Raw genomic sequence first — 230686 nt, 5'->3', positions numbered from 1 at the left:
AGTCGATTGAATCATCACGACACTGCGCAAACACTTCAGGGTCGATACGGATAAAGTCTAAATCATTGCGCTCTGTATCAATGGCATCTCGACATACGTTGAGAATATCAGGCGCGTGTTTTTCTAACTCTTCAATATAGCGGCTTGCTTTGAACATAAACATACCGCTATTCCAAAAGTAATCGCCTGAATCGACGTAGTTTTGTGCAGTCGCGAGGTCAGGTTTCTCAACAAATTGAGCAACGGTGTAGCCGTTCGCAATACTATCGCCAGCTTTTATATAACCGTAGCCAGTATGTGCTTGGTGCGGAACAATACCAAACGTAACCAAGTTCCCCGCCCCCGCTAAAACATTAGCCTTGGCTATCGCCTTATGAAATGACGCTTGGTCTTTGATTAAATGGTCTGCTGCTAGCACAAGTAGCACGGGATCTTCACCTTCATTGAGAGCATGAAGCGCCGCCAATGCGATGGCGGGCGCTGTATTTCTTCCTACAGGTTCGAGTATGATGCCACCGTGTTTTTCATTCGCAGTGCGCAATTGTTCAGCCACAAGAAACCTATGAGCGTCATTACAAATAACGATAGGCTTTTCCGCTGATGTACCATTTAGCCTTGAAATTGTATCTTGAAGCATCGAATGTTCAGAAGCCAAAGCAAGGAATTGTTTAGGTAAGGCCGCACGAGATTTTGGCCAAAGACGGCTTCCCGTTCCACCGGCGAGAATGACTGGTTTCATTGTTGATCCTAGTTGTTTTGGGACAGGAGTCCTAATCGATACTTCCTGACCAAAATAGTAAATAAAGCCAATACGCCATTCAATCAATAAATGACGTAAATGATTACAATACCTTATATTTTGCTCACAATTGCATCAGCGATAGGAAAAGCGCTTGTTGCTGCGGGAGATGGCGCATTCCCAACGTGAACCGACAAAGGTGTAGAAACAAACTTGAAATCGTGAATTAACTCACCTTCCAGTGATATAGCTTGCGCTCGGATTCCTGACCGATATGGCAAAAAAGACGTTGCATCTAGCAACGGGCAGTATTTTTTTACCTTTTCAGCATATAAACGTTTACTCATTGCAGATGAGATTTCTGAAAAAGCATAGCGTCGATGCTTAAGCAGCAGCTTCCAAACCCCAATGTTTCCAAACGTATGTCCCCATTCTTTTGGCGAGAGCGATAAGCCCTTGTAAGTTTCCCTACCAACATTGAGCACCGCATTAGGCCCGATAGTGGTATACCCACCGATCATTCTGGTTAAATGCACCCCAAGAAAAGGCATATTAGGATCAGGTACAGGATAAATAAGGTGGGATGTTAAATCGTTATATTTGTCAGGCAAGCGATAATAGCTACCTTTAAAGGGAACAATTCGAAAGTCCGGCTTAAGGCCTTGTTTTCGGATTAATGCATCTGCGTATACACCCGCACAGGATATCAAAAAGGCCCCTTGAATATTGAATCTACGACCAGCCGCAGAGACGTCTAGCTTTACCGAACCAACATTTTCGTTGATGTCTATAACCTCAGTCTGTGCAAAATAATCGACGCGACCAAGCCCTTTGCACTTTTCTAGCAAGCAGCGAGTCATTGCACCATAATCTGTGATACCAGTTTGTTTGACTTTGAACCCTGCCTTGACGTGAATTGCTGGTTCCAAAGCGTTTATCTGAGCGCCTGTCAACGATTGTGGTTTCAAATCGTTTGCTTCACATCGAGATATTAAGGTTTCTAACCCTGAAATTTCTTTATCATCTGTGGCAACTATGATTTTGCCGCACTGTTTATAGGGCAACTGGTGCTGCTGGCAAAAAGCGAGTGTTTGCTCGAGGCCCTCTCTGCAATACTGCGCTTTCAAACTACCGGGAGGATAGTAAACACCAGCGTGAATCACCCCGGAGTTGCGGCCAGTTTGGTACGAGGCTGGAACCGCCCCCTTATCAATAATGGCGATTGTACTGTTAGGCTGTCGTTGTTTTATCCGGTATGCGGTTGCCATACCGACAATGCCTGCACCTATGACTAAATAATCATAATGACTGCGCAATTTTTAGCCTCATCAATCTACTTTCCCCCTGTCCAAAATTCGATATTTATTTTGGCTTTCGACGACAGTGTTATACCATTTGCAACACTCATTTTCAGCGAACATGATAGATCACGTCTTGACATTGCGAAACCACGTTCGGTCACCAAGCCCTGACGGCGCAGCCGTAAACTGCGACACGCAAGCAAGATTTTGATAGTCGAACCAGAGTAGATGACAGAAAAACAAAGATTCGGTGGGCTTGCCCGCCTTTATGGCCAAACTGGCCTAAACTCACTAAATAACCTGCATGTGTGTATCGCTGGTATTGGCGGTGTCGGCTCTTGGAGTGCCGAAGCATTGGCCCGCAGCGGTGTAGGTAAACTCACCCTCATCGACTTAGATGATATTTGCGTGACCAATACCAATCGACAGATTCATGCGCTAGAAGGCACCGTTGGTTTGGCAAAAGTCGATGTCATGGCTGAACGTATTCGTCTTATTAATCCCGATTGTGATGTCACCGTCATCGAAGATTTTGTCACCCCAGACACAGTGAAAGACTATATCTTGCGAGACTACAACGCCGTAATTGACGCGACTGACAGCATTAAGGCAAAAGCCGAGATTGTGTACCATTGCAAACGGCATAAAATACACGTAGTGACTGTCGGCGGCGCAGGTGGTCAAATCGATCCATCACAAATCACAAAAGGTGACTTGGCCAAAACCATACAGGACCCCCTCGCGGCAAAACTGCGCAGTGAGCTAAGACGCAACTATGGTTTTAGTAAAAACCCCAAGCGACGTTTTGGCGTTGAATGTATATACTCAACGGAGCAACTTCGTTACCCACAACCCGATGGTAGTGTATGTCATAATAAATCAGCAATGGCAGACGGCACTCGACTTGACTGTGCGGGCGGCTTTGGTGCAGTGGTGACGGTAACAGCAACTTTTGGTATGTTGGCCGCAGCAAGTGTGATAAACAAGCATTCAACACACACTACAGATTAAAAATCAGGTGCCGATAAACAGGTCATCGATATAAAACAAGGACTCACATGCAGCAACACGAACTAAATACACTGATGTCAGAGAGTGCAGAAGATGCGATAAGGACTTCAATGGAAGAGTTTTCTATTGAACTAGACTACTCGGCACAAAGCGTGTCACTGGTAGATGACTTATTGCTGGCATTTATCGATAAATATCAAGATAAAGCCCTGGAAGACCAAGCAGTCTTCACCATTTGTAATATCTACGGCGCTTATATTGGCGAGACTTACAAGCGAGTCCACGATGGCAAATGGCGATATGACGATTCCAACCCTGATGCGCCTTTTGTGTTGCTCGATGTAGGTGAAAGGTCTTACGCCTTTGCAGGTATTTGTTATGAGCGACTTGTCAACGACAGCCAAATTAGTGTGAAGAACTATTTCGATCAAGCGCTATCACAACACACACAATAACTTACCTATGACGCGTGGTATTCCCGCGCGTCTTTTCTCCAATCGTTTAGCATAATTTTTAAATGCCTCGAGCGAACGATACACACCAGCGCAAAACTGTTAAACAACATACCGAAACTGGCGTACAGAGAGAAGTGCCCACCAGACAGGGTAGTGTCGGCAATTATCTCAAAGAGAGAAGCCAACAAGCCTATGACCAATAGCGGTTTCAGAACGCGTATCCAAGCAATCCATTGTTTGTTGAGCATGACACTGTGATAGCTAATCAGTAACAACACGGCTACAAACGGCGACGCGAAACCGATTTTAAGCAACATTTCGGTGCCATCTTGATAAAGTAAACCCAATAAAATCTCTGTTTGATCGGGAAAGACCAGCGACATCAAAACGAGAAAAATATCTCGACACCCCAAACATATCAACCAATACAGCCATCTGGGAGGTTTCACACGACCTGCGTCGTCATAACAATGTAGGGGCAAAGGTAACATCGAATTGCCTATTGCATCGAGTGGCGAATTGTCGCCATCGTAAATTTATCAATGGCCTATATTTGCGAACCTTTTTACAAATTTAAACCCCTACTATCGATAAACACGCCATTGGCAGGTTTAAATCTGCTTTGGCACTATACTAATTTAAAAGCCTGAACGGTTGCTGTATACTACGCGCCGCTTTTTTATCCCAGTTATTTTTCATGTACCAAGGCAAGCCATGACCGTTAATCAATTTGACCCTAAACAAACTACCACGATGGATACACCTAAGCGTGTTATTGAGGAACAGGCGATTATCGTCAAGGAAAATCAATCTGCTAGTCAAACGATTCAAAGCAATAATCGTATTGGATTCGTGAGTTTGGGCTGTCCAAAAAACCTCGTTGATTCAGAGCGAATTCTGACTCAGCTGCGTACAGAAGGCTACGACGTCGTACCGACTTACAATGACGCAGATCTCGTCATCGTCAATACCTGTGGTTTTATTGACGCTGCGGTTCAAGAATCACTGGACACCATAGGTGAGGCGCTAAAAGAAAACGGTAAAGTCATTGTAACGGGCTGCTTGGGTATCAAAGAAGACGAAATCAGAGAAGTCCATCCCAACGTGTTATCCATCACGGGCCCACACGCCTACGAAGCGGTCGTCGAACAAGTCCATGATCATTTACCTAAACCTGTTCACAATCCTTTTCAGCATCTTGTGCCCGACCATGGTATCAAATTGACGCCTAGGCATTATGCTTACCTGAAAATATCGGAAGGCTGTAACCACAGGTGTACCTTCTGCATTATTCCCTCGATGCGTGGAGACCTAGTGAGTCGTCCTGTTGGAGATATTCTAGACGAAGCCAAACGTTTGAAAGCCGCTGGGGTGAAGGAACTACTGGTAATTTCACAAGATACCAGTGCATATGGAGTGGATACCAAACACAGAACCGGGTTTTGGGATGGCATGCCCGTGAAAGCTCACATGCAGCAACTGTGCGAAAAGCTCGGAGAAATGGGAATGTGGGTCAGACTTCATTATGTCTACCCCTACCCGCACGTGGATGATCTCATTCCGCTAATGAATCAAGGTAAAGTGCTACCTTATCTCGATATTCCTTTTCAACACGCGAACAAACGTATTCTGCGCCTAATGAAGCGACCAGGCAGCGCAGACCGTACATTAGACCGCATCAAAATGTGGCGTGAACAGTGCCCTGAACTGATCATACGCTCTACTTTTATCGTCGGCTTTCCCGGTGAAACCGAAGAAGAATTTGAAGAGCTACTAGAATTTATGCGTGAAGCCCAACTCGATCGAGTTGGATGTTTCGCCTATTCAGATGTGGAAGGCGCTAAAGCCAACGACTTGCCGGATCCAGTGCCTGAAGCTGTAAAACAAGAAAGGCTTGCGCGTTTCATGGAAGTGCAAAGCGAAATCAGTGCTGCCCGATTGAAAACGCGAATCGGTAAAGAGTATCAAATTTTGATTGACGGTGTTGATGCTGAGGGCGCAACCGGCAGATGCTATGCCGATGCTCCTGAGGTTGACGGAATCGTCCATCTCAACGGCGTGTTTGACGTTAAACCAGGTGACTTGGTTTGGGCTGAAATCATTCACGCCAACGAGCACGATATTTGGGGCGTGCTCAGCGAAGAGCAAGATGACTAAGGGCGAAAACGCTCAACTTGACGGCTGGTGTTTCGCGCACCAGCTTGTTCTGCACCACCAATGAGATAGATATCGCCTCCCAAACTCACCGAACCTAATCCGTGTTTAGGCACGGGCATCTCGCCAATATCAAGCCACTTATTGGACTCGGTGTCATACGCAAATACCGTAGAATAGACTCCACCGCCATTATCAAAGAATTCACCGCCAAATACGTAAATGATTTCGTCGACTTGACTGCATGCTAAACCACCACGGGCTTCGGGAAGTGGTGGTAATGTTGTCCATGCCTTCGAAGTGAAGGAATAAACCTCATGAGTAGGAAGATTCCCTCCCTTTACCGTTCTCCCTCCAATCACATGCCACTGGCCATTTACCAATACGCTACAAGCACTGTTTCTCGCTGTTGGCGCGCTAACGCCTTCACGCCAAGTCTGAGTATCAACCGTATAGATTAGGTGGAGAGCAGTATCAATGCTGTCCTGCCACCTGCCATTTTTCCCTGAGCTTGGCGTGCGACCGGTAACAAAGTGTATGTCATTGCCGTGAACCGCTGAGACCGTTTCGCTTAAGGGCATTGGCATAGAGGGCACGTCATACCAACTCTTTTCGTCGGCACTTAATGAGAGAGAACTATTGGTGTTAAACCACTGGCCATTGCGCTCGATAAATCCACCAAATAGATACAGATTATCGTTAACTGACACCAGCATTCCATGATGACGAGGCGCGGGTAAATGGGGGAAAGGCTCCCAGTTATCACTGCCCTTGTTCCACCACCATACTTCACTGTCTATGGTCAAAGGACCGGTATCTGAATCGCGGCGCAGCCCGCCAGCAACAACAATTCCATTGCCATGCGCACTGGGATATATTTCTTGTATTGGGTTGGGTAGCGGTGGCATGTTCACGTAGCTATTGCCCAATAACAGCCCGGCAAGCAACGTGTTTACCACGGCAGACTATCCCCATTTGCGTGCCAAAACGCGCCTGAATCTGCCAAGGTGAGTTGTTCGATTCTATTACACATAGTTCGCGCTGCGACTTCTGCACTGATATCGCCATTACCGCTGACCATTTCGGTTTGTACGAAGCCCGGATGCAACATCAACACACTGACTTTTTTATCCCTAAAGTCATTCGCTAAACTCACCCCTGCAGCATTGAGTGCGGCCTTCGACATCCTATAGCCATAGTATCCGCCTGACATGTTGTCTGACATCGAGCCCATCCGGCTTGTTACCAAAATGACTTTTGCGCCTTCTAGAAGTTTGGGTTGAAGAACCTGAGTCAACAACAACGGTCCCATTGAATTCACCCTAAACTGATAGTCAATCGTGTTTGGGTCCCAATCATTAATAGATTCGTTGCCTAACACACCAGCATTGTTAATCAGTATGTCTATTTGTTGGTAACCTATCGCTAAAGCCGCATTTTTGATCGAATCAGGATTAGCCATATCGACTTTGTCTATCACTGTCGCCTCAGTCTGGTTTAATTGATCTGAGCTATTTCGACACAGCGCAGTAACGCTAGCGCCGGCATTACAGTAGTGTTTGACCAGTTCTAGACCAATACCTCGGTTTGCTCCAGTAATGACAATATTCATTCCATTAACCTTCATTCAGTTTTGCTAAGAGGTTTGCTAAATCTTCAGGCGTATCAATGCCTATTGGTGGAAGCGCGACAGCGCGTTCGATATGTATTGCGTCCCCATACCAGAGTGCGCGCAGTTGCTCTAGCGACTCCGTAACTTCAAGTACAGATGGGGCGTAATTAACATACTGCTTGATATAACCCGCGGTGTAAGCATAAATACCAATATGGCGATGAAACTGATTCAAATCCAAATCTTTTGGCTTGCCCTTCATCATAGTATCGCGTTCAAAAGGCACAACGGAGCGTGAAAAATACAATGCCTTAGATTCTCGATTAGGCACTACTTTTACAATATTCGGGTTAAACAAATCGTCAACCGTTTCAATACTTGTGCTCAGTGTCGCCATCTCAGCCCGGCTGCGTTTTAGATTAGCCGCCACTTGTCGAATGTTTTCAGCGGGAATAAACGGCTCGTCTCCTTGCACGTTCACCACAATATCATCGTCTGCTAAATTCATCGCTTCAATGACTTCCGCTAGTCGTTCCGTACCGGAATTATGATCAGGAGAAGTCATGCAAACCTGCGCAGCGTCACCGACTTCATCGGCAATTCGCTGATCATCCGTCGCCACTATGACAGTACTAGCACCCGCTTCTTTAGCTCTGTCAATAACGTGTAAAATCATTGACTTGCTATTAATTTTTGCCAACGGCTTCCCTTCAAAGCGAGTCGAACCAAAACGCGCGGGAATGATTACAGTGAAAGACCCTGACATTATTTAATGGCTTCCAGTGCGTCTAGCGAAATTGCGCTGGCCTCTTCCTCAATCAAAGAAGGGATCCCGTCTCGAATCGGGTAACTCAATCTATCAAAACGGCACACTAACGATTGTTCGTCTTTTACATATTCTAACTTGCCTTTACATACTGGGCAGGCAATCACGTCTAACAGCTTTCTATCAAATGCCATTTGTTTTCCTACTTAACGATTAACTTATCGTTTATTCGATTTTCTAACAGAGCGTAAAACGCATCAGATACCTTAGCATCCACAGGTAGAAACCAACAATTCTCATGAGCGAATTTTTGAATCTTTACTGCATCTTTTTCCGTCATCAACACTATACCCTTGGGCACATCGTCTGGGGTGTAATGATGATGGTCGACAAACGCGGTTTGAGAAGCCAGCGTAATTCCATCGCGTTTCAGTTGGTCAAAGAAGCGAGATGGATTACCGATACCTGCGATGGCGGAAACGGGTTGTGTCACGGTCAATAATTGCTGTGTATCCATGGTTTTGTCGGGTGAAGTCACATTCACCCAATGCCTGGGAAGTAAGTTCATTTTGAACACTGGGGATGTCACATTGTGCTGGGTAACAGATTCTGTATCTCGTTCTGAATTAAATAGCACTGCATCGACGGTGTTTAAACGCCACTTACCTTCTCTCAATGGCCCCATGGGCAGTAAGTAGCCATTTCCCCACCGGCGATCATCCATCACGACAATTTCGACATCTCTAGCCAACGCGTAATGTTGCATGCCGTCGTCACAAACAATGAGGTCACAGCCAAATTCGCCTTCCAATAATCGAGCACCGCGGCGCCTCACAGGGTCAATCACAACGGGCACATTTAATCTGCGCTTCAGTAATAACGGTTCGTCACCAGATACCGAAGGGTCGTCACCACTGCTGACTACATGGGGGTAGTTAGGCGCTTTGCTACCGTAGCCGCGACTTAACACGCCCACCTGATAACCTCGTGATGCAAAATAATCTACAACACTCAAAACGATTGGGGTTTTTCCATTTCCCCCAACGCTAATGTTTCCTACTACGATGACTTTTGCTTCTGGTCGGTATTGGGCTTTGACGTTCAGAGAAAACAACAATCGCCGAAACCAAGAGATAAACCCAAAAAGCAGGGCCAGTGGAGATAGCAACCACAAAGACCAATGCCCGCGATACCACTTGTCAGTCAAAAACTTCAACTATTGTCCCCAAACTGCATAGCGTGCAGCTGTGAGTAGGCCCCACCAGTGGCAAGCAAGGCGTCGTGTTTGCCTCGCTCGATGATTTTTCCTTGGTCCACGACCATGATGGTATCGGCATTCTCAATCGTAGATAGGCGGTGAGCGACAACCAAGCTCGTCCGAGTTTTTTGTAACGTCTCTAGCGCTTCTTGTATAAACCGTTCAGACTCAGTATCGAGCGCTGACGTTGCCTCGTCGAGAATCAATACCGGGGCGTCTACCAGAATCGCTCTTGCAATCGCTATTCTTTGGCGTTGACCACCCGACAATTGCGAACCATTTTCGCCAATCACTGTGTCTAAACCGTCTGGTAAGTTTTGCGAAAATTCAACCACATGAGCCATTTTCGCAGCCTCTTCGATCGCTGCTCTATCGATGTTTTTCCGCGCACCATAGGCAATATTGTTGGCAATGGTGTCGTTGAATAAGGTTACGTTTTGCGACACCAGTGCAAATTGCTTTCGCAATGCCGTCAATTCAATATCCTGAATGTCGTCGCCGTCGAGGGAGATCGTTCCCTGCTGAGGAATATAAAAACGGGTTAGTAGTGAAGAAATCGTAGATTTTCCACTACCTGATTTGCCAACAAGCGCTATGGTTTCACCAGGTTTGGCATCAAAACTGACGTCCATCAGAGCAGGGGTATTTTTGCCCGGATAAGAAAAAGTGACATTGTCGAAACTGACGCCACCTTTCGCTTTAACAATGGATTTCGTCCCTGTGTTGGGTTCTTCAAGTTGATCAAGGATTTGAAAAATACTTGAACATGCGGCCATACCTTTTTGGAACTCATTGTTTACGGTGGTTAACTGTTTTAGCGGTTTTAGCAGCATTACCATACAAATTACTACATTAATAAACACGCCTGGCGTGAGTGCATCTAACAGGTTTGGTTGGCTTGCGACAAACAATACAAACGCCAATGCAATCGAGGCAATGACTTGAATCGACGATACCGAGAGAATCTGGGTAACCATGAGTTTCATTGTCTGTTGGCGATTGTGATTATTACGTTGGGCAAAGCGCTGTTTTTCTATTTCTTGGCCACCGAACATCAGCACCACTTTATGACCTTTTACCGCCTGTTCTACAGCAGACGTTACATTGCCCATCGCTTGTTGAATATTCCGGCTAACGGTCCTAAAGCGCTTGCTCACGAAAGAAACAATAAGCGCAACCACAGGGCCAATTAGTATAAAAATGAGGGACAATTGCCATGAATGGTAAAACATGACACCAATTAGCCCCAGAACCAAGGCGCCTTCTCGCACCAGAATCAGCAGCGCTCTGCCTGCCGCATTCGATACTTGTTCGGTGTCATAGGTGACTTTACTGATCAATCCGCCGGCGCTGTGGGTGTCATGGAACGACACAGGCAAATAAATATATTTTTCAAACAGTTCTTGTCGCATTTTCATAACGACTTGCGAACCCACCCAAGCAAGGGTGTAGCTACCCATAAAATTAAACAATCCGCGAAGGATAAAAAGAGGGACAATGGCGTATGCCGCGAGTCTTAAATAATCGTAATCATTTTTACCCAAAGACTCATCGATCATTGGCTGTAACTGTGACAGAACAAACGTATCGACTAAGGAATAACCGATCATTCCTATTATAGCCATGGCAAAGGGGAGTTTAAACGCTTTGAGATAACTCAGAAACCGTTGAACATTTGACGAATTATCAGCGTCTTGCATTAATCTTTATCACCTTATTTTGTAACCGTACTATTGTAACGCCTATTGCCAAATAACCCTAGCCCGAGAAGGAGTAATTGTAAAAATAGCGGATTGGGAGGCGTCTTTGCCCGTTCGCTCAGGAGAAATAGCGACTAAATTTGTTATTTCAAGGCATATCACCCTCTACTACAGGGCAAAGATTTTTTGGGATAAAACCACTTAGAGGCGCTAGATCGTTTCATAGAATCAACCGCTATCGGCTGTGTTGCTGAAAAAGTGAACTTAATGTAGCCGTGTTCAACTGTCGACAAGCATGTTAGTGGCTGTGCTGATAACCGATTGATAACATTGGGGTCTGGCATCATATAGCGGTTTTTAAAGCCGTAACTCAACACCGCATATTTGGGCGATACTGCCTGCAAAAATGCGTAGGTCGACGATGTTTTACTCCCATGGTGTGAGGCAATCAACACATCGCTTTTTAACGCTACTTGCCTGACAAGTTGCCATTCGCTGGCTTGTTCAATGTCACCGGGCAGTAAAATAGAGTTATTACTATCGGATACGCTAAGAACACAAGATTGGTTGTTATCTATGTGTTTAACGTCTTTGTTCGGCCACAGCGCGGTGATGTTTAATCCTCGCCATTGTTGGCTAAAACCTCGGCGACAAAGACCTGATGGACTGATTAGGTTTGCATCGGGAAAAGCGGCGAGAATGTCTTCTGCCCCACCCGCGTGATCATCATCATAATGACTCAAAAACAAGTAATCCAAGGATGCTTCTTGCTCCGATTGGATAAAGGGGATGACGGTACGTTCTGCATGAGAAGGGCCAAACCGAGAACTGGCGCCGGTGTCAAACACAATAAAGTGACTCCCCCGTTGAATCGCAGCACTATTGCCCTGCCCGACGTCAAAAATGTGTAAATACCACATCTCGTCTCGTTTAATCTCAACAAGCAAAAGCGCAGTTACGAAAGCAAATAAAACAGCTAGGTAGCGCCGTTTGATGGCGATGGGCAGCACAATTAAAGCGAGTGCCACAATAGCCAACAGCGCGGCCTCTATGCTCAGGTCAATCCTGATAGAAGAGGCATAGCGCTGAAAAAGGCGCAAAAACTCGATAACCAAGTGAAGCAACGTGTCGACACCCTCAAGCAAAAGTGCCGGAGGCTTGGCATTAACGAAAAGAAACACCAACAACAACGACGTAGCTGGCACGATCACAATGGTAAACAAGGGAATCAATACGAGGTTGGTTAACAGTGCGGAATACGACAAGGTACCGGTAAAACTAGCGACGACGGGTAGCATGAATAAAAATAAGCCGACTTGCATTTTAATCGCATACGAAATGCGCCCTCGCCACCCCAACGGCACACCGCCAAGCCACCAGTTGAGTAACCAAATTGCTGATACGGCGCTGAAACTCAGATAAAAACTCTGTCCGTACACCGCAAACGGAAAGAGCAAAAGACAGATAAATGCCATCATGACCAATGCCGCTAACACATCCATTCTCTGGCGACTCGTCAGCAGGTATACGGCGATAGTCGCAAGAACAAAAGCTCGCACTACAGGCAACTGCGCTCCCGCCATTACAACAAAAAATCCTCCCCCTGAAAGCGCGAGCACTTTAGTTACCGTGAGTGAGTTTGATTGTGTGAGCTTTGGGTGCAGACTGCTGACCGCAAAAATGCATAATCGGGCTACTAGCCAAATCCACCCTAGTACGATACCAATATGCAAACCTGATATTGCAAAAAGATGCGCTGTCCCGGTGTTTTTAAGCAGCTCCCAGTCACCTTTGTCAAAGCCGCCTCGCTCTCCAAAAATCAGCGCCTCTATCCATTTCAATTGTTTTAGTTCAAGTGCCTTCAAACGGTAAATGAGCCGATGGCGCAAAGAGATATTTGGCTCAATTAAGCGATTACTATGGTGTTCTTTGACATATCCTGTGGCTACTATTTTTTGACTCACTAACCACTGGTGATAATTGAAAGTATGCGGGTTGACTGTGCCAAAAGCGGGTTTTAGCCTTACTCTGAGTACAACTTGCTGTCCCGGCAAAAAGTACTTTGAGGGAGAAGACCAGGTGACTCTGATTTTTCTTGGCCATTTCCATTGGTATTGCCCCATGGAAACAACGGAAACGATGTATCGAGACAACTCACCATTGGCACTTTGATCTACATTGTCAATTCGTCCCGAGATTGTGACATCTTGTTGAATTTTATCGAATGGGAGTTGCCAATAGCGGTAACAATGCCCTACACTCGCCATCCATAGCAATCCGAAAAGTATTCCCGACGTCAAAATTAAGCCTCTGTTAATTTTGTGGTTTGAAATACAGTGAGACAAAAAAGCACAATCGCAAACTTTGTCTCGTATTGGGCAAGCCGCCATTACCAAACATGCTGTAGCCAATATAGCTACAGCAACCAGTGACGGTATTGAAGGTAAATCTGGCCAGTGCGTTGACGACAGAGCGGTAAGCGTAAAACCTGTGCACCACAGCGTAACGCTATTGCCTTTTTGTTGGTAACTTTGAGTATCAGTTGGTTTTTTCGAAAATATGCCAAGAAAATTTATCAAGCGTTTATTACCCGATCATCAAACCATTAAGAATCAACGCGCACTTCGCATCTTTGGCACCATACTGCATGAGCCAAATTTGTGGCACTTGAACAGACGCTCGGCTTCTGGCGCCTTCGGTGTCGGTTTGTTTTTTGCCTTCTGGCCGGTTCCGTTCCAAATGTGGCTCTCTGCGGCGACAGCCATTCCTCTGCGAGTGAATTTGCCTCTGTCGGTTGCAACGGTTTGGATCACTAATCCATTCACCATGCCGCCTATATTTTATGGCGCATACAAATTGGGATCGACTGTACTGGGTACCAAGGCACAAAACTTTGAATTCGAACTAAGTTGGCAATGGGTAGTTAACAGCATCAGCACCATAGGCCCTGCATTTCTGGTTGGCTGTGGGCTTTGCTCTATTATTTTTGGTGTGATCGGATATTACGGATTGAATTGGGTATGGCGTTGGTCGGTTGCCAAAGCATGGCAACAGCGAAAAGCGTCACGAGCCCAACGCCAAGAAAAGTAACAAAATAGGGTCGAGCGCTGCCATGCTTGCAGCGCTCACTGTGCCATTTAGGGCATCATGTTGTTGACCGTTAAAAAGTCAACCAGCCTCGTTTCATCCCACACTTCCACACCGAGATCTTGGGCTTTTGAAAGCTTTGAACCCGCTTTTTCGCCTGCGATAAGGAAATCGGTTTTTGCTGACACACTACCAGCCACTTTCGCTCCTAATTGTTGCATCAGTGCCTTCGCATCATTACGAGACAAGGCAGAAAGCGTACCCGTAATCACGCACGTTTTGCCGTCGAGTACCATACTACCTTGGCTAGGTTTCTCTACTGCTGGCCATTTCACACCCGCTTCGAGCAGCGCTGTCACAACAGTTTGGTTGTGTTCTTCATTGAAGAAATTAAATACGTGTGCAGCCACGACCTCGCCGACATCACTGACTTCTTGTAACGCTTCTAAACTTGCAGTTTTTACTCCCTCTAGCGTTTCAAAATGATTGGCCAAATTACCCGCCGTGGCCTCTCCCACTTCTCTAATGCCTAAGGAATAGATAAACTTTGCCAAAGTTGTGGATTTGGCTTTTTCAATCGACGCCACTAGATTAGAGGCAGACTTCTCCCCCATTCTCTCGAGAGATACCAGTGTCGCCACCGTCAAATCAAAGAAATCTGCTGGCGTTTTGACCATGTCGGCGTCAACGAGTTGGTCAACTAATTTGTCGCCAAGTCCATCAATATCCAGTGCCTTTCGAGATGCAAAATGTTTAAGCGCTTGTTTGCGCTGAGCACCACAAATTAAACCGCCAGTACAGCGACTAACTGCTTCACCCTCAACTTTTTCGACAGCGGATTCACACACGGGACAGACGCTAGGAAATACTATGGCTTTGCTGTCATCAGGCCGTTTAGCCAACACGACAGACACCACTTGAGGAATGACGTCGCCCGCTCGACGAATCACAACGGTATCACCCACGTGGACACCCAATCTGTCAATCTCATCTTGATTGTGTAAGGTGGCATTAGACACAGTGACACCGCCAACAAAAACTGGAGCAAGTCTTGCTACCGGTGTAATTGCACCTGTCCGTCCTACTTGAAACTCAACGTCAAGTAGTTGAGTAATTTCCTCTTGTGCCGGAAATTTGTGTGCAACTGCCCAACGGGGCGCTCGCGCTACAAACCCCAAGCGCTGTTGTTTTTCGATATCATCTACTTTAAACACAACACCGTCGATGTCATATGGAAGCCGATCTCTCATTTCTCCGATTTTTTCATAATAACCCAAACAACCATCGGGTCCCGTTGCCGTGTCTACCTCAGGACAGAGCGGTAAACCCCATTGAGCTAGTTGTTGCAATCTTTCGCTGTGGCGTGAGGCCAAAGGAAAACCTTCAGGGGCGACAACCCCTAAGCTGTAGGCATAAAACATCAGAGGACGTTTGGCGGTAATCCGAGAATCTAGCTGACGCAAGCTACCCGCTGCGGCGTTTCGTGGATTGGCAAACGTTTTTTGGCCATTTTCTTTCTGAGCATCATTGAGTTTTTGGAAACCCGCTTTTGACATAAACACTTCACCGCGCACTTCTAAACGCTGTGGATAGTCTTCACCACGTAAACGCAAGGGAACATTGCCAATTGTTTTTACATTTTGCGTAATGTTTTCCCCAACTTGACCATCTCCCCTCGTTGCCGCTCTGACGAGTTGCCCATTTTCATACAAAATACTCACGGCTAAGCCATCGAGTTTTGGCTCGCAACTGTAACTTAGAGCGCTTGAGGTGATGATTCTATCGACAACTCGCTTGTTGAAAGCACGTAGCGAATCTTCATCAAACGCATTATCCAGAGAAAGCATGGGGACCTCATGGGTAACTTGGTCAAATGCGTCTAACGGGGCACCACCCACTTTCTGAGTCGGAGAATCTGGTGTAACAATAGATGGTTGTTGCGCTTCTAGAGCCTGTAATGCCTTGAAAACACGGTCGTATTCCGCGTCGGGCACAGTCGGGTTATCCATTACATAATACTGGTAATTGTATTCGTTTAATAAACTGCGCAATGCTTCAGCTTGTTGTTGTATATCTGTCATATCACTTATTCGTTGGTGAAATACAAAAGGCACCCTTGAGGTGCCCTTCCTTGTCTAATGGGGTTGCCGTATTCAGGAGTCCAGCGTCGGTGTTATCGAGCTATCATCCGCCGACGTTCGAAATCTCTGATCTTCTCAACGTATTGCTGCAAGCCCTGCTTCGTCAGCACACTACGGCGACCATCAAGCACTTGGGCGCCGAATTCATCTGCAATTTTTCTCGCGGCGTTATGCATCATATTAAACACCTGATGCGGATCATCGATTGGTAAAATCATAAACAAAGAAACGCCCTGGGTAGTGAAATTCTCTAGATTATCAATATCAAAGACACCAGGTTTAAACATGTTTGCCAAGCTAAATAACACGGGGCCTTTACCGTTGGAATTGACATGTCGATGAAATATATCTTGATCGCCAAACTTAAAGCCTAACGTCAATAGCATAGGTAGCAACGCAGCACCAGCAATGGGCGCGTCCTCGGGTGCTTTCACATTGAGTACTAGGACTTCTTGTTCGGCACTTTGATTTTCCCTCACTTCGGGCTTGCTTTCTTCTACCTGAGGCTCATTAAAGTCAATGTGCATTTGGTCTTCGCCCAATTTAGGTTCCTGTCTCTTGCGACTTGCAGGTTTTGCCTTTTTGCGCGTCACCAACTTTTTAGCCTGTTCAGAAAAACTCGCAACATTGTCTTTGGCTACTTTTGGTTCAGATGGCTGGGTATCAAGTTGGAAATCTGGTTCAGCGCTGACGTCAATATTGGGTTGGCTCGCTTCGCTCTTTTCACTTTGCGTGGCCATTGTCGGCTCTTCGCCTTCGTGCAAAAGAAAACCGGGAGGTTCTGGAATCGACTCATTGGAAATGACCGGTTCTGAGCGATGCTGAGATAAGTGTGGCTTAGGTTGAGTGACAACTGAGCCGTACAACTTCACTTCCTCCTTCACCTCTTCTTCGGATACCTCTGACAGCGTATCGGTTGGTTGCTGAACGCTATTGCCCTCTTCGGTTTGTTCATCAGCTTCTTCTTCAATGACTGGTGCAGACGAAACGACTCTGGGTTTACCCAGGCCCAATTCATCTAACTCATCAAGATCAGGTTCTTCCTGCGCGGAAAACGAAATATCGTCGTCGCTGTCATCGGCGTCTTCACTCCAAGGTTCAGTCTTTTGCTGTTGAACCGTTTGTTGTTTGTTCTTGCGGCTTACCCATAGGCCGTGAACCAACACACCAACGATAAAGCAGCCACCAAGTACAAGTAGTGATAGACGTAATTCATCTTCCATTTATAGTCGTCGCCCTTTGTTATGCTTCTACAAAAGAAATAGCTTGTTCAACATCAACTGCCACCATTCGTGACACGCCGGGTTCAGCCATGGTAACACCGGTTAAATGGCTCGCCATTTCCATTGCAATCTTATTGTGGGTGATATAGATAAACTGCACCGATTTTGACATTTCTGATACTAGGTTACAAAAACGCCCTACGTTTGCATCATCAAGAGGCGCATCCACCTCGTCTAACAAGCAAAACGGTGCTGGGTTTAGTCTAAAAATTGCAAACACTAATGATAAAGCGGTTAGCGCTTTTTCTCCACCGCTTAAGAGATGAATGGTGCTATTTTTCTTACCGGGGGGTCTAGCCATAATAGTTACACCTGTTTCCAGCAAGTCATCATCGGTCAGAGCGAGATAAGCCGAGCCACCGCCAAAAACTCTGGGGAACAGCATTTTCAAATCACTGTTTACTTGCTCAAACGTATCACTAAAGCGGGTTCGGGTTTCTTTATCTATTTTGCGGATGGCACTTCTTAGCGTCTCTAGTGCAGTTTCCAAATCATCGTGCTGTTCGTCTAAATGTGCTTTTCTTTGAGACTGAGTTTCAAACTCCTCTACCGCCGCTAAGTTAACGGCACCCAAACGGCTCACCGCTGAAGTCGTGCGCTCCAATTCCGTTTGCCATTTGGATTCATCAGCATCCGCGGGTAAAGTTGATAGCACTGTTTTAAGTGAGTCTCCTGTCTCCTCTAGCAATTCCAAAGTAGCCATCGCTCTGACACGAGCCCCCTCCAAGTCAATCTTGCAACTGTCTAATTTCGTTTTTCGCTGTTGTATTTGATTCACTAACCCTTGGCTACCTTTCTGAGCATCATTAATTAAGGCCTCAGTTTCGTTAATTTTTTGCAATAAGGTTTGTTTTTGCTCTTCAGCTGTGGAGCGGCTTTCGAGTAAGTCTTGCAATTCATGTTCTTGAACGGCTTGGGGCTGGGTTAAGGTTTCCAATTCACTGTTCAATTGCAGTAAACGTTCAGATACATCCTCCAAACCCTGGCGACTCGTTGCTAACTTTTCACCCACCAATACCTTTTGACTCTCGTGTTGTTGCAATGCGAGTTCGCTGGCATGTTTTTCTTCAACAAGACGTTCAACAATGGCTTTTTCACTGGCCACCTCTCTCTCCAGCGATTCTTTGATTTCCGTGCTCTCTAATGCGGCTGATTCCTGTTCGAGTAACCTAGCTTCAAGGACCTCGAGTCGGTTTGAAAGTTCTTCTAATTGCTGGACTTCATTGTCCAAGAGCCCTTGTTGGCGCGCCAGTTCTTGAGTGAGGCGCTCGTGTTTAAGTGTATTTTGCGCTTGTTGGTTGTTTGCGAGTGCCAATGTTTGATGAATATGCTGTTGCTTCGCGTGTGCTTCAGTAACGCTTTCGTAGCATGTTTCGACACGGCTTTGCGCTTCGTTAAGTGAGACTCGCACCGATTCTACCGACTCAGCCGCTGCGTTTTCATCTTCCTCAAGTTTTAATAAGTGCTGCTTTAATTGAAGGATTTCACGTTCTCGTTGAATCACCTTAGCTTGTTCATCAACCACGCCTTTTGTTACCCAATCTAGTCCCACTATTGAGCAATCTGGCAGCATAAAACACTCGCCAGGGTTGAGGGTTGCTCGGCGCGATATTGCCTCGTCCAACGAATTGGCGAGCAGTATTCGATTGAAAACGCTGGGAATGAAATCATTTTCCAATGCTTCGGCTAAACTGTTTTGGCGCTTGGTGTCGGACATCCAGGGCTGCAAGAATGCATCAACGCCGTGAGACGCTAATTCCCCATCTTGCACTAACTCTTCAATCGAATTGATTACCAAAGGCGAATTGAGTTGGCCTAATGCCGCTTCTACTCGAGCCTCAAATCCCGCTTTGACTTTTAGCGAACGCCACAGCGCCAACCCTTCAATGCCTGTCTCACTGTGACTCGCCATCTGTAGCTTATCCAGTGCAGCTAGGGTTGAAGTTGTATTGAGCCTGGCTTGTTCCGCAGCTTTGAGCACCTGCTCCGACTCGGTTAACTTCATTCTTTGCTGCTGCACAGCAATTTTAGCCTGTTCGTGAAGATCTTTGGCATCCAATAAATGCGTTTCGCTCTCCTCTAACTGTAACTGCAGCAACTCCAAGCGCTCTGCATCATTTTCATGAGACAAATCGTCCAATTCTGATTTCAGTTCTTCAATACGTTGGGTCGTGCGTAACTGCATCGCCATTGTCGATTGGACTTGGCTATGGGAAGTCTGAATTTCTTGCTTAGTGCTAGCGTAAGTGAGTTCTAGATCGCGATTTTTCGCCTGTGTTTGCGCCAATGACATTTCTGCCTGTTCGCGATTTTGCTGGGCTTGCCACAGTTTTTCTTCAAGAACCGCCAGAGCAGGTTCAGCCGCACTGATATGTTCTTCGATCTGATCATACTGCTCGCTGAGAAGGTTAGCGTCATGGGCTAACTGTGTTTTGCGCTCGTTGCCGACGGCGCTTTCTTCGAGTATTTGCTTTTTTCGCTGCTCACTGTGCTGTTTGTTCTGCTCAATCCGCGTGATTTGATTGGCAACGGTGAAAATACGTTGTTGCAACGTCTCACTTTCACTTTTTAAATCTTGGAGCTGGGACTGGTACACCATTAAACCAGCTTCATCACCTGCCTGTTGTGCTTCAAGCGCATCCAAGTCAGCTTGATGATCACTGATTTCTTTTTCAATCGTTTCAATTTGTTTTGAGTGTTTTAACCAACGAATTGCCGACAGCTGCGACTTTAACTCACGCTCAGATGCTTTTAACACAGTATAACGTCTTGCCGCTGCAGCTTGCCTTTGCAGTTTCTCTATCTGTTGTCCGAGTTCTGTGCGAACATCTTCCAGCCTGTCTAGGTTATCCTCTGTGTGACGTATCCGATTTTCCGTTTCTCGGCGACGCTCTTTGTATTTTGATATCCCTGCGGCTTCCTCGATAAATACGCGCAGATCTTGAGGTTTTGATTCGATAAGGCGGGAAATCATGCCCTGTTCAATTATCGCGTAGCTTCTCGGGCCCAATCCTGTACCGAGGAAGAGATCCGTCACATCTCTTCGGCGACATTTTGTGCCGTTCAGCATATATGTTGACGTAGCATCGCGAGTGACAATGCGTTTAACCGACAACTCATTATAATTGGCATATTCGCCAACTAACCGTCCCGCACTGTTATCGAATACCAGTTCTACACTACATTGGCCAACCGGCTTTCTCGCAGACGAACCGTTAAATATGACGTCTGTCATGGCGTCACCACGGAGATTCTTGGCCGAACTTTCTCCTAGAACCCATCGTACAGCATCGATCACGTTAGACTTACCGCAACCATTGGGTCCTACGATTGCCGTCATATCGCCAGGGAAAGGAATTGTTGTGGGATCAACGAAAGACTTGAAGCCAGCAAGCTTTATTTTTTTTAAACGCACAAGTGCTACCCCTTGCAGTAAAGCAATGGGCGCGTAAAGAAAGTCGTATCTCGTAAACCTTGTTGATGGTATTTTGCTGTCGGAAGCATCACAGGTTCTCTTGTGCGCACTGCGTTATAAGTGTTTATAAAAGCAATGTAACAGAAGTAACGAACTGTCACAATTATGATTTAAATTGTTGTTATTACTTGGATATAATTAGCCCAATTACATTTGTATTACGCTCGGTTGTAATAGCAAGACAGGGCGAATCAGGTTTACAAATCAATATCGAGCCAAGTGAATATGAACTTTATTTTTAGAAAAAGGCGTTCAGATTCAAAGCGAAAAATAAAAGAGTCTTTCTAAAGAGGATGTATGCAATCAAAAAGTGGAATTAGCTATTTTACACAAGGGTTTTCATTGATCACTACGAAAGGCATAAAGCGCTTCGTTTTTATTCCTTTGTTCGTCAACCTACTGTTGTTTTCAACCGCTTTTTACTTCCTATTTGGTGAAATCGATGCCGGTATTGCCGCGCTGATGGGAATGATTCCAGAATGGCTAGGATGGGTAAAGAGCGCGCTCGTGTTCGTGCTGTGGCCTTTAGCACTTATTAGCGTTTTGCTCATTTTCGGCTTGCTGTTCGGTACCCTCGCAAACTGGATTGCGGCGCCATTTAATGGATTACTTGCGGAAAAAGTAGAGATGCATTTAACCGGCCAAGTTGACCAAGGCGGTAGTTTTATGGACGTCGTAAAAGATATCCCCCGAACCCTAAGCAGAGAATTAGTAAAATTGGGCTATTACCTTCCAAGAGCGTTGGGCTTTTTATTGATATTTCTTTTTGTTCCTATTATCGGCCAAGCAATTTGGTTCATGTTTAGTGCTTGGATGATGGCCATTCAATATTGCGATTATCCTTACGACAATCACAAAATTCCTTTCAAAGCGATGCGTCAAGAACTCGCTGACAATAAAAGCAAGGCATTTGGCTTTGGTTTTATGGTAAATATTTTCTCTTTAATCCCTATCGTTAATTTTATCGTGATGCCTGTTGCCATCTGTGGGGCCACTGCAATGTGGGTAGATGAACTGAAGCTCAAATACCCTAGGTAAAACTACTGGCCCGTTACCAAATACGTTTGGTAACGGTTTTGCCAATAATTCGCTTCTTCCTCATTGCCTAATGCCCTAAAACTCTCATGTAAATTAATGTAGATGGGATATTGCAAATCTTTACGCTGCAATCGCGCTTTCCACATAGATAGATACAATTGCGGAATGTGCTGTGAATCGTGAAACTCCATAAAGGTCATACGGCTGGATGGTTTGTAAGCGTGTTTACCCACATTTCGACAAGTTCTAGAGGGCGCGATTACCATCGCACCGTCGGCTTCTTGCCATTCATTAATTGTTGTCAAAGGAGCATAAGTGAGCTTACCGTCGAAAACCAAGTTTGGGGCGGTGGTTTGCCGACAATGTAAGCGCGCCAAACCCTCGCTCAATGGATATTCGTCTACAAACCCTGCCCAGTGTGCTAGCTCATGCACAAATACGCTGTAGGTATCCCCTACATCTAAAAACATGGCGCCGTTGAATACATTAGCTTTACCTTGATCCGCGACGATAGCAACGTGGGTAGAATTTGACTTGCGAACGAATCCCGACAACGCAGTGAGGTCGCACCCGAGCCGATGCTGACCTTGCCACTGCTCACTACATGTGAGTAGGTTGGGTTTTAACCACACCGGTTTACGCATACATATTGGCAGTGCGTTTAAACGGCTATCATTATTGAAAGATTGGTAATATTCATCTGCTCGTTCAATTGCCGTTAGTGACGTTGCAACTATAGAAACACGTTGTGCGCAATGATTGGGCCATTCGGTCGGCTTTACGGCTTCCATGCCAATAGGTCGATATTGATTAATAACAGAAACTAGCGCTTGAGCAGGCTTGTGACCGCGCTCAGCGGATTTTTCGATCCACTGCTTAGCCTCGTTATGCTGGCCTTGAGCCCACAACTGTTTTCCATAAACCAAGGCAAGGGCATTGTCACTGTCTGCCACCCCAGACAGCCAAGGGTCGGCTAATTCGACCTGTTGATTGAGTAAATACCAATTGACTAAGGCTATTTTTGCGTCGAGGAAATTATTGTTTGCCGCACGTACTAGCCAAGCTTCACGCTCACTGCGCGTATCTGACGTCATCGCCAAAGTATACTGCGCTTCTGCAACATCGCCTTGGGCTGCAAGTTTCAGATAGTAATTTTTTAAATTACCCGACTCAGATTGATAGAGTGCCCAGGCTGCCTCAGGCGAACCTTCGCTAACCGCTTTTTGCAACCAGTAAGATTCCCCATTGGCTACAGCGTAATCAACCAGTCGTGTCCTAGCGACCGGATCGCCTTGCCTTGCCGCTTCCCACAGCAAAGAACTGGGTTGCGCAGAATGACTTGCATTAAACAAAAGCTGATGGATATCCCGGCCTGAATCCGAGGCAAGATATAAGGTTGCCAGCAACGACAGCAAAAAATATCGCTTTGCCATTTAGTTGCTTTTTTGCTTCGCTTGACCGCGCATTCTATTGAGTTCTAAGCGCGCATATCTATGCTCAACGTAATCATAGACATTGGTACTTAGGCTCAGCTTGAAGTAGTTTGAAGCCGTGCCTTTGTGCCCTTGTAATTTGTGGTATTTACCGAGGTAAAAATAGGCTTCGCACAAACGGTCTGTCAGCTGTTTTTGCGTTTCGATTCCATTGATTAAATTGGTCAATACCGAGCGTTCAGTTTGCTGACCCAAAAACAAATCGATAAGGCTAACCGCCCAATGTCGTTCATCTATCGCATCGCGCTTTTGTGCCAAATACGCAAGTGCACGTTCATTATCGACTTCTTGTATCGCAAAGTAAGCCCACAAGATTCGAAATGGCTCTGTTGTGTCTTTGTCAACAAACGACGATAAATCCGAAACAGCAAGGTCTGGCCTGCCGCCATAATACAAGGCAATTCCACGGTTAAGTAACGCAAAATCATAATCGGGGTCAATATCGAGTGTCGCGTCAAAAGCGTCATAAGCTTCGATAAACTGATTGTCTCTTACATAATGCACACCGATGGCATTGTAGGCAGCGGCCATATCCGGCTTGAGTTCAATTGCTTGGCCGTAATCAAACTTAGCTAAACCATTAAGACCGACACTGTCGTACAAAATTCCGCGTTGATACAATAGCTCTGCTCGCTCTTCGTCGTTGAGCTCTGGCAACGTCAGAATTTGATTGTATCTGGCAATCATGATTTCGGAGCGCGGGTTAATTGGCGCTGGCTCAGCTAAAAGTAAATTCCCCATTTCTGCGGGCTGATTCTGAACCAAAGTAGTTTGGGCGCAACCTGATAACATCAACGAAGAGAAAAAAATGAAACTGATAGCTTTATGCATGACGGGTAAAAGGCACTCGATATGTAATGGACTTGAATAAGACGACCTCACCCCAACATTGAGAGTGTGGTGACGCTTTACTTCCTAATTTAGGCGCAACATTGTCGTATTTGCAACTAAATGTAAAGGGTCTACAAGCCGAATGAGGTAAATTAATGGATATAACAATTAAACAACGACTGACAGAACAAGCGTTTGATGTACAACGCCATGCCTATGCCCCCTACTCGTCTTTTCATGTGGGTGCATCGCTAATCACTGAAGATGGCTACACTTTCAGCGGCGCAAATGTAGAAAATGCAGCTTATCCTTTGGGTCAATGTGCAGAATCAACGGCTATCGGGAAAATGGTGAGTGAGGGTTACAGGCATATTCACCACATTGTGATAGCAAGTCCCAATGACGACTACTGCTTTCCTTGCGGTGGTTGTCGACAAAAGATTGCTGAATTCGCCGGCCCACAAACGCTTATCACGATGGTGACGAAAAATGGTAACGAAAAAACCGTATCTATTGACGAGCTACTGCCGTATGCATTCAAGTTGGATACAGAAAAATAGGATTAATAAAAGAGCACATTAAATGTGCTCTTTTTAGTTATTTTGATTCTTGACGCTTAGCTAGTGCTGCTAACTGCTCATCCGTCGCTGGTAGCTGGTGATTATTTTTCCACTCAGAGTAAGGCATTTTATACACCACTTCGCGCGCTGCTTCATAGTCGATTTCAACACCCGCTTCTTGTGCCGCAGCGCTGTACCATTTTGAAAGGCAGTTACGGCAGAAGTCGGCAAGTATCATAAGGTCGATATTCTGAACTTCTTTGTGTTCATCCAAATGTTGAATCAAACGACGGAACACTTGGGCTTCTATCTGAGTTTTTTGATCTTCGGTCATCGAATTATCCTCTAAAAAGAAAAAGGGGCACTCGGCCCCTTTTTACAACAACGTTATGAATTACTCGTCAGACGCTGGCGCTTCTTTTGGCGCAGGTTTTTCAAGTAGCTCTTTGATGCTTAGACGCACACGGTTTTGACGGTCGATTTCCATCACTTTCACGTCAACCATCTGACCTTCTTCAAGGTAATCTGTAACCTTGTTCACGCGCTCGTGAGCAATTTGTGAAATGTGAACTAGGCCTTCTTTACCTGGCAATACTTCTACGAATGCACCGAAATCGACGATACGAGTAATCTTACCGTTATAGGTCTTACCCACTTCGATTTCTGCAGTCACTTGCTCGATCATGCTGATCGCAATTTCTGACTTAGCACGCTCGGTTGCGAAGATCTTAATCGTACCGTCATCTTCGATTTCGATGTTGGTATCAGACTCTTCGGTGATTTGGCGAATCATCGCACCACCTTTACCGATAACATCACGAATCTTGTCTTGGTCAATCTTCAATGTGTAAATACGTGGAGCAAATTCGCTAAGCTCTTCACGAGACCCACCAATTGCTTCATCCATTACATTCAAGATGTGTAAGCGAGCTTCTTTTGCTTGCTTAAGGGCAATTTGCATGATCTCTTTTGTGATACCTTCAATCTTGATATCCATCTGTAGTGCAGTAATACCCTCAGTTGTACCAGCTACTTTAAAGTCCATGTCACCCAAGTGATCTTCATCACCAAGGATGTCTGAAAGTACGACGAAGTTATCATCGCTCTTCACTAGACCCATAGCGATACCCGCTACAGAAGATTTAATAGGTACACCAGCATCCATCAATGCCAATGACGTACCACAAACAGAAGCCATTGAAGACGAACCGTTAGATTCTGTAATCTCTGATACCACACGGACTACGTACGGGAACTCTTCAGCAGACGGCATTACGGCAGCAATACCACGCTTAGCGAGTCGACCGTGACCGATTTCACGACGCTTAGGCGAGCCAATCATACCGGTTTCACCTACACAGTATGGAGGGAAGTTGTAATGCAGCATAAAGCGGTCATCACGTCTACCTGCTAGCTCGTCGATCATCTGTGCATCGCGCTCAGTACCTAGCGTTGCAACAACCAATGCCTGTGTTTCACCACGTGTAAATAGTGCTGAACCGTGAGTACGAGGAAGAATACCAGTACCAACGTTCAGTGCTCGAATCATTGCTGGGTCACGGCCGTCAATACGCGGCTCGCCCGCTAGAATGCGTGAACGCACTACATCACTCTCAAGATCGTGAAGCAAATCGAGTGCTTCTTTCGTGTCTTGCTCCGCATCTTCCGCAAGAATTTGCTCAAGCGCTTTTTCTGTGACAGCGGTTACCGCGTCTTTACGCGCCAATTTGTCAGAGATTTGATACGCTTCTGTCATACCTGCTTCAGCAAGCGCTTTGATCTTATCTTTAAGCACAGTGTTTTCTGCTTCAGCAGTCCAATCCCAGCGCTCTGTACCAACAGTTGCCGCGAATTCAGAAACCGCATTCACTACCGCTTGCATTTGCTCGTGGCCATACATAACAGCGCCTAGCATGACTTCTTCAGACAACACGCTGGCTTCTGATTCAACCATAAGCACCGCGCCTTCTGTACCTGCTACAACAAGGTCAAGTTCGCTTTCAGCTTGTTCTTCAGCACGCGTATTAAGGATATACGCACCGTCTTTGTAACCGACTCGCGCCGCACCAATTGGGCCGTTAAAAGGAATACCCGAAATTGCTAGAGCAGCTGATGTACCGATCATTGCAATGATGTCAGTTGGGATATCTGGGTTTGCAGACATCACTGTTACAACGACTTGAACTTCGTTTTTGAAACCATCAGGGAAAAGCGGACGAATTGGGCGGTCAATTAGACGCGCAATAAGCGTTTCGTTTTCTGAAGGGCGTCCCTCACGTTTGAAGAAACCACCAGGGATTTTACCCGCAGCGTACGTTTTCTCTTGGTAATTTACCGTGAGAGGGAAGAAATCTTGATCCGCTTTTGCTTCTTTTTTACCGACAACTGTTACAAGTACAGATGTATCGTCCATGCTTGCCATAACAGCAGCTGAAGCTTGGCGCGCAATCACACCAGTTTCTAGAGTTACAGTATGCTGACCATACTGAAAAGATTTTGTGATAGGAGTCACTATATGTCCTTTTTCTTTTTAAATTGATCGCTATTTATCGCGGCGCATAGTATAGCCATGAAAATGCTTGAATTCCATTAAATCCATTAACTATTCCCAACGAATTCGCAGTCTTAAGGTAAATCACAAAAAACCGAGCAAAACCTCGCCAATTTGCCGCCTTGTCCCCTATCTCGCAGCTTGTAAAAAAATTAAAGAACCTGTCGATGTAAGCAGTAATGTCAAACATTGGCTATATTTTCATCATAGTGACACACTTCACTGCCAACGTAGATGTTGTCTAAATTGAGAAAGCCCAAAAAACACGTGGGACACGAATGAGACAGTCCTTAAAAATGCGCTAAGGGTAATGCCGTTGTCGCTCGTAAGCCGTTTATGCAACTTAATCAGCGCATAAACAAACTAACACACGGTGATGTAACGACACTGGCGAATAGCCCATTCAAAAAGGGTAAAAATAATGCTGATTTTGCGACTCAATAAAGCTGGCATGCCACAAGAGTGGCTAAATGTTGAACATGCGGCCCGTTTGTATGCACAAGGAAAAGTGCTTTTCGAACTTGGCACCGAAGCTTGTACATTGAGAGGCGGTAGGAACTACCTGGGAATTCAGTCCAAACTGGCTTTGTCATCCATCATTGCGTGTGACGGAAAAATTATTGATGAAACCGGCAAAATAGCACTGTGCAACCCCTACTTGTTTAGGCGAGATAAGAATATTTGCCTCTATTGCGGGCAGCACTTTCCTTCATCCAAACTGACCAGAGACCACGTCATACCCCGCTCGCGCGGAGGACGAAACGTGTGGACTAACGTAGTAACTGCGTGTTCTAGATGCAACCATGCCAAAGGGGCCAGGACCCCAGAGGAAGCGGGAATGCCTCTGCTTGCGATACCATTTAAGCCCAATATTTATGAGCGTTTTTATCTGATGAATCGGCGCATATTGAGTGACCAAATGGCATTTTTAAGCTCGCATTTTAGCAATCGGCGAGATTGGGACGACTAACATCAGCGATGGTTAAACACGAGCAAAGAAGTCTTCAATAAACTCTGAATTGGATGCATCGGGATGATAGGCCTCTAGCGATTGAGATTGATTAGGCCAGCAGGTCTCCAAACGGCTCACCACTTCTGAATAAAAAAAGGGGCATGCGCCCCTCTTTTTACGGCCTGACTTGACCGTCACCCTTAACGATATACTTTTCCGTTGTCAGGGATTCTAATCCCATTGGCCCGTATGCATGTAACTTTGTTGTTGCAATACCAATTTCCGCGCCCAGCCCAAGTTGGCCACCATCTGAAAACCGTGATGACGCATTATGCATAACAACCGAGGCATCAACTGCCTGTAGAAAACGTTGGGCGTTTTGCGCATTTTCAGTACATATCACTTCAGTGTGATTACTACCAAATTCTGCGATATGGTCTAATGCGCTATCCACACTTTCTACGACTCGAATAGCGATTTCAAGCCCAAGATACTCTTGTCCATAAGCCTCTTCGGCTATCAATTCTGCGTTTGGAAAATAAGGTTTACCTGGCTCATTGATATGAACTTTGACGTCATGTGTGTCAAACGCCTTCGCAACCATTGGTAAAAAGTCTGAAGCAACAGAGCGATGGACGATTAACCCTTCCAATGCATTACAAACACCCGTTCGCTGGGTTTTACCGTTTAATAATAACGCAAGCGCTTTTTCCAAATCAGCGAACTCATCGACGTATAAGTGGCAAACCCCTTTAAAATGCTGAATAACGGGTACTTTACTATTTTGCGTAACATAGTTAATCAAGCCCTCTCCCCCTCTTGGGATAATGACATCGATGTAACCGACCTGCTCCATCAACTCTTGCATCAAAGCACGGTCGGGATCAGGCACAACGGAAATTAAGCTCTCAGGTAAGTGATGCTCACGCAGCGCACCATGTAAAACTTCAGCAATAGCAAGGCTTGTGTCCAAAGCTTCTTTGCCACACCGCAATACGACTGCATTACCAGACTTGAAACACAAAGCACCCGCGTCGGCTGTAACATTGGGACGAGCCTCGTATATCATGGCAACAACGCCAAGTGGAATGCGCATTTTCTTGATTTCTAACCCATTGGGTCGTGTACCAAATGGTCGTATTTTGCCAACAGGATCATCTAACTTAATGAGCGTTTCTATACCAGCAGCCATATCCTCAACACGCTCAGTCGTTAGCGTTAATCTATCGACCATAGATGGGGCCAAATTGTTGTCTATTGCACGCGCTACTTCACTCGCATTCTTCTCGATCAAAGCCGCAGAAGATTGGCGAATTCGATTTGCCATTGTTTGTAAAACACAGTTTTTGGTTTCGGTATCAACAGCGGCCAATACACGTGCCGCCTCGGCGGTTTGCTGGCACAAAGTCGTGATCACACTCATTATCGCTCCAAGTACTAATTTCGGCCGAATTGCTGTTGTTGTTTTAGCCGGGGAAATGCAGCTGTCGTCTCTGCTAACAAAGTACGTAGAATAATGATTATGGATGATTTAGCAATGCCAATAATGCATAAGGCAAAACCAATAAGAAAAATGGAGTAAACCGCGGCTATGCTGACGTCTTTTTACTATAGTTCTCTGGCCAGATTGCTATCGTCGTCATCGTCTAGCATCTCGGCAGCAAGACGACGAACAAAAAACATAGAAGCGGGCATGATTAGTGCCCAGACAAACGAGAGTATGACGAGGGTTTCAGTAACGCCTAGGGGAAAATCAACTGCACCAAAGCGGTAGCCTGCAAAGTAGCTCAATGGCCCGGATATTGCGCCCAATATGGACGCGATAATCAACCGATTCTGTAAGTAACCGAGACTATGTCTCAATGTTGCTGCAAAACCAATCCACAGTGAGACTAACCAAAACGGTATCGGTAAGGTTGAAATCTCACTCGTAAAATTGAAAACACCTGTTACCGCCAGAACAATATCGGCCATGCAACCCACCATAGCAACAGGAAGCACTGTTAAGATTTCAACTTGGCGATTGGGTACAAAAACAAAATAGCCAATGACCAACAGCGATATGAGCCAAAAATACTCATATTGAAACAGTATTGCCAAAAACCAGATCGATTGGAACCAAACAAAATTGATAACTTTTAAATTGAGCAGCATTTTCATTTACGCATTCCCTTTCGGTGACAAACTATATACCGACATCAATACAATGACGATCAACTTAGATTAAATAAAATGCATATGCCAAGTAAAAATGTTGCTATTTTGCAACAGATAGTGCGTGTCCTACTGAAAAATATGCACAAGCCACGCTCTGATATAGTCAAAATTGAAAATTCATTCTTTTATATATCAGTTAATTAGGCGATATTTTAAAAGCAGAATCCCGATTGGCACGTCAAGTGCAATGTCCTAGAGTCTACAGTAGACGTTTTTGTTCGGAGGTAAGTCGATGATGACGATGTTTTCATTTCTCGTAATGTTCAGCGTTGCCATTTTGGTAACGATCCACAGAAAAGGGCCGATTGCGGCGGTGTTTGCCTTGTTTACCCCATTTATCGTGGCCAACGTGCTAGTGAGTTGGGTCCGAACTCATTTCAGTGGAACCTGAAGATTGGGCGACAGATACATAGTAGTCACTGTCGGTTAGCCAAGTCATAAAGTCTTCCAGTTTTAACGGACGGCTAATGAAATAGCCCTGACCATAATCACATCCCCAATCGGCCAAGAGTTTCAATGCTTCCTCATCCTCTATACCCTCGGCAACAACGGTGAGATTGAAAATTTTTGCCAGGCTCAGCACGGTATGAACAATCTGTTGGTCCTCGTTATCACTGACTAGGTTTAGCACAAAACTTTTATCGATCTTGATAGTTTCTGCCGGCAATGTTTTGAGGTAAGCCATCGAGGAATAGCCAGTACCAAAATCATCGATAGCAAGTTTGAATCCTAATGATTTTAAGTGATTGAGGTTTTCAACCGCTAGAGCAGCGTCTTCTACTAAGTCGCTCTCGGTAATTTCAAAAGAAACGTCTGAAGGTGAAAGGCTAGCGTCACTGAGGATTTTTTGCACCTTCTCGAGTAATTCTTTGTTTTGGATATCACGAGACGATAAGTTGATTGCCGCTCCAATATCATAACCATTCTGCCTCATAATCAATAAGTCAGCGACGGTTGATTGCACAACAAACAGAGTAACTTGGTCAATCAAGCCCGCCTGTTCTGCAATTGCAATAAATTCATCTGGCGGCACGAAACCTAACGCAGCGCTATTCCAACGAAGTAAAGCTTCAACACCCATTACTTTCATGGTTTTCAAATCAAGTTTGGGTTGATACACCATTGATAACTCTGATTGTTCCATCGACAACGCTTGTTTTAGTTCTGTGATAATACTCAAGCGTCGCAGGTAACGTTTTTCAAAGTCCTCTTTGTAACCCATCAGCCATTGATTTTGGGCTTGCCCTTCATCAATCAAGATATTGAGTTTTCTGAATACTTCTTCGGTAGTTTTAGCATCTTCTGGACAATGAATTTCAGCCATAACGACTTTGATAGGGATATTAATTCCGTCTATTTCGACTGGCTGTTCAAGTATATGTCGTAATGTCTCAAGCTGGTGCTCTTGGTTCATTACGTCAGATAGCCAAATGATCTCCCCACCCGACAGCCTTGCCGCCTCGCCTCCCCAACGGGTCAAACGCTCAGCCAGACATTTAAGGCACCTATCACCATTCGCATAACCATATAGGTCATTGATTGTCCTGAAGCCAATAATATTAATGCCTATGACCTGTAATGGGCTGCCTGACATCAATCTTCTGGATATGACTTGTTCGATGTGATTGCGATTGTACAACCCCGTTAACATATCGTGTTGCGCTTGGAAACGAATTCTCTCTTCACGATTTTTGATATTTTCTTTCATCGTGTCGAAAGCAGAAGCCAGGTGAGAAATCTCTCTTATTCTGCCTTTTACATGAATCTGTTCATCGTATTGCCCTTTAGAGATTCTGCCGACCGCATCTACTAAAATGTCCAACGGTTGACTGACTCGACGAGAAAGAAGCAACGCTACGCCAGATAACAAAACAATGGCAACAATGGAGATACTCAACACGTTGAGCTGTAGGTTTTTGGCACTGTTATAGATGGGTGTAAGGTCTGACGCTAGTGCTACCGTAAGACCTGCGTTTTCGAAGCCCTCAACATTTAATGTTCGCAACCCATATTTTTGCCCTGTTGAAGTAAACAGGTCACGCCACTCTAGTGCACTGTCACCCTTGTCCACGAGGTTTTGCGCAATCCCATGCTCAAGACTAGATTGTACAACTCGCTTAGATTGGTCATCTGAATAAACAATGATATCCGCCTGTACAACCTGTTCGACTTGTTTCAAAAAATCGTCGTCGATCGCAAAACCAATGCCAGTATAGGCAATGGGACGAGGCGCCCTCACCTGAAACAATGTTAGCTGGTAAAGTATGTCGTTTACTTTAATAAAACCATAGGAGGAACGCTGTCGAGATACGCTATCAATCAGTTTTTCGTCAGGAAATGGCGCACCAGCTTCAAACAATGCTGGAACACTTGTAATAACATTGCCATTAAGTTCGGTAACGAACATAAAATCAGATTCAGCACGCTGACCGTGATTTTGGAACATGGTATCGATGGTAGGTACGTCCCGACTGGCAATGGTATCTTTGAACCCAAAGTCATCGGTCACTAGTTTCCCATTACCCAGCTTTTCTTCTTTTCGTCCATCGAGTACACGTTGAAAAACATTCTCGGCAATGACTAAATCCCTTTCGATTTGGTCATTGGCAAGTTGTGCCGTGCCTGCCCATACGTTGAACAACACAAGAGCAGCGGTAATGATAATCCCCCCGAGTATGACGCGAAAAATACTCTGTCGGAGTGACGTTTCCTTCATAGGGTTCCTTATCTTTGGCACGGGTACGACTCAAACCTAGACTACATTATTTTTGTCTAGTTCATTCGTCAAGTGACTTATCTCAACTATAGCTCGTTTTGTCCATAAAGTTCAGCAAGATACACAAGATTGGACCTTTTTTGCACATTTGGACCAGTGCGAGACTGAGACAAGATCGACAAGCTTGAAAATGCCGTCTTTTGAACTTCGCTGAGATAACAGCCAAACAGGCATAAAAAAAGCCAGCTATAAAAGCTGGCTTTTTAGATTGGTGCGGAAAGCGGGACTTGAACCCGCACGAGCTATGCTCACCACCCCCTCAAGATGGCGTGTCTACCAATTCCACCACTTCCGCAAAAAAAATTAATCTGGCACGTCGTTAGACGGCTGTTCTTCAGGTTGAGCACTAACTGGAACGTCAGAATCACCAGGGACAACTTGCTCGACAACTGGAGTCTCAAGGTTTTCCCACTCGTCGCCCTGCTTCTCACGACTTGCAGTCAAACTACCAAGCACTAAGCTGATTCCAAAGAATCCTGTCGCTAAGAACGCAGTTGTGCGAGTCATAAAATTACCCGAACCACCAGAACCGAACACGGTATTTGAACCGCCAGCGCCAAATGACGCCCCCATGTCAGCACCTTTACCTTGCTGGATCAGTACAAAACCAATCAGAAGCAATGCAACAACCAGATATGCAATTAAAAGTATTTCGTAAATAGCCATAATGCCTCTCTAACCTGCCGCTTGGCAGATTATTTTAAAACCTTCCATTTTTAAGCTAGCGCCACCGATTAGGCCGCCATCTACATCTTCCTGACTAAATAATGCTTCTGCATTGTCAGGTTTAACACTACCACCGTACAGAATTCTCATGCTTTGTGATAGTTGGGTGCTGACACCTGACAAGTACTGTCGAATAAATTCGTGCACTTCCTGCGCCTGCTCTGGTGTCGCTGTAACACCTGTGCCGATTGCCCATATTGGCTCGTAAGCAATCACACTGTTATTCAAATCTTCAATACTTAACACATCGGTTAATGCATCGAGTTGGGCTTTGATGAACGAATTGACTTCGCCCGCTTCGCGCGTTTCAAGGGATTCCCCAACGCAAATGATGGGAATCAAACCACCTTCAAGCGCTTTTTTAGCTTTCAGCGCGACAAGCTCGTTACTTTCACCATGGTCATCTCGACGCTCAGAATGACCAACAATAACATACTGGCAGCCTGCTTCTTTAAGCATTCTTGCGGAGATATCACCGGTGTGAGCACCATCATCGCAATGACTTAAATCTTGCCCACCTAATGCGAACTGAGGTTGAGTAAAACCATGAATGTAAAGACTTGGTGCACACACGACTACAGTGACGTTGTCGATTGCTTTTAAACCTTGTTCAAATTCCTCTGCTAGAGCAATAGAACCATTCATTTTCCAATTTCCAGCCACGATTGGCTGTCTTTTACTTTTACTCACTTTACTGCCTTAGCCCTGCATCAAAGCGGGCGTGATATTAACGATTCCTAAACCAATATACAAGCGCAAATACACAAAAATGTAATCAACTGGCCACTTTACGTACAGCGTCGGCGATAGACTCAGCCCATTTCAATGATGCAGCTTCATCATTAGACTCTACCATCACTCGAATGAGCGGCTCTGTTCCACTTTTTCGCAGTAGCACACGACCTGTTTTTCCAAGTCCTTCTTCCGCCGTTTTAACTGCAGCAATCACATCAGCATGCTCTAGTGGCGCGCCAGCTCCTTCTGTATATCTAACATTGATCAGTGTTTGTGGGAATTTCTCGAAACCGTCCGCTAAGTCATTCAAGGTCATTCCTGTACGGAGCATCGCGGTTAACACCTGCAGCCCTGCGACGATTCCATCACCTGTCGAGCTCGCATTAAGATTGAGAACATGCCCTGAGTTTTCGCCGCCAATAACCCAACCTTTTTGCTGAAGTAATTCCATTACATAGCGGTCTCCCACTTTACTCCGAGCAAATGGCACCCCAAGTTTGTTCAGCGCAAGCTCTAAACCTAAATTACTCATCAGCGTACCGACAACGCCACCTTGGAGTCGACCACTTCGCAGCGCGTCTCTAGCGATAATGTAAATTATCTGGTCACCGTCAATTACATTGCCCAAATTGTCTACCATCATGATGCGATCGCCATCACCGTCTAACGCAAAACCAAGATCAGCTTTGGTTTCCTTAACTTTCTCGACAATGGCTTTCATCGATGTCGCACCAACCTGATGGTTAATGTTTAAACCGTCAGGTTTAGTACCGATTTCGATGACTTCTGCGCCCAATTCACCAAGCACGTTTGGTGCAATGTGATACGTCGCGCCGTGAGCACAATCAACGACAATTTTCATGCCCTTTAAAGACAAGTCCGAAGGGAAAGTACCTTTACAAAATTCGATATAGCGCCCAGCAGCATCGTCTACACGAGTTGCTTTACCCAACGCATCGGAAGCAACACACTCCATTGGCTGTTCCATCATTTTTTCAATGGCAAGTTCAATATCGTCATCTAATTTAAAACCATCAGCTGAGAAAAACTTAATACCATTGTCATAATAAGGATTGTGCGAGGCACTGATCACAATACCCGCTTCTGAACGAAATGTTTTGGTTAAATAAGCGATAGCCGGTGTTGGCATAGGCCCCAAAAGACCTATATTGATTCCCGCCGCAGATAAACCCGCCTCAAGTGCTGACTCAAGCATATAACCAGAAATACGTGTATCCTTACCAATTAGCACTTTATTCGTACCATGGCCCGCTAGCACTTTCCCCGCAGCCCAGCCTAACTTAGTGACAAATTCTGGGTTAATGGCGCTCTCACCGACTTTACCTCGAATACCGTCAGTCCCAAAATATTTACGTTCGCTCATCGCGCTTCCCTTTTTTGAAATTTATTCTACTGATAAAACTTTTTGGACAATTCTAACCGCATCCACGGTTTCTTGTACATCATGGACACGTATGATTTGTGCGCCTTTTTGTGCAGCTATGGCCGCAAGTGTCACACTGCCTATCAGTCGCTGGTCTGTTTCTCGTTCTAAAAGTTGACCAATCATCGATTTTCTAGACATACCGACTAACAGTGGGTAACCCAAAACATGGAGTTTTTCGAGCTGCGCTATCAATTCATAGTTGTGCTCAAGTGACTTGCCAAACCCAAAACCTGGGTCGAGGGAGATATGCTCGGAATGAATACCAGCATCCAAACAATCGCTGACTCTCTGAGATAAGTACTCTGAAACCTCGGTGACAACGTTGTGATACTGCGGCGCATTTTGCATATCTCTGGGCTTACCTTTCATATGCATCAGACAAACTGGTACCTGAAGTTTAGCGGCTTCTTCGATTGCCCTTGGCACTGACAGCGCACGAACATCGTTGATTAAATCGGCGCCGCTCTCAACCGCTTCGCGCATGACTTCTGGTTTACTTGTGTCGATAGAAATATAAACGTCGCTCTGTCGCCTAACTTCCTGAATCACTGGAATTACTCGGTCGAGCTCCTCGGCAATCATTACCTCTGAAGCCCCAGGCCTTGTCGATTCCCCCCCGATATCGATGAAAGTCGCCCCTTGTTCAACCATCGTCAGTGCATTATGCACGGCTATGTCGACCTGCGAATTCTTTCCACCATCTGAAAACGAGTCAGGTGTCACATTTAAAATCCCCATCACATGAGGCGTCGATAAATCTAAGGTTGTGTTTCTAATTTTCATTGTAATTGCAGCGAATATAAAAAAGCGCCGCAGATGCGACGCTTGATGATTAAACAGAAGATTTTAGTGCGTTTGGTCGCCGGTAGAACCTGTTGGCGTATCATTACTCGGGGTAACATCCGCTTTTACTTCACCCGTAGCCCCACCGCTTGCACTGCTACCACCTTTTGGCTTGCGGTCATCCCAGTCAGCGGGTTCTCTGACCGGCTTGCGCGCCATCAGGTCATCAATTTGCCCAGCATCTATGGTTTCATATTTCATTAGCGCATCTTTCATCGCATGCAAAATATCCATATTGTCTTTTAAAATTTGCTCTGCACGCTGATAGTTGCGGTTAATGATGTCTTTCACTTCTTCGTCAATCGCTAACGCCGTTTGGTTCGACATACGGATTGAGCTTGAAGATGAACGGCCCAAGAACACTTCGCCTTCTTCTTCTGCATAAAGAAGCGGTCCCATTTTATTGGACAGTCCCCACTGCGTTACCATTTTTCTGGCAATGTCAGAAGCGCGTTCGATATCGTTTGATGCACCAGTGGTAACACCAGCTTCACCCAACGTGATTTCTTCTGCGATTCGGCCACCATATAGACTTGAAATCATACTCTCAAGTTGTTGTTTACTGTGGCTGTACTTATCTTGCTCAGGAAGATACATGGTGACACCTAGAGCACGGCCCCGCGGAATGATAGACACCTTGTATACCGGATCATGTTCAGGTACTAAGCGACCTACAATAGCGTGGCCTGCTTCGTGATATGCCGTGTTGGTTTTCTCTTCTTCAGACATCACCATAGACTTGCGCTCTGCACCCATCATGATTTTGTCTTTTGCTTTTTCAAACTCTTCCATAGCGACAAGGCGTTTATTTGAACGAGCAGCAAACAACGCAGCCTCATTAACCAGGTTTGCCAAGTCAGCTCCAGAGAACCCCGGTGTACCACGTGCGATTACCGCAGGGTCTACGTTATCTGCAACAGGGACTTTTCGAATGTGGACTTTAAGAATTTGCTCTCGACCACGGATGTCAGGCAGCCCAACCACCACTTGGCGGTCGAATCGGCCAGGTCTTAGTAGCGCTGGGTCAAGCACATCTGGTCGGTTTGTAGCGGCAATAACAATGATGCCTTCATGACCTTCAAAGCCATCCATCTCGACCAACATTTGGTTTAGCGTTTGTTCACGCTCATCATGACCACCACCTAAACCTGCACCACGCTGACGACCGACGGCATCGATCTCATCAATGAAAATAATGCAAGGCGCAGATTTTTTGGCTTGTTCAAACATGTCTCGGACTCGAGAAGCACCAACACCTACAAACATTTCAACAAAATCAGAACCGGAGATACTGAAGAATGGTACTTTCGCTTCACCAGCGATCGCCTTGGCAATTAATGTTTTACCGGTACCTGGAGGCCCCACCATCAACACGCCTTTAGGGATTTTTCCGCCCAATTTTTGGAACTTTGAAGGGTCGCGAAGGAAATCAACCAGCTCAGCAACATCTTCTTTTGCCTCATCACAGCCAGCAACATCCGCAAACGTTGTTTTGATTTGGTCTTCACCTAGCAGGCGCGCCTTACTCTTACCAAACGACATTGCACCGCGACCACCGCCACCTTGCATTTGACGCATGAAGAAGATCCACACACCAATTAGCAGTAGCATTGGGAACCATGAGATAAAGATATTAGCGAGAATCGATGGCTTCTCTGGGGGCTCGCCTATCATGCGAACATCATTTTTCGCTAGATCACTAATTAGCGCTTCATCGAAATAAGGGATGTAGGTGACGAAAGTCTCACCACTGCGCTTTGTTCCGCGAATCTCGCGGGCGTCAGTATTGATTCTCACTTCACGTATATTGCCTTGATTAACTTCCTTAAGGAAAGTTGTGTAATCCGTCTGCGCTCTGGCGGACTCACCCGGTGAAAAACTCTGGAACACCGACATCAAAACTACTGCGATGACGAGCCATAAAATTAAATTTTTTGCCATGTCGCTCAATGCTAAAAACCTCTATATAAACCAACGTTTAACGTCTGAATCTACGAATCATTTGTGAGTTTCGCAAAAACATCTGAAACCGTTTAGTACCGACGTACGTTAACCAAAGATTACTACACTTTATAAAGACTAGCCACCGCTGCTATCACATCGATGAGAGTCTACGCTCGCTCTTTATTCAATCTAACCAACTTGGCACAGACTACTCAGTCCAAAGCTACTTGGTAATATTTATACGCAAACAACGACGTATCTGTTCAGATTCGTATAAATCGTTGAATAATGGCGATAAAACCACCACCCACCCAAAGTTTTGAACAAAAAAATAGCAATAAAGAACAATCTAATTAGGATTGTAATCAAGATGGCGTTAGAATACGGCTTTTCAAGACGTAATAAATATTTTAATTGTAAGAAAACCTAATAAATGAAACTTTCAAACAAACAGAAGCAATTTCTCAAAGGACTGGCGCACCCTTTAAAGCCAGTTGTACAACTTGGCGCCAATGGATTAACAGAAGGCGTAGTTGCGGAAATTGATAACGCCCTCGGCTTTCACGAGTTAATCAAAGTCAAAGTGCCTACCGATGACAGAGAAGAAAAAGCGCTTATTATGGACGCGATAGTTCGCGAAACGTCATCTATCAAATTGCAAGTGATTGGCCATACTTTGGTCATCTTCCGTCCTTCTGAAGAGCGTAAAATTCAGTTGCCAAAATAAGTACTTATTGCAAAAGCAATTTGACTTTGACCATTGTCAGGTTCTGGCTCTTAGCTTTACTATGAAAAAAAAGATAAGGACCTGATGATGGACACAACTTCCCCTACTGTAATTGTCACTGGCGGCTGCTCTGGCCTTGGCCATGCTACAGCAACTGCATTCCGTAATGCTGGTTACAACCTCTCTATTTTCGATTTGAACGAAGAGCTCGGTGCACAACGAGTATCTGAGTTTGGTGCCGAACACACGTCGTTTTACAACGTTGATGTTCGCGAAGAAACCCAAGTTCAATCTGCTATTGAAAGAACGGTCGCACGTTTTGGCAAGATCGATGTTGTCGTCAATTGCGCGGGTATTGCTCCTGCGGCAAGACTGCTCAATCGCGAGGGTGAGCCTGTTCCTTTGTCAGGGTTCCAGAATACAATTGATATTAATCTTGTGGGCAGTTTCAACGTTTGCCGATTAGCCGCCGCGGCCATGGCAAGTAATGAGACAGGTGAAACTGGTCAACGGGGTGTTCTCATCAACACCGCCTCTGTCGCAGGTTATGAAGGTCAAATCGGCCAAACGGCTTATGCCGCGAGTAAAGCGGGAATTATTGGCCTCACCCTCCCAATGGCGAGAGACCTCAGTAATCTCGGCATTCGGGTGAATACTATCGCGCCAGGCGTCATGGGAACGCCAATGCTGTTAGCGATGCCAGAAAAAGTGCAAGACGCCTTATCAGCCAATGTTCCTTTTCCAAAGCGCCTCGGTTTACCTGAAGAGTTCGCAAAATTGGCGTTGCACATCGTAGATAACGCCTATTTGAACGGCGAAACACTTCGCCTCGACGGTGCACTGAGAATGCCGCCTAAATAAACGAATACCCTAGTCAACTTAAACCAAAAACGCCGTTATCATCGGCGTTTTTGGTATCCATCACTCTTCACCACCATTCACGATCATCGCGATATTGTACAAGCGATTCAATGCGTGATAATTGATCGTGTTTTTGGGATAACGCCCTTTGCTACTCAGGTTACCCGCGTCTTTTTCCATCAACAATGATAAAGCCTCATCAACGGTTTTAGCCGTATAGATGTGAAACAGCCCTTTTTTTACCGCATCGATTACACGGTTATTCAGTACAAGGTGGATTTGATTTGAATGCGGAATCACAACGCCTTGCTTTCCGGTTAGACCTCGGTGTTCACACAAATCAAAAAAGCCTTCGATTTTTTCGTTTACACCACCTACCGCTTGTACTTCACCATATTGGTTTATCGAGCCCGTCACTGCCAACGATTGTGTAGTCGGGATCTCAGTCAATGCCGAAATAAGCGCCACCAGTTCGCCTAAGGATGCACTGTCGCCATCGATATGCCCATATGACTGTTCCAGTGCGATGTTAGCACTGAGTGTTAGCGGGAAATGTTGGGCGTATTTGTGACCCAAATATCCGGTTAACAGCATTACCCCTTTTGAATGAATTGACTGACCTAGCTCCACCTCTCGCTCAATATCGACAACCCCATTGGCGCCAGCATAAACGGTTGACGTAATTCTTGCTGGCGTACCGAAAGCAACGTCACCAATGTCTAACACAGTGAGACCATTCACCTTACCCACAGCATGACCGTCGGTTTCTATCAGCACCTGACCTTCTTTGATATCATTGAGCAGTGTTTGGCTTACTCTACCTGTTCGCCGCTTTTTTGCTGCTAGCGCACGCTCTAAATGGTCGAAATCCAACAGGGTTTTGCGATCTTCGAAACAAAAGTATCTGGCTTCATGAAGCAATTCGATTACCTCAGCAAAATGAGCAGAAAGCTTTTCTTGGTGCTCGGCCCGTCTAAGTGAGTACTCGACCAATCGATGCATCGCCTTTGAAGAGATACCCTCGATACCCAAGCTGGCTAATTGTCCTCTGACACGCCCGACAAAATCGTTCAAGGTTTGTTTGTTCATGCCAATTTCCAAATCAAAATCGACAAGGACCCTGAACAATTCGGTAAATTCATCATCGTAGTCTTGCAGGGTATAGTAGAGAGAACGTGACCCCAACAAAATGATTTTTACTTTTAATTCAATTGGCTGTGGCGTCAAAGATATCGCATTTACCATACCCACATCTTGTTGTGGGAAATCTATTCGCAACTGACCAAATTTAATCGCCTGTTTTAAGGCGTCCCAAACGTAGGGCTGTTCCAATAATTGATCGACATCCAGTACCAAATATCCACCATTGGCTCGATGCAAAGCGCCAGGGCGAATCATGCGGTAATTGGTATAGACGGCACCGTGAACACTGGTGTATTCAATTTTACCAAACAAGTTTTGGTAGGTTGGGTTTGCCTCGTATACTACTGGTGCCCCTTGATTAACACTGTGGCCGGCGACAACATTGGGTAAAAAGTGCTCTTCAAATAAAGCGCGTCTGTCTGCTTCATCAAGCTTTTCTTCTTTGCTGTCTTCTGCAAGCAACGTCACAATTGTGCTTACCACGTGGGTTCGCATCTGCTTTAAATATTTCAATACGCCCAAATCAGACGCGTATTTGTGTTCCAATGACTTGAGCATGGGCTTAATACCCTGCTCTGCTGTTTGCTTATTTAACTCTCTAACTTGTTCGGACGATTGGCGCTTCCACACGGGTAAAGACAGTAGACTTTCACTCAGGCGGTTCTCTAATTCATCAATCAATTCGTAAAAATGAGTTCGTTTATCTTCCGATAGCTTAGCAAAGTCAGTGTCACTGATAGGTTTACCATCGATAATGGGAGCAAACGAGATTGTACCCGCCTCCTCATACATAGCGACGCCATTGGCTTGAGCAAAGACTTCAACCGAATTAATCGCGGCGTCATACTGTTGCTCAAAATTTCGCTCGATTGCCGCTTTTTTCCGTTGATATCCGGGGTTATCAAAAGCAGCGGGAAAGGTGTCGAGCAATTCATCGATAAAATGCTCCAAATCTTTTTGAAGTTGGCGACCTTCCCCCGGATGCAGGCGTAATAAAAACGGCTCTCTTTCTTCTTCGAAATTGTTGACGTAGCAAAAGTCATCAGGTGTCGGTAATGCACTTACATGATGTTCGATGTATTCTTTGACGAGTGTAAAGCGCCCTGTCGCTTGCTCTCCCATGACATATAAATTGTATCCAGGCGCATCAATTCCCAAACCAAATGTCAACGCGTCCCTAGCTCTTTGTTGGCCGACGAATGTCGCCTCCATTGCTTGGTCGTCTTTCAATGCCGCATTTAGAATTCTGCGGTTAATTTTGGGGGAGAGTTTATCTGCGCTCAGCGGCGCAATAACAAGATTTTCAGCCATTAAGGCAAACCACCATCTATTAAACAGGTCTATCGACAACTGGCATTTGGTTCGGTGCCAAGAAAATACGACTGACGCTAAATTGGTTCAATCGTACGAATGTCCAACGGTTACGTGAAAGATATTAGGGCTCGTGAACGATTGCTGTCAAACCTTTGACAACTGATTGCTCAATTTCCATGCGCATCGAATTGAGAAAATCTAAAATCAGTTTACATTAGCAAGGGTATTTCCGAACGAGTTGACGCAAAAATGAAAATAAAAACCTTAGTAATTGGCTTAGCGACTTTACTGCTTTACTCCCCAATATCAGCCGCAGAAGTGACCCAAGTCAGTCAAATAGGCTTTGTCGTTACAAATCAAGTAAGTGTCCCTGTAAACGCTGAGCAAGCCTACTCCATCTTTGTCTCAGATGTGGATAAATGGTGGCCTAAAGATCACAGTTGGTGGGGTCAAGAAGGAACGTTTTCTATTGATGCTCAAGCCGGTGGTTGTTTTTGTGAAATAGCTGGTAGTCGCAGTGCTGAGCACATGCATATTGTATTTGTAGACCCGCAGAAAACCCTAACGATGACAGGCGCCTTAGGGCCACTTCAAGGCTTGGGTTTAACAGGCGCGTTAACTTTCCAATTTACCGCTAAGGACAATCACACAACAGTCTCGATGACCAACAGCGTGCACGGAATTTTTGATGGCGATTTTGAACAGTTAGCCAACATTGTCGACCAAGTTCAATCGATGCAAATCAATGGATTCAAACAACGAGTACTCAACCTAAACCCCACAAATTGACGCTTATTTAAACAGCCGCTTATTTTTTCACAAATATTGTGCAAAAAAGTGCAGACAAATAGCACGTGAAAGTTGTTTGTAAATGGCCCCCTAGGGTATTCTATGGGGCTAAACGTCGTACTGAAGGCCAATATTTGATAAGCGCCCATCAGTACAAAGAATATAGAACGATTGCGGAAGCCCTTTTTTCATGGCCGATACACAGTATAACCCACAAGAAATAGAACAAAGCGTCCAACAGCACTGGGACAACAACCAAGTATTCAAAGCGACTGATGACGAATCAAAAGAGAAATTCTATTGCCTCTCTATGTTCCCGTATCCCAGCGGTCGCCTGCATATGGGCCACGTCAGAAACTATACTATCGGTGACGTGATTAGCCGTTTTCAACGCATGCAAGGCAAAAATGTGTTGCAGCCTATGGGTTGGGATGCCTTTGGCCTACCGGCTGAGAATGCGGCAATCAATAACAATACAGCACCGGCTAAGTGGACGTATTCCAACGTCGAATACATGAAAAGTCAGTTAAAATCGCTTGGCTTCGGCTACGATTGGGACCGTGAAGTCACAACGTGTAAATCTGACTATTACCGTTGGGAGCAATGGTTCTTCACTCGTCTATATGAAAAAGGCTTAGTGTATAAGAAAAACGCAACGGTTAACTGGGATCCTGTAGACCAAACGGTTTTGGCAAACGAACAAGTTATCGATGGCCGCGGTTGGCGTTCTGGCGCTGTCGTTGAACAAAAAGAGATTCCTCAGTGGTTCATTAAGATCACCGATTATGCTGAAGAGTTACTCAGTGACTTAGAACAGCTAGAAGATTGGCCAGAACAAGTCAGAGCAATGCAAGCCAACTGGATTGGTCGCTCTGAAGGCGTTGAAATTACATTTGAACTCGCTTCACCCGCGGGCGAAGAAACCGATTTAACCGTTTATACAACCCGCCCCGATACCTTTATGGGTGTCACTTATGTCGGCGTGGCTGCGCAGCATCCCATCGCTGAATTTGCGGCTAAAAACAACCCTGAACTCGCGGCATTTATTGAAGAATGTAAAAATACCAAAGTAGCCGAAGCTGAAATGGCGACGATGGAGAAGAAAGGGTGCTCTACAGGCCTCTATGCAATTCACCCTCTCACTGGTGAAAAGGTCGCGATTTGGGTAGCCAACTTCGTGCTTATGGATTACGGCTCAGGCGCAGTGATGGCGGTACCTGGCCATGACCAAAGAGACTTCGAATTTGCACAACGCTACGACCTTCCAATCAAACAAGTGATTGCTGCCAATGAAGGTGACGAATGTGATCTTAGTGCAGCTGCCTATACGGAAAAAGGCAAGCTAGTCAACTCTGAGCAATTCGACGGTTTAGACTTTCAGGCGGCATTCGATGCCATCGCGGACAAACTTGTCGAATTAGGCAAAGGAGAGCGCAAAATCAATTACCGTCTACGAGATTGGGGAGTTAGCCGCCAACGCTATTGGGGAACACCAATTCCAATGTTGAACTTGGAAAATGGTGAGTCTGTACCTGTGCCTTCTGATGAGCTACCTGTTGTATTGCCTGAAGACGTGCAGATGAACGGCGTTACGTCTCCGATTAAAGCTGATCCTGAATGGGCAAAAACGCAATATCAGGGTCAGGATGCACTTCGTGAAACTGACACTTTCGATACCTTCATGGAATCTTCTTGGTACTACGCACGTTATACCTGCGCGCAAAATCAAGACAGCATGTTAGACCCTTCACAGGCTAACTATTGGTTGCCGGTTGACCAATACATCGGTGGCATTGAGCACGCAATCTTGCACCTACTCTATTCTCGTTTCTTCCATAAATTACTTCGAGACGAAGGGCTAGTTGAGTCTGATGAACCATACAAGCGCCTGTTGTGTCAGGGAATGGTATTAGCCGACTCTTATTTCACTGAAGATCAAGCTGGCAAGAAAACTTGGTATTCGCCCACTGAAGTGAGTGTGGAAAAAGACGATAAAGGTCGCATTACTAAGTCTTGGCTATCGGCTACCGGTGAAGCGGTGGAACACGGTGGCATGACTAAGATGTCAAAATCAAAAAACAACGGTATCGACCCTCAAGAAGTCATCAATAAATACGGCGCTGATACTGTTCGTTTGTTTACCATGTTCGCGGCTCCTCCAGAACAAACACTAGAATGGGTAGATTCAGGTGTAGAAGGCGCCAACCGTTTCTTGCGCCGTATCTGGAAGCTAACGCAAGATAGCTTATCCGAAGGTGATACTGCAGCACTGGATATTAGCGCGCTAAGCAAAAATCAACAAAGCTTGCGCAGAGAAATTCACAAGACTATCCAAAAAGTGACGGATGACCTTGGGCGTCGCCAAACGTTCAACACGGCAATTGCTGCAACGATGGAATTGTTGAATCACTTACAAAAAGCACCACAAGAGAGTGAAAGCGATATTGCCCTTGTGCGAGAAGGTATTGAAGCGCTACTACAGCTGCTTAACCCGATCACGCCTCATATATGCCATACCTTATGGCAGGCACTAGGACATACAACGGATATCGAAGCTACACCTTGGCCGGTAGCTGACCAGAAAGCATTGGTCGAAGACGAGAAACTCATCATTGTTCAGGTCAACGGAAAGGTTCGTGCAAAAATAACCGTTTCCGCGACGGCGAGCAAAGAAGAAATTGAGGCTCAAGCGCTAGCCAACAACAATGTCACCTCTCACACAGATGGAAAAACGGTGAGAAAAGTGATTGTTGTACCCGGTAAACTCGTCAACATAGTTGCAAACTAATGAAACGACTCACTGCGATGACTATCACGCTACTGCTAACCACTCTGGTTAGCAGTTGTGGCTTCAAGTTAAGGGGCAGCCAAGCGCTGCCACACGACATCAATCAAGTTGCCGTGCAAGCGGCACCTCACTCATTGATGGCTCGAGCCTTAAACAAACGGCTTCCCGTGTATGACTTGCAATCGAGTACAGCAACGGCAACACCGGACGCAAACACTGTACTTATTAGTCTTGCACCAGAGAGCTTGGACCGACGTTTGCTATCAGTATTCTCAACCGGCCAAGTAGCCGAGTACGAATTAATTTACTCAGTTCGCTATACCGTTTGGTTTCCAAATAAGGAGCCGTTTGAGCATCAATTTGAAGTGGCCCGAGAATACCAAGACGATCCCGACCGCGTTCTCGCTAAATCCAGAGAGCTGAATATTGTGCTGGATGAAATGAGAGCAGATGCAGCAGATAGAATTATTCGTTTGCTGTCGAATCAAGCCACCATTGCTTATGCCAACGAGTAGTAATGCAAGTTTATCCTAATCGTTTCGCTGACTCTCTGACCAAAGGACTGGGTAATTGTTACCTCGTTTTTGGCGATGAGCCACAGCAAAAATTTGAAACGATTGAATTATTGCGAACCAAAGCCCGCGAAAATGGATATGAAGAACGAACTGTCTTAGTTGCGGATAGTGATTTCCAGTGGCAACAGCTTATCGAAGCAACACAAAGCCTGTCACTTTTCAGTTCGCAGCAGTACATTGAATTGGAACTTCCAACCGGCAAACCGGGTACCGAAGGTGGGAAAGTCCTAACTGAGCTCGCCTCGTCCCTTTCTCAAGACACAATCTTGTTAGTTCACGGGCCAAAAATTGGCAAGGACGTACAAAAAACCAAATGGTTTAAAGCACTGGATAATATCGGTGTTTTTGTTCATTGCTACCCACTAGAAGGCAAAGCATTAGCCAGCTGGATTCAGCAACAAGCAGACGCTCAGGGTGTGCAAATCGATCACAACGGCGTGCAGTTTATCATGGGTTTTAGCGAAGGTAACATGATGGCTGCCCACCAAGAGTTGGTGAAGCTTGCGCTACTTTACCCCGGACAAATGATAGACAATGAGAAACTCGAAGCTAGCTTAGTCGATCAAAGTCGATTTAATGTGTTTCAGCTAATAGACGTGATGCTGGCGGGAGATACTAAACGCTGCATCAAAATACTGTACCGTTTAGAAAGTGAAGGGATCGAGCCAAATATCATTATCTGGGCACTGATCAGAGAATGGAAAACGCTATCGAGTTTGGTGGCACTAAAAAGTTCCGGGCAACCTATACAATGGCAACGTTTTGGCGTTTGGCGTAATCGGCAAGGTTTTTATGATGCTGCCTTGAGTCGAATGTCCCCATCATTGCTCAACAACATTCAGTCCGAGTTAGAAGCTGCCGATTTGGCATTCAAGCAATCGGTATTAGCCAAGCCCTATATCAAGCTAGCGCATTTGTGCTGTCTTTTCATGGGAATACCACTTCAAGGCATTCAGGCATTTGAAGCATGAGCGACAATGAAACACCGTTAATCTTGTTCGGTGGTACTTTTAACCCACCCCATATGGGTCACATTCACGTCGCTAAAGCCGCCATTTCACTCTTTTCTGATGCCAAGCTGGGAATCATGCCAGCCTATATTCCGCCACATAAAGAAACACTGGGGATAAGCTACGCTCATCGGAAACAGCTAGTTGAACTCGCTATCGCAAACGAGCCGGCGCTTTATGTTGAGTCAATCGAAGAATCGCTAGCAGCCCCCAATTACACGGTTAAAACGCTACAGGCGCTGCGTAAACAACACCCAGATCGCCCTATCTGCTTTTTGATTGGTGGAGATAGCTTAAGTTCGCTGGATTCTTGGTACCACTGGCAAGAACTGTTGTCTCTCACACATCTAGTCGTCTATCAGCGCAATGGTTATCAAACCTACAGCGCGGAAGTTGAAGCGACATTGCGACGCAGTCTTGTTGAATCGGCTTCGGCGTTAACTTCACGCTCATCGGGTTTTATTTACACCATAAAGCAAGAAATGTTCGATATTTCATCAACTGAGCTTAGGGCTGCATTTAAACAGGAAACCTGCGACAATAAGAAGCGACTTCAGAGGTGGCTTTCACCTCAAGTACTACACTATATCAATGACTATCGGTTATATCGCTAAACGAACAGCAATAACCCAATGATTTACCAAAAAGGAGAACTTTTGGAGCTACAGCAACTCAAACAATTTGTTATCGATAAAATCGACGACATGAAAGGCCGTGACGTAATTGAAATAGACGTTCAGGGCAAATCCAGTATCACAGATACCATGGTGATTTGTTCTGGAAACTCAAAACGCCACGTAGTCTCGATCGCCGAAAACGTCATGCTTGAAGCCAAGCACACAGGAATAGACGTATTGAGTGTTGAAGGAAAAGAATCAGGCGAATGGGTCCTTGTAGACCTCGGCGACGTGATTGTTCACGTCATGCAAGATGAAACACGAGATTTTTATCAATTAGAAAAACTCTGGGCCTAATTCAAGCCCTAAACGACGAAAATAATAAGAACAGGGTCATATAGTCATCACTAGATGCCACCTGTGTAACGACGGTTAGGTAACAAATACGTGCGCATTCAAATAGTAGCGGTTGGAACAAAAATGCCGGCTTGGGTATCTACTGGTGTTGACGAATTCATTCGTCGCTTCCCCAGTGATATGCCTGTCTCATTTACCGAAATCCCAGCCGGTAAACGGGGCAAAAACGCTGACATCAAACGCATCTTGCACAAAGAAGGCGAACAGATGTTAGCGGCTATCAATAAAAGTAATCGCATAGTCACGCTTGAGGTGCTCGGTAAGCCTTGGGATACACCTACCCTTGCCAAACAACTAGACAATTGGAAAATGGACGGTCGCGACGTCAGTTTGTTGATAGGTGGGCCAGAGGGGTTGGCACCGGAATGCACGGCAATCGCCGAACAACGCTGGTCGTTATCGCCTCTTACCCTTCCCCATCCCTTGGTTCGAGTTATTGTGACCGAAAGCCTCTACAGGGCTTGGTCCGTCACTCAAAATCACCCTTATCACAGGGAATAGCTCGGTGCCAATAAAACGACAAAATATCCGTGATCACACTGCAGAAGCCAATTTGTTTGCACGCCGCAGTGTGATTGCGTTACTGATTGTCGTGGGATTAATGGGTGTTGTGCTGAGCAACTTATACGTGTTGCAAGTCAAGCAATATGACGCTTATCAAACTCGCTCAAATGGCAACCGAATAAAAGTGCTCCCCGTTGCACCAAATCGCGGGCTCATTTACGACAGGAATGGCGTGCTACTAGCTGAGAACAAGCCTGTTTTCAGCCTAGAAATCATCCCAGAGAAAGTCGAAGACCTCGATCAGACCCTAATTAGCTTACAAGCACTCATGGGGATTTCTGATGACGAGATTGACGACTTTAAAAAAGCGTTAAAACGTCAAAGACGCTTCAAGCCGGTTGCATTGCGTACGCGGTTGAGTGAAGAGGACGTCGCTTTGTTCTCCGCACAAAAACACCGATTCGAAGGCGTTTCCATTGAGGCTCGTTTGGCGCGACATTACCCGTTTGGAGATGCGCTTACCCACGTATTGGGTTATGTTGCCAAGATCAACAAAAAAGACTTACAAAAACTGGTCGAAGCGGGCCAAGAGGCGAATTACGCCGCGACCCATGACATCGGCAAATTGGGTATCGAAAAATTTCATGAATCCTACTTGCATGGCGAAGTGGGATATCAACAAGTTGAGGTCAATAATCAGGGCCGAATCATTCGCGTGTTAAGTGTTGAACCGCCCGTCCCCGGCAGAGATTTGGTGTTAAACATCGATGTTCGTTTACAACAACATGCCAAGTCACTATTGGCGGGTAAAAGAGGTTCGATTGTACTCACCTCACCAAAAACGGGTGGTGTCTTAGCCATGTTTTCCAGCCCGAGTTACGATCCAAACTTGTTTGTCCATGGTATCAGCCAGAAGAACTACTCGGCGTTGTTAAATTCGCCAGACCGACCGCTCATCAATCGAGCGACTCAAGGCCAATATCCACCTGCATCGACGGTAAAGCCTCACCTCGCGTTATTGGGGCTAGAGTCGGGAGAAGTCACCATTGACGACACCATTGTGGACAACGGAAAATACAGCTTACCGAATGTGTCCCATATTTGGCGAGACTGGAAAAAAATTGGCCATGGCGAAGTTAATTTAACTAAAGCAATAGAAGTGTCCTGTGACACTTACTTTTACGATTTGGCCTATCGATTGGGTATTGATCGCATTAGTGGAGCGATGACCGACTTTGGCTTCGGGGACTACACCAGTATCGATTTACACGAGGAATCTAGCGCCAACATGCCAAGTCGAGGCTGGAAACGTGCTCGATTCAATCAACCCTGGTATATCGGAGATACCATACCCGTTGGTATCGGGCAAAGTTACTGGACGACCACGCCTCTTCAGCTTAATCAGTCGATCAATACGCTAGTAAATTACGGTGAAAAAATTGCCCCTCAAATACTACTTGGTTTCAAAACAGAATACGGCGTTGATGTCGAGCCTCCGAAGACACTGAAGCCGATAGCAATTAAAGACGAAAAAAATTGGGATAGTGTACTTGATGCCATGCACGGCACTGTCAACAAATCCCACGGTTCTGGGTTTCGGGCCTTCTCTGGCGCGTCTTATGTGTCAGCGGGCAAAACCGGAACAGCACAACTTTTTTCGGTCGGTCAAAACGAAAAGTATAAAGCGGAAAACGTTGCGGAACGACTCCGAGATAACGCTATGTATGTAGGCTTTGCACCTTACGAGGATCCTGAAGTGTCTATCACCATTGTATTAGAGAACGCAGGGTTTGGTGGTGCGAACGCCGCGCCAATGGCACGAAACATGTTGGATTACTATTTTGTTAATTACGCACCGACAACAGCGGGCATAGGTGACGAAGCTGATGAATGATGCAATAAGCCATAACCGCCCCTCGCTATTACAACGAATTCATATCGATGGAATTTTACTTGTTGGTTTGCTCACCTTAATGGGTGTAGGCTTGTTTACTATCTACTCCGCGGGAGGACAAGACGCAGGTCTAATTCAGCGGCAACTCATACGACTAGGTTTGGCCTTGGCAGTGATGTTTGTTATGGCCCAAATTCCTCCCATGGCATACCGACGTCTTTCTGTCTATGGGTATGCGGTTGGGCTCATTATGCTAGTCGCCGTATTGTTGTTTGGCGATATGGGAAAAGGGGCACAACGCTGGCTCGACTTATATATCGTGCGTTTCCAACCCTCTGAAATCATGAAACTCGCCGTCCCCATGATGGTAGCTTGGTACATTAGTAAATTTACACTGCCCCCGCGCACGATTCACATCATCACGGGTTTCGCTATGGTAGCTGTACCTACTGTATTGATTTCAAAGCAACCTGATCTTGGGACCTCATTATTGGTTGCCAGTTCAGGTATATTTGCGCTTTTCCTTGCGGGAATGAGTTGGAAACTGATTGGCATAGTCGCATTGTTGGGCAGTGCTTTCCTGCCAATAATGTGGTTTTTCTTGATGCAAGCCTATCAAAAACAGAGGGTGATTACCTTTCTCAACCCCGAAAGCGATCCCCTAGGGGCGGGCTACCATATCATCCAATCAAAAATCGCGATTGGCTCTGGTGGTGTAGAAGGAAAAGGGTGGTTACAAGGCACTCAGTCGCAACTTGAATTCTTACCTGAACGCCACACCGATTTTATTTTTGCCGTTTTTAGCGAAGAATTTGGCCTACTCGGTGTATTAGGTCTGCTCGCAATCTATACGTTTATTATTGCTCGGGGTTTACTGATCGCAGTCAGGGCACAAAACGCCTATAGCAAATTATTGGCCGGTAGTATCACCCTAACCTTCTTTGTGTATGTCTTTGTAAACATGGGCATGGTATCTGGTTTGCTACCGGTAGTGGGCGTACCTTTGCCTTTAGTTAGTTATGGCGGTACTTCCATGGTGACATTGCTCGCAGGCTTTGGCATTCTAATGTCTATAAGTACACAAAAAAGATTAATGTCGCGCTAATGACCAAAATTAGGCATGCCCTACTTCTGTTTTTCTTATGCCTGTTGTCGGCTTGTGAATCCACTGGTCGCTACACGCAAAAAACTGATTCCGCGCCCAATTATGTGTACAAAGAACCCGATTTGTCTGATGCGCAACCCCAATACGAACCTTACCGTGAATTGAATCACCGCCCTTATACCGTCCTCGGTAAGCGTTACTTTCCCATTCTCACGGGTAAAGGCTATGAGGCAGTAGGCAGAGCGTCCTGGTATGGACAAAAGTTTCATGGCCACAAAACCTCTAATGGCGAAACCTATGACATGTTTGCTATGACAGCGGCGCACAAAACGCTGCCATTGCCCTCCTATGTCAGAGTAACTAATTTAGACAATAATAAAACAGCGATTGTCAGGGTAAATGACAGAGGCCCATTTCACGATAACCGTATTATCGATTTGTCCTATGCGGCAGCAAAAAAATTAGGTTATCAGAAGACTGGCACTGCTCGGGTTAAACTAGAAGTTATTCACGTAGACGTTAACGAACAAGTCACCGTAGGCAAAGGCCCAACGGTCTCTTGGCAGCAATACATGGGTATAGAGCCTGAGCCGGCGCCCGTATACAAGGATGCGTTTTTTATCCAGGTCGCAGCCCTAAGCGACCTCAGCCGTGCCAAATCGGTTTCGAGCGTTCTCAGTACACTGTATCAAGTCCCTTCTCAGTTACCGATTGAAAACAACATATACAAGCTGAGATTAGGCCCCCTTCACGACAAGTATCAGGCAAAAATGTTGCTAGAAGACCTAAGAAAGAATGGCTACCCCAGCGCATACACGGTAACTGAACAAATCGAAATCAACTAAAATTTTTTTGAACTTTTTGCCCGTTTGCTGGTTCGAAAACACTCAACAAGAAATTTGTTCAACTCCAACCGGATTTCTGACAGTAACCCGACAACGAAAATGGTAGTGAAAATTTTGGGAGTAACTTTTATACGACGGATAACCAATCTCTAACGCTATACGGTATTTCCTTGGTATCCATTTTCGCTTACGTTAGAATTCAGCTTTAAGAAACACATTTAACACTTCAAATACGGTAAAACAATGCATAATAAATCAAGACGCGCTAAACCGTTTCTTCTTTCTCATTGCCGCAAATGGGCGTTTGCGGTAGCAGCGTCAATCGCTTGTGCTAGTGCACAAAGCGCAGTTGTAATTCCTCCTCCACCCAACGTTGCCGCTGCGGGCCACGTTTTGATGGACTATGAGACCGGACACTTAATTACTGAACAGAATGCCGACATGCAGCTGGCGCCTGCTAGCTTAACCAAGATAATGACAATGTACGTTATTGGTAAAGAACTAGAGGCTGGCAATATTAGCTTGGAAGACGAAGTCACGATTTCTGAGAATGCCTGGGCAAAAAACTTCCCTGATTCTTCGAAGATGTTCATCGAAGTCGGCACAAAAGTTAAAGTCAAAGACTTGCTACGGGGCATTGTTGTTCAATCTGGTAACGACGCCTGTGTGGCCATGGCTGAACACATCGCGGGTTCAGAAAGTGCGTTTGCCAGTATGATGAACGCCCACGCTCAAGCACTGGGTATGACCGCAAGCCACTTTGTCAATTCTCATGGTTTACACGATCCTGATCACTATACCAGCCCGAGAGACATGGCAACACTATCACAAGCGCTGATCAGCGAAACGCCTGACATGTACAAGATATACTCGGAAAAAGAGTTTACTTACAATGGCATTAAACAGTACAACCGCAACAGTTTATTGTGGGATAAGAGCTTGAACGTAGACGGTATCAAAACTGGCCATACGTCAGACGCGGGTTACAGTTTGATCACGTCAGGGACACAAGGTGATATGCGTTTAGTGTCGGTAGTTATGGGCACAGAAAGCGAGCGTGCTCGTAAGGAAGAAAACAAGAAGCTATTGCGATACGGTTTTAGGTTTTACGAGACAGTTACCCCTTATGAAGCAGGTGAGAGTTTCGTCGCACACCGCATTTACATGGGTGATAGAGAAACCGTTGATTTGGGTATTAATGTTGCCACACCATTAACGATTCCCCGCGGCCAAGCAAAAAATCTACAAGCAAACTTCGAGCTTGATCAACAGTTAGAGGCGCCCCTTGCTAAAGGACAAGTCGTCGGGAAGCTGTTTATTCAGTTAGAAGGTGAAGATGTAGCTGAGTATCCATTGGTTACACTCCAAGAAGTAAAAGAAGGTGGTTTCTTTGACCGCATGATGGATTACGTGATGCTGAAGCTTGGATTCGAGGGATAAGTCCCCATTTAGCCTGTTATAAGGCTATAACCTTTTGTGTTAGTACGGCCAGATTGATACAATCTGGCCGTTTTTGTATGAATCAGCAGCAAGGATATCTCTATGGATACCCGATTTGATGAACTTCTCGAGTTCCCCACATTCCAAACATTTAAAATCATGGGCGTTGCCGATGATAATTTGCCAGACCAAGTCGTTTCACGCCTGCAAGAGTTGGCGCCCGGCGATTACACGCCAACCATAAAGCCCAGTTCAAAAGGCAACTTTCATTCTCTGTCGCTGCGCGTTCGCGTAACTAGCAAGGAGCATATGGAAGAAATCTATACTGAAATTTCGAAATTAGAACTTGTACGAGTAGTGCTGTAAGTGAATACGCAGAAGGTCATTATCAGACAACTGGGTCTCCAACCTTATGAACCAGTTTGGCAAGCCATGCAATCACTTACGGATACCCGTGGTGAGCAAACGCAAGACGAAATCTGGTTGGTCGAGCACCAACCTGTTTTCACGCAAGGCCAAGCAGGCAAAGCAGAGCACATTCTTATGCCTGGCGATATTCCAGTGGTCCAAGTAGACCGAGGCGGCCAAGTCACTTATCATGGCCCGGGTCAACTTACTGTCTACCTCATGCTCGATATAAAACGCATGAAAATTGGTGTTAGACAGTTGGTTACCGCTATTGAAGAAGCAGTCGTCGCTTCACTTGGCCTATACCGTGTTGAAGCGTATCCGAGGAAAGACGCCCCAGGCGTTTACGTAGACAAAAAGAAGGTTTGCTCCCTCGGACTACGAATCAGAAAAGGCTGCTCTTTTCACGGTTTAGCACTCAACGTTAATATGGATTTAGAACCATTTAGTCGGATAAACCCTTGTGGTTACGCTGAACTAGAAATGGTAGATACAGCAAGACTCGGCGGCCCCAAAACGCTATCAGAAGCGTCTAACTCACTAATAACAACGCTAAAAGACGCACTCGATATTACCGAAACAGAATACAGAGAAGGCTTTGATGAGTAACCCACGACCTAAAGCAGGCTTGAAACTCCGCGACGCGGACAAAGTAAAACATATCCCGGTGACGATTATCCCCACCGAGAAAGAGGAAATGTTACGCAAGCCGGAATGGATTAAGATCAAACTGCCCCGCACAACGGAGCGTGTTGATCAAATTAAGCAAACACTTCGAAAAAACAATTTGCACTCAGTCTGTGAAGAAGCAAGCTGCCCTAATCTAGCAGAATGTTTTAACCACGGTACGGCCACCTTTATGATTCTCGGTGATATTTGTACGCGCCGTTGCCCATTTTGTGATGTAGCTCACGGTAAACCGTTACCTCCGAGTGCTGAAGAACCGGAAAAACTGGCAAAAACCATTGCTGAAATGAAACTCAAGTACGTCGTCATCACTTCTGTAGATCGCGATGACCTTCGTGATGGTGGAGCACAACATTTCGTTGATTGTATCAATGCAATTAGAGAACACAGCCCATCTACGACTATCGAAGTATTGGTCCCTGATTTCCGTGGCAGAATGGACAGGGCACTAGAAATTTTCAAAAACGGTGTACCTGATGTGTTCAATCACAACCTAGAAACGATTCCGCGTCTGTATCGTGAGTGTCGACCCGGCGCAAACTATCAATGGTCTCTCGATTTGTTGAAGAAATTTAAGGCGCAACATCCAGAAATTCCAACTAAATCTGGTTTAATGATGGGTATGGGTGAGACTAATGAAGAAATTTCTAAGGTGTTAGAAGATCTGCGCGCCCACGATGTTGATATGTTAACACTTGGCCAATACTTGCAACCCAGTCGCCATCATTTCCCTGTTAAGCGCTACGTGCCACCAGCAGAGTTTGATGAGTTGGGTGAATTTGCAAAGACCATTGGCTTTTCCCATGCTGCATGTGGTCCTATGGTTCGTTCAAGCTACCACGCCGATCGCCAAGCGGCAGGTGAAGAAGTCAAATAACCACCATATATTGATAAAAGCCATGACCCTGTCATGGCTTTTTTTTGGGCGACATACAGTGCACCCCTCGCACCATGCTGACCATGACAAAGCTCAATTGCATCAATAGAAACCATGCCATCCATTTAGTCATGGGCACCCAATGCCAATCATTACCTTGACTGGGATAAACCCAAATCCGTGTATACGTTGCGATATTTTCGGCCAGCCAGATAAAAAAGCTCACCAGTGCTAAGCCCAGTAACAGTGGCATATGGCGATAAACGCCTACGACATTAAAATAGATGCGCGTTTGTCCGAACAATAGTACGGAGAACGCAACCAACAGCCAACGCATATCCCAGATATAGTGATGCGTAAAGAAGTTGAGGTAAACACAAACTACGAATATCACCGTTGCCGTCTTTGTTGGGTATCGTTCAAATCTAAATTCGAATATTCGCCACACTCTAGCAATATAGCTTCCCACTGCACTATACATAAAGCCAGTAAATAACGGGACATTACCAATTCCTAGCACGTACTGCTCAGGATAATGCCAAGACCCAATGTGCTCGGAGGTTTTAAACAGTTCCATTAAAGTCGCTACTATATGAAATATGAATACCACCTTGGCTTCTTTCATCGATTCCATCCTGAAAACCAACAATCCGAATTGGAACACAACAGCAGCAATGAACAAAAAATCGTATCGATGTAGCGCTGTAAAAGGGTACCAAAAACTAGTGGTTATCATAACAAACAACAGAAAACCACCGAATAAACAGGCACTCGCTTGCTTCACACCAAACCACCACAGTTCTCGCACAAATACCGAAACACTTTTGATCATTATTAACGTTGCCATTGAAACGCCCTATCACACATTAGCCTCACTATATTCAGTGGTTATGCGCATATAGTGGCGTCAATATGCTAATACGCAGTCTTTCTTATGAACCGGCAATCACACATTGCGCAACCATTCACTGCATTTTGTATTTGCAGATACTTCGTTTTATCGATACCATATCCGTAACCAGTTACGGAATATAAAAAATGAAACCTTATCATGAGCTTGGGCACATTGCCCTGGGTACTGCATTAAGAAACTTAGCCAATGTTGTTTCAAAAGACGCAGAACATACCTACCGACATTTCGGCTTCGACATCGAACCAAAATGGTTTCCCGTTTTTTATGTACTGGCATCAAATGGGCCAGACTCGGTAGTCAATATCGCGAAGACAATCAACCACTCCCATGTATCAGTGAGTAAGATTGTCAAAGAAATGAAAAACGCGAATATCGTTGCAAGCGATAAGTCACGATCTGATTCTCGAGTCACTGTCATTTCCCTCACTGAAAAAGCCAAGGCGATGATCCCCGCCATGGAACGTCAATGTGAAGCGGTGGATGCCGCCATGCGTCGTTTAGCGCAGGAATCAGGAATTGATCTGTGGCAATCAGTAACCACTACCCACCAGCACTTACAGTTTCGACCTATCAGTGAACGGGTAAATGAAGATGTTAACCCAAGCGAAATTCAGATTGTCGACTATGCGCCCATTTACCAAGATGCATACAAGCAGCTTAACGTCGACTGGATTAGTCAACACTGGACCCTGGAGGCGCCAGATTACGAAGCTTTAGATAACCCACAGACTTATATTCTGAATCAATCGGGGATGATTTTAATTGCGCTCTACCAAAACGAGCCCGTTGGTTCTTGTGCACTTATCAAGATGGATAGTCATACATATGAACTCGCCAAAATGGCCGTATCGCCCAAATGTCAAGGAAGAGGTATTGGGTTGACGTTGGGCAATAAAACGATTGAGCGCGCAAAACAAGTCGGAGCGAAACGCCTTTATCTGGAAAGCAATAGCGTACTCAAACCAGCGCTTAGACTATACGAAAAACTGGGTTTTAAGCACATTGACGGTACTCATTCACCATATGACAGATGCGATGTACAGATGGAGCTATTCCTCTGAAACATCGCATATTTGCAGTCACTTAAGTTAATAAAAACGTCATAATTTTGTATTTGCTTCGGGTTGAGAGTATCGGTTATGTTAGCCCTGCCCCCGTTTAAGCGTGGGTATTATGATAGCTTCAGAAGCGAAAAACTTAAGAAAAGACTCCATCAGTACACGTTTTGCAATCGCTACACTACTTACCGTGGTCTGTATGTGCGTTTTGGTTTGGTCACAAGTTTATTTCGAAAAAAACTCGGTGCATTACATCAACAAAAAATCACGTTGTTAGAATTGTCAAACACGTTCAGGTGTGTTTTCAGCCAAACCTGCAAAGGATTTATCGACAATGAGCTTGTATCGAACAAATCACTGCATTCAATTGCTTTACACTTGTCACATGAATGAGTTGTTTATGGGTCGTCATCTGGTTAAGTTTAGTCAGTAGCGTGTCGTTCCAAAAGGCGCGTGAAAGACGCAGGAAACGATAACTTGCAAGACTGCCTTTGATTACGGAACTTCCCTTAGGCCAACCTTCGGGTGTAACCAGAATCCCTTTCACTAGCCTCTTAGTGACAAACCAATAGCTGACCCAATAAGGCAAATCAAGATATATGAGAGTATCTGCACATTGCAGCCTTTGCTCGAAGCCTGATAACACGCCCAGGCCATCAATAACCCAACCAGGTTCATTTAACAGCTCACTATGTTTGGTTAAAAAAGCCTCTTTGTCCAGCAATTCGCCTTTGACGTTGTATTGAAGCAGGTCTAATGAATAGTAATTGAGGCCTAAACGAGCGGCCAGGCGCTTGGCCAGCCATGACTTACCACTACCAGGTTTTCCAAATACGGCTACTTTTTGCATGACTCTGTCCCTTTATTTTTTAGGCCAATATAAATGAAAAAACCCGCATTAAAGCGGGCTTTAAATCGCAAGAATTGTGACTAGGCTCAACGAACTGTGGTGTTACAAAAGGTCCGTTGTTCATGTTTCAATTACCTAGCGTTCAATATACCTCACTCATGTGATAGAACTGAAATAGCGAAGCAAAAAGCCGAGTAACTTCAGCTCCCAATTGCGCGGGACTAATTAGTGCCTTGGGCTTGTGTCCAGCGCTTCACTTTCTCACTTAAAATTGGCATAGGCAGTGAACCATCCGTCAATACTTCAGTGTGGAACTTGCGAATGTCGAATTGTTCTCCTAACTCCGCCGTCGCTTGATCTCGCAGTTGGCGAATATGGCGTTCTCCAACTTTGTAAGAAACAGCTTGTCCTGGCATCGAAATATAGCGCTCTACTTCCGCAACAACATCACTTTCTGCCATTGATGAATTATCAAGCATAAACTGAATCGCCTTTTCGCGGCTCCATCCTTTTGCATGTAAACCCGTGTCCACTACCAGACGCATCGCTCTAAGCTGTTCATCGGCAAGTCGGCCATACCACATATAGGGGTCAGTAAATAACCCCATTTCTTTGCCTAAACTTTCCGCGTATAGCGCCCAACCTTCTGCAAACACTGTATAACCACCAAACTTACGAAACTCTGGTAAACCAGTGACCTCTTGTTGAATGGCAATCTGGAAATGATGACCCGGTGCCGCTTCATGGACACTTAGCGTTTCCATTAGGAACTTGGGCTGTGCTTTCAGGTTATGCGTGTTAATGTAAAAGATGCCTGGACGAGAACCGTCTGGCGCTGGAGACTGATAACTCGCGCCTGCAGCTGATGCTGCACGGTAGGGCTCAACGGCTTTTACAACATAATCTGCTTTGGGGAAAACCTCGAAAAGCTGTGGTACGCGAGCATCAATTTTCTCTTTGATTTCAGTATAAGCCTGGATCACTTCTTCTGATGTCTCGAAATAAAATTGGTCATCTGTTCTCAAATGTTCAAAAAATGCCGCCAAATCACCTTCAAACCCAACTGTTTCCCGGACTTTGTTCATTTCACTTAAAATTCGAGCGACTTCAGCTTGGCCAAACTCGTGAATTTCATCGGCACTCAATGGAAGCGTTGTGTGTTCTTGAATCTGGTATTCATACCAGGCTTTACCATTGGGTAACGCAGACAGTCCAACAGTCTCTCTTGTCGAATTGAGATATTCGTCTTGCATGTACTCAAATACGCGTTGGTATGCTGGAACTATGACTTTATTGATCGTGTCGGTCATCTCTGAGGTAAGTCGTGTTTTGTCTTCGTCGCTTATTTCAGCGTTGTCGGCCAACATACTCACAGGCCCATAAAAAACACTGGTCGTCACGTCATCGACGAGGTGAGCAGACAGTTGCGGTAGGACTTTCTCTGCAATAGGCTTGGGTAGAACAATCCCCTTCTCGACGCCTTTTTTCATGTATGTAATCGTACTGTCCATGTAGTCAGCGAACCCTTGGGCTCGCTTCATAAAATTCTCGTAGTCTTTTGTTGTATTGAAAGGTTGTGCCGACTGCCCTGATCCCAGCATAGCGAAGAAGGTATGTACGCCGCCCATTTGCGATAAAGGTACGTACTCGCCGCCATATTGCATGCCTTCTAAATTGTGAGCCCTGTCATATTTGAAGATTTCATAAGTTATCCAATCTTGTCCATCGAGCTTACTTGGGTCGATAGCTTCTAGGCGTTGTTGATATTTAGTCTCAAATTCGATTTGCCCTTTTCGTGCCGCATCACTCAAAGGTTCACCAAATCTATCATTGTATTTTTCTATACCAACGAAAGTGGCGTAAATCGGATTGCGTTCCATCATTTCCGCAAAATAGTCATCGGTTAATTTTTTGAGCTTTTCAGCCTCTGTTAACTGAACCGCTTCAACACTTGTTTCGGTAGGCTCGTTACTGTTGTTACAGCCAGCGAGAGAAGCGGCGGCTAAAGAAACCGCGATTGCGATGAGATGCTTTTTCATAACTGTCCTAGTCGTTTAATTATTATTTGAATTTACCCAACATCATTACAACACACTAAGGGTATTTGCTCGTAACCTAATGTGTTAGTGAATATTTCACGATGAATATTCGAAGTGGTTGGATTGTTTGACAGCAGAATAATAGTAGAATGGCGAGCAAAAGCCTATCCTAGCTCAACCACAAAGCGACAAACCACCCAATTTCGCGTCGACGAGCAGGTACAACAATCAGGTAAAACAATGCGAAAACATATTTATATTGCATACACTGGCGGCACAATCGGGATGAAACCTTCGGACCACGGTTATGTGCCAGCAGCGGGGTTTTTAACCAGTACTCTTGCGAAAATGCCAGAGTTTCACCGTGATGAAATGCCAAATTTCACTATCCATGAATATGATAATTTAATCGATTCCTCAGATATGAACCCCTCTGATTGGCAACGTATTGCAGATGATATCGCCGAAAACTATGATGCCTATGATGGTTTCATTATCCTGCACGGCACAGATACGATGGCATACACTGCATCAGCCCTCAGTTTTATGCTCGAGGACTTGGGTAAACCAGTAATCGTTACTGGGTCGCAAATTCCGCTGGCTGAATTGCGGTCAGACGGCCAAGTTAATTTGCTCAATGCCTTGTTCGTGGCTGCCAATTACCCAATAGCAGAAGTCTCTTTGTTTTTTAATAACAAGTTACTCCGTGGAAACCGCAGCCGCAAAGTCGATGCTGACGGATTTAATGCTTTTGATTCGCCAAACTATCCCCCTTTGTTGGAAGCGGGAATCAATATCCGTTTAGTGTCGGGAGAGCTAGCCAAGCCGACGTCTCAATCTTTGACCGTTAGCCCAGTAAGTGCTCAACCCATTGGCTTGGTAAGCTTGTACCCGGGTATCGCCGCCGAAGTGATAAAAAACACGCTTCAACAACCGGTCAATGCGTTAATATTATTAAGCTATGGCGTCGGCAATGCGCCTCAGCACCCTAAGTTACTTGAACAACTAGCCTATGCTCAAAGCAGACAAATCCCAATACTGAACTGCACACAATGCATGCGAGGCCGAGTCAATATGGGTGGTTATGCCACGGGTCATAGCCTTCAAGAAGCAGGCGTGTTGTCAGGCAGTGACATGACGCCAGAGGCAGCATTGGCAAAGCTCCACTACTTGCTAAGTAAAAATTTACCGTTCGAAGAATTACAACAAAAACTAACCGCAAACTTACGCGGTGAACTCAGTGACTAAGGCATCACAATGAACCAATACACAGGCGAACTGCGCAAAATGTCGGTTAGCGTAGACGACAGTAATATAGCGCAATATCACCTCGCCCTCGGCGACGAAAACCACTTGGTTAATGATTGGATTGGCAAATCCGTAAACATTGCTTATGAAAATGAAATTCGCTGTACACACTGCAATAGCAAGACAAAGAAGAGTTTCAATCAGGGATATTGTTACCGCTGTCTGATTACGCTCGCGCAGTGCGATAGTTGCATTATCAAACCCGAATTGTGCCACTACAACGAAGGGACCTGCCGTGAGCCTCAATGGGGAGAAGAGCACTGCCTGAGCGACCACTTTGTCTATATCTCTAACACAGGCAACCTAAAAGTTGGAATTACGCGACACGTAACAGATGGCGTATCAAGCCGCTGGATTGACCAAGGGGCAACTCAAGCCATTGCGATGTTACGCGTACCAGACAGATTGACGAGTGGCAAGGTAGAAATGCTGTGTAAACAACACATTGGCGACAAGACAAACTGGCGTACCATGCTAAAAGGTGTGATTGAAACCCGTGATCTGGCACAAAAGCGCGACGAGATTATCAGCCTGATCAAACCCGAGTTGGATGCCTTGGCACAAGAAAAAGGGCTACAGTCGTTCACAGTGTTAGATACGCCTGCAATTGACATTCAGTATCCTGTGGAGCAATATCCGGTCAAAATCAAATCACTAAACTTGGATAAAACGCCAGAGTTTGATGGCGTGTTGAAGGGAATTAAAGGCCAGTACTGGTTGCTGGACGACGATAGAGTCATCAATATCAGAAAGTTCGCAGGTTACCAAGTCACTCTCAGTGTCGCGTAACATGCCGAAGTTGCCATAGGGCGAGTCGACAGACTCGCCTACACTCTACCTAGTTAGCCAATTCAATCAGCCTCGAAACAAGCGCGTTTTGACTATCGCATTCATGGGGTGACAAGCCGCTCATGTAGCTGAAGGTTTGTTGCAATTCATTTCGGTCATTGCGCACTTTAAAGGCAAACTCTTCAGCTGCAGAACAGCGTTCCAAATCATTTGCCATGATGTCCAATGCTGGCATCAGCTCGTTGATACTCGCTGCCGTAGCAAAATTTGCTAGCCATGCGGCTCTTCCTGCTTCCCATTTATCATCGGCATCGAACTCATAGCTCTCAATTGCCGCGCGCCACTTCTCGTCAAAACCAGTCAATACATAATTAGCGACAAGGCCTAAATCTGGGCTGCAGTTTACATTGCGCTCTGCCTTGGTCATTTCTTCCGTTAAGTCATCAGCCGTTGCTAACCATTGCTCCAGGGTTTTACCGGAGTCGACACCAATGGCGGACAGTTTGGCCAACCTTAACGCTGAAAAAATGCCTGCACAGTTCCAATCAATGCCAGTTTCGACTACGCGAACATGCCAATAAGCCGCCTGTTCTCTGTCTATACTGACCACGAACTCGCCAGATTCAAAACCGCTCGCTAGGATATTCATACAACCTGCGTGGCTCGCTTGTGCGCAGCTGAACCAATAGCGATGAGCCAAAGGGAAATTGTCGAGTTGATGAGCAGCAATATGACCTGCTTGATATTGCCCATCGCGTAAACCAGACACACCCTGTTGTTCATAACTGTCCAGGGTATCCAGTAGGGATTGTGCTTGCGATACATCGTAGTCTTGCCCCGTAGATTTCCGCGCGTGATTTATCTCATAGGTCGCGCGCAATTGCGCATTTAGAATCGTTGCTTTTGCAACGTCATTAAGAGAATACTCGCGATTAATCTGCGCTAGGGTGTCGATATTAGCTTGTAAATAGGCTTGGTTTAAATCCTGCGGCTTCTTATGGCTTTCAAGATGTTGAGAAATGTTACTTAACGCGAGTTTCACATCTTCTATTGGCTCGCTTATGCTCAACGGAGAAAACAATAAAAGGCCCAGTAGGGTTAATGAATTCCTTATCACTACACTCTATCCTTAAAGTCCATTCGGCCTTTCACTGTACCTAACTTTCGCTAAATAACCAATTTATTTATTGACCAGCTATTTGTGTCGTTCAATCCCTGCATTTACGGTATCAAATGCGAGTCTCGGCGTTCTAAGAATTCTAGCCTGTCCAGTCGGTTTAGCCGCTCTTGAGCGAAGATAGCGAGGTCGGTCTCCAACTCGACAATGTCGTGCTGCAATAATTTAATCTCGTCTAAAATGCGAATCCGCTCATCACGAGTAATACCATCCTCAACCAATTGCAGTTCTTTACTCTCTATTTCATCAGCGATGTAGACCAATTGAGATTCGATGCGTGATAAGTTCACTTCCGCTTGCCTTACATCCTCTAAAGCTAACAGATGATCTCTTCCGGCAGCCAGCGCATCCAGATAATCTATTTTTAAATCTTGAGGGCAAATACCGTTATATTCGTTACCACGCCTCCCCTGTTTAAAACCATTTAGCGGGGTACAAAACTCTCTCACACCTTTAGCGTGACCTTTCTGGTATTGTTCGAAGTCTGGTGTTACGCCATATGCCGCGCAATCCGATTGATAGTCACCAACTTTTGTCGTGTTAACGCCATTTGCCCCATCTACATAGCCAAGCGTGTACCAATTGGCATTCAAGCATTCGTCTTGATTTAGGCTGGCACATCCGGCTAAAACCACAACACTGATGAGGGCTAGAATTAGTGATTTAAACAACTTCATTTTGACTCCGTAGCCTGTATGGCTTCCTAGCAATTGTTGGAAAATTTATCATTGATTGTACGTAACGCGTTAACTTTACGGTAAAAAATATGACGCCAAGCTGAACAAGTCACTACACGCTTTACGACATACGTAAATGATTTATTGGCATCTAAGATACAAAAAAAGGCACCGTAGTGCCTTTTCTTATTGTAGATTTTCTACACTTCTTGTCCGGACATAGAGGCAGCCAAGTCATCTAATTCGGACGACGTGGTATCAAACTCTCCGGATTTATAGCTATATTGCACACTGACGTGAAAACTAGAACGTCCATATTTCACTACCAGTTTGTCCGAATCAAAATGTTTTACGGTATTGAGGAAGCGGTAGGCATCTGGCTCTGATTCAAAGACATATTCGAGCTGATTAAGCATCAATGTCTCCTATGTACTTTTTCTCTATTATTGCTTCCAATCTGGGCAGCAATAACTGAACACTCGAATCAGTGTTGTCTAGTGTCAACCAACGAACGAGTAAGGCATCGAAATCTGCACTTGTGCCCTGCTCTAACTTCACAGTCATCATAGTTAACTGCAGTGCTTTGCGGCGACTTTCATCGGTAGCTGGAGATTCAACATTAAGCAGCAATTCTAGTTCAATGGTCGTGTCCAACCGACTACCACTGACTGTGAACCCTTCAGCCAACGCATTTTGCCAAGGTCGCTTTAGTTGTTCCCATGCATCAAGGCCTTTTGCCGACTCTAAGTCTTGGTTAACGAGGTGTTCCAAAACAGTAACGAGTCCCTGTACTTGCGCACGTTTCGCCGCTAATTTAGCTTTTGACTGTGCATTAGACCATTGGTGATACAGCGAATCCATTGCTTGATGTTGCGCACTCACAAGCTTTCTAGGGTAAGACAAGATTTCACTTTTCAGCTTCTCAAGTTGGCTATGTTGTTCAGCTTGCCCTAAGCTATTAAACTCGGATTTCAAGCGTGCTATTGACGCATCCAATGCCCTTATTTTACTCTCAAACTCGTTCTTTTTCTCAAGCCTCAGGGATTTGAGCGCATCAAACACAGCGTCATTGGCAGTTCGAAAGTCTTTCCATAATCTCGACTCTTGTCTACGACCAGAGAAGCCAATTTCTTTCCATTGTTTCTGTAATTTTTGAGCGGTGTTAGCGGCATCGCGACTTAACTCATCAGCCAACAACCCTTTCACTTGCTCAATTAAATCCAACTTGGCATTTTTGTTTTCTTGGTACCAGGTGAGCAGCACTTGAGTTACCTCAGCCAAAGCTTCATCCCACTTGGTTTTGAGGCGTTGGTAATCATCCGCATTCACATGTCCCGCGTCATGCCAATCTTTCTTGAGCTGCTCTACCGATTTATGCAGCGTGTCTTTATCTTGCGCTGTATCTAACAGACGCAGTGACTCGATAAGCGATTCGCGCTGCTTTTTAGCTTGATTGCGTTGGGCATCTTGTTGTGCGTAGAACTCTCGGCAAGGCTTGAATGCTTCCTCAAGCAATTGGTCAAACAATTTGTCCTGCTGACGTCCTTCTTCCGAGTCTTCTTGGCCAAGGCTCAACCACTGAGACCGCAGATATTTAATCGCCTTGGCTCTTTCACTAATATTCTCTGCCTGCTGCTCTGTGAGCTTTGTGGCTTCTTCTAACAGTGCCGGCTTGCGCGGTGCCGCGATGTAAGACTGCCATCCTTGCAAACGTTCCACTTGACTTTTGACGTCATCAAAGCGTTTTTGTAGCGCGCTTTTCGAACTGTCATCAAGTTGTGTGAAATCCGTATTTAATTTGCTAAAACGCGACATTGCAGGACGGAATCGTCCTTGACTGATCAGGTTAACAACTACACTAATATGGCGGCGACACGTCCCTAGTTTCTCATCAATGCGCTTTTCTCGACGCTTATTTTCCGCCGACAAACGTTTATTCGCTTCACGCCAACGGGCATTCCACGCCGACGGTAGAACAGGTAATGACTGCTTGAGTTCTCTCCACTGTTCATGGTCGAGAGCGCTTGCAGGCGTTAGTGATGTACTATTGTCTTGCTCGTTAACATACGCTTCGCCAGCTTCCAAAAATTCAACCACTGCAACGCCTTTGCGCTGAAGATTCGGAAAATCGTCAATTGTCGACTGCAGTTCTTGTAACCGATGACTTGCGTCTGTGGGCAAACTAGGCACTTTGAGTGAATATGCCTGCTCCAGCAATTCACTTGCTTGCTGCACCTTTTGTTGTGCTGCCTCAATTTCTCCCATAGTGACGTTATTGATGTTATCACTGATCAGGTTAGCAACACCGGCATTCGCACTTTCTAGCGCCGATGCTAAAGCCTGTTTGATATTTTGACGTTGAGCCTCAACCTGCGCAGCCGAGTATTCGAGCTCAAGTCTAGACAAATGCGTATTGAGCCGTTGTGTAATCAGCTCGTATTTATCCGAAAGTTCTTCGCCAATCGCCACATCGATACACTCAATTTCGGCATTCAAGGCAGCGTAGTCTTGTTTCAAGGTAGCGACGGAATCGCGCACTTGCACAAACTCATTCTTATCCAGCTGAGCCTGAAGTTTGGCGAGTACCATACGCATGTCTTTTTCGAGAACAATCGGCTTATTTTTAGCGGCGACTAAGTTATTAAGGCGAGTGTCGATCGCCGCCTTTATCTCTTGTTGTGACTTTCTTTGTAGTTTTTGCAGCAAGTCCGTATCTTGAGATGCCTCGATGATAAGTAACTGCGTACGACTATCAGCAACATTGAGGAAGAAGGTTTGCGTCACATTTTGACGGCCCACTTTTTCCAATAAAGACAAGGCAAAGGCCCCTTCTATCGCAAAGCCAATATTCTGACTTAGTGCTTTGACGACTAAATCTGCATTTGCAGACTCTATCAAGAAACTTTTCTTTTCCTCTGCAGACAATTGGCCATCGTCATCCAATAAGAGCCTTTCCACCGCCTGAATGGCTTGGCGTTTGACTTTATCATTGGCTGCAATCTGTGACATTTTTTGCCACAGTGCGAATGAATCAAGCTTGGAAAGAGCAGCGAGACTTACGTCTGGATCTTCGTCATTAAAAGCGAGCTCGTGAAGCACGCGACGTTCGCTACTGACGTCGCTGGATAATTTGGCCACTGCAGCAAGCCGCTTTTTGGCGTCTTTACTGCTATGCGCCGGCGTGAAAAATCGATTAAATATCATCCTGTTTAAACCGTACTATGGTCCTTTTGTCTTGGTCTGTCTTGAGCTCTGCTCGCAATTCACTCTTGCTCTTATGAACAATTTCACCTTCTTCATTCACCGTCATGTGTTCATTTGAGCGCTCAACTTTTGCTTGATACAAGAGCACTGCTTGCAGTGTATTTTCTCTCTGCTCATCGGACAGTGCTGTACCATCAGGCCACTTCCCGGTTTCTGCGGCAAAACGCAGTCTTTCATATATCTCAGGCGTCATCGACGCCACTAACATTTCTACATTCATTTTGAAAATCGTTTGATTAGCACGGCTCGAATTCGGCATACCACATACCAAATCATACCGATTACACTGGTTAGCACCGCAAGGTTAAACTGCATGCTGCCTTTTGCTGGGCTTCCCCAATACATGAAGCCGAAACCAGCGATGAACAACAGCATTGCTAGCATCGAATGGTTTTGTAAACTATGCAGCTTTTTGAAGCGCATAAAACTCTGTTTTCTCTGAATATCTTCCGCGGTAGCTTCACCGAGAGCAAAATTACAATGAGGGCACACTTTGGCCTTATCGGAAATCTTTTTACCACATGAAGGGCAATCTATAAGTGCCATATCAAACTCCAAATTCTCGAGTTATTCAGCCCAGCTCAATTGCCGTAACTTTGTCACGTACAACATTCATAACGGGCTAACGAATTGAATGGATCAAGCTTGATTGCTTGAAAACAAACTATCTGCCTGAGGAGCAGGCAGATAGTTTGACGGAAAAATCAGAACGGCTTATTTCTCGGCACGTTGCCAGTATTCTTCTACCGTTTCTTTCATTTCTTTACTGAGGAGGATAATACCAAACAGGTTAGGTAACGTCATTACAACAATGGCGACCGCGGATAGAGCCCATACCAGTGTCGTATCTGAAAACGACGCCCACACAAACCCCGCGACATAAATGACGCGATAAGGCATTACCGAACGTGGGCCTAACAGATAAGTCATAGCACGGTCACCATAGTATGACCAAGCGATAGCTGTTGAAAATGCAAACAACAGTAAACCGATTGATACTATGTACTGGCCATAGTCACCGAAATACCCTTTAGTAAAGGCTATCGTTGTTAGGGTTGCTGAGTGAACCAATGATTTACCACTTACAACAATATTTTCTTTTACTAGCCTGCCATCAGCTACTTCGAGCGTACCCGTATACAAATCGTCACTACCAACTTTGTACACCACACCTTCAGCGATTGAGCGAGAATTTAGCAATGTAAAGCCAGAGCTAACTGCCGTACCGTTAACAACGCTGATGCTGCCCGAATAACGCTCGATACTGTTGCCTTCAACGCCGTTAATATACTCATACAAGTCTTGTACATCTTGCTCTTTGGTATCATCGTATTGGCCACTGATAAACATCATATCAGAACGGTCGAAGACGTTTTGATGCTTCTCTTTCCATACACCAGAAGACAAAATAACAAGACCAGTGATAGTACAAATGATAATGGTATCAATGAAAGGCTCAAGCAAGGACACCATCCCCTCAGAAGCAGGTTCCTTTGTCTTTGCGGCAGCATGCGCTATGGGTGCTGAGCCCTGACCAGCTTCATTTGAAAACAAGCCGCGGTTAACACCTCGGTTAAAGGCATAGGCAAGCGTCGCTCCCAAGAAACCACCTGCCGCAGCTGAGCCAGTAAATGCGTCTTGAATCACACTCATGAAAGATGGGCCAATGTTTTCGATGTTAGCGAAAATGACAGCCAGCGCGCCAATCAAATACACAATAGCCATCAAAGGTACAATTTTCGATGTAACCGCAGCAATACGCTGGATACCACCAAGGATAACCAAGGCTAATAAAATGCCTAAAACACTACCAACAATCCAAGGTTCGAAACCAAAAGTGGCTTCGATACTCGTGGCAATACCGTTGCTTTGAGGTAAGTTCCCCGTACCAAAAGAGCAGATGACCGTAGCTATAGCGAATGCCACAGCCAACCATTTCATATTCAAACGGCGATCCATAAAATACATGGGACCGCCAGCCATAGTGCCGTCTTCTGTCTTCACGCGATACTTGTGAGACAAAGTCACTTCTACAAATTTGGTTGTCATACCCAAAAAGGCGGTCGCCCACATCCAAAACAGTGCAGCTGGACCACCTAAGAAAATAGCAAATGCCACACCACTGATGTTACCCGTGCCTACGGTACCGGATAACGCTGTTGTTAGCGCTCTAAAGTGAGTGGTATCACCCGGGTCGTTACTGTGGTCAAACTTGCCCGTAACAACTTTCCACGCGTGCTTAAAGAATCGAATTTGTGGAAACTTGAGGTAAATCGTAAAGAATAAGCCTACCCCGAGTAGTACAAACGGAAACCACGCTGCACTACCTAGTAATCCGTCTACGGACACTAGAAAATTATACAATCCTTCCAAGTTGAATCCCCTTGTTGTCGTTATTGTTGTTTGTTGTTATTTGATGTGAGCGATAACGGCTCGAAGTGCAACTAGCAAATCTTCACCCAACTGCTGGCTACGTTGACCCGACCAGCCATAAACCGGATCAGGCACATCATTATTGTCTTTGAATGGCATCTCTACGGTATATGCCAAACACTTAAACCTCTCACCAACGGCGTTTGACGCTATGGTTAAATCAGCCTGACCAGGCGCATCCTTTGGATACCCATACACATCCTGAAATTCAGGCGTGGTTTGCAGTAATGTTTGTTTAAATAGATTTTCGATCGCAGCAAGCTCGTCGTCATAGCTAGGAATACCTTCGCAACCTGCTACGAAATTATACGGCAACGCCTCATCTCCATGTAAATCCAAGTATGCATCTACACCGACTTCTTTCATTTTTTCTAAAACGTAGAAGACTTCAGGACTTGACGTTAAAGACGGTGTTTTCCACTCGCGATTGAGATTAACACCTACAGCATTGGTTCGCAGGTGCCCTCTCACCCCGCCGTCGGGGTTCATATTCGGCACGATATAGAACACCGCATCTTCGAGCAACTTGCGGGATAAGCCGTCTTGTTCGTCAAGCAAGCGATAGATGATACCTTCTGCACACCATTCGGCCATTGTCTCGCCCGGATGTTGTCTTGCAGTAATCCAAATGTGTTTTTTAGGCTGATTTTTTGCGCTGTCGTCACCAATTACGAGAAGTGACATGTCGCGGCCATCAATGGTTTGACCGAGAATCAAATGCTGGCAAAGTGGAGAGCACTGTGCATCGCTGACTAAGTCAAGGTGCCTCTCGTAACTGTAGGGCGTAAAATAGGCAAAATAGACAGTCTCGTACTCAGGCGTAAAATCAAAACTGAGATTTTCGCCATCAAATTCCGCTTCCACTCTAAACCATTCGTTGCGGTCGTAGGATGCCACCACGTCATAACCTTTCCACCCCTCTGGGTAGGCTGATTTAGCGAGGTTTTGGATTTTGAGATTATGGGGCTGAAGTGGTGTGGTGTAGAGCCTAAAATGAAACCACTGATAAAAGTCGGATTGATTGTCCTTATTAATTTCAAGGACGATGTCGTTAGGATGTTCAGCACGGATAACAGAAATGTTTCCACTGTCGAACTGACTCGATATCTGCATAAGAGCTCATTTATTGTTTATTATTTTGAAGGCGTAATTTAGCATACACCCAGACCACAATACCACGCTGATCAGCCCAAAATCTGGAAACAATAGTAAACTTTTAGGTCTCGTCTTGGCTTTGTTGATTTTCCTCGCCTTTTAACCACGTTTGCAGTTTGACCTTAGCCGTCGTGGTATAACCAAACGCGCGGTCGATAATTTGCATATTGCTATCTAGCAGATAATACGAAGGATACCCAGGCACATTAAAATTTTGTTTGATCATCTCGTTGCCCAAGAACACTTCTCCCTGTGTATTGGTCTCGACGACAAAGCGTTCTACTGACTCTGCTGAGGGGTAGTCGAGCGCAATGCGAGCCACATTGACTTTACTCTGATCGACAAAATCTAAGTTACCAATACTGTAACGGCAGACATTACACCACGGCGCAAAAAAATAGATTAAGGTGTATTTATCTGGCGACGTTGTCACACCGGACATTTCGCCATCCAGCGTCGGCATTGACAAGTGATGAATAGACACGGATTCGCCATTTGGCAACATATCGCGAACCTGCCATTCACTCACGCCATACAACACCACCGCAACAATAGTGATATCCCTTATCCATTGGATCAGTTTTGACTTACGGTTGGATTGAGACGGACTAGACACAACTACCTCTTACTGCTTAATGAGAAAACACGCCGACAAGGCTATTGTACGCAACAGACCGGAGTAGCACGAAAAAATTGCACAAAAAAGGCGAACTTTCGTTCGCCTTGGCCACATCTAATGATGGTTAGAGTGGTAACGTTGGGAACTTGATACCTGCCATATCGCGCACGATACGCATGACTTGGCAGCTGTAACCGAACTCATTGTCGTACCACACGTATAAGGTCACTCTGTTACCCGCTACTATGGTTGCTTGAGAATCGACTACAGACGCGGCTCTTGAGCCAACTAAATCGCTGCTCACTACTTCCGTGCTTGCCGTGTAATCAATTTGGTGCTGCAGTGGTGAGAACAACGCGGTGTCACGTAAAAATTCGTTGACTGCAATTTTGTCCGTATCTTCTTTTAGCGTCAGATTTAAAATCGCCAAAGACACGTTAGGCGTTGGAACGCGAATCGCGTTACCCGTTAATTTACCAGCGAGTTTTGGATAGGCTTTCGCCACCGCTTTTGCCGCGCCAGTTTCAGTGATGACCATGTTCAATGGAGCACTTCTACCACGACGCTCAGCTTTGTGGAAATTATCAATTAGGTTTTGGTCATTGGTATATGAGTGGACTGTCTCAACATGACCATTGTCGATACCAAAACGCTCATCAAGCGCTTTCAACACTGGGGTAATCGCATTCGTTGTGCAGCTTGCCGCTGACACAATATTGTCTTCTGCTGTTACATCCTGGTCGTTTACGCCATGTACGATGTTTTTGATATTGCCTTTACCAGGCGCTGTTAACAATGCCTTCGCCGCACCTTTTGACTGAAGGTGTTGACCAAGGCCTTCTTCATCTCGCCACATGCCCGTATTATCAACGACAATTGCGTTATCAATACCGTATTGCGTGTAGTCGACTTCTGAAGGATTGCTTGCGTAGATGACCTGAATGTACGAGCCGTTTGCTTTAATCGCTTTGCGCTCGTGATCAACCGTAATGCTACCGTTGAATGGCCCGTGTACTGAGTCACGACGAAGCAAACTTGCACGTTTCTCTAAGTCGCCGTCTTTCCCACCGCGAACGACAATAGCGCGAAGACGCAGTTTATTATTCTTACCCTGGCGTTCAATAAGTAAACGAGCAAGCAAACGACCGATACGACCAAAACCGTACAAGACAACGTCTTGTGGTGTTTGTACATCATCTTTGCCAACTACTTCACCTAATTGGTTCTGCAAAAACGCATCAAGGTCCGTTTGATCGACTGCTGAGCCGTAGTGAAAATCAAAAGCTAATTTACCGATATCAATTTGCGCTGGAGCCAATGTCATTGTGCTGAGCGCTTCAAGAATGGGGTAGCTTTCGCGCAGTCGAAGTTTGATGCCTTCGTGCAAACGAACTTTTCGATGCGCTTTGATCACATCAATCGCACTTGCATTCAACAATGGGCGTCCATACACTGAGATTTCTACCGAGTGGTTACGATAGAGCTTACCAATCAAAGGTAGCATCATCTCTGCGTATTCTTGGCGCTCTTGCCAACTACTTTGCAATTCCTGTTCGTACTGTTGATTCATGTTTCTGCCTTCATAGAGCTGACTAGATGGTGGAAAATCAATCTGGAGCGTTTAGAATTGTAGGGTACACTTGGGCATTGAAGCCGAGGTGAAGAGTCGCTCCAGATATCGACGGAGCAAATTGTAAAGAAACATTAAAGGATTACCAAATTGTTGTTTAGTTTCAAATCGTTACTGTCATTTGATAAAAAGCACACATTATTTAGTAAGTTTCCAACATCTAGGCGACTTGCAATACTCGGTGTTATTCCCCTGTCTCTGCTTCAGGGATGTGATTCACTGTTTCCTCCGACAGTCGCGGAAATCTGTACACAGAACCCACACATGTGTAATGACCTAAATCCCGACGCATGGTGCAGAGCGGAAAAAGCAGAGATTATCAAACACAGGTTTGCCAACCGAAAAGATCAATCCGAACAACAAAAATACCAACTCATCTTATTGTTTGAAGACTACGAAAAGTGCATCGTCAAAGCGTCAGGTATTCAGCACATTAAATACCGAGAGAAGGAAACGGGCAGAATGAAGGGCGTGTTAACCGCGCAGCGCGAGCTTGGCCGGCTGGCCAGGGAAACCCGTCACTCCAACGACCCTCTTATCGCTTATTATCAATGGTCTAGGCACGGGCATGAAGATTCTTTAAAGCGGTTTTTATACCATGAAAAAACGGGCAATTTAGAAACGGCTGAGCTACAAGTCGCCTTGTCTACCATAAGAATGAAAGAAGACCTTTTTGAGGCGCGCAAAGCCTTGTATAAAGCCCTAGCGCTCTACACTTCTGACCAAGAAGTCGATACAGAAATCTTCCCGACACTCGTAACCATCCACTTAGGTCTGGAAAAGATTCAAATGGCCTACGTTTGGGCACTTGTCACTTCGTATTTTGCCGAAAATAAAATCAATATTCAGCGTAAAGAACAGATGAGGATTCAAAATAATCTAGACGAGGCGCTGTTAGAAGACATAGCCGATGAGATAATCAGCGCAATAAAAGCCAGAGAATTTGATGCCAAAGCTCTGGGAATCTCGAGAAACTGATACGACGTCTGTAAGTAAGTTTCAAAAAAATACTGAGACAAAAGTGTAAATGCCCACTTTTTTTGCCTAAATCGCTTGTTGTAGTACCGAACAAAAAGCATAACTGTACATTTTTTGTTCACTAGAAAATGATAGGCTGCTTGATAAAATGTGGGGTGCAAGGACGGCGGTTCCACGTGTCGCTTTATTTACCAAAGCGAAGCAAGTATACGTAGTACGAACAAAAAGCGGTAGAGCTATTACGGCTAATCTAGGCTCACTTTTCAAACCGAGATAGCCGAGCAATTATGTGAGATGAAGGTATTATTTGGGTTGGAAGTTCAATGACACTGAGTTTACACAATAACGTTGCCCCGTAGGCGCGGGGCCATCGGGAAAAACGTGACCAAGATGACTTTCACATTGCTTACAAAAAATCTCAACCCGCCGCATACCCAGCGTGTTGTCTTCTCGATAGCCTACGTTATCACTCTCGGTTTGCGCATAGAAAGAAGGCCAGCCACAACCTGAATCGAATTTGGTTTCAGCGGGGAACAAATCGACGCCGCAACACTTGCATACAAACATTCCCGGGCGCTTTTCATCGAGTAGCGCCCCAGTAAATGGCCTTTCAGTTCCCGCTTGGCGACACACTCTGAACTCTTCATCAGTTAATAAGCTTTTCCAATGTTGTTCAGATTGCTTGGTCATAATCGCCTCTATTTTTTTACATTAATCTGCGGACGGCCTGCTTGGCTCCATTCAACGTGATACTTTTTACCTTCAGGCTTATCAACACGTTGGAAGGTGTGCGCGCCAAAGAAATCGCGCTGACCTTGAAGCAAATTAGCAGGCAACACTGCCGTACGGTAAGAGTCATAATAACTCAATGCAGACATCATTGCAGGGCAAGGAATACCCGCTACAGTGGCATGGGCAATAGATGCACGCCAGTCTGCCTGATATTTATTAATCTTTTGCGCAAAGAAAGGATCAAGCAACAGGTTTTTTAATTCCTCATTTGCTTCGTATGCCTGCGTGATTGATTGTAAAAACACAGCACGAATAATACAGCCTGCACGCCAAATTTTAGCAATCTCGGCGAAGTCCAACTGCCAATTGTGTTCTTTTGCAGCCATTGCCATTAATTGGAAACCTTGCGCATAAGCGCAAATTTTAGAGCAATAAAGTGCGTGTTCTAATTGGTCAATAACAGCCGCTTTTTCACTTTCAGGTACTTCTGGTGCAGTCGGACCTGGCAACATGTCACTCGCGATAACACGTTCGGACTTCAAGCTAGATAAGCTTCTCGCAAAAACAGCTTGCGTGATCGTCTGAGCAGGACTCCCTACTTGTAACGCACTTACCGCGGTCCACAAGCCCGTTCCTTTTTGGCCAGCTTTGTCCATGATCACATCAACAAGAGGACGGTCAGTTTCTTCATCTTGCTGTTCTAAAACCTCGGCACTAATTTCAATTAGATAGCTGTTAAGTTCACCTTGATTCCAACGGCGGAACACTTGTGCGATGTCATGAGGCGTCATGGCTAGGCCCTGGCGCATAACGTGGTAGGCTTCACAGATCAGCTGCATATCGGCGTATTCGATACCGTTATGCACCATTTTCACATAGTGACCTGCCCCAACAGGGCCGATGTATGTTGCGCAAGGGTCACCCTCTTTCACTGGTTGACCCGGTGTGTTTGACTCTATGGGCTTACCCGTTTGTGGGTCGACTTTCGCGGAGATGGCTTTGAGTACAGGCTCCACACGCGTCCAAGCATACGGGTCGCCCGATGGCATCAATGAAGGTCCAAATCGCGCACCTACTTCACCGCCGGACACCGCTGTAGAAAAGAAGATAAATTTACTTTTGTATTTAGCTTCTCGCTCTACCGTGTCAGTCCAGAGTGAATTGCCTGTGTCGATGACGATGTCGTCAGCTTCGATACCAGCGTCGATCAAGTGATGACACACGTGATCTACCGGTTCACCCGCTGGTACGGAGAGAATAATGAGATGTGGGGCTTTGAGTTTGCTCAGTAACTCAGTATAAGAACGGCAAGCGTGGATTCTGGGAGGCATTTCACCGCGCTCTTCGGTGTCGGCCTCGATGATAGCGTCAACTTTTGCTTGGTCTAAATCAAAACAAGCGATGTTGTAACCATGGTCTGCCAGATTCAATGTGAGGTTTTTACCCATCACGCCCAGACCGATAAAACCAATATCACACGCGGCAGAATTGTCCGCCATACCACCTTCTTTTTGCATGGGAGTCCCCTCAAATCTCAGATGGCTGTGCATCTTACCACCGTGGGCCTAGATGAACAGCAATGTCTGCTTATTTTATTGTTTTAGTCACAATTCCCTGTTCAACAAGGTTTACCGTTGGTAAGTCCATTACGCCAACCTTCACTACTGGTCAAAAAGTACCACCTAGTAAACCTTGTTTTTACTCACATCCAGACAAATTCGTTAAAAACGACTCATTGGGTGAGTTTCGCTATAACTAAAAATAGCAATGCTTCTACTCGCTTGCAGAAAAACATGCTGCATACAGATTTGAGGTTGCTCACTGAGCGACTGGTAACGGGTATCTAGATGTAGCGTCCAACCGCCTGCAGGCGACAATAATGGGATGTTGAATTTCACGTCCTCATTACTGGCATTAAAACACAACAACCAATGTTCGGGCGGGTTTTCGTCCGTCGGGATGCCGCGAATTTCTACTGCAAACGCCTGATTGTCAGGCGCTTGCCAGTCTTGTTGTTCTTTATTGTTACCGTCTGGACGATACCAGTGCACCGATAATACATTAGTGTCCAATTGATAATTGTCGTCTTCCATCAACAAATGACTGAGCAAACTGCTGTTTTTTCGCAAGCTAATCACATGTCGACAAAACGACAGAAAATCATCTTTGCGTTTATCTAGATGCCAATCCAACCAATTGAGTTCGTTGTCCTGACAATAGGCATTATTGTTGCCCTTTTGAGTTTTACTCAGTTCGTCGCCAGCCAGCACGTGCGGTGTACCTTGGGAAAGAATTAACGTCGTGAACAGGTTTCTTTTTTGACGTTCTCGCAAGGCCAAGATGTCAGGGTTATCGGTCTCCCCTTCTTCGCCATAGTTTGCAGATAAATTGTGACCATGCCCATCGCGGTTATCCTCGCCATTCGCATGATTGTGACGCTCTGCATAACTCACCAGATCTTGAAGCGTAAAGCCATCGTGATAGGTAATATTATTTACCGACGTATTAATATGCCTACGACCTTTGTGAAAGACATCTCGTGACCCCATTAGGCGCGTAGCAAAGTCCGCGGTAACACCTTCATCACCACGCCAGAACGCCCTTACCGTGTCCCTATATTTGTCATTTACCTCTAACCATGCTGGTGTAAATTGACCTAGTTGATACCCCCCAGGCCCTATGTCCCAGGGTTCCGCAATCAACACAGCCTGGCTTAGTACCGGGTCTTGTGCAATCGCTCTAAACATACCGGCATTGCGATTAAAGGCTTGTGGCTCACGACCCAAACAGGGGGCGAGGTCAAAGCGAAACCCATCAACACCGACAACCTCAACCCAGTGGCGTAAGGCATCGATTATTAACGTGGTCATACGCGGATGGGAAACATTGACTGTGTTACCACAACCAGAGTGGTTACTGTAAACCAATTCGCCACTTGGCAACTGCTCTAGTAAATAGGATTGATAAGGCCCAAAACCTCTAAAAGATAGCAATGGGCCATCTTTGCCACCCTCGGCCGTATGGTTGAATACAACATCAATGATGACTTCTAACCCTGCGCTGTGCAGCGCATCTACCATCGCTTTGCACTCAGTTAACGCATCATCTACTGCATATCTCGGCTCGACCGAAAAAAAGTTGATCGGGTTGTAGCCCCAATAGTTTGTCAGGCCTTTTTCGGTAATGTATGGCTCTGGCATATACGCCGCTAAGGGCATAAACTGCACACTCGTCACCCCCAACGCTTTGATATGTTCAATGACCGCGGGGTGCGTCATGCCAAGATAGGTTCCCTTGTGCTCATCTGGCACTTCAGGATGCAGTTGCGTTGCGCCTTTAACGTGAAGCTCGTAAACAATCCTGTCCTGATTCGCAATCTTGGGTTTGGCTGGGCGTTGATTATCATTTTGCTGTGCCAATACAACGCATTTCGGCATCATAAACTGGCTGTCATTTTGATACTGACGGCGATTCCAATGCAGTGCCCGGCTAAGTTTTTTAGCATAGGGGTCAATCAATAGTTTATCAGCCGGAGCAGAATGTAGCTCTGCGTCACCACGCTCGACTCGATAACCATAGAACTGTCCAATCTCAATCCCTTCGATGTGAGTGTGCCAAATACTTCCCGATTTACCCATCATTAGTACTTCATGCATGGGTTCTTCCGTGTCTGCATGAAACAAGCATAAAACAACAGCCTTTGCATCCGGGCAATAGACGGCAAAATTGCACCCTGATTCCGTCAGCGTCGCACCCATTGGGTGCGGCTTACCATGACTAACGGAAAGAGGATTCACCAAAGTCGATTGGTTATCCACTAATTCTCCTATTTGAGTACGATAAAGAGCGTCGCGAGAGGCGGTAGAGATACCGAGATGGAATGGGGTTTGTGATTCCATGAATGCGGCTCAGCATGCATTGAAGTCGGTACAGCGTGGTCACTGCCCCAATAAACACCTGCATCTGAATTAAAAATGACTTCATACTCTCCCTCGTCTAGCACGCCTAACCTAAAATCCTCACGTGGTACAGGCGTGAAGTTGCTCACTACATATACCTTCTGAGTATTATCGGCTGACTTTCTGACAAATGAAAGTACACTCTGTTCAGCATTTTCGTGGTCGATCCACTCAAAACCTGCTTCTTGGCTATCCAACTCATGCAATGCTGGAAAGGACTTATACAAACGATTCAAATCACGGTATACCGCTTGAATCCCTCTGTGTTTGTCGTAAGCCAGTACATCCCAGTCCAAACTACTATCGTGGTTCCACTCTTTCGCTTGACCTAGTTCATTACCCATAAAGTTGAGTTTCTTGCCTGGGTGGCCATACATAAATCCGGCGTAGCAGCGGTGATTAGCAGCTTGCTGCCATTCATCTCCTGGCATTTTACCAATTAGGCTGCCTTTGCCATGAACGACTTCGTCGTGAGAAATGGGCAATACAAAATTCTCTGTGAAGGCGTAAACCATACTGAATGTAATATCACCGTGATGGTAGTTGCGGTAAGCAGGGTCTTTGCTGATGTAATGCAAAGAATCATGCATCCATCCCATATTCCACTTAAAACCAAAGCCCAAACCACCTTCAAATACAGGGCGAGAGACTTGCGGGAATGATGTAGACTCTTCCGCTATTGTCATTGCATCAGGGAAATGACGATAGACTTCTTCGTTCATCCATTTCAATAGACTTATTGCTTCATAGTTCTCATTGCCACCATCGACATTCGGGATCCATTCCCCATCGTTACGGGAATAATCGAGATAGAGCATAGACGCGACTGCATCGACTCTCAGACCATCGACATGGTATTTATCTAACCAAAATAAGGCATTAGCTACCAAGAATTGGCGGACTGTGTCTTTACCAAAATCGTAAATGCAGGAGTTCCAGTCGTTGTGCCACCCTTTGCGTGGATCTTCGTATTCGTAGACATGGCTACCGTCAAATCTGGCCAACCCGTGACCATCTTCTGGAAAGTGAGCGGGTACCCAATCAATAATAACACCTATCATTTCTCGGTGACATGCATCCACAAAGGCTTTAAATGCATCGGGATCGCCAAAGCGGCTAGTGGGTGAAAACATACCCACAGGCTGATATCCCCACGAGCCATCAAAAGGGAACTCTGAAATCGGTAAGAGCTCAATGTGGGTATACCCCATCTCTTTTACGTAAGGAATCAAATCATCGACAAGGTCTGCATAACTTAAATATCGCTTGTCCTCTTCACCTGGTCGCTTCCAAGAGCCGAGATGAACCTCGTAAATACTCATTGGTGCTGAGTATTTGTCATGCTTTCGATATTCCATCCAAGCTTGGTCTTGCCATTCGTAGTTATCGTGGTCATAGACCAGCGAAGCATGAGATGGATATTGATCAGCGTGATAGCCAAGAGGGTCGGCTTTGTGCGGCAACGCATGTCCATGAGCGTCTTTAATCGCATATTTGTAACGCACGCCTTCTGACACGCCAGGGACAATCAGAACCCAAAATCCCAAATCCGTTTTTTGCATCGGATGTGAGGTTTCGTTCCACATATTGAAATCGCCGATCAGCGATACCGCTGAAGCATTTGGTGCGTATACCGTAAAACGGGTAGCCGATACACCTTCGTTGAGCGTAATCAATTGGGCGCCAGCTTGACGATAGAGATTCTGAGGCGCGTGGTCAATAAAATGAACAGCGTGATAGGCTGGCTCTTTAAACTGATAAGGGTCAACAGTGCGGTAATTCCCAGTCGCTGTTGTTACCTCGAATGCGTAGAGCTGACCCTCAGCTAATTGTTCGACAACGCCACTAAAATACGCGGTGTCATCTTGCTGTGGCAAAGTGCCAAAAATCGTGTCACCTGACAGGTTTGTTACTGTTACTGCCGTTGCTCCGGGGAGCCATGCATTGATTGATACCCCCTCTGGCAAGAGTGTTGGACCTAAATACGAAAATGGATGAGTACATTTCGCCGCTGCCAGTTGTTGCTCAATTTGCATGTTTTACTCCATTGTGAAGCCCGCACCACGCCACGGGCTTCCTTACTACCAGTGTGACGTGGGGATTACTGACTAGCTCGATGTCTAGCCGCGGTCAATGCATGTGCGAGCTGTTGAATATCATGCTCTGCAAACACATCTTCTAGGTTACGGCTTAGTTTTCGACGCCAGTTTGGATATTCATCGAACGTACCAGGAATATTAACGGGTTTGTCCATTTCTAACCAGTCTTCAAGCTGAAGACTGAGTAATGCGCTTGACCCCTGCGCCATGTGCACTTGCATGCCATAGTTTAGCGCTCGTGTCATACCTGTATGATTGACATCGCGCCCCACGCTATCGTCAACAGACAAGTGTCCGTGAAGCGTGTCCAGTATAGCTTGCTTATTCGCGTGTCGGTCAGTGTACAAGGTATTGAGTATGTCTTCCGTGGGGTACAAACCCAATTCTTTACCTAACTCTAAATCTAAACAGTGCCAATAGCCAATTAATGTTGGCATATCATGGGTTGTCAGCGTTGACATCGACTGCACAGGATAATGTGCCGGAGAAAAGAATCCACCGTCTTCTGCCTGCTCAAAAAAGAACACGCGATATGAGTACACACCATTGTCCGCGAGCTTACTGCGAATTTCATCAGGAACAGTACCTAAGTCCTCACCGATGACTAAGCTTTGGTGACGATGACTTTCTAGGGCCAAAATGCCAAGCAGATCATCTACAGGATAATAAACATATCCGCCTTCCTTTGCGTCATCGCCTTTCACGACCCACCACAAACGCAGTAGAGCCATCACATGGTCTATTCTTAGCGCACCAGAAGAGGTCATGTTTGAAGCGAACAAATCGATAATCGGTTGGTATTGCTGTTCATAAAGTTTTTGAGGATCCATCGGCGGCAATCCCCAGTTTTGACCGAGTGGTCCCAAAATATCTGGTGGCGCTCCCACACTCGCATCAGTTTTGTATAAATCGCGGTTGCCCCAAATCTCGGCACTACCTTCACTTACACCGACTGCTAAATCGCGATAGAGACCAATGGTCATACCGGCATCCATCGCCGCTTGACTTGCCTGCTCTAGCTGTACGGCGGCTTGCCATTGCAAGAACTGGAAGAATTTGACCCGCTCGGCGTTTGCCTTTTTAAACTTAGCAACATCAGGTTTTTGGTATTCATTGAGTTTTTCAGGGAATACCGGCCAGCCCCAAGATGCCTTGCCCTCTTGGGCTAGCGACTCTTGTAGTGCGTCATAAACCGCCAACATTTCTAAGCTGTCGCCGCCTTCTTCAACAAAGGCTTTAAACTCGCGATTGACTTTTGTGTTTTTGGAAAGGTACTTGGCATTGAACTGCTCGAACACCAAAGACAAGGCGTCGAGTTTCAATTTCGCAACGGCACTGTAGTCAACATACTCTACCGCTCTCGCGTGATTGAGTGTCGTCTGGAATTCATCACTGCTGACTAGGGCCTGCACTGATTCAGCGTCAAAACAATCAATCGACGACACGTCGATGTACAAGTAGTTCAACCAACGACGAGAAGAAGGCCCATAAGGACTGCAAGAATATGGATTGGCGGGATATAAAGCGTGTATTGGGTTTAGCCCAATAAAGCCAGCACCAACGGACGCCGCTTGCTTCACCAAGTAGGTCAGGTCACTAAAGTCACCAATACCCCAGTTTTGTTGCGTTCGGATGCAGTAAAGCTGAACACTCAAACCCCACAACTTGTTGCCCTGAACTATATCGTTTGGCTTGTAACACGCTTCGGGCGCCAGAATAAGCCGCATAGTTCCAATCGTATCTTCATCGTCTTTAGCCGACAGCGCTAAACTGTGGTATCCCATAGGCAAAGAAAAAGGCAAGGCAACGACGTACTCATGGAATTCGACGTCTTGAATCTGAGCGACGTTAATAAGTTCTTCGTCAACAGGCACGATATCATGGGAGAATGCTTCACCACTTTCTGTCGTTACCGCTACCGTATAGGTATCGTTAGCAAGTTCAATCGGCAAACGCACAGTAATGTGTAAATTATCATTAAGGCGATTAACCTGAACTGGATTCAATGGCGAAAGCCAGACGTTTTTGGCTCCCTCGCCTATTTGCGCCTCCATTGCGTCAGCACTACTCGTGTCGTACCCCAACACATTGAGTAATTTCGCTTTTGTGTCCTCAGAGATAGATGCTGGGTTACCCCAAGCATCAACGTAATTCGTTTCAATGCCCCGCATTTCGACAAGTTTTTGCAGAACGTGATTGGTCATTCTTAATTATTCCTGTATCAAAACTAAGCGTCTGGTAAACCAGATAGCTGTGCTGAAAATGTACATTTTTTTAACATTATTGATTAAGTCGTTCTGCAACGAAACTGAATACGTTTGCATTAGCTTATTTTCGTAATTTTGCAACAAAACAGCCAATTAATTTTGCTAATTATGCCATTTTGATCCATACTTTACGTAATTTTTTTTCACCTTATTTAAAAAAACGAGGTTTAGTATGACAATTCGCATCGGTATCAACGGCTTTGGTCGTATCGGTCGCCTAGTAATGCGTGCAGCTGCTCAACGCGATGACATCGAAGTAGTAGCAATAAATGATCTTCTAGACACGGATTACATCGCCTATCTTCTGAAATACGACTCGACTCACGGCACATTCAGCGGTGACGTTAAAGTTGATAACAACGCATTGATTGTTGATGGCAAACACATCCGCATCACGTCAGAGCGCGATCCTGCTAACTTAGCTTGGAACGCTGTCGATGTTGACGTTGTCGTTGAATCAACTGGCCTATTCCTTACTAAAGAAACAGCGGCTAAGCACATCGAAGCAGGTGCTAAGAAAGTTGTTATGTCTGCGCCATCGAAAGATGACACGCCTATGTTTGTAATGGGTGTAAACCAAGACGCTTATCAAGGTGAAACTATCGTTTCAAACGCATCTTGTACAACAAACTGTCTTGCTCCGCTTGCAAAAGTATTGAACGACAAGTTTGGTATTGTTGATGGCCTTATGACAACAGTTCACGCTACAACAGCTACACAGAAAACAGTAGATGGCCCGTCAATGAAAGATTGGCGTGGTGGTCGTGGTGCTGGCCAAAACATCATTCCTTCATCAACTGGTGCAGCGAAAGCAGTAGGTAAAGTTATCCCTGCATTGAATGGCAAGCTTACTGGTATGGCTTTCCGTGTACCTACGCCGAACGTATCTGTTGTTGACCTGACAGTTAACCTTGCGACGCCTACGAGCTACGAAGCGATTTGTGAAGCAATGAAAGAAGCGTCAGAAGGCGAATTAAAAGGCATCATGAGCTACACAGAAGATGCCGTGGTTTCTAACGATTTCATTGGCAACCCTAATACGTCAATCTTTGACGCGACAGCGGGTATTGCATTGACTGACACATTCGTAAAAGTGGTATCTTGGTACGACAACGAATGGGGTTACTCAAATAAGGTATTAGACCTTGTTAAACACATCAGTCAGTAATTGATTCGATAACGAAAAAAGCGCACACGGTGCGCTTTTTTTATTTGTGCCATCCCCATACACCCCGAGTGTTTTGGTGTGATAGACTTATCAAAATTCATCGTACAAGATTCGCTATGCCTCAAACCGCCCATGCTTTACACATCCTTGTCAAACACAAGGAGCAAGCTGAAGACATTATCAAACAGTTGAAAAAAGGCGCTAAATTTCAAACACTAGCCAAAAAACATTCCACCTGCCCGTCAGGCAAAAAAGGGGGAGATTTAGGCGAATTTCGCCGGGGTCAAATGGTACCTCAGTTTGATAAAGTCTGTTTCAGTGCCGAAACGCTAGTGCCTCACCTCGTGAAAACTAAATTTGGCTGGCACGTGATTAAAATTTTATACAGAACATAGTGGCGCCCTCTTTTTCGCTCAAATAATGAGTCCTATTAAGCGTGCCCGATAGAAGGAACAATCTAGGTGAATACAGTAAAGAAAATAACCATAGACGGCTTACAATACCTCGACATAGATAATTCTCTAGCTCATTGTCGCGTCAGCTTGTATGGCGGCCATGTCGTTTCTTTTACTCCAAAACATGACAACAGAGAGCGTCTATGGCTCAGCCCAAAAGCCGTATTAGACGGTAGCAAACCGATTAGGGGTGGTATTCCTGTCTGTTGGCCTTGGTTTAGTGACGCTCACGGACAAGAGAAAGGTGCCCTGCCCTCTCATGGATATGTCAGAACTCAGCAATGGTCTCTAGACTCATCCAGTGAAAATGGTGACGGTACTATCGTCGAATTAGTTCCAGGCTTCACCCGAGACAAAGGCTTTGAGTACACGTGTGCATTAACACTGCGTCTGAGTGTGGGTAAAACCTTAAAAGTTGAACTGATTACTACCAATAACGATTCTGTGACTTTCAGCTTTGATTGCGCCTTACACACCTACTTTGCAGTGAAAGATATTGATAACGTTAGTCTCACGGGTCTCGATGGGCAATACAAAGATAAACTCTCTGATTGGCAACTCGAAGGTACGCCATCTCCCTATGTATTGAATGGCGAAACTGACCGAATTCACCTGAGTCAGCCTGAGACTATTACTATACTTATCGATGAACAAACCGCTACTGTGGTGGAATCTGAAAATCACGATTCTGTGGTCGTTTGGAATCCAGGAGACAAGGCAAAGACCATGTCTGATATGTCAGATGACGGCAACCGCTTCATGGTGTGTGTTGAAACGGCAATAACTCAGGGGAAAACCTTGGCACCGGGTAAGAGCGTCGCGCTTACTCAAATTATCAGCTAGCACCTTGGACGTATTGCTCTGTTCCTAATCTCACGCTTAAAACCGCTGGGGCATTGCCCTATGAGGGCGTGTTTGATGAGCGCATTCATATAAGAGTTTACAGGACACAATAGCGGCCAATAGGTTCTAAACAAACGCTTTAGTTTGGAACCTAACCGCTACCATCGTGCTTGTTGTCAATGGCGTGTTTTCACTCTCTACCCTTTTCATTCTTGACAGCTTCATTCAATTCATCGAGTTTCTTGTGAATTAACATGATTTCTATTTCGGTTTTAAGAGACACTTCGTAATTCTTGTCCATCGCTAATCTATCTTTCGCTGCTTGCCTATTCTGAGACATCATAATGATTGGCGCTTGTAATGCCGCTAACGTCGACAAGATTAAGTTCAGCAGTATAAATGGATACGGATCAAAGCTTTCCCCACTAAACAACCACACCGAATTAATGGTCATCCACGTTGCCATAATACAAACAAACAAGATAATGAACGTCCAAGAACCTCCGAAAGTGGCCACCCTGTCTGCCACTTTTTCACCCAGCGTTAATTGCTCATCAAACTGGTTGTTTACATCAGCAACGATGGTCTCTTCATCCGCAATGCTTTTTAGAACATTTTGCTTGGACGCTTCCAAATCGCCAAATTGAACATCAAAAATCAACTTCGCTAACTTATCGAAATATCGTTTCATAAATGACCTATATCATTGGTGCTTTACGCCTATAGTATTGGCATAATCGGGTTGTTCAGCAAGCAAAAAAAAGCCTGCTTCTAGAGCAGGCTTTGATAAGAGTAACAACGAATTAGACGCTTGCAGCGCCTTCGCAGGCTTCTTTTGCCAATTGAGTAATTCTGTCCCAATCGTTGCTTTCAATTGCATCATCAGGCGCAACCCATGAGCCGCCAACACATGCTACGTTCTTAAGCGCCAAGTAATCTTTAAAGTTACCTGGACCAATGCCGCCAGTTGGGCAGAATGTTACATCTGGGAATGGGCCACTGATCGATTTGATCGCTTTAACACCACCTGAGGCTTCCGCTGGGAAGAACTTCATGTGAGTGTAACCTGCATCTTTGCCTTTCATTAGATCAGAAGTTGAAGAAATTCCCGGAATAAGTGGGATTTCACTCTCTCTGCCAGCTTGTAATAAATCGGCAGTCATCCCTGGACTGATGGCAAATTTTGCGCCAGCAGCGATGACATCAGCAAGTTGCTGGGCATTTGTTACTGTGCCAGCACCAATTAACGCGTCTGGCACTTCTTGCGCGATAACACGAATAACATCCAATGCAGCGGGTGTACGAAGTGTCACTTCTAACACTCTAATTCCACCAGCAATCAGTGCTTTTGCCATAGGTACCGCTTTTTCAACGTCATGTACCACCAGCACAGGAACGACTGGTCCTGCGGCGAATATATCAGCTGGGGATAATTTCCATTTTGTCATTGTATCAACTCGCAATTTGTTGTTGTAAATACGCAGATGCACCCAGTAGACCATGGTCTGGCTCAGTGATCAGGTAAGTTGGAATATCTTTTACGTAGCTAGCAAGCACGCCCTTCGCCTCGAAGCGAGCGCGGAATTCACTATTTTGTAAAAATTCAGGGAATCGGATAGCAATACCGCCACCAATAAATACACCTCCGGTGGTCGCTAAATTAAGCGCAAGGTTGCCCGCAAAGCTGCCCATAATGCGACAGAACTGGTTTAACGCCAGCTCACAAATTGCACATTCATTTTTCAGCGCTTTGTCAGTTACGTCAGCTGGATCGTCAAGTAGCTTTTCGACGCCACTATTTAGCGCCAACGCTTTATACACATTGAGCAATCCGCGACCGGACATCACTTCTTCAGCAGACGCTCTGCCGTGTTGTTTTTGCAAATAACGCCAAACGATTACATCGGTCTCGTCAACTGGTGCAAAATCAACGTGCCCACCTTCACCATTGAGGGTTTGCCAGCCAGAAGCAGTTTTGGTGATGTGTTCAACACCCAAGCCTGTGCCTGGGCCAAACACCGCGATATTGCCATCATCTTCTGCACTACCGCCGCCAATTTGAATAACTTGTTCAGCAGTTAAAACCGGGAGTGAATGCGCAACAGCAGTAAAGTCATTGATAACCGCTAAATCAGTTAGCCCCAAACTTTCTTTCAACGCTTTTTGTGAAAACGCCCAAGTGTGGTTGGTCATGGTGACCTGATCACCTAAAACAGGGCATGCAATCGCAATACAGCCTTGCTCAAAGTTGATATGACTTACATCGTCAAAATACTGTTTTACTGCGAGTTCTAGCGTGTCGAAGTCAGTACACTTGTATTTGATAATGTCTGTTAGGCTAGCGCCATCGACGCGAGCCAAACGAATATTCGTGCCACCGACATCAGCGACAAATTGTGCAGCCATTATGCTTGCTCCGTATCTACAAACAGAGAACAAGCACCTTCTTCAGCACCTGTTAAGCTGTTTCTCATACCGCCAAACATTTCACGACCCATGCCAACGTGGTGGCGGGCGATATCTGCAGGTTTGGCTCCTCGATTGGCAAGTGTTTGCTCATCAACACAAAGCGTTAACTCACCTGTTTCAGTGTTTAATTCGATGATATCGCCATTGTGTACTTTGGCGAGTAAACCACCCTTGTAGGCTTCTGGGGTGACATGGATAGCTGCTGGCACCTTGCCAGACGCACCTGACATTCGACCATCTGTTACCAATGCCACTTTGTGACCGCGGTCTTGCAATACGCCTAGTGGAGGCGTCAGTCTATGTAATTCAGGCATGCCAATGGCTGAAGGCCCTTGGAAACGAACAACGACAACACAGTCTTTATCCAATTCGCCGGATTTAAATGCTGCATCAAGCTCAAACTGATCTTCAAATACCACAGCAGGGGCTTTGATGTGGCAAGTTGGGGAGCGCAATGCAGACGTTTTAATCACACCACGACCAAGGTTGCCACCGAGTACAGTCAAACCACCATCGGGCTTGAACGGTTCAGCAACCGTTGCCAAGACTTCTTTGTCAAACGACGATTCTGGACCCGCGCGCCACTCTAGCTGACCATCGTTTAGCGTCGGTTCTTGCGTATATCGCTCGAGACCATGACCACAGATAGTATTGACATCGTTGTGTAGTAAGCCTGCGTCTAGTAACTCTTTAAACAACAGAGACATACCGCCAGCTGCAGTAAAGTGGTTTATGTCGGCGTGACCATTCGGATAAATACGCGTCAGCAATGGAACGGCATTCGAAATATCTGAGAAGTCATCCCAATTAATCATAATGCCCGCAGCTCTAGCAACTGCAATCAAGTGCATAGTGTGGTTAGTTGAACCACCTGTCGCTAACAGTCCTACAAGGCCATTCACCATGGCTTTTTCATCGACGATATGGCCAATTGGCATGTAGTTATCGCCCAAATCGGTCAAGCGAGTTGCTTGCACCGCTGCCGCTTTTGTCAATGCATCACGTAGCGGTGTGCCCGGATTCACAAATGAAGAACCAGGCAAATGAAGCCCCATCATTTCGACAACGAGCTGATTAGAGTTAGCTGTGCCGTAGAAGGTACATGTACCTGCTGAATGATAGGACTGCGATTCAGCTTCAAGCAATGCATCACGACCCACTTTGCCCTCGGCAAATTCTTGTCTAACACGCGCTTTTTCTTTGTTAGGCAAACCCGAAGGCATAGGCCCTGCAGGCACAAACACTGTTGGCAGGTGACCAAAGGTCAAAGAACCTATCAATAATCCAGGTACGATCTTGTCACAAATCCCTAACATCAACGCACTATCGAACATGTTATGAGAAAGCGCGACTGCCGCGCTTTGCGCAATCACGTCACGGCTCATCAAGCTCAAATCCATGCCAGGGTTACCTTGAGTAACGCCGTCACACATCGCCGGTACACCACCGGCAAACTGTGCCACACTTCCCACTTCGCGAACGGCATCTTTGATCAGCTGGGGGTAAGTTTCATAGGGTTGGTGAGCAGAAAGCATATCATTATACGAAGAAACGATAGCGACGTTTGCTTTGGTCATGCTACGTAGATCGGATTTATCTTCTGCGCCACAAGCCGCAAAACCATGCGCCAAGTTACCACAGCTTAAAACACCTCGATGCGGACCTTGACGGCGAGCATTATCGATTTTCTCTAGGTAAGCTTTACGAGACTCTTTACTACGCTCAATTATACGTTGTGTTACTTCTTGAATCTGAGAGTTCATGTTCACTCCTACGGCGCCCACATTAAGGTGACAGGGGCGCGATTAACGACTGCTGTGATAGGCTTTTCTATTTCGGTAGCATTGGCCATGGCATCTTCAAGCACGGCTAATTTGCTATCTCCAGTCAAATGCAAAAATATGTTCCTGCTGTTGAGTAATGCAGGCAATGTCAACGATATGCGCTGATGAGGCGCAGTGGTCGGCTGAACAGCAATTAAGGTGTTACCGCTATCCATGTCCAATCCTTCAGAAACCTGCTCTGAACAAGGGAACAAAGAAGCAGTATGACCGTCTTCGCCCATGCCCAAAATCAAAGCATCAAACGGTTGCGATAGGCCTTTAAATAGTGCCTCTGCTTCAGCGATACCGTCCGCAGCATCTTCATGGGCAGTTTTAGGAGAAACAAAGTTCGCCACCGCCGCATGATTTTGAATGAGGTTTTCTTTTACTAATTTTGTATTCGAAGCATCATGGTCGCCGTCAACCCATCTCTCGTCAGCTAACGTAATGTCAACCTTATCCCATGCAAGTTCTGTGTTGCTGAGCGTTTTAAACAAGGCTAGTGGTGTGCGACCACCACTGACGACCAATGACGCCCGGCCATTATTAGCGATACCCGCTTCAAGCAACTCAACAAGCTTTGTCGCAAATGCCGACGTAAGCGTATCAGCAGATTCAAATTTTTCGATTTGCAATGCCATTACTTTTTCTTCCCTACTCGGCTTTCATACCAGGCTCTGTCTGCACGCGCTAAAAGACCAATCGATGCGACTGGACCCCAAGTACCCGCTTGATAGGGTTCTGGCGGTTCGTTTGACGACTTCCAAGCCTCTAAAATCGAGTCAACCCAAGTCCACGCCTGTTCAATTTCGTCGCGACGTACGAATAAGGCTTGGTTACCCAACATCACCTCTAGCAATAGCTTTTCATATGCATCAGCAATACGGTCATCAGAGAAGGCCTCTGAGAAGCTCAAGTTCAACTTAGACTTTTGCAGGTCCATAGAGCCAGAACTCGTCAAACCCGGTACTTTGTTCATTACCGTGATTTCAACACCTTCGTCAGGCTGCAGTCTGATAACCAATTTGTTAGGAGGAAGGTTTTTGAAACTGTCACCGAACAAATTGTGAGGCTGACGACGGAAGTAAATTACCACTTCACTGACCTTCGATGGCATACGCTTACCCGTGCGAAGGTAGAAAGGCACGCCGGCCCAGCGCCAGTTGTCGATTTCTGCTTTAATCGCGACAAAGGTTTCAGTTTGGCTTTCAGTATTCGCATCTGGCTCTTCTAAATAACCAGGTACCTCTTCGCCCTTTACAAAGCCAGACGTGTACTGACCGCGAACCGTCGTTTCCGAAATATTAGACGAATTGATAGGGCGTAGTGCTTTAAGCACTTTTAGCTTTTCGTCACGGATGCTGTCTGCGTCAAGCGTTGCAGGCGGCTCCATCGCGATCAGGGTCAACACTTGTAACAAGTGGTTTTGAACCATGTCACGCATTTGACCGGCGTCATCGAAATAGCCCCAACGACCTTCGATACCGACAGATTCAGCAACACTAATCTGAACGTGGTCAATGCTGTTGTGATCCCAGTTCGTTGCAAATATTGAGTTAGCAAAACGAAGTGCAATCAAGTTCAATACCGTTTCTTTACCAAGATAGTGGTCAATGCGGTAGATTTGGCTCTCGTCGAAATACTCTGCAACTTGGTTGTTAATTTCTTTTGACGTTTCTAAATCGTGACCGATTGGTTTTTCTAGAACCACTCGAACACTTGAGTCAATGATGTTACAGCTATGCAACCCTTTACAGATATCGCCATAAATTGATGGCGGCGTAGCGAGGTAACAAACCATCGTGCGCTCAGGGTCTACATGCCCATCAAACTGTTGATAGCTCGCCTCATCGCGCATATCGACACAGATGTAGTCCAACTTAGCTTCTAAACGCGCCCATGTTTCGTCGCACACAGGTTCGCCGCTGAATTTTTCAATATTCTCTTTAACTTGCTTTATGTAGTCTTCTTTACTCAAGTCCTGGCGTGCCACACCAATAATAGTGGTCTCAGGATGAACCAAATTAGCCTTTTCTAGCTGGTATAAAGAAGGAAGTAACTTGCGTCGAGACAGATCCCCCAGTGTGCCGAATAGCACGAAATCACAGGGTTCAAAGGAATTGTCCATTACCATATCATCAACCTTATTGTTTGCCCAAAGCGATAGTCATTGGCAGGCTCCAATGCTATCGGTAATGTTGTTAGCGTATAGTTAACACCAAATGTAGTAAAATTACAACTTGAGTTACACATTGTATTGCGCCCCCTGTTCACAGAGACTTGCGGGGTAGCCCGACTTAACCAAATGTCAAAAAATTACATTTTTCTTGTTACTTTCGTTACATTGGGTAGTATATTTACAGGAATATTAATAATAAATGACATCTTGAACGCCAAATTTGCATGAATATTTTAGAAAAAATCACTCAAAACAAGGCCGCTTTCAGTAAGTCTGAAAGGAAAGTAGCCGAGGTCATACTTGCCAATCCTCAAACGGCGATCCATTCGAGTATAGCAACACTGGCGAAGATGTCTGACGTGAGCGAGCCGACGGTAAATCGATTCTGTCGTCGCTTGGATACTAAAGGTTTCCCTGACTTTAAGTTGCATTTAGCACAAAGCTTGGCCAATGGTACACCTTACGTAAATCGCCATGTCGACGAAAGTGATGGGCCAGAAGAATACACCAACAAGATCTTTGAATCGACAATGGCATCACTTGAAGTGGCTCGACAATCCATTTGCGTTAACACCGTTAACCGTGTTGTAGATTTGTTGACTCAGGCGAACAAAATTTCTTTCTTCGGCCTAGGCGCCTCTGCTTCTGTGGCACATGACGCACTGAATAAGTTTTTCCGATTCAATGTCCCCGTTGTTTATTTCGAAGATATCCTAATGCAACGAATGAGCTGTATGAATTGCGCTGAGGGTGACGTTGTCGTGTTGATTTCTCACACCGGAAGAACTAAAAGCCTTGTCGAAATTGCTCAGATTGCACGTATGAACGATGCAACGGTAATAGGAATTACGTCAGCAGAAAGCCCGTTATCAAAAGAATGCAACATGGTTTTATCACTTGAAGTGCCTGAAGATACGGATATGTACATGCCAATGGCCTCTCGTATCGCCCAGTTAACATTGATTGATATATTGGCGACGGGCTTTACCCTGAGACGAGGCAATAAGTTTAGAGAGAATCTCAAACGAGTAAAAGATACACTACGCGGTTCACGTTACGACAAACGCAACGACTAAGCTCCCTGCGAAGTGGTCGCTACACCAGACAAATGCGACCGCTTCTCTCCCCTCACACCATTAAAAACTCGTTAGTCTTTTCATTTCACAACGCACTAAATTTCAACGAATTGTGGGTAATTTACAACGTCTCTGGTCTTACCAGCATCAAATTCTCCCTAAGTTGGCCAAGTAATAATCATCTGACGTTCACATTTCTGTCAGATTCAACTACTATTCTGTAATAAAATTACGTAAAACGTTTTCATTTACGTATTTTCGAAACCTACCCACGTTAGCAAAAAGGCAAAGCGACAGATCCTTATGACTAGAAGAACCAAAATACTAGCAACACTAGGTCCAGCAACAGATACGCTGGAAAAAATAGAGGCACTTATTGCCGCAGGTGCAAATACTGTTCGAATGAACTTCTCTCATGGTCAGGCCGAAGACCACATCGAACGTGCAGCACGCGTAAGGCAAGCCGCTAAAAACCTTGGGAAATACGTTGCAATTCTGGGCGATTTGCAAGGGCCAAAAATCCGAGTGTCGCGTTTTAAAGACGGCCCGATTAAGCTAGCAGTGGGTGATAAGTTTGTTCTCGACGCTGAAATGGGTAAAGAAGACGGTCACCAAGATGCCGTCGGTATCGACTATAAAGCATTGCCAGATGATGTATCTGCTGGTGATTTGCTCTTATTGGATGATGGGCGTATTCAATTACAAGTTGAAAGCGTAGAAGGTAGAAAAGTCTTAACGGTAGTCACAGTGGGTGGGAAGCTTTCCAACAACAAAGGGATTAACCGTCAAGGTGGTGGTCTATCAGCCGATGCCCTAACGGACAAAGATAAGGCCGACATCATCACTGCAGCTAAAATTGGTGTTGACTACCTAGCCGTTTCCTTCCCGAGAAGTGGTGCTGATCTTGATTATGCCCGCTCTCTAGCCAAAGAAGCGGGATTGGACGCGAAGATTTGTGCCAAAGTAGAACGCGCAGAAACCGTTGCCTCTGATGAAGCAATGGATGACATCATAAAGGCATCTGATGCGGTCATGGTTGCTCGTGGTGACCTAGGTGTAGAAATTGGTGACGCTGAGTTAGTCGGCGTGCAGAAACGCCTTATTGCTCGTTCTCGTCAACTGAATAAAGTGGTCATTACCGCGACTCAAATGATGGAGTCTATGATTGATAGCCCCATGCCAACACGTGCGGAAGTCATGGACGTTGCTAATGCGGTGCTCGATGGAACAGATGCGGTCATGTTGTCGGCAGAAACCGCTGCGGGTAATTTCCCTATCGAGACCGTACAAGCCATGGCTCGTGTTTGTGAAGGTGCAGAAACCCACCCGAGTGTGAAATTTTCAAAACACCGTTTAGATGAACTGTTCTCTGACGTAAGTGAAACCATCGCGTTGTCAGCGGTTTACGCAGCAAATCATTTAGCCAGTGTGAAAGCGATTGTAGGCTTAACGGAAAGTGGGAATACGCCGAAGTTGATGTCGCGTATTACAACGACATTGCCTATTATCGGTATGTCTCGTCATGAACATACTTTGAATACCATGGCATTATGCCGTGGCGTGAAACCGGTTTACTTCGATTCTCGCAATAGTGAGCCGGGTCAATTGAAAGGCGATGTAATGAACACGTTAAAAGAACATGGCTTAGTAGAAACGGGCGATAACGTCATCTTCACTTATGGCGACGAAATGGAAAAAGTTGGAGCAACCAACGCATTGAAATTAGTCACGGTTGACTAAACGTAAACGCCGATGATTCACAAAAAAGCCCGCTAATTTGCGGGCTTTTTTTATGACCAAAATTCGAAGTAGTCTTGGCTGTCTCTCAGCGGGATGTTTGACATATCATTTTCTGGTGTACCGAGGTAAAGGTAGCCGATAATTTCATCTCCTTCTTTTAACCCCAAACCCTGCTTGACGATATCGCAATGGGCATACGAACCCGTGCGCCACATACCGTTAAACCCTTGCGTTTGTGCGGCCATTTGCATTGCCATGACTGTACATGACGTTGACGCAACCTGCTCAACCCTAGGCACTTTGTCATGGGGTTTATAATCCATAATCGCCACTATAACCATAGGCGCGCGCAATGGTAACTGTGGTGCGCGCTCGATCTCTTTTTGCGTCTTATCATTGTCTATTGCAGACTGCTCAAATAGGGCTCCCAACTTGTTTAAGCCCTGCCCTGTACAAACGATAAAACGCCAAGGTGTCAGACAGGCGTGGTCGGGTGCTCTCAACCCTGCTTGCATAATGTTTTCAAGAGCTTGTTCTGCCGGCGCAGGTGCAATTAAACGAGGGTGAGAATGGCGATTAAGAAGAATGGAAATTGCGTCCAACGTTAGACTCCAATATGACTAGTTATGGGTCAATGCTAAGTCTAAAGTGGTAAAAAGGCCAGTTTACGGCGCTGATTTTTATTGAGCAGTGTACATTGCGAAAAAGAGCCCTGATAAGTCTTCACCAGGGCCTTTGTATGTTTAGTCTTTTGCTAGTAAACGCTTGCCTAAGAAATAGTCAACACTGACAAAGCGGCCACCACCATAAAAGAACAAGACAGCCAGCATAATGAAGTAGGTTGCGGCAAACTCGATACCGTTGTTTAGTACCACAAAGTTGCCACTGCTGGTTAACCAATCAATATGCCCATGCTCTTCTAGAATGCCTTTTGCTGCGGCTAATTTATCTGGTGCTTCCATTACACTTTCATTCAATAAAATCGTGCCGTCCGCTAACCAACTGCTCGCATCTGCAATCGCCAACCAACCGTTTTCAGCATGAACTGTCACCGCTGCCACTAGCATAGTCACCATTAGCGGTATGCTTGTTAATCGAGTCAAAAAGCCAAACAAAATGAATACGCCACCGACCAATTCTGCGGCCACAGCAAGACCCGCCATTAATCCTGGTAACGGCATACCAAGGCTGAATTCAAACCAAGCGACGGTGTCACTAAAGTGGCTGTATTTATTCCAACCAGCCTGGATCATAACAGGTGCCAAATACAATCTGAGCAGTAACAATGGAATGCCGTCTAATGTTTTGCTGGCATTAAGGATTTTGTCGACTTGGTTTATAATCATTTTCATGATGCGTTCTTCTTTTAGGTTGTAGTTACGGTCTCGGTGTATTTGCTGTTAAGCGTGTGTCCGATCAAATTTTGCATTTGTGAATTAATCGGCGCTCATTACCCTGTTGTCTTAAGCACCATCAAAACACTGACTCAGCATTGCTAACATAAAGAACAGTAAAACTCGTATTTTCTTTCATAAATGTAGAAGTTATGACAATGAAATCAAACTCTCAATCACCGCTCGGGAAATTAATGACTAAGGGTCAACAGAAAGTGGGATACAAAAGAAATAAAGCAAACTTGCTGATGTCACTGTCAGAAGACGATCACCAACGCATTGCCCAGCTAATTAAAAAATGGCTAGACACCCCGAATCCGCAATAACTCGAATCCGCAATAAATTGTAAGAAAGGCGGGTCCAGTTTCCCTGCAATTAATATTTAATTACAATTAATGATTAGCTATCCATAGCACAATGGATATGATAAGCGCATAGAAAAAGATGAGGTAGTAATTATATGGCCGCAAAAGGAAGTTGGACTAAGTCCCTGTTTGTAGGTTTGTGGAGTGTTTTAAATTTCAGCCGCAAACTGTTTTTCAACCTGATTTTCATTGTAATCATTATTGGCATTGTTGTTGCCATGTCAGGTGGTGAGCAGGAGCTTCAAGTCAACAAAGGGAGTGCACTACACCTTAAATTGGTTGGCAATTTAGTTATCGAAAAAGAAGGCGTTGATCCGTTTGAAGAATTCATGCAAGAAGCGTTTAATCAACAGCCTGATAACCCTGAAGTGCTGGTCAGAGACGTTGTAAAGGTATTAGAAAACGCCAAGGAAGACCGCCGAATCAAGGCATTGATCTTGGACTTACAGTATTTAGGCGGCGGTGGCTTAGACAAGTTACGCACCATTGCAGAAGCCATTGAAGACTTCAAAACTTCTGAAAAGCCTGTGTATGCAGTCGGTGATTACTTTTCGCAAAACCAGTATTACCTCGCAGCTCATGCCGACCATATCTATCTGAACCCAATGGGTGGAGTTATGTTTGAAGGGTACGGCCGTTTTGGCATGTATTTCAAAGATATGCTCGACAAACTCAAAGTCTCGACACATGTTTTCCGCGTCGGCACCTACAAATCAGCGGTAGAGCCTGTGTTGCGTAATGACATGTCAGAAGCGGCAAAAGAAGCCAACCTAGCTTGGTTAGACATCTATTGGGATTTGTATAAAGCTGACGTGGCAACGGCTCGTGATATCAACCCAGATAATTTTGATGAAACCCTCGACGGTTTATTGGAAAAATTTGATAGTGCTGACGGTAATTTCGCGCAGTACGCTCTCGATTACGGCTGGGTAGACGCGCTCAAAACACGAGAAGAAATTCGCACAGAGTTAATTGAATTGGTTGGCAAAGGCGACAACGCCATGGGCATCAATCTGACATCGTTGAGAACATACGAAAAAGTCATTAATCCACCAATGCCAGTTGTGAGCAATAGCAATGACAAAGTGGCCATTGTTGTAGCGAAAGGCACCATTTTGAATGGCAACCAGAAGGCTGGCACCATTGGCGGTGATAGCACAGCTCGACTGCTGAGAAAGGCACGTTTAGACGACTCAGTAAAAGCGGTTGTTTTACACGTTGATTCGGGTGGCGGTAGCTCATTCGCATCAGAAATTATTCGCCAAGAAGTATTGAGCTTGCAGGAAGCAGGAAAACCCGTTGTGGCCATGATGGGAACCTATGCCGCATCAGGTGGTTACTGGATATCAATGGACGCTGATAAAATTATCGCTGCTCGCAGCACGATCACAGGGTCTATTGGGGTATTTGGTATGTTCATGACGTATGAAAACACCCTATCCTCTTATCTTGGTGTACATACAGATGGCGTTGCATCAACAGAACTCGCCGGTTTATCACCTGCACGCGCGTTAAACCCTAAGTATGGCCAGCTATTCCAGCGCAGTGTCGAAGGGACATACAGCCAATTCATCAACTTTGTTGCTGAGGGCCGTGAAATGACACCTGAAGCCGTTGATAACATCGCGCAAGGCCGTGTTTGGATTGGAGAGCAAGCATTGGAGCTAGGTTTAGTGGACGAGCTTGCCAATCTCGACAGAGCAGTAGAAGTGGCGGCTGAGCTGGCTGAAGTCGACGACTACGACACTATATATGTAGAGCGTGACCTATCGTCACAGGAACGCTTCTGGAAAGAGTTCTTTGGTCAAGCCTTCGTGTTTACCGCTAAAACACTCTTTGCTGATACGCAAAGCCCTATGTTAGATGCGGTGAAAAAGGCCATTTCAGAGTTTGGCGCGCTTCAATCACTGAATGACCCCTATGGCGTCTATATCTACTGTTTGGAATGCCGAATATAAGTGGCGTTAACTGAACAACTGCGTTCACAAGTGGAATCAACTGTGAACGCCTGTTACGAATTAGCAGAATCAAAGTTAGGGCGCACTTTTGTGCGCCCTGCTTTATCTTATCGACGAGCGGGCAAAAACGCGGGCAGCGCATTTCTCCAGCAAAATAGAATTAATTTAAATCCGGTGCTCCTCGCTCACAATACCGAAGCTTACCTGCTGGATGTCATTCCCCACGAAATCTCCCATTTACTTGTACATACACTATACGGCAGAGTGAAACCCCACGGCCCCGAATGGCAATCAATCATGATGGAAGTATTTGGTCGCAAGCCCCTAACAACCCATCAATTGGATTTAACGCCATTAGGCCTAAAAACGGTTGATTATCAGTGTAGGTGCCGTGTTATTCCCCTGTCTATCCGACGCCACAACAACATCGTCAGAAACAAACGCCAATATCTATGCCGAACCTGTGGTGAACCATTACGCCGATTGAACGTGATTGACTGAATAGCTAGCGGCCGGCAAAGGTATACACTGGCCCTGCGCGACGGTACGAATACCCGCTTGTTGAAACACAAGGGCATCCTCAGCATTTTGATAATGATAAGCGTACATGCGGGATAAAACCGACAAAGGATATTGTGCTAGCAATTCGCCAATTCCCGCGTGACTGGGATTACCTTCTACACAGCAATCGTGAAAGATCACCTCATTATTCATCACCAAGGTGTTGAGTATCTCGGGTATTGGTCTAGTGTCACCGCTGAAAAAAAATGTACCCGGTAACAACAAGCCAAAACTGAAGCCCGGAGCATGATGACGAACTTCAACGGCTCGAAGCTGCACTCCACCGTGCCAAAAACGCTCACTCACTGGCACAATTTGCAGCACGTCCCAAACATTGTGTCCACCTTCTGCCAAACCAGTATTATCGAAAACCTGACAGAACCTTGCCACTAAGTTTCTCGGCACGTACAAGCGCACGGTTTGTTTTGACAATGCAGCTGTAAAGTAAAGTTGTTCGATACCACCAATGTGGTCCATGTGAAGATGGGTAATGAAAATGGATTGAGGTAATTTTTGGTACTGTGTGTAAAAGCGCTTTGGGGCATCAAAACCGCAATCGATCATTAGCCAAGGAGAGTGTTTGCTTTCCAGTACACAGCAGGCATTGCCGAGTTCGTGCGATGAAGCCGCCCCCACACCCAAAAAGCGCACTGAGTCCACAGAGTTTGATGCTACGAGCTGTTCCATCTGGCAAGAGTTTGAAGACAAAGTAGACACAGACATAGTGAGCCGCCAACAATCGACTATTGTGATTATTAGTGTATGTCGTTATGTTGACGAATAGATGACAACGCACCCAATTGATTACACTGAGGTTAAAACCACTTTCTGGTAAAGACGCGGTCTAGCTCTTCGAATGCCATCTTTAACAGCATAGCGAGCTCGCGGTACTCAGGTTTGGCTTTCATCGCCTGTACTTTACAGCCTTCAGCCGCCATTTTGGCGTGAATTTCTTTATACCAATGCCTCAGTTGTGGTGGTAGAACTTGATTGGAACGGTGGCCAAGCCAAATTAGCCCTTGCAAGGGTAAGCTCAAAAAGAAGGCTGCTACCGCAATCGCTTGTGGTATGTATGAGGCACCAAAATTGTTTATCATTAACGCACAAGCTACGACAGCCGCAGGAGGCATGAACTTAATTGCAAATTTAGTCGCCGCGACAACACGACAATCAGGAAAGAGTGCATACAGCTCTTTTTTTACTGGCCAAGTTTTCATGTAATCTTGACCGTCTCTTACCATCGCGCCCAACGACTGCTGCCCCATGATTCACCTCTAATTTACGTTTGCTTATAACGAATAACGACTTGCCCTGTACAGTACACAAGTTAACGCGTTACTATACGGCTGCAAAAAATAGGACCGAGCAGTGATGCTCATTATTGCGCGCGTGTCGAATAGACGTTGTAGCCGCCCTACCCGTTTCGACAGGACGTTTTTTCATTATAGCGTACACACGAAGAAAGTAGAGCACCCATTAGACTAAATGACGAATTTAATCGCTAAAAGATAAGCGCGATTCAAGGCTAGAACAGTTTTTTCATTTTTTTTAAATAAAGTCGCGAGTGATACGGTCTCTAAACTATTAAATCAATCAACTCGATAGATAAAGTCGAAGTTGATTATGGCAATTAGTGCCCCAATTTACTGAAGCATACGTAGAAGTAGCGATGCATTCGCTACAACCGGCAATCTTTGGAGATAACAATGGCAGAAAGCAGACACGTTCGTCTACTTATCCTAGGCTCAGGCCCAGCGGGCTATTCAGCAGCTGTTTATGCAGCTCGAGCTAACTTAAACCCTGTTTTGTTGACAGGTATTCAACAAGGCGGACAACTTACCACAACTACAGAAGTCGAAAACTGGCCAGGCGACCCTGAAGGTCTAACCGGTCCAGATTTGATGGTAAGAATGCAAAAGCACGCTGAGAAGTTTGATACTGAAATCATCTTTGATCACATCAACAAAACCGACCTAACGAAGCGACCTTTCACTCTATACGGTGACAGTGGCACTTATACTTGTGACGCGCTCATCATTGCGACAGGCGCTTCTGCTAAATACCTAGGTATGGAGTCTGAGCAGGCGTTCATGGGTAAAGGTGTATCAGCTTGTGCAACTTGTGATGGTTTCTTCTATCGCAATCAAAAAGTTGCCGTAATTGGTGGTGGTAATACTGCGGTTGAAGAAGCACTTTACCTATCTAACATTGCCTCTGAGGTTCACGTCATTCACCGTCGCGACACGTTCCGCAGTGAAAAAATATTGGCTGACCGACTCATGGACAAGGCGGAGAACGGTAACGTTGTATTGCACCTCAACCGCACACTGGATGAAGTCATGGGCGACGAAATGGGCGTGACAACGGTGCGCATTAAGGATACCCAATCCGATGCAACAGAAGATCTCGATGTAATGGGCTTGTTCGTCGCCATAGGTCACAAACCTAACACTGATATCTTTGCAGGTCAGTTAGAGATGAAAGATGGTTACTTAAAAGTGAATAGCGGAACCGAAGGCAATGCCACGCAAACTAGCGTTGAAGGCGTTTTTGCTGCAGGTGACGTTTCAGACCATATTTACCGTCAGGCGATCACGTCTGCTGGCACAGGCTGTATGGCAGCACTAGATGCCGAGAAATACCTCGACGCACTAGAAGATTAAAAAAAGGGGCGAAAGCCCCTTTTCTTATTGGCAAACCCACATTAAGCTTAACCTATGATTGAGCTGCCTTTTCTCGCTGAAGACACCCCCTTCCCGAATATTGACACTGCTTTGGATGAACCAAATGGCCTGCTGGCATTCGGTGGAGACCTCAGTGTTCGTCGATTGTATTTCGCCTATAGCCAGGGCATTTTCCCGTGGTTTAACGAAGGCGAACCGATTCTTTGGTGGTCACCGTCCCCTCGTGCCGTTATCGAGCTTGAGCATTTTCATTGTTCATCTAGCCTGCGTAAACTCATAAGACAGCAGCGCTATACCGTAACGATGAATCATGCCTTTGTCGATGTAATCAACGCTTGTGCCACAATTCCTAGAAGGGACTTACAAGCCCTTGATGAAGATGCTGCAACATGGATTACGATGGATATGCGAAAAGCCTACATCCAATTGCATTTATCTGGGCTCGCTCATTCAGTAGAAGTGTGGGAGGGTTCTGAGTTAGTCGGTGGTTTTTATGGTGTAGCAATAGGCAAAGTCTTTTGCGGTGAGTCCATGTTCCACAAAAAGAGTAATACTTCAAAGCTCGCACTTTACGCATTAGTTGAACATATGAAGCAGCATGACATGGCGTTTATCGACTGCCAATTACCCACAGAACATTTAGCAAGCTTGGGCGCGGCATCAATATCTCGCGAAAGTTTTATTCGGCGTTTACACGGTGCCAACATGACATTGGATGAGAAAGGCCAGCTCTCAGAGAGTTATCGAGAGTTATGGTGTAAAAGGACCTTGTCGACGGTATGAAATTTGGTATCACACCTACATTTTCTTGCAGCTATCTCGACGATAGAGAAGAGCAACTACTGGTGTTTGTCGAGGAAATTGATGATGACACACTCGCATCCCGGCTCACCGCCGATCACCATTATGCTAGGCTGATTCAAGCAGGTTTTAGACGCAGTGGCGAACAAATATATCGCCCCCATTGCCCTAGCTGCCAAGCATGCCAGTCTCTGAGAATCCCAGTTACCGAATTTTCTCCAAGTAAAAGCCAAAAGCGGATAGCAAATAAAAATCGTCATTTGCACACCCAGCTCAGTAGTGAGCTCAAACCTGACTATTACCCTTTGTATGAGCGATACATTAATGAGCGTCACCAAAATGGCAGCATGTATCCACCTGATAAAACGCAATTCCTCAATTTCGTCGATTGTAATTGGAAAACGCCCCTCTATATCGAGGGCTATGATAGCGAAAAGCTTATCAGTGTCGCAGTGACCGACCAAATCGATGCATTGCCACAGATGTCACACAGCGCACTTTCGGCGCTATATACGTTTTTCGATCCTGACTACGCGCGAACCTCGATTGGTACATGGATGATACTAGAGCAAATTGAACATGCTAAACGCTTGGGACACCCCTATGTCTACCTTGGCTATCAGATTGATGAGTCGCCCAAAATGAACTACAAAGGCAAGTTTTTCCCACATGAGCGATTTTTTGATAACAAATGGCAGCGAATTAGTAAAAAATAGAGAATATCGCTTTACTTAAAGCCCCTAATTGGTTAATGTCTGCGCGGCAAAATTTTGACTTACTGAGGTAACTGCTTTACATGGCAAAAGAAGATTGTATTGAACTAGAAGGGACTGTACTCGACACCCTTCCAAATACTATGTTCCGCGTTGAACTAGAAAACGGCCACGTGGTCACTGCGCATATTTCTGGTAAAATGCGTAAGAACTACATCAGAATTCTTACTGGTGACAAGGTCACAGTTGAGATGACACCTTATGATTTGACCAAAGGTCGTATTGTTTATCGCGCCAGATAATTGCTCGGTGTAAAGACAATCGGTATCAAAAAAGCCCGCAAACGCGGGCTTTTTTATGTCTAAAATTCGTCGATTAGCTCGTCGCTTTCTCCGTTTTCGATTTAGCAACACCTGAATATTGAAACGCCAGTTTGTCATTGTCTAAATCAATCACAACGTCGCCGCCGTTGGCTAGCTCACCGAACAACAATGCATTCGCCAGCTCTTTCTTAAGCTCTTCTTGAATGAGCCTCGCCATTGGGCGCGCGCCCATGGATTTGTCGTACCCCTTCTCCGCCAAATAAGCTCTGGCATCGGCAGTGACTTCCATAGACACTCCTTTGGTGTCCAATTGTGCTTGTAACTCGATGATAAATTTATCAACGACTTGCAAGATCACGTCTGAACCTAAGTGGTTGAACCAAATTATCCCGTCTAAACGGTTTCTAAATTCAGGCGTAAAGACCTTATTGATCTCTGTCATGGCATCATGGCTGTGATCTTGCTGTTTGAAGCCGATAGACTTGCGAATCGTCTCTTGAACACCGGCGTTAGTTGTCATCACCACCACCACATTGCGGAAGTCCACTTTACGCCCGTTGTTGTCAGTCAGGGTTCCGTGGTCCATTACCTGCAGTAGTATGTTGTAAATATCACTGTGCGCTTTTTCAATCTCGTCTAACAACACCACCGAATATGGATTTTTAATCACAGCGTCAGTTAGCAATCCGCCTTGGTCAAAACCAACATAACCCGGAGGTGCGCCAATCAATCGGCTCACCGCATGACGCTCCATGTACTCGGACATATCGAAACGAATGAGCTCAACACCCATAATTTTAGCCAGCTGTTGAGTAACCTCTGTTTTACCTACACCTGTTGGACCAGCAAACAAGAAACTGCCGATTGGTTTTTTCTCATTGCCTAAGCCCGAGCGTGATAAATGAATGGCATCACTGAGTGTTTCAATGGCTTTATCTTGACCAAACACCACCATTTTCAAGTTACGAGGTAGGTTTTTGAGCACCTCTTTATCCGACGCAGACACAGACTTTTCAGGAATTCGCGCAATCTTAGAGATGATTTGCTCGATATCTGCCACATTGATGGTTTTCTTGCGCTTCGACTGAGGCAACAAACGCTGACTTGCACCAGCTTCATCCATGACATCGATAGCCTTATCAGGTAGCTGACGTTCGTTGATGTACTTAGCCGACAATTCAGCAGCAGCTTGCAGTGCTTTGTTGGTGAACCGAACACTGTGGTGTTCTTCGTAACGAGACTTTAAACCTTGTAAGATCTTCGTGGTATCACTCACACTTGGTTCTACGACGTCTACTTTTTGGAAGCGACGAGCCAATGCTCGGTCTTTTTCAAAAATGCCTTGATATTCTTGGTATGTCGTTGAACCAACACAGCGCAATTCTCCACTGCTCAGTTTTGGTTTGAGTAGATTTGACGCATCCATGACGCCACCAGATGCGGCACCAGCACCTATGATGGTATGAATTTCATCGATAAACAAAATGGCATCTGGGTCTTTGCTCAATTCGCGTAAAATACCTTTTAGGCGTTTCTCAAAGTCACCACGGTATTTGGTCCCCGCAAGTAGCCCACCCAAGTCCAAAGAATAAATGGTGCTGTTTGCTATGACTTCCGGTACTTCATTATTCACAATGCGATAGGCTAACCCTTCTGCAATGGCAGTTTTCCCTACGCCGGCCTCACCAACCAGTAGCGGATTATTTTTACGACGACGGCACAATATCTGGATAGTGCGTTCGAGTTCCGAGTCGCGGCCAATAAGTGGGTCGATTTTACCGTCTTGAGCGTGTTTATTGAGATCTGTTGCGTACTTGTGCAATGGCGACTGATTTTCTTCACCTTCGCCACCGTCTTCGGAGGACTCCTGTGGTGTTGCCTCCTCGTCATCCACTTTGCTCACGCCGTGGCTAATAAAGTTAACCACATCAAGTCGAGTCACATCCGACTTTTTGAGGATATAAACCGCTTGAGATTCTTGTTCACTGAAAATGGCCACTAGCACGTTGGCCCCAGTCACTTCCTCTTTGCCAGAGGACTGCACATGAAAAACGGCGCGCTGTAAAACGCGTTGGAAACCGAGTGTAGGCTGCGTTTCGCGCTCCCCGTTTTGGTCATCCATAATCAGAGGGGTGGTATCTTTAACAAAATCAGTGAGTTCTTCTTTGATCGTGTCAATATTAGCACCACATGCCACCAAGGCTTCCTGAGCTGCGGCATTGTCTAACAAGGCTAACAACAAGTGCTCCACGGTCATAAATTCATGACGATGCTCTCTGGCAAACACGAAGGCTTCATTTAGGGTTTGCTCTAAATCTTTATTTAACATATCGCTCGTCTCCTACTGATTGACTACGCCTGCTCCATCGTACACATAAGCGGGTGTTGATGCTTACGTGCGTACTGATTGACCTGCATCACTTTGGTCTCGGCTATTTCGGCAGTGTACACACCACATACCGCTTTACCACGGTAATGCACAGTGAGCATTAACTGGTTGGCCTTTTCAGCGTCCATATTGAAAAACTGAACGAGTACCTCGATAACGAAATCCATCGGTGTATAGTCATCGTTGTTCAATATTACTTTATACATAGGAGGCGGCGTGGCTTTCTTGCGTACCGCCTCTAAGTGCTTTTCTTTCTCGATACTAGTTACGTTATCTTTGCTCATAATTTAATGATAGTGCCTGCTGGGACAAAATCTAAAAAGTTTACCGTTTTATTAATATTTCAATTTTGCCTTGACATATTGCGGTCAAAAAATCTACAGTTTGATTACAGCCACGTGAAGTGACGCACGAGGCTGCACTCTCATAATTACATTGTGGGGGCACTTAAGTGTTAGTTCAAGGATTAAGAGGAAGTGGAAGTATGGCGGTTGGCAAAGTTAAGTGGTTTAACAACGCAAAAGGTTTTGGGTTTATCGTACCCGAAGATGGTGGCGAAGATATTTTTGCTCACTACTCAACCATCCAAATGGAAGGTTATCGCTCTCTTAAAGCAGGTCAAGACGTAACCTTTGACATTCAGCAAGGCCCTAAGGGATTGCACGCCGAAAATATCGGCTTGGTTGACGAACCAGAGCGCTAAGCTCTAGTTTGACCTAATAAACACAGAAAACGCTGACTTGGTCACCAAGCCAGCGCTTCTGTTTGTCTGCATTAAATCGACAGCTCCTCTTTTGTTTCGGCTCCCCCACTGGGTTTGACGCTTTTTGCAACAATATTTCTCTCGCTTTTGCCCATTCGATTCCTCTATCATGAGGAGAACGCTAGTCTGCTTACCTTTTATAAAGCATAACTAGGGTCACAACGGATTAAGTTAATGAGGAGTAAGGCAAATGGAAGCTGTACTTGAACATCTACTCACCTTTCAAACCGCGCTGATAATTTTGGTGCTGGTATTACTGAAATCATCTATTCAATTTGTGCCACAAAACCGGGCCTATATCATTTCTCGATTTGGAAAATACAATACCACTCTCGAGGCTGGGCTTAACTTTATCATCCCTTTTATAGACAAAGTCGCCGCTGATCGCTCGTTAAAAGAACAGGCGGGTGACGTACCCGAGCAATCTGCCATTACCAAAGACAATATCACCTTGAATGTAGATGGCGTGTTGTATTTTAGAGTCGTAGACCCTTACAAAGCGACATATGGTGTCGAAGATTACGTGTTTGCCGTAACACAACTAGCCCAAACTACTATGCGTAGTGAATTGGGCAAAATGGAACTTGATAAAACATTTGAAGAAAGAGACATGCTCAACACGAATATCGTTTCAGCGCTAAATGAAGCGGCGGCCCCCTGGGGTGTACAAGTGTTGCGTTATGAGCTTAAAGACATCAAGCCACCAACGAGTGTGCTCGATGCGATGGAACAACAGATGAAGGCCGAACGGGTAAAACGGGCCCAAATCCTAGAATCAGAAGGTGACCGCCAAGCAGCAATCAACCGTGCCGAAGGGGATAAAGCCGCTATCGTACTGGCCGCTGAAGCGGATAGAGAAGAAAAAATACTCAAAGCTGACGGTGAAGCCCAAGCGATCACCCGCGTTGCCAAAGCGGAAGCTGAAGCATTAGAGACAATAGGTAAAGCAGCGGCGACTGACGAAGGCCAAAAGGCGGTTCAACTAGATCTAGCTAAAGGCGCTATTGTCGCCAAGGAAAAAATCGCCGATGATTCCACGGTTGTATTGATGTCTGACAGTTCCACCGACATCGGTAATACGGTCGCGACAGCGATGTCTATCATCAACAAAATGAGTCACTCAGGGAAGGATTAATATGGAAAACATGTTAACCGACCTACCCCACATGCTGCTCGGAGCGGGTATACTATTGCTTGTGGCCGAAATATTAATGGGTTTTACCACCATTTTATTGCTAACGCTGGGGTTGTCTTTGATGGCAACATCAGGCCTGATGTACATGGGCGTGCTTAGCCCCGACATTTTGGATGCTTTCGTTAGCACGGCGGTCATTGATGTAGTGTTAACTGCGGCGATGTGGGCGCCAATGCGCCGACTTCAAGCCACAAAAGCACCAAAAAATGTGACTTCAGATTGGATTGGTGACACCTTCGAGTTAGAGTCGAATGTTGCTCCTAATGCCCCAGGCCAGTCTAAATTTTCTGGCGTGGTGTGGAAAATCAAATCAACCCATACCATTACCGCCGGCACGACGGTAACCATAGAAAAAGTAGAAGTTGGCGTGCTGCACGTCACCCCTGCATAACAAGCAAAGCGTGAGTGATGTACTCACGCTTTTTTCGAATCCGTGCACTCGCTACTGATTGGCACCAATGAGCTGAGCAAGCAAGCCAAAGCCTTTTGCCGCTGTAACCGGATTAAAAATCTCAACATATTCAGTAATTTCACCGTCGTCGTTAAATTTGAAAGTAGAGTAGTACTCGTTTTCGTACCACCCTGCTCCATCTTTTAATTTTATACGCCCGGTGTAACGCACAAACACCTTGTCACCACCTTCCATCGCATACAGCTCGTGTATAGGAAATTCCATGCCCGCAAAGTTGCCAAATGTCGGCGCCCAATACGCGTTAATTTCCGTTCGACCTTTTGCTCCCGTTGGAAACACCCCTGAGTGATAGGGGTTGATATGCTCACCTGTCAGTGCAAACAAGTTTGCGATAGCTGACGCGTCTTCCGCTTCTACAGCCGCAAAAAAAGTGCGTACCGTCATTTTGTTGTTTTCAGCTTGAGTCACTATTTTTTACTCCTCATGGGTTTTCACCGAATACTGGCGCAGGGTTCATGAAAATTCGATAGTCTGCAATTTTGCCGTCGTTATTAAGCCGCAGTGTGCTGGTTACGGGTAAATCAATATCACTTTGGCTGGCATTGCTCGCCCGTTTCAATCGGTATCGGGCAATTGCCTCCACGGATACCACATCACCGCCGTGCCATTGGCCAGTCCATATGCCTTGAATATCATGCTCAATAGATTTGAATTTCGATTGGCTAGCCTCAAATACTGAAATTAGCGCATCGGCACCAACAGCGATTTGCTCATTAGCAAACTGCAGACGAATGTCGCGACAAACAAACGGTCGTAAAGCGCTGGCTTGTTGCGAATCAACTATCTGAAAAAACAACCGAGCTAAGCTCTCTAGGCCCCGTGTTGTCATTGTTTTACTCACTATAGTGTTAGTCACCATGGCGCAACGCCTTTTGCACCATGGTTGAGATGATTAGGCGTTGAAAAAGTCTGCAACTGCGTCGCTGGCTTTGGTAACCACATCTTTGCGATCATAAAAATCAAATTGATTCACGTCATCGCCAAGCCATAGTTTTTCTAACGGTGCTTTTGTCCGCGCTTCATAAGCTTCGGCTCCCGCAGGTAATGCAATTGATGGGGATCCGACCATTAGCATAGGTTTATTCAATACATCCGCAGAGCGTTGAGCATCATAAGTCAACCAGGGCTTCCAGCTTGCTACAGAAAACTGGTTGTCATATTCCTTGATTAATCCTCTGTCAGTCTCCGTGTAGTATGGCGCTTGATACATGATGGCACTGTCGTCTGTCGCACTTGCCCCCAACAGAACTTGCTGCTTTGCGTCAGGTGCTTCACTCGCCGCGATCATGCCGGGTACCACATCAGGCCCACCGTAAATCGCTTCAGCCATTGCCGGATCGTGTAACCAAGGTGCAACTAACGCGACTTTTTGAAGGTCTTGACTTGTTGCTACCGCATCAGCCATGTAACCAGATGACGCGCATACGCCTAAACCGTTAATGCTCTCGCTGACAATATCGTCTCGCGTACTCAGATACTGAGCTGCGGCTTTTATGTCTGCGGTTTTGACTGCAGGGTCTTCTATAAAACGATCCGTACCGCTACTTTCACCCCAACCCGTAAAATCAAACGCTAACGCAGCATAACCGCGAGCGGCGAGTTCTCTGGCGTATGTACCTGGCATCTGCTCTTTTACCGTTGTCCAAGCTCCTGTGACAATCACAGCGGGTAATCTGCCACTGACATTTTCAGGTGTGTACAAATTGCCTCTTAGCGTTTCTCCGTGACTAGTAAACGTAACGCTTTCACAAATGACACCTTTTTTGGAAGGGGTATTTTGTAGATTGATAATGTTGTTCGACATATAACGTTTTCCTTCTGATATTCGTATTTTTCGTCTGAAGAAAACTATAGTCACAAACCCTTTATTGTTTAATATCCCAATTTTGCATTTCTTTAGTGTATTATTTCGAACAATATCAATAAATTTTAAACAACTATGCGTTTACCACTGAGTACATTAGAAGTATTTGCAGCAATTGCGGAACAAGGCAGCTTTAAATCAGCCGCCGACGCGCTTGGGTTGAAACCTTCAACGGTGAGCCATCAATTAAAAACGCTCGAAGAAAGATTAGGAGTGCCCTTGTTCATACGCACGACTCGTTCGGTGAGTTTGACAGAGGCCGGGCGAGCCCTAATGCGTGGCGCAAGCCCAGCTTTCGAGCAACTGGCCTCGGCCATCGACAATGCTCGTACTACCGGCAATGCAGCGGTTGGCCAATTGAAACTGACACTGCCTTCTTTCGTTTACGACTTGGTATTAAAAAGCAAAATCGCATCCTTTTGCCAACAATACCCTCAAATCGAACTCGAACTGTCGATGACAGACGCCTTGTCAGACATTCTTGGCCAAGGCATGCATGCGGGTTTTCGAATGGGTGACCGAATTAGTCAGGATATGATTGCTATTCGATTAACGCCACCAATGCCTCTAGCAGTAATGGGGAGTCCCACCTACTTAGCTAAAAACGGCACACCGATGCTCCCTCTAGACCTACTTAAACATCAATGTATTTGCTATCGCTATTTGTCATCTAAACAACTGGCCAGTTGGGACTTCGTAGACGAATCGGGGCAATATGCCATCGATGTTAGCCACCAAATCATCGTCAATACCTTGCCGAGTTGGGTCAATTTGGCAAAACAAGATGTTGGGTTGATATATACGCTCAAGGAATACTGTACTCAAGAGCTCGAGACCGGCGAGCTCATTTCTGTCTTAGAAGGCCACTTACCAACGTTGCCAGGTATATTCATTTACTTTCCGCGGGAGTACCGCTCAATGCAGCCGTTACGTCTATTTATCGAACACCTACAGGCTTGATGTAAACCATCAAGCCTACGTTGGCTTCAATATCCTACTCTTCCTGACAATCTAGTGGCTCATACCAAATTTGGTATTTATCGCCTTGCCATTTCAGCACACTGAAAAGGTTGGCTGTCAGTAACATAAATAAACCGCCGACCTGCGCAGGTTCTGACCATAAACCTAGCGTACTAAACACAACCGCAAAAACGAGACAAATAAATTCTACTCGCAATGCAAGGCGACGCGCCGGGCGAACTTGCAGAAAATTAAGTGTAAACCAAACTTTCATGAAGAATGGCAGGCATTTCCAGTTGTCAGATTGTTTATCGATCATAAGGCTTTCCTGGTTGAGAACTTCTAAAGTGATGTCGAGGGCCGCAGCGATGCATTTTTGTGATTCCAAACTGGCATTCGCTCCGCTCTCAATTCGCTGAATCGTTCTGACATTCAATCCAGACATATCAGCTAACTGCTCTTGAGATAGACGGCGCGCAATGCGCAACTGTTTTAGAATCATGAAACTGCCCTTTTGTTTATCAACCGGAATTGTCGAATAAAGTATCGCATGTCGGGCACGAAATTAACCCGACACTTGCCCGACAGTGATAAATACGGGGCTGATTACTCCTACATCACTATCGCTAATCTGTTGAATTTTTTATTAATACCGATTTACCATGGCAGGTAACTTCCAATGAATTGAAAAATACGCCGCATACATGAAAAATGTAATCAAGGTGTTGTACATCACCGTTTTCATCGTGTTCACAATGATTGGACTAACATTTGGCGCCGACATGGGCATTAATTATTCGCACGTAAAACTAGCCTTGTTCGCGTTGGCAATGCCCTTCATATTCATTGTGTTGTGGCGTGGCTGGCGCAAACAAGGAGCCAGTTATTTTAGCCCCTTGCGCTGTCTATTGATTTTGGGCCTGGGCGCTTACCTCAGCGTAATTGGTGGTGGTTATGTGTATTTAATCAATACAATAGGCGGACATGAACGACTCACGATTTCAGGTAAAGTCGTTTCTAAAGAGCAACACTTTAGCCAGCGCTATGGCGGGAGCTACTTTGTTGAAATCAGGGACGATGACAGTGGTACAACAATAAAATTTGAAAGCACCAGCTTCGTTTTTAATAGACTGAGAGAACACGACCAGCACACGCTCACTGTGTCTCGGGGCAACCTCGGTTTACTCTATTTACGCAAACACTAAACAATTTCAAGGAGAGGACGTTGATAAGAGAGGCGACTCAACAAGACACTAGAGCTATTGCAGCAATTTATAACTATTATGTCCTCAACAGTACTGTGACATTTGAAGAAAGCCCGGTCACATCGGAAACGATTGGAGAAAGAATCGCTTTATCCCAATCTCATGGCCTACCATGGCTGGTAGAAGATAACGGAAATGACATTTTGGGGTACGCTTACGCAACACCGTGGAAAGCCCGAAGTGCCTATCGATTTTCTGTCGAGTCTACGGTTTACGTCTCGAATGAGGCGCATGGCCAAGGTCACGGCACCGTTTTATATCGCGAACTTCTCTCCAGACTGGCGGACAATGGTGTTCGTACTGTTGTTGGTGGCGTGACCCTACCTAACCCCGCTAGCGTTGGTTTACATGAGAAATTAGGCATGAAGAAAGTCGCGCATTTTGAAAACATTGGGTTTAAGTGCGGTCGTTGGTTAGATGTTGGTTATTGGCAGTTACAACTAGGTGAATCCCATGCCGATTGAACAGTGGCTATCATTTTGTTTGTTGGCCTTAATCGCAACGATTACACCAGGCCCAGCCGCGCTGCTGGTTTCGGTGAATAGCCTGACATACGGATTTAAACTCTCTCTCGCCACGGTGTTCGGCAACGTCACAGGCTTATTGTGTTTATCGTCTTTATCAGTGCTGGGGTTAAGTGCGCTCATTATACAATCTGCAGTGGCTTTCACAGTGGTAAAAACCTTAGGCGCCCTGTATTTGTGTTATCTCGGCATTAAACTATTCAGGTCCGGTTCTTTTAAACTTGAGGTAACGAAGAAGGCGCTTCGCCAAGAACACGTTGTCAAACTGTTCGGTCAAGGAATAGCAGTGTCCATGACGAACCCCAAGGCGTTAGTATTTACCATTGCATTGTTCCCTCAATTCATCACGCTCCACGCTCCGGTACTTCCTCAGTTTGTGGTGTTAGTCACTAGTTTTATGGGCTTGTCTTTTGCCTGCCTCTCTGGTTATGCCTTCATAGCGGCAAGAGCAAAACCACGTGTAGTTCAATCTAAACTTGCAAAACGCACCAAGCAACTATGTGGAGCGACATTTATAGGCTTTGGCGGTTTGTTGCTGTTTACCCGCAACCAATAAACCAAGGTCACTGCTAGAGTGCATTGGCCTTGCCTTAAAAATTTAAATCGGATTGCCTTTTATTTACCCAACGGAACATACTGGAGTGTAGATTGCCTGTACAAAGGAGTCACTATCGCTAACAACCCAGTTGTTCAGCACGTTTTTCTAACAGCGTTTTATTGTAGATATCGATGTAGTAGCGGGCACTTTCATCACTTGTTGTATCCACTTCTTTCACAATCAATTTGGTATTTGAGTTTCTGTGAACACAAAAAAGTGTCTGTTGGTCAACATCGTGCTCACCATTATAAATAGCGCCATTGAGCCTCCCCGACAGCTGATGAAAGCCGTGTTCCTCAAAAGCCTTGGTAGCCTGTTGCTTGGCCAATTCGGGTTGAAATTGAGAGTCGTGCTTAGCGGGCTTGGCGCAGCCTAGTGCGATAATAATAAAAAGCAGAACAAAGATGTACTTCACTGTAAAATTCCCTTTTGCGCTTGAAAACCTCTTCCGTTTCATCCTAAAACTGCAAAGACACACCTAACACTAGTCGAGCCCGAGCGGATTCGCAAACCTTATCAGGCAAACTGTACCTGTCTCGTCGCGACCTCTGAATTATCAGCTCGATCTGGTGTGATTTGATTGCGTCTTATTGACGCCATAACTTAAGAACTGGCTGATTATTGTGATCGTATACGACTAGTTCTGTTGGCGACGATAACGTTACAACAACTGGGTCGTATTGGCCTTTGTATCCGTTAAACATTTCACCATCCCATCTGCCACCTTCATTCGCCACTTTTAGCGATCTAATGACAGTCAAGCCAACCGCTTCCGGATTGAGTTCATTATGGCCTACAGACGCGATGCCTGTATCCAAATTGATTATAATACTGGCAGGCTTATCTGCATGTAGCCATGTTCCTGAAATATCTTGAGCTGCGGAAACCGCAGACGCTGCAGAAAAAATCAGCATGGCCAACGCTTTCGCAATACAGTTAAAAACGCTTTTCCGTTGCATGGTCAAATCACAGATACTCATTCATTACTCCACCTATTCTGGCGAGCTTGTCGCTCGCATGGGAAGCCATCATTGTCACCATCCATTTTGGTATTGGGGCAATATTGATGAAAAAACTCAGCTTCTGCAAGAGAGCGCATTTGACTGCAGTGTTGCCGATGATCACACCGAAACAGTGGTAGCTCACGGCTTTGCGCAGGTAATCGTTTATTCTCAATATCCAACCCTGAGATAGGCGGCACACTTTGATGTTGAGTATTAAGACTGGGCTTAACTAGCCAATGGTATACGCTCATGATTAACACTACGGCAATCACAACATGTTTTACATTCATGGTTAATCCTTTAACGTGAAAATAGCGTTTAGCGTCATACATCAAGAGTATATAAACTATTCCCAATATACCAGAGCATAGTTGACGTTGCGGCTTACTGCTGTTTAGCCAGAATGTTGTAATCGGGACACCTTTTGTACAGGTATAGCGCCCTCGATAAAACCAACGAACGACATATAAAAATGCGCACCGAAGGTCTAATTACCGGCGTTATTCATTTTGCTACATATACAAAAAAGCCCAGTAAAAACTGGGCTTTATTTATCGTTAATGAACGGATTAGCCGATAATGCTATTCAACGTTGCACTTGGACGCATTGCTGCAGACGCTAGGTCAAAATCTGGCGCGTAGTAACCGCCGATATCTGTCGCCTTGCCTTCTGTCGCCAAGATTTCCTCGACGATTTTATCCATATTGGCAGTCAACTCATCAGCAACAGATTTGAATTCGGCTGCAAGCGCAGCGTCTTCAGTTTGTGCCGCCACTTCTTGAGCCCAGTACATCGCCAAGTAAGCGTGGCTACCACGGTTATCAAGTTGACCTGCTTTACGAAGCGGAGATTTACCTTCATTTAGCAAGGTTTCCGTCGCTTTATCTAGGGCATCAGCCAAGATTTTCGCGCGCGCATTACCTTGCTTATTCGCAAAGTCTTCTAGCGATACCGCCAGTGCAAGGAACTCACCAAGTGAATCCCAACGCAAGTGACCTTCTTCAACAAACTGCTGAACGTGCTTAGGCGCTGAACCACCTGCACCAGTTTCAAACAGGCCACCGCCCGCCATTAGTGGAACCACCGATAGCATCTTGGCGCTTGTACCTAGCTCGAGAATTGGGAACAAATCAGTGAGGTAATCACGCAATACGTTACCGGTAACAGAAATAGTATCTAGGCCTCGGATTGCACGTTCCATAGAGTAGCGAATCGCACGGACAGGTGACATGATTTGAATATCTAGTCCATCTGTATCGTGGTCTTGCAAGTAAGCCTCAACCTTCTTGATCAATTGCGTATCGTGTGCACGCTCATCATCTAACCAGAATACGGCTGGCATGCCAGACTGGCGAGAACGCGTTACAGCAAGTTTTACCCAATCTTGAATCGGCGCATCTTTCGCCTGACACATACGCCAGATATCGCCTTCTTCTACTTGATGCTCAATAAGAACAGTGCCGTCTTGGTCAATAACTTGAACAGTACCGTCTTCAGTCATTTCAAAAGTCTTATCGTGTGACCCATATTCTTCGGCTTTTTGCGCCATCAAACCAACATTAGGGATGGTACCCATTGTCGTAGGATCAAATGCACCATGGGTTTTACAGAAGTTAATGACTTCTTGATAAATGGTTGCGTAAGTACTTTCTGGAATCACCGCTTTTGTATCAGCAGGCTTTCCATCTGGCCCCCACATTTGACCAGAGTTACGGATCATTGCTGGCATAGATGCATCAACAATTACGTCACTTGGAACGTGAAGGTTAGATATACCCTTGTCTGAGTTAACCATCGCCATGCGCGGACGGTTTTCGTAGCACGCATTGATGTCACGTTCGATTTCAGAACGCTGAGACTCAGGTAGGCTCGCGATTTTATCGTAAACGCTACCTAAACCGTTATTGGCATTGACGCCTAATTGTTCAAACAACTCGCCGTGTTTTTCAAATAGATCTTTGTAGAACACTTTTACACAGTGACCGAATACGATTGGGTGAGACACTTTCATCATGGTCGCTTTCACGTGCAAAGAGAACAAAATTCCAGTTTCTCTCGCGTCTTCGATTTGTTCTTCGAAGAATTTACACAGCGCTTTTTTGCTCATGAACATGCCATCGATCACTTCACCTGCAAGCAAATCGACACGAGGCTTAAGTACTTTCTTTTCGCCTTTTGCATTTGTGAACTCGATACTGACGTGACCCGCTTTTTCTACTGTCAACGATTTCTCACCAGAGTAGAAGTCACCACCGCGCATGTGCGCAACGTGTGTGCGTGAAGCTTGGCTCCAAGCGCCCATTGAATGAGGGTGTTTGCGCGCGTAGTTTTTCACTGCGGCTGGAGCACGACGGTCAGAGTTACCTTCGCGCAACACTGGGTTTACCGCACTTCCCAATACTTTGCTGTAGCGGTCGCGAATATCGGTTTCTTGGTCGTTCTGAGGATCTTCTGGGAACTCAGGTACTTTAAAGCCTTTTTCGTTCAGCTCGTTGATTGCCGCTTTCAACTGAGGAATCGACGCACTGATATTAGGCAGCTTAATAATGTTTGTTTCAGGGTTTTGGGTTAACCCTCCAAGCTCAGCCAACGCATCTGGCGTTTTTTGATCGTCATCTAGAAATTCTGGGAAAGTTGCTAAGATACGTCCAGCTAGAGAAATGTCGCTTAATTCGACATCGATGTCAGCTGCACCAGCGAACTTTTTGATGATTGGAAGCAATGAATACGTCGCTAATGCTGGCGCTTCATCCGTCTTCGTATAGATAATCGTTGACTTGCCTTTGGTCATTATATACCTCAAATGTAGCGGTAACGGGTACCGGTTAAGTCCATTCATGTGGGCGCATAACGTTCGCCTCATGACGGCAGTTTTGTTCTGCAGTGAAGGGTGTTTTGCGGCGGTCCCTTCACACATATAAATCGCTGTACTAGAACGACAGGAACCGTATTGGGAAACAACTTTTGACGCGTCTTGCGCCATCCAATGTGTTGTTTGGTAAATACTGAGTATAAACGCCGCGAACATTAGTATAGGGACGAATAAAGTAGTTACAAGTCATACCATTGTCTTATCTTGCAACTTTATTCATTTATTGTAGATTTTCTTGTAAAAAAACCACCAACTCGGCGGAATTAGCCAAATTTTAACCACTTCTTCCCTCATATTATTTGTTAGAATTATACAAAATCATTCATCAAATTTTGTGCTGGGAAAATAATGAGCAAAAGTTGTGTCGTCCTGTTCAACAAACCTTTTCAAGTGCTATCACAGTTCACCGATGCCGATGGCAGAGAAACGCTGAAAGACTATATCGACATTCCAGATGTTTACGCCGCAGGTCGGCTAGACAGGGACTCAGAGGGGCTGTTGGTGTTAACCAATAACGGAAAATTGCAGCACAAATTAGCTCATCCGAAAGCCAAAACAAGCAAAACCTATTGGGTACAAGTAGAAGGGGAGCCGACCCAAGAAGCCATTGCACAATTGCAAGCAGGCGTAGAATTGAAAGATGGCATGACCAAGCCAGCAAAAGTCAAAGCCATGGCGCCACCTGCGGTTTGGGATCGCAATCCGCCAGTAAGGTTTCGCCAACACATCCCAACCAGTTGGCTTTCCATCACCATTAGTGAGGGTAGAAACCGACAAGTACGGCGTATGACAGCCCACGTTGGCTACCCCACATTGAGATTGATTCGATACCGCGTTGGGAACTGGACCATTGATGGCATTGCCAACGGCGAATACGTGCAATTTGACGCATAACAATGCGCGAAAGAAAGATTGTTATTCACACTATCACTAGCGGCGCTATTTTATAACCAAAATTCACATGAATCGCGCTTGAATTTGATGTCAATGAACACAATTTCTGCTAGAATTCGCGACCCTAAATTGACCATAGTTTTGTACGGAGCATTATGCATTCTGAGATTGAAAATCCTGAAACCAAAAAAGTCATCGTTGGTATGTCCGGCGGTGTAGATTCTTCGGTATCTGCCTACCTATTGCAACAGCAGGGATTCCAGGTGGAAGGATTATTTATGAAGAACTGGGAAGAGGATGACAATGACGAATACTGTGCTGCTGCAGAGGATTTAGCCGATGCACAAGCCGTTGCCGACAAGTTGGGCATAGAACTTCATACCATCAACTTCGCAGCGGAATATTGGGACAATGTATTCGAGTACTTCCTCGAAGAATACAAAGCGGGCCGCACTCCCAATCCCGATATCATGTGTAACAAGGAAATTAAGTTTAAAGCTTTCCTTGAGTTCGCTGCGGAAGACTTAGGTGCTGACTACATCGCGACCGGCCACTATGTGCGCCGCCGATTCAAAGACGGCAAATGGCAAATGTTGCGAGGCTTAGACAACAACAAAGACCAAAGCTATTTTCTTTACACGTTAGGTGAAGAGCACGTTGCCAAAACCTTGTTCCCCGTTGGTGAAATTGAAAAGCCAGAGGTCCGTCGCATTGCAGAAGAGCAAGATTTGATTACTCACGACAAAAAGGACAGCACAGGCATTTGCTTTATCGGCGAACGCAAGTTTAAAGACTTTTTGTCTCGTTACCTTCCGGCTCAACCGGGTATCATCGAAACGGCTGAAGGCGAAGAAATAGGCAAACACGAAGGGTTAATGTATCACACGTTGGGCCAACGTAAGGGTTTGCATATTGGCGGTAAAAAAGAGCATGGTGATGAACCTTGGTATGTCGTTGACAAAGACGTCGAACGCAATGTACTGATTGTTGGGCAAGGCGCGGATAACGAGCGTCTTTATTCGAAAGGGTTGATTGCTAACCAGCTACACTGGGTAGATCGTATGGCGATCACCGAGCCACAAAAAGTCGTGGTAAAAACCCGCTATCGCCAGACCGATATCCCCTGCACTTTAGTACCGGTAAGCGACGATGAAATTCGAGTCGAGTTTGATGAACCACAAAAAGCAGTAACACCAGGGCAATCGGCGGTTTTTTACCGCGATGAAGTGTGCCTTGGTGGCGGTATTATCGAGAGTTATATTCGCTGATGTTAGACCCCAAAATTGAGCAACATCTCGCGCTGGCTGGCGTTTGTCAGGCAGCGTCGCTTGTCCAGCAATTAGCTAGACGCGGCACTATCGATAAACAGGCTTATGAGGCCAGTTTATCGAGTATTTTGGTTACCGACCCTGAGACACCTCAACAAGTCTTCGGGCAGTTAGACAATCTGAAAAAAGGCTATCAGGTCATCGTCGCCCAACTGGGTAATGAAGGCTCACACAAAGACACTGAACTCACGCGATATATTGCGAGTGTGCTCGGCCTTGAGCGCAAACTCACCAAGCACCCAAGAGCTTTGAATGAACTCGCAGAGCGTATCTCCCACGTGCAGCGCCAATTGGCCCACGTTGACTTTGAGAACCAGCAAATCGCGTCATCACTTGCCAGTATTTATTCCGATGTTGTGAGCCCCCTTGCTCCGCGTATTCAAGTGGCGGGCAATCCCAATTATTTGGGGCAAACCAGTAATCAAGAACGAGTTCGCGCATTGCTCTTGGCAGGCGTACGTTCGGCGGTAATGTGGCGTCAAATGGGCGGAAGCAGGCGCGCAATTTTATTTAAACGAACACAAATATTACATAGCGCTAAGTCGGCATTACGACTAATCAATTAATCATAGGAGCACACAAGGTGGAACTGACTCAGTTAACCGCAATTTCCCCGGTAGACGGACGCTATGCGTCAAAAGCAGCTGAACTTAGAAGTATCTTCAGCGAATACGGTCTACTCAAGTATCGCGTCGAAGTTGAAGTTCGCTGGTTACAAATGCTGGCTTCACACCCACAAATTGAGGAAGTCCCTACATTTAGCGACAAGTCAAACGCCCAGTTAGACAAAATTGTTGCTGAGTTTTCTGTTGATGACGCAATGCGTATCAAAGACATCGAACGCACAACCAATCACGACGTAAAAGCGGTTGAGTATTTCTTAAAAGAAAAAGTCGCAGACAACAGTGAACTCAACGCGGTGAATGAGTTCATTCACTTTGCCTGCACGTCTGAAGACATCAATAACTTGTCTCATGGCTTAATGTTAGAAAACGCTCGCAAAGACGTGTTACTGCCCTACCTAGACAAACTCATTACGGAAATCACGGGCTTGGCGAAGGCATACAGAACCGTTCCTATGATGGCGAGAACGCATGGTCAGCCTGCTTCTCCTACGACTATGGGCAAAGAAATGGCCAACGTAGTAATGCGTTTACGCCGCCAACGCGACGCGGTCGCGGATGTCACTATTTTGGGTAAGATCAATGGTGCGGTCGGTAACTACAATGCCCACCTTTCTGCATACCCTGATATCGATTGGCATGCGGCATCAGAGTCGTTCGTAACCAGCTTGGGATTGACTTGGAACCCATACACAACACAAATCGAACCACACGATTACATCGCTGAGCTGTTCGATGCCGTGGCTCGTTTCAATACGATTCTTATCGACTTTGACAGAGATATCTGGGGTTACATTGCCCTGGGCCACTTCAAACAAAAGACAATTGCGGGCGAAATTGGTTCTTCAACCATGCCGCATAAAGTGAACCCCATTGATTTCGAAAACTCAGAGGGCAACTTAGGTCTAGCCAATGCCATATTCTCTCATTTGGCAGTGAAGCTACCCATTTCTCGTTGGCAGCGTGACTTAACCGACTCTACGGTTTTACGCAACCTTGGTGTGGGCGTGGGCTACGCAGTTATCGCTTATCAAGCGTCATTGAAAGGGATCAGCAAGCTACAGGTCAATGAGCAAAGCTTGCTTGACGAACTCAACGATAACTGGGAGCTGTTGGCAGAGCCAATTCAAACAGTAATGCGCCGCTACGGTATCGAAAAGCCTTATGAGAAGCTAAAAGAGCTAACTCGAGGCAAAAAAGTCAATGCCGATATCATCGCTGCATTCATTGATGACTTAGCGATGCCAGAAGAAGCGAAAGCGTCACTGAAATCACTATCTCCCGATACCTACATTGGTCAAGCAATCCGTCTAGTTGACCAGTTACCAGAGTAATCTGCTTTAGTTAACCTGTCGAAGTCCATTACTTCGGCAGGTTAACCATGTCACACAACGTTTCTGTTTTTCAATCACCTACCGTATGCTATCGCAATGTGCGTTTGGCCAGTTGGATCCTCTTGTGCTTTCTCAGCTTCCACTTGCCTGTAGCGTTCGCCAATACAGGAGCTATTGGTTGGAATGGCGTTTATTTAATCCTCTTACATGGCTTGTCATTGTTAGCGTTGACACTCTGGCCCAACAGCGATGTCACAAGGCTTCGAAAAGGTCTCGTTAGCGTATTCATCTCCTACATTGTCAGTGCAAGCGTGGCTTGGCGGCTTAACATTGGAATCCACGATAATTTTCTCATAGGTATCGTGGCATCGGCGTATCTCTACGGCGCCAATGAACAACATGCAAGGACTCGTCTGTGTGGGATCTTGATGGGCAGCTATATCGCCATCACGCTGTTTTGGTTCTGGCCTGTATCAGGTTGGCGCGCCAAACTGGAAGTGGCAAATAGCATTTCTTTGGTTGTTTGCCTATTTATTTTGAGCGCACTGTTGCACCGTTCATCTCAGTATGAATGGAGTAACATTGCTCATAGTCTAGCGAGGTCGAAACGCCGTTTGAGCCAATACTGGCCCTACGCCGATAACACCCAGGAAGCGCATTGGCGTCCAGGCACTTGCGCTCACATTGCCAAAGCCAGTGTACTGTTTATTGACATTGTGGAATTCGCTTCTTTGTGCAAGCAACGATCAGACACCAGTATCGTGAACCTACTCCACAACTTGTATTGCCAATTTGACCAGGTGTTGTTGGCCTATGGTTGTCAAAAACTTAAAACCAACGGCGATGAATACATGGCGTGCACGCCATTAGCCCTTTACGCTGATAACAAGAAGGCCGACAACCAACAAGCGATCATCAACTTGTGTTTTGCTGCACGAGCGATGATAGAGTCGCTACAAGTCATTGAACGACTTCATGAAATCAAACTCAATATTCGAATCGGTATTGCCACTGGACCCATTACGGCTGGCGTAATGGGCGAGACCCGCCCGATGCTGGATATTTGGGGAACAACGGTAAACCTTGCAAGCCGCTTAGAGCACGTGGCTGATACGAATCAAATCAACATCTGCAAAAACACTGCGCATATTGTAAAAGCTCACTTTTTACTCGATGAAGAACGCACCACGAATATTAGGGGAATTGGCACTGTTACACATTACCAATTGGGTATTTGCATGGCTCAGTCTAGACAAGCATAATGGCGACCACTTGATATGAGAGGTATCCATGAGCAACACCGTATCCGGCTTAAGTACAGACGATTTCATCAAAAACTATTGGCAGAAAAAGCCGCTAGTGATTCGCCAATGCATCCCTAACTTTGAAGATTTTCTCGATGAGAATGATTTGGCAGGCCTTGCGATGGAGCCTGAGGTAGATAGCCGGATCGTACGGCACATTGACGGCAAATGGGACGTTTTTCACGGCCCTTTTGATGATTTCCAAGACTCCTGTCAAGGCCAGTGGACGCTACTGGTGCAAGCCGTTGATCGCTATGTAGATGCAGCCAGTGAGCTGATGCGACAATTTGCTTTTGTGCCCTATTGGCGGATGGATGACTTGATGATCTCTTACGCCGTAAGTGGTGCTGGCGTAGGCGCGCATGTTGACCAATACGACGTATTTTTACTGCAAGGTAAAGGGAAGCGACGCTGGCAAGTCGGCGAACCCAACAGCAGTGCAGCCACTTCACCACACAAAGATTTGTGTCAGGTAGAAGCGTTCAACCCAATTATTGATGTAGAACTTGAACCCGGCGATGCCCTGTACATTCCTCCAAACTGGCCACATGCCGGTACAACGATTGAAGATGCCCTCACCTACTCAATAGGATTTCGCGCGCCAGACCAAACGCAGCTCACTTCAGCTGTCGCTGATATGACATTCAATCAAAATTCCGTATCAAAACGATTTAGCGATCCTGATATTACTCCCCGTCTGCACCCCAGTATGCTCGTCGATAGTGAAATGTCTAAGCTAAATCATTTGCTCATGGACATGATGGAAACATCTGAATGGCAAGCCACTTTAGTTAGGCATTTAAGCCAGCAACATATGCAGTTTACACCACTCGATACGCCGATTAATACGAGCCAGTTAGAAAAACACTTGGAGCAAGGCGTCACTTATGAACCTGTGCCTGGACTGCGTCCACTCACACGAAAATTGCCCGGCAATGACCATTTTCATTTGTTTATTGATGGAGAATCTTTCCGACTACCAAAAGGCGACATTACTGAACTGATGGCAGTGATTGACGCCCCTGAACTCAACCGTCACATACTTGACCATAATCAAGGATTTGCGTTATTGCCAATATTGGCTACGCTAATTAGTAAGGGATATTGGATAACAACAGAAGAAGAGGAGTAATTTTACATTTCAGGTTGGGTGATATGACTTATCAAGTAGAGCATGTAAGCTGGACAACAGCGAAACAGCGGTTAACACAACTGCGAGAAAAAGTATTTATTTTCGAATGGAAGCTTCCTCGAGATGCAGAGTTCGATGGTTACGACTTAACGGCTCATCATATCATTATCAATGACAGCGAGGGCACACCTGTCGCTACGGGTAGGCTGACGCAAGACGGTGAACTGGGCAGAATTGCCGTTAGAAGAAAGTATCGTACCCTTCCCCTATACCGGTTAATGTTCGAAACACTTATCCAAATCGCCAAAGATAACGATATTAAGCACCTCCATGTGAGATGCGATCTATCGAGTGTGGATTATCATCGCAAGCTCGGGTTTAAACCCCATGGCCCAGCATTCATGGAAGCTGGCATTCCACGCCAACGGATGGCATGCCAAACTCAGCATTTCACACTGCCAGACGTTACCCAGATGCATTAAAAAAGGCCTGCAATTGCAGGCCTTTTGGTTAGTGTAGCCTTTCAAGTAAGGCTTCAATGGGGTGTCGCACTCCCATTTTTTCTACTCGTTTGACTTGGCTACGGCATGAATACCCCGTGGCCAATATCTGCTCTCCAGAATAACGACCAATGGCTTGTTCCCAACTCAAGGCGTAGATCCCAAGCGACTTTTCTTTTTGGTCAGCTTCGTGGCCGTATGTGCCTGCCATACCACAACAACCGACACTGACAATATCGACGTTTTGATTCACTTTAGCGAAGATACCACGCCATTGTTGTTCGCTTTTCGGTAATGCGGTTTTTTCTGTGCAATGCCCAAACAAAGCCAGTGGCGAGTTTGATTCGTTTGTTGTTATCGACTCCCAGACCGTATCGGGTAATGACACTAGCCACTCGTTAATCATGCTTACATTAAAGTTACCACGCTTATCACCCAAGGCTTTTGTATACTCATCGCGATAGCAAAGTACAAGAGAGGCATCAGCGCCTACCATTGGCACGTTTAGCGCTGCCACTTTATTCAAAAAGGCGGCAGTATTCGCTGCAGTCTTCGCGAAGCGGTCCAAAAACCCTTTCACGTGTTCAGGTTTGCCATTTGGATGAAATGGCAATACGACTGGTTTGTAACCCAATTTAGCCACTACTTTAACCAAAGCCTCAACAACAGTTGCATCATAAAAAGAGGTAAAAGGGTCTTGTACAACAAACACGTATTGACTTCGCGCTTCTGCACTCATTGCTTCAAAGTGCGCTAAATTGAAATCAGTTACCTCAGCAGCAACACGGTTTTGCAAGGTTGGCACCGATAACAATGGGGTATCTACGTAACCTGTTGTTTTTTCAAGTACACCTTGCACTAGTTTTCGGCCGAGGAAAAAATTCACCACCGACGGGAATTTCGCCAACACGGGAGCCATCTTCTCGACATTGGCAACCATGTGATCTTTGAATGGTCGTAAATAACGCTGATAATAAATTGATAAAAAGGTCGATCTAAATTCAGGGACATCCACGCCGACAGGACATTGGCTAGAACAAGACTTACAGGCTAAACACCCGTTCATCACATCGAGCACTTCATGGGAGAAGTCTTCTGTTTGTTTCTGTGAGTTACGCCACCTTGTGAACCACGAGGATTTAAATTGGCTGGCGGCCAGTGTTTCGGTGTTGACTCCCTGCTCTGCCAATAAACGAATCCACTCGCGAATCAAGCCTGCACGCCCCTTAGGACTGTGACGCCTATCTTTGGTAATTTTACTCGAGGGGCACATCGGAGACGTTGTGTCGTAGTTGAAGCACAAGCCGTTGCCGTTACAGCTCATTGCAGGTTCAAATGCTGATTTGAACGCCACAGGTATGGTACGGTCTAGTGTCGCACGTTTGGCGTCAGACACACGTACCAATGCATCATCCGATTTTGCAGGTGTGCAAATCTTACCGGGGTTCATTTTATTAAATGGATCGAACGCTCCTTTGATCAAGCGAAGTTGGGTGAACAGCTCTTCGCCAAAAAAGGCTGGTCCGTATTCGCTACGATACCCCTTGCCGTGTTCTCCCCACATCAAGCCACCGTACTTAGCGACAAGTGCGACAACTTCATCAGAGATACTGTGCATCAGTTTCTCTTGCTCAATATCACATAAATCAAGGGCTGGCCGAACGTGTAGTACACCGGCATCGACATGCCCAAACATACCATATTGCAACCCATGCCCGTCGAGCAAGGCTCTGAACTCCATGATGAAGTCAGCCAATTTTTCAGGTGGCACAGCAGTATCTTCAGCGAATGCAATAGGCTTTTGACTTCCTTCAGTTTTACCCAGTAACCCCACCGCCTTCTTACGCATGGCATAAATCTTTTTGATGTCTGCCACGTCGAATGTAACTTGATAACCAATGACACCAGACTCGCCGGTTTCAGCTGCTTTGGTTAACTCCTCTTCCAAACGGGCAATTCGCGACGCGATTTCTTCTTGATCATTGCTGTTGTACTCAACCATATTTAAGCCCAACATGGTTTTGTTAGGCACGTCAGTAATGAGGTCTGCAATCGAATGCCAAATAATGTCCGTTTTGGCTAAGTTGAGTACACGGCTGTCGACGGTTTCTACCGAGGTTGCATTCGCGGCAATCATTCTTGGCGCATGACGCAAAGCCGACTCGAAACTATCGTATTTGACGTTAACCAAGGCTTTGAAATTCGCAATTGGTGTGATCGACAACTTGGCTTCGGCGACCATGGCTAATGAGCCTTCAGACCCCGTTATCAAGCGGCTTACATCGATTTTTTGATTGTCACTGTCGTATGCGTGTTCTAGGTCGTAGCCGGTTAAAAATCGATTTAATCTTGGGAATTTAGCGAGAATTTGCTCGCGCTTATCTACGCATGATGCAAACACTTGGCGCAAAATACGCCCATAGGTGTCGCTTTGATTGGCTCGCGTCTTGGCCGCTTCAAGGCTTAAAGGCGAGGTGTGCAGACACTCGCCGTTGGCCAAAACCGACGTTAGCTCCAGCACGTGATCACTGGTTTTGCCGTATACCAACGAGCCTTGGCCCGATGCATCGGTGTTGATCATGCCGCCAACCGTGGCACGGTTACTGGTTGATAAATCTGGCGAAAAGAAAAAGCCAAATGGACGTAAGGCATCGTTCAACGCATCTTTTACTACGCCAGCCTGCACTTTTACCCACTGCTCTTCGGCATTTATCTCGAGGACCTTGTTCATATGGCGAGACACATCGACCACGATACCATCAGTCAAGCTTTGCCCGTTGGTACCAGTACCGCCGCCGCGAGCACTGAACTTCACGAGTGGATGCTGGTTGGCAAGCTCACCAACAATCTGCAAATCCTCTATCGATTTTGGCAAAACAACCGCTTGCGGGAGTTTTTGATAAACAGAATTATCAGTAGCGACAGCTAAGCGAGCGCCATAGCTGTATTCAATATCACCGCTAAAAGCAGATTGAGATAACGCATTAAGATAAGTTTGATAGTGCTGAGCTGGGCTCGACTCGGGTGCGACTGCAGGCAAATTCAACGTGGAAGCTCTCCCCTTCAACATAGGCTGCTAAGTATACCTAGCATCGATTGGTGTCTCTATAGGATTACGCCATAAACCAGTGAAAAGTTTGTTATTTAGTATACCGAAATTGCTACTGCCGATACTTTGCTTACAAATTTTTACAGGTTTTTAATAGGCATCTAGCAGTATGCACGCTAACCTTTCACTATGACGAGAATATTTGGATGAGCATATGAAAGCGATTCGATTAACAGTAGGCGGTTTGTTGTTCGCCATAGGGATTATATTTACGCTTTTGCCTGGCTCCATTTTATTTGTGATTGGCGGGCTAATGCTGCTCAGTTATGACTGGCCAAGAGCACGAGGTTGGTTGGCATTTTTTCAAAAGAGTATGAGCCGAGGCGCGCGTCGTGTTGACCGCTTCATGCTGAACCGAAAGCTCAAGTAAGATTGCATTCCCATTAAAAAAGCCGCTCTTTTGAGCGGCTTTTTCATAACACCAACGGTTACTGCTGGTTTCCAGCGAGATACAACCAAGTCTCTACGACGGTATCAGGGTTTAGCGATACGCTATCGATACCCTCTTCCACTAACCAAGCTGCAAAGTCTTCGTGATCCGACGGACCTTGTCCGCAAATACCAACGTATTTACCGCGTTTTTTTGCCGCCTGGATTGCCATCGACAACAAGGCTTTCACGGCGTCATTGCGCTCGTCAAACAAGTGGGCGATCAGGCCAGAGTCACGGTCTAGACCCAAAGTAAGCTGGGTCAAATCGTTTGAACCAATAGAAAAGCCATCGAAGATATCGAGGAACTGGTCAGCAAGTAACGCGTTTGATGGCAATTCACACATCATGATAACGCGCAGGCCGTTTTCACCTTTCACCAAGCCTTGCTCAGCAAGTAACTCAATGACCTGTTGTCCTTCTTCCAAAGTACGAACGAAAGGAATCATGATTTCTACGTTAGTGAGGCCCATCTTGTTGCGAACGCGCTTAATGGCTTCACATTCTAGAGCGAAACAGTCGCGGAAATCGTCAGAGATATAACGGCTCGCACCGCGGAAGCCCAACATCGGGTTCTCTTCATCAGGCTCGTATTGGTAACCACCGACCAAATTGAAGTATTCGTTCGACTTGAAGTCAGACATACGAACGATCACTTTTTCTGGCGCGAACGCAGCACCGATAGTTGAGATACCTTCAACCAATTTCTCGATGTAGAACTCAGTTGGCGACTCGTAACCCGCGATCATGTCGTTGATTTCTTCTTTCAAGTCGTCAGGCTGCTCGTCGAAGTTAAGTAACGCCTTCGGGTGAACGCCAATCATGCGGTTGATGATAAATTCAAGACGGGCAAGACCCACGCCTTTATGTGGTAAACGAGCAAAATCGAACGCTCTGTCTGGGTTACCAACGTTCATCATCACGTTAAGCGGCAAGTCGGGCATGGAATCAATGCGTGATGTTACTACGTCGTATTCCATTTCTTGGCCATAAATGTAGCCAGTATCACCTTCGGCACAGGATACGGTTACCTTGTCGCCTGTTTCGATAGAGCTAGTTGCGTTACCACAGCCAACCACCGCTGGAATACCCATTTCACGTGCGATAATTGCCGCGTGACAAGTACGGCCACCACGGTTAGTAACAATCGCCGAGGCTTTTTTCATGATAGGTTCCCAATCTGGGTCAGTCATGTCTGTGACTAGTACATCACCTGGCTGGATTTTGTCCATTTCATCAATAGAGCCCAACACTTTCGCTTCACCAGCACCAATCTTGTGGCCGATAGCGCGACCTTCACAAACGATGTTGCTAGCTTCGCCTTTCAATTTAAAGCGTTCAATACTTTGGCTGTCTTCGCGGCTGCGCACTGTCTCTGGACGCGCTTGAACGATGTAGAGTTTGCCGTCTACGCCATCTTTCGCCCACTCAATGTCCATTGGACGCTGGTAGTGCTTCTCGATGATCTGAGCCTGTTTCGCCAACTCCATAACTTCGTCATCTGTCAGCGAGAACACTTGGCTTTGTTCGCGTTCAATATCAACAATTGAAACTTGCTTGCCGTGAGTGGTGTCATCAGAGTAAATCATCTGGGTCAGCTTACTGCCCAAGTTGCGGCGGACAATGGCTGGTAACCCTTTATCAAGCGTCGGCTTGTGAACGTAGAATTCGTCAGGGTTGACTGCACCTTGAACAACCATTTCGCCAAGGCCGTACGAGCTGGTAACAAATACGACATCTTCGAAACCCGATTCAGTATCGATTGTGAACATAACACCAGAAGAAGCGATGTCACTGCGAACCATTCTCTGCACACCCGCAGACAAGGCAACGCCTTTGTGATCATAACCTTGGTGTACGCGATACGAGATGGCGCGGTCGTTGAACAAAGAAGCAAATACGTGCTTAATTGCCACCATTACGGCGTCATAACCTTTCACGTTTAGGAAGGTTTCCTGCTGACCTGCAAATGACGCATCTGGCATATCTTCAGCCGTTGCCGAAGAGCGTACAGCAAATGATGCTTCATCACCTGCGTCACCTTGAAGGGTGACAAACGCGGTTCTAATGGCTTCTTCAAGCGCCGGTTGAAATGGCGTGTCGATGATCCATTGACGGATGTTCGCGCCTGCTTCAGCAAGGGCGTTAACATCGTCGACATCTAACACATCGAGTGTGTCATGGATGCGTTTCTCAAGGCCGCTTTGGTCGAGAAACTCATTAAATGCTTCAGCAGTGGTAGCGAAACCACCAGGCACTTGCACGCCAGCATTCGCTAGGTTAGAAATCATCTCACCAAGCGATGCGTTTTTGCCACCTACGCGTGGCACATCGTGCATCCCCAATTCTTGATACCAAAGTACGTAATCTTGCACCTGTGAAGCCTCCAGCTCGTTTTTAAAATTCGGCACCCATGTAAGTGTAGGGTATTTTAGGGTTGCCGCCGCTAAATCACGTAAAGTTTTGTACGGACTAGCTTTTCGACACAAAAATTCTAGAATGCAGGAATTAAGAAAGTAAAATTTAATTATGACCTGTAATAAAATTACAACAAAAAGGGACACCCTGTGAGGACTGCATTTTACATATCTGATGGTACTGCCATCACTTCCGAAGTATTCGGCCACGCCCTACTATCACTGTTCACAACCGAGTTTAACCACGTCACTATTCCGTTCGTTGAAACCGAAGAACAAGCACATAAGGTGTTAGCGAAAATTTCTGAAAGTTTTCAAGATACCGGAGAAAGACCGCTCGTTTTTTATACAATTGTCAATGCGGACGTTCGTCGACTCATCGCAAAATCTGTTGGCATTAACTACAATTTTCTCGATCAGTTCGTTGCGCCTTTGGAAAAAGTGTTGGGCGTACCGTCGAAACCCGAAAAACATCGCACACACAGTATTCATGAAACGACCTACGATATTCGAATCGAGGCGGTCAACTATGCCCTTGCTAACGACGACGGTTCCAATTTAAAAGACTTTCACGAAGCAGATATTATATTGGTGGGCGTATCGCGCTCTGGTAAAACGCCAACTAGCCTTTATTTGGCACTACAATACGGTATCAAAGCAGCGAATTACCCGTTTACCGAAGAAGACATGGGCGACATGTTAAAACTGCCACCTGTACTGAGGCGATTTAAAGACAAACTCTTCGGGCTAACTATTAAACCAGAAAGGCTAGAACAAATTCGTTCGGAAAGGCGCCCCAATAGCCGCTATGCGTCTATTCAACAGTGCCGAATGGAATTGCGAGAAGTCGAAAACCTGTACCGCAAAGAAAAGATTCCTTTTCTCAACAGTACGCAATTTTCAGTTGAAGAGATTTCTGCCAAGATTCTTGCAGAGACGGGGCTTCAGAGACGCAAATACTGAGTATTACTCGCTCGCAGCGTCGTTGCCATCAGTTTTCGCACGAAGCTTGTTCACGCGGCCGCCGGTGACTTTATCGGCGCGCCCTTCGGCTACGGCTTTTTCTGCGCGGCGTTTGCGGACTTCCTTTGGATCGGCAATCAAAGGGCGATAGATTTCTATACGATCGCCATCACGCAGCGTATCACGCAGTTTCACCACACGGCTCCACACACCAACCTTATTCACTTTCAAGTCGATTTCTGGGTGTTGAGAAAGAATATCTGATTGTTCGATTGCCTCTTCCACCGAACACCCTTCTTGCACTGACAATTCCAACAGCGTTTGCTTGTTAGGCAGTGCGTACGCAATTTCAATTACCATGCTACTCATTAGGCGTATACCTGCTTAGCACGATCTGTGAAAGCATTTACCATACTCGCCGTTAACTGGCTAAAGACTTTGCCAAAGGCCATTTCTGCGAGCTTGTTGCTAAACTCAAAATCCAAACTCAATTCGATTTTACAAGCATTTTCAGCCAACGCCGAAAAGGTCCAGCCTCCGGTAAGGGAGGAAAAAGGCCCATCCACTAAACGCATTTCAATTCGCTGCCCGGGCGTCAGTACGTTGTGGGTGGTAAACCATTGTTTGATGCCAGCTTTCGCCACCAGTAGTGACGCTTGCATTTCGGTTTCTGTCGATGACAACACCTTGCTATCAGCGCACCCCGGCAAAAACTCGGGATAAGCAGATACATCGTTAACTAGGTCAAACATCGATTGGGCACTAAACGATACGAGTGCGCTGCGCTGAATACTCGGCATAACAAACAACAACTATTTATATGGCGTAAAACCGTGGAGTTTAGCACGAAGGTAGCGTGCGTTTAACCCTAACCTGTTTTGTCGCGGGCTTTTTTCCTCTCGATTTGCGGCCAAACTAAAGACAAGCGTTTAACTATGGGTATAATAGCGGCCATGAAAAAGAACAAATCGAACAAAAATACGTCGGGCACTATTGCGCAGAATAAAAAAGCGCGTCACGACTATCACTTAGAAGACAAAATGGAAGCTGGCCTTGTGTTACAGGGCTGGGAAATCAAGGCTATCCGTGACGGCAAAGTGAACATTACCGATAACTTCATCAATATTCACAATGGTGAAGCCTATCTCGAAGGCAGCCGCATTACGCCGTTAAATCAAGCGTCGACTCACGTTGTTGCCGACCCCAACCGCTCGCGCAAATTGCTCCTGAGTAAACGAGAAATCGACAAGCTCATCGGTGCACGTGAACGCCAAGGTTTCTCCATCGTTGCTACCGCAATGTATTGGAAAAAGTGTTGGGTAAAAATCGAGATTTATCTCGCCAAGGGTAAACAAAGCCACGATAAGCGCGACGCGGTGAAAGACAGAGACTGGGCTCGACAAAAAGAAAGGATGATGAAGAAAAGCGCGTAAGGACTATTGCGCGCTTTGACTCACTGACTTGCGATAACGTTTTGTCAGTGATTTGTTCCTGACTCTATCAAGTACCAAACTCCACCATGCTGTTGGCTTGTAGCTGGGCGTTAGGTCATAACCTAAACGGCGCAAGTTGCGTCTCACCATGGCCACGGTTGCCAGCGACGCCATGGGTTTATCGCGCCATTCACAGCGCGGCGTTTGCCCCTTATACATTGGGTTTTTCTGCCACTTCTTCACTAGATCTGGTGTGGATGCCAACGCACTTGCCATGCCAATGAGTTCACACCCGCTTTCCAGCACAGATTCAGCCACAGCAAGTCGATTGATGCCCCCTGTTGTCATTACAGGTATCGAGGTAGATTCGCCGATGCAGCGGGCAAAGTCTTTGAAATAAGCCTCTTGTGCCAGCTTGCTCGCATTCGCGGGTTTACCCTGCATGGCGGGCGATTCGTAGCAACCACCGGAGACTTCCAAAATATCTACGCTCGACGCTTCCAACATACGAGCGACTTCACAGGCGTCTTCTTCATGGAACCCACCATCGGTAAAGTCGGCAGCGTTGAGTTTAACCATCAAGATAAAGTCTTTACCGCATTTGGCGCGAATCTCACTGACGATATTTACAAGCAGTCTTGCCCTGTTACACAGGTTACCACCCCAACAGTCTTCCCTTTTATTCAGTAATGGTGACAAAAATTGAGACAGTAAATAGCCATGCGCTGCATGTATTTCGATGCCGTCAAACCCAGCCTGTTTGGCTTGGCATGCAGTGGCAACAAAACGAGATTTTACGTCGTCGATTTGCGCACTTGTCATTACCTCAGCGGCGTGAAAACGCTTGGAATGACGCCCCAGTTTCATTGGAACTGCGGATGGCGCAATGACTTTACCACCAAGGGACTTTTGGACCTGACGACCGGGATGATTAATTTGCATGATTGCCAAGGCGCCATCTTGCTTGATCACTTTGGCCCACTGCTTAAAGGGCTCAAGTGAAGTCTCTGCTTCCAAAGCTACACCACCAGGCCCTGTCATCGACAGTTTATCTACCATCACATTACCTGTGATGATCATCCCTGCCCCGCCCAGCGCCCAATAACGGTATAAGTTCAACAAGGCCGCACCCGGCACTTGCCCCAAAGCGGCCATGTTCTCTTCCATTGCCGCTTTTACTACTCGGTTTTTTGTGGTTTTACCGTTAGGCAATATAAATGACTGAAATACCTTTGATAACAATGTGTTAACACTTCCTGCAAGGCCCGAAACGCGGATACTTTAATCTACCTTGAACACAAATGCACCATTTGAATCCGATTTTAGTAATCAGCCATTTATCCGAGCCTAAGTTATTGATATACTCCACCGAACACTGGGGCTGATTAGGATTCGACAGGACTTAGGAAGCTTGAGGTGCATGCAGAGGAGCGGTTGGCCTCTTAAAAAAGCCGCATTTAAATAGTCGCAAACGACGAAAACTACGCACTAGCCGCTTAATAACCGGCATAGGCCCTTCCACCCTAGTCTCTTCCTGCTAGCGGGGATTCGGAAGGTCATCCAAGTAGGATAGCGAGGGAACCTTGTCTAAGGGTGAACCGCGAAATAGTATTAGGCCAGCCTCAAGGAAATCCTGTTTGTCGGAGTTCCAAGAGGTTAAATAAAAGACAAACTAAGCATGTAGTACCAAGAGTAGACATTTTCTGGACGCGGGTTCAAATCCCGCCAGCTCCACCACTTTTTAGGATAAGCCTTGAGTTAAAAAGGCTTGTCCTCCTTCGACTTTCTCGGCTGCGTTTTGTGTTACAAACACGTGTTGGGAACTTATGCTCAAATTTTTTCAACTAAAAACCGTTACGGTATGCTTGTTATTTGCCTTTACCTTTCCGTTAAAAATTGAAACAGTACCATTACGAAATTTTACTTCACTCTAATGCGCCTTCAACCAGCACAAACTATCGCCTAGTAGCCTATTCATTCCACACTCGAAGCCCTATCTCTTTTTGGCTCAGTTAATTGCCTTTAAAACGGGAAAGCGAGTTGTAGAGTTGGCTGCTCTTGAGGTATCGGATAAAAACATTGATGGTATTTGGTGCTCTGATGTTAACGAAAATTGGCAATGCGCTAAATTGCAAAAACAAGGCTTCGATAAAACGAAATAAACGTCGCAATCACTACGCATAACCCCAATACCAGACAACCTATTGAATGCAGGGTTGACGGACTTTATTGGTACGCAAAAGCGGCTTGCTGTTCAACGATCTAAGACTAAACAAGTCAAAAGGTTTAGGTAATGAAATTTCAAAATGGTACAACGAAGCATTCGTCAAATACGCGGATATTCCTAAGGTCAATAAAGGCAACTAGCAACTTGTCTTCCACAGCTTCTGGCACGCATTCACGACGTTAATAGACCAAGTCCTGGTCGGGGGATTGCTGATAAAAAAGTGAGGAAAATGCGCTTACAGGCCATGGTAGCGATTCTGAGAGGCAAAGAACCTATTTGCACAAGCTTAACGTTGCATATGCAAAAAAATATATTGATGAACTATACAGTTCGGTTGATATGACGCATCTAAGTTACAAAACATATTTGAGCAGGGCTAAGGTACAGTAGCCCAATATCTAATCTGACTCATTTGATTTAAAGTTTCGACTTGACCTGACAGGCCGCAAAAGACAAGCAGCGGACGTTCAGGCTTCTGACACTGGATTTCTGCAATTGGTCAAAAGCGGTCATTCCGAAAAGACTACTTAGCTCACTCTAGAACTAATAATTTTGCTAAAGCGGACATCAACGCCTCAAACACCAGCACAGTTCAGAGTGTCCGAGTGTTTTGGCTTGTTACACGTAATTTAGACGGCTCCTAATAAGCTCTTTTTGTTTGTTTCAATCTTTCTATGTGATTCATTGGTACAACCCTTCAAGTTGAGGTAAACCTAGAAAATAAGATGGCCTAGAATTTCCATAGTTTCCTTGCGCGTTTCTGCGTAACGATGTACGAATTAAAATGCAGCATAACTCGGCTCTCGTAACCCCAACATAGTGCAGGTTAGTGTCTTCGACTAGGCTTGGGTAATTAACATCATCCCAGTTATCACCAGGAATTCTATGTGGAAAGGACCATTCCTCCATATCTAAATGAAATACTATCTTGAATTCTAGTCCTTTAGATTTATGAAGTGTCATTAACTGGACTTCATCTACAGCTATCGGTTTGAAAAGCTTAATCAATGTATCTTTGCTCCAGATAAGTCTTACAGCATCTTTTTCTTCTTCAAAATCATCAAACCCAATTAGTTTAAGTAAGCTGTTACTCTTCTCAATGAAATCCTCTAGCTTAGTTTCTGATCGGATACCTTTTAACCGTCTTCGTATGTCTGCCATATTTCTTTCTGGCAGTTGAAAGAAATACTTTTCTATTACGTCCTGAGCGGTTGGAACAGCTCCGAACTTATATGAAAGTAAATCTGAATAAATGTCAGCACACTCGGTACCTATGTCATTGAGAGGGGTATCAGTATATAGACGGTGATTATGAGTTAAACCTGTTGAAAATTCTCTTAACGAGATTTCTTTCTTAGCTAAGATAGCTATATCTGATGCGTTGTTAATTGTGTTTTTTTCTATCCAATCGTCTATCCATGGTGAAACTTGTTCTGCAGCATTTTTTAAATTTCCATCAATAAGACGCCGAAACACACGAATATCATCCTCATGAGCTATCAATTTGTATGCAGGATCAAGAACACGAGAAGCATAATTAACAATTGATGGATGACATCTATGATTTAAGTCGAGTTCAAAGTGCTGAAAGTTAGCCTTATCTTCTGTTAAGGCAAGCAGGAACTCTGGTTGACTTCCCCTGAATTGATATATCGATTGGTCAATGTCTCCGACTGCCGTTGCGATTAACCCAAGCTCTTTTAATTTTATGAATAGTTCATGCTGAGCTTGAGACGAGTCTTGGTATTCATCGATAAAAACATGCGAATAACGTGCTCTTATATAGCGCCGCGCGGAAACAGAGTTGCTAAGAATGAATAATGACAATGCAGCAAAACTACTCATCCACAATATACCTGCATCGTACAATGCCTTAAAACCAGCATCAGAGTTAAGTTCATCACAGGTGGGTGAATTGTATTTTCCTGATAAGTAAAGTTGCTGATGAGAGTCTAGTTTCTTAACTATCTTACAATCAGACGGTTTGCCATCCCATATTCGACCTAAAAATGGCAATATCAATTCTTTTAAGCAAAAGCTATCTATTGTGCCGAAAAAGCTCAGTTTTGTGTCGTGAGCATTCTCTTTACTGCGTTTCTTAAGTTCTCCACTCGCTTTTTTCGTAAAAGTAATAGCAATTACACCTTTATGGCTAGGTAGATTCGGTGTAACCCCTCGGATTTTCTCCTTCATAACCGTGGTTTTTCCGCTACCAGGGCAAGCTGTAATGACAATGCTATCTTCACAGTCAATAGCGGCCTGTTGCTGGAGTGTTGGATTATAAGAGCTCATTACTAAGCTCTTCTCATTTCTACTAGCTTGTGCAATGGTTTTGCTAATTCACCAGTTTTCAGCTTATGAAGGTCTCTTGAAATAGATTTAAGCAACTCTCTCATTCTTAGTGCTTTTTTTCCTTGAAGATACTTGATAGCTGAATCACTGTCAGATTTTCCAAGCGCTGTTTTTACTTCATCAGGTAACTCTTCAACCAAGTCAGTTTCTAAATCTACTTTAGATAAAAATATTCCTTTGTCATTCAGCAGATCAGAAGCAGCTTGCCACTCTCCATTATCCACAGTATCTTGAGAAGAAAATTGGGCATAGACCCTATCGAGTGGGTCTTCTCCTATAAGACTTAAACAACGATTAATGCCTGCATGCTGCCATTCATTTTTACCTGATATTTTTGAAACATCGTTATCAGTTCTCATCGTCCATGGAATTTGAAGCGCATCAAGTATAGATATGAACACTTTAAAAGAAATACCGTCGACGGAAAGAATTGACAAGTTTTCAAAATCAAGGTCAATACCCAAAGCTTTAGATAAAGACTGATAAAAAAGCATTTCAGATGGTCCCTCAACTAAAAATATACCGTCAGAGAAAAATGCTTCAGCTGGCAAAATACTCATTCTGTAGCTCATATCTTTCCAACCTGACTCAATGCAACCTGAGCATCCCTCACTAGCAGCTACCGTTGATAAATCTTGGTGAACTAACCGAATAATAGAGTCAGGCGAAAAATTTACAGTTATCTTTGGTGAATGTGAGGAAATAATCGTTTGACCGGGCAATTCATCAATTAAATAGGTTGCCAGTTTTCTCTGTTGATGAGGGTGCAAATGTGCTTCTGGCTCTTCGATAACATAGAAAATAACTTCGTTTTCTAAATCATGCTCTTGTGCACTTTTTGCTTTCCATAAAGCTAACAGTATTTGATTATTTCTGCCATCTCCACCGAGCATCACGTTAGAGCCATTGGTGTTAGCACCAAGCTGTAGCTTTTCTATAAAGTCATTTACCTGAATTGCACCCGTATCAAGTTGCACCTCATAATTAGCATAATGATGGGCTAATTTCTTTAGTTCGTCATTAACGTCATTTGTTGCTTTATCTACATAAACTAATTGAGACACTTTATCATTGAGGCTTTCTAAGTCACTGCTGATCTCACCAAGTAAATCATCATCCTCTTGCCTCTCTTCGTCAGAAAGTGATTCTTGAGCAATCTTTAACAGCTGCCGCTTTTCTTTGCGGATAAACCTTTCTAAATCACGTTGAGACTCAATATACTTTAAGTGCATGTGCTTTAGATAAAAACGACTGCTTATTTCCTGTAAATTATCAACTGAAGGACCAATAAATAGCTTATAACTTAGGCCGCTACGTTCTGCGGTATATCTTAAAAAGGTTTCATTATCTTCACCGACGCTTCCCTTGAGAACCGAAACAACAGCGTCTTCCGTGATATCTGAAAACTCTACGGTAATTGATATTTCATCACTAACACCGGTCGAATTAATATGAAAATCAAGCTCATTTGGCTCGATATCCACTTCAGATAAGCTTTTGTCTAGCAGTATTCTTAACGCATGGAGCAAGTTGCTTTTCCCCACATCGTTAGCGCCAATAATTAAAGTGTTCTTGTTAAAGTTAATAATCGAATTGGAAAAATTCCTAAACCCTTCCAAATGCACTTTACTTATTTTCAAATCATTATTCCTAATAGACAATGGCAGGGCTAGCCCAATTACCACTTTTAAACTTTTTGCTGTGGATCTGCAAATGACGTGTTCGCGTCCCAGCGACCTAAGGGAGTGCCAACAGCGTTTTGTTAGCTACTGATCAGCGCTCCCAAAATCGCCCCGATTAGACCACCCACCAAGTAGTCGATAGCTTTTGATTTTAAGCTATTATTATTCGCTTGATCGTTCTTCATTTTCTCTATTAGTTCAGTTTGTTCTGCCAGTGTTTGTATTATTATTTCGGTATCCAAATTGTTCTGACTAGATGCTCTTTTGATTTCTTCAACTGACATTGGGCGTATAGATTCGCCTTCGCGAATAAATGCACCTTCATGGCAGGTAGAGAGTGAACTCGATTTTTCTACTTTTATTAATAATACGGATAGTGGGCCGCGTACTCTATGGTAAGAAGCTTCTAGAGCTACATTGCTTAAAAGATCTCTTGCTTTCTGTAGGATTACATTTGCGAGCGTTTCATCAATGCCTTGAATATGATTTCCGTTTTCAAGAACACCAAGAACAATAAAACCTCCGCTAGCATTCGCAAACGAACTAATAACTTTAGATAAGTTTCTAGGAGTTACGTTTGAAGGAAGATATTCAGTTTCATTGTCCTCACCTCTTTCAATAATGTTAAAAATATTTTCTTCCATAAAAAACATCCTTTTCAATGGCTAACATCTTATTATAGAAAATTCTCAGTAATACGCAGCCTCACTCATCCCTGAATTTCCAACATAATTTATTGATAACAATACCTTACACCTTATTATGAGTCAGTTTCCAATGATTTATTTGAGTGTTTCTGTGAATTCTTAGTAATAACGGTGCTCATGTTAAGTAAAAAGATTTTAAAACAATGAACTAGCTAATATTTACCCTGACTATATGTATTTGCTGAGAACTCTCAGTAATTCAGGAAGAAATGAATTTACTTGATATTAGCTAATTTGATGGGATTCAAGTATGAGTTAAGAAGCTCCGCTATGGGCAATTATCCTTTATTTAAACCGCTAGCTGTTTTCTTCCGCTTCTCGCTCATTGCAGCCCATCGAATTATCCGGTAGCGAGGGGCTGCTTTACGTACTTAGCAGACCTAAAAGCGGTTTCCACTAATGCATAAAAGACACAAAGCAAAATTACATCATTCCCGTTCAAACTAAATATTTTTTGCAATCAAATCCGCTTTTAATAATCCACCTTTGGTGAATAATTTAGCTGAAAATTTAGGGCTTCTTCTCGCTTTAAATGCGTCAAAAATCTTTTTGAGTCCCTCAGCAGAGAGCAAAGAGATATTTACTTCTGTATCCATTTCGGCTGACTCAACAAAGTCTTCTGAAAAGCTAGGTGCGACAATAAGAACCTGAGCAACTCTTTTCCCCGCGTTTTCACAGCGATTCACATAGGCTTTTACTTGCCTAGATGTAGAACTGTACTTGGCAAAATCACCGTTTTTACAGGTTTTGGCTTCGCCAATAATTACGTCATCGTCGCTTAGCGATATAATCACATCTGCTTGATCTTTTGCAGTGTTAATCGAGCGCCTTAGGTCCTCATCAACATCCAACCCCAATTGTTCGAAAATGGCTTTGGTAACTTCTTCAAACTTTACTCCGATATCCGCTTCAGATATGTCTATATTTTCGGCTTTCAAACCATTCAAATCGCGTTTAGCCAACAACTCATAGTTTTCAATCAGTTTATCTGTGGCATCGGCAAAACTATTTAAAATATTGAGTCTATTGTTTCCGCGTTTTGTCAGTCCCATGCTCTCTACTACTGACTTTATTTCGTCATTACTAAGCATGAACAAAATATCATGCGGCGTAATACTTAGCGCCCTCAGCTTTTCAACATCCAATTCGTCCTGCTCTTCAAGCTCAAACTCGTTACGAAGGACATCAGGTAAAGCAGGAAAGTGTTCTTGCAATGAACTGAATAGCTCTTTAAATCCTGTTGCACTGAGAGTATTGAACTCACTTTCAGCGCTTGAGTTCAAAGCATCGACTATGAGATAGCAACGCTCATCAAGCGTTGTTCCGAGTTTATCAAGTGGTAAGTCTAAATCCGCAATTACGCCTTTTAGTCGTTCCTTCTTATCAGACAAATTAGTTTCAGCAGAATACAGGTCATCTTTGAGCAACTGTTCTGTCGACAACCCCATTCTTAAGATGTTCTTTATTTTGTCAGCTCTTTCGACGCCTCTAATTGGCTTTCTATGATTCTTTAAAACAGTCGATAGTTCTGCGTCAGAGAACGTTCTTAGAATTCTGAGGGTGTGTTTCTCGGCAAGTTGCTTTCCTTGAATGTGATTTAAGATTGAGACAACTTCATCAGCCACATAAACCGTGTGCCGTTTCTTACTGACAAAGACTAATCCAATTTCTCTTAGGGAATTTATCGCATCTGCTACACCATCCTTGGGAATAGGATCGCTTAGATGTTCAATAGCCGCTTGATCATCAGCAGAAATATCGAGTTGCTTTGCCAGCACGTTAAGAATGCCGCGCTCATCATCGGTAATTTTTGCCTCTCGATTCAATTTTTCATCATTTGTGAAGGCTTCATCAAGACAAGCTCTGTATATTTTCATTCTCTTTATATCTGAGAATGTCTCTTCATTTTCGTCTTTTGATATTTCTAAATCGAGCGCTTTTGCTCTCTCATCAATCAGATTCCATTCTTTTGCATACAGAGACTCAACCCAGTTTATCCGCGCAATACAGTTACCGTCTCTACTGAGGATATTTGTGAGAAGCGTTGCCCGTGCTCCCTGCATTGCCAATTGGTCTCTTATTGATTGCGCAAAGTGTGGTTGGACTGATTCGAAAAGTTGAATGATGTCATTGCTCGTAGCATTCTTAATTTGTCCATCAATCTGATTAATCCGATTGGCTAACTGCTTATCAGATTTAATGGCTTCTGAGCAAATTCTATCCAACCCGTTAATGAACTTGGACTTTTCTACTTGGTTAACTGTACTTAGTATGCTTGATAGTTTCACTATTCATTCCTTGAACTTTACATATATGCTTCCTGCTGTAGCTTAGACTAAACAATACTAACCAAGAGCGCAATCGACAAGTATCCCGATATCTAATATTGCGAATCCAGATCAAAAAATGGTGGATTAAATGATTGTGAATTAGTGATAGCAAATTTGTCGCAGCGAAACCAAAAAAAGTAGCCGGTTCTCGGTCACCACTTTACTGAGTCTGTTTAGCACTCAAAGATTAGCTAATCTGCCTTCCGCCAACACCCGAAAAGCCACGCCGTAGCGTGGCTTTTTCGTTAGTATCTCACCAGCAGTACTCGCAGAGCTGAAACTACTGAATGAATGCTGGGATGATACGTTCCGCCACTAACTGCTGGGTGTCATGCTCTCGATGATGTGCGGTTACGACGATTACTAAGTCTAAGTCTCGTATCAGAAAGATGAACATTCCTCCTCCACCTTGTGCTGACACCGCTTCATACGTTTTTCCGGCTGACTGTAAGTCTGTGCCCCACCAGAAAAATCCATACCCCTGATTTTTGACGTCCTTACCGCCGCCAAAGATATCATCATCGCCGTTAAACAAATGCCTTGTTGTCGCTTCTTTTATGTAGGCTTTTGGTATGAGTTTTTCGCCGTGCCATTTTCCATTATTGATAGCCAGTAACCCTACTTTCGCCATATCTCGAGAGGTTAGGCTAACCCGCCAGCCAGATTCAGGTAGGCCGCTAGCAGCGGTTTTCCAGCCGTAGTTTTGAATTCCCAGTTTATCGAGTAATTCGGTTTTTATGAAGGCTTGGGCGGTTCCGGGGACGACTGCCTCGATAACTTGCATAACAAACTGCGGCCCGGTGCCGTACTTGAATGTTCTCGACGCTTCTGTGATGGGAGCAGTACGCTCAAATATCGCTTGTACTTCATTTTGGCCTTTGATTTTTGATGGGTCTGCTTGCAGTGCGTCCCACCCTTCTTCGCTGATGCGAATACCAGTTGTCATCGTTAATGACTGGCGCAGTGTGATGTCCTTCGCACCCTCGGCAAATTTCGATGGGTCGAGGTCTTTAAGGAAATAGGTTAAAGGGCGGTCTAGATCTGCCATCGATAAGTAGCCCAGCTGCATTGCTCGGCCAAGTGCCAAGCTGGTGTAAGTTTTCGTCGCGGAGGATTGAGGATGTGATAAATCAACCCGGCCCCGCAAGAAATAAGATTCAAATAACAGCTCGTTGTTTTTGACAATTAGTAAGCTATCGTAATTGCCGTGTTTACCGGTTGCCAGTTCATTCGCAAAACTCTCAACTAACACTTTACTGTTTTGTTGTTCTTGCAAACTTCCCACCTTTATTCCATCAGCAAGGTCTACTGGTTTTGAACTCATGTAAGGTGTCTCAAGCACTGCTAACTCTGAAAAGTGTTGCCAGTGTATTTTATCTTTCTCAGACGCTTGCGCGTATGGAGGTGCTCCTTCCCCTGCGTTTGCCACAGCAGAAAATAGAGCGGTGCACGCCAATGCTAGCGTGCAGGTTAGTGTTAGACGCTTTCCCATGTCTTACCTCGTGTTAATGAGTAAATTCGTGGGCTTTAACCTACGCCTTTTAAAGATAAAAACATGACTAACGCCTGACGTTTTGCTGAAATATCACTGTTTAAGACAAAAAGCATTGAGAGAAACTCCCATCTCTATTCACTTTTTATAAGTCAACGGCGTTTGCTTACAAGCTGATTTGGACGTGGTTCTACAGCGTCAGACGTAAGTATTTTTGTTCACACCTAATATCGATATTTGCTCAACTATATTAAGCAGTGTTAATTCACAAAGGAGTGTTTTATGTTTATCAGGACGATGGTAATCATCTTATTTATTACGACCCTGCCAACAACTGTGTATGCCCGCGGGAGCTTCACGCCCTCTGAAATTCGTTGCCAAGCTGTACTCGATGAAATTGACAACATAAATTCGAGAATGCGCAACGGCTACGATAGTCGCGAGGGCGAAAGGCTGAGAAACAAACTCAGAGAACTCAAAAAGCAAAAAGCCGCATGTTCTAAAGCGAGGCTACCTAAAAAGCGATAATTCAGTCGCTAACCAAATCTGAGACTCACTTGTTAAAAAAGCCGCAGTCAGCTGGTCGGTTAGCGGCTTTGCCGTGCTTTGCACTTTGGTTCTTGAGTTGACCGGTTACTACATTTCATTACAGGTCATTACGCTTATCGACAAAGCTTTACCCTAATTTCACTTTCTCAACATTACACTCCTTGCCAACTAAATCACTGCACAAAGTCGCAAAGGCGGCTTTTTGCGTTCACTTTCGTTTAAAGGATTATGTAATGATAACGCTCAACACGATTAAAACTGTACTCATTGTCACATCAATAGTGGGTTTATCCGCCTGTGGAAGCAACAACCATCGGCCCACTCCCACACCAACACCTGATCCAGCGCCCACACCGGCTCCCGCACCGAGTACGCCAGATTTTCAGGCTATGCTAGACGATGCTGCCGGTGACGCGGTACCCGGTATTGCCTTGTCTATTTCAAGCCCAGATATTGATTTTGTTGGTGCTGCGGGCGTGGCCGATACCGACTCTTTAAGCCCAATGCAAAGCTATTCTCTCATGCCCGCCGGTAGCGCTGGGAAAAAAGCCACTGCTCTACTTGTTGCCTCATTGCACAACGAGGGGCTGCTGGATATTGATGGCCTGATTGCTAACTGGCTTCCACAAACTTTACTGGATCAAATTCCACACAGCGAATCGATGACAATCCGTCAGCTAATGAATCACACTGCCGGACTCCATGACTATTTAGACGACGATACTGCTGGAGAGTGGTTTGAAGCGGGTATCGGCAATATCGATGAGTTAAAAACGGATATCGATGCCTTGAGATTTATTCTAAACAAGCCAGCCTACTTTGAGCCGGGAAGCGATTTTCAATACTCCAACACCGGCTACCTATTGGCAGGCCTGATCATGGATGAAGTATTAGGTGAACACCATCACTTGGCGTTGCGCGAGCGAGTACTTGATGTCATCGGGATGAACACCACCTATTACAATGGTATCGAAAACGAGCAAGGCGATATCATCTCGGGCTATACCCTATTTGACGATGAGCTCACAAACACTAAACCCTTTTACGACAATGTCGGTGTGGCAGATGCACCGCTGGCAAGTAATGTGGCAGAAATGACATCGCTGATGGAAGCAATAGTCAATGTGGATTCGCCGCTTGATTCGAGCACGCGCAACATGCTAATGGCGGAGGACGCTTGGGTAGAGACCAATGAAGCAAACCCTCTTTTTGCCCAATACAGTATGGGTATGTTTAGAGGTAAACTGAATGGTCTTACCGTGTATCACCACGGTGGTGATGAAGCTGGCTACAAAACAGAGCACATGTACATTGAAGATATCGACACTACCATTACCTTGTTTGCCAATTGCAATGGTTATGACAGCTGTAGGGTGCAAGTCGACAACTTGATGGGACAAGTCTTAGCGGGGCTGATCTCGCAATAATCCCACGGCAGGCCTGTTTAGGCCTGCCACTTCCCTTTGCCTACAAAATAGATTCATAGATCGCTAGCGCTTGACGTTCACTCATTTCACGGGGGTTGTTTTGAAGTAAACGGGTCTGTGCCATCGCATCTCTTGCCAATTGCGGTAGGTCCTTCCGCGAAATGCCGTAATCGCTAAGCTGACGAGGGATTGCGAGCTCATTCAACAAATTATCAAGGTAGTGAATAAACCGCTCGGCGTTTTCCTCACAATTCAACGATACTTCAGGCCCTAAACACCAGTCTGCGAGTTCGGCGTATTCTGTTACGGCACATTCCACGTTGAATTTCATTACGGCAACCAATACCAAAGCATTGCTATTACCATGAGAGACATGGAAGTGCCCACCCAGTGGGTAGGCTAACGCATGAACGGCACCAACAGGTGCATTTGCAAACGCTTGCCCAGCTAACATGGCGCCCATTAACATGTGCAAACGCTGCGTGTCGCTATGGCGTTCACTACACACGGCTCTGATATTGCCATTGAGCAACGCTAGTGCTTGCTTAGCGGCAAAATCAGACATGGGGTTTTTCTTAATAACCGAGGTGTAGGCCTCTATGGCATGAACCATTGCATCAACACCAGTTGCGGCCGCAATCGCAGGAGGTACGCTCTTGATAAGTTCAGGATCGAGTACAACAGCATCAGCCATCAATACCGATGACACGCAGGCATTCTTTGTAGTGTCACCGGTTGTAATGATAGCAACCGGCGTGACTTCTGAACCCGTTCCTGCTGTGGTAGGTACCTGAATCAAAGGCAAGCGGTTGCCTTTAACGTTATCAACGCCGTACGCTAATGGCAGTGTATCCTCGCCGTCAGGGTGAGCCAGCAGCGCCACCATTTTGGCTACATCCATCGAACTGCCGCCACCAAACCCAATTACCCCAGATGCCGCAATAGACTTCGCTTTTTCGACAGCCAAGTCAACCACAGCCTCACTGGGGTCAGCACTGACGTCATGAAAAACTGACACTTCAATCCCCTGCTCGTGCAGGCTATTCACTACCTGCGTGTGTAAGCCGAGCTGATAAAGCCCATTATCTGTTATCAAAAGCAGTGATTTGCCCATCCCGACGCGCTGACACAATGAGGCAAGCTGCGCACTGGATCCCGTTCCCGCCGTCACATTGGCTACATTAAGATATTGAAACTGGGTACTTGGTACTATCGCCATTGTCTTGCCTCATCAATTTTTAATACTTCGCCGCCACTCTGCTTTACAGTGTTGATGAATACATTTTGATTTACCAATCAATTACTGAAATTGGAGGTTATAAGTTAGGCTGTAGCGCCTACTATTATTGACTTTGAGCGTAAAAGCGCTTTTAATTTAAGCTCAAAGGATTAAGAACAAGGACGATGTATGAAACTATCAATCTGTCACCTCGCAATCACCAGCGCATTACTAGTGACGCCATTGGTTACCGCGCAAGAAGGTAAGTTTCCGTGTGATGAAAAGCTCGAGCGAGTGAAAGCGGAAGTGCCTGCTCAAGAAGTAAAAAGCCTCTCTGCATTTACCCCAGCAACGATAAAAAGCAGAAAAAGCCCGACCTACCCCAAAGAAGCAGCAAGGCATGGCCGAGAAGGTTGGGTCCGAATGAGCTATGTTATCGATGAAGAAGGTAACGTAGTCGATCCCGTCGTTGAGGATTTTGGTGGCGACAAAGCATTTCGTAGAAAAGCCATTGCCGCTATCAAAAAATGGAAATTCAATCCGGCCATAAAAGACGGTGAACCAACACAATCGTGTCAAAACATGGTACAGCTTGATTTTGTACTCTCTGGGCCGACAGGGGCAACCCGTCAGTTTGCGTCAACCTATCGCGAAATCCACGAATTGGTCAGCGAAGACAAAGCGCAAGAAGCTGATAAGCAAATGGTAGCATTCAGAAAACGTGCAACAGGTAATCGATATGAAAATGCTTACCTGTGGAGCTTGGATTCGATGATTGCGAATGCCCTAAAGGATGAAAACAGAGAACTCGATTCACTATTCAAAACCTTAGCCAGTAGCAAAAGTCACGACTCACAACACGCGACATTTGACGAAGAGTACTACCAATACATCCACCAGCGCCTGTTTATCCTTAGCGCCAACGCAGGTCGATATGCCGAGGCTTTAGATCAAGCTTCAACACTTGCACAAATGGGCCTAGACAACCCTCGTTACCTTGAAATCAAAGACGCCATCACCACGATCGAATCGCGGATAGCATCTGAAGACAATATTTTTGTTCCTATGCTCATTCAAGAAGAAGGCAATGAATTCCATCGTCTAGTTCGCAGTAAATTTGCATTCACTGACATTGAAGGTAGCTTAGATACTGTCGAGGTCCGCTGCGACTCTCACCGTGAAATATTCACCGTTGCCGAGGGCAATATCTGGAATATCCCAGAATCTTGGGGCGCATGCCAAGTACTTGTGGAAGGTGACGAAGGCACCAAGTTCGATCTCGTTGAAGTTGGTAAGGTCTAAAGCTCAACAACTGACATCCAATAGTCAAACCAAGCCGGGAAGTTCTCGGCTTGGCTTTGTTAGTATTCCTTCTATCGTTAACACAAAATAAGCAGGGCGACTGCTAGCCCCAAATGACCAATTTTATTGGCTTGTTCTTCGTTGCTAGAAACTTTTGTAAACACACATATTTCCCTACCCCACGCACATTAAGCTAATGTAACGCCCTTTGTAATCTAGACGAAAATGTGTCAAGAATTGCTATGCTACCAATAGTTGGCGCTTAGTCCTCATGAAGTAACTTTTCTAACCATTCGATGAACATGTAGTTTTTCCGGGAGAGGTGCGTGTCTTTGTTCGCTAAGTAGTAACACAACTGCGAACTAATCGCTTGTGTGTTTAATTCGGTTAACAATCCCGATTGAACATAGCCTCGCGTGAGTGTTCTCGAACAAAATACATAGGCTTTTTCCAAAAGGGCTTGCTGAATGCCAAACAGCTCTTGGTCGAAATACTTCACATCAATTTGGTTTTTTTCCAATTTGTTATGCTGTAGCCATGCTTGCAATGGGACTTTTGGTAAGGAACTATTTTTCCAATCTGTGGTGTAAATCGTTATTCGTTCGTGTCGATTTAACTTTGCCCCAGTGCTAGGCCCGCAAAACAGATTAAACCGCTCGTGTACAAGCACATCAGAACAAGGCTGCTTGTCAATTTCACCGAGCCGAACAGGTAGAGTGAAGTTGTTCGAATCAATACTCTCACCGCTCGTGATGTTGACAGACATATCGGGATAGCACTCATAAAACGCCTGAAGCGCAGGTATGAGTACCAAAGCAGCAAACGATGACGTCGTTGCCACACTGATTTGTTCCTCTTTTGCGGCGACATTTTTAATCGCAGTATCGATTGTTTGAAAACCATGGCTAGTCGCTGTCGCCAGTTCTTTGCCTTGCTCGGTAAGAGTGACTTTTCGCACAGTACGTACAAATAAAGTGATGCCTAGTCGATGCTCAAGTTTATTTACATGATGAGACACTGCCGTTGGCGAAATGGATAATTCCCTAGCTGCCGCTTTAAAACTACCAAGCCTTGCAGCGGATTCAAATGCTTTTAGTGCAGGCAAAGAAACTTGCATCGGTTTTCTCTTCTGACAATAAAAACCTCAAAATAGATGAGTTTTACTCATCTGTAAATGTATTTTAGTCGTTTGCTCCAACCCCTTCAAAGCTGAACAATAGCGGTGAAACTTCACTCATACAGGTGTCCAAAATGACCGTTATTTTACATATCGACTCAAGTGTTAGAGCCATTTCGAATGCAAACCCCGAACACGACTCGATTTCGAAAAAATTAGCAAACACATTGATTTTAGCGCTTAAAGAGCAAGGTAAGATAGATGAATATATTTATCGCGATGTCGGTATTGAACCGCCCCAGTACATTACTCAAGATTGGATAGGTGCGGTATTTTGCCCTGAAGCGCGAAGAACACCTCAGCAAAAGCAAATTTTGGCGCTATCTGATGAAATGATCGCTGAAGTAGTAAAAGCAGATCTGATAGTGATATCGTCACCAATGTATAACTATGGCATGCCAGCACAATTAAAGGCTTGGTTTGACCAAATCATACGAATCAACAAAACCTTTGATTTCGATTTGTCCCGCGGCGACAAACCGTTATCGCCTCTACTCTCTGGCAAAACTTTAGTCATTGTTACTTCAAGTGGTGAATTTGGTTTTGAAAAAGGTGGTATTAACGAAGACTCCAATCATCTTGTGCCTCATTTGCGCACCTTGAGTAAGTATTTAGGCGTAAAACATATCCATGAGATAGCGTCTGAATACCAGGAATTTGCCGACCACAGACATGAACAATCATTACAAATGGCTAAGAATAAAGCCGTTGAAATTGCTTCAGTATTGGCCAACAGTTTGAGCCATCAGACATCGTAACGACAAAACCGCATTAACGATGCTGCATCTAACGTATTTTCAGTTTTATCAATTGCAGTAATCTTCAGGATCAAACAAACCTGCTCTTCGTAGGGTCCTGTTCTGATCCTGTTTTTCTAACCTAGCGACAATGGTGTCCTTGAAAGGAGAAGCTTCCAAAAATACAGCGGCTTTTTCTTCGTCTGAGTCTATTAACTGTTGGTACACTCTGAAACTTACACTCCTTCGCAATTGCTCTGACTCTAGTGTCGGAATTTGTTCAATCACGTATTCACTCTCTTCGTATATTGCCATGGATAACAGACTGGCTTTGTGCCGTTCGGAGTAATTGTCTTGACTTTCGTACCATCGAATCGCATCGCGGGGAGAGGAACTCACCCATGCATCGCTTATTTGTTCACTGAATGCCTGCATCTCCTCTGCACTGGCATGACTAATCAACCATTCAGCCGCATCTCTAGATGCAACATTGTCATCATAGCGAAGCATTTGATTCGATAGCATACGAATAGAATACTCATCTATCTCATCCAAAACGCCTTGCGGAATTTGATTAATTAAGGTCTGTGCTGACTGCCCTGCCCAAGAGGTCAATACAGTATTGAGCACTCGGCTTTCCTCTCCAGCAAGTTGCAAGGTGTAGTAGACATCGGCAAATTCAACGCCACTCTCTAGATTCGACAAATAACTGCCTACTGCGGATTGCTTATCGACCATCTCTTCATCAACGTCGTCAGACATTTGTCCCAGAAAGTGAATAAGCTTTGAAGTATCTCGATTTTCTGCGATGGTCGAAAAAATCGCATTTAGCGCTCGAGCTTTGCGATAATTCGCGCCCTCTTGTTGTTCAAGTGCGAGTAATTCCTTAAACGCCCGATCAGGATCGCTTGTAGCCCAAATAGACAAGACATCCACAGCCATATTGCCGCCTTTTTCTGGGTCTGAGTAACTCAACATTTCGCGATAAGCCAGCTCTGGATTCGTTCTCGCGAGAGACGTAAGCACTAAACCAACTTTAATCCCGTCTTTGTCACTCTCATCTAGCGTTTTTTTAACCAAATCTAATTTTTGTGCTTCGCTGAGATTTTCTACACTAAAATACGCCTCAATCAATAGCCCTAAATCGCCATTGGCCATTCTTTCTATGTTGTTTTCCATTTCGGTTAGCGCGTCGTAGGCGGAATCCACGGTCTCAATACCTGCGGTTTGAGAGCCTGCATTCGCAGTTGGTGTGCACTGTCTAACCGATGGCAAAGACGCCGTTAGCCCTGATGCCGGTTCACTGACATCGAGTGACTCAGAATGTGTATTTTCAACAGTGGTGAATTGAGAAAGGGATGGTGATAAGTCACCGATTTCCGCAGGCGTGAGATAGCGCCCAATCAATATTCCGATACATAGAGCGGCGACCATCAGTAATGTTGTCTTCATCATTTACACTCCTTGTAAGCGAACAACAAAGCTTAAATACACTGGTGTGAGCAAGCGCCAAATCACAGGATTACAGCGCCCAACTCAAACATGATTATTGTATGTACGATTCCTGACTGAGCTCAGAGAGCGTAAAATAGACCCGCTTAGGCGCATAGGCTTTTAGTGGGTAATTCGCTTTGTAGTAATTAAAAATTCTATCCGCCTGCAAAATAACCGGCGTTTGATAATCAATAAACTTTTGCGCCGCACTACGATTTACAGCGTATGCGTGCGTACCTAACACTTTACCAATGTCGTACCAAGAATCTGACACGGGTGACATACAAATCGTATCAATCCACTTTTTGGGTACATGATGCCAGTTAAACATACGCAATGCGCGGAAAACTCGATAGAGCTGTTGCTGCATTTTATATTTTAGCTTGGGCAATTTCTCACCGTAATAGCCGAGCATCAGTACTTCCCAATCTTGGGGAATCTCTTGCAATTCAGAGGAAAGTTGTTTGATGCGATCGCGGATAGGCAATACATCATCTTCTAGAATCAATACGCGCTCGTACCCATTATCAAGCATGTCCTGATACATCATTTTATGTGATAAAGAACAGGCTACCTCGCCCAACTTCATCGAGCGACTGGTGCGCTTGGTTTTTCTGTGTGTTCGATCGTCATATATCTTGCCATCGGTGAGCTGTTCTTCTGTAAGGTTCTTTTTGTCAAAACCAAAAAAGAATGACCAATTACAGCCTTCTAAAGACACCTTGATGTCTTCTTGTCTATCCTTCGCATGTTCAAGGGTTAGCACGTATATATGATCAAAATGCTCGTTCAACACTGCTAGATCACTTTGATTAATCTGTGTCATTAAATATATTACCTAGGGTTTATTATTATTGGTTTGTTGTAATGCCCACAACGCAGCGTATTTATGGAAGCCATACTGAGCAAGTATCAAAGCCATCATAAAGCCTTGTTTGCCGTCTAAACATCCCAGACGAATAAAATATTGCTGAATAAAATCGGTGAAAAAGCGCAAGCAAGCAAACGGCAAAGAAGTACGCTTACCTTTCGCAAATTTATCCTTCGCGCCCAAACAGGCATACGTCAAATGTTTTTCTAGCGCATGCTGATAGTCGCGCCAACTATAGTGTATCAATGCACCTTTCAACACCTTTACACGCATATCAGTCATCGTCACCGTTTCGTGGACACTCGCCTGCTTAAACTGCGTGCCTTCTTTTACAAAGAGCTTGCCTTGTGGCGTACTGTACCTTCCGCGCTTTAACAATTTTCCGAGGAAATAAGTATGCCAAGGAAACTTGAGCATTGTGGCATCAAGCTCTGGCCCATTCATGACTTCGATAATTTCGTCGCGTAATTCGGGAGTGACAACCTCATCGGCATCAATAGTCATAACCCATTCGTGTTCACAGAAACCCAACGCTCTATTACGCTGCGCACCAAAGCCAGGCCAATCCGTTTCATAAACATTGTGGGCATATTGTTTAGCAATGATTACCGTGTTATCGGTGCTGCCAGAATCAACAACAATTAGCTGGTCTACCCATTCATACAAAGCACGTAAACATGCTTCGATTCTGTCCTCTTCATTGCACGTCAGTACGATGCAAGATATTTTTCTTTTGTTCATCAAAACCTAATTTGTTGCTGGGACAAACGTTGAGATCTTATCCCACACCACTTCAGGGTCTATTCTACCACTGCTATTTACGACACAGAACAATCCAGGACAATCATTTGAGAAGTTCTTTTTCGGTTCCCAACAGTCAAATGGATGTGAGTCGTGTATGAGAAGATGATGGGGATATTCGCTAGAGCCTGCCGTTACGTGATATTGATCTAACAATTGGTGCTTTTGCGCCGTTAAATAATACAGCGAATATTCGGTCCAACGGCCCCGTTTAAAGCGATACGGCGTCCAATTCGATGGTGATCTAGGATTGTGTAGCTTGCATAGCTTATCTACCCAAGAACCTCGCCCTCTGAGATTGGCAGCGATTTCCTGCCCAGTTAGCTCAGCCAGCTCACTCGACATGATTGCTGGCGTTACGCTCATGCCGATAGCAGGGTCTCCAACGTCGGGTGACATTTTGAGAATATGTGCTGACGAAGTCCACCATTTAGGGTGTAACGCTCTTGCTTCATATTGCAACAGCGCTTTGCCATTCGGAACTAGAATGTCTTTTGATATGTGCTTTAAACAAATGGCATCGGCGTCAAAAGTGACATAAAAGTCTACCGACATCATCCTCGGCGCAGCCAGCTTTACCATTTGCTGTTTACGCCAACCTCGTACATGACGATGTTTCGCCAGTTCTGGTACCAATACCTCTTCACTTACCACTTTAATATTAAGGTGTGACCATTTTTGACAGCGCTGTTGAATAATTTCAACTTCATCGGGCGGGCAAACAATCAGAAACTCTTCAAATAAACCAGGCTGCGCAAAGGCCCGTAAACTTTTAAACAGAATTTCCGTTCTACCCAAATCATCAATATCATAGCTGCCACGGATGCAAAGTGGCAGTACTGCTCCAAGCCTCATATTGAGCTTCCCTTGTAATTATTATTTGGCCGACGTTGTCGCACCTAGCTGATAATCGAAGTGTACTATAGCGATTTGCTATGTAAAACGATTCGACTGTCGCATTTTGATTTTGTTCACCTCCATTTTCATCGAAATGCATTCCATTATCATGACTTCAACGACGAACCTCGAGCACAAAAAAAGGCCACTTAAATAAGTGGCCTTTTACTTCAACATGGTCGTTTATTTAAAAACGTTTCTTAACAGTAACACCGAAGGTTGCTGGCTCCGACACATAGCCGTTCAACTTACCTTCTTGGATAGGCGTATTGAAGATAGTACGGTTAACATACTCTTCATCCGTGACGTTTCTACCCCACAAAATCACATCCATATCGTAATCAACAAAGTTCATGAAGAATCGCAAGTTCAACAAGTTGTACGAGTCTTGAATAGCGAACGGGTCGCTACTGCCGTCAAGAATGATGTTACTTGTGTAACTGTATTCCGCTTGAAGATAGGAATAGATGCTATCTGAGATTTCAAAGTCTTTCTTAACTTTTAATACCGCATAGTTTTCTGGCTCACCCGCTGGACGGTCACCAGAGCGGTTACAGAACTGGTCAGTAGGATTCACACGACCAGGGTCATCAACGCCAGTGTGCCAAGTGTATGCAACCCAACAGTTACCACGCTCAAATGATTCGTATTCTGCGTTAACCAGTGCATAACCCAAGTTAACTTCCCAATCGTCTGCAGGCAACCAAGTCATTTCTAACTCGAGACCCGAGATTTCATAGTCACCCGCGTTTTGTAGGTTGAAACCATTACCAGTGAAGGTGTTCGCTTGGAAATCATCCACTGTGGTGTAATGCGCCGCAGCGTTTATACGCAAGGCATCAAAGTCTTTCTTGAAGCCCACTTCGAATGACGTTGATGTCTCAGCATCGAAAATCGGGTTGAAGCCTTCGGTTATACGGTCAGTGTTTGTACCACCCGACTTGTACCCTGTGGCATACGAACCATATACCAAGGTGCGGTTATCTGGCTGCCAGCTTAACTTCAATGTACCTGTAATTTGGTCATCTTCTAACGTTTCAACGATATCAGCACGAGGTCTTGTTGTCGTACCTAGTAATAAGAAGCCCCAACCTGGATCGGCAAATGGTGCAAACGTCTGCTGAGCGGCAACCAGTTGCGCTGGGTCAGTGAGGTCTATTTGACCGCCGAGAATACCAAGTAATGTTGGTACTGCTACGTTAGGGTTTGGCCACTGTGAAATGTCTTGCTCAAGGCCATTGATGCCAGGGCCGACTTCAGTGAAGCGAGTGGACAAGTCTTTGGTCTCGTCGGTGTAACGCAAGCCCGCGGTAACCGTCCATTCGTCGTTAATTTTATAATCGAACTGACCAAAAATAGCGTAACTTTCATGTTCTTGCTCAGCCACGTGGTCGAAACCAGTTCCAGCAGGTGCTGCGGCCGCTACCGGTGCAATAAAGCCACCCGTTGCCGCACTTACCGCGTTGATACCGTTGATCAAGTCTTGTGTACCACTGCTGGCGATAAAGAACTCATTAAACAAGGTATCAGTAAACAAGCTGTAGTCTAAATCCAAGTCTTGCTGGAAGTAATACAGCCCGAGAATGAAGTTCAAGTTTTCACTGGTGTAGTCCAAGCGAAGTTCTTGTGAAAACGAAGACTGTTCTGCGTCATTTTCGGTACCGAACAAGTCCGCATCTGTAAAGTCAGAATCGATAAGGTCAAAGGATTCGAATGAGCGATAAGCAGAAATCGCTACAATACTGTAGTTGTCATTCAGGTCCCAATTCAATTCTGCTGATAAGCCCTTGTCCGTCATTGTCGATTCAGGTAGGAAGCTCACCGCGATATTTCTGTCGAAGAATCTGTCACCACCTTCTAATACAGTCCCGCCGAGAGAAGGTAGCGCTAAATCTGTACCTGGCTGACCAGCTGGATTCACTCGGTTATTACTCAAGAATACCGGCGCACCACAACAAATCTCGTCAATTTCAGAGTAATCCGCAATGATGCGAAGTGAAACGTCATCATTTGGCGTGTAAAGCGCTTGGAAGCGCGCGCCCCAACGATCTCTATCGTTAACAACGTCATCACCTAAATTGTTGACACCAACATCACTGACGATACCGTCTCTTTGGCTACCAAAAGCTGTTACACGAAACGCCAACACATCATCGATCGCCGAGAAGGAGGTCGCGCCTGAGTAGTTGAATAAACCGAAGTTACCTGCAGTAAGTTCGAAAAAACTGTCGTTGCCGTCATGGCTTGGCGCAACGGTTCTAACCAAAACCGCACCAGAAGGTGTGTTTTTACCAAACAGGGTACCCTGCGGACCACGTAGAATTTCGACGGCCTCAACGTCAACTAAGTTGTTGATCATCGAGTTTTGTCTGGCACGGAAAACACCATCTACATATAAACCGACTGACGATTCCAGGCCGAAGTTCTGAGATGATGTACCTACACCACGAATGGAGAAACTTGAATTGGTTGCGCTCTGGCTTTGAAACGAACCAAAACCAGGCACATTGGTATTAAGGTCGTATAAATCTTTGATAACCGACTCTGACATCACGTCGCCGCTGAATGCCGTTACCGATACTGGTACTTCTTGAAGGTTTTGCACACGCTTTTGTGCAGTAACCGTAATTTTTTCGAGTGCAGCTTCATCTGCATCAGGTGTTTGTTGAGTGTCTTGCTGGGCAAATGCCGCACCAGACGACAAGCTCAATGATAGTGCAATCGACGCGGCCAACGTCCTTTGCTTGAAAGTATTCGGTAACGAATGGCTCATAGTGTGTTCTCTTTGGCTTATAGGGTTTTATTCTAATATGAACGATGTAATTAAATTGTAATCAACACGTTAACTCATCGTACTTGTTTAAACTAACAACAATCGCCCCATGATGTAAACGAAATGTTGCGCGTTTTTAGTAAACCTAGACCAAAGAATGAGAGCTCGCCAACAAAACTACTTAAAAATTTCTTTACTATCATAAAGTTAAAACGTTTTACCACGATTATTACTTTGATGAATAGTGAAAAATAATTGTTACAAAACAATTACAAGTTATCAGTGCGCGAGCCTACTTGGATTTTTGTTTGTATTGGGTGGGACAATAGCCACGGTCGATACCCGCTGGGCGAAGTTTCAAGTGCTTGGTTTTTCTGCCACTAACACGAGCCCGCCACGATCGGAAGCTACGAGGATTTAAATGCTTGCGCATCAATGATATGACTTGATTTTCATCAACGCCATAAAGGGTTTCAATGGCTTCAAAGGGCGTGCGATCTTCCCATGCCATTTCGATAATTCTGGATTCGTCTGCTGTCAAAATGCTCTCCTATCGCTCAAAAAAGGCGTTACCGCCGAGCAAGCTTTTACGACAGATTTCGAAATTCCGTTCACATTGACATCCGTGATGTCTTTACAGGCTGGTTGTACTATCTCGCATGACAAGCTTCGGCGCTATGACATGCTCAAACTCGATGTTTTCTTTCGCGTAAACCGATGACAGAACCCATTTTGCCGCCGTTTCACCAATTTTAGTTGTAGGGTATTCAATCGTAGTGAGCTTGGGAAACAGGTAACGGCTAAATTCAACATCGTCAAAGCCAACAACGGAGACTTGGCGTGGCACGTCAATATTGTGTTCACGTAAGCCTTCGATAGCGCCTGAAGCCATCTCATCATTTGCACACACAACTGCCGAGAACTCCATCCCAGATGACAGGAGCTTTTCGACGCCCTCTTTACCAGCATGAGCTTGGAAGTCTCCTTCATAAACCAATCGAGGATCGTATTCTAATCCGTTTTCCTGAAGCGCTTTAATGTGACCATTCAAGCGGTCGCGTCCATCCGCTTTCCACAACGAGCCTGCAATATAAGCAATGTTCTTATGCCCTTGAGATATCAATAATTGGGTAGCCTGATAGCCACCTAGCTTGTTATCTAATGCAATACAGCGTTCGCCAATTTCGGGAATAAAGCGGTTAACAACGACGAAAGGAATACTGGTTTTGGCAAACTCGATTAAGTACTCATCGCTAATTGCTTCGACATGAAGAATGAGTGCATCGCACCTGCGGCCCATGAGGTCTTCAATGGCCTCTTTTTCCATTCTTTCATTAGAGTGGCCTGTCGCGACGAACATGTGTTTATTTGCTGAACGTAAAACCGCTTCAGTACCAGACATCAAGGAACCAAAAAAGAAACCGTGGAGTTCAGGAACGACATAGCCCACAGTATTGGTTTGTTTAGAGGCGAGTGAAGCAGCAATCGAATTATGGCGATACCCAAGGCTCTCAATGGCATTGAGCACTTTTTCGCGCGTCTTTTCTTTCACACTTTCAGGGTTATTGATTACCCTTGAGACTGTGGCCGAAGACACACCAGCTGTTTGAGATACTTCCTTAATGGTTACCACGTTCGTTACATTCCTCTATCAAAACCATCTGCAAAACAATGTCCTGTGCAAATGGTCGGGCTATTATCCCAAGTTAACGAAGAAACGCAAACGCACTTTGCATTCGAAACCTAAAGTGTCTGTTTGAAGTTATTTTTGATATCTATTTTTGCTCTCTTTCTGACCATTGAGTCAACTCGCGGGACAAAATTGAGTCACATACTGCTCATGCCTTGGTAGCTGCGCCACTGTCCTGTCAATATTTTGCTTAATATGTTGTAAAAAGCTTTGAAGTTCCTGTTCTGACATTTGCTCCACAATTGGGTGGTATTGTTGTGGCATTAACCCCTGCCCTATCATGACTTGTTGCCATGAATCATCAAATAGCTCACTGCCCTCGCGGAACACCCGTCCCGTTTCTTTGAACAGCTTTATTCTGTGGGCTAGAGAATCTGGTACATCCATCGACTGACAATATTGCCAGTAACGACTGTCATTGCGCTCAGTGACCTTATAATGAAGAATAATGAAGTCCCTGATGTGCTCCATATCAAAATCAGTTTGGGCATTGTACTCATCAATATCACTTTGCATGATCCCCTGATGCGGGAACATTCTCATTAAGCGAACAATACCTTGCTGAATCAGGTGAATACTGGTCGACTCAAGAGGCTCCAAAAAGCCACTTGCCAGACCCAGAGCCACACAATTTTTATTCCATTGCTTTAAGCGCCTACCCGTTTTAAATCGAATAATTCTTGGCTCGGTTAACGGTTCACCCTCTATATTATCGAGAATTTTCGCTTTTGCTTCGTCGTCAGACATGTAACGGCTACTGAAAACTAAGCCATTACCAACTCGAGTTTGTAGCGGTATTCGCCATTGCCAACCGGCTTCATGCGCCGTGGCTTTGGTATAAGGAATTGGGGCTTGCGTTGCCTTAGTTTGCACGGCAATCGCACTATCATTAAGCAACCAATGTGACCAATCTTCATAACCCGTGTGCAATGTTTGTTCGATTAGCAACCCTCTAAAACCGGTGCAATCGATAAACAAGTCGCCCTCAATAACTTGCCCGCTTTCTAACGTTACGCTTTCAATATAGCCAGACGTGTGATCAGTGCTCACTGAAGCGATCTTGCCTTCTAGGCGTTTTGCGCCATTAGATTCACTCATTTGGCGCAAGAATTTCGCATAGCGTGTGGCGTCGATATGAAATGCGTAGTTCAGGCCGTTGTTGGGAAGGTGGGCAAATTTGTTCGCTTCAGCGGCTACCCGCTCGAGACAATATTGACCAAAGTCTTCACTCAACCCCAATGACTGTCCGCGCAACCAAAAATGCTGAAAACCCGCAGCCCAGCAATCCTTACCCGTAACACCGAAAGCGTGTATGTATTTGTGATCTTTGGCTTTCCAATTCCCAAACTCTATCCCAAGCTTGAATGTCGCCTGCGTTGCGGCCATGAACTCGGCTTCACTAATACCCAGTAACTTATTGAAAAACACCAAAGTGGGAATCGTCGCTTCACCCACGCCAACTGTGCCGATTTCATCGGACTCGACAAGCGTTACGTCCAAGACTTTTCCGAGTAATTTAGACAGCGCAGCGGCAGCCATCCAACCCGCTGTTCCACCACCTGCAATCACTACGCGCTTAATTGGTTTCATTAAAACAACCTCACTTCTATCGACGCAATTTGTTGGAAATCATAGCTCTCAATTGCCGCAGTCTTTCATCGTCAAGCGGCCCTAACATGCCTTGTGCATGGTTTGGAATATGCTCATGACCTTTCGCGTCAAACAAATAATATTGAAACAAAGCCTGCCAGGCCTGTCTTTGATGTTCCGGCAGTTGGCGAACATTCAACAAACCATGCAGCAATGTATCCATTGCTGGGCCTGCACTCTGAGGCCAGGTTCGCCACCAATAGTTAACCAATACATTAAAATTCGACAATCCTTCTACATGATGCCACCACAAGCCCGGAATAAAAATGCCGTCGCCGGGGCCCAGTTCTGCAACGAGCGCCGCTTGCTGAGCTAACTCAAATTTGGGAAATTGTTGATAATCGGGATTGTGAAAATCGACGAGACTTATCGCCTGTCCGGCGGGGGTGACATCGAGAGGGCCTACGTACAAGTTGTCAATTTGATCGGGCGAAAACAGGGTGAAACGACGTTTTCCCGCTACCACGCACGCGAGATTGTCTGGCGCGTCATAATGGGCCGCAATTCGGCTTTGGTTGCCAATCCAAATAGACACTAAAGGTTGATATTTATCCATCGGTAATGGATTGTCTTCAAGCATACCCGGCAAGGCGCTTTGTAGCGTCGTTGAGCCAATGTACTTGGAATTGTCGAACCCTGCGATAAAGCCTTTGAGCACATTGTCTAATGCTTCTCGGCCCCGAGTAAAATTAAACCCTTGCAAGGTGTCGTCGTAAAAATAGCGGCCTTCGTGTTCCTTATTCAAGGAAAACGTGTCGACCGACGCGCCTTGATAATGCCGTAATGCATAATCAACAAAAGCGCTATCACTTTGTTGACTGGCATTGACCATCGGCCAAGTTGACGTCAAACCACGCACGACATAGGGCGCCGAGCGAGAGCAGTAAGACGCTTGGTTATCTAACCAGTCTTCGACAGCGACTTCCTCAATCGGCGTTCCAAACATTCGGCTATACTCGCGCTTGTTTCCGGCGAATCAGTTCTCTGATTTGAGAGTGAGAAGCAAGGCACATGTATATAGCGGCCATCCAGCCTCTCTCATGAAATTCTGCCGCCACTTGTCCAGGCAACTGGGCCACTTTTTCTTCGTTGATTGTCAAAAAGCCGGATAATCGGTGCTGTGCACCAGAGTCCAATTCAATATCTAAAAAGAATGGCTCTAATAGCCCCTGCTCTTCGAGCGCGTGAGTAAAACTGGGTAGGCTTTCTTCTTCTTGATTGACCGCTTGCAACATTGCAGCGATCTTTTCAATGTAATCTGAGTTACCACCAGAGGGTAAAAAGATAGACTCACCCGCCTCAGTGTTTACTCGTGGGTGATCTAAATCGATGTTTAGCACTAAGCTCTCTGCTTGATCTCGGGATTGGCCTCGACCAATCAAGAACGGCTGCCTTTCAACCAACAAAGGCAAATAGCCTGCGTCCCATCCGTTTTCACCTAGAAATAGGTTCTCTCCTTGTTCGAAGCCAAACAAGGCAACTGGAAACACGGAGTTTTGCTCTCTGAAAAAGAAAATTGGATAGTGTGCTTGAACTTGTCTGAATTCGATGGGGTAGATTTTTGATGACATGATATTGTCACCAAATTTTTCACTTCTTGTTGTATTTATTTTTAAGTCTTTGTGACTGACGTTGTTTAGCGTCTCATGTCTTGGCATGGGTTGTCCTGACCTCGAAGTAAGCCTATCTAATTGTAAACAATAGAAGAAAAGTGGCTACAACTCTACTCTATTTAAGATAAAAGCGCTGCTCTGTCTAAATAGACAAAGCAACGCTTCACCGGACACAACTTTAGAACTTGTAACGTGCACCTATGTTATAACGCGGCCCCTGCTGAATGGCTGCAATAACCATATTCGGGTGGCGACCGTGTAAACGTTGGTACTCGTCGGTGACGTTGATACCTTCAATGAAGAACGACAGGTTTTCGCTATAGTCATAGCTAGCGTTGATATCGATCTGCTTATACTCTTCGTTATAAATGGGGTTTTGCTCCCCATTGCCATCAATTGGCGATACGAAGAATTGGTCACGCCAGTTGTAAGCAACACGAATCTGGAAACCGTCTTTTTCGTAGAAGGCAACCAAGTTAGCCGTATCACTCAACCCAGGCAATACCACCTGCTGCTCAACGGCATCGTCGCCTTTATTGGTGTTGTAGTTGTCGTATACGGCATCACCGTCAACGATGGTGTAGTTAGCAATAAAGCCAAAACCAGTCTCGCCGAATAGATGCTGAATCACGAATTCAAAACCGTCTACACCAGTATCGCGCTCGTTTCGAGGCGTAAAGATACGGAAGTTCGCAGGTGAATCTTCACCAGGAAGACCGACGATATTGCCATCACCATCAACAAAGCCATTGTCGAAGAAATACTGACGTATCGCAGCGAAATCGGTTGTGCTACCCACTGCGGCTGCAGCTTCATCAAAACGCGGGCCTTGAGCAGGGTGAGCTAAGTTAAATACCGGCGAATCGATAACGGTAGTCGCAATGAAGTTTTCTACGTCTTTATCGAAGTAACCAATCGAAACGTAGCTGCCTTCTTCGTAGTACCATTCAACCGACAAATCGATGTTGGTCGATTCAAAAGGTAGTAGGCCTGGGTTACCTTGGTTACCCGTACCACCGTCGAAGCGAAGTAATTCACCGATGGTTTGGCCACCTTGGATATCAGCATAACCCGGACGAGTAATCGTTTGACTATATGAAGCACGTGCTACCACGTCATCAGTGATGTCAATTTGGAAATCGACAGCCGGTAGCCAATGGTCGTATTCACCGCGAAGTTCCGTAAAGCCTGAACCGCTGGCAATCGCACTGAATTCATTGTCACCAGCCCATCTAATTTGGTTGTAAAGCGGTACAAGTGCTTTGGAATTGACCTCGGTATCTTCGTATCGAATACCGACGTTCAATTTCCACGGCATATCGCCCATTTCGCCAACGATGTTAGCTTGAACATAAGCACTAATTTGCTCTTCTTGTGCCGTTCTGTCTGTAGAGTAATTAGGGTCTGCACAAAGAACTGTGCCACATGGGCTGATAGTCTCACCATTTGCAGTCGCAATGGCAGAAATCGCACCAATCAGGTCACTCAGGCTAGAGCTGTAGTAAAACTGCTGTAAATCAGCACTACCACTACCTGGAATATCGCTAAACTTGTCAGGCAAAGTCTGCTGGACAAAAATATCATCTGGGTAGTCTTCTGGAGAACCATAGCCACCCCAAGTGTCCCGCTGGGCATTGGAGAAGGCAGAGCGGTTTGTTACTTCAGTGTATGCCACACCAAAGTCAATACTCTCAACCATACCATCGTCAAACGTCCATGAACCATGAGTCTGGGCTTGTTCGATATCGGTTCTGTTGTAGCTGTTTCTGAATGCTGAGCCTGATGTCGACATGCGATCAGGCGACAAACCACTTACACCATCTGCGAATGTGATACTCGCCACTGGGAAAGGTTGGCTGTAATCAACCGTTGTCGATACACGGTCGAACTGCACAGCACTGATGACATTGTTACTGCCGTTAGGGCCGTCTGGACCAGACTCAGCAGACGAATCATGATAATCAAATTCTAGGCGAAGGTTATCGTTAACTTGCCATTCAACGTTGAACGCCAACGATTTGTTTTCGTTAATCGTGGCCCATTCACCGGTACCCAAACCAACATCACAACAGGTGTTGTCTGTATAAATAACTGGGCCCACAACTGAACCTACGGTATTGGTACCTTGAGTGTATTCACCGCTTGCTGGTACACCGTTGAACCACGTAGAAAGCTCTTGACGTTGTTGTGCAATTTCTAACTCTGAATACAAATATTCACCAGTAATGACTACATCATCGTGTGGTTTATATTGCAAAACAACCTGACCGTTCGTACGTGTACGCTGGATTTCGTTGAAGCTGTAAAGCAAATTACGAGGCACTGAATACACATCGTTTTCCTGAGGACGATTTGTAAAGCTACCGTCTGTAGGAAGTGAACCCCAATCGCCGTCTAGGCCACGTATGGTATACCAGCCGCTTGATGTTTCAGCACTGTTAAAACCACCGTCACGGTCTTGGTAAGACCCAGTAATCGCGATACCGAAGGTGTCGTCGTTGAAGGTGTCACTATAGATTGCTGACACCTCAGGAGTCAGGCTGCTGCCGGTTTCAGTCGATTTATCGTGAACACCTTTCACACCTACGCTAGCTTGTAAGCCAGGATTTTCCAGAGGACGAGCGGTGCGAATATTAATAAGTGCACCGATACCACCTGTTGGCTGCGCCGCCTTACTTGTTTTGTGAACTTCAACCGCAGAAATTCCCTCTGAGGCTAAGTTAGCAAAATCAAAAGAACGAGATGCCGCAGCTGACGTTGCATTAATTTGAGCACCGGGCATTTGACGACCGTTTACGGTCACCAAGTTAAAATCTGGGCCAAAACCACGCACAGTCACCCGGCTACCTTCACCGTTTTGTCTGTCGATAGATACACCCGTGATACGCTGCAATGACTCTGCTAAGTTGGTGTCTGGGAATTTACCGATATCTTCGGCCGAGATGCCGTCTACTACCCCGTCGCTTTCGCGTTTGAGGTCCATAGAACGCAATAAACTACCCTTGATGCCAGAGACCTGAATGACTTCATAGTCTTCACCATTCGCGTCTTGTTCAGCGTTATTTTGTTGAGCATAAACAGGCATTGCGACCATTGCACCGAGTACAATGGATACGCTGGTTGCCAGCTTAGTTCGAGAAAATGTTTTCGCTATCATTTTGTTCCCCTGCAGTTTTGACTGCATCAGATTTGTAATTTCGTAACACCCAGCAAGCGCTACGTGGTTTCTCTCATGGCGGCTATAGCATCAACTACGATCAAAACACCTAGCCTGTAAGCGCTTTCATTTTTAAATAGTAGACATTGAAAATATGTAATTCAAGTTTTTATTTTTTGTAAATTTATAGTTATCAATGCCGATTTTTACCTAAATTTATAGCAACCGATTTGAGCTGACCAGGCAAAATGAAGCACTCGACATAAAACCACTTTAAAAACAGAATTTTTTACTATTTTAAAATGTAAGCGTTTACAATTATGCATTCTCAACTTATACTTCGCAACATGAATTTAACAAAAATGTAAATTTGATTACTGGACAATGTAAAAATGACGCAGCAAACCGCGAAAAATTCGAACTCGGGACATGGCACTTTGTTTTCGATGTCTGCATTGACTAGCCTCTTCTTTCTCTGGGGCTTCATTACCGCTATGAACGACTTGTTAATCCCTCACTTAAAAGGGGTTTTCGATTTGTCGTATACCAAAGCTATGCTGGTTCAATTCTGTTTCTTCGGTGCATACTTTCTGGTTTCATTGCCTGCGGGCAACCTCGTCAAGCGATACGGTTACCAAAAAGGATTAGCAATTGGATTGTCTACAGCAGCCATGGGATGTTTGCTGTTTATCCCCGCCGCAACGTATTTACAGTATTGGATGTTTTTAGGTGCTTTGTTTATTTTGGCTTCGGGGATCACAATTTTACAAGTCGCTGCTAACCCAATGGTGACAGTGATTGGGCCTTCAGAAAGTGCATCGAGTAGGCTGACTTTCACCCAGGCATTTAACAGCTTAGGCACAACGATAGCCCCTATCATTGGCGCGTATTTGTTATTCGAGGGGGCATCTCACTCAGCGCAATCTCCAGATGCAAGTAGTGTAATAGTACCTTACGTCTGTCTTGCCGCTGCTCTTTTCACCCTTGCTATTCTTTTTGCAAAACTTACGCTTCCCGTTCCACAAATTGAAGAAAGCGCACCGCAAAATGTAAGCGCTAACAATAGTGTACTCTCTCACCCTGCCCTAGTACTTGGTGTCATCGGTATTTTCGTTTACGTCGGGGCCGAAGTCGCTATCGGTAGTTTTCTAGTGAACTTTTTAGGCGAAGCTCACATTGCTGGGTTTTCTGAACAACAGGCAGCCAAGTACGTGTCTTACTACTGGGGCGGAGCCATGGTTGGCCGTTTTATTGGCGCGGCATTAATGCAATATGTCAAGCCGGGCAAACTGCTCGCGGTCAATGCCGCAGGCTCTGTCATTTTACTCGCGGTCGTGACGCAAGCGAGTGGTGCGATTGCGATGTGGGCCGTACTGGCGGTCGGCCTGTGCAATTCCATTATGTTTCCGACGATTTTCAGTTTGGCACTTAAAGGCCTAGGCCCGCTTACCAGCAAAGGTTCGGGCGCGCTATGTCTCGCTATCGTCGGTGGAGCCTTAGTCCCGCTAGCACAAGGGGCATTGGCGGATGCTATTGGCCTGCAAGCCTCATTTTTCCTACCGCTAATTTGTTACTTATACATTATTTTTTATGGACTGGTCGGCGCGCACATGGTTCGTGGCGACAACACGCAATTGAGTGAAGTGAGCTAGAAATCAATGAAGAGAAAGCCTTTAACACTACTAACCCTGTCAATGGCCTTACTAACTCAGGGATGCGTCAGCGAAAACAGTGAGCCCGTCATGAGCACAAAAAAACAAAATGTCGAACTATGGCCAGCGATTACGTCACCCGTAGCGAAAAACGACAAAATAGAAAACGACATCACCCAGCTGTTGAACAAAATGACACTTGAACAAAAAGTAGCTCAAGTGATCCAACCCGAAATACGCGACATCAGCATTGAAGATATGCGTAAGTATGGATTTGGTTCCTACCTCAATGGTGGGGGTGCGTTTCCCAATAACGATAAACACGCGACTCCTCAGGATTGGGTCGTGTTAGCAGAAAAGCTGTATCAAGCGTCTGTCGATGACAGCATTGATGGGATAGCAATTCCCACAATGTGGGGAACCGATGCCGTGCACGGCCACAACAACGTCATCGGTGCAACCTTATTCCCTCACAATATTGGTTTGGGTGCAGCACGCAACCCTGCCCTGCTAGAACAGATCGCTCACGCGACGGCAAAAGAAGTACTAGCGACGGGTATCGATTGGATTTTTGCTCCAACAGTAGCCGTAGCCAGAGACGACCGCTGGGGCAGAACTTATGAGAGCTATTCAGAAGACCCAGCCGTCGTTCGAGATTACGCAGAAGCCATTGTTAAAGGCTTGCAAGGCTCACCCGGTGAAGGCTTCCTCAGCGAGAAAAATGTTATCTCAACAGTTAAACATTTTGTCGGTGACGGCGGAACCGAAAAAGGCGATGACCAAGGTGACAACATCAATAATGAAGCTGACCTTGTCAGTATTCATGCGCAAGGCTACGTTGGCGGGCTGAACGCTGGCGCCCAATCGGTGATGGCATCCTTCAATAGCTGGAACGGCGAAAAAATCCATGGGCACCGATATTTGCTTACTGACGTTTTGAAAGAACGCATGGGATTCGATGGCTTTGTAGTCGGTGATTGGAACGGACATGGTCAAATACCGGGTTGTACGAACGAGAACTGCGCACAAGCCATGAATGCGGGCTTGGACGTCTACATGGTACCAACTCAAGCTTGGAAACCCCTATACGAAAACTTAATTGCACAAGTCAAAGACGGCACTATTGCGCAATCGAGACTAGATGACGCGGTCAGACGAGTACTACGAGTGAAAATGCGCGCCGGACTATTCAACAAGCCATCTCCAGCGAATCGCGCACTTTCTGGTGACGCCAGTGTTATCGGGCATGCGGATCATAGAGCCATTGCAAAACAAGCAGTGCGAGAGTCACTGGTCTTGTTGAAAAACCATGGAAACTTGCTCCCCCTTTCATCTAACCAACACGTATTGGTAGCGGGCGAAGGTGCGGACAATATTGGCATGCAAAGTGGTGGCTGGACGATTACCTGGCAAGGTACGGGTAATGTCAATGACGACTTCCCTGGTGCAACGTCAATTTATGACGGTATCGAGCAGACGGTTTCCGCTAACGGCGGTAAGGCAACCTTATCCGTCGATGGCAGTTTCACGCAAAAGCCCGATGTGGCCATTGTCGTATTTGGCGAACAACCCTATGCAGAAGGTCATGGCGACCTTGACAACTTAGAGTACCAGCGAGGTAACAAGAAAGACTTAGCATTACTGCAATCGCTAAAATCAGCGGGGATTCCTGTGGTCTCAGTTTTTCTCTCAGGCCGCCCTTTATGGGTAAACCCAGAGCTTAATGCCTCAGATGCATTTGTCGCAGCTTGGTTGCCTGGTAGTGAAGGTGAAGGTGTTGCTGAGGTGCTGTTTAAAGATAGTGACGACAAGATTCAGCACGACTTTAAAGGCAAGCTGTCGTTCTCTTGGCCGAACGATCCATTTGGCGAGCCACTTAACCATGGTGATGGTAAAGCGGCACTATTTCCCTATGATTTCGGCCTGACGTATCAAAGCCAAGACACTACGCAATACCCGCTTCAAGAGGCGTTTGAAACCACAGAGCAAGTCTCCCTTGCAGGCCCCCTTTATGCGGCAAAACTAACGCCACCTTGGAGTTGGTCTGCGGGTCAAGACGCAAGCCATACGCCAATGTCTAGCAACACATTAGCAATTGATGGTTTAAGCGTAAGGACCACTGACAGAAGAATCCAAGAAGATGCAATGGCTATCGAGTGGAATGGAGAACAAGCTCAATCATTTGGTTTGTTTGCCGCCTTCCCAGAAGATTGGAGAGCATTTGAAGAAGCACAGTTAGCACTGGCGTTTGATTACAAGGTCACGGGGAATGCACCCAAGTCTATCAGTGTGGGAATGGAGTGCCTCGACGGCTGTGACACTATGCTGGAAATTACGCCTCAAGCCGTCGGCGAATGGACGACTGCAACACTGCCTTTAGCGTGTTTTAAAGCCGAGGGCATGGACTTTTCACGGGTAATGTCGCCATTCAGGTTAGTTGCCCCCGTCGGCACTAAATTAACAATTTCTGATATCAAATTAGTTGAAACAGATACAAATGATGGTTGTAGGTAAGTAGTTCTATCCATCTTTAACAATTTTTGTAAGCGCTCTCTTTTACTAAGAGAGCACTCAACAACAAGTGTACATCGAGAGATGTAAGTGGGATAAAGTGAGCGAAAATTATGAAAACAACAACGATTAAATTAAGCCAGCTCACCCTTGCCGTCGCTGCCGCCCTGTGGGTACAAGGCTGTAGTGATGGTACGGGAGAAGCTGAAGTTGTCACTGAGCTGGTGATTCCGACACCGGAAAACACAGGACCGGTCAGAACGGAAACACCGGAGGAGACAGGCTGGACATTGGTCTTCAGTGACGAGTTTGACGGTGAGTCTGTCGATGCTGGAAAATGGAATTTCGAAACTGGTGACGGTTCTCAATACGGTCTTACCGGTTGGGGGAATAACGAACTACAGTGGTACGAAGAAGATAACGCCAGTATCGTAGATGGTAAGCTCGTTATTACTGCAGAAGAAGACAGCGTCAACAGCTTCAACTACACCTCTGCTCGAATGCAAACCCAAGGCCTTTTCGAAATTACGTATGGCCGCATCGAAGCATCAATTAAACTTCCCACTGGTCAAGGTACATGGCCTGCTTTCTGGATGCTACCGACTAACAGTCCATACGGCGGCTGGGCAGCTGGCGGCGAAATCGACATTGTCGAATCGACTAACCTCGGTGTAGATGGCAAAAATACCATCATTGGTACCACACACTTTGGGTCACAATGGCCACTGAATCAATTTGTCGGAAAAGAGTTTACTCCATCATTCACGGTATCCGATGATTTCCACCGCTTTGCAATTGAATGGGAAGAAGGTGAAATCCGCTGGTATATCGATAACACTATGTATGCCAAGCAAACCAGTGAAAACTACTGGAGCTACTATTGGGCAGGTCAAGCTCAAGGTTTCCAAGTGGCTGAGAATGGGCCGTTCAATCAGCCTTTCCACATGATTATGAACCTCGCCATCGGTGGTAATTTGCCTGGCGCACCCACTGACGAAACAGTGTTCCCACTGCAAATGGAAGTAGACTACGTACGTGTTTATGAGTGTCCTGCGGATACGGCAACAGGCAAAGGTTGTGAATCCAATATCAATGCCTCGGTGCAAGCACCTGACGGGTCTGCTCCGTATGTAGCATCGTACGACTTATACACCGATGGTGCCGACACACTGGTCTGGGGTGAAGGTGAAACGACAGTCGAACGCGCCCTTATGGCCGTTGTTGGTTGGGATAACGGTGGCGCAATCACCATGACGGAAATGGACGTAACCGATCGTGGCACCGTTATTGACATCAACACGACCGCGAGTGGTAACGTAGTCATTGCCGCGGCAGACACAGATACATTCGAGCTATTTGGCATGGGCAGTGCGGCGGTTCCGTGGGCACCTCACCTTGGTGAACTCGTATTCGACTTGTACGTTGATAGTGCATCAACGGATGCCGAAAGTCAGCTGCTTGTGAAAATGGACAGTGGATGGCCGAACCTTGGCCAAATGGCACTGAATGTCGCTGATTTGGAGATGGATACGTGGCAAACCGTTCATATCCGTGTAACGGATATTCTGAACGCCCCTAACAACGGTGGCGCTAATCCACTAGATATCGACAACGTGTTGAACTTGTTTGTTTTCGAGCCAACAGGTGCTGCTCATGTCATGTTAGACAATATTCAACTCAAATGTGGTTTCCCATCTGAGGCAGGGTGCGGCATCCGTGGCCCTCAACAGGTAGTCGAAGCACAAGTTCAAGCAGTCTACGAAAACGGCGTAGACCCGTTGTGGGAACGCGGTATTGGTGCATGGGATAGCCGTACTGGTTTCGACTATTTCGACGGCACTAATGCAGACTATCGAATCAACTGGTCAGAAGTGGACGATGGCAATGGCGGTACCATGTTGCAAATCAGCTTCGACGACGATGCTGAAGCCACTGGTGTATTTTACATCCAATCACTTAGCCAAGTTGATTTGAGTGCCTTCGCCACGGGCAACATTACCTTTGACATTCGCGTAACAGATTACGGTACAAATACATCTGGTATGACAATGAAAATTGATTGTATCTTCCCGTGTTCAAGTGGTGACTACGACTTAGGTGTGGTGGGTAACGGTGAATGGGAAAGTGTAACGGTTCCTATTGCTGACTTGATTGGCGCAGGTCTTGATATCACTAGTGTTAATACGGGCATGGTGATTTACCCAGCGCCAGGTGATCAAGGCGGTGTGACCTTCGAAATCGATAACATCATGTGGGCCGTGGGAGAAGCGGCTGATGAGACACCAGCACCGGATTTAGGTGACTCAATACTCATCTATAACGGTACAAATGAACCTGATCCTGGTTTTGCCCCAGACTTAAACGGCGTTGCGATGACTGAAGTCACGGATGACAATCCTGATTTAGGCAATGTACTTCAATTTGAATACCAAATTGATGAAACGACGCTACCGTTCTTTGTCCAGCCTGCCAATTCTACGATCAATTTATCAGCGTTCTCTGAGGGCACGATTACTTTTGATTTGATGCTGGTACAAGAGCCGACTGTAGGGCTCGAAAACACGGGTTTCTACATCAAGTTCGACAGTGGTTACCCTAGTACAACCAGCGCATTTAGAATCGACGCGCCAGTGCTTAATGAGTGGCGTTCGTACACCATTAATGTGGCAGACCTATTGGCTAACCCGATTCCAGATTGGGAGCAGCCGCCCAACATTGAAGCCGTAGACGCGGCATTCGTTATCGCTCCTGATTGGGGAACCGCCTCTGGTGCCATCATCAGAATTGATAACATACTTTGGAACCAATAGTTCTCAACCTGGTAATTCCCAACCAGAGTAAAAAGGTGGCCTAGGCCACCTTTTTTATGATTTTGCGGCGCTATAAATAAGTTGCCACTCTTGGGGTTCAACAGGCATAACAGATAAACGATGGCCTTTTTTGACTAACCCCAGTTCAGTAATACCTTCTATAGATTTAATCGTTTTCAATGGCAGAACGCGGCTAAATTTTTCATCAAACTTTACGTCGACACAAAACCACCTTGGGTTGTCAGTTTGTGATTTAGGGTCAAAATATTTTGCTTCAGGATCGAATTGAGTGGGGTCCGGATAACCAGATTTTACGACAGTCGCAACACCGGCGACGCCAACATCTTTGCAACTTGAATGGTATATGAACACCTTGTCACCCACTTGCATACCATCTCTTAAAAAGTTTCTCGCCTGATAGTTCCTCACCCCATCCCAAGGCTCGGTTTGATTAGGACGCGACATTAAGTCATCGATACCAAATGCATCAGGTTCACTCTTTAATAACCAATACGCCATTTTTTATCCTTATTTTCTGGGGATTTTTCTCTATCTACAATGCTATCGCTATCACTCCCCTTTCGACAACTGTTATAATAAACAGCTGAACAACCGAGTAGTATGATATGCAGGCAACGATAAAAGCAGACCGCGGGTTATTTTCTTACCCCAAATATTGGGCACACTGTTATGGCACCGCCCCATTCCTTCCCATGTCCAAAGCTGAAATGGATGAACTGGGCTGGGACAGTTGTGACATTATTTTGGTAACCGGCGATGCTTATGTCGACCACCCAAGTTTTGGCATGGCTGTAATTGGCAGGACGCTCGAAGCTCATGGCTTTAGAGTGGGTATCATTGCCCAGCCAGACTGGAAGAGTAAAGATGCTTTCATGCAACTTGGTAAGCCAAATCTGTATTTTGGTGTCACAGCTGGCAACATGGATTCGATGATCAATCGTTACACGGCCGACAAAAAGCTGCGCCATGATGATGCCTACACACCGGACAACATAGGCGGGAAAAGACCTGACCGCGCAGTCAACGTCTATTCCCAGCGTTGTCGAGAAGCATACAAAGACGTACCTATCATCATTGGCGGTATTGAGGCCAGTTTGCGCCGGATTGCTCACTACGATTATTGGTCAGAGAAAGTCAGACGCTCTACCCTTTTTGATGCCAAAGCCGACATGTTAATGTTCGGCAACGCCGAGCGCCCCTTGGTAGAGGTCACTCACCGACTGGCCGCTGGCGAAAACATAAAAGAGATTATCGACGTCAGAGGCACAGCAATAATCGTTAAAGAAGCGTTACCCGAATGGCAAGGCGTTGATTCAACATCACTGGATAAACCCGGCAAAATTGATCCTATCCCCAGCCCTTATCAAATGGAGCCTGAGTGTGATCAACAAGACAAAGCCGAAGCGCAAAGTGCCCCTGATGAGGCCAAGCCCATTGTCATTCAGCCACCAACGCGTAGAAAGCCATGGGAAAATGTGTACGTTAAGCTTCCTGCTTACGAAACCGTAAAAGACAATAAAACCCTTTATGCTCACACTTCGCGAATTTTACACCAAGAGACCAATCCGGGGTGCGCACGCGCCTTAATGCAAAGGCATGGGGATCGTCATATATGGATTAATCCGCCGGCAATGCCGCTGGAAACAGAAGAAATGGATGCCGTCTTTGACTTGCCGTTCCAACGGGTACCGCATCCTGTCTATGGCGATGCAAAGATCCCGGCATACGACATGATTCGTTTTTCTATCAACATCATGCGAGGTTGCTACGGGGGCTGTACCTTCTGTTCAATCACAGAACACGAAGGGCGGATTATTCAAAGTCGCTCTGAAGATTCCATAATCAGAGAGATCGAACAAATCAGAGATACCGTTCCAGGGTTTACCGGTGTGATTTCAGATTTGGGTGGTCCAACAGCAAACATGTACAGACTGCGCTGTAAAAGCCCAAAAGCCGAAGCTACATGCCGACGCCCCTCTTGTGTCTATCCGTCTATTTGTGCGCACATGGATACCGACCACAAACCGACGATTGATTTGTATCGACGCGCCAGAGCCCTGCCGGGTATCAAGAAAATACTTATCGCTTCTGGGGTAAGGTATGATTTAGCGGTAGAGGACCCTGATTACGTTAAAGAGCTCGCTTTGCACCATGTTGGGGGCTATTTGAAAATTGCCCCTGAACATACTGAAGACGGCCCACTGAGCAAAATGATGAAACCGGGTATGGGAAGTTATTACCGGTTTAAGGAACTGTTCGATAAATACAGTCAAGAAGCGGGTAAAAAACAGTATCTGATTCCTTACTTCATTGCGTCTCATCCAGGTACGACTGATGAAGATATGCTGGCATTGGCAATTTGGTTGAAGGAGAACCGCTTTAAGCTCGACCAAGTTCAAAACTTCTACCCTTCGCCGATGGCAACCGCAACCACTATGTATCACACAGAAGTGAACAGCTTGCGAAAAGTCACCAAGGACAGCGAAGAAGTCCCTTCAGCTAAGGGTGAAATACATCGTCGACTGCACAAGGCCATGCTGCGATACCACGATCCAAAGAATTTCGCGCAAATAAGGCAAGCACTGACCAAAATGGGCAGAGAGGACCTGATCGGCAGAGGACCACAACACTTGGTACCGCCAGAATCCGCGCAAGAGAAACGCACTAAAGCAGCTAAAGCGCAACGCGGTGAACGTGCAGCGACTAAGCACACAGGGTGGAACAATCAGAACCCCAATAATAAGAAACGCTTTAATAGCAAAGGCAAAAAGCAAAAAGGCGCTAACTCCGCGGCTAAGCGTTAATAGCTATTGAGTATGTAGGCAGTCTCGTAGTGCATCGACCATTTGTACTGCGGCTGCCATAGACATACTGTATGGCTGAAAATCGGCTTCACCAATGAGATGTGAGTTTACCGCGTCCGTAATACGGTTGGTTGGAACGTATCCCATCGCCCAATCGGCAAAATCCCGTTTGGCGACTTCGTTATAACTCAAAATTATCGGGTGTTCATGGCGAGTATCAAACGCGATGCGATGATAGGTGCCACACACGGCTTGCCTGTCTCCCTCTAGGCACTGTAGAAAGTAGTTACTGTTAAAAAATAGTACGCCAGTGACACCATTTTTGGCGTTGTTCGCTCTCGACACTCGCAGTATATCTTCGATATTTTCAGGTCTAAAATCCGACGCAATTGTACTTGCGTAAACCAATCGAGTTAAGTGCATAACACACTCGCTTTAATAAGTGACTTGCTATTAACTATAGGTGTGAATCTATCGAAGGCAAAAAAATATAGAGATAAATGAGAATCCGCTGACTTACTTAGCGATGTCAGGGTCTTGAAACAACACAGAGAGGTTCGGCTCCGCGTACAGATCTAGGTAGTCAATCATCTGAACTTGTATCCCGATCACGCAAAAATTGTCGGGTAGCCGGTCAATGTCACCAATATCGTTGGTATCTGCTTTAAGCACAATCCCGTGATATTCCGCTTTTGCTCGTTGAGAAAGTGATTGCCAATAATAGACGCACTTACTGTGTTCATTTGAGTTTTGGTGAGGTTGATAGACCTTTGCCGTGCCAGAAATGACAAACTGTTCTCTTGACGCTTCAAAATACCAACACACAGAAACATGATGATTGAACGCGATATCCGCGACTTTTTTACTTTCGGTATCTGATACCAAAAACAAGGAAAAAGGTGTCTTTTCCATCCCTCGAAATACCACAGTACGGTTTTGAGGTTTGCCTTGCTGGCCGACTGTCGCCAGCTGGAAAAAACGTGAGGAAGGCTCATTAACAGAAGCGGCTAACGCTTTGTCTAGCCGCTCAATACCCTCGTTGAGATTGCCGCTAATTGGTTGTCTCATCAAAGTTACCAGTGTGAACCGTTCGCTTAGCCAAATTAAACAATTGATAGAAATTTTCAGTCGTTTGCTTTGCTAACTCCTCAACACTAACGCCCTTGAGTTCTGCAATATACTCTGCGACTTCTACCACATAACCCGGTTGATTTTGTTTGCCTCTGTGAGGTACTGGCGCCAACCACGGCGAATCGGTTTCAATCAACAAGCGTTCAAGTGGAATCGCTTTGACCACTTCCCGTAACTCGTCCGCTGAATGAAAGGTCACAATACCTGAAATCGAAATGTAAAAACCCAGTGCAATAGCCTCTTGAGCCATTTCGAGAGTTTCGGTAAAACAATGTAATACCCCATTTGTACCAGGTGCCATGTGTTCTTTTAACAGCGATATGGTGTCTTCTTTCGCATCTCGGGTGTGAATAATCAGTGGCTTTTGCAGCGCATTTGCGACTTTGATATGGTCGATAAACGATGTAACCTGAACCGGCTTAGTATCTGGACTGTAGTGATAATCGAGGCCGGTTTCACCAATTGCAACCACTTCTGGCGCACTGGCTTTTGATAACAATTCGTCATACGAGCAGGCGTCTTCTTGATGTAGTGGATGAACGCCACATGAGACTGACACATCACTATGAGCAGCTACCGCCTCGCGCATTGCCTCGTATTCACGAACTGAAACCGCTACGCACAAGAAATGCTCGACCCCGCGGCGTCTTGCAAACGTCAGCGTTTCACTGAGCTGCTCGGCATTTTGCTTCAAACGATCAAGATGACAATGAGAATCTACAAACACGTTAAACCTACTACTAATTCGAAAAAATATTAAGCACTGATGCTAAAACCAAGGCCTTGTTAACGCCGGGATGGGCGAGCTTTTGATTGGCCTCAATACACTTTTGATAACGGGCAAATGACGCCGAGTCTACAGCACCATTGAGCGCCTTTTTGAGTTCTAGCTGGGACCAATTACACACCTGAAGTGCGTCGCTTTGCCACTTATCGGCCATCGTCAATGCCGTCGCCTCCCCTCGCTGAATTTGACGGACGCCTTCGATAAAGTCCGAGTACTTGATGCCATCACCTTCAAACACAGCTTTTGCTTTGAGAGGCGCGCCAGAATAGGCGCGCAAGGTGTCTTCGTCAAGTTCTGTTATGCCAACACTTCGAAGCCAATCTAGACTTTGACTCGTTGAAGGGGTCGCAATATGCTGCTTTTCACATCGGCTTAATATTGTTGGCAATAGTTTGTTTTGCTGTGACGTTACGAGAATCAAATAGGTACTCGATGTGGGCTCTTCTAATGTCTTTAACAATGCATTAGCGGCAGCTTCAGTCATGGTGTCAGCGGCGTAAATCACCAAGCATTTGTTACCGCCCAATTGCGCAGTACCATTGAGTTTACTGATTGCCGTGCGAATCAGATCAACGCCAATTTGCTTTTCACTTTCGATAGCATGGGCATCAGGATGTGTTCCCGCACGGTACAATTGGCAACTTTGGCATTCGCCGCAAGCACCGTTGTCATGCGGCGTCTGGCACAGCAATGTTTGCGCCATCGCGACTGCAAGTTCAGACTTACCTATACCCTCTGCACCAGACAATATAATGCCGTGGTGCAGCGCTTTTTGTGCAAGACGATGAGTCAATTGACTCAAACTCATTTGCAGCCAAGGATAAGCGATCACGCCAGATACTCCGCCACCGCTCCTGAAACGTCGCTGTGAACTTTTTCCATCGATTGCATGGCACTGATCACGATAATCGTTTCGTCTGCTTCTGCAAGTTCCAAATATCGCGCCCGAGTGCGGTGGAAAAAATCGAGCCCAGCTTGTTCGATACGATCCAATTCACCTCTACCTCTTGCTCGCTCCAGGCCAATGGCGGGTTCAACATCGAGATACAGGGTTAGATCTGGCTTGAAGCCTTTTAAAGTAATGTCGCTCAACGATTTTAATACGGCGGTATCAAGCTGACGCCCACCGCCTTGATACGCTTGCGAAGACAAATCATGGCGGTCACCCACGACCCAATCACCGCGCGCTAAGGCTGGAAAAATAACGTTGGCTAGCAATTGAGAGCGTGCCGCATACATCAGCATTAATTCAGTCTCTTCGGTTACATGCTCTTCCCAATCATGCTTAACGCATTCTCTGATTGATTCCGCCATAGGCGTACCGCCAGGTTCGCGGGTCTTGACGACGCGCTTTCCCGCTGTTTCCAAAGCCTGTGTAATCAGTGAAATTACCGAGCTCTTGCCCGCTCCTTCTAGGCCTTCTACCACTATGAATTTGCCACTCATAAAAGCGCCATTTACCTCTAATTTGAACAATGAGTCTCGAGACGCTAATGCAGTTTCACACTCGCTGTCGTCGTGACTTATTTTATTTTTTTAACTGATACTTTCGCACTGCGGCGTTGTGTTCCGCTAATGTAGCAGAAAAATAATGCGTACCATCACCTTGGGAAACAAAATATAAATAATCAGTCTGTGACGGATGTAACACACTGGTAATCGCTAGTTTGCCCGCCATCGCAATAGGTGTGGGCGTCAGCCCCTTAATCACATAAGTATTGTAAGGCGTGTGCTCTCGCAAATGCTTTCGAGTGATATCGCCATCAAATCGTTCACCCAAACCATAAATAATCGTAGGGTCCGTTTGCAATCTCATATTCAAATTGAGCCGGTTGACAAACACGCCTGCAATGAGAGGCCTCTCACTTGCCACCGCGGTTTCTTTTTCAACAATCGATGCCAGTGTTAACGCTTCATAAGGAGACTGAAGAGGCAAGCCAACCGTTCGTTGTCGCCATGCCCCTTCTAAAAATTCAACCATGGCCAACATTGCCCGCTTTAGGACGTCGCTTGCTTTAGTATTGAGTGTGACATAATAGGTATCAGCTAAAAACAACCCCTCTAGCTGGGGGGCGTGATTGGGTTGTCCCATTCTTTCATGCCACATCGAAAGTAAATCAGCTTTCACCACATCATCAATATCGTAGACGACCCCATCTGTCGACGCTAGGCTCGACAACCATTGTGAAAAGGTCAACCCCTCAATAAGCGTAACGGGAATCGTGTATTCCCGGCCGGACCGAATAAGTTCAAACGCGGATTGCAATGACATACCATTTTTAAGTTGATAGGTTCCCGCCTTAACCTGACTGTATTCAGGATTTAGCTTTAACCACAGTTTATAGATCAATAATGGATGTTGATTAAAGTACTGTTGATGGAGGTCACCGAGCACTTTATTCGCCGAGCTGCCCAATGCCACTTTGAAAATTGTTGGTTGAGTTAGTTCAATTGTTCCAGAAACCGCTGCCTGCCAAGTTCGTTGGATGGCTACGCCACAAATCAACCCGACGACGAGAAAAACGACAAGTATCGAACTTAGTTTAGTAGCCCGCGTCATATTCTTCCTGATAAGCCTTTGCTAATTCTTGTCTCAGTTGTACAACGGGACTGATGTCATATTCTTTGGACTGATTCGTCAGACTTACTGTTTTTACAGGCACGATTTCCATCAATGCATTGGTGATTGCTATTGCTTCAGCGCGCTCAACTTCACACAGAGGTAATGCCTGTACTGTGACCGGACGCCCGAGTTCACCCAGTCGCTCAATGACAAACTCTCGCATCACACCAGCGACACCACTCAAACTCAATTCCGGTGTGTACCAAGCTCCATCTAACATCAAAAACACATTTGCTGCACTGGCTTCTATGAGTCGATTTTCAATATCGGTAACTAAAACGTCGTCAAAATCAGATTCACTGAGCTGTTCCTTAATCATGACTTGCTCGAGTCGATTAAGGTGCTTTAGCCCTGCAAGCAACGGCTGAAGACCCAGCTTGATATCGGACACACCCAATGCCACCCCTTCTTTCTGCCATCCAATATAATGACTAGGTAAAGCATGTTGGGTAATGGTAAATCGGGTTTGACCTCCCGCAGCTCTGGCGTAACCACGGCCACCGTCATCACTGCAAACCAATACTTTTAAGACTCCGTTACCCAGGTTCTGAGCCTGCTGTCTCGCAACAAGAGAAAATTGACCGATGTCAAAGTCCAAAGCTAGTCTTTTCGCATGGTGGCGCAAGCGATTGCAATGCCTCTCAAACAAAGCGATACGACCGCTATCCACTTGCATCGTGGAGTAAAAGCCATCACCGTAATTAAGCGCTCTGTTGCTAAATGACACGCCGTCATCTGGATTGAGATATATCACATTGAAATCAATAACATCGTGGAATTAGCGCCAGTATATAACATACAGAGGCCAGACTAATAGGGAAAGACTGTCTTTATTTAACGCACTACCGGCGTTGGATCAGGAAATTCAAACACAAAAAAGCCCGAAGCGAGTTGGCCCCGGGCTTGTGTATTTGGAAGCTAGCAGTTATTCAGGTCTTTTGAACACTAAAGAACCGTTAGTACCACCAAAACCAAATGAATTACACAAAGCGTATTCTTCATTAAAAGCTTTGGCTTTATTCGCAACAAAATCAAGGTCGCAACCTTCACCTGGCTCATCTAAGTTGATGGTAGGTGGTGCCATTTTGTCACGTAAAGCTAAGATAGTGAATATCGCTTCTACGGAACCTGCTGCACCCAAGAGGTGGCCAGTCATTGATTTAGTAGAACTGACTAACACTTTACTCGCGTGTTCATTGAATACGCGTTTCACAGCAGCAACTTCAGCGATGTCACCAGCAGGAGTAGACGTCCCATGAGCGTTGATGTAACCAATAACCTCAGGCGCAATACCTGCATCATTGATAGCATTCTCCATCGACGCTGCGGCCCCTTCTCCGTCTTCCGGAGGAGAAGTCATGTGATACGCATCACCACTCATACCAAAACCCACGAGCTCAGCGTAGATCTTAGCACCACGTGCGACTGCTGACTCGTATTCTTCTAGCATGACGACACCAGCCCCTTCGCCCATGACAAAGCCATCTCGGTCTTTATCCCAAGGACGACTTGCAGCTTGAGGGTCATCGTTACGGCTCGATAGTGCCCTTGCGGAAGCGAAGCCTGCAATACCAAGCGGTGTGATTGACGCCTCTGCGCCACCCGCTAGCATGGCATCTGCGTCACCGTATGCAATCATACGCGCTGCTACACCCATGTTGTGTACACCTGTAGTACAAGCTGTAACAACATTGATGTTAGGCCCTTTTAATCCTTCCATGATTGAAAGGAAGCCTGAAATCATATTTGTAATGGTCGATGGCACAAAAAACGGAGACACACGCTTTGGACCACTGTTGGTCAATTTTGTGTGGTTTTGTTCAATTTGTTCTAAGCCACCAATACCCGAACCAATTGACACACCCACTCGGTGAGCATTCGATTCGTTGATATCTAAACCTGAATCAGCCAAAGCTTGTTTACCAGCGGCAATACCTAGCTGGATAAACCTATCCATTTTTTTGGCTTCTTTTTTCTCTATGTACTCTTGTGGGTCGAAATCATTTACTTGACCCGCAAAACGAGTTGAATAGTTACTACAGTCAAAATGCGTAATCTCACCGATACCGCTCTCACCTGCAAGCAAGCGAGTCCATGTACCTTCGACTGATTGAGCCAAGGGAGATAGCATGCCAAGACCAGTAACTACGACGCGACGTTTTGTCACAACAAGCCCTCGCAATGAAAATTTGGTAGGAAAACAGAAAACGGCTCAGATGAGCCGTTTTGCAAAGAGAGATGCTTACGCGTCTTTGTTTGCGTTGATGTAGTCGACAGCTGACTGAACAGTTGTGATCTTTTCAGCTTCTTCATCTGGAATTTCTGTGTCGAATTCTTCTTCCAAAGCCATTACCAACTCAACTGTGTCAAGTGAGTCAGCGCCTAGGTCGTCAACAAAAGAGGCTTCAGCTTTTACTTCTTCTTCTTTCACGCCAAGTTGTTCAACGATGATTTTCTTAACGCGCTCTTCGATGTTACTCATAATTCTAGATTTCCCTTAAACGTCACTAGATGTAAAAATTGTCGCTAGTTTATTTTGCAACACAACTGCATGCAAGTACCAGTATTATTAATTTTTCTGGTCAAACCAGCAACCAACCAAGTTTAATTAAACAAAATTTTAACAATTAAGCCCGTAAATACAAGCTTAAAAATACGTGACCAACACTACTAAAGTAGTGTTAGTTCATATACATACCACCATTTACGTGAATTGTCTCGCCGTTAATGTAGGCAGCCCCATCACTCACCAAAAACGCAACAGTCGAAGCAACTTCTTCCGGTGCGCCTAATCGGTTAGCTGGGATATCTTTAAAGATAGCTTCACGCTGATCGTCAGTTAATGCTTTGGTCATATCAGTATCGATAAAACCTGGGGCTACAACATTAATTGTAATCCCACGTGAGGCCACTTCTCTCGCCATCGATTTACTGAAACCAATTACACCTGCTTTTGCAGCAGAATAATTCGCCTGGCCAGCATTACCTGAACTACCGACAACTGAACCGACATTCACGATGCGGCCATTGCGTTTCTTCATCATGCCACGTAATACTGCTTTAGAGGTAGTAAAAATCGATGTCAGGTTAGTATCCATGATACTTTGCCATTCATCATCTTTCATTCTCATTAACAGATTGTCGCGTGTGATGCCGGCATTGTTAATCAAAATATCGATTGCGCCGAATTCGTCAGCAATCGCTTTTACCGCGGATTCTACGGCATCTTTATCTGTCACATTCAGTGCAATGCCTTTGCCGCCCGAAGCAGACAAATAGTCTGAGATAGCTGCTGCGCCATTGTCAGACGTCGCAGTCCCAATTACCGTAGCACCTAATTCTGCTAGTGCAGTTGCAATGGCTTTACCAATGCCTCGGCTAGCGCCAGTTACTAACGCTATTTTGCCTGATAAACTCATGTTACTTTACCTGTCGTTATTAAAACTATAATTCTTCCACTGCTAACGGCGTATTGACTGCCGCGCCTGATAGCGTCTTGTTGATTCGCTTAACTAAACCCGTCAACACTTTACCCGGACCAATTTCCAACACGCGCTCCACACCGTTAGATGCGAGGTACTCGATAGATTTAGTCCATTGCACGGGGCAATAAAGTTGACGAATCAATGCACTCTTAATGGCTTCAGGGTCTTTTTCAACCGCCACGTCGACATTGTTGACGACATCGATGACAGGGACATTAAACTGAATAGATTCCAGCATTTCAGCAAGTTGATCAGCTGCTGGGCGCATCAATTCACAATGAGACGGAACGCTAACAGCGAGTGGCAATGCGCGTTTCGCACCTGCGGCTTTACACGCTGCTGCTGCTTGCTCAACCGCTTTTGCTTCACCAGCAATTACAACCTGACCTGGGCTATTGTAATTCACGGGAGCAACAACATCGCCTGTAGCGATAGCCGTTTGTTGACATGCTTCTTCAATCTCTGCATCACCTAAACCAATGATGGCGTACATTGCACCGCTGCCTGCTGGCACGGCACTTTGCATAAACTGCCCTCTAGCTTCTACAAGCTTGATAGCATCTTCGAAACGTATAACGCCCGCACAAACCAAGGCAGAATACTCGCCTAATGAGTGGCCAGCCAGGTAATCCACGTCGAGATTTTTCGATTCAATCACTCGCCAAATGGCTACACTTGCCGCCAACAAAGCAGGTTGAGTGATCTCAGTTTGGTTGAGTTTGCCTTCGGTATCTTCTTGAACCAGAGCCCAAAGGTCATAGCCTAAAACACTGGAGGCTTGCGCGAAGGTCTCGGTAACAATGGGGAACTCAGCAGCTAGCTCTTTGAGCATACCAACAGTTTGAGAGCCCTGACCCGGAAAAACGCAGGCTGTACGTGACATAGTCATTCCTTATAATTCTTTATGCAATTCATGTGGAATCGTCTTTTATCCCACAAATTTGTCTTCTTGTTAATAGCGCACTAATGCAGAAGCCCAGGCAAAACCACCACCAAAAGCTTCAAGCAGTAAATGCTGACCTCTTTGAATACGGCCATCTCGAATCGCGGCGTCTAATGCGGTTGGCACAGTCGCGGCTGACGTGTTTCCGTATTTTTCAAGGGTCAAAACAACTTGGTCAAGCGACATATCGAGTTTCTTTGCCGTCGCTTTGATAATTCTAAAGTTTGCTTGATGTGGCACTAACCAGTCCAAGTCTGCTTTAGACATATCATTGGCCGCAAGGGTTTCCTCGACAACCTGACTCAATTTCGTCACAGCGACTTTGAATACTTCGTTGCCCTTCATGACGCCCCAATTCTCATGAGACGATTGCTCATCACCTCGGGTGGGATTACCCACATACAAGAGATCGCCATAAGAACCCGCAGCGTGGATATGGGTAGACAAGATTCCAGGTTCGTCGCTCGCTTCGATAATCGTTGCGCCTGCTGCATCACCAAACAAGATAACCATGGTTCGGTCGGCTGGGTCGACTAAGCGGCTTAAACAGTCTGTACCTATGACGAGAATACGCTTCGCCATACCCGATTTGATATACTGGTCAGCAACACTCAGAGCATAACAATACCCCGCACATGCCGCAGCAACATCAAAAGCTGGAATACCGTCAAGATCGAGAATTCGTTGAATTTCACATGCCGTGCTTGGCAATGCATAGCGGCCGCTAGTGGTAGCACAAACAATCATATCGATGCTCTTCGGATCGATTCCCGCTGCTTCGATGGCTTTTTTACTTGCTTCTGCGCCCATTGTCGCCGCAGTTTCATTTGCGCCGATAATTCTGCGTTCTTTGATACCAGTACGGTCGGTAATCCATTCATCGGATGTATCGACCATTACTTCTAAATCTGCGTTTGTTCTGATTTCGCTAGGATAGTAGCTGCCTGTACCAATAAATTTTGAAAATTTGCTCAAAGCTGCTCCAACAATACAGTTTCTATTTTCGTTTTTATTTTTTCGGGAACCTGCATTTGAGCTTCTTTAATCGCTTGGAGGATGGCGTAGTAAAAGGCATCCACCGATGCGTTCCCGTGACTCTTTATTACAATGCCGCGCAATCCTATCAGACTGGCGCCATTATACTGGTCGGGGTTCACGCGATTGTAGATGCTTTTGAGCAAAGGTAAGGCAATTCTCGCCATTACCCTTGAAAGAAAATTGGATTGAGATTGCCGACGAACCTCATTAATGACGAGTTTTGCCAGCCCCTCAGCTGACTTCAATGCGACATTACCGGTAAATCCGTCGGTCACCACAACATCAGCGTGGTCAGTAAAAATATCATCACCTTCTACATAACCGATATAATTGAGACCTGTGGCACTTTCGAAAAGCTGGTCCGCGTGTTTAACTTGGGCATTCCCTTTGATGTCTTCTTCACCAACGTTTAACAACGCGACTCTTGGGTCGGCAATTCCGGCTACCTCTTGAGCCAACACAGAACCCATTACCCCGTATTGAAACAATATCTCAGACGTACAATTAACATTGGCACCTAAATCTAACAGAAAGACTTTGTGGTGACTTGCAGTCGGCATAGTCGATACTAAGGCTGGGCGGTCTATGCCGGGTAGCGTTTTTAGCACGTAAAACGCAAGCGTCAGTAAAGCTCCCGTATTACCCGCACTTACGCATGCAGCCGCTTCTTTTGACTGCACTAAATCAATAACGCGACGCATCGAAGATGACTTTTTGTTTCGCAATGCCGATGTCGGCGCTTCACCCATTTCAACAATCTGTTCGCAATGGGAAATCTCAACTCGGCTTTGTTGTTCAGGGGAAAGTTGGTCTATTGCAGGCCCAATGATGGCTGCATCACCGCAAAAAATAAATGAGATAGAGGGATGTGATCGGACAGCTCTAAGCGCAGCTTCGAGGATAATTGGGGGACCATGATCGCCCCCCATAATATCTAACGCGATGGTTAGCTTAGACAAGTGTCGTTACTCAGCAACTAGTTGCCGATAACTTTTTTGCCTTTGAGGTAACCGTCGGCGCTTACGTGGTGACGACGATGAGTCTCACCTGACGTAGAATCGACAGACAAAGTCGCGCCTGTCAATGCATCGTGTGAACGACGCATGCCACGCTTTGAACGCGTTTTACGATTTTGTTGTACTGCCATAATTTACTCCTGGTCTCGCTTAAGTTCTTTCAAAACCGCGAAAGGGTTTGGTCGCTCTTGTTCCGGTTCAATTTCACCGAACTGCATATCATCACTCGTTACTTTGCAATCCTTCTCTGCATGAAGGGCGACAATCGGAAGCGATAAGATAAGTTCGTCTTCAAAAATTTGAAGTAAACTGACTTCTCCATGGTCGTTGACCTCTACCGGCTCGTAAGCCTCGGGCAATGTTTCAGTGTCTTGCTGTCCCTGCACTGGACTAAAGCAAAACGGAACGTGAAGTGAGTAATCAAACTCGCCATTGCACCGCTGACAGACTAGTGTCACATTCGTATCAAGTTTGCCGTGAAAAACAGTAAAACCCTGCGCGTCTTTTTCAAACTGTACTTCCACATCAACCCAATCGTCAGTCTTAACAACTGCACCGCTGAGGCGCTCCATTTCAGAACACGCCATCACACCCCGATAATCGGACCGTTTTAGCGCGCTTTTCACAGGATCAACCTGTAACGGTAGTTTCACTTTCTGCATAGGGCGCGCATGATATAGTGTCAACCCACTGCTGTCAAAGGTTAATCAACGATTTACGATGCATTACTTCACAACACTATTAAGTGTAGAGGACTCACGCTGCAACCCTAGCTTTGAAGGCTATATCTGTCTTTACTGACTTCCGTAGATACATAGCGTTATAATGTAGCAATAATGACATTTATCTGACGAGGGAATTCCTCGCATTCGGTGGTTATCATGAAATCCCATTTAATCCTCGCTTCGTCCTCAAAATATCGACGTCAGCAATTAGCAAGTATTGGTATACATACAGACGCCATTGCGCCCAATATCGACGAAACCCCATTTAGCAACGAATTACCGGAACAACTCGCGCTGAGATTAGCCAAACAAAAAGCTGAATTCGTCGCCCAACAGCACCCTAACGCCCTTGTTATTGGCAGTGACCAAGTCGCTTGTGTCAACCTGAATGGCCACCCTTCGATCATGGGAAAACCGGGGGGGTATGAAAATGCGAAACAACAATTAATACAATGCAGTGGCAAATCAGTAGAGTTTTACACTGCGGTTTCAGTGCAACAAGCGGGTGTAAAGAAGGCGTTGACAAGTGTTGAGAAAACAACCGTTTCGTTCAGAGCATTGAGTGAAGACCAAATCAGACAATACCTACTTGCTGAAACGCCTTATGATTGTGCAGGCAGTTTTAAATCAGAAGGGCTTGGCATTTTGTTGTTCGACAGCATCACTAGCAGAGACCCCAATGCGCTCATTGGGTTGCCATTAATGCTGTTAAGGGATTTGCTTGCCGAATTCGATGTCGATTTACTGACACTAGCGTCGCAACAACTTCGCAACTAGGGGCAATGGCCCCTAGTTAAACAAGACATTTGAAAGTGATTCGATACTGTCAACTATCGCAATAGGATTGTGGCGTTCCAAGTGCTCCTCGGCATGGACGCCATATGATACGCCTATTCTATCCATCCCAATTTGTTCAGCCATTTGCATATCGTAGCTGGTATCGCCAATCATCACGGCGCTATCGGCACTGACATTGAGTTCGGCAAGGATTTGTTCCAACATATCGCTGGACGGTTTTGACTCAGCCTCATCGGCACACCGCGATGTCGAAAAATAATGGCCCGTTCCTGTGTTTGCCCAAGCTCTATCGAGCCCGCGCCTGGCTTTACCCGTTGCAACGGCCAACGTTACCCCAGCGTTTTGTAATCGTTGTAGCAGCGGTTCTGCACCATCAAATAATGGGCAAGGTGTCTGATCTTGAGCAATGTAGGCATGTTTGTAAGCTTCAACTAGCTTATCAGCAAGATCATCATCCGTTGTGGCAAACAACTGCATAATGGCAGGCTTTAAACTGATCCCAATAATATGACTCACTGCTTCGGGACTTGGCACCTCAACACCACAGTTTGTCGCCGCGATTTGCATGCAATTGACTATTTTTGCAGCAGAGTCCATTACTGTGCCATCCCAATCGAATATGACTAAGTCGTACTTCATCTAAAGTTTTCCAGTGTCCTCGTTAATACGTCGTCAAGTGGCGCCTTAAACGTCATGGGCTCATCCGTTTTTGGGTGCAATATACGCAGACTTGCAGCATGCAGGAAAAGGCGATTTAGTCCCTTTTTCTTTGCTAGTGCGTCAAACGCTGTACTGCCGTATTTGGGATCGCACGCTATCGGATGGCCAGCGTGAAGGCTATGAACCCGAATTTGATGGGTCCTGCCAGTAATTGGAGAGGCTTCGACTAAGGTCGCACCATCGAATTGCTCCAAAATACGATAGCGAGTTTCTGACGGCTTTCCGGCATCGTGAACATTGACAATTCTCTCACCCGATTGCAGTACATTTTTCAGCAGCGGCGCTTTAACTTTAAATCGGTTTGCAGGCCACTGCCCTTCAACCAAGGCGTTATAACGTTTATCCATTTTACCTTCGCGCAACTGTTCGTGTAGATGACGAAGTGCAGAGCGTTTCTTGGCAATCAGAATACAACCAGACGTGTCCCTGTCTAAGCGATGCACCAACTCGAGAAATTTCTCTTGTGGACGCAATGAACGCAACCCTTCAATCATACCGAAACTTAGACCGCTACCACCGTGCACTGCTAAGCCCGAAGGTTTATTCATTACAAGTAACCTGTCGTCCTCGAACAATATGTGAGATTCCAGAGTAGCGACTTTTTCCAGTTTAGGGGAAGGCCCTTCTGGCGCTTCTGAAACTCGAATCGGCGGGACCCTAATCAGATCATCGGCTTGAAGTTTATATTCAGGCTTAACCCGTTTTTTGTTTACTCTCACCTCACCTTTGCGAAGAATGCGATAAATCATGCTTTTTGGCACACCTTTGAGCAAAGTGCGCAAAAAGTTATCAATTCGCTGGCCAGCTTGGTCAGAATCGACGTTCAAAAATTGAACTTGTTGGTATAATTCTTTATTCATAAGCCAGATTTTACCTCAAATACCAAACCAAGACCTACAACTTATCCTAACCCGCAAGAATAATTTTCTTTTCTTGCTAAAAATCGTGTTTTAGTGCGATAATCACGTGGGTTTCAAACTGTTAAGATAGATAGTTTGATCCGGTTTGAACTTAAATGTCAGACATATTTCCCGTATTCAGGTTGAAAAAAGTTTATCAAGCAACCCATGAAATGCGTGGCGAACCACACATATTGTCGCCACAGCGAAGTAATGATACGGGCCAACAAAACAAAAAAGTTCGCCGTTTAGCCAAACAGAATTGAATTGACTATTGCCTTGTGAGAACACGATGACAAGGCAGTGTAATAAAATAGAAATTAGGGGCCGTCGCTCCCGACACCCGACAGAAAAACAACAGGGTTGAGTATTCCGTTGAAGCTCAACCCGTATAAAAATGGGTAATGCGTCATTACAACAAGCTCCCCGCTCATCGCGAAGATTGCGTGGTGAGGGCTTGCACACGTCACTTTAATTTTGTGTCTAGACGGCTGTACACTACAGAGTTAGATACAATGAAAAGAATGTTAATCAATGCAATTCAGCAAGAAGAATTGCGAGTCGCCCTTGTAGATGGGCAACGTTTGTATGATTTGGATATAGAAAGTCCAGGACACGAACAGAAAAAAGCTAACATCTACAAAGGTAAAATCACCCGCGTTGAGCCGAGTCTAGAAGCGGCTTTCGTCGATTATGGTGCAGAGCGCCATGGCTTCCTCCCCCTCAAAGAAATCGCTCGTACTTATTTCCCTAAAGGTTACAAGTTTGAAGGCCGCCCTAACATCAAAGATGTGGTTCAAGAAGGCCAAGAAGTTATTGTTCAAATCGACAAAGAAGAACGCGGTCAAAAAGGCGCTGCGCTGACAACTTTCTTGTCGCTTGCTGGAAGCTACTTGGTACTAATGCCAAACAATCCTCGCGCTGGAGGCATCTCTCGCCGTATCGAAGGCGATGAGAGAACAGATCTTAAAAATGCACTGTCCAAACTCGATTTACCAGATGGCATGGGCCTAATCGTCCGTACAGCTGGCGTAGGCAAATCTTACGAAGAACTCGAGTGGGATTTACGTGTATTATTGACTCACTGGGAAGCTATCTCAAAAGTGGCCGAAGAGCGTCCGGCACCATTTTTGATTCACCAAGAAAGTAATGTCATTGTCCGCGCTATTCGCGATTATCTGCGCCGTGATATTGGTGAAATCCTGATCGATAAAACGAGTGTTTACGAACAAGCACTGCAACATATTCAGTTAGTTAGACCTGATTTTGCTAACCGCGTAAAATTGTATCGCGGTGACGTTCCTCTTTTCAGTCACTACCAAATTGAAAGCCAAATCGAATCGGCGTTCCAACGTGAAGTTCGCCTGCCTTCTGGTGGTTCTATTGTCATTGACCCAACGGAAGCCCTCACATCTATCGATATTAACTCTGCCCGAGCGACCAAAGGCGGTGATATCGAAGAAACGGCACTAAATACAAACCTAGAAGCTGCAGATGAAATTGCTCGCCAGCTGCGCTTGCGCGATTTAGGTGGTTTGGTTGTTATCGACTTCATCGATATGACACCAGTGAAGCACCAACGCGAAGTGGAAAACCGAATGAAAGACGCGGTACGCCCTGACAGAGCGCGGGTCCAACTGGGTCGAATCAGCCGTTTTGGCTTGTTGGAAATGTCGCGTCAACGATTGCGCCCGTCACTTGGTGAGTCAGCTCATATTGTATGTCCACGATGCTCTGGCCATGGCACCATTCGCGGTACAGAGTCACTTGCATTATCCATTCTTCGTATTCTTGAAGAAGAAAGTATCAAGGACAACACGGGTCAAATTGAAGCTCAACTTCCAGTGCCAGTGGCGACGTATCTCGTCAACGAAAAGCGCAAATCGCTCAACGTGATAGAGAAGCGTCATGGCGTCAATCTGTTGATAATTCCAAACCCTAATCTCGATACGCCGCATTTCAATGTTGTTCGTCGTCGCCCTGACGATGTCATCACAGATGCGAGCTATAACGTTGAGTTGTCAGAATTAGAAACACCTGAGTCTGCGCCTACTCAACAGACACCAGTCAAACGTGAAGAACCTGCATTACAAGGGTTAATCGCACCAACACAAGCCGCTCCTGTGGTGCCACAAGCACCTAAAGCCAGTGATGCAGAACCTGGTCTATTGAGTAAATTGGCAACCTGGTTCAAGGGTCTCTTCAAAGAAGAAAAAGAAGAACCTAAGAAGCAATCTGGTCGCGGTAAAGGCAGAAATCAGGGGCGAGGCAATCAACAGCGTCGTAACCAAGACAGACGTCGTAAACCTAAAAACCAACAAAACCGTCAAGGTGGTAAGCCACAAGATGGCAATGAAGAAAAAGCCCCTCGCAACGATGACAAACGCTCGAAAGGCCGCAACAAGTCTCGCAAACAGCACAACAAAGTCGACAAAGACGTAGAAGGTAAAGTTGACCAAACGGCGCAGGGTGGCAAGACTGAAACGCAAGACGCACCGAAGCAGCGCAAAGTCAAAGAACGTCGTCAACGACGCGAAAATGTGAAAACTGTTCGCGTTAATAAAGGCAAGCCGCAATCGAGCGAAACAAAAGCGGCAGAAGCGCCAACTAGCAAGAAGCCAAAACCGCAAGACGTTGAAGCACAAGAAGCGTTAGACGTCACATCAACAGAAGTTCAAGCACAAGAGCCTGTGAAGCAGCCGGTAGAGGCTAAAGAAAGCGCACCGAAAGCTGAGAACACCGAAGAGTCAAAAGACAAAAACGGTGAGAATACAGGTGAAAATGCTGGCCGTGGACGTTCACGTCGTTCTCCTCGCCATGTTCGAGCGGCAGGTCAACGTCGCAGAAAAGAAAAACCTGCTGAGCAAGACACTAACGCGGTTGAGACAGCGGTTGATACCGCGACAACTGAATCACCAGCGGTAGTATCGGAACCTCTTGCTGAGCCAGTAGAAGCGCAAGCTCCTGATGAGAATACTGCTGAAACGGTGAATCAAGAAAGTACAGTTGTGCAAGAAACCGAAGCTGTTGAGACAGTAGAAACCGTTGAGCCCGTGAAAGCTGAAGAAGCTCCAGTGGCGGTTGAAAAAGAAGCCACATCGGCGACTTTGGTTGTGGCTTCAAGCCTAGGTCGACTTCGCGCATCTCACGACATGGCGTTACCTAAAGCGCTAGACGCGGAATTGGGAGACATTCACACGCTTGTGGCAGACGATGCCTCTCGCCCAGAAGTCACTCACTCAGGGAAAACTGCAGGTGCATCATTTGCAGTATCTGCCGCAACTGCGCCAGCGACCAACCCAACAGGTATCGCTGAAAGCTCAACTGCAGCCGAAGAGACACCAGTTGTTGTAGAAGCGCCTGAAGCGACGACAGATGTCGAGGTTGCGGAACCTGTAGAGACCAATGACAACGTCCAGGCGGAACAAGCTGCAGACGTATCTGCTGACGCACCAGCGTCAGAGGTAATCGACACCGCACCAGAGGTCACTGAGACGTTGCCTATTGAAGAGCCGGTAGTTGAGTCGCCTGAAGAAGTCACAGTAGAGGCGGTGGAAGCGGTAGAAGCAACAGAATCTCAACCAGTTGAAACTGCACAGGTTGAAGAGCCTGAAGCGCCAGAACCTAAACAATCTGAGCAAGTCCAAGCCTCTTTTGACTTGGGTGATACGCCGGACACGTCAGATAGTGAAGAATCGACTACACCGAGAGCGTAGTTTCGAACATTCACTAAAAAAGGCCGCGCTTTCGCGGCCTTTTTTGTTAAGTTAAAAAACATGAACCAAGAAAAACACTATACGTTACTAAATCAAGCCACCGGTCATGCGGATCCCGAGGTAATAGCGATACTCCAGACACTTTGGGATGATCAAGGGACCTGTGTGAGATACAAACTCCCCAATGGCAATGAATCTTTTGTCGCAAAAGTCATTACGCCAAATCGAAGTCATTCACACCCAAAAGGTTGGAACAGCGAAATTAGCTATTTGAGAAAGCGCAAATCGTATGTTGTCGAGCGTCAATTCTATACACATTACCAGCCACTCCTTGACGAATCCGTGATGACTGCCTCTATGTTGAGGATGTATCAAGCGCATGAAGATACCGTACTCATTCTCGAAGACTTGAATACGCTTGGCTTTGATACAGTCTACAAAACACTATCTCATGTCGAACCGGGACAAGCTGTTATGACATGGTTAGCTAGATTCCACGCTAGGTTCATTCACGCTAATGCAAAACATTTATGGCCGCATGGCACCTATTGGCAATGGGAAACTCGCCAAGATGAATGGCACGCGATGGAAGCGTCTTTGCTAAAACAAAAAGCATCAGCTATTCACGGCGCGATTCACAATAGCGTTTTTAAGACGCTAGTGCACGGTGACGCCAAAGTAGCTAACTTCTGTTTTACCCCCGATACCAATACCGTAGCGGCGGTAGATTTTCAGTATGTCGGTGCGGGTATTGGAGTACAAGACGTCGCCTATTTCATTGGTAGTGCCTATTCTGAAGAGCAGCAACAGGCGTTGACTCCATTGCTTCTCGATTTTTACTTTCGTGAATTGTCGTCGGCACTAGCAGGTAGATTAAGTGAAAACGACATTCAGCTCTTAGTGGATGAATGGCGGCAAAAATACGCCATCGTTAATGCCGATTTCCTGCGCTTTTTAAAAGGTTGGAATCCGGAACACTGGAAAATTAATCGCCTGATCGAAACCTATTCTGAGCAAGCCCTTTCATCACTAAAAAAAGGTGAATTAGATGTCTAATGTCCAACGTTGCCCCTGGGTAGACGAAAGTAAAGCGGATTATGTTGCCTATCATGACAATGAATGGGGCGTACCCGTTTATGACGATAACGTCCTTTTTGAGTTTGTTGTTTTAGAGTCGGCCCAAGCAGGATTAAGTTGGTATACCGTATTGAAGCGCCGTGAAAGTTATCGAGAAGCTTTCGCAAACTTTAACCCTCATCAAGTAGCACAATTCACAGAAAACGACGTAGAACGCTTACTCGCTAACGCCGGTATTATTCGTCACCGAGGAAAAATTGAAGCCGCAATTAACAACGCCAAAGTATTCTTAAGTATTCAGCAAGAATTCGGGAGTTTTAGCGACTACTTGTGGCGCTACGTAGAGCATAAGCCCATTGTAAATCGCTTTGCTAATAGGCAAGACTATCCAGCCTCTACTCCACTCTCTGATCAAATCGCTAAGGATTTGAAAAAACGCGGTTTTCGATTTTTCGGCTCAACCATTTGTTATGCCTATTTGCAAGCTTGTGGTCTCATTGATGACCACAGTCCGGATTGCTTTAAAGCCAGATAATGTCGAGGGCTTTGTACGCTAATTTTTTTAGCAAAAAGTGATCAGTTTGTCGGTTACCTGCTTATTAGAGGGACAGGTATTATTGCAGGTAACCGAATGACAAAAAAAACGAAACGTGGCCTAATGTGGTTCAGGCACGATTTGCGCATCCACGACAATCACGCACTCAACTATTTAGCGAATGAAGTGGACGAATTACTGTGCGTTTATGTCGTTGACCCGAGGTGGTTCAAACCAAGTCATTTTCAATCCATGCATATGGGTGACTTCCGGTGGCAGTTTTTAAAGGAGTCGCTATTTAGCCTCAATAAACAGCTCCAGAAACTGGGACAAAATTTGATTGTTATGACAGGTGTCCCCGTCCCCACGTTAGACTCACTGATCAAACAACACAACATTGTTGAGGTTGCTTCGAATTTCTACACAGGCACGTATGAGCGTCAACAATGGCAACGCTTAAAGGAACAAAATCAAACGGTCAAATTTTCCCAGTTTGAAGGGCATTGTCTACTGAATCAGAGCCAAATGCCCTTTTCTGTTAGCGATTTACCTAACCACTTCACGCCGTTTCGAAAAAAAGTGGAATCAATCGCCATTACACCACCGCTACCTGCTCCATCGACGCTACCTACACCATGGCGCTACCAAGGAGAACACCTTACCATTGTCACTGATGTTGGCAGTAGTGCATTTCAGGGAGGTATGGAAGCTGCGACGACACAGCTCAATCATTTTTTGCAAAACAGCCACAGTGTTAGCCACTACAAACAAACGAGGAATGGTTTAGATGGTTGGGACTACTCAAGTAAGTTTGCGCCTTGGCTAGCGAATGGCAGCTTATCGATTCGTCAAGCGTACGATGCATTACAACAATATGAAATCAATTACACGCGCAACGAATCCACATACTGGTTATATTTTGAATTTCTATGGCGCGAATTTTTCCATTGGAGCTTACTCAAACACGGTAGCAAAGTATTTAAGTTTGATGGGATACAAGGTAAAAAACCGCTAACCACCTTTCACGCACGACGTTTCAATGCATGGAAGAATGGTGAAACGCCCTACCCTATTGTAAACGCCTGTATGCACCAACTTAATGCCACAGGTTTTATGTCAAACCGCGGGAGACAATTGGTAGCAAGCTGCTTTGTTCATGAACTCGGTTTAGATTGGCGTTTCGGCGCCGCTTATTTTGAACAACAGTTGCTTGATTATGACCCTGCGAGTAACTGGGGAAATTGGCAGTACTTAGCTGGCGTTGGGGCAGACCCAAGAGGACACCGCAAGTTTGATTTGGATAAACAAACCCAAACCTATGATCCCAACGGCGAGTTTATCCGCCGTTGGCGAGGCGAAGCCGTTGCTTTGGTCGATACCGAAGACGCGGCAGATTGGCCAATATTTTCGCCAACTCGACACTAGGGCGTGTTCACCTTGGTGTAAAAGTGTTAGTCAGCAAAAGTATCGCTGACCACCCCACTCGTTTGCCGTCTGCCCGCGCTAAAGGCAAACGAGAAGAGAATAGCTGGCGTCTGTCGTTGTTTTATAGTTTGGACAAATCACTGCGTTTTTCCGCTGCTCTGGGCAAAACGACGTCATAGACTAAACCCATCTTTTGCAGTGCTTGAATACACCACCAAGCTGGGTCCCACTGCCCTTTGTCTAAACCAATTTGTGCCGACTCAGGAAAGGCATGATGATTGTTGTGCCAGCATTCACCGTACGTCAGGATCCCCAAATGTTTTAAATTAGAGGCTTGAACCGCCGCACCTTTAACTCGCCAAGTTTGAACACCAGGATTATGACAAAAATACGTTATGGTCCAATGGCCAACCACGGAGATTGACACACGCACACACACGCCCCAGATAACATAAGCCCAGCCACCCCAAGCAAATAAAAGACAGGCAAGCAAAAGCTGATGCCATCGCCACGTTTTCTCACAAAATACAAGAAACTTATCGTCATTCAGCATCGGCTCTATTTGCAATGTCGGAGGGTGCTTGAAAACGAACTTGCATGTCAATTGCCACCAGATATCTCGCAGGTAATGGCGTTTATGAGAAAAAAAATCATGACATTGATTTTTGCGTTGAGCCCAGTCTCGCATATCGTGAATCGCAATAATGCCAAATGGCCCCGACATCCCCACTAAGACGCCGATGTAAATGAGTATGCGCCTCAGCAGAGTTGAGGTTTTAAACGCACGATGAATCATCATTCTGTGCATACCAATGCTGTGCCCAATCAACAAACTGGTATACGTCATGACCAAACACAACAAAACGGCGTCGAGGCTAAACGTCACAGGAGCGAACATCAAAGCACAGCTAATCATACCAAGATTCCAAGCCATCTTAGGCCAATCATAGCGAATCTCTCCTTCAAGAGGTGAAGGAGAATCGTGAATCACTCTGATGACGGGTTCCATCATTGTGGTGGGCTCCTATCGTCATTAATCTTAAAATCTAACTACTCAGCGACCAAAAACGGATAAAAAAAGCGGCATTAAGCCGCTCTTTTTACGTTTACCAAGTCAAATCGTCCGGTATTTCATAATCGGCATACCAATCATCTTCTTCTGATTTCTCTTCGTTTTGTTTGACGTTGTCTGCGCGATAAATGACGACTTCTTCTAATCGCTCAGCGATTTTATCTGCGACCGGCAATGGCACTAGCTCGTAGTTATCATCGAGTTTAACAATAGCTAACCTGCCGTCCATCACATGATTGCGAATAGACTCTGTCACATACAGCCGTTTCACCACGTTGTTGTCGGTGAAATTAAGCAAGGTATCGCCCTTGTCCTTTGGCTGAACATTGACTGTGATCAACTGTCGAACCTGAGCGGCAATGGCTTTCTTTTCAGCCTCGGCCTGCTTTGCCTGATTGAGTTGTCTATCCTTTTCCTTTTTTTCCTCAAGCTTAGCTTGTACCGCAGCCTGATTCTCATCAATCACAGGCTGCTTTTGCTTGTTTTTCTGCTTTTGCTTTTTGCGCTTATCAGCACGGGCTTGCTTTGCTTTGGATTTATCAGCTAGCCCGGCTTGCAGCAATTGTTCTTGGAGCGATAACGCCACACTTCACCTCGAATTACTTTTTCTTACCTTTGCGATTATCCGTGTCTTCCCACTTATCGCCATTGTACCAAGATGACCATCCAGTCGCTTTCCCACTTTCATTTTCGGTCATGACGTATTGTTGTTTAGTCTTACGACTGTAACGAACAAGGGTCGGATTGCCATCTGGGTCAGATTGTGGCGCATCCGCAAGATAATAGAATTTCGGCGAAATTCTATCTCTAAACCGGGCAAGTTCCTGAACTTTTGGCGCTCTTGTTTCTCTTGATTTAGGGAAGTTATGCGCGGCTAGGAATATACCCGATGCGCCATCTCGCAACACAAAGTGTGCATCTGATTTTTCACACGGTAGTTCCGGCAAATCTACGGGATCTTCTTTCGGTGGAGCAGCTTCTCCGTTGCGTAACAACTTGCGGGTATTTTTACACTCCTCGTTGGTACACCCGAAGTACTTACCAAAGCGACCATTCTTCAATTCCATATCGCTGCCGCACTTATCACATTCGATAATTGGGCCATCATAGCCTTTGATTTTGAAGGTACCCGCTTCGATGTACGTTCCCGGGCAAGTTGGCGTATTACCACACACATGCAGTTTGCGCGTTTCGTCCACGAGGTAACTATCCATAGCGGTTCCGCAGATATCACAGCGGCGCTTCGCTCGTAGTGCCTCGGTTTCCATTTCCTCTTCGTCGTCGACTTTGACAACCTCGTCTCCGGACGTCAGATTCATGGTGTTGGTACAACGTTCTTTTGGTGGCAGATTATAACCTGAACATCCCAAAAACACGCCAGTGCTCGCAGTACGTACGTTCATTTCGCGACCACACTTCGTACATTCTATGCCCGCCGGTACAGCTTGATTTGGACGCATGCCCCCTTCTTCAGCCTCTTTTTCGGCGGTCAACAATTTGCTGTAAAAACCGTCGTAGAAACTATTGAGAACTTGCTTCCAATTTTGATGACCATCGGCAATTTCATCCAACTGTTGTTCCATGTTGGCTGTGAAATCATAGTTCATCAAATCGTCAAAGTTTTCAATCAAGCGGTCATTGACAATCTCGCCCATTTTTTCGGCATAAAAGCGTTTATTTTCAAGGCGAACATAGCCTCGATCTTGAATTGTCGAAATGATGCTGGCGTAAGTAGAAGGGCGACCAATGCCTCGCTTTTCCAACTCTTTAACTAACGATGCTTCGTTGAACCTAGCAACGGGTTTTGTGAAATGCTGCTTGGGATCAAGGGATTTCAAATTCAGCTTGTCACCTTGTTTGACATCGGGTAGCAACAGGTCTTCATCGCCTTTCTTACGCAATTGTTGTTGAACGCGAGTCCAACCATCAAATTTGAGTACTCGGCCTTTTGCCGTCAACTCGAAATCGCCCGCCCCAACTTTGATCGTTGTCGCGTCGTATTTCGCATTTGTCATTTGACACGCAACAAATTGGCGCCAGATGAGCTCATAGAGCCGCTGAGCGTCTCTTTCCATGTCACCTAGAGTACTTGATTGAATTTGGACGTTTGAGGGCCTGATGGCTTCGTGAGCCTCTTGAGCGCCTTCTTTACTGCCGTATCGAATCGGGTTATCTGGCAAGTACTTTGCACCAAAGCTATCTTCGATAAACGCGCGGCAGCTCTCCAACGCTTCTTGACTCAAATTGGTTGAGTCAGTACGCATATACGTAATATGACCCGCCTCGTAAAGACGCTGAGCTAACATCATCGTTTTCTTTACACCAAAACCGAGACGCGTGCTCGCGGCTTGTTGGAGTGTTGATGTTATAAACGGCGCAGAAGGTTTACTTTGAGTAGGCTTAGACTCTCGGCTTTTGACCAGGTATGTAGCGTCGTTCAGTTGTGCCAAAGCCGCGTCAGTTTCTGCTTTGTTCTTTGGCTTAAACGCTTGCCCATTTTGTCTCACCACTTGCATGTGAAGCAAGTCATTCGCCGAGCTATTCAAGTCAGCATGTACATCCCAGAATTCTTCTGGAACGAAGGCTTTGATTTCTCGCTCTCGCTCAACAACAAGCCTTACTGCGACCGACTGTACCCGCCCAGCAGAAAGGCCTCTTGCCACTTTTTTCCACAGTAATGGCGAGACCATAAAGCCTACCACTCTGTCGAGAAAACGCCTCGCTTGCTGCGCGTTGACTCTTGCAACGTTGACTTCTCCTGGATCGGAGAAAGCATCTTGGATTGCATTTTTAGTGATTTCGTTGAATACAACACGCTGGTACGTTTTACCCTTGGTCCCCAATAACTCTTGCAAGTGCCAAGCAATTGCTTCTCCCTCTCTATCCAAATCGGTTGCGAGATAGATAGTGTCGGCATCTTTTGCGAGTTTTTTGAGTTCGGTAACGACTTTTTCTTTACCTTGCAGAACCTGATAATGCGCTTTCCAATCGTTTTCAGGGTCTACACCCATGCGGTCAACTAGCTTCTTATATTCGAATTTTCGAAGGTAATCTTCACGCTGTTTGTCGCTAAACGTTTTGAGTTCTTTTGCGGTTTTCTTAGGCTCTACCTTCCCCAACGCTTTGGTTGGGAGGTCGCGAACGTGCCCCACAGAAGATTTTACAATAAAATTTTTGCCGAGATATTTATTTATCGTTTTCGCCTTAGCTGGCGACTCGACAATAACCAGAGATTTTGCCATAAAGTTGCACTAAACCTTTTGATTTATAATGGTTTTCCACAGAAAAAACCGAATTCCCCATGTATAAAAAGAAGACAAATGGGGTTGAGCTCTTTTTTAACATATATCTACAAAGTGAATGGAAAACAAGATCTTCTTAATAGTTATTCTTTTTGTGCGATTTTTAAACAGCAAAATCTGTTCACTTTTTAACCAACGCGATTGGCAAGTCAAATAAAACTCGTATAATGCCGCTCAAACCAAGGGGGATATTTCGACTATATTTGTTAGGTTAATGTCGCACTTCTCCTGAATGCAATCAGAGAGGCAATTGCCGCTCAGTGAATAATAACGAGGGAAACATGAAGCAGTTCGAAGTGAATTTTGATGGACTTGTCGGCCCAACTCACAACTATGCAGGACTATCGTTTGGCAACGTTGCATCACTCAATAATGCCAACGCCGTAAGCAGCCCTAAACAGGCCGCTAAGCAAGGTTTGGCAAAAATGAAGGCACTGTCAGACATGGGCATGGTTCAAGGCGTTCTCGCGCCACAGGAGCGCCCTGACATAGCAACGCTTCGAAGACTTGGCTTCAGTGGTACTGATCAACGCGTGTTAGAGCAAGCAGCAAAGCAAGCTCGTGAAGTATTTTTGGCTTGTTGCTCAGCATCTAGCATGTGGACGGCCAATGCAGCGACAGTATCGCCAAGTGCAGATACCGCAGACGCTCGCGTGCATTTTACACCGGCAAACTTAACCAACAAATTCCACCGCTCTCTTGAACCTCAAGTCACAGGGCGTATCCTTCAGTCAACATTCAACAATGATAAGCATTTTGCTCACCATACTCACTTACCTGATAACGAGCACTTTGGAGATGAAGGTGCTGCAAACCACACCAGACTTTGCACAGAGTACGGTCGCGCCGGCGTAGAGATTTTTGTATACGGCCGCCACGCATTTGACACCAGTAAACCAGCGCCGACGAAATTCCCAGCTCGTCAAACACTAGAAGCCTGTCAGGCTGTAGCGCGATTGCATGGGTTGAGTGATGAAGGCGTAGTTTACGTACAGCAAAACCCAGACGTCATCGATCAAGGTGTGTTTCACAATGACGTGATTGCTGTAGGCAATCAAAACGTGTTGTTTTTCCATGATCAAGCGTTTCACAATACCGCTGCGGCACTCGATGAAATTCGTCGTAAATTCGGTGAGGAAGCGTTGCATTTTATCGAAGTACCGAGTGACAAAGTCTCGGTTCAAGATGCCGTAAAAACGTACTTATTCAATACCCAGATCATTACCTTGCCAGACCAATCGATGTCGATTATCGCACCGACCGAATGCCAAGAGAATGCGGCTGTAAGCCAATACCTAGCTGAACTTGTCGAACAAGATACGCCAATTAAATCGGTCAATTATATGGACGTTAAGCAAAGCATGCGCAATGGCGGAGGCCCTGCGTGTTTGAGGCTGCGCGTTGCCCTAACTGAACCTGAGTTACAAGCGGTTAATCCAAATACCTTGATCAACGACGCGCAGTTCGCTCGATTGAATGCGTGGGTTGACAAACATTACCGCGACGAGCTTACCGAGGATGACTTACGTGACCCTCAATTGTTGATTGAATCTCGTACTGCACTAGATGAATTGACACAACTATTGAGCTTAGGCAGCGTATATCCTTTCCAGCAAGGTTAATCTTTGGCGCAACACAGTGAGTTGCGCATACTTGACTCAATGACTGAGTCGGAGATTTGCAAATAAAAAAGCCGCTCTACAGAGCGGCTTTTTGTTGTCTAGCTTATCGAGAGGTATTACACCCTGTCGCTGGGTCTATGATGGTTCCAAATGGACTTGGTGGTGGCACCTCTGCGACGTCATCGAGATCAGTAGCCGCGGCACTAAACGTGAAATTGGTCGCCGCACTAGCTTCACTACCAGTAGATTGAGCGAATACCGTAATTTCAGCCTCATACCAACCCGCAAATTCCTTCGGATAACGCAGCTCTATTGTCGCCTGGCCGTTCTCATCAGTTAAATTTGTATCTTTAAAGGTGATACTTCCAACGATACCCGGTGTTAAAAAGCCGTCGTCGTTGAGGTCTTCGCCAGGTTCAAGAATGCCATTACCATTCGAATCATCATCCATGTCTAACGTACCATTGCGGTTAGTCGTATCTGCGCCTAAGTCAAGAATACCGTTGGGATCAATTGAGTCTTCGTTAGGGCAATCCAAGAAACTGCTGATGACCCAAGACGTGCCTGTCCAACTCCACGCCCCTTTGCGATACACACCGCTATTAGCGTATTTAATTGGCGTCGCTGAAACCGTTAACTCGACGTTTTCAATGGGTTGGCCTACAGCATCAGTCACAAATACCGCAAACTCTTTGAGATAGGTTGCATCGTCAGGTACACCGATAATATTGCCAGTACCGATGGACACATCGAAAGCGCGTTGTCCCACAGTTAAGGTCACTTCATCTTGTACACTTGTACCAGAAACCGCTGCGGTTATACGTACCGCGTCCTCACTGGTAACCGAACCAGACGTAAATACCGTCGATGCAATACCATTGCCATCAGTGGTCGCCTGTGATGGAGAAATAGAACCCGTGCTCGTGTCATCAACATTGAAACTAACCACCGCCCCTTTCACCAAATTACCACTTGGGTCGCGAACAATAGCGGTAATCGTACTGGTTTGCCCATCAGGACCGATTTGATCTGGCGTAGCATCAGTTTGAATACTATCAGGAACTGTCGCAATAAATTCTATTTCAGTACGCGCTGTTACTTCGTTGCTGTCGGAGTCGATACCGCTTGCCGTAATCGCTGAGATCCCAGCGTTTGAAGACGAGATATCAAAACTCGCTTGACCACTTGCATCAGTTGTCACCGTTGCTGCGCCATCAATAACACCACGTGACGCTGTAAAAGTGACTGTACCGCCGGCAAATGGCGAACCGTCTTTATTCCACGTAACAACGAGAGTTTCCGTATCGCCCAGTGCAATTTCATCGCTCGGCACAGTGGTAAACGTAAATTGGTCCTCTTGAATTGTAATATCAATCGTACCCGATGCATTCAACGCTGTTGCAGTAACGGTATCTTCACCAGATTGTGTGCCTGTATATTGCACCGTTGCTTGACCATTTGCCCCAGTTCTTACTGTATCCGAAGCCAAGGTGCCACTTGTTGCACTTAACGCAACATCCGTATTTGGAATTGAGACTCCGTCAGAATCTTGAACGCGGATGGTGAGTTCCACACTGTCGTTCAAAATAATGGATGTGGCACCGTTAATTAGGATTTCAGTTCCAACAATCTCGATTTCGACGTTTTGACTCAATTCGCCAGTCTGTGCAGTAACGACTACCGTGCGGTTTGTCGCATTGTTTCTAGTCGACAATAACGCTCGTGCAGTACCGTCTGCTTCCGTTGTTCCTTGGGTTATTTGCAACTCTACACCGTCGCTACTTGGAACGGAGAATGAGACGTCGATACCTTCTAATAATACGCTTTGGTCGTTTTTCACTAGTGCAATAAGTTCGACGTCATCCGAGCCACTCGATGACATTTGAATCGCACTGGCGAACAGCTCGATTGAACTTGGGCGTTGCTCTACTTGTTGCGCTCCCTCTGAAACAAATCCAACTTGCGAAGTTTCGCCGCCAGCAAGAGTGGCAATAACTTGACCGCTTCCGCTGTTTTGACCCACTAAAAGACCAATACTCGCTGTCCCATCTGCACTGGTGAGGGCTGTGCCGGCATCATTATCAAACTCAGCCAAATCCGCTTGATTGAACGTAAAGGTGACGAGTTGATCAGCCATGGGGTTGCCGTCGCCGTCTCTTACCGTCGCAATAACCGTCAGTGGCGTCGTCTCATTGAGGGTGTTGTTCTCATTGCCGTCTCCGTCGACCATTGAAAGCGCAACGGTATTCGGTGACGTCACAACATCAGGCGTACCTTCAGAGGTAAAGGCAATAGAGGCAGTCTCACCGTCTTGCAATACCGCTGTAATCTGGCCGCTGCCTGAATCTTCCCCCACCGTTATGCCGATTCTTGCGATGCCATCGTCGCCGCTAACGGCAGTTCCTGCATCATTGTTAAACGACGCTAGATTTGCCTGCGTAAAGGAGAAAGTCACTAGCTCTCCTGACTTAGGGTTGCCATCGCTATCTGTCACTGTTGCCACTAAGGTCAGTGGGTTGGTCGTGCTGACCGTCGAATCAGCAGTGTTATTTTGGTCGACAAGTGACAAAGCAACTGAATCTACCGGATCAGGTTGAGTTGGTGTGGTTGGGTTTGTTGGGTCAGTATCTCGAGATAAAGAACCTCCACCACCGCACGCAGCGATGATGAACACTGATAATAGTAGAGTAAGCGACTTCACAATTGCTTTCATAAATGTCTTCCTGGACCTCATTTCGTCAGAGAGCGGTCGTAATTTTACGTTTAAAACCGTGCAATTTCTGGCACACTAATAGTGTCAAATAGAACAACAACAATATTCATGGAACCTTGATGTCTGAATCTGCACATAAATATAGTTTAACTACCAGAATTTTTATCGGCATGTTTACCGGAATAATTACCGGTATTCTGCTTCAAGCACTTGCTGATGATAGCGGAGATTTGCGCTTTTCGATATTCTCAATGGAATTATCAACGTATGGTATTTTTGTAGAAGGTATATTTTCTACCATAGGAACCATATTCGTTAACAGCTTGAAAATGCTAGTAGTTCCTTTGGTATTTGTATCTCTGGTGCTGGGTACAAGTAGCTTGAGTGATCCTGCTAAGCTCGGTCGATTAGGTATAAAATCCGTCGGACTTTATATTTTTACTACCGCGGTTGCCATTACACTGGCAATGACAGCAGCATTGATAGTTAAACCCGGCGAAGGGTTGAACCTTTCCACAGAAAGCGACTACGTTGCCAAAGAAGCGCCTTCTCTTTCCCAAGTCATAATTGACATGTTCCCGACCAATCCGATCGCATCGATGGCTGAAGGCAATATGTTACAAATCATTGTCTTTGCAGTGCTATTTGGTATCGCTATGGCTATGTCTGGTGACGCAGGGAAACGCTTGACGAATATTTTCGAAGACGTCAATGATGTGATCATGCGCTTAGTCACCATAATAATGAATCTAGCCCCATATGGTGTCTTTGTATTGTTAGCTAAATTGTTTGCTACAACAGACAGCGCCACCATTTTTGGCCTAGCAAAATACTTTTTCTTAGTACTCGCCGTGTTGTTTGTACATGCATTGCTAACCTACCCCTTACTGCTGAAAACGCTGACAGGATTAAACCCACTACTGTTGTTGAGAAAAATGCGAGAAGCTGCAGTGTTCGCTTTTAGTACCTCAAGTTCTGGCGCCACCCTACCGGTAACGATGGAAACGGCAAAAAACAAGCTGGGCGTAAACAACTCGGTTGCCTCTTTTACAGTACCGCTGGGCGCTACCATCAACATGGATGGTACGGCGATCATGCAAGGCGTAGCAACGGTATTCATTGCCCAAGTTTTCGCTGTCGACCTAACGATGGGTGACTATTTGATGGTGATTCTGACTGCCACACTGGCATCTGTCGGCACTGCCGGTGTGCCTGGGGTTGGCTTGGTAATGTTGGCTATGGTCCTACAGCAAGTGAATTTACCAGTAGAGGGCATCGCACTGATTTTAGGTGTAGACAGATTGCTTGATATGACAAGGACTGCGGTCAATGTGACAGGTGACTGTACGGTTGCCTGTATTGTAGCGAAATCCAAAGGCGCACTTGATGAAGACGCATTTAACGACCCGCAAGCAGGAGCAAAGTTTGAAGACGTCGATTTAGCCGATTTGAAGTCGAAATAAACGACTTGGTTAATCTGATTGATACAAAAAAAGGAGCCCTGCGGCTCCTTTTTTACTAACGTCTCAACCGCCTAATTGTGAGTAAAAGTAGCCCTAATACACCGAGACCGACCGGTTCAGGCACTCGTGTAACACCAATAACAATATTGTCCACTTCCATAGCTCGACGGGTGCTAACTAGTTCGATACGGTCAAATACCTCATCTGCGGCAAAATCGATATTGACGTAAACATTAGATCCCGGATCGACTCGATTGCCACTTGACCCAGAATTGGCACCCAACAACGCATTGCCCGTTAAGGACAATACTTGGTCGTTACCATTGAAAAAACGAAGCGTATTGTAATTGTCAGCAGACCCCCAGTAGAATCCTAAATAGTCAATTTTAAAGCCCGTTCCGACGCCGGCCAAAAACGCCGCGTAATTGATCACAACACTGCCACTCGAGGACCCGCCAGTTGATGGCGTATACCCAAAGCAAGTCGTATCATTGGCAGGGCTTGCTCTTCCCGAAATGTTGCCAATTCCCACACCCAAATCGCCTGAAACGGTAATCCCCGCCGCCGTCGAATTCAATGCGCATCCAACAGCAGGGTTTTGGTTAAATAGTGTCGAACCAAGTCCTTGCCCTTTCATTTGGGTTATTGCATCGAAAGTTTCAATGAAGTAGCCGTTCACGCCGAATGTTTCGTCTGCGAATGGGGCTTGATTGGGGTCAATAAACGTACTAGTCAGGCCGGAATTGTCAGTTGCGTTGACGCCTCCGTAAGTAATGATTGCACTCTCTGAAGCTAATGACACTGTCATTAAACTCGCAGCAGCTAAGCATTTGATGTAACTGTTCTTCATCTTTCACCTCAAAGTGTAATTTAAGTGAAAGCGTTCCTATGCTGTAATGCTCCAGTTTAAAAGAAAACATGCATAGACAAGACCACGTCGCTAACCCTCTGAAAAGAGGATAAAAAAATTAGATTGCAAAGCGCATCAGAATAAAAGTGTAAAAAATACTGACGAATTTAACACCACACTGTTGCGGTCCTCCGAATTTTAGCGTTGTCTTTTTAGCACAGAGGTCGAATCCCCCTATGCTAATTATTCGTATCATCTTAACCATTCAACGCCGTTGCAGGGTTGGTTTTCACGGCCTGATTCGACGGGTATACCGTCGCCACTACACACAGCAACACAGCCGTTACAACAGTAATAATCACATCGATGGCTTCTAATTGAGAAGGTAGAAAGTCGATAAAATAAATGTCGCCGGACAACACTGTGATCCCGAACGTCGATTCGACGAATTCGACAATTCGCGACAGGTTGGGTGCGACAACAACGGCAAGTATGGTTCCCCCAGCAATGCCAATAAGGCCATTGATAACACCTTGGAAGATAAACACACTACGAATGAGTTTGTCCGTCGCCCCCATGGTTCTCAGGATGGCAATCGCTGATTGTTTCTCTCTTACTGCCATCACCAAAGTAGACACAATATTGAAGCAGGCTACGGCTATAACAAGAGTCAGCGCAATGTATACCACTACCCTGACCAATTGGATATCTTGATACAAATGGCCTTGGGTGCGCGTCCAATCAGACATATAAACGGCCTGGGGGAATGCATATCCCGTTTCCCTCATAACCGAATAAGCACTCATTGGATCAGCGAGGGTAAATCGCAGCCCCTTCGCGCCAGAGACAATGGCCGCAGCTTCTGAGGTATAGTTCAAATGAGAAATGGCGATATAGTTATCGAGCTCACCGCCAACACTAATCACCCCGGCAACTTCAAATGTTGTTGTTTTGGGCGCTTTAAACGAGAGATCTTCGGTAACAGTCGGCACCAATACCTGCACTTTCTGGCCTACAGCCACTTTGAGTTTTTGTGCAATCCCCTTGCCCAGTAACAATCGGTTTTCAGCGACAATAAATTGCTGCCAGTCGTCTTCGCTGACCTGTTTTGTCCATGGGCTATCTTTGCTGGACTCAATGTCTAACCCTGTCAATTCAATAGCTTTAAGCTGCCCCTTTACCTGTAACATGCCAGTAATCTTGGTATAGGGTTCGACATTAGTAAAATTTGGATTTTGTTCCAATAGAAGAACATGCTCCTGCCAATTTTGAATACCTTGATTGTCAACCGAGTAGAGCTCGCCATGAGGTATCAAGGCCAACAGGCGTTCTTTTAGCTCCCGTTCAAATCCATTCATAATGCTCAGTAGCACAATCAGGACAAAGCAGCCCAAGCCAATACCCAGCGTCGATGACATAGAAACGAAAGAGATATAGCGATTTTTTTGTTTAGCTCGTCGAAAACGAGACGCGATTTGCCACGCTAACATTTATTTTGCCGCCATCGGTGAAGCGCCGCTCGATGACTCAACCAGTTTGCCGTTGGTCAACGTCAGAATCCGATCCATTTTGTCGGCCAATGTTCTGTCATGGGTTACAACAATAAAACTGGTTCCGAGTTCATCGCTCAACTGGCACAGTAATTCATAAACGGTTTGTCCCGTGTTTTGGTCGAGATTGCCGGTAGGCTCATCAGCGAATACCAGTTGTGGCTTAGTAACCAAAGCTCTCGCGATAGCAACTCGCTGTCGCTCTCCACCTGACAGCTCGCCCGGCTTGTGTGACTGCCTGTGATCTAACTTGACCATTGCCAACATGGCTTTAGCTTGCTCTGCCGCTGCCTTACCACTGAGGCCACCAATCATTAATGGCATAGCCACATTCTCGAGTGCACTGAACTCCGGTAAAAGGTGATGAAACTGATAAATGAAGCCCATTTTCTGATTGCGTATATCAGCGAGTTTTGCTGCTGACAACGAAAACAGATCTTGACCCGCAAAAGCTACATTACCTGCAGATGGCGTATCTAGGCCACCAAGAATATGCAACAGTGTACTTTTTCCAGAACCAGAGCTGCCTAAAATCGCAACTTGTTGGCCCGGCGAAATAGAAAATGATACGTCTGATAAGACGGAGGTTTGCGTTTCACCATCGGAATAGGCTTTAGAGATGGCGTCGCAAACTAACAATTCATCCATGTGGTAACTACTAATCAATAACGGATAGTAAAATGGTATCGCGAAGTGTCAAAAGCGCAAAGTTTTAAAATGCAGAATTTGTTACGGATTGTGATAAGCCGACACACATGAGCACCACTCCGCCTCATTCCAATTTTTACTCGCTAATCAATATCAGAAAGTCAGTGACATAGTGTTATGGCGCTAGTGCGCTTGCTCGATGGCTGCGACGAGTTCTGAAACCAACGCATTATTTTTATCAGCCGAGGCATTGTGGTCACAGCCGACAACCTTTGAGAAAGCATTGATTTGGTTGGGCGTGGGGGTCTGATATTGATTTCGCCACTGTGCAAAAATACTATCGATTTCCCCCTTAGTTTTATAAGCTGGCAGAATAAAATCGGCTATGGCTTTTAGCACCATACTATTACTTAGTTGAGAAAGCGAAACCTCCAGTCCCGCCAGCTCTGTTGTCTCCGATTCTGCCTCATCCGTGCTTTTTTCGAGAAGCGATATCCAGTCTACGAGAATCTCGATATCGCTGCTACTTTGCAGTTGGGATAGTCGAATGACTCTTTGCTTAATACCGGCTAGTGATGCAACGTCACCTTGTAATAAACTAGTGAGCAAAACGTTCACGCTAGCAATCAGCTCGCCATTTCGGTTGGCATCAGTAAAGTACTGGTCCAATGCATTTTTAAATGATTCAGACGCCTTCTCGTAATCACCTTGATATAGGGCTAACACCCCGTAACCATTGTCGACATCGGCAATCCAATCATTCCGTTTGAGGCGAGATGCCAAACGCTCAAGGCTGTCTAAAATTTCATTTACCGCACTATAATTGCCGTCATACATCAGCACCATCGCCATCGAATAGACGGGAGAAAAGAGTTTTTTTGCGTCGCTTACCTCGTCGATAGCACAGCTGTACAAATTAAATGCGCTGGAATAGTCGCCGTTTTTCATCGCGAAGTGGCCGAGATAGTTTAGATAAGTGGGTTGAAACTCACGTCCTTGTTGCATCCCAAATATCTGAGCCATACGCTCAAAGGCGTCAGCAGCAAGAGACGAATCATCAAGTTGATTGCTCACCACTATCACGTTGTAATGCCATTCAAGTTGTTTTGGTATCGGCAGTAATGCGGCGTGTTCGCCGTAAGTATTTATTAGCGCCTTGGCTTTCATGGGCGAACCGACGCGAAAAACTTTAATCGATGACAATATTTGGTTCATCTGTTCGGTATTTGTCGAATAGGCAGATAACGGCGTCAACGCTACTAAGATCAATATCGAAATCATCGCCTTTTTAAGGACCGCATCAAGAGATAAAACAACGAACACACGCGCGATAATTGATAACACTGAAGTCAACTCAAAGGTCTTACCAGTTAGTAACTGTAGACGGTCACTCTGCTATCGGCAATTGAACTTTCGGCTGATAGCGTAAGATGCAACGGGATTTAATTTTTTGAATTAAATGACAACGAACGCGATTGTTCCGTAGAAGCAATAACATCAAAACTTAGACAAACGAAATTTAGAGGCCACCTGAAACGGCGAAATAGATAAAAGGAATTTGAAACAATGCAAAAGCATTAATGGCGGAGTGGACGGGACTCGAACCCGCGACCCCCGGCGTGACAGGCCGGTATTCTAACCAACTGAACTACCACTCCGCACAGGGGAAATGCGTTACTAATGGCGGAGCGGACGGGACTCGAACCCGCGACCCCCGGCGTGACAGGCCGGTATTCTAACCAACTGAACTACCGCTCCAGAAACCTTAGTAACATGTATTCAAAAAATGGCGGAGCGGACGGGACTCGAACCCGCGACCCCCGGCGTGACAGGCCGGTATTCTAACCAACTGAACTACCGCTCCGCATATCTTCAATACTATCAGCGAGTTATTGGCCGTTGTTGTTTGGCCCGTCCCTCACCGCGGCGCAGATAATACGGTTTCACCCCTAGGGAGTCAAACGTTTTTTTAGTAAAAATGAAATATTTTAGTTCGTTTGAACATTAATTCGCCATCACTGTTTAATGTGCGATCAATGTGATCGCGTAATATACAATTCACGCAAAGTTAGATGCACTAACACTTTTGTTTTTAAAACGCGATTTAAGTCTTTTTATGAACTTATTTCACAAAAAGGGGTTAGCGTCCCAACCCATTCTCGATAAACCTTACCTAAATTTGGTTTTTCACAAGTGACAACGATAATAAGTCATCAAGGACTTTTGATTAAATGGATGGTCGTGATACTACTTTGTCGTGTCCCGGGTGTGTGCGCATACAGGCTGAACACATTGAAGTTTCGACATATTGCGCAACTGAACGGGGCTTGGCCCCGCTTGCGGGAATGTTATTGGATGGATGGTGTCGAACTAGCGACTGGGTTCGTGCTTCTCATATTGAGGTAAAGGTTGGTCAAACGTATCCCAATTCGCTTTAGACGGGACGAAATTATGAGAAATTGGGCGCTCCTCAATATCAGAATCAAGGATACCAAGCCTCAGTCGCAACTTTGATGGGTTTGAAGCATTGCTGCTATACAAAGGCGATGCACATTGTCTACAGAAATGGCGTTTCTTCCCAGGTTTGACTTCGTAAGCCGAAATACAATCCGCTCCTTCGACTATGTCCAAATCAGCAGCGTTGACAAAGCCATTGGTCGCGTAAGCCGTACCGCTTGATTTACGGCACAAAGAGCAGTGGCAGTGGATGATATCGGAGATCGAGCCCTTAATCGTTAATTTCACACTTTTGCACAAACAACTTGCGCTATACACGATTTATTCTTCCTTGGTCTTTGGCGCTTTTTTAAACATACCCAACATTTTGTCTTTCAAGCTGGGTTTCCCTTCAGTCATTTCTTCATTATTGCCCACAACCGCGGGTTTCTCGGGTGCTTGCTCAGCGGCTGCGGCTCTTTTTCGTTTCCACAACACAATAACCACTGTCAAACCACCGAACAACAAAATAGCCCCATTAACCGCTACCACAATCATGATGAGCTGATCATCTGTCATGCCCATTTCTTGTGATTCGCTGCTTTGTAAATCCTCACTCATATCCATCATTGAGTTTGGGTCGGCCATGGCCATTTCTAAATCGACATTCTCGCCCGTATTTTCCATACTCATGGTCTCGGGTTCGACTTCCTTGCTTTCGGCTAGGAACTGATATTCAGGAACGTCCAAGATGAAATCACGACCATTGACAGTTTTGCCGTATGCCGTGAGCTTGACCCGAAATATTCCTTCTTCAAAATTAATCACCAAATGCTCGCGAATCTGATCACTGGGCTCAGTGAGTGAAAAGTTTTGAATGTCACCATTGGGAAAGCGAATCTTTCCGTCAACTAGCAAAGAACGAATGTCTACCAAGTCACGATTGGCATCAATTAGTACCTTGTGATACCCCTCTCCACCACCGTCTAGCTCAGCATTGATAAGAATAGGGTTAGGATACAAGCGAAGTGGAGGGTCACGCTGTTCGCGTGTGAACATGGGCGTAACCACTCTGAACACCGGCTGCCACTCTCCAGGCGGTACGGTGAGATTAAACTGGCCGGTAAAAATACCATCTAGTGGCCGTTCGTCCATCCCTCGTCCATTGTCTTCAAAGGTGGCAATAACCTGATTATCCGCGCCAAAGTTATCGTAATTTGGGTTGTTAGTACTACCCAGTTCGATGGACAGACTCACAACGTCGCGAAATTCGCTGTAGTCTATGGGTTCGTCGCCATTGGTCAAAAACGCGGTTTGCTTGAGAATTTCGCCAGAAAAGATGATAGGCGGCAGAGGGTCGGCATGTAACTTAATGTCTGACAGTACCATCACTCTACTGCCTTCGAGAATTTGACCAACCGCTTGCCACGGACCGGGGACAGGATTTTTGATGCTAATCATGTCGTACGTGTCAGAGTCGTACCAAAAAATATCCTGACCTTCGACTTGGCTCTGGAATATCTTTGAACCATCAGGTTTCACTAATACAACAGGCGCTGAGCCATATTCTCGAAAGAACACCATGGTCACTTCGGTCACGTTGTAGTCTATTCTGAAGCGGTTTTGGAGTAGCTTAATACCGTTGTGGTAATCACTACCCAATTTTTCAATTGGAGACGCTTCTTCCATTTGCATCTTGTCGGCCATATCACCGTCTGTTTGCTGAGCAAAAACGGCAGATGACACCATAAACAAACCAAGAACAAATGTACGAAGAGCCCTTACCATCGAATTATTCTACCTACCTAATGGGAATATTATTGTCGCCACAAACACTTTCCTCCCGCTTTCTCGACAATATCGAGGCGGGCTTCGTGTTGTTCTAATTCATCGGCAGATGCTTGAATTACCTTTAATTTATTTCCATTGCGCTGAATACGTCGAATCGCCTCGGCGCCACCGGCTTGCTCTGATGATGACTTACCCGCCAAATTTAGACTTGTTTGGCCACCCGTCATCATCAGGTACACGTCGGCTAGAATTTCGGCATCTAACAAAGCGCCGTGAAGTTCCCGATGGCTATTGTCAATACCATAACGGCGACACAACGCATCTAGGTTATTTTTCTGGCCTGGATGCATTTGCCTTGCAAGCACTAGCGTGTCTAGCACACCACACATTTCACCGGTCACTGTGCCTCTTGTCGTCGGCTCCATATTAAACTCATGGTCCATAAAGCCAACGTCAAAAGGCGCGTTGTGGATGACTAACTGCGCACCACTGATAAACTCGATAAAGTCTTTCGCCACATCTCTAAACTTCGGTTTGTCAGCCAAAAACTCATTGGTAATACCGTGAACTTCAATCGCTTCTTGTTCCACGATGCGCTCTGGATTGATGTAGACGTGAAAATGATTGCCGGTTAGCTTGCGGTTGATGACTTCAACGCAGCCGATTTCGATAATACGATGCCCTTCTTTTGGGTCGATACCAGTGGTTTCCGTATCCAATACGATTTGACGAACTGCCATTTGTGAGGAGTGCCCTAAACTGATCTTTTGTTAAGTGATATCTTACTGTATTCGGGCCATTAAATCACAGGGCACTTGAGATTTTCTAGCGCACGGAACCAAAACGCGTTCCCTCTCGCGCAAAACAGGTGCACAGCGCTCCGACCTGGTCAGCCCCCCCTAACATACAGCTGCCACGGTCTTCTGATGAATTGTACCAGACGCATGAATAACCGAATTCTACAGGGTCGATTTTCTCTATCAGGGCAATCCCCTGCTCGCCTGGCTGACGCTGCTCAGTATGAAAAACGACACATCCTGACACGGCAAACACCGAGATAAGAGCAATAAACACAAATCCTTTGTAATTCCCCATCGCTAAACGCCCTCGTAAGACCAACGCACCTTGTTAGCTTAGCGCATAAATACCGTTGTTGAAACGTGCGATTGAAGAATAATAAGAGCATCCGCTGCACTTTTTCAGTACCATACGACACTGAAAACTGCTGCATGTTAATAGGAATCACCTTGGCAACGAAAAAACGCGTACAAATCTATACTGATGGCTCATGTATAGGCAATCCTGGACCTGGTGGGTATGGCGCTATACTGGTATACGGCAAACATCGAAAAGAGCTGAGTGATGGGTATGCACTAACCACCAATAATCGGATGGAATTAATGGCGCCAATTGCGGCATTAAACGAATTGAAGCAAACCTGTGATATCGACCTCACCACCGACAGCCAATACGTCAAAAATGGGATCAACCAATGGATTAAAAACTGGCGTAAAAATGGTTGGCGTACTGCCGATAAAAAGCCCGTGAAAAACGCAGATCTCTGGCAAGCACTAGACAAAGCCGTTAGCCAGCACAATATCGAATGGCATTGGGTCAAAGGTCATTCAGGCCACCCAGAAAACGAACGTTGCGACGACTTAGCTCGCGAAGCTGCAGAAGCTAAACCGACGCAAAAAGACGAGGGCTACGCCGGTTAGCGTAATAAGGCTAGGCAAACGCTTTCAGTGGAATCCAGATGTCTGTTACCGCTTCATGGGCTGGGACATCTGGATAAAACGTAATTCTCTCCAATATCGGTGGTTTGTGCGCAATTTGATACCCTTGTTCATCAGCGTAATGTGAAATCAAGTAGTGAACGATTTCACCAATCGATTGCTCTGGACCTTGCCACCTCACGTGTAAACACGTTTCGCCGCCAATAGTGTCAGCCATCATGGTTTCCGGCAAAGATACTGACAACGAAAGTTCGGCCGCCAAGCCCATTGCCCACTCGTCATCAGGCGTTACATTGGGATCAGCGTACATGACATTGAATGTACGACTTCTGCTCGGCGATAACCCCACACTTTTGCGCCAGCCGATAAATTCACCAAGTGATTTTGGCAAATACCGAACACTGCCTTTATGCACCAGCACTGCAACGTCTACCGGCTCAAACCACACTAAATCCACAGTCAGGGAAGCCAACCAACCCGATGGAGAATCGATGCATATCGGGGTTTTGGACTGCATATCAAAAGATGGACTCGCTCGATAGGCTTTAGGAGTCACGCCAACATATCGCTGAAACGCTCGCCCAAAACCGTCATGTGAATCAAACCCAACGGTTAACGCGATGTCCAGAATTGACATTTCTTGACGAAAGGCGAGCATATACGCCGCCCGATTAAGTCTTAAATCCCGCTGCATTTTGGCCATACTCATGCCGAACTGACGATGAAAATGCCGATGAAGCGACGACACGGACATGTTGCACTGTTCAGCGAGAGCTTTCGCATCAATAACTTGCGTTTGATTGTGCTCAATAGATTGTTTAACGTCACAAATTTCCATTATGATTCTCTTTCCTGTGGACCTTCCTTAAGCTTAAAGCTCTGACGAGCTGACTTCTCGACCATTTTTTCACTCCCAGGCCATAATAATTTTTCCTTTTGTGTCGTTAGTCTCAAGCCGCTGATGTGCGTTAGCGATTTGGTCTACAGGCAGTATGCTATCGACATTTACCCTTAGTGTTTGGGATTCAAACTTATCAAGCCATTGGTCACTAAATTGCTGAGTTAACTCGGTTTTGTATTGGTTGTCTCGATTTCGAAGTGTGCTGCCAATAATCTGTGCACGCTTACCTAGCAATTGGGCCATGTCCAATTTGTCTGCATACCGCCCTCCCAACATCGCCAAATAAACGATACGACCATCTAATGCCAATAAGGATAAATTCCGATTGAGATAGTCCCCGCCTACCACGTCGATAACGGTATTGATGGATGACGACCAGTTGGTTTTAACGACATCTTTAAAGCATGAGGTCCGGTAATTGACGAGTAAGTCGGCACCAGCAAGACGGCATACATCAAGCTTTTCTTGGCAAGATGCGGTTACCGCGACTTCAGCCCCTAATGCCTTACAAAGCTGAATCGCCGCCAAGCCAACACCACTGGCTCCCGCGTGAATTAGCACACGGTCGTGTTTTTTGACCTGCCCTAACCAGCAAACACTCTGAAAGGCCGTTAGAAATACTTCAGCAAGCCCAGCAGCATGAAGAGGGTCCATGTTTTTTGGTTGTGACATGAGATGATCTTGATGAACGCAAACACGCTCGGCGTATCCGCCGCCGGGTACAAGGCCAAAAACCGCGTCGCCAAGCTCCCATTTAGTGACTTTGCTACCCAATGCCACAACGGTTCCAGACACTTCTAATCCGAGAATATCACTTTCGCCTTGAGGCGGTGGATACTTACCCAGTCGTTGCAATGTATCCGCGCGATTGACTCCAAACCCTGACACTTTTACCACGACTTGGCTCTCGTCCGGCTTTGGGTCGGGACAATGATCAATGGTTAGGGTACTGGGTGGGCCGCCGGGCTCAAAACGAATAAAACGCATTGAAATCGCCTTACTAAAATACAGGTTGAAGAAGCACGTAGGGCCACTATACCACCTATCAATACATTGGCATTCGCCAAAGTGAAGACGAGGCGCTATACTTCGCGCCCAATTGAAACAAAGAGATTATTTATGGCTGCCACCATCGTTTTACAACCCGAGCGCGAGAAGTCAATCAAAAGGCGTCACCCGTGGATTTTTGCTGGTGCGGTAGCATCACTAAAAGGGCGCGCGCGAAAAGGCGATACGGTAGAAGTAGTCAGTGCTAAAGGCGAGTGGCTGGCCCGTGGCGCCTATTCACCCGATTCACAAATACGCGTTCGCATATGGACCTTTAATCAACAAGAGAGTATTGATAACGCTTTTTTTTGCCGTCGTATGGAGAGCGCTTATACCTTGCGTCAACGCATTGCAGCGCAATCTAACACCAACGCGTTTCGATTAATCGCCGCCGAATCAGACGGTTTACCTGGCGTAACGATTGACGTATACAACACGGTCGCCGTGCTACAACTGCTCAGCGCGGGCGCAGACAAGCATAGAGATAAAATCATCTGGGCGTTAAAAAAAGTGATGCCTGACGTCGCGATTTACGAGCGCAGTGATGTAGATGTAAGGAAAAAAGAAGGCTTGGAGCCCGTCGTTGGCACTATTCATGGCGAACACCCAGATGTAGTTCAAATCGAAGAACACGGCATAGCTATCAATGTTGACGTAAAAAATGGCCACAAAACCGGGTTCTACTTGGACCAGCGAGACAACCGAGCCGCAGCAGCCCGTTACGCTGAAGGAGCGGAGGTTCTCAATTGCTTCAGTTACACTGGAACATTTGCCTGCTACGCGTTGAGAGGCGGAGCCAAACACGTAACTAATGTGGATGTTTCAGAACCCTCACTGGCACTTGCCCGTGAACACCTTGATCTCAATGGCTTAAACCCGCAGCAATGCACCATGCAAAACGCTGACGTGTTTCAGGCGCTCAGAGAATATCACCAAGAACAAAAACAGTTCGACGTTGTTATCTTAGATCCGCCTAAATTCGTTGACAGCAAAGCCAGCTTGAACAGAGCGTCTCGAGGATACAAAGACATCAATTTGTATGGCATACATGCAGTCAAGTCAGGCGGCATACTGTTGACGTTTAGCTGCTCAGGTTTGATGCCGGCCGATTTGTTTCAAAAAATCGTAGCCGATGCCGCATTGGACGCTGGACGAAACATCAAGATCATTGAGCGATTGACGCAAGCTGCCGACCACCCAGTGAGTGGCAACTATCCAGAGGGGTATTATTTGAAGGGGTTAGTCTGCGAAGTCACAGACGCCTAAACGAGCTGCCAAACGGCACTCGCTCTAAACCCACAAAAAAGTCGCGCAATTCGCGACTTTTTTATTTCATTTCGGAAATTTCGACACCCACAACGCAGCTACTTTCAGTTTCAGGTACACAACGTACGACTTTCGCTACTGCTGCTAAAGAAGGAATCTGTGAGCTTGTGGAATCGATATTGACACTGACTTGTGTACCAATCTCGATTGATGGCTCATCAACTTCCAAAGACATACCTGTCGCGCTGATATCTTTGCATACTGCTTGTATTGTACGACTCGATTCATCATCGTTGATTTGCAACTGGCAAGGCGAGTTGACCATCATGCGAAAGAAATTTCTCTTGTCATCATATCCCAGCATTCTTACATCTCCTGAATGTCGAATGGGCAAACACCGTGCTTGTCCCTTAATCAACATGCCGATTCGGTGACCGCTATAATCGTTATAGGGGGATAGTGAAAAGATGTCAACCATTGCAATGATCGCTAGCGTAGTCTGAGCACTGATTCCTTCGACTACCGCTTGTCCTGCAGAACGTTTCTGAGAGGAGTGGTAACCGTTTTCGCTCAATTCATAGCGTATCGCGTGACGAGAGCCTAGTGGCTCCGTACAACCAAGCGATATCGCTGACGAATTCGAGCATTTAGGGTGGTAACAGCTGACATCCCCTTATTTTCGTCTGTAACCTTCGTCACACTTTCACCACATCATGACTCTCTTTGCCGATGCCGTTATGCTTTAAGAAGTTAAACTTTTGCCTCTTCCAATGCCATTGCGATGCGCTTTGCAGATATCGGGTATGCCGTACCTAGCTGCTGAGCAAATAAAGACACTCGTAACTCTTCTATCATCCACTTAACGTCTGCAACCTCATCAGGTACTTTGTGCGCTTGAAATTGCTTACACACTTTTTCGTACTGCGCAGTGACCTTTTCAATGGTGACTTGCTGCATGCGATCTTTAGATGGGTCCACCGGCAATTTTTCTAACCGACGGGCCAACCCTTTAAGGTAACGATTCCAGTCAGCTAAACGACTCGCCCCAATATCACTGACAAACCCCGGATAAACCAGACTGTTCAAATGCGCCTTAATATCACCAAGGGCACTAACCATGGTCAAAGGTACATTGCCTTTCATTTGCTTTGCACATTGGTGCGCCAGTGTTAGGCCTGTTTCAACTTGCTGTGCTAGCTCCAGCACTTTGTCGTTAATGCGGCCTCGTATGTAATCTGCCGCCGCTTCAAACGTATCTTTATTGCGTATGTCACAGTTGTGTTCTCGCTTGAACTCAGCAGCGAGTGCATCAATTCCCGCTAAAATACAATCGTCAATGAGAGCTTTGATTTGCCCAAATGGATTGAAATACAGTCCTAATTTAGCCTTGTTTGGCAGCTTGTCTTGCAGGTATCGCAGAGGTGACGGCATGGCGTTCTTCAGCAATACATTCACGCCTTTTCGATGCAGCTGAGCGGCCTTTTCTGGGTCTTCCACCAATTCGATATCAACAACACTTCCCTTGCCTACCAGTGCAGGAAACGCTTGCATTTCAAAACCGCCGTGTCGCTGTACAAACACCTCAGGTAACGCATCAAAATCCCACGTTACTATGTCTTTTCTCTCTAGTTCGGGCGTCGCAGCCTGTTCAAAAGTTTGTTTTACTTGGCCTGATAAGGCGTCTTGTAAAACCACTAAGTCATCACCAGTATGAATGACGTCACCCGCGTCATTAGTCACAGCGAAATGCATTTTTAAATGCGTTTCCAGGGTCGCTGATAACCAATCCTCTCGATCGACTGTTACGCCTGTCATACGCCTCAGTTTATCTGATATCGCGTCGACCAAGGCAACGGGACGATTGTGTTTGTCGGTTTGTTGCATGTCAGCGATACACGCATCGGCATAATTGGGGGCTGGCACAAAGTTTTTACGCAATTTCTTAGGTAAACTTTTAATCAGGGCGACAATAAGTTCATGTCGTAGCCCCGAAACTTGCCAATCAAATCCGTGAGGTGAAACTTGATTTAGCAGTGGTAAAGGAATCAAAACCGTTACCCCATCATCCACTGCATTGGGCTCGAAATTATATTTTAGCGGCAAAGTAATATTGCCCTGGCGCCATACATCGGGAAAAGCATTTTCGACAGCGTTGGGTTGCTGAACAAACACATCATCTTCAGTCATCAACAGACTGATGGATTGGCCCGCTTGTTTCCACCACTTTTTAAACGCGGCTTCGTTGTTGACGTCCTGCGGTATTTTACTGGCGTAAAATTCCACTAAAGCCTGTTCTTCAACCATGAGATCGCGGCGACGAGTTTTCTGCTCCATTTCATCCGCGAGTTCCAGCAGCGCTTGGTTCTCGGTCAAAAAACCGTAGTTTAACCGTGTGTCACCATTAACAAGTGCTTCGCGAATGAATAATTCATGACAGACAGCAGGGTCGTGTTGGCTATACACTACTGCGCGTTTCGCTACGATTGGTAGACCGAATAAGCTAACCTTTTCAAACGCTAATACGGCGCCGCGCTTTTTAGACCAGTGCGGTTCAGAGTAACTCTTTTTCACCAAATGTGATGCCAATGGCTCGACCCAAGTTGGGTCGATTTTGGCATTCACTCTGGCAAACAATTTTGACGTCTCAACCAATTCTGCAGACATTACCCATTTGGGACTGGCTTTAACAATACCGGAACCGGGAAACAACATAAATCGTGCATTTCTCGCTCCAAGGTATTCACGGTCTTTATCCTTAAAGCCGATATGAGACAACAGCCCCGCACACAATGCTTTGTGGATACTGTCATAGTCAGCTTCACCTTGACTGATACCCATGCCGATTTCTGCTACCGATTTTTTCAATTGGCTAACGATATCCTGCCACTCTCGCATGCGTAAATAATTGATAAAGCTTTGCTTACACCATTTTCTCAACTGATTATTCGTCAATTCAGCTTGTTGTGCCTTGAACAAATTCCACAAGTTAAGAAGGCTGATAAAGTCTGATGACTTGTCTGAATACTCTTTGTGTTTTTCGTCAGCGGCTTGTCGTTTTTCTTGCGGACGCTCTCGCGGGTCTTGGATAGAAAGCCCGGCAGCAATCACAATAACTTCCATTAATGCATTGGTTTTACCCGCTTCAACGACCATTCTGGCGTACCTAGGGTCAATTGGTAATCGTGCGATATTGCGCCCCATTGGTGACAATTGAGGTCGTCCCTTTTTGTGTTGTATTGCTCGAATCTCCTCGAGCAGACGAAAACCGTCAGTAATATTGCGATTGTCAGGCGGCTGTACAAACCCAAAGGACTGAATATCGCCCAAACCCAGGGATAACATCTGCAGAATAACCGAAGCCAAGTTGGTTCTGAGAATTTCAGGATCCGTAAACTCGGGGCGGCCGAGGTAGTCCTGTTCAGTATACAAACGAATACAAATACCTTCAGAAACACGTCCGCAGCGCCCTGAACGCTGATTGGCAGACGCTTGCGATATCGGCTCGATAGGGAGGCGTTGCACTTTACTTTTTGCGCTATAGCGAGAAATTCTCGCCGTACCAGGGTCAATAACATACTTGATTCCGGGTACTGTGAGTGATGTTTCTGCAACGTTAGTCGCCAATACTATGCGCTGACCGGAATGCGACTGGAATATTCGATTCTGTTCACTGGCGGAGAGGCGAGCATACAGTGGCACTATCTCGGTATTTCGATATTTCTGTTTTTCAAGGGCATCCTGTGTATCTCGAATTTCTCGCTCGCCACTTAAAAACACGAGAATGTCGCCTCGAGCTTCTCGCTTTAACTCGTCTACCGCTTCAATGATGGCGTCTGTCTGGTCCTTGTCTTCGAGTTGTTCTTCTTCGCGATAGCGAATTTCAACGGGGAATGTTCTACCGCTAACCTCGACGATAGGCGCATTGTTGAAATGGCGAGAGAAACGTTCAGGGTCAATGGTAGCTGAGGTAATAATAAGCTTTAGTTCTGGTCGCTTTGCTAGCAGTTGCTTGAGGTAGCCGAGCAAGAAATCGATGTTAAGGCTGCGTTCGTGAGCTTCATCAATAATGATAGTGTCATACTGATTTAAAAATCGGTCTTGTTGCATTTCTGCCAGCAGCATACCGTCTGTCATAAGCTTAACGTAAGACTTATCACTGACTTGGTCAGAGAAGCGAATCTTAAATCCGACTTTCTCTCCAATTGGCGTCTTTAATTCTTCTGCTATTCGAGTGGCAACACTCCTAGCCGCTAAACGTCTCGGTTGGGTATGGGCAATCATGCCATCGACACCGCGACCTAATTCCAAGCAAATTTTAGGCAACTGAGTCGTTTTACCGGAGCCGGTTTCACCTGCAACGATGACCACTTGATGCGACGCAATGGCCGCTTTGATGTCGTCTTTTTTATCACTGACAGGTAACGCTGGATAGGTAATGTCAGGTAGGTTTTGCAAGCGTAAGTTACGGGCCGTTGCTGACGCTTCTATATCGAGGGCGATTTTCAACCACTGTTGTTCAACACCTTCTACCTTGTCGCTTATTTTTCGAGACAATTGTTGTAAGCGTCGCTTCAGTGGGAAACGATCAACAGACAAACAGGTCTCCAGCTGAGAATAAAGAGACTTGATAGAAGGTAATGATGGAGAGTTTTGCAAAACAGACGCTCGAATACTTAACTGGCCGCCGATCCTAGGTGAAGACGCCTAGAATTTCCAGTGTAATCCTACGCTTGCAAGGAATAATTGGTTCATATCTGCGCGTACAAACCAATTAGGTCAGAAAGCATCTGCGGATTCAACACCTTAAAAAGGGGTTGAACGCCCCTTTTCTAACTGGCGATTCCTTGATAACCATCGCGCAATTGCACATCTATCGCGTACAAGACGTTGGTTCTGTTGATCGCACCCACTAGATAGCCATCATCATCGACAACAGGGTATACCTTGGGTTTGTCTTGCATAAATCGCTGGGCAAGCTCAAGCACAGAAGAATAAGGTTTAACCGACATCACATCCGTCTTCATGATCTCTTTTACAAGGCAAACACGCTCCCTGTAGTAGCTCGACTCTATCATACAATGGATACAGTCTTGTTCAGACAAAAAGCCAACTACCTTGCCAACGTTGTCGACTACAGGCCCACCCGTTTGCTGCGTTTGCAGCAGCCGTTCGACGGCCTCAGCCACTGACATATTTTCATTTAGCTTGACGGGGTGTACATTCATGTAGTCACTGACTTTTAGAGATTCCATAGCGCCTCACTTTGCCCAATTCGCGATAAAGAGCGTTTGTCATTTTTGCTTTTGCTCGTGTAGTTATACCCAAGGGTATAATTAGAGATTAGCCCCATATAACTGATGAGGCTAATTTTTCGCGAAAAATATGAGGTTATTTTACCCAATCTTGATAAATGCCAACTGCAAGGCGACCATCAAATGTTATTTTCGCCCGATACATGCCGGGTGTATTGAAGGGTGTGGCAATATTGCCATGCTTATCGATTGCAATAACGCCGCCATCTCCGCCGGCCTCTTTCAGCACTGACATGACAACTTCATCCGCTGCTTTATCGATGGATAAACCTTTGTATTTCATTCGAGCACAAATGTCAGCTGCTACATTGTAACGGATAAAGTATTCACCGTGGCCCGTGGCAGATACGGCACAGCTGTCGTTGTTAGCATAGGTTCCCGCACCAATAATCGGTGAATCCCCTACTCGGCCATATCGCTTTGCTGTCATCCCTCCCGTTGACGTACCGGCAACGATATTGCCTTCCTTGTCTAACACCACTGCACCCACTGTGCCAAATCGTTCATTACCAATTTGCCCACCGTATCGTTGGGCTGACTGGTTGATTCGCGCTTTCGCTCTCTCAAGCGCCTTTAACCGACTTGGGGTATCAAAAATCGTATTCTCCACAACAGCAATACCCTGCGTCCTCGCAAACGACTCAGCGCCTCTTCCACTGAGTAGTACATGTGGAGATTGATGCATCACGGCTGAGGCCAGTTCAATTGGATTTTTGATAGTTGTTACCCCTGCTATCGCTCCCGCATTGAGCGTACCACCATGCATAATAGATGCATCGAGCTCATGCGTCCCATCAAACGTGTAAACCGCGCCCACGCCAGCATTAAACAGTGGTGAATTTTCTAGCATTTTTATCGTAGCTATCACCGCGACTTCACCCGGTTCGCCGGCTTCGAGTAATGCGTGTCCTTTTTTCACAGCTTCTGTGAGCGTTGCAATATATTGTTTTTCTAGCTCTGGTGTCATGTTGGCTTTTAAAATGGTGCCAGCTCCACCGTGAATAGCGATAGCCGTTGGGTGATTATCATGGGCGATAGCGAAGTGGCAGCCAAACATTAAGCAACCAGCGAGAGCGGCTTTGATAAATGATTTCATAATCCCTCTTTCGTTTTGTTCACAATGTCGTCAGGTAGCAGTGTCTTGCTTTGGCCTTTGCGATTAGTGTTGTACACTGCCTAGCGCAATTACGTTAATGATGTTTATGAGCAATTACAATGAATAATATGACCTTTCTGTGGCACGATTACGAGACATTTGGTGTGAGCCCACAAAAAGACCTGCCTTGTCAGTTTGCCGCCATTAGAACCGACATGGACCTCAATGTCATCGGCAAGCCTATTAACATCATGTCGCAAATTGCCAATGATTACTTACCTCAGCCAAGAGCATCTCTTGTCACTGGCATTACCCCTCAGCAAACGTTGCGTGATGGTATGATTGAAGCCGAATTTGCGAAGCAGATTCAGGACGAAATGGCAACGCCTGGGACGTGTGTAGTGGGTTACAATAGCATTCGATTTGACGATGAAGTGTCGCGATATTTGTTCTACCGTAACTTCTACGATCCGTACAGCCGCGAATGGCGAAATGGAAACAGTCGGTGGGATATCATTGATTTAGCCAGAGCCTGCTATGCTTTGAGACCAGAGGGCATTGAATGGCCAACGAACGATGATGGAACGCCGAGTTTTAAACTCGAATTGCTGACGCAAGCTAACAACATAGACCACGGTCATGCCCACGACGCGCTTTCTGATGTGTATGCAACCATCGGATTAGCCAAGCTAATCAAAGAGCGCCAACCCAAATTGTTCGATTTTGGTTTTTCATTGCGCTCGAAGCAAACTGTCATCAGCCAAATAAATCAGCAGATGGGCAAAGTCCTACTTCACGTGTCATCTAAAATCCCCGCTTCTCAGGGCTGCTGCACGTGGATCATGCCGATTGCCCAACACCCTACCAACAGCAATGCTTACATTGCTATTGATCTTTCCAAACCTATCGATACTTTGTTAGATCATGACGCTGAAAGCATAAAATCATGGCTTTACGCAAAGACTGATGAACTTCCTGAAGGCATTGCGCGACCAGGCCTCAAACTGATTCATGCAAACAAATCGCCTTTTATCACTACCGCCAAAGCCATGACACAAGAAAACGCTGAGCGTTTAGGTTTAGACAGAGAGTATTGTTTATCTAATTATCAAACCTTGGCCAAAGCCCAAGGGTTAGCAAACAAACTGATTGATGTTTACACCGAAGACTATGGCGACAAAGAAGACGACGTCGATCATGCGCTCTATTCTGGAGGCTTCATGTCTGATGAAGAACGTCGCTGGTGTAATGACGTCATAAGCAGTGCCCCTGAAAACCTAAGTACCTTTGCCGACAAAACTCAAAACGCGAAATTACGCACCCAGCTGTTTAGGTATCGCGCCCGAAACTACCCTAATACACTCACTTATGAAGAGGCGCAGAAGTGGCAACGTCACCGCCAAGAGAGATTAAGCGATCCTTCTTCACCATCAAGTATCACTCTTGAACCCTATCTTGTTGAATTAGAAAGTTTATTCGAGGAATACCGAGACAATAGTCACAAAACCCGCATCCTCAAAGATTTGTTTGAATACGCTAAAAATCTTTGACGAATACATTCGATTGCGCTTACATTAGTATTATCCTTTAGTGTAAGGAGCGGCGTTCTTTATTGAGTTTCGTATCGTACAAAACTTAAGCTCTTAGAAAAAATGGGGCAAATCAAAGAACAGCGCGTCTTGTACACTTAAATATTTTTCATAATAGCCGATAACAATAAAAACAAAGGCTGGAAGTAATAATGAAAGGCGCAATAGTATCGTTTGATGAGACAAAAAACTTTGTCGATTTGACATTATCTCCGAAAGACTTTGACGGAGAGATCAGTAGTGAGTCTTTGTTAAGCGAGATTTTAGAAAGCGAATTCAACGTTCTGTACATCTCTCAGAGTAGCGTAAAAAGTGCCTGTGAGAAAGCCAATCACCTGTTCAAAACCAGAGACTTTTCAGACGTGACCGAGCGAATAGGCGAACGCCGACACGCCGAGGTCGAGTTTAGAGTCCCCGAAGACCAGATGTCTGCGCAACTGCTCATTACTGCGCCTTTTGGAGGGAAGTTACCTACCGTAGCCGCTGTGCTAAAACTAGCTCAGAAAAGTAACATCATCAGAGGCTTAGGTACTAAGCGAATCAAAGCCCTTTTACTCAAAGCAAAAGATGCGACCCCGGGGCAAATCGTCGAAAATATTGTCGCCATAGGACTGCCCCCAAGAGATGGTTATTCATCGCGTTTCAAACCACTAGTCCCCAACGCACTCGAGCGTGTACTCAAACCCCAAACTGATGAAAATGATCGTGTCGACATGCGAAATTTGGGTGAGGTTATCTGTGTAAAAGCGAACACTGAGGTCCTTAGACGTTTGCCGCCGAGCAGCGGTCGAAGTGGCTTTGATGTGAGAGGTAACAAACTGCCAGCCAAAGAAGGGGATTGGAGCCCATTCAAGATGGGGCGCGGTACGGCGGTACACGACAAAGATGCGAATTTACTGGTAGCGACGGTTGCTGGGATGCCGAAATACCAAGACCTGACAATGAATGTCGACGACACCTTTATCTGTAGTGGAGTTAACGTTGGCACCGGGCACGTTAATTATGATGGCGCGGTATTAGTCAATGGCGATGTCACCGAGAAAATGGTTATTCGGGCCTCTGGGGATGTCACAATTAACGGTTTTGTCGAATCCGCCGAAATAGAGGCTGGAGGAGATATCATTATTACCGAAGGTGCGCTTGGCAAGGTCAATGACAACGCCACAGAATATAGTTGCCGTTTGCAAGCTGCTGGCAGTATACACGTGCAACACGGGCAAGGTATCAATCTTTTATGTAGTGGTAACGTTACGGTTGGTCGACAACTCGCATACAGCAAAATCCAATGTGGTGGAGATGTCATTATTGGCCAATTGGATAGGCCACAAGGTAATATTTTTGCTTGTGACATCGTTTGTCAGGGCCAAGTCGCTGCGGGCACACTAGGTGCAGTTTCAGGTAGTACCCTTAAGATTGACTTTAGCGTGGGATTCAACAACCTAATGGAAAAACGGGATGGTCTCGATGAACTCTTGTCGGTACTCAAGAAAAATAACCTGAGACACAAAGAGAAACTCGATTACATCAACAGCAAATACGTGCCAAAAGACTTAAAAGATAAAGTAATGGAAGCCCAAGAGTTGCTAAAAAATGAGGACGCACTGCTCAACTGGATAGAGCTAAAAAGCACCGAGTTAAAAGATGCCAAAGAGCGCTACTTGGAAAATGCACGCTTGGTCGCGACTAAACGTATGTATGCTGGTGTTTCGGTCAAATTAAACAACAGAGCTTGGCGCTCCGAAAGAGAGTACGACAGGTCGACGGTAATATACGAAGGGCACCAGTGGCAGTACGAGCCTTTGGTTAATGTCTAACTAGCGATTCTCGCACAATTGTGGCCATCGCGTTTGGCCATTCCGGCGGCTCGGTTTGCTCTTTCGAACCAATCTGAAAAGTTTTCACTGTCTGCTAGCGATGCCATCCCTATAGAAACCACCGCCTGCTTAACGGAAGAAAGCGAATGTTGAGCCAATCCTATTAACAGGCGATCGCCCAAGACTTTGACTGCCTCTACCGGAGTTTGCGGACACAGAATCAATAGACTATGTGCACTCCATCGTGCGGCAACATCGACCTCTCGGACCGTTGCTAAACATACATTAGCGATGTGTTTCACCGCCTCATCGGCTGCCTCAACACCGTATTTATCCGCTAGTGGTTTGAGATTATCAATATCAATTAAAATGAGGCTGGCCGGTGAGTTGAACCGCTGAAACCGCGATACTTCATCTTCTACTTTGTGAAGCATGTAGTTGCGATTGTACAGCCCAGTGAGAGAGTCATGGGACGATAAAAACTCTAGCGTACGGTTTTTGTCAGTCAATACGGCTTCTAAACGCTCTACTTCCTGAGTTTTACGATCCAGCGCGGCATAGAAGGTTTTTACCACGCGTCTACGCCAAAAATTTAATGTTAAAGCCAATAAACATCCACACACAATCAAAATCGTCAGTGTATATTC

The 230686-nt window shown here is 45.6% G+C and carries 198 protein-coding genes, 4 tRNA genes and 1 other RNA gene (2 of these 203 cut by a window edge); 76 read left to right on the top strand and 127 right to left on the bottom strand.

Going from position 1 to position 230686, the window contains the following annotated elements:
* Positions 1–739, bottom strand: partial view of a mannose-1-phosphate guanylyltransferase/mannose-6-phosphate isomerase gene (locus tag AC27G9_RS02160; protein WP_487070543.1) — the 5' portion only. The gene continues 683 nt to the left of window position 1, outside the view; only the first 739 of its 1422 coding nucleotides appear in the window; its start codon is at positions 737–739; the stop codon falls past the left edge of the window.
* Positions 740–852: 113 nt separating this feature from the next.
* Positions 853–2055 (bottom strand): L-2-hydroxyglutarate oxidase, encoded by a 1203-nt coding sequence (gene lhgO / locus AC27G9_RS02155; RefSeq protein WP_487070541.1) that lies wholly within the window; start codon positions 2053–2055, stop codon positions 853–855.
* A 213-nt stretch (positions 2056–2268) separates the two neighbouring features.
* Here lhgO and tcdA point away from each other — a divergent pair, with 213 nt between their 5' ends.
* A complete protein-coding gene (tcdA, locus tag AC27G9_RS02150; RefSeq protein WP_487070539.1) occupies positions 2269–3051 on the top strand; it encodes a tRNA cyclic N6-threonylcarbamoyladenosine(37) synthase TcdA in 783 nt (260 codons plus the stop codon).
* Positions 3052–3098: 47 nt separating this feature from the next.
* Positions 3099–3506 (top strand): hypothetical protein, encoded by a 408-nt coding sequence (locus AC27G9_RS02145; protein WP_487070537.1) that lies wholly within the window; start codon positions 3099–3101, stop codon positions 3504–3506.
* 5 nt (positions 3507–3511) lie between these two features.
* On the opposite strand, the gene AC27G9_RS02140 is transcribed toward AC27G9_RS02145, so the two are convergent.
* A complete protein-coding gene (locus AC27G9_RS02140; protein ID WP_487070535.1) occupies positions 3512–3997 on the bottom strand; it encodes a DUF2919 family protein in 486 nt (161 codons plus the stop codon).
* Positions 3998–4220: 223 nt separating this feature from the next.
* On the opposite strand from AC27G9_RS02140, the gene rimO reads away from it, so the two are divergent.
* Positions 4221–5663 carry a 30S ribosomal protein S12 methylthiotransferase RimO gene (rimO, locus tag AC27G9_RS02135; protein WP_487070533.1) on the top strand — a complete coding sequence of 481 codons (1443 nt, stop codon included), beginning with the start codon at positions 4221–4223 and terminating at the stop codon, positions 5661–5663.
* Here the strand turns inward: rimO and AC27G9_RS02130 are convergent.
* From AC27G9_RS02130 to AC27G9_RS02100, 7 genes are all read right to left on the bottom strand, one after another.
* Positions 5660–6619: a Kelch repeat-containing protein gene (locus AC27G9_RS02130; protein WP_487070531.1), complete on the bottom strand. Its 960-nt coding sequence runs from the start codon at positions 6617–6619 to the stop codon at positions 5660–5662. The genes rimO and AC27G9_RS02130 overlap by 4 nt on opposite strands.
* Positions 6613–7272 carry an SDR family oxidoreductase gene (locus AC27G9_RS02125; protein ID WP_487070529.1) on the bottom strand — a complete coding sequence of 220 codons (660 nt, stop codon included), beginning with the start codon at positions 7270–7272 and terminating at the stop codon, positions 6613–6615. The genes AC27G9_RS02130 and AC27G9_RS02125 overlap by 7 nt, the downstream gene beginning before the upstream one ends.
* A gap of 4 nt (positions 7273–7276) precedes the next feature.
* On the bottom strand, positions 7277–8038 hold the full coding sequence (gene kdsB / locus AC27G9_RS02120; RefSeq protein WP_487070527.1) for a 3-deoxy-manno-octulosonate cytidylyltransferase: 762 nt from the start codon (positions 8036–8038) through the stop codon (positions 7277–7279).
* Positions 8038–8232 carry a Trm112 family protein gene (locus AC27G9_RS02115; RefSeq protein WP_487070525.1) on the bottom strand — a complete coding sequence of 65 codons (195 nt, stop codon included), beginning with the start codon at positions 8230–8232 and terminating at the stop codon, positions 8038–8040. The genes kdsB and AC27G9_RS02115 overlap by 1 nt, the downstream gene beginning before the upstream one ends.
* A gap of 8 nt (positions 8233–8240) precedes the next feature.
* A complete protein-coding gene (lpxK, locus tag AC27G9_RS02110) occupies positions 8241–9254 on the bottom strand; it encodes a tetraacyldisaccharide 4'-kinase (protein ID WP_487070524.1) in 1014 nt (337 codons plus the stop codon).
* Entirely contained in the window at positions 9251–10996 is a 1746-nt protein-coding gene (gene msbA, locus AC27G9_RS02105) for a lipid A export permease/ATP-binding protein MsbA (RefSeq protein WP_487070522.1), read from the bottom strand. Before msbA ends, lpxK begins: the two co-directional genes overlap by 4 nt.
* Positions 10997–11154: 158 nt before the next feature.
* Complete coding sequence (locus AC27G9_RS02100) at positions 11155–13407, bottom strand: DNA internalization-related competence protein ComEC/Rec2 (protein ID WP_487072039.1); 2253 nt, start codon at positions 13405–13407, stop codon at positions 11155–11157.
* Positions 13408–13555: 148 nt separating this feature from the next.
* Between AC27G9_RS02100 and AC27G9_RS02095 the strand changes: the two genes are divergently transcribed.
* On the top strand, positions 13556–14086 hold the full coding sequence (locus AC27G9_RS02095) for a DUF2062 domain-containing protein (protein WP_487070520.1): 531 nt from the start codon (positions 13556–13558) through the stop codon (positions 14084–14086).
* A gap of 47 nt (positions 14087–14133) precedes the next feature.
* On the opposite strand, the gene ligA is transcribed toward AC27G9_RS02095, so the two are convergent.
* From ligA to smc, 3 genes are all read right to left on the bottom strand, one after another.
* Positions 14134–16173 (bottom strand): NAD-dependent DNA ligase LigA, encoded by a 2040-nt coding sequence (gene ligA, locus AC27G9_RS02090; protein WP_487072037.1) that lies wholly within the window; start codon positions 16171–16173, stop codon positions 14134–14136.
* 83 nt (positions 16174–16256) lie between these two features.
* Complete coding sequence (zipA, locus tag AC27G9_RS02085) at positions 16257–17447, bottom strand: cell division protein ZipA (protein ID WP_487070518.1); 1191 nt, start codon at positions 17445–17447, stop codon at positions 16257–16259.
* 19 nt (positions 17448–17466) lie between these two features.
* On the bottom strand, positions 17467–20922 hold the full coding sequence (gene smc, locus AC27G9_RS02080) for a chromosome segregation protein SMC (protein WP_487070516.1): 3456 nt from the start codon (positions 20920–20922) through the stop codon (positions 17467–17469).
* Positions 20923–21279: 357 nt separating this feature from the next.
* Here smc and cysZ point away from each other — a divergent pair, with 357 nt between their 5' ends.
* On the top strand, positions 21280–22020 hold the full coding sequence (gene cysZ, locus AC27G9_RS02075; RefSeq protein WP_487070514.1) for a sulfate transporter CysZ: 741 nt from the start codon (positions 21280–21282) through the stop codon (positions 22018–22020).
* A 2-nt stretch (positions 22021–22022) separates the two neighbouring features.
* Here cysZ and AC27G9_RS02070 read toward each other — a convergent pair whose 3' ends face one another.
* Positions 22023–23453, bottom strand: coding sequence for an SEL1-like repeat protein (locus AC27G9_RS02070; RefSeq protein ID WP_487070512.1), 1431 nt, complete (start codon positions 23451–23453; stop codon positions 22023–22025).
* Positions 23454–24344: a lipoprotein NlpI gene (nlpI, locus tag AC27G9_RS02065; protein WP_487070510.1), complete on the bottom strand. Its 891-nt coding sequence runs from the start codon at positions 24342–24344 to the stop codon at positions 23454–23456.
* Between the two features lie 155 nt (positions 24345–24499).
* On the opposite strand from nlpI, the gene AC27G9_RS02060 reads away from it, so the two are divergent.
* Positions 24500–24904 carry a cytidine deaminase gene (locus AC27G9_RS02060; RefSeq protein ID WP_487070508.1) on the top strand — a complete coding sequence of 135 codons (405 nt, stop codon included), beginning with the start codon at positions 24500–24502 and terminating at the stop codon, positions 24902–24904.
* A gap of 37 nt (positions 24905–24941) precedes the next feature.
* Here AC27G9_RS02060 and AC27G9_RS02055 read toward each other — a convergent pair whose 3' ends face one another.
* Together AC27G9_RS02055 and pnp are read right to left on the bottom strand one after the other, a co-directional pair.
* Positions 24942–25238 (bottom strand): DUF1244 domain-containing protein, encoded by a 297-nt coding sequence (locus AC27G9_RS02055; RefSeq protein WP_487070506.1) that lies wholly within the window; start codon positions 25236–25238, stop codon positions 24942–24944.
* Positions 25239–25298: 60 nt separating this feature from the next.
* On the bottom strand, positions 25299–27416 hold the full coding sequence (pnp, locus tag AC27G9_RS02050; protein ID WP_487070504.1) for a polyribonucleotide nucleotidyltransferase: 2118 nt from the start codon (positions 27414–27416) through the stop codon (positions 25299–25301).
* Between the two features lie 460 nt (positions 27417–27876).
* Between pnp and AC27G9_RS02045 the strand changes: the two genes are divergently transcribed.
* Positions 27877–28425: an HNH endonuclease gene (locus tag AC27G9_RS02045; RefSeq protein WP_487070502.1), complete on the top strand. Its 549-nt coding sequence runs from the start codon at positions 27877–27879 to the stop codon at positions 28423–28425.
* Between the two features lie 157 nt (positions 28426–28582).
* Here the strand turns inward: AC27G9_RS02045 and AC27G9_RS02040 are convergent, their stop codons facing one another.
* From AC27G9_RS02040 to ftsH, 9 genes are all read right to left on the bottom strand, one after another.
* Positions 28583–29830, bottom strand: coding sequence for a glutamate-5-semialdehyde dehydrogenase (locus AC27G9_RS02040; protein ID WP_487070500.1), 1248 nt, complete (start codon positions 29828–29830; stop codon positions 28583–28585).
* Between the two features lie 185 nt (positions 29831–30015).
* Positions 30016–30567, bottom strand: a complete 552-nt coding sequence (locus tag AC27G9_RS02035) for a DUF2878 domain-containing protein (RefSeq protein ID WP_487070498.1) — start codon at positions 30565–30567, stop codon at positions 30016–30018.
* A 409-nt stretch (positions 30568–30976) separates the two neighbouring features.
* On the bottom strand, positions 30977–33340 hold the full coding sequence (locus tag AC27G9_RS02030; RefSeq protein WP_487070496.1) for a bifunctional diguanylate cyclase/phosphodiesterase: 2364 nt from the start codon (positions 33338–33340) through the stop codon (positions 30977–30979).
* A gap of 269 nt (positions 33341–33609) precedes the next feature.
* Positions 33610–33695, bottom strand: a tRNA-Leu gene (locus AC27G9_RS02025).
* Between the two features lie 8 nt (positions 33696–33703).
* Positions 33704–34066 (bottom strand): preprotein translocase subunit SecG, encoded by a 363-nt coding sequence (gene secG / locus AC27G9_RS02020; protein ID WP_487070494.1) that lies wholly within the window; start codon positions 34064–34066, stop codon positions 33704–33706.
* Positions 34067–34075: 9 nt separating this feature from the next.
* Positions 34076–34816, bottom strand: a complete 741-nt coding sequence (gene tpiA, locus AC27G9_RS02015; protein ID WP_487070492.1) for a triose-phosphate isomerase — start codon at positions 34814–34816, stop codon at positions 34076–34078.
* Between the two features lie 85 nt (positions 34817–34901).
* Positions 34902–36245, bottom strand: coding sequence for a phosphoglucosamine mutase (glmM, locus tag AC27G9_RS02010; protein WP_487070490.1), 1344 nt, complete (start codon positions 36243–36245; stop codon positions 34902–34904).
* Between the two features lie 21 nt (positions 36246–36266).
* A complete protein-coding gene (gene folP, locus AC27G9_RS02005) occupies positions 36267–37091 on the bottom strand; it encodes a dihydropteroate synthase (RefSeq protein ID WP_487070488.1) in 825 nt (274 codons plus the stop codon).
* A 63-nt stretch (positions 37092–37154) separates the two neighbouring features.
* Positions 37155–39101 carry an ATP-dependent zinc metalloprotease FtsH gene (gene ftsH, locus AC27G9_RS02000; protein WP_487070486.1) on the bottom strand — a complete coding sequence of 649 codons (1947 nt, stop codon included), beginning with the start codon at positions 39099–39101 and terminating at the stop codon, positions 37155–37157.
* Positions 39102–39528: 427 nt separating this feature from the next.
* Here ftsH and yhbY point away from each other — a divergent pair, with 427 nt between their 5' ends.
* Together yhbY and AC27G9_RS01990 are read left to right on the top strand one after the other, a co-directional pair.
* Positions 39529–39822: a ribosome assembly RNA-binding protein YhbY gene (gene yhbY / locus AC27G9_RS01995; protein WP_487070484.1), complete on the top strand. Its 294-nt coding sequence runs from the start codon at positions 39529–39531 to the stop codon at positions 39820–39822.
* Between the two features lie 87 nt (positions 39823–39909).
* Complete coding sequence (locus AC27G9_RS01990) at positions 39910–40683, top strand: 3-hydroxyacyl-CoA dehydrogenase (protein WP_487070482.1); 774 nt, start codon at positions 39910–39912, stop codon at positions 40681–40683.
* Positions 40684–40743: 60 nt separating this feature from the next.
* Here AC27G9_RS01990 and AC27G9_RS01985 read toward each other — a convergent pair whose 3' ends face one another.
* Positions 40744–43137, bottom strand: coding sequence for a Lon protease family protein (locus AC27G9_RS01985; RefSeq protein WP_487070480.1), 2394 nt, complete (start codon positions 43135–43137; stop codon positions 40744–40746).
* 252 nt (positions 43138–43389) lie between these two features.
* On the opposite strand from AC27G9_RS01985, the gene AC27G9_RS01980 reads away from it, so the two are divergent.
* From AC27G9_RS01980 to lipA, 14 genes are all read left to right on the top strand, one after another.
* A complete protein-coding gene (locus tag AC27G9_RS01980) occupies positions 43390–43929 on the top strand; it encodes an SRPBCC family protein (RefSeq protein ID WP_487070478.1) in 540 nt (179 codons plus the stop codon).
* A gap of 190 nt (positions 43930–44119) precedes the next feature.
* On the top strand, positions 44120–46717 hold the full coding sequence (gene leuS, locus AC27G9_RS01975) for a leucine--tRNA ligase (protein WP_487070476.1): 2598 nt from the start codon (positions 44120–44122) through the stop codon (positions 46715–46717).
* The gene (locus AC27G9_RS01970; RefSeq protein WP_487070474.1) at positions 46717–47232 is read left to right on the top strand and encodes an LPS-assembly lipoprotein LptE; all 516 of its coding nucleotides are present in this window, start codon (positions 46717–46719) and stop codon (positions 47230–47232) included. The genes leuS and AC27G9_RS01970 overlap by 1 nt, the downstream gene beginning before the upstream one ends.
* A 2-nt stretch (positions 47233–47234) precedes the next feature.
* Positions 47235–48263, top strand: a complete 1029-nt coding sequence (gene holA / locus AC27G9_RS01965; RefSeq protein ID WP_487070472.1) for a DNA polymerase III subunit delta — start codon at positions 47235–47237, stop codon at positions 48261–48263.
* Positions 48260–48916, top strand: a complete 657-nt coding sequence (gene nadD, locus AC27G9_RS01960; RefSeq protein WP_487070470.1) for a nicotinate (nicotinamide) nucleotide adenylyltransferase — start codon at positions 48260–48262, stop codon at positions 48914–48916. The genes holA and nadD overlap by 4 nt, the downstream gene beginning before the upstream one ends.
* Before the next feature lie 42 nt (positions 48917–48958).
* Positions 48959–49276 (top strand): ribosome silencing factor, encoded by a 318-nt coding sequence (rsfS, locus tag AC27G9_RS01955; RefSeq protein ID WP_487072035.1) that lies wholly within the window; start codon positions 48959–48961, stop codon positions 49274–49276.
* Positions 49277–49366: 90 nt separating this feature from the next.
* Positions 49367–49837 carry a 23S rRNA (pseudouridine(1915)-N(3))-methyltransferase RlmH gene (rlmH, locus tag AC27G9_RS01950; RefSeq protein ID WP_487070468.1) on the top strand — a complete coding sequence of 157 codons (471 nt, stop codon included), beginning with the start codon at positions 49367–49369 and terminating at the stop codon, positions 49835–49837.
* A 4-nt stretch (positions 49838–49841) separates the two neighbouring features.
* A complete protein-coding gene (mrdA, locus tag AC27G9_RS01945) occupies positions 49842–51734 on the top strand; it encodes a penicillin-binding protein 2 (protein ID WP_487070466.1) in 1893 nt (630 codons plus the stop codon).
* Positions 51727–52839, top strand: coding sequence for a rod shape-determining protein RodA (gene rodA / locus AC27G9_RS01940; protein ID WP_487070464.1), 1113 nt, complete (start codon positions 51727–51729; stop codon positions 52837–52839). The genes mrdA and rodA overlap by 8 nt, the downstream gene beginning before the upstream one ends.
* Positions 52839–53684 carry a septal ring lytic transglycosylase RlpA family protein gene (locus AC27G9_RS01935; RefSeq protein WP_487070462.1) on the top strand — a complete coding sequence of 282 codons (846 nt, stop codon included), beginning with the start codon at positions 52839–52841 and terminating at the stop codon, positions 53682–53684. Before rodA ends, AC27G9_RS01935 begins: the two co-directional genes overlap by 1 nt.
* Before the next feature lie 243 nt (positions 53685–53927).
* Positions 53928–55124, top strand: a complete 1197-nt coding sequence (locus AC27G9_RS01930; RefSeq protein WP_487070460.1) for a serine hydrolase — start codon at positions 53928–53930, stop codon at positions 55122–55124.
* A 102-nt stretch (positions 55125–55226) separates the two neighbouring features.
* Positions 55227–55490, top strand: a complete 264-nt coding sequence (gene ybeD / locus AC27G9_RS01925; RefSeq protein ID WP_487070458.1) for a DUF493 family protein YbeD — start codon at positions 55227–55229, stop codon at positions 55488–55490.
* Entirely contained in the window at positions 55491–56141 is a 651-nt protein-coding gene (gene lipB / locus AC27G9_RS01920; protein WP_487070456.1) for a lipoyl(octanoyl) transferase LipB, read from the top strand.
* Positions 56134–57096: a lipoyl synthase gene (gene lipA / locus AC27G9_RS01915; RefSeq protein WP_487070454.1), complete on the top strand. Its 963-nt coding sequence runs from the start codon at positions 56134–56136 to the stop codon at positions 57094–57096. Before lipB ends, lipA begins: the two co-directional genes overlap by 8 nt.
* A gap of 31 nt (positions 57097–57127) precedes the next feature.
* Here lipA and AC27G9_RS01910 read toward each other — a convergent pair whose 3' ends face one another.
* On the bottom strand, positions 57128–57943 hold the full coding sequence (locus AC27G9_RS01910; protein ID WP_487070452.1) for a DUF817 domain-containing protein: 816 nt from the start codon (positions 57941–57943) through the stop codon (positions 57128–57130).
* A 191-nt stretch (positions 57944–58134) separates the two neighbouring features.
* Here AC27G9_RS01910 and AC27G9_RS01905 point away from each other — a divergent pair, with 191 nt between their 5' ends.
* Positions 58135–59070 carry a bifunctional helix-turn-helix transcriptional regulator/GNAT family N-acetyltransferase gene (locus AC27G9_RS01905; protein WP_487070450.1) on the top strand — a complete coding sequence of 312 codons (936 nt, stop codon included), beginning with the start codon at positions 58135–58137 and terminating at the stop codon, positions 59068–59070.
* Positions 59071–59392: 322 nt separating this feature from the next.
* Here AC27G9_RS01905 and AC27G9_RS01900 read toward each other — a convergent pair whose 3' ends face one another.
* On the bottom strand, positions 59393–59917 hold the full coding sequence (locus AC27G9_RS01900) for a P-loop NTPase family protein (RefSeq protein ID WP_487070448.1): 525 nt from the start codon (positions 59915–59917) through the stop codon (positions 59393–59395).
* A 221-nt stretch (positions 59918–60138) separates the two neighbouring features.
* The gene (locus AC27G9_RS01895; protein ID WP_487070446.1) at positions 60139–61956 is read right to left on the bottom strand and encodes a DUF885 domain-containing protein; all 1818 of its coding nucleotides are present in this window, start codon (positions 61954–61956) and stop codon (positions 60139–60141) included.
* Positions 61957–62196: 240 nt separating this feature from the next.
* Here AC27G9_RS01895 and ansA point away from each other — a divergent pair, with 240 nt between their 5' ends.
* Together ansA and AC27G9_RS01885 are read left to right on the top strand one after the other, a co-directional pair.
* Complete coding sequence (ansA, locus tag AC27G9_RS01890) at positions 62197–63204, top strand: asparaginase (RefSeq protein WP_487070444.1); 1008 nt, start codon at positions 62197–62199, stop codon at positions 63202–63204.
* Between the two features lie 9 nt (positions 63205–63213).
* On the top strand, positions 63214–64053 hold the full coding sequence (locus AC27G9_RS01885; RefSeq protein ID WP_487070442.1) for a DUF2797 domain-containing protein: 840 nt from the start codon (positions 63214–63216) through the stop codon (positions 64051–64053).
* 49 nt (positions 64054–64102) lie between these two features.
* Here AC27G9_RS01885 and AC27G9_RS01880 read toward each other — a convergent pair whose 3' ends face one another.
* From AC27G9_RS01880 to AC27G9_RS01835, 10 genes are all read right to left on the bottom strand, one after another.
* Positions 64103–65170 carry a hypothetical protein gene (locus tag AC27G9_RS01880; RefSeq protein WP_487070440.1) on the bottom strand — a complete coding sequence of 356 codons (1068 nt, stop codon included), beginning with the start codon at positions 65168–65170 and terminating at the stop codon, positions 64103–64105.
* 104 nt (positions 65171–65274) lie between these two features.
* Positions 65275–65907, bottom strand: coding sequence for a DUF2799 domain-containing protein (locus AC27G9_RS01875; protein ID WP_487070438.1), 633 nt, complete (start codon positions 65905–65907; stop codon positions 65275–65277).
* Positions 65908–66107: 200 nt separating this feature from the next.
* Entirely contained in the window at positions 66108–66323 is a 216-nt protein-coding gene (locus tag AC27G9_RS01870; RefSeq protein ID WP_487070436.1) for a hypothetical protein, read from the bottom strand.
* Positions 66316–69111 (bottom strand): DUF349 domain-containing protein, encoded by a 2796-nt coding sequence (locus AC27G9_RS01865; RefSeq protein WP_487070434.1) that lies wholly within the window; start codon positions 69109–69111, stop codon positions 66316–66318. Before AC27G9_RS01865 ends, AC27G9_RS01870 begins: the two co-directional genes overlap by 8 nt.
* Positions 69101–69391 (bottom strand): YeaC family protein, encoded by a 291-nt coding sequence (locus AC27G9_RS01860; protein ID WP_487070432.1) that lies wholly within the window; start codon positions 69389–69391, stop codon positions 69101–69103. The genes AC27G9_RS01865 and AC27G9_RS01860 overlap by 11 nt, the downstream gene beginning before the upstream one ends.
* Positions 69388–69717 carry a zinc-ribbon domain-containing protein gene (locus AC27G9_RS01855; protein ID WP_487070430.1) on the bottom strand — a complete coding sequence of 110 codons (330 nt, stop codon included), beginning with the start codon at positions 69715–69717 and terminating at the stop codon, positions 69388–69390. The genes AC27G9_RS01860 and AC27G9_RS01855 overlap by 4 nt, the downstream gene beginning before the upstream one ends.
* A 168-nt stretch (positions 69718–69885) precedes the next feature.
* A complete protein-coding gene (locus AC27G9_RS01850) occupies positions 69886–71544 on the bottom strand; it encodes an alanine/glycine:cation symporter family protein (RefSeq protein ID WP_487070428.1) in 1659 nt (552 codons plus the stop codon).
* A gap of 36 nt (positions 71545–71580) precedes the next feature.
* Positions 71581–72717: a M14 family metallopeptidase gene (locus tag AC27G9_RS01845; RefSeq protein ID WP_487070426.1), complete on the bottom strand. Its 1137-nt coding sequence runs from the start codon at positions 72715–72717 to the stop codon at positions 71581–71583.
* A 103-nt stretch (positions 72718–72820) separates the two neighbouring features.
* Entirely contained in the window at positions 72821–73375 is a 555-nt protein-coding gene (locus tag AC27G9_RS01840; protein WP_487070424.1) for a TlpA family protein disulfide reductase, read from the bottom strand.
* 127 nt (positions 73376–73502) lie between these two features.
* Positions 73503–74948, bottom strand: coding sequence for a glyceraldehyde-3-phosphate dehydrogenase (locus AC27G9_RS01835; protein WP_487070422.1), 1446 nt, complete (start codon positions 74946–74948; stop codon positions 73503–73505).
* A 150-nt stretch (positions 74949–75098) separates the two neighbouring features.
* On the opposite strand from AC27G9_RS01835, the gene AC27G9_RS01830 reads away from it, so the two are divergent.
* Complete coding sequence (locus AC27G9_RS01830) at positions 75099–75986, top strand: DUF2989 domain-containing protein (RefSeq protein WP_487070420.1); 888 nt, start codon at positions 75099–75101, stop codon at positions 75984–75986.
* A 303-nt stretch (positions 75987–76289) separates the two neighbouring features.
* Here AC27G9_RS01830 and msrB read toward each other — a convergent pair whose 3' ends face one another.
* The 5 genes from msrB to malQ all read right to left on the bottom strand — a co-directional run bounded on the left by msrB (position 76290) and on the right by malQ (position 84980).
* The gene (gene msrB, locus AC27G9_RS01825) at positions 76290–76676 is read right to left on the bottom strand and encodes a peptide-methionine (R)-S-oxide reductase MsrB (RefSeq protein WP_487070418.1); all 387 of its coding nucleotides are present in this window, start codon (positions 76674–76676) and stop codon (positions 76290–76292) included.
* An 8-nt stretch (positions 76677–76684) separates the two neighbouring features.
* Entirely contained in the window at positions 76685–78235 is a 1551-nt protein-coding gene (gndA, locus tag AC27G9_RS01820; RefSeq protein ID WP_487070416.1) for an NADP-dependent phosphogluconate dehydrogenase, read from the bottom strand.
* 204 nt (positions 78236–78439) lie between these two features.
* The gene (glgX, locus tag AC27G9_RS01815; RefSeq protein WP_487070414.1) at positions 78440–80617 is read right to left on the bottom strand and encodes a glycogen debranching protein GlgX; all 2178 of its coding nucleotides are present in this window, start codon (positions 80615–80617) and stop codon (positions 78440–78442) included.
* Positions 80545–82713 carry a 1,4-alpha-glucan branching protein GlgB gene (gene glgB / locus AC27G9_RS01810; RefSeq protein WP_487070412.1) on the bottom strand — a complete coding sequence of 723 codons (2169 nt, stop codon included), beginning with the start codon at positions 82711–82713 and terminating at the stop codon, positions 80545–80547. Before glgB ends, glgX begins: the two co-directional genes overlap by 73 nt.
* Before the next feature lie 65 nt (positions 82714–82778).
* Complete coding sequence (malQ, locus tag AC27G9_RS01805) at positions 82779–84980, bottom strand: 4-alpha-glucanotransferase (RefSeq protein WP_487070410.1); 2202 nt, start codon at positions 84978–84980, stop codon at positions 82779–82781.
* 235 nt (positions 84981–85215) lie between these two features.
* Here malQ and gap point away from each other — a divergent pair, with 235 nt between their 5' ends.
* From gap to AC27G9_RS01790, 3 genes are all read left to right on the top strand, one after another.
* Positions 85216–86211, top strand: a complete 996-nt coding sequence (gap, locus tag AC27G9_RS01800) for a type I glyceraldehyde-3-phosphate dehydrogenase (RefSeq protein ID WP_487070408.1) — start codon at positions 85216–85218, stop codon at positions 86209–86211.
* 95 nt (positions 86212–86306) lie between these two features.
* Positions 86307–86606: a peptidylprolyl isomerase PpiC gene (ppiC, locus tag AC27G9_RS01795; RefSeq protein ID WP_487072033.1), complete on the top strand. Its 300-nt coding sequence runs from the start codon at positions 86307–86309 to the stop codon at positions 86604–86606.
* Positions 86607–86672: 66 nt separating this feature from the next.
* A complete protein-coding gene (locus AC27G9_RS01790) occupies positions 86673–87509 on the top strand; it encodes a D-hexose-6-phosphate mutarotase (protein ID WP_487070406.1) in 837 nt (278 codons plus the stop codon).
* Positions 87510–87699: 190 nt separating this feature from the next.
* On the opposite strand, the gene AC27G9_RS01785 is transcribed toward AC27G9_RS01790, so the two are convergent.
* From AC27G9_RS01785 to zwf, 6 genes are all read right to left on the bottom strand, one after another.
* A complete protein-coding gene (locus AC27G9_RS01785) occupies positions 87700–88200 on the bottom strand; it encodes a DUF1003 domain-containing protein (RefSeq protein WP_487070404.1) in 501 nt (166 codons plus the stop codon).
* Positions 88201–88312: 112 nt separating this feature from the next.
* Positions 88313–88957 carry a bifunctional 4-hydroxy-2-oxoglutarate aldolase/2-dehydro-3-deoxy-phosphogluconate aldolase gene (locus AC27G9_RS01780; RefSeq protein ID WP_487070402.1) on the bottom strand — a complete coding sequence of 215 codons (645 nt, stop codon included), beginning with the start codon at positions 88955–88957 and terminating at the stop codon, positions 88313–88315.
* Between the two features lie 4 nt (positions 88958–88961).
* Entirely contained in the window at positions 88962–89915 is a 954-nt protein-coding gene (locus AC27G9_RS01775; RefSeq protein WP_487070400.1) for a glucokinase, read from the bottom strand.
* The gene (gene edd / locus AC27G9_RS01770; RefSeq protein ID WP_487070398.1) at positions 89915–91741 is read right to left on the bottom strand and encodes a phosphogluconate dehydratase; all 1827 of its coding nucleotides are present in this window, start codon (positions 91739–91741) and stop codon (positions 89915–89917) included. The genes AC27G9_RS01775 and edd overlap by 1 nt, the downstream gene beginning before the upstream one ends.
* An 8-nt stretch (positions 91742–91749) precedes the next feature.
* Positions 91750–92442, bottom strand: a complete 693-nt coding sequence (pgl, locus tag AC27G9_RS01765) for a 6-phosphogluconolactonase (protein WP_487070396.1) — start codon at positions 92440–92442, stop codon at positions 91750–91752.
* Positions 92442–93935: a glucose-6-phosphate dehydrogenase gene (gene zwf / locus AC27G9_RS01760; protein ID WP_487070394.1), complete on the bottom strand. Its 1494-nt coding sequence runs from the start codon at positions 93933–93935 to the stop codon at positions 92442–92444. Before zwf ends, pgl begins: the two co-directional genes overlap by 1 nt.
* Before the next feature lie 269 nt (positions 93936–94204).
* Here zwf and AC27G9_RS01755 point away from each other — a divergent pair, with 269 nt between their 5' ends.
* Together AC27G9_RS01755 and pyk are read left to right on the top strand one after the other, a co-directional pair.
* A complete protein-coding gene (locus AC27G9_RS01755) occupies positions 94205–95056 on the top strand; it encodes a MurR/RpiR family transcriptional regulator (RefSeq protein WP_487070392.1) in 852 nt (283 codons plus the stop codon).
* Positions 95057–95359: 303 nt separating this feature from the next.
* The gene (pyk, locus tag AC27G9_RS01750; RefSeq protein WP_487070390.1) at positions 95360–96796 is read left to right on the top strand and encodes a pyruvate kinase; all 1437 of its coding nucleotides are present in this window, start codon (positions 95360–95362) and stop codon (positions 96794–96796) included.
* Positions 96797–96846: 50 nt separating this feature from the next.
* Here the strand turns inward: pyk and AC27G9_RS01745 are convergent, their stop codons facing one another.
* On the bottom strand, positions 96847–97398 hold the full coding sequence (locus AC27G9_RS01745; protein ID WP_487070388.1) for an NAD(P)H nitroreductase: 552 nt from the start codon (positions 97396–97398) through the stop codon (positions 96847–96849).
* A gap of 141 nt (positions 97399–97539) precedes the next feature.
* Positions 97540–98148, bottom strand: coding sequence for an HvfX family Cu-binding RiPP maturation protein (locus tag AC27G9_RS01740; protein ID WP_487070386.1), 609 nt, complete (start codon positions 98146–98148; stop codon positions 97540–97542).
* Between the two features lie 236 nt (positions 98149–98384).
* Between AC27G9_RS01740 and AC27G9_RS01735 the strand changes: the two genes are divergently transcribed.
* From AC27G9_RS01735 to AC27G9_RS01725, 3 genes are all read left to right on the top strand, one after another.
* A complete protein-coding gene (locus AC27G9_RS01735; protein WP_487070384.1) occupies positions 98385–98516 on the top strand; it encodes a hypothetical protein in 132 nt (43 codons plus the stop codon).
* A gap of 134 nt (positions 98517–98650) precedes the next feature.
* Positions 98651–100513, top strand: a complete 1863-nt coding sequence (gene sppA / locus AC27G9_RS01730) for a signal peptide peptidase SppA (RefSeq protein WP_487070382.1) — start codon at positions 98651–98653, stop codon at positions 100511–100513.
* Positions 100514–101014 carry a SprT family zinc-dependent metalloprotease gene (locus AC27G9_RS01725; RefSeq protein ID WP_487070380.1) on the top strand — a complete coding sequence of 167 codons (501 nt, stop codon included), beginning with the start codon at positions 100514–100516 and terminating at the stop codon, positions 101012–101014.
* Here the strand turns inward: AC27G9_RS01725 and AC27G9_RS01720 are convergent.
* Both AC27G9_RS01720 and yfbV read right to left on the bottom strand, forming a co-directional pair.
* Complete coding sequence (locus tag AC27G9_RS01720) at positions 100988–101797, bottom strand: MBL fold metallo-hydrolase (RefSeq protein ID WP_487070378.1); 810 nt, start codon at positions 101795–101797, stop codon at positions 100988–100990. The two genes, AC27G9_RS01725 and AC27G9_RS01720, sit on opposite strands and share 27 nt — an antisense overlap.
* 92 nt (positions 101798–101889) lie before the next feature.
* On the bottom strand, positions 101890–102339 hold the full coding sequence (gene yfbV, locus AC27G9_RS01715) for a terminus macrodomain insulation protein YfbV (protein WP_487070376.1): 450 nt from the start codon (positions 102337–102339) through the stop codon (positions 101890–101892).
* A 441-nt stretch (positions 102340–102780) separates the two neighbouring features.
* Between yfbV and trxB the strand changes: the two genes are divergently transcribed.
* From trxB to infA, 4 genes are all read left to right on the top strand, one after another.
* Positions 102781–103737, top strand: a complete 957-nt coding sequence (trxB, locus tag AC27G9_RS01710; RefSeq protein WP_487070374.1) for a thioredoxin-disulfide reductase — start codon at positions 102781–102783, stop codon at positions 103735–103737.
* A 54-nt stretch (positions 103738–103791) separates the two neighbouring features.
* Positions 103792–104541 (top strand): leucyl/phenylalanyl-tRNA--protein transferase, encoded by a 750-nt coding sequence (aat, locus tag AC27G9_RS01705; RefSeq protein ID WP_487070372.1) that lies wholly within the window; start codon positions 103792–103794, stop codon positions 104539–104541.
* Positions 104538–105275, top strand: a complete 738-nt coding sequence (locus AC27G9_RS01700) for an arginyltransferase (protein ID WP_487070370.1) — start codon at positions 104538–104540, stop codon at positions 105273–105275. The genes aat and AC27G9_RS01700 overlap by 4 nt, the downstream gene beginning before the upstream one ends.
* 80 nt (positions 105276–105355) lie before the next feature.
* Complete coding sequence (gene infA / locus AC27G9_RS01695) at positions 105356–105574, top strand: translation initiation factor IF-1 (RefSeq protein ID WP_487070368.1); 219 nt, start codon at positions 105356–105358, stop codon at positions 105572–105574.
* A 73-nt stretch (positions 105575–105647) separates the two neighbouring features.
* Here the strand turns inward: infA and clpA are convergent, their stop codons facing one another.
* Together clpA and clpS are read right to left on the bottom strand one after the other, a co-directional pair.
* Positions 105648–107924, bottom strand: a complete 2277-nt coding sequence (gene clpA, locus AC27G9_RS01690; protein ID WP_487070366.1) for an ATP-dependent Clp protease ATP-binding subunit ClpA — start codon at positions 107922–107924, stop codon at positions 105648–105650.
* 23 nt (positions 107925–107947) lie between these two features.
* The gene (clpS, locus tag AC27G9_RS01685) at positions 107948–108268 is read right to left on the bottom strand and encodes an ATP-dependent Clp protease adapter ClpS (protein ID WP_487070364.1); all 321 of its coding nucleotides are present in this window, start codon (positions 108266–108268) and stop codon (positions 107948–107950) included.
* A 200-nt stretch (positions 108269–108468) separates the two neighbouring features.
* On the opposite strand from clpS, the gene cspD reads away from it, so the two are divergent.
* The 3 genes from cspD (at position 108469) to AC27G9_RS01670 (ending at position 110333) form a co-directional block, all read left to right on the top strand.
* Complete coding sequence (cspD, locus tag AC27G9_RS01680) at positions 108469–108687, top strand: cold shock domain-containing protein CspD (protein WP_487070362.1); 219 nt, start codon at positions 108469–108471, stop codon at positions 108685–108687.
* 250 nt (positions 108688–108937) lie between these two features.
* Entirely contained in the window at positions 108938–109882 is a 945-nt protein-coding gene (locus AC27G9_RS01675; RefSeq protein ID WP_487070360.1) for an SPFH domain-containing protein, read from the top strand.
* Position 109883: 1 nt separating this feature from the next.
* The gene (locus tag AC27G9_RS01670; RefSeq protein WP_487070358.1) at positions 109884–110333 is read left to right on the top strand and encodes an NfeD family protein; all 450 of its coding nucleotides are present in this window, start codon (positions 109884–109886) and stop codon (positions 110331–110333) included.
* 51 nt (positions 110334–110384) lie between these two features.
* Here the strand turns inward: AC27G9_RS01670 and AC27G9_RS01665 are convergent, their stop codons facing one another.
* Genes AC27G9_RS01665 through AC27G9_RS01655 form a run of 3 tightly spaced genes read right to left on the bottom strand, consistent with a single transcriptional unit; the run spans position 110385 to position 112218 of the window.
* Entirely contained in the window at positions 110385–110822 is a 438-nt protein-coding gene (locus tag AC27G9_RS01665) for a nuclear transport factor 2 family protein (protein WP_487070356.1), read from the bottom strand.
* 13 nt (positions 110823–110835) lie between these two features.
* The gene (locus AC27G9_RS01660) at positions 110836–111273 is read right to left on the bottom strand and encodes a nuclear transport factor 2 family protein (protein ID WP_487070354.1); all 438 of its coding nucleotides are present in this window, start codon (positions 111271–111273) and stop codon (positions 110836–110838) included.
* 33 nt (positions 111274–111306) lie between these two features.
* Entirely contained in the window at positions 111307–112218 is a 912-nt protein-coding gene (locus tag AC27G9_RS01655; protein WP_487070352.1) for an alpha/beta hydrolase, read from the bottom strand.
* Positions 112219–112353: 135 nt separating this feature from the next.
* Here AC27G9_RS01655 and AC27G9_RS01650 point away from each other — a divergent pair, with 135 nt between their 5' ends.
* Entirely contained in the window at positions 112354–113238 is an 885-nt protein-coding gene (locus AC27G9_RS01650) for a LysR family transcriptional regulator (protein ID WP_487070350.1), read from the top strand.
* A 34-nt stretch (positions 113239–113272) separates the two neighbouring features.
* On the opposite strand, the gene AC27G9_RS01645 is transcribed toward AC27G9_RS01650, so the two are convergent.
* Positions 113273–113740, bottom strand: a complete 468-nt coding sequence (locus AC27G9_RS01645; RefSeq protein ID WP_487070348.1) for a helix-turn-helix domain-containing protein — start codon at positions 113738–113740, stop codon at positions 113273–113275.
* A gap of 202 nt (positions 113741–113942) precedes the next feature.
* Here AC27G9_RS01645 and AC27G9_RS01640 point away from each other — a divergent pair, with 202 nt between their 5' ends.
* From AC27G9_RS01640 to AC27G9_RS01630, 3 genes are read left to right on the top strand one after another with little or no spacing between them, the layout of a single operon-like run.
* Positions 113943–114443 (top strand): hypothetical protein, encoded by a 501-nt coding sequence (locus AC27G9_RS01640; protein WP_487070346.1) that lies wholly within the window; start codon positions 113943–113945, stop codon positions 114441–114443.
* Between the two features lie 20 nt (positions 114444–114463).
* Entirely contained in the window at positions 114464–114967 is a 504-nt protein-coding gene (locus AC27G9_RS01635) for a GNAT family N-acetyltransferase (protein WP_487070344.1), read from the top strand.
* Entirely contained in the window at positions 114957–115583 is a 627-nt protein-coding gene (locus AC27G9_RS01630) for a LysE family translocator (protein ID WP_487070342.1), read from the top strand. The genes AC27G9_RS01635 and AC27G9_RS01630 overlap by 11 nt, the downstream gene beginning before the upstream one ends.
* Before the next feature lie 118 nt (positions 115584–115701).
* Here the strand turns inward: AC27G9_RS01630 and AC27G9_RS01625 are convergent, their stop codons facing one another.
* The 4 genes from AC27G9_RS01625 to AC27G9_RS01610 all read right to left on the bottom strand — a co-directional run bounded on the left by AC27G9_RS01625 (position 115702) and on the right by AC27G9_RS01610 (position 119421).
* Positions 115702–116040, bottom strand: a complete 339-nt coding sequence (locus AC27G9_RS01625) for a hypothetical protein (RefSeq protein ID WP_487070340.1) — start codon at positions 116038–116040, stop codon at positions 115702–115704.
* Between the two features lie 172 nt (positions 116041–116212).
* Positions 116213–116605, bottom strand: a complete 393-nt coding sequence (locus tag AC27G9_RS01620; protein ID WP_487070338.1) for a hypothetical protein — start codon at positions 116603–116605, stop codon at positions 116213–116215.
* A complete protein-coding gene (locus AC27G9_RS01615; RefSeq protein ID WP_487070336.1) occupies positions 116602–116919 on the bottom strand; it encodes an excalibur calcium-binding domain-containing protein in 318 nt (105 codons plus the stop codon). The genes AC27G9_RS01620 and AC27G9_RS01615 overlap by 4 nt, the downstream gene beginning before the upstream one ends.
* 279 nt (positions 116920–117198) lie before the next feature.
* Positions 117199–119421 (bottom strand): NADP-dependent isocitrate dehydrogenase, encoded by a 2223-nt coding sequence (locus AC27G9_RS01610; protein ID WP_487070334.1) that lies wholly within the window; start codon positions 119419–119421, stop codon positions 117199–117201.
* A gap of 429 nt (positions 119422–119850) precedes the next feature.
* On the opposite strand from AC27G9_RS01610, the gene AC27G9_RS01605 reads away from it, so the two are divergent.
* From AC27G9_RS01605 to AC27G9_RS01575, 7 genes are all read left to right on the top strand, one after another.
* The gene (locus AC27G9_RS01605) at positions 119851–120396 is read left to right on the top strand and encodes an rRNA large subunit pseudouridine synthase E (protein WP_487070332.1); all 546 of its coding nucleotides are present in this window, start codon (positions 119851–119853) and stop codon (positions 120394–120396) included.
* Between the two features lie 155 nt (positions 120397–120551).
* Positions 120552–121664: a tRNA 2-thiouridine(34) synthase MnmA gene (gene mnmA / locus AC27G9_RS01600; protein WP_487070330.1), complete on the top strand. Its 1113-nt coding sequence runs from the start codon at positions 120552–120554 to the stop codon at positions 121662–121664.
* Complete coding sequence (hflD, locus tag AC27G9_RS01595) at positions 121664–122290, top strand: high frequency lysogenization protein HflD (protein WP_487070328.1); 627 nt, start codon at positions 121664–121666, stop codon at positions 122288–122290. The genes mnmA and hflD overlap by 1 nt, the downstream gene beginning before the upstream one ends.
* Before the next feature lie 17 nt (positions 122291–122307).
* Complete coding sequence (gene purB / locus AC27G9_RS01590) at positions 122308–123681, top strand: adenylosuccinate lyase (RefSeq protein WP_487070326.1); 1374 nt, start codon at positions 122308–122310, stop codon at positions 123679–123681.
* Between the two features lie 47 nt (positions 123682–123728).
* Entirely contained in the window at positions 123729–124943 is a 1215-nt protein-coding gene (locus AC27G9_RS01585; RefSeq protein ID WP_487070324.1) for an adenylate/guanylate cyclase domain-containing protein, read from the top strand.
* A 28-nt stretch (positions 124944–124971) separates the two neighbouring features.
* Positions 124972–126117, top strand: a complete 1146-nt coding sequence (locus AC27G9_RS01580; protein ID WP_487070322.1) for a cupin domain-containing protein — start codon at positions 124972–124974, stop codon at positions 126115–126117.
* A 23-nt stretch (positions 126118–126140) separates the two neighbouring features.
* On the top strand, positions 126141–126599 hold the full coding sequence (locus AC27G9_RS01575; RefSeq protein ID WP_487070320.1) for a GNAT family N-acetyltransferase: 459 nt from the start codon (positions 126141–126143) through the stop codon (positions 126597–126599).
* 28 nt (positions 126600–126627) lie between these two features.
* On the opposite strand, the gene ydiJ is transcribed toward AC27G9_RS01575, so the two are convergent.
* Positions 126628–129687 carry a D-2-hydroxyglutarate dehydrogenase YdiJ gene (ydiJ, locus tag AC27G9_RS01570; RefSeq protein ID WP_487070318.1) on the bottom strand — a complete coding sequence of 1020 codons (3060 nt, stop codon included), beginning with the start codon at positions 129685–129687 and terminating at the stop codon, positions 126628–126630.
* Positions 129688–129880: 193 nt separating this feature from the next.
* Here ydiJ and AC27G9_RS01565 point away from each other — a divergent pair, with 193 nt between their 5' ends.
* Positions 129881–130096: a tellurium resistance protein TerC gene (locus AC27G9_RS01565; RefSeq protein ID WP_487070316.1), complete on the top strand. Its 216-nt coding sequence runs from the start codon at positions 129881–129883 to the stop codon at positions 130094–130096.
* Positions 130097–130154: 58 nt separating this feature from the next.
* Here AC27G9_RS01565 and ppsA read toward each other — a convergent pair whose 3' ends face one another.
* Positions 130155–132530 carry a phosphoenolpyruvate synthase gene (gene ppsA / locus AC27G9_RS01560; protein ID WP_487070314.1) on the bottom strand — a complete coding sequence of 792 codons (2376 nt, stop codon included), beginning with the start codon at positions 132528–132530 and terminating at the stop codon, positions 130155–130157.
* 192 nt (positions 132531–132722) lie between these two features.
* On the opposite strand from ppsA, the gene ppsR reads away from it, so the two are divergent.
* Positions 132723–133535 (top strand): posphoenolpyruvate synthetase regulatory kinase/phosphorylase PpsR, encoded by an 813-nt coding sequence (gene ppsR / locus AC27G9_RS01555; protein WP_487070312.1) that lies wholly within the window; start codon positions 132723–132725, stop codon positions 133533–133535.
* Positions 133536–133538: 3 nt separating this feature from the next.
* Here the strand turns inward: ppsR and AC27G9_RS01550 are convergent, their stop codons facing one another.
* Together AC27G9_RS01550 and AC27G9_RS01545 are read right to left on the bottom strand one after the other, a co-directional pair.
* Positions 133539–133904, bottom strand: a complete 366-nt coding sequence (locus tag AC27G9_RS01550) for an RnfH family protein (RefSeq protein ID WP_487070310.1) — start codon at positions 133902–133904, stop codon at positions 133539–133541.
* Positions 133904–134335 (bottom strand): type II toxin-antitoxin system RatA family toxin, encoded by a 432-nt coding sequence (locus AC27G9_RS01545; RefSeq protein ID WP_487070308.1) that lies wholly within the window; start codon positions 134333–134335, stop codon positions 133904–133906. Before AC27G9_RS01545 ends, AC27G9_RS01550 begins: the two co-directional genes overlap by 1 nt.
* Positions 134336–134488: 153 nt before the next feature.
* Here AC27G9_RS01545 and smpB point away from each other — a divergent pair, with 153 nt between their 5' ends.
* On the top strand, positions 134489–134968 hold the full coding sequence (smpB, locus tag AC27G9_RS01540; RefSeq protein WP_487070306.1) for an SsrA-binding protein SmpB: 480 nt from the start codon (positions 134489–134491) through the stop codon (positions 134966–134968).
* Between the two features lie 3 nt (positions 134969–134971).
* Here smpB and AC27G9_RS01535 read toward each other — a convergent pair whose 3' ends face one another.
* Positions 134972–136210, bottom strand: coding sequence for an NADH:flavin oxidoreductase/NADH oxidase family protein (locus AC27G9_RS01535; protein WP_487070304.1), 1239 nt, complete (start codon positions 136208–136210; stop codon positions 134972–134974).
* Between the two features lie 135 nt (positions 136211–136345).
* Here AC27G9_RS01535 and ssrA point away from each other — a divergent pair.
* Positions 136346–136705: a transfer-messenger RNA gene (gene ssrA, locus AC27G9_RS01530) on the top strand.
* A 1171-nt stretch (positions 136706–137876) separates the two neighbouring features.
* On the opposite strand, the gene AC27G9_RS01525 is transcribed toward ssrA, so the two are convergent.
* The 5 genes from AC27G9_RS01525 to AC27G9_RS01505 form a co-directional block, all read right to left on the bottom strand.
* The gene (locus AC27G9_RS01525; protein WP_487070302.1) at positions 137877–139487 is read right to left on the bottom strand and encodes a UvrD-helicase domain-containing protein; all 1611 of its coding nucleotides are present in this window, start codon (positions 139485–139487) and stop codon (positions 137877–137879) included.
* A gap of 2 nt (positions 139488–139489) precedes the next feature.
* Positions 139490–141187, bottom strand: coding sequence for an ATP-dependent nuclease (locus AC27G9_RS01520; RefSeq protein ID WP_487070300.1), 1698 nt, complete (start codon positions 141185–141187; stop codon positions 139490–139492).
* Between the two features lie 122 nt (positions 141188–141309).
* Positions 141310–141873, bottom strand: a complete 564-nt coding sequence (locus AC27G9_RS01515; protein WP_487070298.1) for an AlbA family DNA-binding domain-containing protein — start codon at positions 141871–141873, stop codon at positions 141310–141312.
* Between the two features lie 506 nt (positions 141874–142379).
* On the bottom strand, positions 142380–144224 hold the full coding sequence (locus tag AC27G9_RS01510; protein ID WP_487070296.1) for a hypothetical protein: 1845 nt from the start codon (positions 144222–144224) through the stop codon (positions 142380–142382).
* A 322-nt stretch (positions 144225–144546) separates the two neighbouring features.
* Positions 144547–145758: a serine hydrolase domain-containing protein gene (locus tag AC27G9_RS01505; protein WP_487070294.1), complete on the bottom strand. Its 1212-nt coding sequence runs from the start codon at positions 145756–145758 to the stop codon at positions 144547–144549.
* A gap of 282 nt (positions 145759–146040) precedes the next feature.
* On the opposite strand from AC27G9_RS01505, the gene AC27G9_RS01500 reads away from it, so the two are divergent.
* The gene (locus AC27G9_RS01500; protein WP_487070292.1) at positions 146041–146286 is read left to right on the top strand and encodes a hypothetical protein; all 246 of its coding nucleotides are present in this window, start codon (positions 146041–146043) and stop codon (positions 146284–146286) included.
* A gap of 254 nt (positions 146287–146540) precedes the next feature.
* The gene (locus AC27G9_RS01495; protein WP_487070290.1) at positions 146541–147734 is read left to right on the top strand and encodes a serine hydrolase domain-containing protein; all 1194 of its coding nucleotides are present in this window, start codon (positions 146541–146543) and stop codon (positions 147732–147734) included.
* Positions 147735–147774: 40 nt separating this feature from the next.
* Here AC27G9_RS01495 and AC27G9_RS01490 read toward each other — a convergent pair whose 3' ends face one another.
* Positions 147775–148953, bottom strand: a complete 1179-nt coding sequence (locus AC27G9_RS01490) for an iron-containing alcohol dehydrogenase (RefSeq protein WP_487070288.1) — start codon at positions 148951–148953, stop codon at positions 147775–147777.
* A gap of 189 nt (positions 148954–149142) precedes the next feature.
* Here AC27G9_RS01490 and AC27G9_RS01485 point away from each other — a divergent pair, with 189 nt between their 5' ends.
* Complete coding sequence (locus AC27G9_RS01485) at positions 149143–150255, top strand: energy transducer TonB (RefSeq protein WP_487070286.1); 1113 nt, start codon at positions 149143–149145, stop codon at positions 150253–150255.
* Between the two features lie 262 nt (positions 150256–150517).
* Here AC27G9_RS01485 and AC27G9_RS01480 read toward each other — a convergent pair whose 3' ends face one another.
* Positions 150518–151372: a LysR family transcriptional regulator gene (locus AC27G9_RS01480; RefSeq protein WP_487070284.1), complete on the bottom strand. Its 855-nt coding sequence runs from the start codon at positions 151370–151372 to the stop codon at positions 150518–150520.
* 134 nt (positions 151373–151506) lie between these two features.
* Here AC27G9_RS01480 and AC27G9_RS01475 point away from each other — a divergent pair, with 134 nt between their 5' ends.
* Positions 151507–152190 carry an FMN-dependent NADH-azoreductase gene (locus AC27G9_RS01475; RefSeq protein ID WP_487070282.1) on the top strand — a complete coding sequence of 228 codons (684 nt, stop codon included), beginning with the start codon at positions 151507–151509 and terminating at the stop codon, positions 152188–152190.
* A gap of 48 nt (positions 152191–152238) precedes the next feature.
* Here AC27G9_RS01475 and AC27G9_RS01470 read toward each other — a convergent pair whose 3' ends face one another.
* The 11 genes from AC27G9_RS01470 to AC27G9_RS01420 all read right to left on the bottom strand — a co-directional run bounded on the left by AC27G9_RS01470 (position 152239) and on the right by AC27G9_RS01420 (position 167115).
* Complete coding sequence (locus tag AC27G9_RS01470; protein WP_487070280.1) at positions 152239–153624, bottom strand: hypothetical protein; 1386 nt, start codon at positions 153622–153624, stop codon at positions 152239–152241.
* A gap of 91 nt (positions 153625–153715) precedes the next feature.
* Complete coding sequence (locus tag AC27G9_RS01465; RefSeq protein ID WP_487070278.1) at positions 153716–154489, bottom strand: glycosyltransferase family 25 protein; 774 nt, start codon at positions 154487–154489, stop codon at positions 153716–153718.
* Between the two features lie 12 nt (positions 154490–154501).
* Positions 154502–155275 (bottom strand): glycosyltransferase family 2 protein, encoded by a 774-nt coding sequence (locus tag AC27G9_RS01460; protein ID WP_487070276.1) that lies wholly within the window; start codon positions 155273–155275, stop codon positions 154502–154504.
* A 6-nt stretch (positions 155276–155281) separates the two neighbouring features.
* Positions 155282–156190, bottom strand: a complete 909-nt coding sequence (locus AC27G9_RS01455; protein WP_487070274.1) for a DUF6492 family protein — start codon at positions 156188–156190, stop codon at positions 155282–155284.
* 229 nt (positions 156191–156419) lie between these two features.
* Complete coding sequence (locus AC27G9_RS01450) at positions 156420–159005, bottom strand: TonB-dependent receptor (RefSeq protein ID WP_487070272.1); 2586 nt, start codon at positions 159003–159005, stop codon at positions 156420–156422.
* A gap of 292 nt (positions 159006–159297) precedes the next feature.
* The gene (locus AC27G9_RS01445; RefSeq protein ID WP_487070270.1) at positions 159298–159546 is read right to left on the bottom strand and encodes a TIGR03643 family protein; all 249 of its coding nucleotides are present in this window, start codon (positions 159544–159546) and stop codon (positions 159298–159300) included.
* A gap of 93 nt (positions 159547–159639) precedes the next feature.
* Complete coding sequence (locus AC27G9_RS01440; RefSeq protein WP_487070268.1) at positions 159640–160638, bottom strand: LacI family DNA-binding transcriptional regulator; 999 nt, start codon at positions 160636–160638, stop codon at positions 159640–159642.
* 171 nt (positions 160639–160809) lie between these two features.
* Positions 160810–162285: a tryptophan halogenase family protein gene (locus AC27G9_RS01435; protein ID WP_487070266.1), complete on the bottom strand. Its 1476-nt coding sequence runs from the start codon at positions 162283–162285 to the stop codon at positions 160810–160812.
* A 16-nt stretch (positions 162286–162301) separates the two neighbouring features.
* Positions 162302–163291 carry a cupin-like domain-containing protein gene (locus tag AC27G9_RS01430; RefSeq protein WP_487070264.1) on the bottom strand — a complete coding sequence of 330 codons (990 nt, stop codon included), beginning with the start codon at positions 163289–163291 and terminating at the stop codon, positions 162302–162304.
* A 4-nt stretch (positions 163292–163295) separates the two neighbouring features.
* Positions 163296–164003 carry a SapC family protein gene (locus tag AC27G9_RS01425; RefSeq protein WP_487070262.1) on the bottom strand — a complete coding sequence of 236 codons (708 nt, stop codon included), beginning with the start codon at positions 164001–164003 and terminating at the stop codon, positions 163296–163298.
* A gap of 133 nt (positions 164004–164136) precedes the next feature.
* On the bottom strand, positions 164137–167115 hold the full coding sequence (locus AC27G9_RS01420) for a TonB-dependent receptor (RefSeq protein ID WP_487070260.1): 2979 nt from the start codon (positions 167113–167115) through the stop codon (positions 164137–164139).
* Between the two features lie 392 nt (positions 167116–167507).
* Between AC27G9_RS01420 and AC27G9_RS01415 the strand changes: the two genes are divergently transcribed.
* The 3 genes from AC27G9_RS01415 to AC27G9_RS01405 all read left to right on the top strand — a co-directional run bounded on the left by AC27G9_RS01415 (position 167508) and on the right by AC27G9_RS01405 (position 174088).
* Positions 167508–168767 carry a sugar MFS transporter gene (locus AC27G9_RS01415; protein WP_487070258.1) on the top strand — a complete coding sequence of 420 codons (1260 nt, stop codon included), beginning with the start codon at positions 167508–167510 and terminating at the stop codon, positions 168765–168767.
* A 6-nt stretch (positions 168768–168773) separates the two neighbouring features.
* Complete coding sequence (locus tag AC27G9_RS01410) at positions 168774–171281, top strand: glycoside hydrolase family 3 protein (RefSeq protein ID WP_487070256.1); 2508 nt, start codon at positions 168774–168776, stop codon at positions 171279–171281.
* Between the two features lie 110 nt (positions 171282–171391).
* The gene (locus tag AC27G9_RS01405; RefSeq protein WP_487070254.1) at positions 171392–174088 is read left to right on the top strand and encodes a family 16 glycosylhydrolase; all 2697 of its coding nucleotides are present in this window, start codon (positions 171392–171394) and stop codon (positions 174086–174088) included.
* A gap of 54 nt (positions 174089–174142) precedes the next feature.
* Here the strand turns inward: AC27G9_RS01405 and AC27G9_RS01400 are convergent, their stop codons facing one another.
* Entirely contained in the window at positions 174143–174607 is a 465-nt protein-coding gene (locus AC27G9_RS01400) for an EVE domain-containing protein (protein ID WP_487070252.1), read from the bottom strand.
* A gap of 107 nt (positions 174608–174714) precedes the next feature.
* Between AC27G9_RS01400 and AC27G9_RS01395 the strand changes: the two genes are divergently transcribed.
* Entirely contained in the window at positions 174715–176913 is a 2199-nt protein-coding gene (locus AC27G9_RS01395) for a YgiQ family radical SAM protein (protein WP_487070250.1), read from the top strand.
* Between the two features lie 3 nt (positions 176914–176916).
* On the opposite strand, the gene AC27G9_RS01390 is transcribed toward AC27G9_RS01395, so the two are convergent.
* The 15 genes from AC27G9_RS01390 to yceD form a co-directional block, all read right to left on the bottom strand.
* Positions 176917–177336, bottom strand: a complete 420-nt coding sequence (locus tag AC27G9_RS01390) for a BLUF domain-containing protein (RefSeq protein WP_487070248.1) — start codon at positions 177334–177336, stop codon at positions 176917–176919.
* A 93-nt stretch (positions 177337–177429) separates the two neighbouring features.
* Positions 177430–177981, bottom strand: coding sequence for a pyridoxamine 5'-phosphate oxidase family protein (locus tag AC27G9_RS01385; protein WP_487070246.1), 552 nt, complete (start codon positions 177979–177981; stop codon positions 177430–177432).
* Positions 177965–178771 carry a TatD family hydrolase gene (locus tag AC27G9_RS01380; RefSeq protein WP_487070244.1) on the bottom strand — a complete coding sequence of 269 codons (807 nt, stop codon included), beginning with the start codon at positions 178769–178771 and terminating at the stop codon, positions 177965–177967. Before AC27G9_RS01380 ends, AC27G9_RS01385 begins: the two co-directional genes overlap by 17 nt.
* Before the next feature lie 13 nt (positions 178772–178784).
* Complete coding sequence (holB, locus tag AC27G9_RS01375; protein WP_487070242.1) at positions 178785–179663, bottom strand: DNA polymerase III subunit delta'; 879 nt, start codon at positions 179661–179663, stop codon at positions 178785–178787.
* Entirely contained in the window at positions 179660–180277 is a 618-nt protein-coding gene (tmk, locus tag AC27G9_RS01370; protein WP_487070240.1) for a dTMP kinase, read from the bottom strand. Before tmk ends, holB begins: the two co-directional genes overlap by 4 nt.
* Positions 180278–180359: 82 nt before the next feature.
* Positions 180360–181391 carry an endolytic transglycosylase MltG gene (mltG, locus tag AC27G9_RS01365; RefSeq protein WP_487070238.1) on the bottom strand — a complete coding sequence of 344 codons (1032 nt, stop codon included), beginning with the start codon at positions 181389–181391 and terminating at the stop codon, positions 180360–180362.
* Complete coding sequence (pabC, locus tag AC27G9_RS01360; RefSeq protein ID WP_487070236.1) at positions 181375–182208, bottom strand: aminodeoxychorismate lyase; 834 nt, start codon at positions 182206–182208, stop codon at positions 181375–181377. Before pabC ends, mltG begins: the two co-directional genes overlap by 17 nt.
* Before the next feature lie 171 nt (positions 182209–182379).
* Complete coding sequence (gene fabF / locus AC27G9_RS01355; RefSeq protein WP_487070234.1) at positions 182380–183621, bottom strand: beta-ketoacyl-ACP synthase II; 1242 nt, start codon at positions 183619–183621, stop codon at positions 182380–182382.
* Positions 183622–183696: 75 nt separating this feature from the next.
* Positions 183697–183936 carry an acyl carrier protein gene (gene acpP / locus AC27G9_RS01350; protein ID WP_070123232.1) on the bottom strand — a complete coding sequence of 80 codons (240 nt, stop codon included), beginning with the start codon at positions 183934–183936 and terminating at the stop codon, positions 183697–183699.
* A gap of 199 nt (positions 183937–184135) precedes the next feature.
* Positions 184136–184873: a 3-oxoacyl-ACP reductase FabG gene (gene fabG, locus AC27G9_RS01345; RefSeq protein WP_487070231.1), complete on the bottom strand. Its 738-nt coding sequence runs from the start codon at positions 184871–184873 to the stop codon at positions 184136–184138.
* Between the two features lie 25 nt (positions 184874–184898).
* A complete protein-coding gene (gene fabD / locus AC27G9_RS01340) occupies positions 184899–185822 on the bottom strand; it encodes an ACP S-malonyltransferase (protein WP_487070229.1) in 924 nt (307 codons plus the stop codon).
* Positions 185823–185891: 69 nt separating this feature from the next.
* On the bottom strand, positions 185892–186857 hold the full coding sequence (locus AC27G9_RS01335) for a beta-ketoacyl-ACP synthase III (protein ID WP_487070227.1): 966 nt from the start codon (positions 186855–186857) through the stop codon (positions 185892–185894).
* A complete protein-coding gene (gene plsX / locus AC27G9_RS01330; protein WP_487070225.1) occupies positions 186854–187879 on the bottom strand; it encodes a phosphate acyltransferase PlsX in 1026 nt (341 codons plus the stop codon). The genes AC27G9_RS01335 and plsX overlap by 4 nt, the downstream gene beginning before the upstream one ends.
* 17 nt (positions 187880–187896) lie before the next feature.
* The gene (gene rpmF, locus AC27G9_RS01325; protein WP_487070223.1) at positions 187897–188067 is read right to left on the bottom strand and encodes a 50S ribosomal protein L32; all 171 of its coding nucleotides are present in this window, start codon (positions 188065–188067) and stop codon (positions 187897–187899) included.
* 3 nt (positions 188068–188070) lie between these two features.
* On the bottom strand, positions 188071–188598 hold the full coding sequence (gene yceD, locus AC27G9_RS01320) for a 23S rRNA accumulation protein YceD (protein WP_487070221.1): 528 nt from the start codon (positions 188596–188598) through the stop codon (positions 188071–188073).
* Between the two features lie 219 nt (positions 188599–188817).
* Here yceD and AC27G9_RS01315 point away from each other — a divergent pair, with 219 nt between their 5' ends.
* Positions 188818–189438, top strand: a complete 621-nt coding sequence (locus tag AC27G9_RS01315) for a Maf family protein (protein ID WP_487070219.1) — start codon at positions 188818–188820, stop codon at positions 189436–189438.
* Between the two features lie 12 nt (positions 189439–189450).
* On the opposite strand, the gene AC27G9_RS01310 is transcribed toward AC27G9_RS01315, so the two are convergent.
* Together AC27G9_RS01310 and rluC are read right to left on the bottom strand one after the other, a co-directional pair.
* Positions 189451–190098, bottom strand: coding sequence for an HAD-IA family hydrolase (locus AC27G9_RS01310; RefSeq protein ID WP_487070217.1), 648 nt, complete (start codon positions 190096–190098; stop codon positions 189451–189453).
* Positions 190095–191039: a 23S rRNA pseudouridine(955/2504/2580) synthase RluC gene (gene rluC / locus AC27G9_RS01305; RefSeq protein WP_487070215.1), complete on the bottom strand. Its 945-nt coding sequence runs from the start codon at positions 191037–191039 to the stop codon at positions 190095–190097. Before rluC ends, AC27G9_RS01310 begins: the two co-directional genes overlap by 4 nt.
* A gap of 554 nt (positions 191040–191593) precedes the next feature.
* On the opposite strand from rluC, the gene rne reads away from it, so the two are divergent.
* The 4 genes from rne (at position 191594) to AC27G9_RS01285 (ending at position 197831) form a co-directional block, all read left to right on the top strand.
* On the top strand, positions 191594–194794 hold the full coding sequence (rne, locus tag AC27G9_RS01300) for a ribonuclease E (RefSeq protein WP_487070213.1): 3201 nt from the start codon (positions 191594–191596) through the stop codon (positions 194792–194794).
* A 60-nt stretch (positions 194795–194854) separates the two neighbouring features.
* Positions 194855–195850: a phosphotransferase gene (locus AC27G9_RS01295; RefSeq protein WP_487070211.1), complete on the top strand. Its 996-nt coding sequence runs from the start codon at positions 194855–194857 to the stop codon at positions 195848–195850.
* A complete protein-coding gene (locus tag AC27G9_RS01290) occupies positions 195843–196406 on the top strand; it encodes a DNA-3-methyladenine glycosylase I (RefSeq protein WP_487070209.1) in 564 nt (187 codons plus the stop codon). Before AC27G9_RS01295 ends, AC27G9_RS01290 begins: the two co-directional genes overlap by 8 nt.
* Positions 196407–196502: 96 nt before the next feature.
* Positions 196503–197831 carry a DASH family cryptochrome gene (locus AC27G9_RS01285; RefSeq protein ID WP_487070207.1) on the top strand — a complete coding sequence of 443 codons (1329 nt, stop codon included), beginning with the start codon at positions 196503–196505 and terminating at the stop codon, positions 197829–197831.
* A gap of 121 nt (positions 197832–197952) precedes the next feature.
* On the opposite strand, the gene AC27G9_RS01280 is transcribed toward AC27G9_RS01285, so the two are convergent.
* The 3 genes from AC27G9_RS01280 to topA all read right to left on the bottom strand — a co-directional run bounded on the left by AC27G9_RS01280 (position 197953) and on the right by topA (position 202145).
* Positions 197953–198843: an acyl-CoA desaturase gene (locus AC27G9_RS01280; protein ID WP_487070205.1), complete on the bottom strand. Its 891-nt coding sequence runs from the start codon at positions 198841–198843 to the stop codon at positions 197953–197955.
* Between the two features lie 94 nt (positions 198844–198937).
* Positions 198938–199489 (bottom strand): DUF2058 domain-containing protein, encoded by a 552-nt coding sequence (locus AC27G9_RS01275; protein WP_487070203.1) that lies wholly within the window; start codon positions 199487–199489, stop codon positions 198938–198940.
* A gap of 13 nt (positions 199490–199502) precedes the next feature.
* Positions 199503–202145, bottom strand: coding sequence for a type I DNA topoisomerase (gene topA, locus AC27G9_RS01270; RefSeq protein WP_487070201.1), 2643 nt, complete (start codon positions 202143–202145; stop codon positions 199503–199505).
* A 341-nt stretch (positions 202146–202486) separates the two neighbouring features.
* Here topA and astB point away from each other — a divergent pair, with 341 nt between their 5' ends.
* Complete coding sequence (gene astB, locus AC27G9_RS01265) at positions 202487–203827, top strand: N-succinylarginine dihydrolase (RefSeq protein WP_487070199.1); 1341 nt, start codon at positions 202487–202489, stop codon at positions 203825–203827.
* A gap of 103 nt (positions 203828–203930) precedes the next feature.
* On the opposite strand, the gene AC27G9_RS01260 is transcribed toward astB, so the two are convergent.
* Positions 203931–206540 carry an Ig-like domain-containing protein gene (locus tag AC27G9_RS01260; protein ID WP_487070197.1) on the bottom strand — a complete coding sequence of 870 codons (2610 nt, stop codon included), beginning with the start codon at positions 206538–206540 and terminating at the stop codon, positions 203931–203933.
* Positions 206541–206659: 119 nt separating this feature from the next.
* Here AC27G9_RS01260 and AC27G9_RS01255 point away from each other — a divergent pair, with 119 nt between their 5' ends.
* The gene (locus AC27G9_RS01255) at positions 206660–208003 is read left to right on the top strand and encodes a dicarboxylate/amino acid:cation symporter (protein WP_487070195.1); all 1344 of its coding nucleotides are present in this window, start codon (positions 206660–206662) and stop codon (positions 208001–208003) included.
* A 55-nt stretch (positions 208004–208058) separates the two neighbouring features.
* On the opposite strand, the gene AC27G9_RS01250 is transcribed toward AC27G9_RS01255, so the two are convergent.
* From AC27G9_RS01250 to dnaQ, 10 genes are all read right to left on the bottom strand, one after another.
* Positions 208059–208853 carry an Npun_F0296 family exosortase-dependent surface protein gene (locus AC27G9_RS01250; protein WP_487070193.1) on the bottom strand — a complete coding sequence of 265 codons (795 nt, stop codon included), beginning with the start codon at positions 208851–208853 and terminating at the stop codon, positions 208059–208061.
* Positions 208854–209110: 257 nt separating this feature from the next.
* On the bottom strand, positions 209111–210343 hold the full coding sequence (locus tag AC27G9_RS01245) for a lipoprotein-releasing ABC transporter permease subunit (RefSeq protein ID WP_487070191.1): 1233 nt from the start codon (positions 210341–210343) through the stop codon (positions 209111–209113).
* Positions 210344–211051, bottom strand: coding sequence for a lipoprotein-releasing ABC transporter ATP-binding protein LolD (gene lolD, locus AC27G9_RS01240; protein WP_487070189.1), 708 nt, complete (start codon positions 211049–211051; stop codon positions 210344–210346).
* Positions 211052–211234: 183 nt separating this feature from the next.
* On the bottom strand, positions 211235–212395 hold the full coding sequence (locus AC27G9_RS01235) for a tetratricopeptide repeat protein (RefSeq protein ID WP_487070187.1): 1161 nt from the start codon (positions 212393–212395) through the stop codon (positions 211235–211237).
* 237 nt (positions 212396–212632) lie between these two features.
* Positions 212633–212709 (bottom strand) — tRNA-Asp (locus AC27G9_RS01230).
* A 23-nt stretch (positions 212710–212732) separates the two neighbouring features.
* A tRNA-Asp gene (locus AC27G9_RS01225) sits at positions 212733–212809 on the bottom strand.
* A gap of 29 nt (positions 212810–212838) precedes the next feature.
* A tRNA-Asp gene (locus AC27G9_RS01220) sits at positions 212839–212915 on the bottom strand.
* Between the two features lie 506 nt (positions 212916–213421).
* A complete protein-coding gene (locus AC27G9_RS01215; RefSeq protein WP_487070185.1) occupies positions 213422–213826 on the bottom strand; it encodes a GFA family protein in 405 nt (134 codons plus the stop codon).
* Positions 213827–213829: 3 nt separating this feature from the next.
* The gene (locus tag AC27G9_RS01210) at positions 213830–215275 is read right to left on the bottom strand and encodes a TIGR03503 family protein (protein WP_487070183.1); all 1446 of its coding nucleotides are present in this window, start codon (positions 215273–215275) and stop codon (positions 213830–213832) included.
* A gap of 29 nt (positions 215276–215304) precedes the next feature.
* A complete protein-coding gene (gene dnaQ, locus AC27G9_RS01205) occupies positions 215305–216018 on the bottom strand; it encodes a DNA polymerase III subunit epsilon (RefSeq protein ID WP_487070181.1) in 714 nt (237 codons plus the stop codon).
* A gap of 507 nt (positions 216019–216525) precedes the next feature.
* Here dnaQ and rnhA point away from each other — a divergent pair.
* Positions 216526–216996, top strand: coding sequence for a ribonuclease HI (rnhA, locus tag AC27G9_RS01200; protein WP_487070179.1), 471 nt, complete (start codon positions 216526–216528; stop codon positions 216994–216996).
* 10 nt (positions 216997–217006) lie between these two features.
* Here rnhA and AC27G9_RS01195 read toward each other — a convergent pair whose 3' ends face one another.
* Together AC27G9_RS01195 and AC27G9_RS01190 are read right to left on the bottom strand one after the other, a co-directional pair.
* A complete protein-coding gene (locus tag AC27G9_RS01195) occupies positions 217007–217852 on the bottom strand; it encodes an AraC family transcriptional regulator (RefSeq protein WP_487070177.1) in 846 nt (281 codons plus the stop codon).
* Between the two features lie 69 nt (positions 217853–217921).
* Complete coding sequence (locus tag AC27G9_RS01190) at positions 217922–218902, bottom strand: NAD(P)H-quinone oxidoreductase (RefSeq protein WP_487070175.1); 981 nt, start codon at positions 218900–218902, stop codon at positions 217922–217924.
* Between the two features lie 132 nt (positions 218903–219034).
* On the opposite strand from AC27G9_RS01190, the gene AC27G9_RS01185 reads away from it, so the two are divergent.
* Entirely contained in the window at positions 219035–220228 is a 1194-nt protein-coding gene (locus AC27G9_RS01185) for a class I SAM-dependent rRNA methyltransferase (RefSeq protein WP_487070173.1), read from the top strand.
* A 61-nt stretch (positions 220229–220289) separates the two neighbouring features.
* Here AC27G9_RS01185 and AC27G9_RS01180 read toward each other — a convergent pair whose 3' ends face one another.
* The 4 genes from AC27G9_RS01180 to AC27G9_RS01165 form a co-directional block, all read right to left on the bottom strand.
* Positions 220290–220592 (bottom strand): PilZ domain-containing protein, encoded by a 303-nt coding sequence (locus AC27G9_RS01180; protein WP_487072031.1) that lies wholly within the window; start codon positions 220590–220592, stop codon positions 220290–220292.
* 386 nt (positions 220593–220978) lie between these two features.
* Positions 220979–224884, bottom strand: a complete 3906-nt coding sequence (hrpA, locus tag AC27G9_RS01175) for an ATP-dependent RNA helicase HrpA (protein ID WP_487070171.1) — start codon at positions 224882–224884, stop codon at positions 220979–220981.
* 173 nt (positions 224885–225057) lie between these two features.
* Positions 225058–225480: a CBS domain-containing protein gene (locus AC27G9_RS01170; RefSeq protein ID WP_487070169.1), complete on the bottom strand. Its 423-nt coding sequence runs from the start codon at positions 225478–225480 to the stop codon at positions 225058–225060.
* 136 nt (positions 225481–225616) lie between these two features.
* Positions 225617–226636: an isoaspartyl peptidase/L-asparaginase family protein gene (locus tag AC27G9_RS01165; RefSeq protein ID WP_487070167.1), complete on the bottom strand. Its 1020-nt coding sequence runs from the start codon at positions 226634–226636 to the stop codon at positions 225617–225619.
* A gap of 119 nt (positions 226637–226755) precedes the next feature.
* On the opposite strand from AC27G9_RS01165, the gene sbcB reads away from it, so the two are divergent.
* Together sbcB and AC27G9_RS01155 are read left to right on the top strand one after the other, a co-directional pair.
* The gene (sbcB, locus tag AC27G9_RS01160; protein WP_487070165.1) at positions 226756–228186 is read left to right on the top strand and encodes an exodeoxyribonuclease I; all 1431 of its coding nucleotides are present in this window, start codon (positions 226756–226758) and stop codon (positions 228184–228186) included.
* Between the two features lie 191 nt (positions 228187–228377).
* Entirely contained in the window at positions 228378–230039 is a 1662-nt protein-coding gene (locus AC27G9_RS01155) for a flagellar assembly protein A (protein WP_487070163.1), read from the top strand.
* Here the strand turns inward: AC27G9_RS01155 and AC27G9_RS01150 are convergent.
* A protein-coding gene (locus AC27G9_RS01150; RefSeq protein WP_487070161.1) for a diguanylate cyclase crosses the window boundary here: on the bottom strand, positions 230036–230686 show its 3' portion. 759 nt of this gene lie beyond the right edge of the window; the window shows 651 of its 1410 coding nt (coding positions 760–1410); its start codon lies beyond the right edge, outside the window; its stop codon occupies positions 230036–230038. The two genes, AC27G9_RS01155 and AC27G9_RS01150, sit on opposite strands and share 4 nt — an antisense overlap.

Source organism: Alteromonas sp. 5NS40-0096, assembly GCF_057544385.1.
Note: the sequence above shows the minus strand (reverse complement) of the source record. Positions and strands in the feature narration are given on the sequence as shown.

Excerpts from the sequence above, each read along its gene's own strand:
- tcdA (WP_487070539.1), top strand. The coding sequence starts at position 2,269 with ATGACAGAAAAACAAAGATTCGGTGGGCTTGCCCGCCTTTATGGCCAA.
- AC27G9_RS02145 (WP_487070537.1), top strand. The coding sequence starts at position 3,099 with ATGCAGCAACACGAACTAAATACACTGATGTCAGAGAGTGCAGAAGAT.
- AC27G9_RS02140 (WP_487070535.1), bottom strand. The coding sequence starts at position 3,997 with ATGTTACCTTTGCCCCTACATTGTTATGACGACGCAGGTCGTGTGAAA.
- rimO (WP_487070533.1), top strand. The coding sequence starts at position 4,221 with ATGACCGTTAATCAATTTGACCCTAAACAAACTACCACGATGGATACA.
- AC27G9_RS02125 (WP_487070529.1), bottom strand. The coding sequence starts at position 7,272 with ATGAATATTGTCATTACTGGAGCAAACCGAGGTATTGGTCTAGAACTG.
- kdsB (WP_487070527.1), bottom strand. The coding sequence starts at position 8,038 with ATGTCAGGGTCTTTCACTGTAATCATTCCCGCGCGTTTTGGTTCGACT.
- AC27G9_RS02115 (WP_487070525.1), bottom strand. The coding sequence starts at position 8,232 with ATGGCATTTGATAGAAAGCTGTTAGACGTGATTGCCTGCCCAGTATGT.
- msbA (WP_487070522.1), bottom strand. The coding sequence starts at position 10,996 with ATGCAAGACGCTGATAATTCGTCAAATGTTCAACGGTTTCTGAGTTAT.
- AC27G9_RS02095 (WP_487070520.1), top strand. The coding sequence starts at position 13,556 with ATGCCAAGAAAATTTATCAAGCGTTTATTACCCGATCATCAAACCATT.
- zipA (WP_487070518.1), bottom strand. The coding sequence starts at position 17,447 with ATGGAAGATGAATTACGTCTATCACTACTTGTACTTGGTGGCTGCTTT.
- cysZ (WP_487070514.1), top strand. The coding sequence starts at position 21,280 with ATGCAATCAAAAAGTGGAATTAGCTATTTTACACAAGGGTTTTCATTG.
- AC27G9_RS02070 (WP_487070512.1), bottom strand. The coding sequence starts at position 23,453 with ATGGCAAAGCGATATTTTTTGCTGTCGTTGCTGGCAACCTTATATCTT.
- nlpI (WP_487070510.1), bottom strand. The coding sequence starts at position 24,344 with ATGCATAAAGCTATCAGTTTCATTTTTTTCTCTTCGTTGATGTTATCA.
- AC27G9_RS02060 (WP_487070508.1), top strand. The coding sequence starts at position 24,500 with ATGGATATAACAATTAAACAACGACTGACAGAACAAGCGTTTGATGTA.
- AC27G9_RS02055 (WP_487070506.1), bottom strand. The coding sequence starts at position 25,238 with ATGACCGAAGATCAAAAAACTCAGATAGAAGCCCAAGTGTTCCGTCGT.
- AC27G9_RS02045 (WP_487070502.1), top strand. The coding sequence starts at position 27,877 with ATGCTGATTTTGCGACTCAATAAAGCTGGCATGCCACAAGAGTGGCTA.
- AC27G9_RS02040 (WP_487070500.1), bottom strand. The coding sequence starts at position 29,830 with ATGAGTGTGATCACGACTTTGTGCCAGCAAACCGCCGAGGCGGCACGT.
- AC27G9_RS02035 (WP_487070498.1), bottom strand. The coding sequence starts at position 30,567 with ATGAAAATGCTGCTCAATTTAAAAGTTATCAATTTTGTTTGGTTCCAA.
- AC27G9_RS02030 (WP_487070496.1), bottom strand. The coding sequence starts at position 33,340 with ATGAAGGAAACGTCACTCCGACAGAGTATTTTTCGCGTCATACTCGGG.
- secG (WP_487070494.1), bottom strand. The coding sequence starts at position 34,066 with ATGGCTATTTACGAAATACTTTTAATTGCATATCTGGTTGTTGCATTG.
- glmM (WP_487070490.1), bottom strand. The coding sequence starts at position 36,245 with ATGAGCGAACGTAAATATTTTGGGACTGACGGTATTCGAGGTAAAGTC.
- folP (WP_487070488.1), bottom strand. The coding sequence starts at position 37,091 with ATGAAAATTAGAAACACAACCTTAGATTTATCGACGCCTCATGTGATG.
- yhbY (WP_487070484.1), top strand. The coding sequence starts at position 39,529 with ATGAAACTTTCAAACAAACAGAAGCAATTTCTCAAAGGACTGGCGCAC.
- AC27G9_RS01990 (WP_487070482.1), top strand. The coding sequence starts at position 39,910 with ATGGACACAACTTCCCCTACTGTAATTGTCACTGGCGGCTGCTCTGGC.
- AC27G9_RS01985 (WP_487070480.1), bottom strand. The coding sequence starts at position 43,137 with ATGGCTGAAAATCTTGTTATTGCGCCGCTGAGCGCAGATAAACTCTCC.
- AC27G9_RS01980 (WP_487070478.1), top strand. The coding sequence starts at position 43,390 with ATGAAAATAAAAACCTTAGTAATTGGCTTAGCGACTTTACTGCTTTAC.
- leuS (WP_487070476.1), top strand. The coding sequence starts at position 44,120 with ATGGCCGATACACAGTATAACCCACAAGAAATAGAACAAAGCGTCCAA.
- AC27G9_RS01970 (WP_487070474.1), top strand. The coding sequence starts at position 46,717 with ATGAAACGACTCACTGCGATGACTATCACGCTACTGCTAACCACTCTG.
- holA (WP_487070472.1), top strand. The coding sequence starts at position 47,235 with ATGCAAGTTTATCCTAATCGTTTCGCTGACTCTCTGACCAAAGGACTG.
- nadD (WP_487070470.1), top strand. The coding sequence starts at position 48,260 with ATGAGCGACAATGAAACACCGTTAATCTTGTTCGGTGGTACTTTTAAC.
- rodA (WP_487070464.1), top strand. The coding sequence starts at position 51,727 with ATGAATGATGCAATAAGCCATAACCGCCCCTCGCTATTACAACGAATT.
- AC27G9_RS01935 (WP_487070462.1), top strand. The coding sequence starts at position 52,839 with ATGACCAAAATTAGGCATGCCCTACTTCTGTTTTTCTTATGCCTGTTG.
- AC27G9_RS01930 (WP_487070460.1), top strand. The coding sequence starts at position 53,928 with ATGCATAATAAATCAAGACGCGCTAAACCGTTTCTTCTTTCTCATTGC.
- ybeD (WP_487070458.1), top strand. The coding sequence starts at position 55,227 with ATGGATACCCGATTTGATGAACTTCTCGAGTTCCCCACATTCCAAACA.
- lipA (WP_487070454.1), top strand. The coding sequence starts at position 56,134 with ATGAGTAACCCACGACCTAAAGCAGGCTTGAAACTCCGCGACGCGGAC.
- AC27G9_RS01910 (WP_487070452.1), bottom strand. The coding sequence starts at position 57,943 with ATGGCAACGTTAATAATGATCAAAAGTGTTTCGGTATTTGTGCGAGAA.
- AC27G9_RS01905 (WP_487070450.1), top strand. The coding sequence starts at position 58,135 with ATGAAACCTTATCATGAGCTTGGGCACATTGCCCTGGGTACTGCATTA.
- AC27G9_RS01900 (WP_487070448.1), bottom strand. The coding sequence starts at position 59,917 with ATGCAAAAAGTAGCCGTATTTGGAAAACCTGGTAGTGGTAAGTCATGG.
- AC27G9_RS01895 (WP_487070446.1), bottom strand. The coding sequence starts at position 61,956 with ATGAAAAAGCATCTCATCGCAATCGCGGTTTCTTTAGCCGCCGCTTCT.
- ansA (WP_487070444.1), top strand. The coding sequence starts at position 62,197 with ATGCGAAAACATATTTATATTGCATACACTGGCGGCACAATCGGGATG.
- AC27G9_RS01885 (WP_487070442.1), top strand. The coding sequence starts at position 63,214 with ATGAACCAATACACAGGCGAACTGCGCAAAATGTCGGTTAGCGTAGAC.
- AC27G9_RS01875 (WP_487070438.1), bottom strand. The coding sequence starts at position 65,907 with ATGAAGTTGTTTAAATCACTAATTCTAGCCCTCATCAGTGTTGTGGTT.
- AC27G9_RS01870 (WP_487070436.1), bottom strand. The coding sequence starts at position 66,323 with ATGCTTAATCAGCTCGAATATGTCTTTGAATCAGAGCCAGATGCCTAC.
- AC27G9_RS01865 (WP_487070434.1), bottom strand. The coding sequence starts at position 69,111 with ATGATATTTAATCGATTTTTCACGCCGGCGCATAGCAGTAAAGACGCC.
- AC27G9_RS01860 (WP_487070432.1), bottom strand. The coding sequence starts at position 69,391 with ATGAATGTAGAAATGTTAGTGGCGTCGATGACGCCTGAGATATATGAA.
- AC27G9_RS01855 (WP_487070430.1), bottom strand. The coding sequence starts at position 69,717 with ATGGCACTTATAGATTGCCCTTCATGTGGTAAAAAGATTTCCGATAAG.
- AC27G9_RS01845 (WP_487070426.1), bottom strand. The coding sequence starts at position 72,717 with ATGCAGATATCGAGTCAGTTCGACAGTGGAAACATTTCTGTTATCCGT.
- AC27G9_RS01835 (WP_487070422.1), bottom strand. The coding sequence starts at position 74,948 with ATGAATCAACAGTACGAACAGGAATTGCAAAGTAGTTGGCAAGAGCGC.
- msrB (WP_487070418.1), bottom strand. The coding sequence starts at position 76,676 with ATGACCAAGCAATCTGAACAACATTGGAAAAGCTTATTAACTGATGAA.
- gndA (WP_487070416.1), bottom strand. The coding sequence starts at position 78,235 with ATGCAAAAAGAAGGTGGTATGGCGGACAATTCTGCCGCGTGTGATATT.
- glgX (WP_487070414.1), bottom strand. The coding sequence starts at position 80,617 with ATGGAATCACAAACCCCATTCCATCTCGGTATCTCTACCGCCTCTCGC.
- glgB (WP_487070412.1), bottom strand. The coding sequence starts at position 82,713 with ATGCAAATTGAGCAACAACTGGCAGCGGCGAAATGTACTCATCCATTT.
- malQ (WP_487070410.1), bottom strand. The coding sequence starts at position 84,980 with ATGACCAATCACGTTCTGCAAAAACTTGTCGAAATGCGGGGCATTGAA.
- gap (WP_487070408.1), top strand. The coding sequence starts at position 85,216 with ATGACAATTCGCATCGGTATCAACGGCTTTGGTCGTATCGGTCGCCTA.
- AC27G9_RS01785 (WP_487070404.1), bottom strand. The coding sequence starts at position 88,200 with ATGAAACGATATTTCGATAAGTTAGCGAAGTTGATTTTTGATGTTCAA.
- AC27G9_RS01780 (WP_487070402.1), bottom strand. The coding sequence starts at position 88,957 with ATGACAAAATGGAAATTATCCCCAGCTGATATATTCGCCGCAGGACCA.
- AC27G9_RS01775 (WP_487070400.1), bottom strand. The coding sequence starts at position 89,915 with ATGGCTGCACAATTTGTCGCTGATGTCGGTGGCACGAATATTCGTTTG.
- edd (WP_487070398.1), bottom strand. The coding sequence starts at position 91,741 with ATGAACTCTCAGATTCAAGAAGTAACACAACGTATAATTGAGCGTAGT.
- pgl (WP_487070396.1), bottom strand. The coding sequence starts at position 92,442 with ATGGCATTGCAAATCGAAAAATTTGAATCTGCTGATACGCTTACGTCG.
- zwf (WP_487070394.1), bottom strand. The coding sequence starts at position 93,935 with ATGGTAATGGACAATTCCTTTGAACCCTGTGATTTCGTGCTATTCGGC.
- AC27G9_RS01755 (WP_487070392.1), top strand. The coding sequence starts at position 94,205 with ATGAATATTTTAGAAAAAATCACTCAAAACAAGGCCGCTTTCAGTAAG.
- pyk (WP_487070390.1), top strand. The coding sequence starts at position 95,360 with ATGACTAGAAGAACCAAAATACTAGCAACACTAGGTCCAGCAACAGAT.
- AC27G9_RS01740 (WP_487070386.1), bottom strand. The coding sequence starts at position 98,148 with ATGAAAATGATTATAAACCAAGTCGACAAAATCCTTAATGCCAGCAAA.
- AC27G9_RS01735 (WP_487070384.1), top strand. The coding sequence starts at position 98,385 with ATGACTAAGGGTCAACAGAAAGTGGGATACAAAAGAAATAAAGCAAAC.
- sppA (WP_487070382.1), top strand. The coding sequence starts at position 98,651 with ATGGCCGCAAAAGGAAGTTGGACTAAGTCCCTGTTTGTAGGTTTGTGG.
- AC27G9_RS01720 (WP_487070378.1), bottom strand. The coding sequence starts at position 101,797 with ATGTCTGTGTCTACTTTGTCTTCAAACTCTTGCCAGATGGAACAGCTC.
- yfbV (WP_487070376.1), bottom strand. The coding sequence starts at position 102,339 with ATGGGGCAGCAGTCGTTGGGCGCGATGGTAAGAGACGGTCAAGATTAC.
- trxB (WP_487070374.1), top strand. The coding sequence starts at position 102,781 with ATGGCAGAAAGCAGACACGTTCGTCTACTTATCCTAGGCTCAGGCCCA.
- aat (WP_487070372.1), top strand. The coding sequence starts at position 103,792 with ATGATTGAGCTGCCTTTTCTCGCTGAAGACACCCCCTTCCCGAATATT.
- AC27G9_RS01700 (WP_487070370.1), top strand. The coding sequence starts at position 104,538 with ATGAAATTTGGTATCACACCTACATTTTCTTGCAGCTATCTCGACGAT.
- infA (WP_487070368.1), top strand. The coding sequence starts at position 105,356 with ATGGCAAAAGAAGATTGTATTGAACTAGAAGGGACTGTACTCGACACC.
- clpA (WP_487070366.1), bottom strand. The coding sequence starts at position 107,924 with ATGTTAAATAAAGATTTAGAGCAAACCCTAAATGAAGCCTTCGTGTTT.
- clpS (WP_487070364.1), bottom strand. The coding sequence starts at position 108,268 with ATGAGCAAAGATAACGTAACTAGTATCGAGAAAGAAAAGCACTTAGAG.
- cspD (WP_487070362.1), top strand. The coding sequence starts at position 108,469 with ATGGCGGTTGGCAAAGTTAAGTGGTTTAACAACGCAAAAGGTTTTGGG.
- AC27G9_RS01675 (WP_487070360.1), top strand. The coding sequence starts at position 108,938 with ATGGAAGCTGTACTTGAACATCTACTCACCTTTCAAACCGCGCTGATA.
- AC27G9_RS01670 (WP_487070358.1), top strand. The coding sequence starts at position 109,884 with ATGGAAAACATGTTAACCGACCTACCCCACATGCTGCTCGGAGCGGGT.
- AC27G9_RS01660 (WP_487070354.1), bottom strand. The coding sequence starts at position 111,273 with ATGGTGACTAACACTATAGTGAGTAAAACAATGACAACACGGGGCCTA.
- AC27G9_RS01655 (WP_487070352.1), bottom strand. The coding sequence starts at position 112,218 with ATGTCGAACAACATTATCAATCTACAAAATACCCCTTCCAAAAAAGGT.
- AC27G9_RS01650 (WP_487070350.1), top strand. The coding sequence starts at position 112,354 with ATGCGTTTACCACTGAGTACATTAGAAGTATTTGCAGCAATTGCGGAA.
- AC27G9_RS01645 (WP_487070348.1), bottom strand. The coding sequence starts at position 113,740 with ATGATTCTAAAACAGTTGCGCATTGCGCGCCGTCTATCTCAAGAGCAG.
- AC27G9_RS01640 (WP_487070346.1), top strand. The coding sequence starts at position 113,943 with ATGAAAAATGTAATCAAGGTGTTGTACATCACCGTTTTCATCGTGTTC.
- AC27G9_RS01630 (WP_487070342.1), top strand. The coding sequence starts at position 114,957 with ATGCCGATTGAACAGTGGCTATCATTTTGTTTGTTGGCCTTAATCGCA.
- AC27G9_RS01620 (WP_487070338.1), bottom strand. The coding sequence starts at position 116,605 with ATGAGTATCTGTGATTTGACCATGCAACGGAAAAGCGTTTTTAACTGT.
- AC27G9_RS01615 (WP_487070336.1), bottom strand. The coding sequence starts at position 116,919 with ATGAATGTAAAACATGTTGTGATTGCCGTAGTGTTAATCATGAGCGTA.
- AC27G9_RS01610 (WP_487070334.1), bottom strand. The coding sequence starts at position 119,421 with ATGACCAAAGGCAAGTCAACGATTATCTATACGAAGACGGATGAAGCG.
- AC27G9_RS01605 (WP_487070332.1), top strand. The coding sequence starts at position 119,851 with ATGAGCAAAAGTTGTGTCGTCCTGTTCAACAAACCTTTTCAAGTGCTA.
- mnmA (WP_487070330.1), top strand. The coding sequence starts at position 120,552 with ATGCATTCTGAGATTGAAAATCCTGAAACCAAAAAAGTCATCGTTGGT.
- hflD (WP_487070328.1), top strand. The coding sequence starts at position 121,664 with ATGTTAGACCCCAAAATTGAGCAACATCTCGCGCTGGCTGGCGTTTGT.
- AC27G9_RS01585 (WP_487070324.1), top strand. The coding sequence starts at position 123,729 with ATGTCACACAACGTTTCTGTTTTTCAATCACCTACCGTATGCTATCGC.
- AC27G9_RS01580 (WP_487070322.1), top strand. The coding sequence starts at position 124,972 with ATGAGCAACACCGTATCCGGCTTAAGTACAGACGATTTCATCAAAAAC.
- AC27G9_RS01575 (WP_487070320.1), top strand. The coding sequence starts at position 126,141 with ATGACTTATCAAGTAGAGCATGTAAGCTGGACAACAGCGAAACAGCGG.
- ydiJ (WP_487070318.1), bottom strand. The coding sequence starts at position 129,687 with ATGTTGAAGGGGAGAGCTTCCACGTTGAATTTGCCTGCAGTCGCACCC.
- AC27G9_RS01565 (WP_487070316.1), top strand. The coding sequence starts at position 129,881 with ATGAAAGCGATTCGATTAACAGTAGGCGGTTTGTTGTTCGCCATAGGG.
- AC27G9_RS01550 (WP_487070310.1), bottom strand. The coding sequence starts at position 133,904 with ATGAGTAGCATGGTAATTGAAATTGCGTACGCACTGCCTAACAAGCAA.
- AC27G9_RS01545 (WP_487070308.1), bottom strand. The coding sequence starts at position 134,335 with ATGCCGAGTATTCAGCGCAGCGCACTCGTATCGTTTAGTGCCCAATCG.
- smpB (WP_487070306.1), top strand. The coding sequence starts at position 134,489 with ATGAAAAAGAACAAATCGAACAAAAATACGTCGGGCACTATTGCGCAG.
- AC27G9_RS01525 (WP_487070302.1), bottom strand. The coding sequence starts at position 139,487 with ATGAGCTCTTATAATCCAACACTCCAGCAACAGGCCGCTATTGACTGT.
- AC27G9_RS01515 (WP_487070298.1), bottom strand. The coding sequence starts at position 141,873 with ATGGAAGAAAATATTTTTAACATTATTGAAAGAGGTGAGGACAATGAA.
- AC27G9_RS01505 (WP_487070294.1), bottom strand. The coding sequence starts at position 145,758 with ATGGGAAAGCGTCTAACACTAACCTGCACGCTAGCATTGGCGTGCACC.
- AC27G9_RS01500 (WP_487070292.1), top strand. The coding sequence starts at position 146,041 with ATGTTTATCAGGACGATGGTAATCATCTTATTTATTACGACCCTGCCA.
- AC27G9_RS01495 (WP_487070290.1), top strand. The coding sequence starts at position 146,541 with ATGATAACGCTCAACACGATTAAAACTGTACTCATTGTCACATCAATA.
- AC27G9_RS01490 (WP_487070288.1), bottom strand. The coding sequence starts at position 148,953 with ATGGCGATAGTACCAAGTACCCAGTTTCAATATCTTAATGTAGCCAAT.
- AC27G9_RS01485 (WP_487070286.1), top strand. The coding sequence starts at position 149,143 with ATGAAACTATCAATCTGTCACCTCGCAATCACCAGCGCATTACTAGTG.
- AC27G9_RS01480 (WP_487070284.1), bottom strand. The coding sequence starts at position 151,372 with ATGCAAGTTTCTTTGCCTGCACTAAAAGCATTTGAATCCGCTGCAAGG.
- AC27G9_RS01475 (WP_487070282.1), top strand. The coding sequence starts at position 151,507 with ATGACCGTTATTTTACATATCGACTCAAGTGTTAGAGCCATTTCGAAT.
- AC27G9_RS01470 (WP_487070280.1), bottom strand. The coding sequence starts at position 153,624 with ATGATGAAGACAACATTACTGATGGTCGCCGCTCTATGTATCGGAATA.
- AC27G9_RS01465 (WP_487070278.1), bottom strand. The coding sequence starts at position 154,489 with ATGACACAGATTAATCAAAGTGATCTAGCAGTGTTGAACGAGCATTTT.
- AC27G9_RS01460 (WP_487070276.1), bottom strand. The coding sequence starts at position 155,275 with ATGAACAAAAGAAAAATATCTTGCATCGTACTGACGTGCAATGAAGAG.
- AC27G9_RS01455 (WP_487070274.1), bottom strand. The coding sequence starts at position 156,190 with ATGAGGCTTGGAGCAGTACTGCCACTTTGCATCCGTGGCAGCTATGAT.
- AC27G9_RS01450 (WP_487070272.1), bottom strand. The coding sequence starts at position 159,005 with ATGAGCCATTCGTTACCGAATACTTTCAAGCAAAGGACGTTGGCCGCG.
- AC27G9_RS01435 (WP_487070266.1), bottom strand. The coding sequence starts at position 162,285 with ATGAAACCAATTAAGCGCGTAGTGATTGCAGGTGGTGGAACAGCGGGT.
- AC27G9_RS01430 (WP_487070264.1), bottom strand. The coding sequence starts at position 163,291 with ATGTTTGGAACGCCGATTGAGGAAGTCGCTGTCGAAGACTGGTTAGAT.
- AC27G9_RS01425 (WP_487070262.1), bottom strand. The coding sequence starts at position 164,003 with ATGCCAAGACATGAGACGCTAAACAACGTCAGTCACAAAGACTTAAAA.
- AC27G9_RS01420 (WP_487070260.1), bottom strand. The coding sequence starts at position 167,115 with ATGATAGCGAAAACATTTTCTCGAACTAAGCTGGCAACCAGCGTATCC.
- AC27G9_RS01415 (WP_487070258.1), top strand. The coding sequence starts at position 167,508 with ATGACGCAGCAAACCGCGAAAAATTCGAACTCGGGACATGGCACTTTG.
- AC27G9_RS01410 (WP_487070256.1), top strand. The coding sequence starts at position 168,774 with ATGAAGAGAAAGCCTTTAACACTACTAACCCTGTCAATGGCCTTACTA.
- AC27G9_RS01405 (WP_487070254.1), top strand. The coding sequence starts at position 171,392 with ATGAAAACAACAACGATTAAATTAAGCCAGCTCACCCTTGCCGTCGCT.
- AC27G9_RS01400 (WP_487070252.1), bottom strand. The coding sequence starts at position 174,607 with ATGGCGTATTGGTTATTAAAGAGTGAACCTGATGCATTTGGTATCGAT.
- AC27G9_RS01395 (WP_487070250.1), top strand. The coding sequence starts at position 174,715 with ATGCAGGCAACGATAAAAGCAGACCGCGGGTTATTTTCTTACCCCAAA.
- AC27G9_RS01390 (WP_487070248.1), bottom strand. The coding sequence starts at position 177,336 with ATGCACTTAACTCGATTGGTTTACGCAAGTACAATTGCGTCGGATTTT.
- AC27G9_RS01385 (WP_487070246.1), bottom strand. The coding sequence starts at position 177,981 with ATGAGACAACCAATTAGCGGCAATCTCAACGAGGGTATTGAGCGGCTA.
- tmk (WP_487070240.1), bottom strand. The coding sequence starts at position 180,277 with ATGAGTGGCAAATTCATAGTGGTAGAAGGCCTAGAAGGAGCGGGCAAG.
- mltG (WP_487070238.1), bottom strand. The coding sequence starts at position 181,391 with ATGACGCGGGCTACTAAACTAAGTTCGATACTTGTCGTTTTTCTCGTC.
- acpP (WP_070123232.1), bottom strand. The coding sequence starts at position 183,936 with ATGAGTAACATCGAAGAGCGCGTTAAGAAAATCATCGTTGAACAACTT.
- fabG (WP_487070231.1), bottom strand. The coding sequence starts at position 184,873 with ATGAGTTTATCAGGCAAAATAGCGTTAGTAACTGGCGCTAGCCGAGGC.
- fabD (WP_487070229.1), bottom strand. The coding sequence starts at position 185,822 with ATGTCACGTACAGCCTGCGTTTTTCCGGGTCAGGGCTCTCAAACTGTT.
- rpmF (WP_487070223.1), bottom strand. The coding sequence starts at position 188,067 with ATGGCAGTACAACAAAATCGTAAAACGCGTTCAAAGCGTGGCATGCGT.
- yceD (WP_487070221.1), bottom strand. The coding sequence starts at position 188,598 with ATGCAGAAAGTGAAACTACCGTTACAGGTTGATCCTGTGAAAAGCGCG.
- AC27G9_RS01315 (WP_487070219.1), top strand. The coding sequence starts at position 188,818 with ATGAAATCCCATTTAATCCTCGCTTCGTCCTCAAAATATCGACGTCAG.
- AC27G9_RS01310 (WP_487070217.1), bottom strand. The coding sequence starts at position 190,098 with ATGAAGTACGACTTAGTCATATTCGATTGGGATGGCACAGTAATGGAC.
- rluC (WP_487070215.1), bottom strand. The coding sequence starts at position 191,039 with ATGAATAAAGAATTATACCAACAAGTTCAATTTTTGAACGTCGATTCT.
- rne (WP_487070213.1), top strand. The coding sequence starts at position 191,594 with ATGAAAAGAATGTTAATCAATGCAATTCAGCAAGAAGAATTGCGAGTC.
- AC27G9_RS01295 (WP_487070211.1), top strand. The coding sequence starts at position 194,855 with ATGAACCAAGAAAAACACTATACGTTACTAAATCAAGCCACCGGTCAT.
- AC27G9_RS01290 (WP_487070209.1), top strand. The coding sequence starts at position 195,843 with ATGTCTAATGTCCAACGTTGCCCCTGGGTAGACGAAAGTAAAGCGGAT.
- AC27G9_RS01285 (WP_487070207.1), top strand. The coding sequence starts at position 196,503 with ATGACAAAAAAAACGAAACGTGGCCTAATGTGGTTCAGGCACGATTTG.
- AC27G9_RS01280 (WP_487070205.1), bottom strand. The coding sequence starts at position 198,843 with ATGATGGAACCCGTCATCAGAGTGATTCACGATTCTCCTTCACCTCTT.
- topA (WP_487070201.1), bottom strand. The coding sequence starts at position 202,145 with ATGGCAAAATCTCTGGTTATTGTCGAGTCGCCAGCTAAGGCGAAAACG.
- astB (WP_487070199.1), top strand. The coding sequence starts at position 202,487 with ATGAAGCAGTTCGAAGTGAATTTTGATGGACTTGTCGGCCCAACTCAC.
- AC27G9_RS01260 (WP_487070197.1), bottom strand. The coding sequence starts at position 206,540 with ATGAAAGCAATTGTGAAGTCGCTTACTCTACTATTATCAGTGTTCATC.
- AC27G9_RS01255 (WP_487070195.1), top strand. The coding sequence starts at position 206,660 with ATGTCTGAATCTGCACATAAATATAGTTTAACTACCAGAATTTTTATC.
- AC27G9_RS01250 (WP_487070193.1), bottom strand. The coding sequence starts at position 208,853 with ATGAAGAACAGTTACATCAAATGCTTAGCTGCTGCGAGTTTAATGACA.
- AC27G9_RS01245 (WP_487070191.1), bottom strand. The coding sequence starts at position 210,343 with ATGTTAGCGTGGCAAATCGCGTCTCGTTTTCGACGAGCTAAACAAAAA.
- lolD (WP_487070189.1), bottom strand. The coding sequence starts at position 211,051 with ATGGATGAATTGTTAGTTTGCGACGCCATCTCTAAAGCCTATTCCGAT.
- AC27G9_RS01210 (WP_487070183.1), bottom strand. The coding sequence starts at position 215,275 with ATGGTAAGGGCTCTTCGTACATTTGTTCTTGGTTTGTTTATGGTGTCA.
- dnaQ (WP_487070181.1), bottom strand. The coding sequence starts at position 216,018 with ATGGCAGTTCGTCAAATCGTATTGGATACGGAAACCACTGGTATCGAC.
- AC27G9_RS01195 (WP_487070177.1), bottom strand. The coding sequence starts at position 217,852 with ATGGAAATTTGTGACGTTAAACAATCTATTGAGCACAATCAAACGCAA.
- AC27G9_RS01190 (WP_487070175.1), bottom strand. The coding sequence starts at position 218,902 with ATGCGTTTTATTCGTTTTGAGCCCGGCGGCCCACCCAGTACCCTAACC.
- AC27G9_RS01185 (WP_487070173.1), top strand. The coding sequence starts at position 219,035 with ATGGCTGCCACCATCGTTTTACAACCCGAGCGCGAGAAGTCAATCAAA.
- AC27G9_RS01180 (WP_487072031.1), bottom strand. The coding sequence starts at position 220,592 with ATGCTGGGATATGATGACAAGAGAAATTTCTTTCGCATGATGGTCAAC.
- AC27G9_RS01170 (WP_487070169.1), bottom strand. The coding sequence starts at position 225,480 with ATGGAATCTCTAAAAGTCAGTGACTACATGAATGTACACCCCGTCAAG.
- AC27G9_RS01165 (WP_487070167.1), bottom strand. The coding sequence starts at position 226,636 with ATGAAATCATTTATCAAAGCCGCTCTCGCTGGTTGCTTAATGTTTGGC.
- sbcB (WP_487070165.1), top strand. The coding sequence starts at position 226,756 with ATGAATAATATGACCTTTCTGTGGCACGATTACGAGACATTTGGTGTG.
- AC27G9_RS01155 (WP_487070163.1), top strand. The coding sequence starts at position 228,378 with ATGAAAGGCGCAATAGTATCGTTTGATGAGACAAAAAACTTTGTCGAT.